Source organism: Elstera cyanobacteriorum (assembly GCF_002251735.1).
GTDB classification, from domain to species: domain Bacteria; phylum Pseudomonadota; class Alphaproteobacteria; order Elsterales; family Elsteraceae; genus Elstera; species Elstera cyanobacteriorum.
In genome coordinates this window covers 111,148-337,078 of record NZ_NOXS01000035.1, presented here as the reverse complement: position 1 = coordinate 337,078, position 225,931 = coordinate 111,148, and the positions used below count along the sequence as shown (strand labels likewise).

The following is a 225,931-nucleotide window of genomic DNA, read 5'->3' as shown; positions in this document are numbered from 1 at the left end:
GGCCGAATGGCGCTTCCAGGCCGAAGGGCAGGACATTCGCCTGCCGATCCAGCCCCACTACACGACCAATAGCGCCGATGCGGCGATCTGGCATTGCGCCCGCAATGGCGGCATCGTTCGGCTGCTGTCCTATCAGGTGATCGATGCCGTGCGGGCGGGCGATTTGGTCCCCCTGCTCACCGCCTTCGAACCGCCGCCGCTGCCGATCCATATTGTTCATCCCGGCGGGCGGCTGGTTCCGGCGAAAGTCCGCGCCTTCATCGATCAAGCCGTGGCGGAGACTGCGTGGGATTTTACCGCTTTCTAGTCTTGCACGGGGGGCGGGGCGGCCCGTCCGTATCGTCGCTTGTCGCCTGCCCACCCCGGGGCCTAGGGTCGCGGAAAGGGGAGAAATGTCATGGCGACAATTGTTGCACCGCAAAAGCACCGCGTCTCCGGTTCGGCCCTGGAGGCGGCGGTGGCCGAACTCAAACAGCTTCTGGGGGACGAGCGGGTAAGCACCGCCCAGGCCGTGCGCGACCATCATGGGCGCGACGAATCCTGGCACCCGACGATGCCGCCCGATGCGGTGATCTTCCCCGAGACGACTGAAGAAGTGGCGAATGCCGTCACCATCTGCGCCGCCTATGGCGTACCGGTCATTCCCTATGGCACCGGCACCTCGCTGGAAGGCCATGTGGCGGCGCTGGAAGGCGGCGTGACCATCGATTTGCAGCGGATGAATAAGATCGTCCGCGTTAGCCCGGAAGACCTGGATTGCACCGTACAGGCGGGGGTAACGCGCAAGCAGCTTAACGAATATCTGCGCGATACCGGCCTGTTTTTCCCGATCGATCCGGGGGCCGATGCCTCCTTAGGCGGTATGAGCGCCACCCGCGCCTCCGGCACTAACGCCGTGCGCTATGGCACGATGCGCGAAAATGTGCTGGGCCTTACCGTCGTGCTGGCCGATGGCCGGATTATCAAAACCGGCGGGCGGGCGCGCAAATCCTCGGCGGGCTATGACCTGACCCGGCTCTTCGTCGGCTCCGAAGGCACGCTGGGGATCATGACCGAGATTACCCTGCGGCTCTATGGTATCCCTGAAGCCATGTCGGCGGCGGTGTGCAGCTTTAAGACCCTGGAAGGGGCGGTCGATACGGTCATTCAGGTCATGCAGTCCAGCATTCCGATGGCGCGGATTGAGTTGCTCGACGATGCGCAGATGGACGCGATCAACCGCTATTCCAAGCTCGATTACCCCGTCGCGCCGACGCTGTTTTTCGAGTTCCACGGCACCGAGGCGGGGGTGAAGGAGCAGGCGGAAATCGTGCGCGCCTTCGCCGAAGAAAACGGCGGCGGCGGTTTTCAGTGGGCGACCACCCAGGAAGATCGCTCGCGCCTGTGGAATGCCCGCCATATGGCCTATTATGCCGCCCTCGGCCTGCGCCCCGGCGCCCGCGGTCTTACCTCGGATGTCTGCGTGCCGATCAGCGAGCTGGCGCGCTGCATCCACGAAACCAAGGCCGATCTGGCCCAGAGCAGCCTACAAGGAACCCTGGTCGGTCATGTCGGCGACGGCAATTTCCACATGCTTTATCTGATCGACCCCGACAGTCCCGCCGAGATTGCCGAAGCCGAAGCGCTGCACGAACGGCTGGTTCACCGCGCGATTGCCTGTGGCGGCACCTGCACGGGCGAACACGGCGTCGGCTACGGTAAAATCCCCTTTATGCAGGCCGAACATGGCCCAGCGATGTCGGTGATGCGTCAACTGAAGCGCGCCTTTGATCCCAGTAATATTCTGAACCCCGGCAAGATCGTAAAGATTTAAGCGGAAAGCGCGGTCGCCGGGCCACGATAGCTTGTGCCGTTGAACAGGAACCCCCTGCATCCTGCTGGGGGTTTCTTTATGTCCGTTTTGCTGTCCTTTTCGCTTGAAACTGTAATTTTTTTCTAATTTCGGAAGGGAGACATTCTGAAAAAAACAAGAAACAAAAACTCCCGCCGTTTAAGCCCCAATTTCGCCAGAATCAGCTTGACCCGCCTGGGATTCTGGGGATTTTAACCCATAGGAAGTGCCACAGGGACTGGTCGAAACCAAAAAAAACGATCAGGGCGCGGACTGAGGAACGGGTTGAACAGGACGGTCGGTCGGGTTTCCTCGTCCGCCGTGCTTGAGGCTTCATCGCTGTGGCTCCTTCGATCATCGAAGGCGGCCCGGCCGTGTGTGGGGGCTGGCTTGGAATATTTCCTACAACAATTGATCAATGGGCTCACACTTGGGTCCATTTACGGGCTGATTGCCATCGGGTACACGATGGTTTACGGCATCATCGGCATGATCAACTTCGCCCACGGCGAAGTGTATATGATCGGCTCTTTCGTGGCGGTGATCGCCTTTACCCTTCTGGCGGCGGCAGGAATTTCCGCCGTGCCGCTGGGGTTGGTGGCGGTGCTGCTGGCGGCGGTGTTCTTTACTGCCGTCTACGGCTGGGTGATCGAGCGCGTGGCCTATCGGCCCTTGCGCGGCGCCCCCAAGATCGCGCCGCTGATTTCTGCCATCGGGATGTCGATCTTCCTGCAGAACTACGTGCAGTTGGCCCAGGGGGCGCGCGTCAAGCCGATCCCGCCGGTGGTGCGCGGTAGTTTTGAGCTCTTGCACCTCGACGGGTTCACCGTCCGCCTGACCTACATCCAGATCTTCATCATTGTGATGACGATTCTGCTGATGGTCGGCTTTACCTATCTCATCACCCGCACGCCGTTTGGCCGTCAGCAGCGCGCCTGCGAACAGGACCGCACGATGGCGGCACTGCTGGGGGTGAATGTCGATCGCACCATCTCCCTCACCTTCGTGATCGGCGCGGCGCTGGCCGCCGTGGCAGGGGTGATGGTGACGATGTATTACGGCGTTGTCGATTTCTACATCGGCTTCCTTGCCGGGATGAAGGCCTTCACCGCAGCGGTGTTGGGCGGGATCGGATCGCTGCCGGGCGCCATGCTCGGGGGCCTGCTGATCGGCCTGATCGAAGCGCTGTTCTCGGCCTATTTCTCCATCGAATATAAGGATGTCGCATCCTTCTCGATCCTCATCCTGGTGCTGATGTTCATGCCGTCCGGCCTGCTGGGCCGGCCTGAAATCGAGAAGGTCTAATCCATGTCCACTCAGGTTTCGCCGGGGATGGCGCGCCGCGCTATCGATGTTCCGGCTCTGCTGAAGGATGCGGTGATGACCGCCTTCGTCAGCTTCTTTCTCGCCTTTCCGCTGATTGGCTTGCAGACCTACGACCAGAACGGCGCGCTGTCTGTGCGCGGGCGCTGGGACCTGTTGGCCTATGCCGTGATTGCGGGTTTTGTCGGGCGGTTGCTGTTCAAGCTCTTCCTGGAATTCAAACCGGTGAAGAAATCGGCCGAACCGACGCCCGAGAGCATTGCCCGGCAAAAGATGATCGGGATGGTCTTGCGCTATGTCCTGTTGGGCATCGCCATTTCGCTGCCGTTCCTGCCCTTCTCCGACCGTTCGTGGCTGGATCGTGGCATCAACGTGCTGATTTACGTGATGCTCGGTTGGGGGCTGAATATCGTCGTTGGTCTCGCGGGGCTGCTCGATCTCGGCTATGTCGCCTTTTACGCGGTCGGCGCCTATAGCTACGCGCTGCTGTCGATCAACTTTGGCCTGAACTTCTGGGAGTGCCTGCCGCTCGCCGGGCTGTTTGCCGCGATCTTCGGTGTTCTGCTCGGCGCGCCGACCCTGCGGTTGCGTGGCGATTACCTCGCCATCGTCACCCTCGGGTTCGGGGAAATCATCCGCGTCGTGCTGCTAAACTGGGGCTCGCTTTCTGGCGGGCCGAACGGCATCGCCTCGATCCCGCGCATGGATTTCTTCGGCATCGCGCCGTTTGGGAACCGCGAGGGGGCGTTCCATACCCTGTTTGGGCTGGAATATGAGCGCACCCACCAGATCATTTTCACCTATTTCGTCATTCTCGCTCTGGCGTTGCTGACGAATTGGCTGGTCAATCGCTTACGCAAGCTACCGATTGGCCGCGCCTGGGAAGCCCTACGCGAAGATGAAATCGCCTGTAAATCGCTGGGCATGAACCCGACCAACACCAAGCTAACGGCCTTTGCCATCGGTGCTATGCTGGGCGGGTTCGCGGGCAGCTTCTTTGCGGCGAAGCAGGGGTTCATCAACCCCGAGAGCTTCACCTTCATGGAAAGCGCGACCATTCTCGCCATCGTCGTGCTTGGCGGGATGGGCAGTCAGATCGGCGTCGTCTTTGCCGCGCTCTTCCTCGTGCTATTGCCGGAAGTGACGCGCGATTTCGAACAAAGCCGCATGCTGCTGTTCGGGGCCGCAATGATCCTGATCATGGTCTGGCGTCCGAAGGGGGTTGTCTCGCATCGCGAACCTACCCTGCGGCTTCATACGAACAAGGGGGCCTGAGATCATGGCTCAGTATGACGATAGCGCCGTCAAAAACCCGCTGCTGCGGGTGGATGGGCTGACCATGCGCTTCGGCGGTCTCGTCGCCATCGACAATCTGTCGCTGGTCGCGGGCCGGGGGCAGATCACGGCGATCATCGGCCCGAACGGCGCGGGCAAAACCACGCTGTTCAACTGTCTCACCGGCTTCTACAAGCCGACCGAGGGCAATTTGACCTTCCACCATCCTGACCGCGATTATCAGCTTCAAAAGCTGGATAATCATAAGGTCGCGCAAGTGGCGGGGGTGGTCCGCACCTTCCAGAATATCCGTCTCTTCCCGAAGATGACGCTGCTGGAAAACCTGATCGTCGCCCAGCACAATGCGCTGATGCGTGCTTCGGGCTATACGTTCCTTGGCCTGTTCAATCTTGGCGGCTATGCCAAGGCCGAAAAGGAAGCGGTGGAAAAGGCGAAATATTGGCTCGACCTCGTGGGTCTCACCCACCGCGCCGATGAAGAAGCCGGGAACCTACCCTATGGGGCGCAGCGCCGGGTAGAAATCGCCCGTGCCATGTGCGTTGGTCCGAAGCTGCTCTGCCTTGACGAGCCGGCGGCGGGTTTGAACCCCTCCGAATCGCTCGAACTCAACAAGCTGCTGTTCCGTATCCGTGATGAAGAGCAGATTGGGATTCTGCTAATCGAACACGATATGAGCGTGATCATGCAGGTGTCGGACCGCATCTATGTGCTGGATCACGGCAAGCGGATTGCTGCGGGCACGCCCGAAGAGATCCGTAATGACCCGGTCGTCATCAAAGCCTACCTGGGCGAAGAGGAAGACGACGAACTGCCGCCGGAGGTCGCTGCCGACCTCGCAACCCACGGGTGATGCCGATGCCGATGCTCGAACTCAAAGGGGTCCACACCTATTACGGTCATATCCAGGCGCTGAAAGGCGTAGATGTGACGGTGGAACAGGGCGAAATCGTCACCTTGATCGGGGCGAACGGCGCTGGGAAATCGACGCTGCTCATGACCATCTGCGGCAATCCGCGCGCGGCGCGCGGTACGGTTACCTTCGAAGGCAAGGATATCGGTCGTTTGCCGCTCAAAGATATCGCCCGGCTGGGTATTCAGCAGGTGCCGGAAGGGCGGCGTATCTTTTCGCGCATGACCGTTCTTGAAAACCTCCAGATGGGCTGCACCTTGGCCGATCCGGCGAACTATAAGAACGATCTCGACCGAATGTTTGCGATGTTCCCGATTCTCGAAAAGCGGCAGGCGCAGCGCGCCGGGACGCTCTCGGGCGGGGAGCAGCAGATGTTGGCGATTTGCCGCGCGTTGATGAGCCGCCCGCGCTTGTTGATGTTGGACGAACCGTCGCTGGGTCTTGCGCCGCTGATCGTGAAGCAGATCTTCAAGACCATTCAGGATCTGAACCGCGAGCATGGTACGACGATCCTGCTGGTCGAACAGAATGCTTTCCACGCGCTGAAGGTGGCGCACCGGGCCTATGTGCTGCAAAATGGCGAAATTCGCCTGAAGGGCAGCGGGCAGGAATTGCTGTCGAACCCGGAAGTGCGTGCGCTTTACCTCGAAGGCGGTCACCACGCTGCCTAACGGTCAATAATCGCTGTGAACAGAGAGCCGGGGCTGTACCAACTGCCCCGGTTTTTCTATTCGGCCTAGGATGATAGAGAGAATTTTAACGACATACAGGGTAATACTGCCGTTGTCGTATCACGGGTTTCCGTTATGCTGTACGACAAGCCGCAGAAAGGCGGCGATTTGACCTAGGGGTTCTCAGAAAGGGGACTTCGTGATGCAGCCGATTACCCTCAGTGCGCGTATGCGCACGAACCTTCTTGTGCTTCAGAAGACGCAGGACGCGCTTGCGGCGACCCATGTGCGGATTAGCACGGGGCGGAAGGTTGATCGGGTTGTTGATGATGTCTCGAGCTATTTTCAGATCAAGAGCCTGGATGACCGGGTAGCTGGTTTTGAAACCCGACGGGATGAGATTGATCAGTCGGTTTCTGCAATTTCTACGGCTCTGACGGCAACCTCGGCGATTGATGGTCTTTTGCGTCAACTTAAGGGAATTCTGGTCGCGGCTAAAACATCCACGGCGTCGGAACGGTCTGCCTTAAGTGTTCAATATAATTCAGTAAAATCTCAAATTGATTATATGACTGCTGACGCGAGCTATCAGGGGCTAACGCTTGTTGCGAATTCACAAGCTCGGTTAGCAACCGAGTTTTCTGATCGGTCGGCAAGCCGGTTAGATATTACTGGCCAGCGTTTGACGACCTATAATACATCGGCAGCGGGAACGCTCGGCACGGTTACCAATGCGTCGATTGCTTCCCTCGTAACGCTTACGGCCCCGACGGTTGGTCTTTATTATCTTGAGCGTGGGGGGAGCACAGGGGCGAATTTCTCAGCCGTTGCCGTCGTAAAATATGCGTTTGGAAATTCTGTTGGTGCAGCGGTTCCGACGGATCTTATTCAGAATGGGACCGTTGTTTCGGCTAATATCGTCAATCCCTATTATCTGAATGTAGCTTCCATTCGCGGGCTGTATACCGATACCTATACAAATACGTCAGGGCTAAATATTTTCTTTGCCTCGCAAATGTTTATTTATGTTGGGGCGGAGTTAACGGGCTCTGCGGCCATCCAGACCGTCTCGACCGGTGGCACTCTCTGGTCTGCGGCGATCTTCGCCCCAGATACGGGGCTTGGCGCGGAAACTTTTAACCGGGCGCTGGATTTTGTTGTTGCTGGCGTTGACGATGCCATTCTCCAAAACCGCAGTTTTGCAGGAAGTATGGTAACGAACGTCTCTATTCTGCAAACACGGTTGAGCTTTACCCAGGATTATATGCGCTCTCAGACCAATGGCGCGCGCGCGTTGGCTTTGGCCGATGTGCAGGAAGAAGGGGCAAACCTTGTCGCCCTGCAAACCAAACTGCAATTGGTCACCCGCGGCCTTGCATTTGGGGCAGAAACCGAACGGTCCATTCTTCGAATTTTTAGCTAAATCCCGAACCCGACCTGGGCTTTCACTTCCTCCATCACCGCATAGGTATGGGTTTCCCGGACCGAGGGTAGGCTGACCAGCGCATCGCCCAAGAAGCGGCGGTATTCGGCCATATCCTTAACGCGAGCCTTGACCAGATAATCGAAACCACCCGCGACCATATGGCATTCCAAGACCTCCGGCATATTCCGCACGGCAGCCGCGAAATTGCTGAAGGCGTCTGGGGTGGTTCGGTCGAGCAGTACTTGCACGAAGACTAACAGCCCCCGGTCGAATTTCTCAGGGTCCAGCAGCGCTGCAAAGCCCGTGATATAGCCTTCCCGCCGCAGCCGTTTGACCCGGTCAAAGCAGGCGGCGGGGGACAGGTGGATGGCACGGGCCAGATCGGCATTCGACAGACGGCCATCCTGTTGCAAAACCCGGCAAATTTTAAGATCGAGATCATCCAGCATCGGCGGTTTCGTCTCGTTTAACGAAGAATCATCGGTGTTGGATTTTATAATCCGCTAGATCATCGGAAACTACCCTTAAATTCCAGACGGAAACCCGATGAAAACTATGATATTCCGAATAATCATATGAACCTAACCCGCTGGGGCCGATACGGCTTCGGCCTGCTTTCGGAGTGTCGCATGTCGTCTTCGGCCCCCGCTCTTCCGGCCCCTGTGCAAGCCCTGCGTGCCGCCATTGCGCCCTATTATCGGGCGGATGAAAATAAGGTCATTGCGGAACGTATCGAGCAGGCGAAGCTCGATCCGATTTTGGCGGACCGGGTGCGCACCCGCGCAACGCAACTTATCGCCGGGATGCGGCTGAAATTGGAAGGCGGCGGCCGCGTCGAACAATTCTTGCAGGAGTATCAGCTCTCTACGCGTGAAGGGGTGACGCTAATGTGCTTGGCCGAAGCCCTGCTACGTATTCCCGACGCGGAAACCGCCGATAAGCTGATCCGCGATAAGCTGGGCGGCGCCGATTGGGATGCCCATCTCGGCAAGTCGGAATCGGTGCTGGTCAATGCCTCCACCTGGGCGCTGATGCTGACCGGGCGGGTGGTGAACCTCGATAAGCCGGAACCGCAGAAGGGCGGCTTCGTGTCGGATATGCTGGGCAAGCTGGTCGCCCGCTCCGGGGAGCCGGTGATCCGTGCCGCCATCCGCACGGCGATGAAGATCCTTGGCAAACAGTTTGTCATGGGCCGCACCATCGAGGAAGCGCTGGACCGCGCCGTCCCGGCGGAGAAGGAAGGCTACCGCCACTCCTACGATATGCTGGGCGAATCGGCCCGCACCCGCGCCGATGCCGACCGCTATTTCAAAGCCTATGAAACGGCCATCCGCGCCATCGGCACGGCGGTTAAGGGCCGCCCGATGATCGATGCGCCGAATATCTCCGTTAAACTCTCCGCCCTGCATCCCCGCTACGAGGTGGCCCAGGCCGATCAGGTGATGCGCGATTTGGTCCCGGCGCTGTTGAAGCTGTGCCAGACCGCCAAGGATGTCGGCATCGGCCTGATGGTTGACGCGGAAGAATCGGAACGGCTGGAAATTTCGCTCGATATTCTCGCCGCCGTCTCGGGCGACCCGAGCCTTAAGGGCTGGGACGGGCTGGGCCTCGCGGTCCAAGCCTATCAAAAGCGCGCGCTGCCGACCTTGCAGTTTCTGGACGCGATGGCGGCGGCCCACGGGCGCAAGCTACTGGTGCGCCTGGTCAAAGGCGCCTATTGGGACAGCGAAGTGAAGCGCGGCCAGGAACGCGGCCTGCCGGGCTATGCCGTCTTCACCCGCAAGGCGGGGACGGACGTCAGCTATCTCGCCTGCGCCAAATTCATGCTGGCCTCGAAGAACTTCTATCCGGCCTTCGCCACCCATAACGCCATGACCCTGGCGGCGATCCTGGAATTGGCGGGCAATCGCACCGATTACGAATTCCAGCGCCTGCACGGGATGGGCGAGGCGCTGTATCAGGGGGTGGTCGGCCCTAAGGCGCTCAATCGCCCGTGCCGCGTCTATGCGCCGGTCGGCAGCCACGAAGATTTGCTGGCCTATCTCGTCCGCCGCTTGCTGGAAAATGGGGCCAATACCTCCTTCGTCAATCAGGTTGCCAAGGCGGGCGCCCCGATCGAAAGCCTGACCCAAGACCCGGTGACCTATATGAGCGCCCAGGCCGATAAGTCCCATCCGCGCATTCCGCTGCCCGCCAATCTCTATGGGCCGGAGCGGCTGAATTCCAACGGCATCGACCTGTCAGACCCGCTGCAAACCGATCCGCTGATGGCCGATCTGGTGAAAGAATGGCAGAAGGCGACCTTCGCCCGGCCTTTGGTGGGCGGGAACGATGGGGTGGGCGCCGAGCAGCCGGTGCTCGACCCTGCCGACCATAATCGCTCCCCCGGCACGGTGGTCGAGGCGACGGTGCAGGATGCCCATGAGGCGATCAGCCTCGCCCTGGCGGCGCAGCACGATTGGTCAAACCTTGGGGCGGACGTGCGCGCCGAATGTCTGATGCGGGCGGCCGATGCGATGGAGGCCCAGCGCACGCGGCTGCTGGCGCTGTTGATCCGCGAGGCCGGGAAAACCCTGCCGGATGCGATTGCCGAAGTGCGCGAAGCCATCGATTTCTGCCGCTATTACGCCCTGCTGGCCCGCCGCGAGTTTCTGCCGGAACCGTTGCCCGGCCCGACGGGCGAGACCAATCAGTTGCAACTGCATGGGCGCGGCGTTTTCGTCTGTATCAGCCCGTGGAACTTCCCGTTGGCGATTTTCGTGGGGCAGGTTGCCGCCGCCTTGGTCGCGGGGAATAGCGTTATTGCCAAACCGGCGCCGCAAACGCCGCTGGTGGCGTATGAGGCGGTGAAGCTGCTGCACGCCGCGGGGGTTCCGGGCGATGTGCTGCACCTCATCCCCGGCGGGCCTGCGGTCGGCGAGGCTTTGGTAACCGATCCGCGCATCGGGGGCGTAGCCTTCACCGGTTCTACCGAAACCGCGCGGCGGATCAACCGCCATCTCGCGGCCAAAGACGCGGCCATCGTACCGCTGATCGCCGAAACCGGCGGGCAGAACGTGCTGATTGCCGATAGTTCCAGCCTGCCGGAACAGGTGGTGCAGGATGTGATTATCTCTGCCTTCCAATCGGCGGGGCAGCGCTGTTCGGCCTGCCGGGTGTTGTTCGTGCAGTCGGACGTGGCCGATAAGGTGATCAAGATGCTGTCGGGCGCGGCGGCGGATTTGATCTTGGGTGATCCGGGCAAGCTGTCGACCGACATCGGCCCGGTCATCGATGCGGCGGCCCGCGACCGGCTGACCGCCCATAGCCAGCTCATCGGTCAGATTGGCACCCGCCATTTCAAGGCGCCGCTGCCGCCGGGGGCGGAGAAGGGCACGTTCTACCCGCCCGAAATCATCGAGATCGATAGCCTCAGTCGTCTCGACCGCGAAGTTTTCGGCCCGATCCTGCATGTGGTGCGGTGGGAGGCGAGCGCACTGGATAAGGTGGTGGAGGCCGTTAATGCCACCGGCTACGGCCTAACCCTGGGCGTGCATTCGCGCATCGATGAAACGGTGCAGCGGGTGATTTCGAAAGCCCGCGTCGGCAATGTCTACGTCAACCGCTCGATGATCGGCGCGGTCGTCGGCGTGCAGCCCTTCGGGGGCGAGGGCCTGTCGGGCACCGGGCCGAAGGCGGGCGGGCCGCGCTACCTTACGCGCTTTGCGGCGGAACGGACGATCTCGGTCGATACGACTTCGGCGGGCGGGAATGCGTCGCTGATGTCGATGGAGGAATAGGGGGAGGGGCGGGTGAGCGGCCCTGTGCCCTCACCCGCCGTATCATTTATTCGGGCCTAGGATTTTCTCGGCTTCGTCGCTGCAAACAGTGCGAACCCCCCGCAGAGCGCGGCGATGTAATAGGCGAGACCATGCCGCGTCGCTTCCATCGCGACCCCCGCCAGCACGGGGCCCAGCAGCGCGCCGACGCCCCAGACCAGCCCCATCGCCGCATAAATGCCGACCAGTTCCGCCCCAGCAAAGCGGCTGCCGACAATCGTCAGCATTATCGTATAGATGCCGACGAAAACCCCGCCCCAGATGAACAGCAGCGTGTAGGTCGCCCATTCATTGCCCAGCACCAGCGGCCAGAGCAAAGCCCCCGCCGAGGCGGCGGCGGCAAGGATCAACACAAAGCCGGTGCGGTTCACCCGATCACCGATCCAGCCGATGGGCAGTTGCAGCAGAATGGCGCCGATCATCATCACGGCCATCAGCCGCGCCGCCTCCCCCTCCGCCCAGCCCAAGGCTATGGCGTAGAGTGAGAGGAACGACAGGCCAGTGGTTTCCACGGCGGCGTTCAGCGTTACCGCGGCGATGGCGACGGGGGCCATCGCCATAAACCGTAGGGGGGAGCCGGGGGCGGGCTTGTCGAACTGCGGAACTTCCAGCCCCGGCCAGGCGATCAGCGCGGCGGCAGCCAGAATGATGGCGGCCCCGGCCCAAAAGGCGATGCCGCCGTCCGGCCCCAAGACCGACAGGATGACCGGGCCAAGCGCGAAGCCGACCGACAGGGCGGCGGTATAGACGGCCATCGATTGGGCGCGGGTTTCTTCCGTCGAAAGGCTATTGGTCCAGGTTTCCGACAGAACGAACAGGATTTCCGACGCCATGCCTAGCAGGATACGCAGCGGGAACCATAGCCAGAGGAAGGGCAGGGCCGGAAAAGCCACCAGCAGCCCGGCGGCCAGCAGCAACGCGAAGATCACCAGCCGCCGAATGCCGGTTCTCACCACCAGCTTCGGCAAGAAGGTCGCCGTGATCAGCACGCCAACCGCGTGCATGGCGACATTGGCGCCGATCCACCCTTCGCTGAGGCCCATCTTGGCGAGATCGAGGGCAATCAGCGCGGCGGAGAGGCTATAGGATAGGCCGAACATTAGCGCGACAAGGCAGACCGCCGCGCGGGAGAGAATGTCGGGGCGAATCATGGCAGCTTGCCTTTCCGCTCGAAGGTTTTTGCGCTCAGGCGGGCGCGGTAGATGAACCAGCGCAGCCGTTGCAGCCAGGGCATCTTCTGCCCGCCGTTGATGACGCGGTTGAGGGCGCGGGCATAATCGTGGAACAGGCCGGGCGTCCAGGTCATGGCGATGGCGCGATTGCGCGCCAGTATCGCGCCCCAAAGGTCGGGGTCGAGCAGCAGGCCGAGCAGCCGCAGCCACGGGCGCCGTCCGGCCAGAACGCCTTCCAAGGCCGCATCCAGCCCGGCCGCCGCAACGACCGAACAATTGCGGTTGGTCAAATGATAGGTTGGATCTTGGCTATAGCCCAGCCAGAAAGCCAGCAGGCGGCGGTAGCTGTAGCGCGGGAACTGAAGCTGGACGTCGGCGGCGCACCACCAGTCCACGTCGCCTTCATAACTATCGTGGAATTCGCCCTTCTGGATCGTATTGGCCAGCGCTTGGAGCGAACTCAGCTTGTTCATATTTTCCGGGATCGCCAATTCCTCGCTGGGGTAATGGCTGATGTAGAGATCGGGCTTCACCTCCAACGCCGAATGGCCGGTGGAATAGCTGCCGTCTTTATCGACGGCAGCGAGATAGCGGTCCATCAGCAGGCGGCGTTCGGGATCGGCGGCGACGCCCATCGGTGTCCAGACATAGACGGTCAGCGGTGGGCGGGCCAAATCTTCCGGGTCATCGTCGCCCACGAGGATCGGGGCGTGGCTATACCAGCCGCGTTTGGCGAAGATCGGCAGATTCAGGATCGAAAATTCCGGCGGCAGGGTGCGGAACGATAGACCGAAGCTCATCAAGAACCAGCCAAACAGCCCCAGCATCAGTCCGGTCGCCAGCAATACGGCGCTCTCATAGGGCAGCGGCCAGCCGAGGGCGATCATCGGCGCTGCCAGAATTTCGATCACCCCGATCAGCAGCACGAAGCGCCAGCCGGGAAATAGAATGACGAGCGTGGAGGCAATGCGGAAAGCGCCATCAATCAGCAGCGCAATCCCCAAGGCGATGGCGAGCGCTACCGGCGTCCAGAAGGCCGAGAGCAGCACCAAGGCCCCCGTCAGCGCAAGGCCGCCCGATTTCAGAAAAGCGCGGAAAGGGCTGCGGTCGCGTGCGGTCGCCCCGCCAAGGGCGACGACCAGCCCATTGATCAGAAAAATTCCGCCCAGGATGACATGGGCGATCAGCAACGCATGGCTGGCCGGGCCAAAGGCAACGAACAACCCCAGCAGAATCAACGCCAGCCCTAGCGCCGCGACGATATACCATTTTCCCCGGAAGGCGTTGGCGCCGATCAGGATGAACGCAATCTGAAACATGAAATTCCCACGCAAGTGCAGCCGGTTAGGCGGCGCAACTATGGTCGAAGATGCGACCGATGAACAGGGATCATTCGCAGGCGCGGCTTTCTGCCCGCTAACTCTAACCAAAATTTAAGAAGCGCCTGCCGCCCAGCAATCGTATCTGATAGAAAAGGATCGACGAAGGAGTTGGGCCGCCCATGCGTATTCTGGTGATCGAGGATGATGTCGATACCGCCGCCTATATGGTGAAGGGCCTTAAGGAAAGCGGCTATATCGTCGATCATGCCGCCGAGGGTAAGGACGGGCTGTTCCACGCCATGAGCGGCACCTATGACGTGCTGGTGGTGGACCGCATGCTGCCGGGCCTTGATGGGCTGGCCATCATTCAGGCGCTGCGCGCCTCGGGCAATAAGACGCCGGTGCTAATCCTGTCGGCCTTATCTGCCGTCGATGACCGGGTGCGCGGTTTGCGCGCGGGCGGCGATGATTATCTGACCAAACCCTATGCGTTCTCCGAACTCTTGGCGCGCATCGAAGTTTTAATGCGGCGCGGCGGCGTGACGGAAAGCGTGACGACCAAGCTGCGCGTCGCCGACCTTGAGATGGATCTGCTCTCGCGCCTCGTCACCCGTAGCGGGCAGGAACTCGATCTTCAGCCGCGCGAATTCATGCTGCTGGAATATCTGATGCGTAATGCCGGGCATGTGGTCACGCGCACCATGTTGCTGGAGCATGTGTGGGACTATCACTTCGACCCGCAAACCAATGTGATCGACGTGCATATCTCGCGCCTGCGCCAGAAGATCGATAAGAATTTCCCAAAATCGCTGCTGCATACCATTCGCGGGGCGGGATACTGCCTGCGCGCGCCGGAGTAAGCGGCGGCGATGCGCAAGCTGCTGCGCCATTGGAAATTTCGGGTGGTTGCCGTCTATGCGACGCTGTTCGTCGTTTCGGTGCTAACGATCCTCGGGTTTGTCTACGGCGTCACCATCGGGCTGATCGACCGGCAGCTTAACGATACTATCGTTACCGAAATCTCCAGCCTGTCGGACGGTTACCGCGAGCATGGGGTGACCGGTCTGATTGACCAGATCAACGAACGCATCGCGGCGGATCGGGTCGGCACTGGCGTTTATCTGCTGGCGGACGGTAATTTCGCCCGCGTTGCCGGGAATTTGCCCGGTTGGCCGACCGATGCGGAGCGGGAAGGCCGCTGGGCCACTTTCCGTTTGCCCGCCCCGAACGGCGAGGATGACGGCCAACCCGGCGATGCCGTGCGGGCGCGCGCGATGTCGTTCCTGCTGGCCGAAGGTTATCACCTCCTGGTCGGCCGCACGCTGGTGGAGCGCGAGAGTTTTGAGAAGCTGATCTTCCAGGCGCTGCTGTGGGCGACGGCGGCGGCGGTGTTATTGGCGCTGGTCGGCGGGATTGTCATGGGGCGCGACATGCGCCGCCGCTTGGATGGCATCAACCGCACGACGCGCCAGATCATTCTGGGGGATTTGCAGCAGCGCGTTCCCGTTACCGGCAGTGGCGACGAGTTCGACGGGTTGGCAAAAAACCTCAATGCCATGCTGGCGCAGATCGATCAATTGATGCGGGCCGGGCGCGAGGTGACGGACAATATCGCCCACGATCTACGCTCCCCCCTGACCCGCCTGAAAACCCGGCTGGAAGTGACCCTGATGGGGGCGGAGCCGCCGCAGATGCAGGCAGCGCTGGAGAAGACCATCGCCGAGCTTGATAATGTGCTGCATACGTTCAACGCCATTCTGTCGATCTCCCGCGCCGAAGCAGGGGCTGGGCGGCAGGATATGACTGACCTTGATCTCGCCGATCTGGTCGCCGATATCGCCGATCTTTATCAGGCGGTGGCAGAGGATAAGGCGATTGCCTTGGCTGTCACCCAAAGCGCCCCGACCCGGATTCACGGCAACCGCCATCTGCTGTTTCAGGCGCTGGCGAATTTAGCTGATAATGCCATCAAATATACGCCGGGCGGCGGGCGTGTGACGCTGGAAGTTGGCCCGCACGGCGATGGTGCCCTTGTCTCGGTGGCCGATAGCGGCCCGGGCATTCCACCGGAAGAGCGGGAGCATGTGCTCGGGCGCTTCGTGCGGCTAGAGCAAAGCCGCACGACACCCGGCAATGGGCTGGGATTGAGTCTGGTTTCCGCCGTCGCGGGCCTCCATAATGGCTCCTTGATCCTGGGTGACAATCACCCAGGGTTGCGGGCGGATCTAATTTTAGGGCTGCCAGCGCAGGAAATTGCGTCTAAACCCGTTACAGGCGCGTAAGCCGTCAGAGTATCGATTGAAGGAGCAAGACAATGGCGCAGCCGGTTATTCCCACTCTGTCGGCTTCCGATCAGGCGCTGGCGGTTTCGACCCTGGTCGATGCTGATCTGGGGCGATGGAACGGTGCCAGTGCGTTGGGAACGGCGGCCGTCGTCCAATATAGTTTCGCGACGAGCATTCCGAGTTATGCTTCGCAATTTACTGATACGCGGACTGCAGCAACGACGTTTCAGACTTTTACTGATACAATGAAGCAGCAGACACGTGATGCCCTAGCGGCATGGTCTGCGGTCGCGAATATTACCTTTGTTGAAGTTTCTGACACTGCAAACGTCGGGATGCGTTTCTTTTCTTTGAGCGAGCCAGGGGCGGATTTCGCCGGCTTTGCTTGGGGGGCGGGTAGCGGTAGTCAAGTCGGGGCCTCTAACCGGGGCGATGTGTGGATCAATCGAGCCGAGACAGATTCGGGCTACAATCCGCTATTGTTGATGCATGAGATTGGTCACACTCTCGGCCTTAAGCATCCGCATGAGTCCCCGGTTTTGGCGGATGCCAAAGATAGTATTCAGACGACGGTCATGTCCTATGATCAAGAATATACCTACGACATTAAAGTTACGGCGACGCGGACAGCAACGGGTGTTGATTGGAAATCGGAATATGTGCGTCTCGAGACCTCGGGCCAAGCCCATCTCGGGATTTTCGACGTTGCCGCTGCCCAGGCGATCTATGGGGCTAAGGTCGATACCGTAGCCAATACGTACCGGTTTTCGACCGATCCTTTTGTGCAGATGATCTATGACGGCGGCGGTAGCGATATCATCGATCTGTCTAACCAGGCCTATGGTTCGATCTTGGATCTCACCCCTGGTAGCTTCAGCTCCATCGGTAAGCGGACCGTTAGCCAAGCCATCGACCGTGAGATCGGCGAGTTATCAACCAGCGTTCAAACCTTCTACGGCCAAGCGTCGCTTGTAAGCTGGTATACCGCCCGTCAGGAGTATCTCTACCTCGGCGAAAACAACCTGAGCATTGCCTATGGTACGCTCATCGAGTCGGTCACTGGGTCGGCCTATGATGATGTGATTACGGGCAATAGCGCAGATAATTTCATTCAAGGGGGGCTGGGGAACGATACGCTGAACGGCGGCACCGGAACGGATACGGCCTATTTCAGCGGGGCGTACAGTAATTATAAGTTTGCGGTTTCCAATGGTACGATCACCGTATCGGGGACCGATGGGCGCGATACGCTGACTGGGTTTGAAAAGCTGCAGTTCGGCGATGGACGGATTGTCGAGGCGAGTAGCGTGACGACGACGATCACATCCTCGCCGGTGTATCGCTTCTATAATACGGCGACCGGCACCCATCTCTATACAATGAGCACGGCGGAGCGCGACTCGATCCGCGAAAAGCTGCCGCAATATTCTTATGAAGGTATTGCGTTCGGTGCGTTTGAAGTCGCCGGGGGGCACCCCGCCTATGTCTATCGTTTCTACAACAATAATACCGGAACGCATTTCTATACGGCAGATGCGACGGAGCGGGACGCCGTGACGAAACTGGCCGGATTTTCCTATGAGGGGGTGGCCTATCTCGCCGGAACCTCCTCCCAAGGCGGCCTCGATCCGCTGTACCGCTTTTATAATAGCAATACGGGCAGTCATTTTTATACCGCGAGCGAAAGCGAGCGGGCGACCGTCACCAAGCTGGTTGGGTTCGTGTATGAGGGCATCGCCTATTACGTCGATGCCTAGGCCGGGCATTTTTACACAAGGGATGTGCGCCAAAAGGCAGTCGGCAGCAGGGTAGCCCTTGCTGGGCAGTCCCGATACGCGAGGGCGGGGAGACGGGCGGGATGGGCTTTCCCGCCCGTTGTGTTTTTCGAAACTGGAAAAAAGGGTGGCGACGGGCGGTTTTACCGGGAAAGGCCGCCCGTTTTTGTCGTGTGGCGGGGCGGGGTGTGGGTCTGCCGTTGCATCGGTAACTTAACGCGAGCGTCAGATTTTACCCCTCGCTCAACGCCTAAAACGCCGACTTCCGCCGCACGAATCACCTTGACACTTTACGTGTAGGAATAACACTCTGTGTCAGGAAGCGGGGTATAAGCGCAGGATAATTACAAAGCGCAGCCCTGAAATGGGGGGAAATGTGACGGAACCGTTACTCGAAGTAGCGGGCGTGTCGCTGCGGTTTGGGGGCATCCGTGCCTTGACCGATGTCAGCTTCACCGTCCGCAAAGGTGAGATTTTTTCGATCATCGGGCCGAACGGCGCGGGTAAAACCTCGATGCTCAACTGCATCTCGGGCCGCTACACGCCGTCGGAGGGCCGGGTACGCTTTAAGGGTCAGGATGTGACCGCCCTGAAGCCGAACAAGCGCGCCGATTTGGGCATTGGCCGCACGTTCCAGAACCTGGCGCTGTTTGGTCATATGAGCGTGCTCGACAATATCATGGTCGGGCGCCACCATTTGCTGCGCAATAATTTCTTCACCGGGTCGCTCTACTGGCTGACCGGCGCTCGGCGCGAGGAATTGCGCCACCGCCGCGAGGTGGAGACGATCATCGATTTCCTCGAAATCCAGCATGTGCGCCGCGCCACGGCGGGTACCCTCTCCTATGGGTTGCGCAAGCGGGTGGAACTGGCGCGCGCCATTGCGCTGAAGCCCGATCTGATTCTGCTGGATGAACCGATGGCCGGGATGAACCTTGAGGAGAAGGAGGATATGGCCCGCTTCATCCTCGACCTCAACGAGGAATGGGGCATGACCGTGGTGATGATCGAGCACGATATGGGCGTGGTCATGGATATTTCTCACCGCGTCATGGTGCTGGATTTCGGCAAGAAGATCGCCGACGGCCTGCCCGATGAGGTGCTGGCAAACGATCACGTGCGCCGCGCCTATTTGGGTGAAGTCGATGATTTGCCGGAGGCCGATGCGGCCTCGGCCCAGGTTGCGTAGGGGGCGGCGATGAGCAAAACCGAAACCGCGCTCGATACCTTTCCGAAGCTGCTGCTACACAATGGCCGCAGCTACCCCACTGAAACCGCGATGCGCGAAAAACAATTCGGCATCTGGGTCAGCTTCACTTGGGGGCAGGTGCTGGAGCGCACAGAAGCCTTCACCTTGGGCCTTGCCGATTTGGGCGTGACCAAGGGCAGCGTCGTGGGCCTGATCGGCGATAATCGCCCGGATTGGGTGATGGGTGAAGTGGCGGCCCATACGCTGGGGGCGATGAGCCTTGGCATCTATCGCGACGCGATGGAAGATGAGGTCGCCTATCTCGTCAATTACGCCGACATCGAAGTGATGATCTGCGAGGACGAGGAGCAGATCGATAAGTTGATCTCGCTCGGCGACCGTATCCCCTCCGTGAAGCATATTATTTATGCCGACCCGCGCGGTATGCGGAAATATGACGATCCGCGCCTCGTGCCACTGTCGGTCCTGCTGGAAAATGGCGAACGCGCCGACCGGGCCGAACCGTCGCGCTTCGAAAACCTCGTCGCGGCGACGGAGACCGAGGCGGTGGCCGTGCTCTGCACCACCTCCGGTACGACCTCGAACCCGAAGCTAGCGATGCTGACCTCCGGCTCGTTGGTCCGCCACGCCCATTCCTACCTGTCGGTCGATCCGAAAGGCCCGCAGGACGATTACGTCTCGGTCCTGCCGCTGCCTTGGATCATGGAGCAGGTCTATGCTGTTGCGAAATGGCTGGTCTGCCGCATGGTGGTCAATTTCGTCGAAGAGCCGGAAACTCAAATGGCCGATATGCGCGAAATCGGCCCGACCTTCGCGCTGCTCGCCCCCCGCGTCTGGGAACAGATCGCGGGCGATGTGCGCGCCAAGATTATGGACGCGAGCCCGTTGAAGCGCGCGATGTACGAGCTGGGCAATAAGCTGGGGCAAAAGGCCCTGGCGGCGGGTAAACGCTCGTTCTTAGCCGATTTCCTGCTCTATCGGGCGTTGCGCGACCGGCTCGGCTTCTCCCGCCTGCGGTCGGCGGCAACGGGGGGCGCGGCCCTGGGGCCGGATACCTTCCGCTTTTTCCAAGCGATGGGCGTGCCGCTACGTCAGCTCTACGGTCAGACCGAGACGATGGGGGCTTATACCATCCACCGGGCGGGCGAGGTGGATTTCGATACGGTGGGCGTTGCCTTCGACAAGACCATCGAAATCCGCATCGATAATCCTGACCAGAATGGCATCGGCGAAATCGTGACCCGCCACCCCAATATGTTCCTGGGTTATTACCGGAACGAGGCGGCGTCGAATGCCGATATTCGCGACGGGTGGATGCATACGGGCGACGCGGGCTATTTCGATAAGAAAGGCCATCTGACGGTCATCGACCGCATTAAGGACATCGCCACCACTAAGGGCGGCGACCGTTTCTCCCCGGCCTATATCGAAAATAAGTTGAAGTTCAGCCCCTATGTGGCCGAAGCCGTTATCCTCGGCGACCAGCGCGATTATCTGGCGGCAATGATCTGCATTCGCTACCCGGTTGTGTCGAAATGGGCGGAAAAGAACCGGATCGCCTTTACGACCTATTCCGACCTGTCGGCCAAGGACCAGACCTACGCGCTGCTGCACGATGAAGTGCGCAAAGTGAACGAGGGGCTGCCGGAGTTCCAGCGCATCCGCAAATTCCTGCTGCTGTATAAGGAGCTGGACGCGGACGATGGCGAACTCACCCGTACCCGCAAAGTGCGGCGCGGCGTGATCAACGAAAAATACGCCGACATTATCCAGGCCGTTTACGACGATGTGGAAATCGTGCCAATCGACACGACCATCGTTTTCCAAGACGGCACCAAGCAACGCATCAAAACGTCGGTGCGCGTTGTCGATCTCAGCGGGGGCGCGGGCGGTTCCGCCAAAAGCGGCCCCCGGTCGCGCGCGGCCTAAGGGGAGGATGGGACGATGGATCTTTCCCTGCTCGGGCAATTGCTGCTCAATGGGCTGATCGTCGGCACGCTCTATGGCGTCGTCGGCATGTGTTTCGTGCTGATCTATAAGGCCAGCCAAGTGGTGAACTTCGCCCAGGGCGAATTTCTGCTGATTGGCGCCTGGATTTGCTGGTTCTTCCTAACCAAATATCAGGTGCCGTTTTTTGTCGGCTTCCTGCTAACCCTCGCCTTCATGGCCGCCTTTGGCGTGCTGTTGCAGGTGGTGGTGCTACGGCCCTTGATTGGCGAGCCGATTATTTCGGTGATCATGGTAACGATTGGCCTGTCCATCGTCTTCCAAGCCTCGATGAAATGGGCCTTCGGCGTCTTTGCCCAGCCCTTTCCGCAGGTCTTCGATACCCAGTCCTTCTCGATCTTTGGGCTGCAGGTGAAAACCGCTTACGGCCTATCGCTGGCGGTATCGGTGCTGATCATGGCCGGGTTCGCCTATTTTTTCAAATATACCCGCTACGGGCTTGCGATGCGGGCGACCGCTTACAATCAGCAAGCGGCGCAGAGCTTGGGGATTTCGATCAAACAAGTGTTTGCGATGGCTTGGGCCATCTCGGCGATGGTCTCCACGGTCGCGGGCGTCGTCGTCGGTCTCGTGAACGGCGTCTCCTCAGCGCTTTCCGCCTTCGGGATCAAGGTTTTCCCGGCGGTGATCTTGGGCGGGCTCGACTCGGTGGTCGGCGCGGTCTTGGGCGGGCTGATCGTCGGCTTGCTGGAGAATTTCGCCCATTACATCGATAGCCAATATCTGCACTGGGGCAATATGTACGAAGTGGCGCCCTTCTACGTGCTGATCCTGATTTTGATGATCAAGCCCTATGGCTTGTTCGGTACCCGCGACATCGAACGCGTTTAGGCGGAGGGCGATAGATTATGGCAAACGTCAGCTTGCGCCCGTGTGGCGACTTCCGCACCAGCTACGCGGCGGATACGCATATTTTTGATACGCGGAACTCGTTTCTGTTCGCGGTTTTAGGGGTGGCGCTGCTCGCCGCGTCCCCCTTTGTCGTCAGCAATTACATGCTCGCGCTGTTCATTCAGATCGGCTATTACGCGATTGCCGCGCTGGGGCTGAATATCGTCGTTGGCTTTACCGGGCAGATTTCCATCGGGCATGCCGCCTTCTTTGGCTTCGGGGCTTTTGCCTCGGCCTGGATCAGCAATCACGGCATTCCGGTCTTTTTTGCCATCCCGCTGGCCGGGGTCATGACCACGGCGGTCGGTATGCTGTTTGGCCTACCGGCAGCGCGGCTAAAAGGTCTCTATCTTGCGATTGCCACCTTGGCGGCGCAGATCATCTTGCAGGATTTCTTCTCGCGCGCCGAATGGTTCACCGGCGGCGTGGCCGGGGCGGCGGCGGAGCCGTTTTCGCTGTTCGGCTATAAGTTTACGTCCGACAAAAGCTACTTCTATGTCGTGCTGGTCTATCTGGTGCTGTCTTTTGTGATGGTGGCGAACCTCATGCGCTCCCGCGATGGCCGGGCGCTGATTGCCGTGCGCGACCATTATCTGTCGGCGGAAATGATGGGGATCAACCTCACTAAATACCGCGTGTTGTCCTTCGGTCTTTCGGCGTTTTTCGCGGGGATCGGCGGGGCGCTCTCGGCCCATTACGCCCAGTTCGTCTCCATCGAAGGTTTCACCATTCTTCTGTCGATCCAGTTCCTCGGCATGATCATCATCGGCGGTCTGGGGTCGGTGATGGGCACGCTGATGGGCACCGCCTTTATGGTGCTGCTGCCGGAAGCGATGGATGCGCTTACCCGTCTTCTCTCGGGGACCGTCATCGATACGGCGCTGGGGCTGCGGGCGAATGTCTCCTACCTGCGCGAAATTGCCATCGGCACCACGATCATCCTCTTCCTGATCTTCGAACCGGATGGGCTGGCCCACCGGTGGAAGCAGGTGAAAGCCTACTGGAAGCTCTATCCTTTCTCCTACTAAGGCCCCGAAAAACCGGCCACCGGGAGAAAGTTCCTTACACCGCAAAAGTTCACTGGGAGGTAACGATGCGCGTTCACACTTTACTATCGGCGACGGGGTTGGTTCTGGCGCTCGCCGTGCCGGGGATCGCTTCGGCCCAAATTAAGATCGGCCATCTTGCCGATTACACCGGCGGCACCTCCGATATCGGGAAGCCGTTCGGGGAAGGCGTTGCCGATGCTTTCGCCCATATCAACGCCAACGGCGGCGTGAACGGCAAGAAGGTCGATATCGATACGGTCGATTACGGCTATCAGGTGCCGCGCGCCCTGGCGACCTACAAGAAGTGGGTGGGGGATAGCCCCAAGGTCTCGGCCATCATGGGCTGGGGCACGGCGGATACCGAAGCGCTGGTCAATTTCGTCACGCAGGACGAAATCCCCTACCTCTCCGGCTCCTACGCCGGGCAGTTGACCGACCCGCAAAAGAAGGGGCCGCGCACCGAAAAAGGCACGCCCTATAACTTCTTCTACGGTCCCAGCTATTCCGACTCGCTGCGCGCGATGGTGCAATGGGCAGCGGCGGACTGGAAGGCCAAGGGCAAGGCCGGGGCGCCGAAATATGTTCACATGGGCGCCAATCACCCCTACCCGAATGCGCCGAAAGCCGCCGGGGAAGAAGCCGCCAAGGCTGCTGGGTTCGACGTGCTGCCCGCCATTCAATTCCCGCTGGCGCCCGGCGACTTCACCGCGCAGTGCCTAACGCTGAAACAATCTGGCGCCAATTACGCTTATCTTGGCAATACGGCGGCCTCCAACGTCGCGGTTATGAAGGCCTGCCAGACCGCCGGGGTCGATGTGCAGTTCCTCGGCAATGTTTGGGGCGTCGATGAAAACGCGCTGAAGGCAGCGGGTGCGGCGGGCAATGGTGTTATCTACCCGATGCGCACCGATGTTCTGTGGGGCGCCGATGTGCCGGGTATGAAGCTGGTGCGGGACATTGCCAAGCGGACGGATGCGGCGGGCGGTTACCGCTCGTTGCATTATGTCGCGGGGATCTGCGCGTCCTACTACATGAAGGAAGCGCTGGATTGGGCCGATAAGAACGGCGGCGTGTCTGGTCCGAACGTCAAGAAAGCCTTCTACCAGAAGAAGGATTGGGTTCCGGCGGGCCTTGAAGGTGTCTGCCGTCCGGTGACCTGGGCCGAGGATGATCACCGCCCGACGCTGGATGTGGCGCTGTTCAAGACCACCGTTTCTGGCAATACCGACGGCAATCTGCCCGATCTCGTCGGCAAGGTGATCAAGCTCGATAAGGCCACCGATGTGAAGCTGGAGCGTAAGCTCGAACTGCTCGGCTGGTAAATTCACTCCCGCCCGGTCTTCCTCTCGGGGAAGGCCGGGCCCTTGGGGGAAAGGGGGGAGACGTGGCGCAAGCTGCCGTGAAGCCCGAAGCGGCGAAAACGCTGCTGTCGGTGAATAATATCGAAGTCGTCTATAACGATGTGATCCTCGTGCTGCGCGGGCTTAGCTTGACCGTGCCGGAGGGTGAGATCGTCGCCCTTTTGGGGGCCAATGGCGCGGGCAAATCGACGACGCTGAAGGCGATCTCCGGTCTTTTGAAGGCTGAAGACGGCGAAATTACGCGCGGCGACGTACAGTTCGCGGGCGAGACGGTGAGTGGGCTCGATCCCGGCCAGATCGTGCGGCGCGGGATTTTCCAGGTCATGGAAGGCCGCCGTATCGTCGCCGATATGACGTGCCGGGAAAACCTGATGCTGGGAGCCTTCACCCGCAAGGACCGGGAGATTTCGAGCGATATCGACCGGGTTTACCAGTACTTTCCGCGCTTGAAGGAACGCACCGGCCTAGCCGGGTACCTGTCGGGCGGGGAGCAGCAGATGTTGGCGATTGGCCGCGCGCTGATGGCCCGGCCCAAGTTGATCCTGATGGACGAACCGTCGATGGGCCTGTCGCCACTGCTGGTGAAGGAGGTTTTCTCCATCGTTCGCCAGATCAACCGCGAACTTGGCGTCACGATCCTGCTGGTCGAACAGAATGCCCGCATGGCGCTTTCCTGTGCCTCCTACGGCTATATCATGGAGCAGGGTAAAATCGTGCTCGATGGGACCGCCGAAGAACTCGCCAATAACGAGGATGTGAAGGAATTTTACCTCGGCGGCGGGGGCGGGGAGGATCGGAAGTCCTTCAAGAACCTGAAATCCTTTAAACGCCGCAAACGCTGGATCTGACCATCGTGACCCAATTCTTCGACGCCCTGGAAACCGATGCCCCGGACACCCGCGCCGCCCGTCTTTACGGCCAATTGCCGGGGCTTATTACGGCGGCGAAGGCCAAGGCGCCTGCTTTTGCGCGCGCCTTGGCGGGCGTCGAGGCCGGGGTGGTCACGGATGCGGCGGCGCTGGCCCGTCTGCCGCTGATCCGTAAATCCGATTTGATCGCCGCCCAGGCCGCCGACCTGCCCTTCGCTGGACTGGTCACGCGCCCGGCGGGGCAGTTGAAGCGGATTTTTGCCTCCCCCGGCCCGATTTATGACCCGGAAGGCGAGCGGCCCGATTGGTGGCGCTTCGCCCGCGCCCTGCACGCGGCGGGGTTCCGCGCGGGCGAGATCGTGCATAATTGCTTCGCCTATCACTTCACCCCGGCGGGGTCGATGATCGAAACCGGCGCGCATGCCCTGGGCTGTGCCGTCTTCCCCGGCGGGGTTGGCAATACCGAACTGCAAGTGCGGGCGATTGCCGATCTGAAACCGGCAGGCTATGGCGGCACGCCGTCGTTCTTGAAGATCATTCTGGAAAAGGCCGCCGAGCTTGGAACGCCGCTGCCCTCCCTAAAGAAGGCGCTGGTCTCTGGCGAAGCTCTGCCGCCCACTCTGCGCGGCTGGTTCGCCGAGCGCGGTGTTGCCGTGCTGCAATGTTACGCGACGGCGGACCTTGGGCTGATCGCCTACGAAAGCGCCCCCGACGGCGGCTTGATCCTCGATGAACAGGTGATCGTCGAAATCGTCCGCCCCGGCACCGGCGATCCGGTTCCGGCGGGCGAGGTGGGGGAGGTGGTCGTCACCAGCTTCAATGCCGACTATCCCCTGACCCGCTTTGCCACCGGCGATCTGTCGGCCTTCCTACCGGGGCAAAGCGCGTGCGGGCGCACAGGATTACGCCTGAAGGGCTGGCTGGGCCGGGCCGATCAGACGGCGAAGATCAAAGGAATGTTCGTCCATCCCGCGCAAGTGGCGGAGGTGCTGAAGCGCCACGGTCTCGCCAAGGGGCGGCTGACGGTCGAAAAAGACGGCGACATCGATATGGCCATCCTAACCGTGGAAACGGCCGACCCCAGCCTATCGGGCGCGGTGACGGAAACCTTTCAGGCCCTGTGCAAGCTGCGGGCAAGCGTCTTGACCATCGCGCCTGGGAGCCTGCCAAACGACGGGAAGGTCATCGACGATCAGCGCCCGGTTGGGTAAGGCCGGGTGCCGCTTGCAGGCTGCATCGCAGGGGGTTATATTTTCATATAACTGTTGAGGGTAGGCGGATGCTAACGACTAATCTGCGCAAAGTCGGCGGTTCAGTCATGCTTACCGTCCCACCAGCCCTTTTGGAGCAACTGAATCTCGCGGCTGGGTCGGCTGTCAGTCTTGCAGTCGAAGACGGGCGATTGATCGTCGATCCAGCGCCGCCCGTCCGGTACACGCTGGAAGACCTGCTGGCTGCGTCGGATTATTCCCCTCCTGTATCGCTAGAAGAACGCGCGTGGCTGGATGCGCCTGCGGTCGGGCGTGAAATCCTGTGAAACAGGGCGACATTTATCTCGTTCCGCTCGATCCGACCGCTGGACATGAACAAAGCGGTAGCCGTCCAGTCTTGATTGTATCCCGTACCGCTTTTAATCACGCGACGAAGCTGCCGGTGGTCATGCCGATCACGAGCGGTGGGCAATTTGCCCGGAAGATCGGGTTTGCTGTTGAACTCAAGGGAACAAAAACCACGGGGATCGTGCGGAGCGATCAACCGCGCGTCATTGATCTCGACGCGCGGCAGGCGCAATTTATCGAAGCGGTTCCGCCTTCGATCCTTCAGGATGTGCTCGCCAAACTCATGCCGATATTTATCTAAGCGGAACCCGCAATCCCCCGAATTACGGCCGGATCCAGCCCGATTGCACGGCGACCACAGCGGCCTGAACGCGGCTAACCACATCGAGCTTACGCATCACGTTTTCGACGTGGAAATTCACCGTCCGCTCCGAAATCCCTAGCATTTCGGCGATTTCGGAGGAGGATTTGCCGCGTGCCACCCAAGTCAAGGTTTCGATCTCGCGGTCGGTCAGATCGTGACTGCCCGAGGCTGGGGCGGCAGGCGCGGCGCGGCTTAGGCGGCGTTTGACGATTTCCAGCAGAATATCGAAATCAATTGGCTTCGTTACGTAATCATCGGCCCCGAGGCGCCGCCCGCGCAGCACATTGTCGCGGTCGGTCAGGGCGGTCAGGAAGATGAAGGGCGGCACGTTCGGAACCAGCGCGCCGTATTTTTCCAAGAGGTCAAAGCCCGACAGGCGCGGCAGCATAACATCGCAGAGAATGAGGTCCGGACGGAACGACAGCGCCTCGGTCAGCCCATCGGCGCCATCGGCGGCAGCGCGCACATCGTAGCCTGCATCTTCTAGTTCTTCGACCAGCAAGGCCCGGGTGTCGGGATCATCTTCAATGCACAAGAGACGCGCGCTCATAGGGAAGCTCCTTCCGGCAAACTAATCGGCGAAGATAGCGGTAAGCGTAATGTTACCCGCGTTCCTTCATTCAGACGACTGTCGATACTCATGGTTCCACCGTGGATGGCCATGATCTGATCGACGATATACAGCCCGACGCCACTGCCCACGGTGGCACGGGCGTTGGAGGCGCGGAAAAACCGCGTGCGAATTTGCTCCCGTTCAGCTTCCGGGATGCCGATGCCCTGGTCCTCGACCTCCACCAGCGCCCAATCGCCGTCCATACGGGCGGTTATCGATACAGTCGTGCTGGGATCGGAATACTTCAAGGCATTGCCAAGAAGATTGGTGACGGCTTGATCCAGCAAGGCGGGATCAAGCCTGAGCGGCTGCGGAAAGGGGGCGCAGGTCAGTAAAATCGCCCGCTGCGGGTTCTCCTCCCGCGCGCGCTGAACAATATCGGCCAGCACACTGGGCAGCGCATGGGGGCGCAGGTGAACTTCCGCCGGATCTTGGTCCCATTGGGCGGCACGGGTGACGCTTTCCACCACCTGGGTTAAGCGGCGGACGGCGGCGCGGATGCGCCCGGCGCGTTCGGCGATTTCCGCCGGGGCCACGTGATCGGCCTGGCGTTCCAGGCGGCGCGCGTGTCCGTCAATCCCGGTGAGCGGGGTGCGAATCTCGTGGCTGGCCATGGTGATAAAATTGCGTTGCTGGGTCAGTAGCCCATGCTCGCGGCGCAGGGTTTCCTCTAGCTCGGCGGCCTGTTCGCGGAAAACGGTAATGGCGCGGGCAATCGCGCCGATTTCATCCCGCCGCCCAGTGTGGGGGACAGGGGCGCTGAAATCGCGCTGCGGGATCCGGGTCAAAACACCGACCAATTGGATCAGCGGCGAGGAGATCGTGCGGTTGACCATCGCCATGGCCAGGATCGCCAGCCCAACCACGCCGACGATGATGACAATGAAACGCATGGAGGTATCGTCATAGACCGATTTAGCCTGGTCGCGGCTGGCCTCCGCCTCTTCAATATCCGCTGCCGTTAATTGGTCCAGCAGGTCGCTGGCCTTCCAATAAGCTTGTTGGTTCTCCGTGCGATAGAGTTGCCGCGCCGTCTGGCGGTCGAGTGTCGCTGCCTGGGTCATCAGCCGCGTCGCAATCTCGCGATAGGTATTCCACGCGGTCACGAACTGCTGAAAGGCCTGTGCTTCCTTGCTTGCATTGCTGGCGGGCTGCGAGACGCGGTATTCGGCGATATTGGCGGCGATTTCCCCGCCCAAGCGCGCCAGCGTGACAGCATGGGTGCTGCGCTCTTCCTCATCCGCTGCGGCCATGTAATCGCCTTCCGCCAAGCGGAAATCGCTTAAATGATCGTTCAGCGCCGCCAAAATGCGAAGCTTTGGCAGCCAAACCTCGCGAATCTCGGTTGCTGGATCGTTAACCGCCTGTAGGGCCCCCATGCCGATCACCCCCAGCACGGCCGGGACCGCGATGAAAGTAAGGAACAGCAGGGCGAATTTCGACCGTAGGGAGGTCAGCACACTCAACTCCGAAAACCAATCGATGGGATCGTTTATGGGCGATTGTGCGTGATCCTCCTACCGTTAAATCTGCCATGCCGGGACGGCTTGGGGGCCGTTTGGTGCTGCCACGGATGCAGGGCAGAAATCCGTGCGGCTTGATTTACAGAAGCATGACAGCCTGCTAGTGTCCGCGCGATTTCGACGGGGCCGGGGTTCGCTGCGCCCTGCGCTGGCGTTTTTTTGAAAACGGGTGGGGCCTGGGATGAAGATTCTAAGCGGCAACAGCAATCGCGCGTTGACCGAGGCGATTTGCGCCTACCTGAACCTGCCGCTGACCCGCGCGGCGGTAAAGCGCTTCTCCGACATGGAAGTTTTCGTGGAAATCCATGAAAACATCCGTGGGGAAGACGTGTTCTTCATCCAATCGACCTCCTACCCCGCCAACGACCACCTGATGGAACTGCTGGTGATGATGGACGCGCTGAAGCGCAGCTCCGCCCGCCGCATTACCGCCGTTGTGCCCTACTTCGGCTATGCCCGCCAAGACCGCAAGTCTGGTCCGCGCACGCCGATTTCCGCAAAGCTGGTCGCCAATTTGATGACGACGGCGGGGGCGGACCGGGTGCTGACGATCGACTTGCACGCGGGCCAAATCCAAGGGTTCTTCGATATCCCGACCGATAATCTCTACGCCGCGCCGGTGTTCGTGAAGGATATTCAGGACCAGTTCCAGGATACGAAAGACGTTATCATCGTCTCGCCGGATGTCGGCGGCGTGGTGCGCGCCCGCGCGATTGCCCAGCGCATCGATAGCGATCTTGCCATCATCGACAAGCGCCGCGAGCGGGCGGGCGTGTCGGAAGTGATGAACATTATCGGCGATGTGCGCGGTAAGCGCTGCATTCTGATCGACGATATCGTCGATAGCGCCGGCACCCTGTGCAATGCCGCCGAAGCGCTGATGAAGGCGGGGGCCACCTCCGTTTCCGCCTATGTGACGCACGGCGTGCTCTCGGGCCAGGCGGTCACCCGCGTCACCAATTCGCCGCTGCAGCAGTTGGTGACGACCGACACGATTGAAGCGACCGATGCCGTCAAGGCCGCCCATAATATCCGTCAGGTCACGATTGCGCCGTTGATGGCCGAAGCCATCCGCCGCGTGTCCGAAGAAAAATCCGTGTCGAGCCTCTTCTACTAAGAGCGCGCCACATCCGTTTCGGTTTCGATCCGACACCCCTGGAGGTCGCATCGAGGCCGGAAGACGGCGGGATGGTCCCGTCGTCCATTTTGTGAAGGAGTTGGGACATGTCCCAAGTTGTTACGCTTCGCGCTTCGCTGCGTGAGCGGGCCGGAAAGGGGGCCGCCCGTGCCGTTCGTCGTGCTGGTCAGGTGCCGGCCGTCGTTTACGGTGACAAGAAAGCCCCGGTGATGATCGCGATCGACCCGCGCGAGCTTCACACCGAACTGCACAAGGGCGGCTTCTTTGCCCGCCTGTTCGATATTGATACCGGTGCCGAAAAGCACCGCGTGCTGGCCCGCGATGTCCAGTTCCACCCGGTCACCGACCGCCCGGAACATGTGGATTTCCTGCGCGTTGGCGCGGATTCGACCATTTCGGTCAATATCCCCGTGCATTTCATCAATCAGGAAAAGTCGGTCGGCATTAAAAAGGGCGGCCTGCTGAATATCGTTCAGCACACGGTCGAACTGGAAGTGAATGCCAACGACATTCCCGATCATCTGACGGTCGATCTGCTGAACGTCGATATCAACAGCTCGGTCCACGTCTCGCAGCTTGCCATTCCGGCGAGCGCGAAGGTTGTGGGCGGTGAGCGCGATTTCACCATCGCGACCATCGTTCCGGCGTCGGGCGGCGACGCCTAAGCGGTTGCGGAGCTAAAGCGTGTCGGCCCCCTGGCTTCTTGTCGGTCTCGGCAATCCGGGGGGCCAATATGCCCGTAATCGGCATAATATTGGGTTTCTCGCGCTGGACGAGATTGCCCGGCGCCATAATTTTCCCCCCTTCCGCGCCAGTAAGTTTCAAGGCGAAATGACGGAAGGCGGTCTTGGGTTCGTGAAATGTCTGGCGGTTAAGCCCAGCACTTATATGAACCTGTCCGGCGATTGCGTCGGCGCTATTCTGCGTTTCTATAAAATCCCCCCGCAGCAGATGATCGTCTTTCATGACGAGTTGGAACTGCCCGCCGGGAAATTCCGCGTCAAAAAGGGCGGTGGGCATGCCGGGCATAACGGCCTGAAGTCGCTCGACGCTCATTGTACGCCCGACTATTGGCGGGTACGCCTCGGCATTGGTCATCCGGGGGAAAAGGCGCGCGTGACCTCGCACGTCCTCGGGGATTTCGCCAAGGCCGACGAGGTTTGGCTGGTCCCGCTACTGGAAGCGATGGCAGCGGCCGCACCGCTTTTTGTTGCGAAATCGGAACGGGAGTTTAGCGAAGCGGTTTCCCGCAAGATTACGCCGCCGCCCCCGCCGAAACCGCCCAAGGCGCCGCCCGCCCCGAAGCCCGCCGCCCAGAATTAAACGGCCCCAGCCTCGACAGCCGGTCGGTTTTTCGCTGAAATCCCTGCGCGCTTTCCGCCCCTTGTTTTTCGGAGCTTTGCCATGGTGCCGCCGCGCCTGCCGCCCGCCGTTTTGGGCAGCTTGATCTTATTGCTTGTGGCAAGCGTGATGGGGCTTATCCTCGCCGGGCGGCCCGATCCGGCGCTGCTTAATCATCCTGATATCGAAATAATATCGGCGCAGGCGGGCATTGCCCCAAGCTGGAAGACGGTTGTGCTGTTTTCGAGTGGCGAGACGGAGGCGCCTGCGGCGGCGGTTTCCGCCAAACTTCAGGCCATTCAAGAGTGGCCAACTTGGGCGCGCAGTGGGTTGCGCGTGTCGGAGCAGATCAATAATTTCGATACCGGAATGATCCGATTTCGAATCGAAGCGCTCTATGGTTTGATTCCAGTCGATTATACGGCGCCCATCCGCGAAACGGCCCCGGATCGGCTGCTGTGGGGCCGGGTGCAGCCGGGGGCGGCCACACTGTTTGCGTGGCGCCTAACCCCGGCAGAGGCTGGGCGGACGCGGGTTTCGCTGACGGTCTATCTCGATGGGCCAGCCTATGGGGGGCTGCGCGCGCTGCTGGAGCCGGAGGGGCAGGCGGAAGTCGACCGCATCGTCACCCATTTACTCACCGCCCTGCGCTGATCCCGTCAGAAAGCGAGACAAACGGCCGGAAACCGGGTAAACCCACGCCCATCACATCGTTTGCCTGCGGAGATGCTTGGTATGGGGTTCAATTGCGGTATCGTTGGTCTGCCGAATGTCGGTAAATCGACCCTGTTCAACGCGCTGACCGCCACGGTGGCTGCCCAGGCCGCGAATTATCCCTTCTGCACCATCGAGCCGAATACCGGCATCGTCGCCGTGCCCGACCCGCGTTTGGATAAGATCGCCGCGATTGCCAAATCGGCCAAGATCATCCCGACGCAGCTTGAGTTCGTTGATATTGCCGGGCTGGTGCGCGGCGCGTCGAAGGGCGAAGGTCTCGGCAATCAGTTTCTGGCCAATATCCGCGAGACTGACGCGATTGTGCATGTGCTGCGCTGTTTTGAGAATGGCGACATCACCCACGTCGAAGGGTCGGTCGATCCGCTGCGCGATGCCGATACGGTCGAAACCGAACTCATGCTCGCCGACATGGAAAGTCTGGAAAAGCGCGAGATCGCGCTGAACAAGCGCACCCGCAGCGGCGATAAAGAAGCCATCGCCCAGCTTGCGCTGATCGGCCCGCTGCTCGAAGGCTTGCGCGAGGGGATCCCCGCGCGCCGCATCATCCGCGATTGGGATGCCGACGCCAAACGCGGCGTGAAGCTGCTGCAACTGTTGACCTCGAAGCCCGTCGTTTACGTTTGCAACGTCAATGAAGACGAAGCGGCAACCGGCAACGCCCTGTCCGATAAGGTTGCCGAACGCGCTAAGGCCGAAGGCGCGGCACAGGTGGTAATTTCGGCCGCCATCGAAGCCGAAGTGGCGCAACTGCCGACCGAAGACGAAAAGCGCGAGTTTCTGGAAACCCTGGGCCTGGAAGAAACCGGCCTGGCCCGTGTTATCCGGGTCGGCTATGGGTTGCTGGGACTGCTGACCTTCTTCACCGTCGGCCCGAAGGAAGCCCGCGCCTGGACCGTCCGCGCGGGGGCAAAAGCGCCGGAAGCGGCGGGCGTTATTCATACCGATTTCGAAACGGGCTTTATCCGCGCTGAAACCATCGCCTATGACGATTTCATTGCCTGCAACGGCGAAGCCGGGGCGAAGGACGCCGGGAAGATGCGCCTCGAAGGCAAAGAATATCTGGTCCAGGACGGCGATATTTTCCACTTCCGCTTCAACGTTTAGAGCGTTTTTCGTTCGCTACGGCTCACGTCAAACGCTCTAAACTATTGTTTTTTCAGCAAATACGTCGTCGCGGGTGTTCCACCCGCTCGGGATTTGCTCTAAGACCCTTCTAAAAGCGCGCCGCCCGGCCCCGGGCGGCCGCTTAATATTTGTTGAAAATCCAATAAATCTAAAGTGCAAAGCGAAAAATAGTCACAAGACCTTATTACAGGTTGTCTTGTAACAAACTGTCTCTAAAGTTTGGCCGCACGCGGAACGGGCCGCGATGGATGGAGCTTTATCGGGACATGGTCATGGCACGAGTACTTACCTTTTATGCCTTTATCGGATTTATCTGTGCCGTGCCTGCACGGGCAGAAGTCAAACCCGAGGTAACGCGCCTGCCGCAGCCGCCGCATTCGGCGCTTTATGTCGGGAATAGTTTCTTTTATTATAATAATAGTCTGCATTCTCATGTTCGCGAGTTTGTTTTACGGGGCGAAAGTAAGAATAATTTCCGGTCCTTTTCTGCAACGATCAGCGGGGCCGGTCTTGATTGGCACGATGTCGCCAGCTATTTCCGCCCGAATGCGGTGGGAAGCTATAGTTTCGATGCTAAGAACCGGGTGATCTTCGCGCCGAAGGACCGCAAGCCCTATGATGTGACGATCATGATGGATTGCAGCCAATGCCCGGTGCATCCCGATCTGAAAACAGTTTTCGCCGAATCGGCTGAAAAGGACGCAGCCATCGTCCGCACGCATGGGGCGGAGCCGGTCTTTTTTATGTCCTGGGCCTATCAGGACGTTCCCGAAATGACCGGAGAGTTAGCCGACGCCTATACCGAGATGGGCAATAAGCTTAAGGCGCTGGTGATCCCGGCCGGGCTGGCTTTTGCAAAATCCCAAGCCCTGTCGCCGGAAATCAACCTGTACCAGAAGGATAAGCGCCATCCAACGCTGGCGGGCACCTATCTGGCGGCGGCGACGACCTATGCGGCGCTGTTCGGTAAATCACCGGTGGGCAATAGCTACACCGCCGATCTGGCTGATGAGGTTGCCGCCAAACTGCAGGAGGCCGCTTGGGCCACGGTGCAGGACTATTTTAAACCGTAAGGCGCGGCAGGGGCGCGCGGCCCCTGCTACCCTGAACTAGGCAACGAATTCCAAAACGGCCCCGCAGGCGTCTTGCGGCGCCACGCGGAGCACCGGGCCGGGCAAGCGGTCGAACGGCACCCCGTTCGCCGAGAGGGCCGCGGCGGTCTGGTCGAGATCGGCACTGCGCAGGGCCGTCGCCACGAGGGTTGGGCCGTCCGGGGCGTCGTCGAGGGAAGGATAGAGGGTGGCGGCCTCTTCCGGCGTTACGAAGAGCAATACGCTGCCATCCCCCAGATGCACGGCCCAGGCGTCATCGGTCGGCACGACGGCGGCGCGGCCATAGACCTGCTCATAGGCTTGCGCCACGGCGTCTGGATCGTCCACCGCAATGGTCGTGCTGGCGATACCGGTGACGGCGTTCGGATGCAGCTCCCACGCCGGTTTGCGCAACAGCTCTGGCGTTAAGTGCTGGCAGAAGAACCCGTTGATAGCGGGTAGCTCCCCCGGCGGTAAGCGCAGCAGCGAGAACGCGGGTTCGACGGTGCCGCCCTCCTCGGTTTCCAATAGGCGGGAGAGGGCGAACGGCCCCTCCGGGTGCAGGCCGCGCTCGGTCAGCTTTTCAGCGAGGGTGGCGGAGTCGTCAGTCGCCAGGGCAATCCCCAGCAGCCCTTCGCCTTTGTCGGTCAGGAACCGGTCGAGGTTATTGCTAAACTGATTGGGGTCGATGATCCCTAGTAGCTCGATATACCCCTGGGTCAGCATCACGCAGTAGTTCGCGGTGCCCCAGCCCTTGTGGCGACCGCGCGGTGTGACGACAAAGCCTAAACGGCGAAATTGGTCGCGGGCGGCTTCAAGATCCTGAACGCCGTAGATCAGATGATCGGTTCCGGCCATGCGGCTTCTCCTTCTTTTCATAAGCGTTGATCGTGATCGATCAACGCGGCCCTCATGCGGCGGGTGGGTTCTTCCAGAACCCTGGCCTCCCGCGCCAAGGGCGCGCGGCGCAGTCGCGCCGTTCTCAGTTTCGATGCGTCAGCCTCCTCGAAACTGCTCCTTATAGTATCCGGGCAAGTATGGGCCTTAGGGCCTCGATCATTGCCGGGTCGCGCTGGCTGGGGGCGGTCATGATCGCATGCTCCAGCGCGGTATCGCAGCCGTGCGCGCAGAGGGGGCGCGGGGCTGCCAGATGCGGCACGGTGGCTTGCAGCAAATGCCGCACCTTGGCGGCATTCTCCCCAGCCACCCGCACCACTTGATCGACTGTCACCGCGTCATGATCGGGGTGCCAGCCGTCGAAATCGGTCACCATGGCGATGCTGGCGTAGCAAATCTCGGCCTCGCGGGCCAATTTTGCTTCCGGCATATTGGTCATGCCGATCACCGAACACCCCCACGCGCGGTAGAGTTCGCTTTCAGCTTTAGTGGAGAATTGCGGCCCTTCCATGACCATATAGGTGCCGCCGCGCCGGATGGGTTGGCCGATGTCGCCTGCGGCGGCTTCGATGGCGTCGCCCAAGCGCGGGCAGACCGGGTGGGCGAGGGGGACGTGGCCGACGAGGCCAGGGCCGAAGAAGCTCTTTTCCCGCGCAAAGGTACGGTCGATGAATTGATCGACCAGCACGAAGCTCCCTGGCGGCAGGTCTTCCCGCAGCGAACCGACGGCGGAGACGGCGATAATATCGGTAACCCCCAGCGCCTTCATCGCCCAAAGGTTGGCGCGGTAATTGACCGTGCTGGGCGTTTGTCGATGACCGCGCCCGTGGCGGGGCAGAAACACCATGCGCACGCCGTGCAACTCGCCGACCAACACATCATCGGAGGGGGCGCCGAAGGGGGTATGGATAGCGACCCATTCGGCCCCATGTAGCCCGTCAAGACTATAGACGCCGCTGCCGCCAATGACGCCAATCACAGGCGGGCGGGTGTGCTGATCCGACATAAAACCATCCCTCAAAAAGCAACAAGCCGGGCGATCATGCCCGGCTTGCGCATTGCCTCACAAGAGTGAGAGCAACGATTAGTGCACGTCCGCCCACACGCGGCGCTTCGCGGCATAGAAGAAGCCGGTGGCGACAATGAGGAACAGGATGACCTGCACGCCCAGACGGTGACGGCGCTCCAGCTCCGGCTCGGCAGCCCAGTTCAGGAACACGGTCAAATCGCGGGCCATATTGCTGACCGAAGCCTGCGTCCCGTCCGCGAAGGTCACTTGACCATCGTTCAACGGCTGCGGCATGGCGATCTTATGACCAGGGAAATACTTATTATAGTATTGCCCATCCAGAAGCTGCACATCGGCGGGGGCCTTCTCATAGCCCGTCAACAGGGCATAGAGATAGTCCGGGCCGCCAACGCGGGCCTTCGCAATCAGCGACAGATCGGGCGGATAAGCGCCATTGTTTGAGGCGCGGGCCGCGTTTTCATTCGGGAACGGCGAGACAAACTTATCGGACGGGCGGGCAGCCCGTTCGAACATTTCACCGGCATCGTTCGGCCCGTCGGTCACCTTATAGTTCGCCGCAATCGCCTTAACTTCTTCTTCCGAGAAGCCAAGGTCTTGAAGATTGCGGTAGGACACAAGATGCAGCGCATGGCACGCCGCGCAAACTTCCTTATAGACTTGGAAGCCGCGTTGAGCTTGAGCCCGATCGTAGGTGCCGAAAATGCCGTAGAAGCTCCAGTCCTGCTTCGGCAGGGCAATCGCTTCGCCCGCCGCCTGTGCACCGGACATGAGGCCGAGGGTAACCCCGGCCGCCAGAATGATTTTCTTCAACATTACGGCTTCTCCATGCGGGCGGCAGCCGGCGCAGCCGAACCACCGAGAACGGCAGCGGCAATCGACGACGGCAAGGGCTTCGGCGTTTCCAGCTTGCCCAGCAGCGGCAGGATCACGAGGAAGTGCAGGAAGTAGTAAGCGGTGGCGATACGGCCAACCAGCACGTAGATGCCTTCCGCCGGCTTACCGCCCGCCCAACCCAACACGATGCAGTCGATGAACAGCAGCCAGAAGAACCAGAAGTAAACCGGACGGAACTTGGCCGACCGGATCTTCGAGGTATCGAGCCACGGCAGGACGGCCAGCACACCGATGGCAGCGAACATGGCCAGCACGCCACCCAGTTTATCCGGGATCGAGCGCAGGATGGCGTAGAACGGCAGGAAGTACCATTCCGGCACAATGTGCGGCGGCGTCTGCATCGGGTTTGCCGGAATATAGTTATCCGGTTCGCCGAAGAAGTTCGGAGCGAAGAAGACGAAGAAGGCGAAGAAGATGGCAAAAACGCCGATCCCGAACAGATCCTTCACCGTGTAGTACGGATGGAAGGGGATCTTGTCCTTATCGCTCTTGGCATCGATACCCAGCGGATTGTTCGAGCCGAACTGATGCAGGGCCGCGATATGCAGAACCACGACGCCGACGATGACGAACGGCAGCAGGAAATGCAGCGCAAAGAAGCGGTTCAGCGTCGGGTTATCGACCGAGAAACCACCCCACAGCAGCGTGACGATATAATCGCCAACAACCGGGAAGGCCGAGAAGAGATTGGTGATAACGGTAGCGCCCCAGAAGCTCATCTGGCCCCACGGAAGCACATAACCCATGAAGGCGGTGGCCATCATCAGCAGCAGAATGACGACGCCCAAGATCCACAGCAGCTCACGCGGGGCCTTATACGATCCGTAATAAAGGCCGCGGAAGATGTGAATATAAACGACGATGAAGAACATCGACGCGCCATTCATGTGAATGTACCGGATCAGCCAGCCGCCGTTCACGTCGCGCATGATGCGTTCGACGCTGTTGAAGGCCATGCTGACATGGGCCGTGTAGTTCATGGCCAGGAACAGACCCGAGAGGATCATGACCACCAGAACCACACCGGCCAGCGAGCCGAAGTTCCAGAAGTAATTCAGGTTGCGCGGCGTCGGATAGCCGCTGCCGACCGAATGGTCTAGCAGGGTGAAGATCGGCAGGCGGCTGTCGATCCACTTCACTAGCCCGTTTTGTTTGGCTGTATTGCTCATTATTGAACCCCTCCCGCTCCGTTAGCCGATGCGCAGCGACGTGTCGGACAGGAACGTATATTGCGGCACTTCCAGATTGCGCGGCGCCGGGCCTTTGCGGATGCGACCGGACGTATCATAGTGCGACCCGTGGCACGGGCAGAACCAGCCGCCGAAATCGCCTTTGGCTTCACCGACCTTCTGCCCGTTCGGCACGCAGCCGAGATGGGTGCAGACGCCGACCAGCACCAGCCATTCCGGCTTCTTCACGCGGTCCTTGTCGGCCTGCGGATCGGGAAGCTCGGCGGGGCTAACGCCTTCAGCCGTTTTGATTTCATCCGCCGTGCGATGGCGAATGAACACCGGCTTACCGCGCCACGTAACGGTCACGCTTTGGCCTTCTTTGATGGCGCCAATATCGACTTCCGTCGAAGCCAGCGCCAGCGTGTCGGCGGCGGGATTCATGCTGTTGATGAAGGGAAGAATGAAGGCGACCGCCCCAATCCCACCCATCGCCCCGGCGGTCAGGGTCAGAAAATCGCGTCGGGTTTCCCCGGTTCCCCCGGCTTGGCCGTGGGCTTGGTTGGCAGACTGAGCCATATGATCCGTCCTCGCGCGTCGCTTGTACCAGGCCTTGAAACGCAGGCCCTGTCGAAACTCAAGCCTATAATCGGAGCCGGCCCGCTCCAAACTCCTCTAGGGTAGCTTAGAAACAAGAAAACGCGACACGATGCCGCAGGCAACCGCCGTATGACGGTTTTCCGCAGAATCATGCGCATTTTCCGGCAGACCGGCCAAGCGTAGAGCCGGGTATAAAGGAATTCCCCCGATTTGCAAAGCGCGCGGATGTCACATCGTGCGCAGGCTGGCAGCTTTAACGGGCGAAGGTCGCAACCGTCTCGTGGGTGGGGGTATGGTCGATCAGTTCCAGCACATCGCCATGCCCCGTTGCCGCCGCGAAACCCGCGAGCGCGACCAGAAGGACGGCAAAGGCGAAAACTAGGCGTTCCATATCCCAAACGGTCCCATACGGGGGAGGACTGAGGAAATCTTGCACTCGGCGTGCCAGGAAATCCCGTTAATTCCCCTCCATCTTCCGGTAAGAACCGCCCCATCCGCCGGTGGCCGCTAAAATTTTACTATTTCACCGGTGAGGCGCTGCGGACGATTTCCCCAGCGGCGGAATTGCTCTAGGGTCGCCCGCCATGCGCCTTACCCTATTTCAACCCGATATTCCCCAGAACACCGGCACGTTGCTTCGCCTTGCCGCCTGCTTTGGCGTGCCGGTCGATGTGATCGAACCCTGCGGCTTTGTTTTCGGCGGCCCCCATATGCGGCGGGCGGGGATGGACTATCTCGATCAGGTGACCGTTACCCGGCACGCCTCTTGGACGGCCTATCAGGGCGCGAACCTCGGCGGGCGCTTGATTGTGCTGACGACGAAGGGGGAAACCCTGCTGCCGGATGCCCAGTTTTTACCCGACGACCGGCTACTGCTGGGGCGGGAAAGCGCTGGGGTGCCGCCAGAGGTGGCGTCCGCCGCCGCCGTGCGCGTGCGGATTCCCTTGCGTCCGGAAGCGCGGTCGTTAAATGTCGCCATCGCCGGGGCAATGGTCCTTGGCGAAGCCTTGCGCCAGACCGATGGGTACCGGCGCTGCGGATGTGAGTAGGAAGAGGTATGTCCGAGCTTGAGACGCGCAAAACCAGGGCCGCCGCCTGGTTCGAGCAGCTCCGTAACGATATTTGCGCGGCCTTTGAGCAGTTGGAAGATGATCTTTCGGGCGGTCCGCTCGCGGATAAGGCGCCGGGACGGTTCGAGCGCAAGACCTGGGCGCGTCCTGGCGGCGGCGGCGGCACCATGTCGCTGATGCGCGGGCGGGTGTTCGAGAAGGTCGGCGTCAATATCTCCACCGTCCACGGCACGTTTAGCGAGGAGTTTCGCCAGCAGATTCCCGGCGCGGCGGACACCGGGGAATTTTGGGCCAGCGGCATTTCGCTGGTGGCGCATATGCAGTCGCCCCTAGTGCCCGCCGTGCATATGAACACGCGAATGATCGTGACCAGCAAGGGCTGGTTCGGCGGCGGGGCGGATTTAACGCCGATTTTCCCCGACGATGCCGAAACGGCGGCGTTTCACGCCGGGCTGCGGGCGGCGTGCGATGCTCATGATCCGGCCTATTATCCGAAGTTCAAGGATTGGTGCGACGAGTATTTCTACCTGAAGCATCGGGAAGAAGCGCGCGGTATCGGCGGCATCTTTTATGATCAGTTGAACAGCGGTGATTGGGAGGCGGATTTCGCCTTCACCCGCGATGTCGGTCTGGCCTTCCTCTCCACCTATCCCGCCCTGGCCCGCCGCCGCCTGAACGATCCCTGGACCGATGCCCAGCGCCAGACGCAGCTCGTAAAGCGCGGGCGCTATGTGGAATTCAACCTTCTCTATGATCGCGGCACCAGCTTTGGGCTGAAAACCGGCGGGAATGCCGAAGCGATCCTGATGTCGCTGCCACCGGCCGTTGCTTGGCCATAACGGCTTAGCCCTTCAGCACATCCCGTGCGGTTGTAATGAAGGCGCGCAGTTTCGGCGCATCGCGGCTGCGGCGGGGATAGTAGAGAAACAGGCCGGGTTCGGTCACGGCGCTCTCTGGCAGCAGGTGGATTAACCGCCCGGCGGCGAGGTCGGCCCGGGCCAGGGGTTCGAACAGATAGGCGATACCCGCCCCGGCGCGGGCGAGGTCGAGCGCGGCCAGCGGATCATTGACAATGCTGGTACTGGGGACGGCGAGGCTGACATCCCGTCCCTCCGCGACCAAATCCCAACGATAGAGGCCACCCGCCCGTATTTGGCGAAAACCGATGCAGCGATGGGCCGCAAGATCGGCCAGCGTCCCGGGCTGGCCGTGCTGGGCGATATAGGCCGGGGCGGCGACAAGGATGGCGTCGAAGGGCGGGGTTAGGCGCAGGGCAATCATATCGGCGTCGATCATTTCCCCCAACCGCACCCCGGCATCGAAGCCCTCTGCAACAATATCGGTCAGCCCATTATTGACGAAGGCTTCCACCTGCACGTCGGGGAACCGCTCGGCCATCGCCGCCATCACCCGGGTTAGACCGAGCGGCAAGGCAAGGGAGGGGACATTGAGCCGCAGCAGCCCGCTGATCTGGCCCTGGCGGTGGCGCGCCGCCTCCCAGCACGCGGTGAGATCGGCGAGGGCGGGGCCGATACCGGCGAGCAGCCGTTCCCCCGTCTCGGTTAAGGCAACGCTGCGGGTGGTGCGCGCGAAGATCGGTTGGCCCAATCTGTCTTCTACCAACCGCACGGCATGGCTGACGGCAGAGGGGGAGAGGCCTAACTCCCCCGCTGCCGCCGCAAAGCCACCCCGGCGGGCGACGCTCAAAAGGATCGGCAGATGGGCAAGCAGATCACGGTCCATTCCTGAATTGTATCGAATAATCTATTCTGATTAAGCGATATTATCGCGATCTGGGGATTAGGGCAGGGTAACGGCAGATGATTTTGCCGGAGTAAGACCCATGACCGACGGACTAAATGCCTATTACACTCTTGGCCGCAGCGGGTTGCGCGTGAGCCGCCTCGCCCTTGGTACGATGACTTTTGGCACCGACTGGGGCTGGGGCGCGGATCGGGACACGGCGCAGGCGATCTTCAATGCCTATGTGGACGCCGGGGGTAATCTCTTTGACACGGCGGACCTTTACACCAATGGCGCGTCGGAAACCTGGCTGGGGCAGTTCATTGCCGACCGGGGGCTGCGCGACAAAGCGGTGATTGCGACCAAGTTCTCCTATAATGCCGAACCGGGAAACCCGAATGCCGGGGGCAATGGCCGCAAGAATATTCTGCGGGCGGTGGAAGGCTCGCTGAGGCGCCTCGGCACCGATTATATTGACCTGTTCCTGCTCCACACCTGGGACCGCATTACGCCCATCGAAGAAGTCATGCGCACCTTGGACGATCTGGTGCGCGCCGGGACAGTACGCCATATCGGCCTATCCAATGTCCCCGCCTGGGTGGCAGCGCGCGCGCAAACCCTGGCGGAACTGCGGGCGTGGGAGCCGCTGACCGCGCTTCAACTCGAATACAGTTTGGCGGAACGGTCAATCGAGGATGAGTTTATCCCGCTCGGTCTCGATCGGGGCATCGGCACGATGGTCTGGAGCCCCCTGGCCTCTGGCCTTCTCTCGGGCAAGTATCGGCCCGGCGTGACGGGGGAAGGGCGGCTTGAGGAGATGCGCGGCACTGATGACCCGGCCTTCGCCAAATTTACCGACCGTAACTGGCGCATCGTCGCGGAGTTGGACGCCGTGGCGCTGGCGCTCGGCAAACCGATGGCACAGGTGGCGCTCAATTGGGTGGCCAATCGCCCCGGCGTTGGCAGCGTGATCCTCGGCGCAACGAAACTTATGCAGCTTCAGGAGAGCCTGGGCGCGTTGGATTTCACCCTGCCGCCGGACCTCGCCGCCCGGCTGGCGGCGGTCAGCCGTCCCGAACCGCGCTTCCCCTACAGCTTCTTCCAGCCGGAAATTCAGGCCATGCTGACCGGCGGGGTGACGGTGGGCGACAAGCCTGCGGGCTATGCCGTTCCCACGGTTACCCACGGTGGCGGGGCGGGGGTGAGCGCGGCCTAAAGGTTAGGGCGTGTAACAGAGGCGCAGCACACCCCAGCGCCGCCCCTTTACAAGAATTGGGGCCGAGACATCCTTGAGTAACTCGACCTTGCTGCCCAAACGGCGTCGGTAGGTCTGCACCAAGAAGGGTTTGGTCGACTTCAATCCGGCTTGGGCCGTGCGGTCGGTCATCATGATGCGATCCCGGGAATGCTGACCATTCCACTCGGCATCGTCCGGGCGATGGGGGTGCGAGAAGCGTTTATTGTGAACGGGCAGATAGCCCTGCCGGTCGGTCGCAACACACAGAATGGTCTGCGGGGTCAGGGCGGCAAGGCCTTCCAACACATCAGCCAAAGCGGTCTGATAGAAGGGCAGGGCGCGGGTCGTAAACTTCTGGGGCGCTGTGCCGGGAACGGGCTGATAGGCTTCGTCCCACAAGGCGTCCAGCGTCACCCGCCCCGCGTCTAACCCGGCTTCGAACCGGCGGGAAACCTCTGCCGCGCCAGCAATCGCGGCCTGAATGTAGGGCGTGTCGACCGTTTCAACCCCAGCTTCCGCCGTCAGTTCGATGAGGTCTTCGGACAGGGTTAGGACATTGCGGGTGCCTTGGGCGACGTCGGCGATGCCCGTGCGCATGCGGTCGCCCGTGTCGGAGAGGCGGGTAATGCCGCCGACCAGCGCGTCGCAACTCGCTTGATTATCCCTGGAATGGGCGGCAATCGCACTCACCGTGCGCTGGGTGGCGGCAATCGTCGTGCAGGCATGATCAATATCGCGCACGGCCTCGCCAATCTGGCCGCTGCCCGCCCGGGCGGCGGATGCCTTGCCCGACGCTTCGCCGCTTTCGGCAATCAGGTCACGAATCTGACGGGTGAGGGCCGCAAGGGTTTGCTGGATTTCCGTTACCGCCTCTGCCGTTTGGCGCGACAGCGTTTTGACCTCGCCCGCGACGACGGCAAAGCCCCGCCCGGCTTCCCCGGCGCGGGCAGCTTCGATGGTGGCATTGAGGGCCAGAAGATTGGTCTGCCGGGCGATGCGTTCGATATCGGCGGAGACGCGCCCAACTTGATCGAGGGATTGTTCGAGACCGGGGAGGCGTTGCTCGATGCGGGTGATCCCGTCGGTCAGGCTCAGCACATCGTCCAGCGCGACTTTGATCGCCGCCTGCGCCTGGGTCATACGCTGATGACTGGTGCGGATATCGCTTTCCGCCTGTCCGGTTTCATCCAGAATCTGGCGGTTGCTGGCGGCGATATCCTGCACTTGGCCGCGCATTTCGGTCAACGCATCGGCCTGCCGATGGACCTGTTCCGCAATATCTTCCGCCCGGCCCGCCATATCGGCGGCTTCCACCCCTAACGTGCCCGCCCGCTTGGCCAGCGCTTCGACATAGCGCCCGAGACCGGCCGGGTCGGCGACCGGCAGTTGTCCTGCCGGGATTTTATTCTGCGTCATAACGGCCCACCCCTTTTGAGGGGTGAGATGTACCGTAAATTGGGCGCAATTTTAACTGTTTTCTATCTGTCACTTTGTCACGTCTTTGGGCTTTGGCAGCAGCGGGCTAGGGCTGTATAAGCAGAAGCTATGATGTTGCTGTTTCACCAATTTGTATCGCCCGGATCGCGCAAGATCCGGCTGATGCTGAAAGAAAAGAACCTGGAATTCGATCTACAGATCGAAAAAACCTGGGAACGGCGACCGGAGTTTCTGGCGCTGAACCCGGCGGGCGAGGTGCCCGTGCTGTTGTTCGAACCGGGCGGACACCCGATTTCCGATGCAACGGCGATTGCCGAATTCATCGAGGAAAGTTTTCCTGATCGGCCCTTGCTGGGGCAAACGGCGCTGGAGCGGGCAGAAATTCGTCGCTTGATCGGTTGGTTTGATGTGAAATTCAATCGGGAGGTGACGCAAAACCTGGTGGACGAGAAGATCACCAAGCGGCTGACCGGTATCGGCACTCCGAATAGCCAAGCGATCAAGGCGGGATACGCCAATATCCACTACCATCTGGACTATATCGCCTACCTGTCGGATCGCCGCAGCTATCTGGCCGGGGCCGATTTTAGTTTGGCGGACGTTACGGCAGCGGCACATCTCTCGTGCGTCGATTATCTGGGTGATGTTCCGTGGGATCAGCACCCCGGGGCAAAGGAATGGTACGCGCGCGTCAAATCCCGCCCCAGCTTCCGGCCCTTGTTGGCCGATCATATTCCCGGGATGCCGCCGCCCCGCCACTACGCCGATCTCGATTTCTAAAAGAATCCCCGGATGCTGCGGCACCGGGGATTTTTACGTCAGGGTCGCGCCGGCCAGTTTGATCGGGGCGATCACCGGGCGATAAGCCGGTTGCACCGGGGGCGGGTCGAAGCGGGACGTATCGACTTGCAACCCGATCGTGGAGAGGCCCGCCGTCACCGGGCGGGCGGGCGGCGTGGTGACTTCGCCGCGCAGGAGTTTGCTGCGTTGCTGGCGCTTGGCTTCCTGAAGTTTGGCGTCTCGCCGGGCTTGCAGGTCTTCACTTTCGGTTTTCGCAGCTTTCAGTACATCCTGAAGCCCGCCCGCCAGAAAAGCCCCAGCCTGCGCTTCAGCAGCCAAACTGGCCGACCCGCGCTGCAAGCGCTCGCTGGCGTCGCGGGCGACGGTCAGTTCGTTCTGAGGATCAGCAACAGATACTTGTTGCTTAGCCTGTTCCGCGACCGTTTTGATCCCGGCATGAAACTGCTGAACGATCCCGGCGCGGTCTGCTGCCCATTGTGCCGCCTGGCGTTGGCTGGACACATTGACCGCCGCAGCCGTCAGCGTGTCAGCCGACTGCTGCAAACGGGTACCGGTTAGGCCTGGCACCAGGATGGCATATCCTTGGGAAATTGTACCAGGGACTTGATACAAACCGTCCGGCCCATAGACAAAGGTGCGTTGAATGCCCGACTTCAGCGCCGTCGCAAAGACTTTATCACCAATAACTGTTTGGTTAACGAAGGGAATATCTTGCGTCCCTGCAATCGCCGTTGCTTTTGCTGTGGTCGGGTCAACCCGATAGAGGCGGCTGCCGGGCGCCCCCGCTTCCGCCGCGCGCATGTAGAGATAATTTCCAGCCGCGACGAAGTGGGAACTGAACGTCAGGGCATCGCCGTCGTCGCTGGTGATAAGCTGACGATTACCCGCCAAATCCGTTAGGTATGGGGCATAGAACCCATCGCTGGTCGTGGCGGCGAAAGCAAATTTATCGCCGATGGCCGCAGCCCGTGTTGGGCCACCGAATGATGTATCGGCCGGGCCGGGGGTCAGGTCAGTCAAGCGGGTGACGCTATTGCCATCACTGTAATAGAGTTCCATTCCGGCGGTTGGATCTTGCGCCGTGAACACAACCCCGCCCTTAACAGCACTGATAAACATCGTCGGCGTAATTGGCAGCCCGTCCGTCGAACCCGGATAAATATCCGCAACGCGCCGCGTGCCGGTTTTATCCGCTACATAAAGCTCGCGCCCGCCCGTACTCGTGAGAGCTGTAAAAAAGAGTTTATCGCCCGATGGGGTCAGATACTCTGGAAAGGATGAGGCGGCGCCTGGGCGAATATCAGCAACCAGAGAGGTGCCCGATAGAGTGCCATCGGTGCGACGCAGTTCAATGCCGTTACTGGGAGTCTGGCTAACAAAATAAAGATTATTGTCCAGGGATGTGAAATATTTTGGCGCGGAACCTGATGATATTTTTGATATTCTCTTTGTGGTTTCTGCTGTTCCATCACTCTTATAAAGATAATGGTCAGTCCCTTCGCTGAGGGTAAAATAGAGAGACCCTTTAAGCTCCACCATATTGCTGATGGTGCTGCTGGGGGCGCCAGGGGTGAGATCGCTGAGCAGAAAGGTTCCGGCTTTCGTGCCGTCTGACCGCCATAGCTCGGTCCCATTGGCGGCTGTGGAGGCTGTGTAATACAGTAAACCATTTGCCGCCGCCCAAGTTGGCGCGGTTCCGGCCGTGAATTGCCCGAGCGGCCCCGGTTCGATATCGCCGACGGCCAGTTCGGAGCCAACGCCCCCGGTCGAGCTCCACAGTTCGAACCCATCCGCCCCATTGCTGGCAGCATAAAAAATACGATCCACAAGACTGACGTCTCGGCCCGTGCCTAATCCGGTGGGGGCGAGATGGCCTAATTTATCGCCCTGGAAAGCGACCTGCTCCCCCTCAAACAGTTTGTTTCCGTAGAGCGGATCGATGGAGGCATGTATCCGTTCAGCTTCCGCAACGGCAGTTTGCCGTTCGTAGACCGTCGCCCCATCTCGGGCGCTATTCTTTAGAATTGCAGCCGCTTGCAAATAGCGGGTTTCGGCCTCGCTATAGGCATCAACGGCGGTCAGCGACCGCCCCTCATCCCGTGTTGCGCCATTGATCCGGCTTTGCTGCGCTGCAATCTCCGCCGTCAGGTCGGCCTTGGTCTGATGGATCGCGCGATTGACACTGCTGCTGGTCTCGACCTGGCCCGTGCCCAGGCGCGCAAAGGCGCGGTCCAACGTCTGTTGGGCACGTTGCATAGCCGTAACGGTCTGCGTCGAAACCATCGCCCCCTCCTTCTGAAGGGAAAACATCATTCAAATTTTATGATAATGTTTCTAAGCGAAAGTTTCAAGCCATCCCGTAGGGTTAGGCAGCTTGTTTGACTCTAGGTTGTAAGTTCAAACCACTCCGATATCGCGATATTACAGCGCTCGGGATCGTCGGGCAGGGTGAGAAAATCCAGGCTCTCAGGCCGGTCTGGCAGCAGGCCTTTGCCAAGATCATCGGCCTGATCGGCGAGGGCAAGCGTGCTCTTCTCCCCGCCGGTAAAAACGATCGCGTCGATCTCGGCGCGCAGGGCGGCCATCGCCCGCCCGCCTGCTGCACCGCAATCAAGGATCGTGTAGACCGTTAGGGTTGGAAATTCCTCGCGGATCAGGCGCCCGAGGGTTGCCATCCAGCCGACGCCCACCGCGTCGGCGGCGCTATCGGCGGAGAGCAGCGTTAGCCCGGTGCCGTGGCGTAACGCGGCGGCAGCGGCCTCCCGCGCTTGATCATGGGAGTAGACAGTTACGACGGGCGGCCACGCGAAGCCGCCGCTGCGGATGTCTGGGGCGCTCATGTCTGTTTCCTCCATAGAAAAACCCGCCCCGGCGGGTGCGCGGGGCGGGTTTCCGGTCTAACGATGTTATAGAGACGTTAGATCAGCTTTGCCATTGCCGCCGCCGTATCGAGCATGCGGTTGGAGAAGCCCCATTCATTATCGTACCACGACAGCACGCGGACGAAAGTACCGTCGATCACCTGGGTCTGGGTGAGGTCGAAGGTCGAGCTTGCCGGATTATGGTTGAAGTCCGACGAGACCAGTTCTTCCGACGTGGTGCCGAGCACGCCCTTCAGTTTGCCGGTCGAGGCGGCGAGCATGGCGGCGTTGATTTCTTCAACCGTCGTGGCTTTCTTGGCAACGAAGGTCAGATCGATCAGCGAGACGTTCGGCGTCGGTACGCGGATCGAGGTGCCGTCGAGCTTACCCTTCAGTTCCGGCAGCACGAGGCCGATAGCGCGGGCGGCACCGGTCGAGGTCGGGATCATCGACAGGGCGGCCGCGCGGGCGCGGCGCAGATCCTTGTGCAGCGTATCGACGGTGTTTTGGTCGCCGGTATAGGCGTGGATGGTCGTCATGAAACCGTGATCGAGACCAACGGTTTCATTCAGCACATAGGCCACCGGCGCCAAGCAGTTGGTGGTGCAGGAGGCGTTGGAGACGATCACGTGATCCTTGGTCAGCGCGGCGTGGTTGACGCCATAGACGACCGTCAGATCGACCCCATCGGCAGGGGCGGAGATCAGCACGCGCTTGGCGCCAGCTTCCAGATGCTTCGCGGCGGCGTCGCGCTTCGTGAAAATGCCCGTGCATTCGAAGGCGATATCGACGTTCAGGTCTTTCCACGGCAGCTTCGCGGGGTCGCGTTCAGCGGTGATCTTGATCTTGCCCTTACCGTAATCCATCCAGTCGTCGCCGGTGGTCACGTCGAACGGGAAGGTGCCGTGCACCGAATCGCGCTTCAGCAGATGGGCGTTCGACTTCACATCGCCGAGATCGTTGATGCCGACGACCACCAGATCGTCGCGGCCCGATTCGGCCAGCGCCCGCAGAACCAACCGACCGATACGGCCAAAGCCGTTAATCGCAACGCGAACAGCCATGAGTCATTCCTCCGTAGCGGCTGCCCGGTTGGGCAGCCATCCTGATTTTGTGTAGCGAAATTACACGCGCGCCTTGACCGCCGCAACAATCGCGTCGGCCGTGATGCCGAATTCAGCATAAAGCCGTTCCGCCGGGGCCGAGGCGCCGAAGCCCTGCATGCCGATAAACAGACCCGTTTCGCCGGTGAAGCGATCCCAACCGAACCCGCTGGCGGCTTCGATGGCGATGCGCGGGGCCGTCCCCAGAACTTCGGCGCGATAGGCGGCATCCTGCTGGGCGAACAGCTCCCAGGACGGCATCGAAACGACGGCGACCGGAATACCGGCTTCGGCCAGGGTGGCTTGCGCTTTGATGGCCAGCGACACTTCGGTGCCGGTCGCCAGAAGGGTGGCCTTGCGGTCGCCCTTGGCGGGGCTCAGCACGTAAGCCCCGCGCGCCGACAGGTTCTGCGCGTCGGCATCCTTGCGCAGCGACGGCACGGCCTGACGCGACAGGGCGAGGACCGAGGGGCCTTCCAAGCTGACGGCCAGCGCCCAGGCTTCCAGCGTTTCCACCGCATCGGCGGGGCGGAAGACCTTGAGGTTCGGAATGCAGCGCAGGGCGGCCATATGTTCGACCGGCTGATGGGTCGGCCCATCTTCGCCGAGGCCGATGGAATCATGGGTCATCACATAGATGACCTTCTGGTTCATCAGCGCCGACAGGCGGATCGAGGGACGGCAATAGTCGGTGAACACTAGGAAGGTGCCGCCGAAGGGGATGATACCGCCGTGCAGGGCAAGGCCGTTCATCGCTGCGGCCATCCCATGTTCGCGGATGCCGTAGTAAACGTAAGACCCGCCGTAGTTATCGGCGGAAACGGCGGTATCGGCCTTGATCTTGGTTAGGTTCGAGCCGGTCAGATCGGCAGAGCCGCCCAGGAAGGTCGGCACCACGGGGGCCAGCACTTCCAGTGCCTTTTGCGAGGCTTGGCGGGTGGCGATGCTCGGCGCTTCGGCAACCAACTGGGCCTTGGCGGTGGCGACTGCATCGGCGAAATTGGCCGGAAGCTCGCCGGAGAGCGCGGCTTCAAAGGCGGCGCGTTTGCCCGCGTCGGCCTGATCCAGACGGTTGGTCCAGGCGGCGAATTCGGCGGCGCCCCGGCTTCCGGCGGCCAGCCAATCGGCGCGGATATCATCGGGAATTTCGAACGGCGCATAGGGCCAATCCAGCGCGGCCCGGGCACCGGCGATTTCTTCGGCCCCCAGCGGCGACCCGTGAACGCCGGAGGTGCCGGCCTTCTTCGGTGCGCCATAGCCGATGGTGGTGCGGCAGGCGATCAGCACGGGCTTATCGCTGGTCTTGGCGGCGGTCAGGGCGGCGTCGATCGCGGCGGCGTCGTGCCCGTCGCAGCTCAGCACATTCCAGCCAGCGGCCTGGAAGCGCATCGCCTGATCTTCCGACGAGGACATGGAAATCGGCCCGTCGATGGAAATCTGGTTATCGTCCCACAGCACGATCAGACGGTTGAGCTTCAGGTGCCCGGCCAGCGAAATCGCTTCCTGGCTGATGCCTTCCATCAGGCAGCCGTCGCCCGCGATCACATAGGTGCGGTGATCAACCAGCGCGTCGCCATATTTGGCGTTCAGCACCCGTTCGGCCAGGGCGAAGCCGACCGAATTGGCGATGCCTTGGCCCAGCGGCCCGGTGGTGGTTTCGATGCCAGCGGCATGGCCAAACTCGGGATGGCCCGCTGTACGCGCGCCCCATTGGCGGAAATTCTTAATCTCGTCGAGCGTCAGATCGGCGTAACCGGTCAGGTGCAGCAGGCTGTAAATCAGCATCGAGCCGTGGCCCGCCGACAGGATAAAGCGGTCGCGGTCAGGCCACGCCGGGGTTGCCGGATCGAACTTCAGGTGCCGGGTGAACAGAACGGTTGCCACATCGGCCATGCCCATCGGCATGCCAGGATGGCCGGATTTGGCCTTTTCCACCGCGTCCATCGACAGCGCGCGCACGGCATTTGCCATCCGCTTCTGGCGCGAGACATCCAAGGGCGCTAAGCTATTGGTCATGATTATATTTCCGTTCGGCAGGCACGCGGGGCGGTCCGATTGAGGCAGAACCGTAAATCGGCGGGACCATAGCAACCCACGGGGGCGCGTCAATAACCTTGTCGCCTGCGGGAGTATAGGTTAGGGAATAGGGGCTATGACGATGACGGACAGTCGATACGCGCAAGCGGTTCACCGGGTTGAAAATGCCCTCGCCCGGCTTGAAGCGGCCATCCAAGCGCGCCCCCCGGTCGATCCCGAGGAGGTGACGCGGGTGGCAACGGCCCTGCGCGCCGCCGAAGAACAGAATGCCGCCCTGGTGCTGGCAAACCGTCAGGCTGCCGAACGGTTGGAACAGACCATCGGGCGCCTGCGCGGTCTCTTGGCACCCTGACGTGCGGATGGACGGAGAAGGGGGCAGAATGCCGGATCTCGATATTGTCGTGAATGGCCGGACCTACCGGGTCGCCTGCGGCCCGGGGGAGGAAGAGCGGCTGCGTGCCCTGGCGGGGCAGGTCGATAGCCGCATCACCGGCCTCGTCCGCAGCTTCGGTCAGGTGGGGGAAGCTCAGCTTCTGCTGGTCGCCGCCCTGCTGCTGGCCGATGAGCTGGATGAAAACCGCGCCAGCCAGCAGCGGCTTCAGGGCCTCGACGAGCGCGCTGCCGATGCGCTGCACGCCCTGGCGGATCGGATCGAACAGCTTGCAGGATCGCTAGAGACCGCCTAAGTAAGAAGGTGGTAGCTGCCTGGTTCGTCAGGCCATTATTTCCCTGGGGCCAATGTCCATCCTTCGGGAGCTGTCCCTGCCGGGATCGTGGTTCCGGTATATGGCGCCCACCTGCTTGCGCAGGCCACAGAGGATCGCTGTGCCAACGGCCAAGGCGGCTACCACGCCTCAAGGTCCATTCCGCCGCCCTTTAACGATGCCTCGCGATTCTCGCAGGTGCGGTATCCTGTCTGCGTTTGCCTAAAATTATTTCTTTCCGGCGCGCTTTTCGCTAATATCGGGTTAAGATTTAACCCGTGTTCGCCGGAGGTCGCGGTATGGCCTTTTCCCCCCTGCCAGCCCATGCGCGTGGTCTTGACCCGGCGTTGCTGACGCCGGGATCGGCCGCGTGGCACGCCGCTTCCATCGAAACCCGCAAGGCCTGGCACCGCCGCCGCGCGCGCGAACGGCGCAAACTGGCGGCGCGCGAACAGCCTGGCTCGGCGCAGATGCTCGCCCTGCATCTCGAACAGTTTCTGGCGGATCAGCCCGTGGGGTGTATCGCGGGCTATTGGCCGCAGGGGATGGAGCTTGACCCGCGCCCAGCGCTGGAGCGGCTCAGCCAGCGCGGCTGGACGCTGGCGCTGCCGGTGGTCGAGGAAATGAACAAGCCGCTGGCCTTCCGCCGCTGGCAGGCGGGCGATACGCTGGTGCATGCGATGTTCAGCACCGAGCCAAGCCCGGTTGCGCCGCTGTGTGATCCTACCGTCATTCTGGTGCCGCTGCTGGCCTTCGACCGCTTGGGGCAGCGGTTGGGGCAGGGCGGCGGTTTTTATGATCGCACGCTGGCCCTGCGCCCGGGGGCATTGGCCATCGGCGTCGCCTTTGCCGCGCAAGGCTGCCCTGCGGAGGAAGAGGAGACCCTTTCCCTTTTGCCCGTTGGCCCCTATGACAAACCTTTATCGGTGATTGTCACCGAACGGGGCTGCCGGCAGTTTCCACAGGAATCATAACAGACCCTGCGGGCGCACCGGCTGAGGAGGAAGGCCGATGCGGGTTTTATTCTTTGGCGATATCGTCGGGCGGGCCGGGCGCGATGCCCTCATGGCGCGGCTGCCGGGGCTGATGACCGAGCTTCAGCCCGATTTCATCGTCGTGAATGCCGAAAATGCAGCGGGCGGCTTTGGATTAACGCAGGAAATCGCTAGCGATCTGTTTAAGGCCGGGGTGGACTGTCTGACCCTTGGCAATCATTCCTGGGACCAGCGCACGCTGCTGACCCAGATCGATGCCGAACCGCGCATTCTACGCCCGATCAATTATCCGCCGGGGACGCCGGGGCGCGGCGCCCAGGTTTATACCAAGGGCGGTAAGAAGCTGCTGGTGGTCAATGTCATGGGCCGCCTGTTCATGGACCCGCTGGACGATCCCTTCCGCACGGTCGATGCCGAACTGGCGAAGCACCGGCTGGGCGGCAGCGTCGACGGTATTCTGATCGATGTGCATGCCGAAGCCAGTTCGGAAAAGATGGCCCTCGGTTATCATCTGGACGGGCGGGTATCCTTCGTCGTCGGCACCCATACCCATGTACCCAGTGCTGATGGGCGTATTCTGCCGAAAGGCACCGCCTATCAGACCGATGCGGGCATGTGCGGCGATTATAATAGCATCATCGGCATGAAGGCCGAACCGGCGGTGGCGCGCTTCGTCCGCAAACTGCCCGGCGAACGGTTAACCCCGGCGGAGGGCGACGGCACGATCTGCGGTGCGCTTGTCACCCTCGGCGCAAACGGGCTGGCCGAAAGCATCCGCCCGGTGCGGCGCGGGCCGGGGTTGCTGGAAGCGTGACGGGCCTTGCCTTTTGGGGACCGGGCCTGTATCAAAATTAGGTCAGCCTTGACCGTAAGCGTCTCACGTTAAGCAACGCATCCCTTATGCCCGGCACTCGCCGGAGGGATGCGTGTCGGGCTTAATATGTGAGAATTTCCATGATTTCGTCGTATCGCTTACCCGCCCGTGCGGCGGTCTTCGTCATGCCGTTGCTGCTGTCGATCCTGATGACCTTTGTCGTCTCCGGGATTGCGACACTGCGCACCCTTGGCCTGACCCCCGCTTTCCCTTCGGCTTGGATGGGGGCCTGGGGCCTCTCCTGGCTTGTGGCTTTTCCGGTGCTGCTGCTGGTTTTGCCGATTGTCCGGCGCTTGGTCGGCCTGATCTGCCGACCCGCTTAACTCTTGCCTGCGTGTGGGAAACCTATTCCCACACGCTGCGCCGCGTGCGCACGCGGGTTTTCGACGGATCCCACTGGTCGGGAATCGGCGAATAGGCCGGGCGTTTGAAAATCCGGCCATTGGGCTTATAGAACAGATAGCCCTGGCCGTGGGTGACGCCGAGCGACGTAAGAATAGCGGCCTGGGCCTCCGTCTCGATCATTTCGGCGGTGGTCTCGATGCCAAGCTCTTTACAAAGCTGAAGGATCGCGCGGACGAACATACGGTCGCGGTCGTTGCTTTGAATATTCTTCACGTACACGCCGTCGAGCTTCACCACATCGACCTTAAAGGCGCGCAGATAGTGCAGGGCGGCCGCGCCCGCGCCGAAATCATCGATGCAGACGCGATATTCCATCGCCCGCAGCTTATCCACGACGCGGCCAACCCGCTCCAAATCGTTGATGGAGGCCGATTCGGTGATTTCAATGAGCAGGCGGCGCCGCAGCTTGGGGTGACGGCGCAGGAGTTCGTCGAGATCATTGACAAACAGTTCCGACTCGAACGACCCGCCGGAAATATTGACCGCCACGTCATAGGCTTCCGGTTCGGCATCCAACTGCTTCAGCACTTGACGGCAGATCGATAAATCAAGCTCGGTCACCATGCCCAATTGTTCGGCAAAGGTAACCGTTTCGAAAGGGGAAGAACCGTCCGGCAGGCGGGACAGCGCTTCCTGATGGTGGATGCGGCGGGTTTTAAGGTCGACAATCGGGTGGAAGACCAGGCTAAACCCGTGCGAGGCTAGAATATCGCGGATCGAGGTCACGCGCGCCACGGTATCCTTCATCAAAGCCCCCAGGCTTTCATTCAGGTTCGTGACGGTAAAATCGCCCTTCTGGTTCTCGGTGAATTTGGTGACGGCATAGATCAGCGCCCGGCTGGCATCGACGACGTTGATATCCGTCATATCGATCTTCAGCTCGTTGGCGATGACGTGGATGCCCTCGCCCTCAGGATCAAGCTGTTTTGCCAGGGCTTCCACCTGGGCTTTGATGTCGCGCGAATCGACATTGGCATCGTGCAAAACGCCATACTTATCGTCCGACAGGCGTACCGCGCTATCGCCGCCCTGGCTTTGGCTGGACAGCAGCGCCCCCAGCGCCCGCTGAAAGGCGGCCTGTTCGGTCTGATCCAGCCGGGCCCCGAGGTCTGAAACACCGTGGAGATCGACCATCGTCAGGCGCAAGGGTTCCTGATCGGGGTGGTCTTTGGCATATTTTAGGCGGCGGGCGGCAATTTCGGTGAAAGCATCTTGGGTTAAAAGGCCGGTGGACCGGTCGCGGTTCTGGGCGGTGGCTTCCAGCGACTCCAGCGCGCGCGGCAAACCTTCCTCGTTCACTTCGGTTTTATTGGCGAAGGACAGGTAAAAACGGTCATCTCGCTCCGGCAGCGGAAACCCAGCGACGGTGCCCGCCGCCATCCGGCCGTCTTTGATCTTCAGAAACAGCCCTTGCGGGCGCATGCGCAGCCCATTCGCGAGGGCAATCTGAATTTCCTTCACCAAATGCCGACTGGTTTCCGCCAGCAGATTGATCAGCGGCATCTGCAGCAAATCATCGGTGGACATGCCGGTCAGTGAATAGCTGGCGCCGAAACAATAGGTGATGCGCATATCGGCATCGACTTCGAGCAACAGTTCGGCGCGGGAGAAGGAAAAGGCCAAAAGCCGGGCGCGATCTTCGCGCAGACGGGCGAGTTTTGCCGCCGAAACCCCGGCGGATGCCGAGCGCCCCGCCTCGGTGCTGGATGCGGTTGCAACGTGAGTGCCGGGACGGGACGGGGTGGCAGAAGTCACGTGGCCGCTTCCATGAGGCAAGATAAATCCAGCCAGAAGCCTATCCTGTTCGGGACAACTGCGCAAGACGTCAAAACAATTTAAGCATAAAGCTCATATTAAGGTTTTGTTAATAAGAAATTGCCTCTTAGGATTAACAAGATGTCAATATCGCCTTAAAAAAAGGCTAAGTTCGGCCCTGGGCTAACTCTTCGGCCTTCATTTCCAACTCCAGCCAGCGATCTTCCAAAACCGCAAGGTTGGCGCGCAACTCCTCCAGTTTCTCCGAAGTTTCCGCGAAACCTTTTGGGTCTTTTGAGTAAAAATCGCTGTCCGCCAATCGGGCTTCGAGTTTCGCGAGCAGAGTGTTTCCCGCTTCAAGCTGACCGGGCAATTGCTCGCGCTCGCGCTGTTCTTTGAAGGAAAGTTTGGTGGCGGCGGCTTTCGGGGCGGTACTTTCGGGCTTAGCGGCGGCCTTCGGCGCGGCTTTGGCGATGGGGGCATCGGGCCGCTGGGTCAGCCAATCCGAATAGCCGCCCGCGTAGGCGCGCACTTCGCCATCGGCGTCGAAAGCAATCGTGCCAGTGACGGTGCGATCAAGGAAATCGCGGTCGTGGCTGACCAGTAGGACAGTGCCGGGATAATCGGCCAGCACCTCTTCCAACAGGTCGAGGGTTTCAAGGTCGAGGTCGTTGGTCGGTTCGTCGAGCACCAGCAGATTGGCCGGGCGTAGGAAGAGTTTCGCCAACAGCAACCGGTTCTTCTCGCCGCCTGACAGGCTGCGCACGGGGCTATGGGCCTGTTCGGGGGCGAAGAGGAAATCCTGCAGATAGCCGACCACATGCTTTGGGCGGCCATTGACGATTACCTGATCGCCGCCGCCTTCGCAGAGGATTTTCCACGGCGTATCGTCGGGATCGAGCTGCTCGCGCTTCTGATCGAAGTAAACGGGTTCGATGCCAAAACCGATGCGCAGCTTACCGCTGGTCGGGCGCAACTGCCCCAGCAGCATGCGCAGCAGGGTCGTTTTCCCGGCGCCATTGGGGCCGATGACGCCGACGCGCGCGCCGCGCACAAGGCGGAAGTTAAAATCCGGCACCAGCACGCGCCGCAGTGTGCCGCCGTCCGGTGTCGGCTGGTCGATCTCGTAGCGCAGATGCTCGGCTTCGGCGACCATCGTGCCGCCCGTATCGGTGCTGGCGATTTCTGCCCTGACGCTGCCCGCGACTTTCAGCCGTTCGGACATTTTTTGGCGCAGATCGTAGAGTGCGCGCACCCGGCCCATATTGCGGCGGCGGCGGGCGGAAATGCCTTCGCGCAGCCAGCGCATTTCTTCCTTCAGCTTGGCCGCGTCTTTGCGCGCCTGCTGCTCCTCGGCGGCAATGACCTGTTCCGACCATTCTTCGAAGGCTTCGTAGCCTTTATCCAACCGCCGGACGGTGCCCCGGTCGAGCCAGAGGGTACGGCGGGCGACCGCTTTCAGAAAGGCGCGGTCGTGGCTGATGACCAGCAGGGCGCCACGAAACCCCGCAAGCTCCTCTTCCAGCCACGCAATCGTTGGCAGGTCGAGGTGATTGGTCGGCTCGTCGAGCAGCAGCACATCGGGGCGGGACACCAGCGCCCGCGCCAGATCGGCCCGGCGCGCTTCCCCGCCCGATAGGCCGGAAACGGGCTTTTCGGCGGCAAGGGTCAGGGCGGCCAGCACCGCTTCCACCGTCGCGGGGCCTTCGGGGCCAGCGTCGGGCGGTAGCCCCGCCAAGACGTAATCGCCGACCGTTTTAGCGCTGCCGAAATTCGGGTCTTGCCGCAGATAGGCAATGCGCGTGCCCGGCTGCAAAAAGCGCTCGCCGCCGTCGAGATCAACCTCGCCCGCCAAGGCTTTCAGCAGGGTTGATTTGCCCGACCCATTGCGCCCGACCAAACAGGCGCGCTCGCCCGGCGTGATCGCCAGATCGATATCGTTGAAAATCGGTTTCGCGCCGAAGGTGACGGTCGCGGTGCGCAGAGCCAGAAGCGGGGGAGGAGCCATGCGCCGGATTTAACCGTCGTCCGTCGGAAGGTCAATGGCCCACGCGCCTTATGGCGCGGAAGCCAAGGGTTTCGGAGAAACCCGCCCGGCGCTTGAGGGCAAAAATTAACCGACGGCGCGACTGCGCCGCGCGCCTTATGGCGCGGAAGCCAAGGGTTTCGGAGAAACCCGCCCGGCGCTTGAGGGCAAAAAACTACTCGTCCTTCACGCGGTTCAGCAGCAGGAACACGCGGATGGCGGAGGAGAGATTGCCGGAGCGGCCCTCGTCCACCTCGGCGATCAGGGCGTTGATGCTACAGCGGCGCGCGGTCGCAACGCGGCGCAGTTCCGACCAAAAAGCGTCTTCCAGCGAAACACTGGTGCGATGCCCGGCAACGACGACGGAGCGTTTGACCAAGCGGGTCGGGTCGAGGGCGTCGGCGCTGACACGTCCGGGGGCATAGGTCTGCCGGGAAGAGTCGGAAAAAGCTGTCATTGCGGCACCGGACCGGCTGGAGGAGGAGGGGGGGGCGGTGCCCCGGGGCTACCCGGCGCCCGGGGCGGACGCGGCAGGCCGCCAGGGCCAAACAGCAGGGTGCGGGTCAGCGGATCGCGGCGGCGGACGGCCTCCACCACCTCCGCACGCTGATCGGGCGGCAGGCTGTCGAGATAGCGGATTACGTCATCCAGCACGCGGGCCTGCGCTTGCAGGCGGCGTTCGCCCATCTCGCGCATCGCGCGTTCGGCGGCGGGCCGGTCTACGGGCGCTTCTTTGAGATCGTCCCAGATCAGCCCCGCCCGGCGCGACCCTTCCCTGCCGGTGGCAATGAGTTCGGCGAGCACGCGGGCGCGCATTTGTTTGAAAGCCTCGCCCTGTTCCGGCGTCAGCTTGGCGCGTTCGATGATATTCGGCTCGATCTCGGCCAAAAACCGATCGTGCCAGCGCTGACCGAGAAAGAAGGCAAGGTTGAACCCCAGGGAAATGACCAGCAGCACCCAAGGTAGGGCACGGCGCCAGGGCGGTAGGCGGCTAAAGATCGACATTATCCTCCCCTGCGGCGGTATAGAGGGCATAGGCATCGCTTTCGGCGCTGGCGACCTGCTCGCCGGTGGCAAAGCCAAGCCAGAGGGCGAGGCAGAACCCGCAGAGCGCGGCGCCCCAGCCGATGCGGTCGGCAAGCCCCAGCCGCATCCCAAGCGACGGTTTGGCGGTAGGTGCGGTCCCCCGGCGCGCGGCGATGACATCGGCCAAGGCTTGGGGATGGCGGGCCAGATAGGCTTCCACCCGGTCCCGCGCCGCGCCGCGCAGTTTTCCGTCGGCATAGGCGGCCAGATCCATCACGCCCGGTGCCTCGGCGACCGGGGCGCTGCGGCGGCGGTAATTTTGCCATAAAGCCCGGGCCTGATCGGCGTCGGACGGCGGCATCTCGGGAAAGGGCGTGCGGCGGGTCATTCTCATCTCCTATCCCGTTGTAGGGATGGGGCGGTGGTTTCATCCCCACCGGTCGTAGCGGCGGCGAAATGGGCGCGCAGTTTGGTCAGCGCCTTATGGTGCATGGAGCGGATGGTCTGCGCCTCCACCTGCAAAAACGCGGCGGCTTCGGCCACATCCATATCTTGATCATAGAGAAGGCTCAGGATCAGTTCCTGCCGAGGCGACAGGAGCCCGGGTGGGATTTGCACTTTTTCCGCAGGCAAATCGGGTTCGACGGCAAAGGCGCTTTCCGGCACATCGTCAATTGGCACACCGGGAAGCTGTTTGGCGCGCAGCCGGTCACGGGCGATCGAGCGGGAAACCAGCGTTAGCCAAGTGGCCGGTGCGGCACGGGCGGGGTCGTAGGTTTTCAGCAAGCGGCGGTCGTCGGCCAGCAGCTTAACGAAAACATCCTGCACCAGATCGCCCGGCTCGCCGCGTCCAGGGGTGCCGATGCCGGGGACCGTGCGGATGGCGGCGGCGACCACCCGGGTAAAGCGGGCGATGAAGCGTCCCCAGGCCTTTTCCTCCCCCGCCACCAGGGCGGCTTGGTCGAAATCGGCATCCACGTCGGTTTTGCGCAGGCTCACCCAGACTTCCTTTCTAAGAAGTTATAGGCGGATGAGCCGCGCGGTATCCCCGCACCGGGGGTGAATTTTCGTTAGGACTAATACAGGAAACGCACGCGGATGGTGCCGTCGATTTCCTGCAACTGCTGCAAGACGGCGGTTTCATCGACCGCGCCTTCGACATCGACGACGACGAAACCAACTTCCGGGTCGGTTTGCAGATATTGGGCGGAGATGTTGAGTTCGCTCTGCGAGAAGACCTCGTTTACCTTGCGCAGCACGCCCGGCACGTTCGAATGGATATGCAGGAAGCGCGTGCCGCCCGCCTTCACCGGCAGCGAGACTTCGACGAAGTTCACCGCGCCGACCGTCGAGCCATTGTCGGAATATTTGATCAGCTTTTCGGCGACTTCGAGGCCGATGTTTTCCTGGGCTTCCTGGGTCGATCCGCCGATATGCGGGGTTAGAATGACGTTTTCCAAACCGCGCAGCGGGCTGACAAATTCTTCGCCGTTCGACGCAGGCTCCTTCGGGAACACGTCGATGGCGGCGCCGAGCAGATGGCCGCTCTTCAGCCCTTGGGCGAGCGCATCAATATCGACGACGCTACCGCGCGAGGCGTTGATGAGGTAGGAGCCGGGCTTCATCGCCTTCACCTGCTCCGCACCGAACATATTCTTCGTCTGCGGGGTCGACGGAACGTGCAGGCTGACCACATCGGCGACGCCCAGCAGTTCTTCCAACGTCGCGCAGGGCTGGGCATTGCCAAGCGCCAGCTTCTTTTCGATATCGAAGAAGCGCACTTTCATGCCCATCGCCTCGGCCAGTACCGAAAGCTGGGTGCCGATATGGCCGTAGCCGACGAGGCCCAGGGTCTTGCCGCGCAATTCGAAGGAATTGGTGGCGGACTTATCCCAAGCGCCGTCATGGCAGGCGCGGGATTTTTCCGGGATGCGGCGCAGCAGCATGATGATTTCGCCGATCACCAGTTCCGCCACCGACCGGGTGTTGGAATAGGGGGCGTTGAAGACCGGAATCCCCGCCTTGCGCGCTGTATTCAGCGAGACCTGATTGGTGCCGATGCAGAAGCAGCCGATGGTCAGCAGCCGGTTGGCGGCGGCCAGCACCTTATCGGTGATCCGCGTGCGCGAGCGAATGCCGAGGATATGAACGCCCTGGATCTTTTCGATCAATTCCGCTTCGTCGAGGGCGACCTTAAGCTGTTCGATTTGCGTATAGCCATTGCGGCGGAACTCTTCGACCGCGCTCTGGTGAACGCCTTCGAGGAACAGGACGCGGATCTTGTCTTTGGCAAGGGAGTGCCGGGTCATTCTCAAAACCTTTTGTTGGCGGCCGCGCAGGCGCGATCTTCGATCAGGCAGACGTTATTGAACCGTTCGCGCCGGGTGCCAATTGCGTTTTTTGCTGCGCACCCCGGCGTTCCGGCAAGTTTCTATCGTTAGTCGCGGGTGATGTCGCTCGCCGTATAGCCCTGTAGGAACAGCAGGCCGGTTAGGTCGGAGTGGCTGAGCGCGAGTTTCGCCGCTGCCGAAACGATGGGTTTGGCGCGAAAAGCCACCCCAAACCCGGCGACCGACAGCATATCGAGATCATTCGCCCCATCGCCGACCGCCAGGGTTGCCGACAGCGGAAGGCCAAGATCGGCGGCGGCGCCCTCTAACGTGTGGCGCTTGGCGGCGCGGTCGAAGATCGGGTCGATCAGGCGGCCCGTTAACCGGGTGCCATCGGCGGCGACTTCCAGATGATTGCAATGGACCTCGTGGCAGCCAAGATCATCGGCGACGGGATGGGCGAAATAGCCGAAGCCGCCGGTCGCAATCACGCAGCGCGCGCCGTGGGCGGCCATGGTGGCGATCAGGCTTTTCGCGCCGGGCATCACGCGGATACGGGCGGCGCAGGTTTCCATAATGCTGAGCGGAAGATCGGTCAGCAGGGCCACCCGTTCGCGCACGCTTTGGGCGAAATCGACTTCGCCGCGCATGGATTTTTCGGTAATCGCGGCGATCTGCGGGCCGATGCCGATTTCGGCGGCCAGATCGTCCAGCATTTCATTCTCAATCAGGGTCGATTCCATATCGGCGACCAACAGGCGTTTGCGCCGCCCGTCGGTTTCCACCAGATTGGCGTCGATGGGGGCATTGCCTAAAGCGGCGCGCACGGCGGCAAGATCGACGGCTGCCGCGACGGGCAGTTCGGCGGCGACATCCGGGAACAGCCAGCGCGCGGCGTCGGCAGGCAGACCGGCGGCAGCCGCAGCGGCGGCAACCAGATCGGCGGTCAGGGCGGGCGTCGTCGGTGCAGTGCTGAGGACCAGAGCGAAGGACATGGAAGACTCGTGATGAAGGGCGTCAAAAAGCGGCTCATCCTGGCGGGACCGACGGCGAGCGGCAAGTCCGCTCTTGCAGTGGCGGTGGCGGAGGCGACGGGCGCCGTGATCGTCAATGCCGATTCGATGCAGCTTTATCAGGAACTGCGGCTGATCACCGCCCGCCCCAGCCGGGAGGAGGAGGCGCGCGCCCCCCACGCGCTTTATGGTCATCTTTCGACGGCGGCGGCGGCGACGGCGGAAAGCTGGCGGGCGCAGGTGGTGGAACTGCTTGACGGGCTGGACGAGACGCCCGCGCTGCTGGTCGGCGGCACCGGCCTTTATATGAAGGCGCTGATGGAAGGCTTTGCCGATATGCCGCAGGTGCCGCCCACGATTCGCGAGGAAGTGGCGGCCCTGCACGCGGCAGAGGGGGCGTTGGGCTTTCACGCCCGGCTTGCCGCCGTCGATCCTGCCAGCGCCGAACGGTTGCGCCCCTCGGACAGCCAGCGGGTCAAGCGCGCTTACGAAGTCTGGGCCGCGACCGGCACCCCCTTTAGCCGCTTCATCGACGCGCCGCGCTCCGGCCCGCCGGAGGGATATGAGTTTATTCCGGTGGTCCTGGCGCCCGACCGGGCGTGGCTTTATGACCGTATCAATCGCCGGTTCGAGGCGATGATGGCGCAGGGGGCTTTAGAGGAGGTTGCGCAATTCGCAACCCTGCTGCCCGATCTGCCGCGCGATGCGCCCTTGCGAAAAGCCTTAGGCGTGCCAGAGTTGTTGGCGCATCTACGCGGGGAAATCGCCCTGCCCGATGCCATGACCCTCGCGCAGGCCGCGAGTCGTCAGTACGCCAAACGGCAAACCACCTGGTTTAAGCACCAGCTTTCCCAAGCCCTTACCGTGAATCCGCAAGATTATGATCAAGCTATGCATCAAATCTTGTCGATCATGTCCAAAACCAGCTTGACCGGCTGACCCTGGCCCGCATAGCGTCTGTTTCCCTGAAATTTCAGGCTGTCCCCGCCACCCGGCGGGAGAGAGAGTTTTAACGAAGTGAGGAGTGTCATGAGCGACACGCGGGAGATGCTGACCGGGGCTGAAATCGTTTTGAAGGCACTGAAGGACCAGGGCGTAGAAGTAATCTTCGGCTACCCTGGTGGTGCGGTCCTTCCGATTTACGACGCTCTTTTCCAGCAGAACGCGATTCGCCACATCCTCGTTCGGCACGAACAGGCGGCGGTGCATGCGGCGGAGGGCTATGCCCGTTCGACCGGCAAAGTCGGCTGCGTGCTGGTCACCTCCGGCCCTGGCGCCACCAATGCCGTGACCGGCCTGACCGATGCCTTGATGGATTCGATCCCGCTGGTCTGCCTGACCGGTCAGGTGCCGACCCATTTGATCGGCAATGATGCCTTCCAGGAATGCGATACCACGGGCATCACGCGCCCCTGCACCAAGCATAATTACTTGGTGAAGGACGTGAACAACCTCGCCCGCACAGTGCACGAGGCGTTCTATGTCGCCCGCAGCGGCCGCCCCGGCCCGGTGGTGATTGATCTGCCGAAAGACGTGCAGTTCGCAACCGGCCCCTATACGCCGCCGGATAGCGTGGTGCATAAGACCTACCGTCCGCGCATTGATGCCGATCTTTCGGTGATCGATCAGGCCATCGACATGCTGGCGGCGGCGGAACGCCCAATCATCTATGGCGGCGGCGGCATCATCAATTCGGGCGACGAAGCGTCGGCCCTGCTGCGGGAATTTGCCAAGCTGACCAACTTCCCGGTGACGCTGACCTTGATGGGCCTCGGGGCCTTCCCGGCGTCGGACAAGCAGTTCCTGGGCATGCTGGGGATGCACGGCACCTACGAGTCGAACCTTGCCATGCATGGCGCCGATGTGATGTTCAACATTGGCGCGCGCTTTGATGACCGCGTGACCGGGCGCCTGAACGCCTTTGCGCCGAACTCCAAGAAAATCCACCTCGATATCGACCCCAGCTCGATCAACAAAACCGTGATGGTCGATCTGCCGATGATCGGCGACGTGAAGACCGTGCTGAAGGCGCTGATCGCCCGCTGGAAGGAGCGGGGGATCAAGGCCCGCGACATCACCCCCTGGTGGGGCCAGATCACTGAATGGCGCAAGCGCGACTCGCTGCGCTATGGGTCGAATGGCACGATCATTAAACCGCAGCACGCTATCCGCCGCCTGTGGGATCTGTCGAAGGGCCGCGAAACCTTCATCACCACCGAAGTCGGTCAGCATCAAATGTGGGCGGCCCAGCATTTCGGCTTCGAAAGCCCGCGCCATTGGATGACCTCCGGCGGTTTGGGCACGATGGGCTACGGCCTGCCGTCGGCGATGGGCGTGCAGATCGCCCACCCCGATGCGCTGGTGGTGGATATTTCCGGCGAAGCTTCCGCCATGATGAATATTCAGGAAATGAGCACCCTGGTGCAGTACCGCCTGCCGGTGAAAGTGTTCATTCTGAACAATCAATATATGGGCATGGTGCGCCAGTGGCAGGAATTGCTGCACGGCGGGCGCTATTCCGAAAGCTATTCCGAAGCCCTGCCGGACTTCGTGAAACTGGCGGAAGCCTTCGGCGCGCGCGGCCTGCGGGCGACCGATATGACCGAGCTTGACGATGTGATCCGCGAGATGATCGCCCATCCCGGCCCGGTGATCGCCGATATTGCCGTCGATCAGAAGGAAAACTGCTTCCCGATGATCCCCTCGGGCGCGGCGCATAACGAAATGCTGCTGGGGCCGGAAGATAAGGCCGACCCGGTAACGACGGAAGAAGGGATGGTTTTGGTTTAACCATTCCCCATTTCTGCCGCCGTTTTCCGTTTCGACCGATTTTTCGCAGGGTATCATGAAGCAACCGCAACCGATTAACCGTCACACCATCGCCGTGCTGGTGGATAACGAGCCGGGTATTCTGGCGCGCGTCGTCGGCCTGTTTTCGGGCCGGGGCTATAATATCGAAAGCCTGACCGTGGCGGAGGTGGAGCAAGCCGCCCACCTGTCGCGCATCACCGTCGTCACCAGCGGCACCGAACAGGTGATCGAGCAGATCAAGGCCCAGCTTGGCCGCTTGGTGCCGGTGCATAAGGTCCACGATCTGACGGCGGAAGGCCCGCATGTGGAGCGCGAACTGGCGCTGGTGAAAGTGGCGGGCACGGGCGATAAGCGCGTTGAATCGCTGCGCATCGCCGATGTCTTCCGCACGCGGGTGATCGATTCCACTACCGAAAGCTTCGTTTTCGAAATCACGGGCAGCCAGGAGAAGGTGAACGCCTTCATTGCCCTGATGACCCCGCTGGGGCTGGTCGAGGTCAGCCGCACTGGGATTGTCGCCATCTCGCGGGGAACCGCCGGGTTCTAGCCAACCGTCCTCAAGTAGCGCAACGCGCGATAGGACAAACAAAACCATCAACCAAGGAAGATTTCCATGCGCGTTTACTATGACCGCGACGCCGATGTGAACCTGATCAAAGGCAAGAAGATCGCCATCGTCGGCTACGGCAGCCAGGGCCACGCCCATGCTCTGAACCTCAAGGACAGCGGCGTGAAGGAAGTCATCATCGCCCTGCGTCCGGGGTCGGCGACGGCAGCGAAGGCCGAAGGCGCGGGTTTCCGCGTTCTGCCGCCGGATCAGGCCGCCAAGGAAGCCGATGTGGTTATGGTGCTGGCGCCCGATGAACATCACGGCGCGCTCTACAACGCTTTCCTGCGCGATAACATGAAGCAGGGCGCCGCCCTGGCCGTGGCGCATGGTTTCTCGGTCCATTTCGGCCTGATCGAACCGCGCCCGGACCTCGATGTGTTCATGATCGCCCCGAAGGGCCCCGGCCACACGGTGCGGTCGGAATACCTGAAGGGCGGCGGGGTGCCGACGCTTGTTGCCGTCTATCAGAACGCCTCGGGCAATGCGCTTGATCTCGCCCTGTCCTACGGTTCGGCCAACGGCGGCGGCCGCGCGGGCATTATCGAAACCACCTTCAAGGAAGAATGCGAAACCGACCTGTTCGGCGAGCAGGCCGTGCTCTGCGGCGGTCTGACCGCGCTGATCCAGGCCGGGTTCGAAACCCTGGTGGAAGCCGGGTACGCGCCGGAAATGGCCTACTTCGAGTGCTTGCACGAAGTGAAGCTGATCGTGGACCTGATCTACGAAGGCGGCATGGCCAACATGCGCTACTCGATCTCCAACACCGCTGAATACGGCGATTACACGCGCGGCCCGCGCGTTGTGACCGCCGAAACCAAGGCGGAAATGAAGCGCATTCTGGACGACATTCAGTCGGGCCGCTTTGCCCGCGACTGGATGCTGGAAAACGCCGCCGGCGCGCCCAGCTTCAAGGCCCAGCGCCGCAACAACGCCGCTCATCCGATCGAAGAAGTCGGCGAAAAGCTGCGCGCGATGATGCCGTGGCTGAAGGCCAACCGTCTGGTCGATAAGACGAAGAACTAAGCTTTCGGCCTTAGGGCTGCGATGCGAAACCCCCGGTGCGCGAGTGCCGGGGGTTTTTGTTTTTGGATGGGTATTGATTCGGTTTATCCAGGAAATATATCTAAAATTGCACATGTGCTCTCTTAAGAAAGGATGATGACTATGGAAACTGATATCAAGGGTTTTAGCGAGTATATAGAGTCTGCGATTCTAGACCTGTGTGGAAGCGGTGCGCCACACGAACGGCTAAAGAATGCAAGTTTACGATTTATGATGTTTCATGAGCAGCAGACTCCTCAGGAGTTGAGAGATGAATTCGTCTCAATTTGCAAAGAACTCACTGGTCTAGAAAATGGTTTGGATGATGATAGTTTAGGGGATGTATCAACAAAAATTCTCAAGTTATACGCAAGATCTTTAATTCTATATGGTAAAAATTTTGCAGTAAACTTTGAGTCTCCTGAATAGTATGGCGTCTTTTTTGTTTTTAGCCATTTCGGTTGCCTGCGACGCCGACTTTCTCCGCGTCACACTTGTCGATGGCCGCGAAATTGCGGTGCCGCTGGTCTGGTTCCCGCGCTTGCTCGATGCCACACCGGCGCAGCGGGGCAACTGGCGACTGATCGGGCGCGGTCAGGGCATTCACTGGCCCGATCTGGACGAAGACCTCTCCGTCGCGGGCTTGCTGCGCTAACCTGCCGTGCCTTATGCGCCCACCGGCACGCCCTCAAACCGCGCCACCTGAATCTCCCCCTCGCGTTTGCGTGCCTGGGCAATGTCGTAGCTATTCTGCATCCGCATGAGCGTATCCATCGAAACGCCAAAGGCTTTTTCTAGCCGCAACGCCATTTCAGACGAAAGCGCCGCGCGCTCGTTAACCAGGGCGGAGAGGGCGGGGCGAGTGACGCCGAGCACGCTGGCGGCGCGCGTTATCGACAGCCCGAGCGCGTCAATAATTTCGCTCTTCACGAAGCCGCCGGGATGGGCGGGGGTCTTCAGGCGGATACCGTCAATCGCACTCATGGTAGCCTCCTAGTGATAATCTTCGTAATTGAGGTCGATGATTTCGATCTCAGCCTGATCGATCCGAAACGTGAGCCGCCAATTCTTCGTAACGGAAAGGCTCCAGGTTCCCTTGCGGTCGCCGCTAAGCTGGTGCGCTTTCCAACTGGGGATCGCCCGCAACTCCTCCTCGCGCGCCATATCTTGGAGAAAGGAGAGGATAAGGCGGAGTTTGGCCGCGACGGCAGGCTGAAGGCCGCTTGCGTCATCCCGCTCGATGAAGGCGCGTAAGCCCCGATGGATCACATTCCTGATCTTCACGAGCCTCATTATCTCAGTTGAGCCGTTCGCCGTCAAGTGACGCTTTACGATTTTGAATAAATCTATACCGTTCGCGCGGACGTTTGCTTGCGTTGATTGTCGAGGCTACGCCCTTGGTCGGCGGTTGGTAGAACCGGGTTCCCCAAGGGGCGCGCCCCTTGGGCCGGGGGAGCGGGGGAAGTCCCCCGCGCGCGTTAGCGGAGTTAAGACCGCACCACCCCTTCCAACGGCTGATGATGCGGTGCCACGCGCAGGCTGGCCGGGTCGAAGGGCTGGCCCGCGAGGTCACCGGCGAAGCCGTGGTTCATGTCGCGGTGGTGGGCCTCGTCGGCGCGGATGGTGATCACCACGTCGCGCAGGGTGGCATCGTCGGGTAGGCCCCAGTATTTTTTGGCGATCTCCGGCGCGGGGACGTTCGGCGTATGGCCTGCGTCGATTTCGGCCAGATAGCGTGTGTAACTCACCACGGCTTCTTCCTCGAAGTACCCGACCAGCCGGTGGGCGGTGCGGGCGCTGAGGAGATAGAGGCCGAAGAAGCCCAAGTAGAAGACCCATTGCACCCCTAGCACCACCAAGCGCTCGAACCAGCTTGGTTTGGCGATGGCGATGAAGGTCATCAGGTGCATCCGCTCGTTTTCGGCTTCGTCCATCAGGGTGCGAATCCAGCCGCGGTCGTCCTGCATGCGGCGCAGGCATTTAAGGTGCTGGAGCGTCGCGCCCACCATGCCCGGCACGGCGGCCACGGTTTCCAGCACAATCGCGCGGTTGCCGTAGCGTTTGGCGAAGAAAGTATCGGCGCCCCAGCGCAGAACCTTGGTTACGGCCAGGGCAAAGCGGTCGCTCAAGCCGTGGGCGGGGTGGTGGAGGGTCAGATCGACGTCAGGCGTGGTCATGATGCGGTGCCTTTCGGGTAGGGTCGGCGTAGAACCTGAGGCCCATCTGCAAACTATCGCCGATGCGCCGGGCTTTCTCTTGCAAGCGGGCGGCGACGGCGGGCGGAAAGAGGGCGTCGGTTGTGTCCGACCAAAGGGCCAACCAGCGCCCAAACAGCTCGGGCGTGATCCGGTCGGCGTGAAGAAGATGCGCCTGCATAGGACGCCCATGATACCGGCCCGACAGTAACATGACCGACGACCAGAAGGCAGACAGTTTTCCCAGGTGGTGGGGCCAGTCGGCGATGGCGTCGTTGAAGATCGGGCCGAGGTCGGCATCGGCCCGCACGGCGGCGTAGAAGCGGGTCACCAGACGCTCAAGATCGGCTTCGGTCAGGTCGGGGTCGGCAAGCATGGGACGCTCCAAAAGCGGTATATGAAGTACCGTATTTTGAGTGGCCTGCATCTGCAACTGAATTGCAGCCGCTAGGGGTGAATGGCTGCCCCCTGAAAAACGCGCTAAAGCCCTAAATACGCCTCCCGCACGCGCGGGTCGCGCAGCAGCGTCTGCCCCGTGCCGCTGAGGGTGATGCGCCCCGTCTCCAGCACATAGGCTTGATCGGCGAGTGCCAGGGAGGCGGCGACATTCTGTTCGACCAGAATGATCGTCATGCCCTGGTCTTTCAGACGGCGGATGATGCGGAAGACTTCCCCGACCATCGCGGGCGATAGGCCGAGGGACGGTTCATCGAACATAATCAGGCGCGGCTGGCCCATCAGGCAGCGGGCGATGGCGAGCATTTGCTGTTCGCCGCCCGACAGGGTTCCGGCGGCTTGGTGCAGCCGTTCCTGCAAACGCGGAAAGAGGTCCAGCATGGCGGCATAGGTTTCGTCGGCCAGGGCGCGGGCGCGCGGGATAACGGCGCCCATCAGCAGGTTTTCCCGCACGGATAGCGTGGGGAAGACCTGCCGCCCCTCGGCCACCTGACCGATGCCAAGATCGCAGATACGATGGCTGGGGCGCCCGGTAATATCGCGCCCGTCGAAGCTCACCTGCCCGCTGCGCACCGGCAGCAGCCCGGCAATGGCGCGAATCAGCGTGGTCTTGCCCGCGCCATTGGTGCCGATCAGGGTGGTGACTTCGCCGCTTTGCACCGATAGGGAAACGCCGTCGAGCGCCAGCGCATCGCCATAGGCGACCGACAGGGTATCGACGATCAGGCTGCCCGCTTCTCTCACGGCGCCGCTCCTTCCGGGATGTCGTGGCCCAGGTAGGTTTCGATCACGCGCGGGTCGTTGGTCACCTGCGCCGGTGTGCCTTCGGCCAGCTTGCGGCCTTGATCCAACACGATCACCTGTTCGGCCAGCGCCATCACGGCGCGCATCACATGTTCGATCAGCAGAATGGTGATGCCGGTGCGGGCGTTCAGGTCGCGCAGGGTCGCCACCATCGCATCGGTCTCGGTCGGGCGCAGGCCCGCCATCACTTCATCGAGCAGCAGCAGTTGCGGCTGGGTCGCCAAGGCTTTCGCCACTTCCAACCGTTTGCGGTCGGGCAGGGTTAGGGAACCCGCGAGCTTATGGGCCTGCGGATCGAGACCAAGCAGCTCCAGGACGGCCAGCGCATTGGCCCGGGCGGCAGGGACGCGCTTTTCCCGGTGCAGCGCGCCGACCAGAACATTTTCCAGCACCGACAGCCCGGCGAAGGGTTTCACGATCTGGAAGGTCCGGCCAATTCCGGCGGCACACATTTGATCGGGGCGAAAGCCGGTCACGTCGCGCCCGCCCAGGGTTACGCTGCCGCTATCGGGCGGAAAAACCCCGGCGATCAGGTTGAAGCAGGTGGTTTTTCCGGCGCCATTGGGGCCGATCAGCGCCACGATCTTGCCCGCCGGGACGGTAAAGCTAACGTCGCTGACCGCCAGCAGACCGCGAAAGCGCTTCGTGAGACCGGTTACGGTGAGGGACAGGCTCATTGTGGCGCCTCCTCGTCCCCCGGCGGTACGACCAGACCGGCTTTGACCGCCAGCCACGGCCAAATCCCCGCCGGGCGCAGCAGAATGATCAGCACCAGGGCCAACCCATAAATCACCTGTTTGGTGCCGGGAAGGGCGACCCCAAGGGCTTCGAGCAACAGGTTGGTGGCCTCGCCGATGGGGGTGAGCAGCATCGCGCCCAAGATCGGGCCGAAGACCGTGCCGATGCCGCCGATAATCGGGCCGAGCAGGATTTCGATGGACCGGCCCATCGAGAAAATCTGATCCGGGAATAGGTTATTGTAATAGAAGGCATAAAAGACGCCGCCGATGGCGGTCATCCCGGCAGACAGGCCGACGGCCAGCAGCTTTACGCGCAGCAGCGGAATACCGAGGGCGGCGGCGGCATCGGGGTTCTCGCGCAGGGCCAGCCAGAAATAGCCGAGGCGCGTGCGCGTCACGATCCGGCAGAGGGCGAGCGCGCCGAGGGCCAGCACCAGCATCGTATAATAATAAAGCTCCGGCGCGCCGCGCAGCGCCCACAGGTTATTTCCGCCGCTGACCACCGGCAGGAACAGCCCGCCCGATCCGCCGACCGAGGTAATGTGATCGAAGGCAACGCGGGTGAATTCGGCGCAGGCAATCGTCAGCAAGGCGAAATGCACGCCGCGCACCCCGAAGCGGAAGCCGAGCCAGCCGATAATCATGCCGACGATGGCGCAAATTGGCACCGTCACCAGCATACCAATCCATGGCCCGAGGCCCAGGTGCAGATACAGCGCCGCCGCCCCATAGCCGCCGAGGCCGACATAGAGCGCGTGACCGAGCGACAATTGCCCGGCAAAGCCCATCATCACATTCCAGGCCTGGCCGACATAGGCGAACCAGAAGATCAGCGTAAAGATGGAAATCCAGTAGGAATTCGCGGCTTCCGGCAGCAGCAGCAGCGCGCCGAGGCCCGCCGTGAAGGCGATCTTACCGCGCGGGGTAACGCCCGCAAACAGGTCATTCAGGGCCATTACGCGCGCTTCCCCAACAGGCCCTGCGGGCGGATCAGCAGCACCAAAATTAGCAGGCCGTATGACACCATCTGCTTGCGCGACGGGTCGATCAGCACGCCCGCCAAGGCTTCCGAAACGCCGATCAGCACCCCGCCCAACAGGGCGCCGCCCATACTGCCGAGACCGCCGACGATGACTATGATGAAGCTCAGCAGCGTATATTCGGCGGCCAACTGCGGGCGCACGTCGATGACCAGGCTCATCAGACACCCGGCAATCCCGACGACGGCGGAACCGATGCCGAAGGTGGTGGCGTAAAGGCCTTTGACGTTCAGCCCGACGACCGCCGCCCCCAATTGATTATCGGCACAGGCGCGGATAGCGATGCCGGTGCGGCTAAAACGGAAGAAGGCGTACAGCGCTGCGGCAACGATCAGTGCGCCGGTGGCGGCATAAACGCGGGTCTTATCCAGCGAAATGTCGCCCAGGAAAAACGCATCGAAGCCATAGGGGACGTTGGTGCTGCGCGCATCCGGCCCGAAGACCATCAACAGCCCATTCACCAGGATCATTGCGATCCCCAATAGCAGAATGAACTGCTGGTGATCGGGCCGGTCGATGAAGCGGTTGAGCAAGCCCCGTTGCAGCCCATAGCCCGCTAGAAACAGCAGGCCCGCCACCGGCAGGGCGCTTAGCAGCGGGTCGATGCCCCAGGCGGTGGCCAGCAGTACGGCGGCGAACATGCCCAGCACCATCATCTCGCCGTGGGCGAAATTGACGAGGCGGACAACGCCGAAAATCACCGACAGGCCCATGGCCGCAAGGCCATAGACCAAGCCGGTCAAAATGCCGGAACTGATCGTTCCGGCATAGAGCGTCCAAGACACTCCGCTTACCCTCGGGCTTGCCAGCCGGGCACCGGGAAGACCGGGGCCTTTTCCGCCGATCCCTTCGGCAGCACCACGGTCGGGCGCTGGTCGAGGTTCTGCACGACGGCGCTGGAGAAATTGACGTTTTGCCCCTTGGCATCGAAGGTGATGGCCGGGCCGATCATCATATGGGTATCGAGCTTGGTGGCGCGCAGCGCGTCCAACAGCGCCGGGGCGGCGGTGCTGCCCGCGCGCTTATGGGCATCGGCGGCGACCAGCAGGGCATCGAGCGTGCAGCCGATGTTGAAGGCATGGCCTTCGAACTTATCGCGTGGGAACAGTTTGCCAAATTCCGCCTGCACCTGCTGGCTGAGCGATCCCTTCGGATCGTACCAGGGCAGAATAGTGGTGGCGTAATCGGAATATTTGCCGAGAACTTTGTAGAACTGCTCGTCATAGAGACCGGGCGAGCCGGGGCTCATGATCGCTTGCGGCTCGAAGCGCTGCTTCACCATTTCGCGCACGATTAAAATCGCATCGGCGGCGCGGGTGGTGACGATGACAAGCTCCGCCCCGCTGGCTTTCGCCTTGGCAACCTCGACCGATAGATCCTGGGCTTTCGGATCGTAGGAAATCGGCTCCAGCATGCTGAACGGCATGGCGGCATCGGGGAATAGCTTGTCCCAGGCGGCCTTATTGGCCATGCCGAAGGTATCGTTGGCGTGCAGGAACAGCGCCTTCGTCGGCGTTTTTCCGGCGGTGGCGAAAACATCCTTCATCAGCGGGAAGGCGTTTTTCACAAGGTCGATCGAGGTCGGGAAATTGCGGAACAGGGTTTTATACCCCTGTTCGGTCAATTGCGGCGCGGCGGCGATATTGACGACCAGCGGAATGCCGCGCTGTTCGCAGACTTGGGCGGCGGCGCCGGTTTGGCCGCTGTCAAACGCGCCGACGATCAAATGCGCGCCGTCGTTGATCAGCTTTTCGGCGCGGGCGCGGGCGGTATCGGTGTTCGATTCGGTATCGGCCGCGATGATCTCCACCGAATAGCCGAGGCCTTTCAGCACCGAGGCGCCGATGGCTTCCGCCCGGGCGCAGGATTGACCGGCCTGGGCCAGAATGCCGGAACGTGGCAGCAGCACGCCGATCTTCAGCGGCCCGCCGCTGCTTTGTGCCAAGGCGGGGGCACCGATCAGGCTGGTGGCGCCCAGTCCGGCGGCGCCGATCAGCACCTGACGGCGGCTAAGCCCCAGCTTTCCCTGTAGGTCGGACGACATGCTTTCCCCCCTCGGCTCATTATTGGTCAATAGGCCTGCCGATCCTGGCGGATCAGCCAGCGCTTGCCAAGGGATGTGTCGTCGCGGCGGTCGGGAAAAACCAGGATGCCTCAGTAAGCTGGTTAATCATATCTCAATATGATAATAGTTTTGCGGGTGTTGATCGCACTGCGCTCGCGCCGAGATAGCGTTTCCCCGACTTTCATAAGGAGGTTCTGATGTCCGAGGCGATCCTTCAGGCCGGTGCTGCGGTCGCGCAGCCCGATGTTTTTGTGACCTATCACGCCGTGAGCAACAGCCTATCGGTGTTTTTCGACTATACCGATGTCGGCGGGCAGGCGAATTACACCTTCACGGGCGCCTTTGCGTCCACGCCGGGCGATACGATCCAGGGCTTTAGCCAGACCGAGTTCGAGGCGCGGCTAACGGTCAGCGGCAGTGCGCTGGCGCAATATACCGCCGCCAATTCCGTGACGGCGACGATCAAGTTCGGGACCGATCCCGAGAGCAATAACAATGCCGTGATCACCTTCACGGGGGGCAGCACCAACCTTGGGTCGATCTCTGCAGCCTCCGCAGATGGTCAGGGCGCGACGGTGACGGGGGCGTTTGCGAAGTCCTAATCGGCTTAAAAGCGAGAGGCGGGGAGATCGTCCCCGCCTCATCCTTTACTCTGCCGCTGCCGCGACCGGCGTTTGCGGGGCGGGGTTTTGATACTCCGCCAGCAGCTTTTGCGTCAGCGCCTCCGCCTTCGCCACATGGGCCTCTTTGACGTGACCGAAGCCGCGAATCTGCTCCGGTACCGAGAGCAGCGCCACGGCGGTTGGCAGTTTCGCCGGGGTTACGCTGCGCAGCACCTCTTCCACCCGCTTCAGATATTCGTCGCGCAGGCGGCGTTCCATTTTGCGCTCTTCGGTTTTGCCAAAGACATCGAAGGCGGTGCCACGCAGGCCCTTCAACTTCGCCAGCGCCTTGAAAGCGGTTAGCATCCACGGACCATAGGCCTTTTTCTTCAGATGGCCGGTCGTGGCATCCTTTTCGGCAATCATCGGCGGGGCGAGGTTGAATTCCAGCGTGTAATCGCCCTCGAACTGCGCCGCGACCTGCTTGGCGAAGCTGCCGTCGGTATAAAGCCGCGCCACTTCATACTCATCTTTGATCGCCATCAGTTTGAAGGCATAGCGCGCAACGGCACGGGTCAGCGCGTCCGACGTCGGGGCGATATGCTGCTCGACCGCTTCGGTGCGGGCGACCAAGGATTTATAGCGGTCGGCATAGGCGGCATCCTGATACTGGGTCAGGAAATCCACCCGGCGGGCGACCATCTCGGCCAAGCTTTCCGACAGCTTCTGCGACCCGCCCGTCGCGGCGGGCTTCGCAGCGGCTTCGACGGCGGCGAGATCGACGGCAGCGCGGCGGCCCCACAGCAGGGCTTTCTTGTTGAAGCCAATCGAGACGCCATTGAGTTCAATCGCCCGTTCCAGTGCCGAAAGGCTGACCGGCAGCCAACCCTTTTGCGCGGCGAACCCGAGCAGGAAGGCATTGGTCGCGATGGAATCGCCCATCAGGGCGGTCGCGAGGCGCGTTGCGTCCAGCACTTGCAGATGGTCGCCCGTGCCGGCCGCTTCCGTCACCGCTTGCATTAAGGAACCGGTGGGGAAGCGCAGGTCCGGCTTGCGGGTAAAGTCGGACGGCATGCTTTCAAAACTGTTCAGCACCACGCGGGTTTGATCGCCGCGCACTTTCGCAAGACTATCGAAAGTGCCCGTGGTCAGCGCATCGGCGCCCAATACCAGATCGGCTTCCCCGGCAGGAATGCGGACGGCATGAATATCGCCCGGCTTTTCGGCAACCCGGATATGCGAGTAGACGGCACCACCCTTCTGCGCGAGCCCGGTCATATCGAGCACCGCAACGCCCTTACCGTCGAGGTGCGCCGCCATCCCCAGCAGTGCCCCGATGGTGACGACGCCGGTACCGCCGACGCCGGTGACCAGCACCGAATAGACCGGCGACAGCGGGGCGACGGTGGGTTCCGGCAGTTCTGCCCAGGCTTCTTCCTTCGCGGCCTTCGGCTTGCGCAACTGGCCGCCCTTCACGGTGACGAAGCTGGGGCAGAAGCCTTTGACGCAGGAGAAATCCTTATTGCAGGTCGATTGGTCGATGGTGCGCTTGCGGCCAAACTCGGTTTCCAGCGGCAGGATCGATACGCAGTTCGACTGTTCGCCGCAGTCGCCGCAGCCTTCGCAGACGAGATCGTTGATGATCGTGCGCTTGGGCGGATCGACCATCAGGCCGCGCTTGCGGCGGCGGCGCTTTTCGGTGGCGCAGGTCTGATCGTAGACGATGGCGGTCACGCCCTCGATTTCGCGGATATCGCGCTGAACCTGATCGAGATCGTCGCGGTGGTGCACGGTCACACCCGGGGCGAACCCGGCGTCGGACGGGTATTTCTCCGGCTCGTCGGTAACGACGCGCACCTGCCGCACGCCTTCTGCCGAAAGCTGCCGGGTCAGTTGCGGCACCGACAGCGGTACATCATGGGGCTGGCCGCCGGTCATGGCGACCGCATCGTTGAACAGGATCTTATAGGTAATATTCACCTTCGCCGCGATGGCGGCGCGGATCGCCAGCAGGCCGGAGTGCTGATAGGTGCCGTCGCCAAGATTGGCGAAAATATGCTTGGTCTTGGTAAAGGGCGATTGGCCAACCCAGGGCACGCCTTCGCCGCCCATTTGGGTGAAGGTTTCGGTCTTCCGATCCATCCAAGTGACCATGTAATGGCAGCCGATGCCGCCAACGGCGCGGCTGCCGTCCGGCACTTTGGTCGAGCTATTGTGCGGGCAGCCGGAACAGAAGGTCGGGACGCGGGCAATTTCGGTCTTCAGCCCCGCAAGCTGCTTTTCCTTAGCTTCGAGGAAGGCCAAGCGCTGGTCGATCCGCTCGCTTTTGTAAAACCGTGCGATGCGTTTGGCGATAACGCGGGCGATGCGCGCCGGGGTCAGTTCGTCGGGGGAGGGGAGAATCCAATTCTTCTCCTCATCAAACTTGCCAATGACGCGCGGGCGCACGTCTTCCCGCCAGTTATAAAGCTGCTCTTTAAGCTGGTTTTCGATGACGGCGCGCTTTTCTTCGACGACCAGAATTTCTTCCAGCCCCTCGGCGAAATGGCGGGCGCCTTCGCGTTCCAGCGGCCAGGACATGGCGACCTTATAGACGCGCAACCCAATCTCGGCGGCCAAATCCTCGTCGATGCCGAGATCGTCGAGCGCCTGGCGGACATCGAGGTAGGATTTACCGGTGGTGACGATCCCGAAGCGGGGCTTCGGGCTGTCGATCATGATCTGATCGAGCTTATTGGCGCGCGCGAAGGCTAGGGCGGCGTAGAGCTTATATTTGTGCAGCCGCATTTCCTGGGCCAGCGGCTTATCCGGCCAGCGGATATGCACGCCGTCGGGCGGAAATTCGAAGTCGGTCGGCATCACCGGCAGGGCGCGCAGCGGATCGACATAGACGGATGCGGAACTATCGACCGATTCGGCGATGGTCTTCATGCCGATCCAAAGGCCGGAATAGCGGCTCATCGCCCAGCCAATCATGCCGTAATCGAGGATTTCCTGCACCCCCGCCGGGTTCAGCACCGGGATGGAGGCATCCATAAAGGCATATTCGGACTGATGGGGCAGGGTGGAGGACTTGCAGGTGTGATCGTCGCCCGCCAGCACCAGCACGCCGCCGTGCTTCGACGTGCCGGCGTTATTGGCGTGTTTGAACACGTCGCCCGACCGGTCAACGCCCGGCCCTTTGCCGTACCACATGGCGAAAACGCCATCGACCGTGGCATCGGGGTACAGGTTGACCTGCTGCGACCCCCAAACGGCGGTGGCGGCCAGATCTTCGTTCAGGCCCGGCTCGAAGGTAATATTGCCGTTTTTCAGAAACTTGCGGGCATCCCACAGCGCCTTATCGACCCCGCCCAGCGGCGAGCCGCGATAGCCGGAGATAAAGCCGCCGGTATTAAGCCCCGCCGCCCGGTCGCGCGCGCGCTGCATCAGCGGCAGCCGAACCAGCGCCTGCGTGCCGGTCAAAAAGATGCGGCCGCTTTCGACGGTATACTTGTCTTCTAGGCTGACGGTCGCGAGCGTCTGCGCCCCGCGTGCTGCCGGAATACCCATCGCTTCCCCCTTCGGTTCCATGACCCTGCGTGCGGCTAGGTTTTTTTGTTTCTTTCGACTGTAGGCACGCCTCGGCAGCCCGGCAATCGGCGTTTTCGGGGTTCAAAAAAAAGCAATGAAGCGTCTTTCAGCGCGGTTTCACGATGCGCTTCTGTCCCGTCAGGGCAGGGGTTTTGTCCTAAAAAAACCTGACGTTGACGTAAACTAGACTTGTGGATTTCCGCAGATGGGGCGAAAGGTCGCGGGGCGCGGTTGCATGCCGCCCGATCCCGCCCCTAAGCTGGCCGCCAACAGACCGGAAAGAACCCGGCATGCGCGGCTTTTGGGAGAGAAACAATGAAGCTCTTGACCTGTTCCGTCTGGGGGGCGGCACTGCTGGCGATTTCTGCCCAGGCCGCTGAAACCAAGCCGCAACCGGCGGCCTGCCCAAAGGAGGTGCCGGAGACGGCGCAGTGTTTTTCCGGCCAAGATAGCGCTGGGGCCTTCTATATGCTGGCCGTGCCGAAGGATTGGTCGGGCGTTTTGGTCCTGCACGCCCACGGTGGGCCGGAACTTGGGCCGCCGTCGCTGGACCGCACGGCGGAAGACCTGACGCGCTGGGCAATCATGGTGAAAGCGGGGCATGCCTGGGCGGGATCGAGCTTTCGGCAAGGCGGCGTTGAAGTGCGGGCGGCGGCGGAAGATACCGAACGGCTGCGCGGGATCGCCCTCGACCTGCTCGGCAAACCGCGCCGGACCATCCTACACGGCCAATCCTGGGGGGCGAGTGTCGCCGCGCGTGGCGGGGAGATGTTTACGGAGAAAACCCTCGGCACTCGGCCTTACGATGGGGTGCTGCTGACCAGCGGCGTGCTCGGCGGCGGCTCCCGCTCCTACGACTTCCGGCTCGATCTGCGCGCGGTCTATCAATATTACTGCGGCAACCACCCGCGCCCCGACGAGGCGGCCTATCCCTTGAACATCGGGCTGCCGGTCGATGTAAAGATGATGGGGGCGGAGGTCGGTAAGCGCGTGTCCGACTGTTTGGCGCTCGACAAGCCCGTGGCCGAGCGCTCGCCGGAGCAACAGAAGAAAGCGGCGCAGATCGAAAAGATCCTCAAAATCCCAGCATCCTCAATCCAGTCGCATCTCAATTGGGCGACCTTCCATTTTCGCGACATCGTGAGCAAACGTACCGGCGGGGCCAGCCCTTTCGGTAATGACGGCGTGCGCTACACCGGGTCCGATGATGATGCGGCGCTGAATGCCGGGGTGGTACGGGTCAAAGCCGATCCGATCGCCCTGCGCCAGTTCGCCGAGGATACCGACCCGCAAGGTGCGATCCCCGTGCCGGTGCTGACGGTCAAATGGATCAGCGATCCGACCGCCTTCGCCGAGCTTGATGCGCAGTTCAAAGAGACGATGACCCGCGCCGGAACAGCGGATCATCTGGTACAAACCTTCACCGCCAAAGGCACCCATAGCTATATCAGCGATCCAACCTACCCGGCCCTGATGGGCGCGCTGCTGGACTGGGTGGACAAGGGCGAAAAGCCGACCCCCACCGGCGTCGCCGCCCGTTGCAAGGCCGCCGAGGCGATGTTCGGGCCGGGGTGCAGTTTCGAGCCGGAGTATACCCCGGCACCGCTGAGCAGCCGGGTTGCGCCGCGCGGGGCGCCGTGACCCGCGAAGGCTTACTTGCGGACCCCCCAGGGGAACCCGTAAGCTTCTTTCAACAGATCGGAAGCAATCCGACAGGCTTGGTCAAAAGGGTTAGGGAGAAAACGTGATGCGGTTCAAACAGAAGCTGCTGGGGGCTGGGTTCGCGCTGGCGATTGCCGTGTCGGGGTCCGCCCAAGCGCAAACGTTCGTGAATGTGCTGACGGGCGGCACGTCGGGCGTTTATTACCCCTTGGGGGTGGCGCTCTCGCAGATTTACGGCAAAAGCTTGCCGGGGTCGAAAACCTCGGTCCAGGCCACAAAAGCCTCGGTCGAGAACCTCAATCTGCTGGAAGCGGGTAAGGGCGAGATTGGCTTCACCCTAGGCGATGCGCTGTCGCAGGCCTGGACGGGCGTTGCCGACGCGGGCTATCCCAAGCCCCTGCAAAAGCTGCGCGGCGTTGCGAGCATCTATCCCAATTATATCCAGATCGTCGCCAACGCGTCTTCCGGCATCAAGACGCTGGCGGACCTTAAGGGTAAGCGCATTTCGGTTGGCGCGCCGAAATCGGGGACCGAGCTTAACGCCCGCGCCATTCTAAACGCTGCCGGGCTGCAATATTCCGATTTTGCCAAGGTCGAATATCTCGCGTTTGGCGAATCGGTCGATCTGATGAAGAACCGCCAGCTTGATGCCACCTTACAGTCGGCAGGCCTCGGCGTTGCCTCGATCAAGGATCTCGCCACCTCGGTCGATATTACCGTCGTTGCCGTTCCGCCCGAGGTGATCGCTAAGATCGGCGATGCCGCCTATCAGCCCGGTACGATTCCCGCTGGCACGTATAAAGGCCAGGACGCGCCGACGCCGACCGCCGCCATCAACAACTTCCTCGTCACCCATGCGGGCGTGCCGGACGATGTTGTGTACGGCATGACGAAAAGCCTATTCGACAATCTTGACGGGATGGTATCCGCCCATGCCGCCGCCAAGGACATTAAGCTCGATAAGGCCGTCGCCGGGATGCCTGTGCCGCTGCACCCGGGCGCCGAGAAGTTTTACCGCGAAAAAGGGCTGGTGAAGTAACCGCCGCCGAAGATCGGGGAGGGGGATGACCCCTCCCCGTTTTGCATCTCCTCGCTCTTAAGTCCGGTGCCGCCCATGACGACCCCATCCACCCCCGGGGCTTTCGACCATCAACCGCTGACCGAAGCGCCGATGGCTGATCCCGAAAATCCTGCCGCCCATCTGAAGCTCGACGGTTTACCGGGCAAGATCGTTTGGGCCGCCGCCATTCTCTTCGCGCTTTGGCAAATTTATACGGCGGCTTTCAGCCCGGTTTCTTCGATTGTGGTGCGGGCGCTGCATGTCGGTGGACTGCTGTTTTTGACCTTTGCGTTGTTCCGCTTTCAGCCATCGAAAACCGGGCATGCGGCGCCGCCGCTGTGGGATTGGGCGCTTGGGGGCTTGGCGCTCGCCATCGGCTTCTATCAATGGGTGTTCGAGGGCGATCTGATCCAACGGGCCGGAGACCCCAATCAGGTTGATTTGGTTGTCGGCGTGCTGGCGTTGATTTTGCTGGTGGAAGGGGCACGCCGGATCATGGGGTGGGCCTTACCCATTCTGTGCGTCGTTTTTATTCCTTACGCCATTTGGGGGCGTTCTCTGCCCGAACCTTTCCTGCATCGTGGCTTCGATTGGGTGCAGGTCATTGATACGCTGTCGTTCGGTACCGAAGGGATTTACGGTACGCCGACGGCGGTTTCCGCCACCTTCATCTTTCTCTTCATCTTGTTTGGCGCCTTTTTGGAAAAGGCTGGGATGATCGGGCTGTTCAATGATGTGGCCCTCGGCACGGTCGGCCATACCAAGGGCGGACCGGCCAAGGTGGCGGTCATCTCCTCCGGCCTGATGGGAACGATCAACGGCTCGGGCGTCGCCAATGTGCTGACCACGGGGCAGTTCACCATTCCGCTGATGATCCGCTTCGGCTATCGCCCGGCTTTTGCCGGGGCGGTGGAGGCGACGGCCAGCATGGGCGGGCAGATCATGCCGCCGGTGATGGGCGCGGTGGCCTTCATCATGGCCGAGCGGTTGGAACTGCCCTATGCCGAAATCGCCCTGGCGGCGATTATTCCGGCGCTGCTCTATTATTTCTCCGCTTTCTGGATGGTGCATCTGGAGGCTGGGAAATATGGGCTGAAGGGCCTGCCCGCCGATCAACGGCCCGCCGTTTGGGCGTCGTTGAAACGCAATTGGCATCTGGCCCTGCCGTTGGCGGCACTGGTCTATATGCTGTTCTCCGGCTTCACGCCTCTATTCGCCGGGGTGGTCGGCCTTAGTTTGACGATCCTCTTGATCCTGGGCGGGGCGAGCTTCGGTATGGTTGCGTCTGGCCCGATGCGGGCGATTGCCTGGATTTCCTTGGGCGCCGCCTTAGGGGCGCTGGCGGCATCCGGTGCGCTGTCCATCGCGGCGACGCTAATGCTCGGCGTCGCGCTGATGGTCGTGGTCTGCGCCGCGATGAAGGGCTGGGACACCCTGCGGCTGCTGCTCGATGGGTTGGCCGATGGCGCGAAATCAGCGCTGGGCGTCGGCGTCGCCTGCGCGCTCGTCGGTATTCTCATCGGCATCATGACCCTGACCGGTCTCGCAACCACGGTTGCCGGGATGATCTTGGATCTCGCCGGGAATAATCTGGCGATTGCCTTGGTGCTGACGATGATCGTCTGTTTGGTGCTGGGCACCGGGCTGCCGACCATTCCGAACTACATCATCACCTCCTCCATCGCCGCGCCGGTGCTGGAGAAGATGGGCGTGCCGCCGCTGATCGCGCATATGTTCTGCTTCTACTTCGGCATCATGGCGGATTTGACGCCCCCGGTCGCGCTCGCGGCCCTGGCGGCGCAATCCATCGCCAAGGCCGGGCATATGGAAATCGGCTGGATCGCCACCCGCATTGGCGCGGCGGGCTATGTCGTGCCGTTTATGGCGGTTTACGCGCCGGAACTGATGCTGCAAGGCAGCAACGTCACCCCGCTCGCGGTTGGCTATATCGTCGTGAAAGCCTTGGTCGCCATCGTGCTGTGGGGCGCCGCCTCGACCGGTTGGCTGCTCGGGCGGCTGTCGGTCTGGGAACGCACGGCGGCCACCATAATCGCCCTGCTGCTGGTGGCGGCTCTGCCGATCACCGACGAAGCCGGGTTTGCTGCAACGGTCGCCTTCTTAGCGTGGCACCGTTGGCGGGTGAAGCGCCAACCCGCGCTGACCGTTCCCAACGCGGCGTGAGCGCCTTCTGCCTGCTAACCCTGGCGGGAGCCTTGCTATGGCGTAGCGAGGCCCCCGAAATCACTCTGCGTTGGACCCATTCGGTGCAGAAAACCACCTGGGAAGAAGTGTGGCGACGGGAAGGGGATCATCTCCTCCTCGCCGAAGCGCGCATCGAAGGCAGCGGCGCCGGAATGGAGCCGCCACCGGAGGCGCGCAAGCAAGGCCGCTTCTGGGTCTGGTCGCCACTGCTGCGGGTGCCGGAGGTGCAGTTGGCTCAGTCCGGAGCGGCGGGGGAGTGGGCGCTGTGTGATGTTGCAGACTGTTTTCGTCCGCAGACGGCCGCGCGGCTTGCGCTTTGCGGGGGGCGGCTTACCGAAGATTAACCCCGCTGAGAGACTGAGGTTAGGGTCTGCTCGTTAAGGTTGCTCCTCTGCGCAGGGGGGCACGGATGGGACGATTCTCAAGGTATATTTTTAGCGTTGGTTTGGCAGTGCTGGTCGCAGGATGTGTGGAAAGACCCATCACGTTTACCTATCTGCCCGGTGGTCAAGCGGTTTTCCCTCCACCTCCGAATGAGATGCAAGGCCCAACCTTCTTAGCGGGGCCTGCTCCCCTAGTATGGGTGCCTGATCGCGGGCCTAGCTTGCCCCACGCGCGAACCAAAATTGATGAGGAGGAGGAGCTTAGCCGCCGACAGGCAGAGGCGGCGAAATGGGAGGCGCAGCGTCAGGAAACGGACAAAAAGAATAGTAAATGCGATTGCCGTATCAAACCCTTCAAAGCCCTGAAGCGCGCTTTCGGACTTTAACCCGTCGCCCCCGGCAGTTGCGTTGCCACCGGGCCAATCCAGCCGAGCAGGCGGGTGATCACGGCCTTGATGGCGTGGAAATCGGCGCTGCGCTCGAGGCGCATCTCATTCATATAGAGCGCGCGGTTGATCTCGATTTGCAGCGCGTGCCGCCCCTGGCGCGGGCGACCGTGGTTGCGGGTGATGAAGCCCCCAGCGAAGGGATCGTTCAGCACCACGCGGAAGCCTTCGCGGGTGAAGAAGGCCGCCACCTCGGCGGTCAGCGCCCGCTCGCAGCTCGTGCCGTGGCAGTCGCCGAGAATAATGTCCGCGCGGATGCGGCCCGCGTCCTTTTCCGCCGAACTGCCGACCGACGGCATCGAATGGCAATCCAGCAGCAAACAGCGGCGGAAGCGCGCCAAGGTTTCATCGACCAGCCCATCGAGCGCGGCGTGATAGGGCCGATACAGCCGCCGCACCCGGTCTTCCGCCTCGGCAAAGGTCAGCGGGGCGCGGTAGATTTCCGCCCCGGTCGCTACCATCCGGGCAATCGTGCCATAGCCCGCCGCCACGCGCGCACTGGCGGCATTGACGAAATCCGGCAGCGGTTCGCGGAACATCTGCGGGTCTAGCTCGTAGGGCTCGCGGTTCACGTCGATATAAACGCGCGGGAACAGGGCTTTCAGCAGCGGCGATCCAAAGTCCGGCGCGGCGGACACGAGGTCATCGACAAAACTATCCTCCGACCGCCGCAGGGTGAGGGGGTCGAGCGCCGAGCCGGTGACGAAATCATTCGGGTAATTCGTGCCACTATGGGGCGATGAGACAACCATTGCGGCGGTTTGCAGCAACGGGCGCCGGACTGCCAAAACCGCTTCCTCCGACGCCAAAGGGGTCGGGGAGGGGGGGGGAAAGGGGCGCTCACGGCTCATGGAAAAAAAATGGGACAAATCGGGCGGCTTGTCATCCGACTCTGTTCAGGATTCGGCAGGGAGACGCATTTTTTTACCGCGCCGGGGCGGCGGGGGCGATCATGCGGGATTTCCCCGCATTCATACCAAGATATTTTTCTATTTAAAAGAGAGTTATAGAGTTTTCTTCGTGTTAAGCGGGATCAAGAGGGCAGCATACGGCAAAACCGCTGATCCGATGCGCCCAGGATGCGCGATTCTGCCGATAGAATTGGGAGGTTCGGCAGGGTTTTTGCCGCTTGGCGCCAATCCCTGGGCGGGGAGAGTCGATATTCTTAAGCCGTGACCAATTTGGCGACCGTGCGGGTCCGGCTGGGTGGTCGCGCTGTTTCCCGTTCGCCAGCAGGCGAGCTTAGCCCCGTGAGGAACGACAATGGCTTTCCCGACTTCCGTCAACGATCAGATCACCGATTCCGTTACGCAAGCCAATACCAAGGTTCTGGGCGACGCCCCGGCGATTGCGATGGGCAACCTTTATCAGGCGACGGCGCAGGCCTTGGCGAATGCCGCCCATAACGCGACCAATGCCCAGCAGCAAAGCTATGTGACCGCCCAGGCTGCGACCACGATGGGTGTCGCCACGCTCTATTCGCTGGATACGGCCGCCACCGGCGTTGCCACCAAGGATATTCTCAGCACCGGTGTGAAAGGCCTCGGCGGCTAATCCTTCGCCAACCCCCGGTGTCCCGCTTCTTCAGAAGGATATAAAACATGGCCTTCCCAACAGCCGTTAACAGCCAAATCACCGATTCGGTAACGCAAGCCAATACCAAGGTTCTGGGCGATGCCCCGGCCATTGCAATGGGCAATCTCTATCAGGCGACGGCGCAGGCGCTGGCGAATGCGGCCCATAACGCGACCAACGCCCAGCAGCAGAGCTATGTCACGACCCAGGCCGCGACCACGATGGGCGTTGCCACGCTCTATTCGCTGGATACAGCGGCAGCCGGCGTTGCCACCAAGGATATTCTGTCGGCCTAACCGGCGGAACCGATTGGTTTTCTGATATAAGGAACGGTTTCCCATGGCCTTCCCAACTGCTGTTAACAATCAGATCACTGATTCTGTAACCCAGGCCAATACGCAGGTTGTCGCCATCTCGCCGGCGGTCGCTATGGGGAATCTCTACCAGGCGACCGCACAAGCGCTGGCGAATGCCGCCCATAACGCGACGATGGCCCAGCAGCAGATGTTCGTAACCGCTCAGGCGGCGACAACGGCGGGGGTGGCGTTGCTCTACTCCCTCGATACCGCATCGACCGGGGCGGCGACCACCAAGATCCTCGGCAAATAAACGAGGATACGTAAGGGGTTGCAGACCTCTCAAACCCATCCATAAGGAGCCTTAAGCATGGCCTTCCCGACTTCGATCAACAGCCAGATCACCGACTCGATCACCCAGGTCAACACCAAGGTTCTGGGCGATGCCCCGGCGGTTGCGATGGGCAATCTGTTCGTTGCAACCAGCCAGGCGCTGTCGAACGCGGCCCATAATGCCACCAACAACGCGCAGCAAAGCTATGTGACCATGCAGGCCTCGACGACCCAGGCGGTCTCGACCCTGCTGGTCCTCGATACGGCGACCACGGGCGTTGCGACCAGCGAAGTGCTGGGCCTCGTCTAATTTGGTCTGGGGGATCGGCTCGCCCGGTCCCCTTTCGCCCCCGCGCGTCTGAGAGGCTAAGGCGATGGCGGGTGCCGCGTCTTCCAGCGGGTCGGTCGAGCTTGAGGTGGGGACCGCGCCATCGGTTGCGATGGGCATGACCTATCTCGCGATGGCCGACAGTATCGGGCTGGCGATGAATAACGCCGTCGCAGCCCAGCAGCGCGGGCAGACGATTGGCACGGCGGCGCTCGCCCAGGTGCTGGCGATGATCATCTCGGCGGGGGCAGCGGGCATGACAAAGCCGCCTTAAACGTTTTCAGCCGGGCGAACCTTGGGGCGTCGCGGCCTGTTTGCAGGGGAATTTCAGGATGGTCGATCTGGTCGGAACGGTGAATAACCGGGTGGTCGATACGGTCACCGGCGCAGCGACGCTGCTGACGGGCCAAAGCCCGTCCCAGGCGTTTGCGATGCTCGATGCGGTGATGGTCGAGACGCTGGGGATGGCGATGTATAATGCCGTCAACCGCCAGCAGAACGCCGGGATGACCAGCTCTGCTGCCGTAACGGCGGCCTGCGCCCGCATGCTGGGGGTACCGTTGCCCCTGCCGCCCGCGCCCCCGCCGCCGCCCGCCCCGCCGCCGCCCACCGTCGCGCCGTTACCGGGGCCGGGGACGCCGCCAACGCCAGAGCAAGTGACGGCGGCGGCCTTAAAAGAAGGCGAGGCGGCAATCGCCGTGCTGAAGGCTCAGGTTGCGACCGGCGGGACCGTTGCCGCGACCGCGACGACCGATCTTCAGCAACTCGCCACCGATGCTGCCGCCGCGACCGTGCCCAGCAATACCGGGCAGGATACGCCGCCCGGCACTCAGAATTAGCCGTCCCCCTTCCCCTTTTGCCGCCTTAGGGAGGCCCCATGTCCGACCCGACCTCCGTCAACGCCCAGATCGTTGATGTCATCAATCAGGTTCAAACCGCGACGATGAGCCCACAGGTGGTGCTAACCAGCGGCGCGGGGAAAGCCTATCAATCGGTCGCGCAGACGGCGGCGATCACCGTTCAGGATGCGGCCGATGCCCTGCGCAATATCTCCACCATCGCCACCACGGCAGTTGGGGTTGCAATGGCGCAATATCTCGCTACCGGGGAAGATAAATACGCTAAGGCTATGACCCTCGCACAGTCTATGATGACCAATGCCACAACCGACTTCGGCAATATCGGGTCGGCGGCGGCAACGGTGTTGAAAGAATTTCCATCGGGCTAAGGCCGATGGCAGCGAGGATTGAGCCATGAGTGTAGTGCTAGCGGGCCGAGTGATGCAGACCCCGGCGGCGATGTCCGACCTTGGACGGTTGGCGCTTGCGTTCATCGACGGCGGTCAGGAATGGCTGTCGTGGGCGATAGCCTCGCCCATGCATCAGTATAATTTCCCGGACGAAAGCACCTTGCTTGCCCAGGTTCAGCAAGGGTTGCACACCTCGCGCTTTGCGTATTTGCCGACGCTGGGGCTGATGGTTGGCCCGGTCAAGCTGCTGACCCTAGGGGCGGCCGACCTCCGCATCCTGGGACGGGCCGAAACAGGCGATACGACCCCGCCGATCACCGCGCAGGTGAGCCGTGTCCTGACCGATCATCAGCTTCTAACCGGCGCCGATCTGGCGCAGGGGACGGCGTTTCTAACCCAAGCTGGGGTTGCCCAATCGACGCTGTTTCAGTTCATGACCTTCGAAGATCAGGCGGCGCTTTACCAATTGGCCGTCCAGCCGCTTGGTAGCCAGACGATTCCAGCGACGGAAGCGGCGACGTTTGCCGTTCAACAGGCGCGGACGGCGCAGGAATTTGTCGATTATTTCCGCTTTTATATGAGCTATTGCGGGCGGCTGCCGAGTGGGACAACGGCGGACCAGCGGTCACAGCAGGCCGGGGCGGCGCTCGCAACCTTGTTGCCCCTGTTGTTCGGAACCCTCGATTCGCCGCAGGTGGACGGGTTGGTGCCACCGGGCGAAGTTTCGCGCGCCGTTGCGACATGGATCCAGTCCGGGAAAATGATCGGCTTTGCCCGTCTATCAGAGGGCGCGCAGTTGATCGCGCAAAACACGATCTTTCAGGCCGAGACGGGCGACGCTGCGCGGGTTTTGGTCCAGCGCTACCTTTCGGGGGCGCAATCGGTGCTGGCTGGCAATCGGGTGGAGCGCGGATTTCTGGGGCAGGATGGCGCCTCGTGCCTCTATCCCGTGCGGTCGGGCGATCAGCAAGTCACCTTGGCGCTCGGGCCGACGGGTGTCATCACGCTGCGGTTCTATGGTCTGCGGCCCCAGGTCACCCCGGCAACCACCCTGGAGGGGATCGCGACGCCCAGCCAGCCCCCTGAACCGCCGGCGGCATAACCACCTGCCCCCGGGACAGGGACATACGCGGATTAATGGGGATCATCATGCGGAAACCTTCCTCTTCGGCTGTCAAGCCTGCCAGCGGTCCGGCGAACGGTAGTCCGGCGGTAGACCCGCCCCCTGCCGAGACAAGCGACGCCCCGCCGACCCATGTGCCGCCCGAGTCGATCTTGGTGCCGAGCTATTCGGAAGTCGATCCCACGGGCGGGGCCTTGCCCGATCTGGCGGCGGCGCCGGTGGTTGGGGCGCTGGAGGCTGCCGACACGGCGGCCATTGGCTCGATCACCTCCGCCGAGGCGGCGATCCAGGCGACGGAAGCCCTGATCCAGAAGCAACTGACCGCCGCGCTCGCCAGTGGCACCGCCGCAGTCGAGAGCATGACGGTCAGCGCGCAACAGGCCATGCAAGCTGCCGCACAAGCCACGGCGCAGGCCGTGGCGGCGGCGACGGTTCCATCGCTCGACCAAGCAATCCAGGCCGCCGATCAGGGCATCGCCCAGATCGTAGCGCAGGCGCAGGCGACGTCGCAGGCCGCCTTGGCGGCGGCGGTGGCCAGCGCGGACCAGGGGATACAGCGCGCGGTTCAGGCAACGGTCCAACCCTTGTCCGGGCCGAAAGGCGGGTAAGTCGAGCTACCCTGTCGCCAAGATTGGAAGCAGGGCGTCGGCACCTTAGGCACAGTTTAAATCGACGGTAGCAACGCTGGTCGTCAGGCTCAGCGAACGGGCCGCCTTTTGGCGGGGATCGGGGGAGGCGAGCGGTGGTCAAACGACGTCATCACGCAGTCATCGGGGTGCCCAATGCCGCCGTCTTCACCGACCCTGGGGAAGATTGCCTAACGCTGGTGGCGCAAAAGGTTTCGGCTAGTACCCATCAGACCGTGGTTCCGGCGATCCCCCACGATATGGCGCTGTCGTGGAAATCGGTGGCCGTTCACCCAATGCAGTCGCTGGAAACCGAATATCAGGGGATCGTGCGCGATGCCGGGCGCGACAGCGGATCGCCCGATGCGGCGCTACAGGCCGAATCGGCGGCGCTGAGCCAGTTTTTCAGCTTCGATGCCGCCATGCCCCGCCTGCTTGGCGTCGGCCCGGGGGAGGGGTATGAGGGCCTTCCCGTACCGCTGGCCGACGATCAGCTGCGCCGGGCACGGCAGTTGGAAAAATCGGCCCGTCGGGGGATCGATGCCGCCCTGGCGACGGCGCGGCCCGACCCTGCCGGGGAGGTCGAGGCGGCCTTGCTGGAAAGCTGGGGCCTCGCATCCCTGCTGCTTGAGCGGTTTTTCGCCATCCCCGGTTCGTCCCGCTGGCGGATTCCGACGCTCAGTCAAGCGCGGCAAAATTTAGATCAGTTGAACCTTAAGATCGAGACGGCGACCAATTGGCAGCAGCTTCAACGCTATTGCGCCCAACTGCGGGCGGCGCTGGACGCGCTGGAAGACGCGGTGAGCGGTTATGCCAGCGTTCAGGCGATCTATTTTATCGATAGTTTTTACCTGTATCGGCTGCTGGTGCCGTTCCAAATCGAAACCCAGCAAAAACTTGATAACAATGAAGTGAAGATCGAGGTCAGCGGCGCCTTGACCAAGATTATCACCGCCCAGCCCTGGCTGTCGGTCTGGCTGCGCGATAAGCTGCTCGATCTCCGCAACCGCCTGACCTTGGAAGACCCCAGCGGCAATGTGCTGTTTTTTCTGAAAGGTGGTCGCGCCATCAAATATTTGGAAGGCGATTGGCAGCAGGGGGTGAATGATTGGGATACCCAGATCGTGATCAATCCCGATCTGCCGCCTGCCGTCTGGTATCCACTATTCCGGCGGATTCAGAACTGCGTGCTCTTGGCGCTGCAACAGTATCGCCTGGAATTTTATACGCTGCTCTACCACAACGCGCCGACCTTTCAGGCCGATCTTTTGCGCCCACCGCCGCCGCCTGCAACCGATCCAGTGGACGATGCGCCCCCTGATCCCCAGCACGGTGCCGCGAACCAGGTGCCGGACCCCGACCCCGATCCCGTGACGGAGGCGATGGGGGCGCCCTATCGCGCCGCCTGCAAGTCCGAACTCATCGACGTTGGCTTGCCGCGCTACGATACGGTCGAGGCGCGGGAGCAATGGGTGCAGTTAAGAAACGGTATCATTCAAGGGCCGGACGGCATGCCGTTCCCCGGCTATCTCTATTATATCAACGAATATATCGTCATGCTGCGCCAAGCGTTTGCGGGCGAGTCGCCCTCGGCCCATAAGGCGCCGAAGCGGTTCGAGCGGCTTTACAAGCTGCTGTCGCCGACGACGCCGGACCTGACCCAGCAGCTCGATACCGTCGTTGCCCATGAACGCGCCCTTATTCCGCCGCAGCTTCTGCCGCTCTCGGTCGCAGCGGCGGAAGCGCAGCAAGACCCGGCGCTGCGGCGCCTGCTGTTGATCCAGCTTCAACAGTTTTCGGCGGCTTACGCGCTGCCCGCCGATCCTGGCTTTGCGGCGGCGTTCGATAGTTTTTTCACGACCAATCTTGCCAATGCCGACGCTTTGGTTGCGGTGCCGAATGGCTTGCAGAACAGCATCGCCGCCTATTCGGACTGGCAACCGGCCTATAATGGCCTTGTGACGATGATCGGCTTTGCCCAATGGGTTTCCAATCAAATCGAAGCGCATTTGACCGACCGCGCCGCCTTCCTCACGCAGCAACAACAGGTGATGAGCGGCCTTGTGCAGGCGGTGGCGGGGATATTCTCCTTCCGCGAGGAATGGGAGGTGGAGTTCGCCGTCGTCCAGGCCTTTGCCGCGCAGCTTCAGGCCGATTATACGCGCTACCCCCATCCCGAAGACTTAGAACCAACGGCGGTCCTCTCGACCCGCTTGTTTGCGAGCGCGCCCAATGCCAGCCGGGAGACTTTGATTGAGCTAGTACAACCGGTTGTGCAAGCCTATGTGGCGCAGCACGCCGGGGTGATGGTCCTGAACGCCGAGCCGCAGGCGGGGGTGTTGCGGGTGTTTTGGGCAACGCCAGTGCCGCTGGGGCAATTGACCTATGCGCCGCTGGTCTTCGACCTCACCGTGGCCGAACCGCCGGATGGCTGGCCGCAACTCTCGTATATCTGGGGGTTGCCGGTTCTGGCTTTGCGCGATCTGGTCAAATCCTACCAGCGCCATACCGCGCGGATCGAAGAATATGGGCGCCGCCGGTCGCTGCGCGCGACCACCCGGGCGATGATGGAAATCTACACCCGCGCGAATAATCCTGAACCGGCCAATCCGGTCTTGCTGGCCCTTACCGACGGGCAGGCGCCTTACCTCAAACTCAGCAGCATCCAGCGCAATGGCGGCCCGCCCGGCGATTTCCCGCCGAGTTACTTCCCCGCGCAAGCCTTCGGGCTGACCCTGACACAGACCCCGGGCACCCTGGCCCATGACCTCGCCCTGCCGCCGCCGGCGGCGGGGGTGGACCGAACCTTGGGGCTGCTGGTGTTGAACCAAGGCGCTGGGGGCTGGGGGACGTTTGCGACTTGGACCGCACAGAACCTGCGGGACGCGCTGGTGGCCCCGATGCTGGCGGCGGGGATCCGGGCCCAAGCCATTGTGCTGGATTTCTCGCTTTCCGCCTCGCTGCTGCCAGCCCTGGCGCCGCTCTGTGCGCCGGATGGCATTATCCTTTCAACGCTCTATACGACCGAATTGCGCGTGATGACGCGGCAGGCCTGGACCGCGATGCAGGCGGCGTTAACGGCCCACAATCAGCCGCAAATTACGGACGGGCTGAAAGATCGCCTCGGTGTATTGGCGGCGATCAATACCGGCCTCTCGAACCTGCAATCCGTGCGCACGGCCCAATGGGGGGCGATTGAGGCGCACATCCGCCAGTATCCCAATGATCGCGACCCCCTGTCGATCATCCGGGTGCTGGTGCCGATGGGGCAAGACATTCGCTTCGAGGCAGCAAACCTGCCCCAGCTCTATACCGCGCTGGCGGCCTATAAACAGCGCCCGCTGCCGTGGGAGGCTGTGGGCTATCACGAGCGGACAATTCTGGATTTGCTGCCCGCCCAGGCGGGGCTGATGACGGCAGCCGCTTACGGCGACCTTTTGGCAGCCTTAACGCGCCGGGTTCAATCCATTCTCTCCGACCCGGCCTATGGGATCGGCCTACCGCCCGCAACCGTTGCGGCGATGCCGCTCTTCGACGGGCCGGATGAAACGCTCTGGTCGCTGCTGCGGGCGCACCAGCCGCAGCTTTTGGCCCTCGCCCAAGGCTTGCCGCGTTGCCCGACGCCGTTTGCCCTCTATCAGGCCACGGGCAACAGGCTGATTTTGGATGGTTCGCTGCTCGATACTCCCTTGGCCCCGGGGGTGGTAACCCAATTGACGGCGGTCGATCCGCAGGCGCCGCAGCAAGTGCCGCGCATGCTCGGTACGTTGCAGCAGAGCGGCGCAATCGGCCTCTTCCTGCCCGCCCAAACCGCCGCTTTGCTGTAGGAACGTTCCCATGGCCGATACCCGCCCCGTCACACCGCAGGATTTCTGGCCCCTGTTCGAAACTTGGGCGAAAACGCGGATCACCCCTGGCATTCTAGCGCTTCCCCACGGATGGGCGGAGTGGGCCGTCAGCGATTTCCTTGCCCATAGCCAGGCCCCAACCAATGGCCCGGCCCCCGATATCAGCCGAAACCTGCATTTATTCCCCGGCCGGGACCGGGCGGCGCTGCTTCTCAATCGCAGCCATCCCGACACCCAAGCCTATGCGCTGGTGCTGCACGCGCAGCCGCTCAGTCAGGTGGGGCGGGATTTCACGCTGGGGGTGGAGCAGGAGTTTCATCAGCTCAGTCACGGTCGTCTCGATCCCGCAGCAGGGGCGGCGATCCCAGTCGTCCTGGCGCTCTGCCACTCGGCGGATTGCCCCCCGATTTGCGGCGGGCGGGTTTTCAGCGGCATTTCGCGGTTCCGATTGGCCCAGAGACGGTGACGGCCCTAAGCCGCCGCGGGCGCCTTGCCGCCGGGGAAGGCTTGACCCGCTGGCCAGAGGCCATCGCCGCCCCGGCAGAGGCTTTTCTGGCACCCCCTCCTCTGCAAGCCCCGCCGCCGTCCGTTCCGCCGCCTGAACCGCAAGCCCCGCCGCCCGTGGCCCCGGCCTCGCCTTTCTCGCAGCTCTTTCGCCCGTCTGGCGACGACGCCTCGGCGGCGTTTTAGGGGGCACCGATGAGTATTCCTTTCTCCGCCTTTTCTGTGCAGGGCAATGTTAATCGTCTGCCGGCACCCTTCGCTCCGGCAGGGGGGGCGAATGGGATGAGCCTGCAGGCGGGGGTTGCAGGGGCGACTAGAACTAGTTCTGCCGGGGTAATCGGCTATGGAATGGGCTGGGGGGCTATCGCGACGATTACGCCGCGGCCTAATCCGGGCTTGCTTGGAAACTTCATGGTGCCGAACGGGCCGGTTCTGGCGGTAGCGGGGCTGAATAAAGAGCTGCTCAGTCTGGCCAACCGCTGGTGGATGAATGATCGGGAAATGGAACGCCGGACAGCGATCAACAGCTTCCTGCAGACCTTTATCCATCGTTTGGACCATTTTCTGATCGGTATCTATCAAGAACGCATTTTGGCGAATGTTCCGCCAAACGATATGGTGAGCTTGGCTGTTCCCGGGCAGCAGTTTATCGGCCATGGAAGCCTGGACTATTTTATTACTGCCCCGGTGGTGGTCGGGGCCGCGCCGCCGCAGCCCCCTGCGGCCGTTGTGTTGGCCGCCGGAGCGGCAGGGGTTGGGCGGGCGGCTTTGGCGGCTCTGACGCCGATGAATGGGGCCGGTGGCCTAATCAACCCGCCTGCGCCAGATTGGACCCAAGGGCTAGCGTTCGAAGCCAAGCTCAATCTGATCGAGCAACGGCCCACGGCGCGGTGGCAACTTTGTGCGATTATGGCAACTCTTGCCCAGATGCTGCCACCCCCGGGCCCGGGCCCGATGGTTCCGCGCTATGTGCGGGGGATTCTAACGGATGGCCGTTTTTGGCAATTCTATCAATATTCAACGGCGTTCCAGACCTTCCATTGCACACCAATGATTGATGCAACGGTCACCGTTGGCGGTCTCGTGGGCATGCCCGCGGGCGTAGCAATGGTAGGGGGCGGCGCCATCAATTACGACGAGTTGGTTCTGCGGATGCTGCGGAAATTTGTCCTGCTGTGGAACCAAACCAATGTTGATGGTTGGATCTAACTAGGGTGAGGGCGGAAACACATCATGCAGATTACGCTCTTTGATGGCAAATTTCAGCGCGACTATTTTTTTGTCCCCACCAAGATTTCCGCCGATATTTATCGCGCGATGATCGAGGGCGAACGCGATTGGGGCGATCCGAGCCTGATGACCACTTTCACAGCATGGGTGAACGAATACGCGCAAAAGAATGTGCCGGGCTACACCCAGACGGTGGTGATCAACTATCCTGCCGACGAGTACGTGCCGAGCAGTTTCGAGGCTTTCGACACGCTGAATATTTCTGTCATGGGGTGGTGGCAGCCGGGCTGGGACACGGCAGTCTTTGCATCCCGCACCAATTTTTCAGATATGAAACATATGTTTAACCTCGTCAGCGACGTCGACGGGTATATCGATGCCGACGATCCTTTCGATCTCGAGGACGATGTTCTACCCGATTTCGACGACCTGTCGGGCCGCGATCAAATGCTCAACATCATGCGCGGTTTGGTTCACAAGCTAAAAGCAAGCTGTACCATCGGGTCCAACTGGGTCATCGTCTATTCGGGCGACCGTTTACTGCACGTTATCTATGCCTGCGAGGAGCGTTTGGGAAGGGATCCGTATTTAGTCGAAGAGCTATTCTCAGCGCAAAAATACGGCCCACTCTATGCCCAAGCCGTGACGGAATTCGTTCAAGACGTGCGCCGCCTCTCGCTAGCGATTTTGGGGGCGAGCAAGCAGGGGCAGGCCTTGGTTGATGCTTTCTATGGCGGGGAGGAGGCGCAAATTTTCCCCGACATGCCGAAAGTGAATCCAAACACGATTTTCGGGCCGCCGCCCGACAGTAAGGATGCCGTTCAACTGACGATGATCTGGCAGGAGTTCCTTAATTTGCCGACGCCCGTGCAGGATGATGGGGGGTTCTAGGGCGGTTTCCGCTCGCTTAGGCCCCATCACCCTAAAATGCGTCGTCGCGGCTGATCCTACCCGCGTCAAGGCAGGCAGACGATGCTAATGCCGGTCCGCTGCCCCCGCATCGCGCCGGAACTCCCGCGGGCTTTGGCCCCAGTGGCGGCGAAAACTTTTCTCGAAATGGCTAAGGTCGGCGAAACCGACGCTCATGGCGATATCGGTGATTGGTTGGCGCTGATCGGCCAGCAATAGTTCGCTGGCTTTGCGTAGCCGCAACCGGCCCAGCAGGGTTTTGAACGAGGTCTGCAACTCCGTGCGGAAAAGATAGCTGAGGTGCGACGGGCTAACGTGGGCCTGCCCTGCGAGTTCATCCAACGTAATGGGCCGGGCGAAATGATCGGCGAGATAGAAGAGGGCGCGTTTCAGCCCGGCATGATGCCCGTTTAAGGCCGCGCCGTCTTTGTCGATGGCGCAGCGCACCCAATGATCAAGGTCGGTCGGCGGGGCGGCGGCGTCCGCTGGCGCCGGGTCGGCGGGCAGCAACCAGGGGGCGTGATGCTGGACATCGCGGCGCTGGATCGGCCCGCCATCGCCCATTACGGCCAGCCGGGCCATGACCCGTTCCAATTCGAAACCATTTTCCGGCCAAGCATAGGCGCGGCACAGGGCCAGCAGATCGGGCGTGATGCGGGTGTCGGCGCCATAGCCATGCTGGGCAAGGGCGGCACCGATCAGGGCGGGTAGATCTTCGGGGCGCTCCCGTAACGGCGGCAGCGTTGTCGCGAGAAAATCCAACTCTGACAGCAACGAGCGCGAAAAGCGCCCATCGCGCGCCACGTCTTTGAGGTTGACCGAGGTCGCCGCGATCAGCCGAACGGGCGGGCGGTCGTACCCCGACCCCTGTCCCAGCCGCGACGGCATATGGTGCAGCAGTTGGCTTTGAAACCCCGGCGATAGGGCTTCCACCTCGCGGATAAACAACGTTCCCCCGGCGGCGCGGTCTAGCCAAGCGGCGGGGTCGCCGGTCGGATCAGCGGCCAGGATTTGCACGAAGGGACCGCTACGCTGCGGCCCCAGCCCGTGGATCATCGCGGCGACGGCGGTGGTTTCCGTGCCAAACTCGCCGGTCAGCAGCACGGGCAGGCGGCTCGGCGCGGCTTTTTCGAGAAAACGATCCAGCGCGCGGGCGGCCCTACCCAAGCCGATCAACCCATAAGGTCGGCCGAGGGTGCGAGCAGCCCAGCTTTGGGCCTCGTCGCGCTTGGCGAGAAAGGCCAACTGCTGGGCTATCTCTGGTGCTTGCGCGAGAATCAAGGCTTCGTCCCCGTCACCCACCGTCCAATGCACATGAAGATCGCCGAGACGGTCGCCATTATAGGGCAGCGGTAGCGTGCGGCTACGGGTGGGGTGGCGGGGACGAGGACTGGTATGGGCGGGCTCCGACACCCATTGCGCGGCCCGCACGGCGGCATCGACCAGGAGGGCGCTATCGAGCCCGGCCGACTCCGGGTTGGGGGGGAGGAGGGTGCCATTCAGCCAATCGCAGGTAACTTGATCGCCCGACCGGGTCATTGTCAGCGTCCCGATACCGCTTAGGCTGACCGCGCATTCCAGCAGCCGCCGTTCCCGTACAAACTGGCGCAGCAGCCCGGTCAGGGCGCTCGGGAGAGTGGGGTAATAGGCGTTGGCACGGTCATAGAGGGCCGAAAGGTCGCTGGGATGAGGGGGGGACATTCCGCTTCCTCTCCGACTCCAAGGCCAGGTTTGCCCGTAAAAGCTGTTTTTGTCCGGTGGGATGCTCTGAAAACACGCTATATCATATTTAAATACGCTTCAATCGGGTTCGCGGCGGATTATCACCCGGTAGGACCGCCGGGAGCGCCATGAATTTTTGGCTTGCACGGGGGGCTGAAATCGCTATTCTGCGCCTCCCGAACGGCCCTTGTGGCCGTCCCGAATAGGGGGCGCGTAGCTCAGCGGGAGAGCACATCCTTCACACGGATGGGGTCACAGGTTCAATCCCTGTCGCGCCCACCATTCAAAAGCCTTCGAGCCTGCCTCGGAAGGCTTTTTTGCTTTTTGGGGGTGGAATGAACCAGCCGCCGCGCGCCCGCGCCGCCGGTCTTGCCTGCGGGGCGGGAAAACCGGGGCCGCTTAATGCGATCACCGATGTGCCGGGCGTCACGGTCGGCCATTGCACCCGGGCCGAGGGGGCCATACAGACGGGCGTGACGGCGATCCGGCCCCACAGCGGCAATCTTTACCGCGATAAACCATTGGCGGCGGCGCAGGTACTGAATGGCTTCGGTAAGAGTATCGGGCTGGTGCAGGTGGCGGAACTCGGCACTCTCGAAACCCCGATCCTGCTGACCAATACTCTTTCGGTCGGAACGGCGGCAACGGCCTTGGTGCGCGATGCTATCCGTCAGACCCCGGATATTGGGCGGGAAACCGCGACGGTCAATCCGCTCGTTTTCGAGTGCAATGACGGCTATCTCAACGATATTCAGGCGCTTGCCGTGACCGAGGCCGATTGCCATGCGGCGCTTTTCGCGTGCTCCGAAGAATTTGCGCTCGGCGCCATAGGGGCTGGGCGGGGCATGAGCTGCTTTGGTTTTAAGGGCGGTATCGGCACGGCCTCCCGCCGCATTCGGCTGGATGGGAGGGGCTATACGCTGGGGGCGCTGGCCCTGTGCAACTTCGGGCGGGCGGGGGATCTCACCTTGCCCGACGGTCGCCGCATTGCCCCGCCGAAACCGGCAGAGACGGTGGAAAAAGGTTCCGTGATCTTGATCCTGGCGACCGATGTGCCACTCGATCCGCTGCAATTGCGCCGGGTGGCGACCCGGGCCGGGGTGGGGTTGGCGCGCCTTGGGGCGTTCTGGGGCCACGGCAGCGGCGATATTGCCCTGGCCTTCACGACGGCGAACTGCGTGAACCATGACGAGGCGCGCGCCTTGGTGCCGTTCCAGCGCCTCAACGACGGCAAGATCGACCGGCTGTTCGAAGCAACCGCCGACAGCGTTCAGGAAGCCGTGCTTGATGCGCTCATCACCGCCGACGCGGTCACGGGCTTTGCCGGACACCACCGCCCGGCCCTGCGGGAGGTGCTGTAGTCAGTCGCTGCCTGCGCCAAGGGGCTTTGTCCGATGTCTGTCCCTATGATATTCTGGGGAACATCATGCGCTTGGTTCTGGATACGAATGTTCTGATCGCGGCCCGCCGCAGCCGGTTAGGGGCGTCGAATGCCCTGTTGCGATTACTCGATGCAGGTGCCTTCACGGCCTTAGTCAGCGTCCCCCTGTTTTTAGAGTATGAGGCTGTTCTGACGCGCCCCTCGCAGCTTGCGGCGCTGAATGTTTCCGAGGCGGCGGTTTTGGGATTTCTTGACTATCTCGCGGGCGTTGTTGAGCCAGTTCAGCTACACTATCTGTGGCGCCCCCAATTAGGGGATATTACCGACGAGATGGTGCTGGAAACGGCGATCAATGGCCAAGCAGCGGCGATTGTTACATTTAATGCCCGCCATTTTACGGCTGCCGAGCGGTTTGGGATCGCGGTGCTCTGGCCGGAAGCGATCCTGAGGAGGATTGGATGACGAAAGCGAATTACTCTCTCAGGCTCCAACCGTCGCTGAAAGCAGCGGCAGAGCGGCTGGCGCAGGCGGACGGCACCAGCCTTAATCACTTCATCAATATTGCCGTCGCCGAGAAGTTGGCTGCCCTAGAAACCGAGCAGTTCTTCAAAAAGCGCGCGCAGCAGGGGGAGCGGGGGGCGTTTTTGGCTTTCTTAGAGGGGGCAGGCTCGGCCCAGCCGGAAGAGGGGGATCGGCTGCCGCCGCACGACTAAGCCGCTACGGTTTGTCTCCTTTGGCGCCCAACGCAATCCCCAAATGCTCTCGCGCCGCCTCCCGCAGGTCGGGAGGAACCGGTTTCGGGGTGGTGTCGATCCCCTTGCCCAGCACGTCGGCGATGATTTTTAGGCTATGGACGCGGGCGAACTGCTTATCGTTGGCGGGCACCACATGCCAGGGGGCGTCTTTGGTCGAGGTGCGGTCGAGCATATCCTCGATGGCCTCCTCATAGGCATCGCGCTGGCGCCAGTTGCGGATATCCTCGTAGGTTAGCTTCCAGCGCTTCAGCGGGTCTTGGATCCGGCGGATGAAGCGCTCGCGCTGCACATCGGCGGAAACATGCAAGAAGATTTTGATGATGCGCGCGCCATCGGCCCGGTGCAGGGCTTCGAACTGGTTGATCTCATCATAGGCGCGGCGCCATTCGCTGGGTTTGGCGAAGCCTTCGATCCGCTCCACCAGCACGCGCCCGTACCAGGAACGGTCGAACACCGCCATTTCCCCGTGGGCGGGCAGGCGGGTCCAGAAGCGGTGCAGGTAATGATGCGCCTGTTCGGACGGGGTGGGCGCGGCAATCGGCCAGACCTTGAAGCCGCGCGGATCGAGCACGCTGGAGAGGCAGCGGATGGTGCCGCCCTTACCCGCCGCGTCCCAGCCTTCGAAAACGATGATCGCCCGTTCCCGCGTGCCAAGATAGGCCTGCTGGATCAGCATCAGCTTATCCTGAAGCTGGGTCAGCTTCTTCTGATAGGTGGCGCTATCAAGCCGTTCTGACAGATCGATGTTCTTTAAGCGGAGACGGGGCATCGGCGCCTTCGGGTTCGATTGATTTTAGGAAAGCGTAGGCGGTTTTTCGCCCTAGCGCGACGGGAATCGCGCCGCTGTTTGGCCGCTCCCGGTCACCATATCTTCATATGAAAGCGCGCCTCTTTCGTGCATGATCACGATAGTGAAAAACCATTGGTTTAAAATTTTCTGACAGGGGGCCGGGAATGGCGAGCGAATTGACAGTCGAAATCGTGAACGACAGCGGCCAAACCGATGCCGACGTCTATGTGCTATTGACGGGCGAGTCGGTTTCGATCACTGGGAGCGAACCCGCTGTGGTTAATCTGCCCCAGGGCGCCAACACCTCTGTCACCGCCTCGGTTCTGACGGGGTTGAGCACCAATGCAAGTTTGGTGTCGCCGCTCACCGGGCAGAAGCGGCTTATTTACAGTTTTGATCTGCAAACCATCGTATCGGGGCGTCTGCTGGTTTCCTTCGGGTCGGCGATCACCTATGCGAATAATACGGCGCCGACGGCAACGTCCGAAACCTGCCGCTGGGACAAGATGGAGTTCGGTTATCCCGGCTCCGGCGCCGATCTGACCTCGCTCGATTTTTTCGGTATCCCGATGCAGTTCGAGTATCTCGACGCCGCTGGGGACGTGCTTGACAGTGCGACCTTCTATACCTCGACCGCAACGCTGCTGGGCAGTTTGTTGGGCCTGTCCGGCAGTATGGGCAATGCCTTTATGCCGACGGTCAGCGGTACGTCGGTCGATCTCAGTACGTTTCAGCGGGTCTTGGGGCCGGGGACAATCGCGTCGAGTGCTACCGGCGGATCGCCCGCGCCCTACCCGAGTTTTTCGGGCTATATCGCGACCTTGGTGAAGGGGCAGCAAAGCTTTACCGTCAGCGGCACCGCCGGGGTCGGCGCCCCCGCCCCGACCGACAATGCCGTGACCTATAGCTATACCGGCAGCTTCAGCAGCGACGGTGCAGGCGGCTATATTCTGACCCTGACCGGCACCACCAGTGGGATGCCCTATGGTCTTTATACCGACACCAGCGGCACGACCTCGGCCCAGCAATTACCAAGCAATCTAACCGTGACGCTGGCCCTGCCCGCCGCATCCTTGGACATCAACATCTATGCCGCACCCGCGACCAGCTTTACGGTGGCGCTGTCGAGTTCGTCGCAGCAGCCTACGAGCCTGCCTGCGGACTGGCAGGAGTATGTGGCGAACAGCGTTTACGCGACGATTGCCGGGGATATTCTTGCGGGCCTCAACTTTGGCTATCCCGGCGGCACGCTGGGGAACGATGGCGCGATTTGGTACACCAATCCGCCGCCGACGCCTTACCCGTTTGCCGAGGTCCGCGCGACGAATGATGGTTACTACAATCCCTATGCGGCGGTTCTCTATAATTATTCCGACGCTTATGGCTTTCCCTTTAGCGACCGTGGCGGGCGCCCTAGCCCCTATCTGCCGCAGCCCAGTACGGCGACGACGCTGCGCATCACGATCCTGCCCGATGTTCGGCTCGATCAAGTTTCCGGCGTGACGGCGACAAGCCCGAGTGATGGCCAACTCACCCTCACGTGGTCGGCCCTCACAGCCCCCACAGGTTTTGCCGTCACGCAGTACCAGATCGTCGCCAGCTATTTCACTCCCCAACCCGGCGACACGCCGACAACGACGCCCTATCAGACCGTGGTGACGCTGCCGTCGACAACGACGAGCTATACGTTCGCGGCGCTTACCCCCGGGCTTCAGTATACTTTCGCCATTACGGCGCTTGGAACCGGCCCGACGGGTGGGGTGGTTACGTCTTATCCGGCCACGATCAGTGCGAATGCTGGGGGCACTTGGGCGGCGCCGACCGGCAGCTTGCCGTTCAACATCACGGTCAATTGGTCGGCGAATACCAGCGGTCAAATGCCAAGCGGCTATTCCATGACCATCGGTGGCCAAGCCTATACCCCCGGGCCAACGAGCGCGCCAGTCACGATCAATGGCGAAACCGGCTTTAACCTCGTCCCGATCAGCATAACGGACAGCAGCAACACGGTGATCTACGCCGATGTCTATGTGGTGAACCTGCAAGCGACGGCCGGAAGTACGGACGGGGCCTATACGGTGGTGGGAACCCCGTTCCTCGGCACCAATAGCAACCCGCTGACTGTGGCGTGGAGTGGGCAGAAACCACCCCAGCTCGTGCTCGGCACCCCCTTCGCGCCCATCGCCGGGAAGCTGCCGGGGCCGGTGGTGCTTCCGTCGTAACGCCAGCGCCGGGCGGGCGGGGGTTACTCCGCCCGCTCGAACCGATAGCCGACCCCATAGACCGATTGGACGAACTCGATCCCCGGCGCGACGGCGGCCAGTTTGCGCCGCAGGTTCTTGACGTGGCTATCGATGCTACGGTCGAAGACATCCTTATAGCCTTCGCTCAGGTGATCCAGCAGCTGCCCGCGCGAATAGACCTTGCCAGGGTGGGCGGCCATGACGGCCAGCAGCTTAAATTCGGTCGGCGTCAGGTCGATGCGCGTGCCGTTATAGAGGGCGATCATGCGGTCAGCATGGACGATCAGCCCAGTTTCCGCCGGTTCTGATGTGCCTGCCGGGGCATTGCGGCGCAGCACGGCCTTGATGCGCGCCACCACTTCGCGCGGGGAAAACGGTTTGCAGATGTAATCATCGGCGCCAATTTCGAGACCCAGCAGCCGGTCGATCTCATCGACGCGGGCGGTGACCATAATGATCGGCACCGCACTGGTGGCCCGGATACTGCGGCATAGGCTAAGCCCATCGACTTCGGGCAGCATTACATCCAGCAAGATCAGATCGGGCTGAACGGTGGCGAGCCAGGGCATGACGGCGGCGCCGGAGCTAAGCCAAGAGGCTTCGTACCCTTCCCGCTCCAGATAGGCGCCGATGATCTCGGCGATACCGGGTTCGTCATCGACGATCAGGATGTGGCGGTGGCTCATGCGTCGGCATCCAAAGGCGGGGGTTCGAGGGAGGGCAGCGTGAGGATCATCGCCAGCCCGCCGAGGTCGGACGGTGCCGCGTCCAACGTGCCGCCGTGGGCTTCGGCAATCGACCGGCAGATCGCCAGCCCTAGGCCCGACCCGCCGCGCGCCCGGCTGCGCGATCCTTCCGCCCGATAAAACCGGTCGAACAGCCGGGCGATATCGTCGGGCGGCACGCCCGGCGGGGTATCTTCGATGATCAAGGTCCAGCGGTCGGCGGAAAGTTCTTGCCGCAGCCGCAGCAGCCCGCCTTTATCGGTATAGCGGCAGCTATTTTCCAACAGATTGGTGACGAGCTGATGCAGCCGGTCGGCATCGGCGGAAACGCGAACGGTGGCGGCAGGCGGGCAGCGGTCATCGAGCGTCAGCCCCTGCGCCGTCAGCTTCGGCCTGAAACCGACCAAGGCTTCGCGCACCACTTCCAGCGGATCGAGGGGGGCGCAGTGCAGCGCCATACCGGTGCTGTCGGCGCGGGCGAGGTCGTGCAGGTCGGTAATCAGTTTTTCCAGCCGCAGCACTTCGGCGTGTAGATTGGCCAGCGTGCGCGGGTTGGCCTCGTGGACCCCGTCCTGGATCGCCTCGATCTGGGCGCGCAGCACCGCCAGCGGCGTGCGCAACTCGTGGGAGGTATCGGCCATCCACCGGCGGCGGCTGGCTTCGGCCTGATCCAGCGCTTCGGCCAAGGCGTTGACCGCGCGCATCATATCGCCGATCTCGTCGCGGCGGTTGGTCGGCAGGCGCTCATCATAGACTCCGGCGGCAAGGCGGCGGGATACCTGCGCCACGGCTTCGATGGGGCGGGCGAGGTGGCGGGCCAGCAGATAGGCGGGCAGCATGGCGAACAGCATGCCGAGGGCGGCAACCCAGGCGGCGTCCCGTGTCCGGTCGGCCAGGAAGGCGCGCTCCACATCCGATGGGAAATCCACCGACTTCAGCAAGAGCTCGCCAATCGGTTTGCCCTGGAAATGCAGGCCCCGGCGGGCGGCGCGCTCCATCCCGTCCGGGGTTCCGGCAATCAGTAGGCCTTGGGCGTCGAGCAAGGCGAGGTGGGGCGTCTGCCGCTCTTCGGGCGGTGGCGGGGGTGGTGGGGGCGGCCCCCCCGGGGAACCGTCACGGGGGAAGCCTTCGCGCGGCGGGCGGGCGGGGCGGGGCGGCGGCGGGGGGATGACGCGGCGCTCGTTCCCCTCGCGGATGATCGCCTCCCAGCGGTCGTCATCCTCGCGGATCGCCGACCAGTCGCCGGTTTTGGCGTAGAGCGCTTCCAGCCGGGCGGGGAGCCATTCCATCCGGTCCAGCGAGGCTTTGCTGAGGTATCCGGCAAAGCCCCGCCCGGTGCTGGTCTGCATCGCCACCGTCACCAAGATGATCAGCAGGGCACTGATCCCAAGCCAGGAGAGGAAGATTTTATGCGCAATAGACAGTCGCAATGTCTCTTCCTCTGCTAGTTGACCCCTCTTACCGATTAAGCACGGTCGGCGGCTTTGAGCAATTCCCGCATCGTGAAGACCCCCTTATCCGTATAGGCGGGGCGCCAGCTTTGGCCGGCGCGCAGCAGGCTGGTTTCATCGGCCAGCATAAGGGCGACCATCGTTTCGGCGACGAGACGCCCGCCGACCGGGCCGAGGTAGGAAGGGGTGGCATCGCGGCGGCTGTCATCGGCGGTCATGCCTTCGACCTTGCTGCACCATAGCGCCTGGGCTTCGGCCAGCACGTAGAACCACAGCGGCGCGCGGCCCTTAAAGCCATCGCCATAGGCGGTGATCGCGTGATTCTCGCCCATGTCCTCGCAAGTTGCCTTCCCAACGCGCAGGTCTTTATCGGCAATCGGGTCAAGCCCCATCGCCCGGGCAACATCCTGACCGCTGGGAAGCCCCTGTTGGGCGCCGCGCAGCAGATTGCGCAGGGCGAGATTGGCGATTTTACCGCTTTGGGTCTGGGGATTGCCGTCCTTATCGCGGGCGAAGTTACCGTCCGGGCGGCCTTGGGAAAACTCTGGCAGAAAGGCCAGCGGATTGACCAAGGCCGTATCGAACTTATAGGCCGCCTGCACGCGCTTGGGACCGTCCTTGATGTGCGTGTAATCGAGCTTGCGGTTGGTTTCGAAGAACAGCGACCAGTCGATGGCCCATTCCTGCGGATATTCGCGGAAGCCGTTCAACCCGGCATATTGGCTGGCGGCGAAAATCAGTCGCCGTCCGGCTAGGGCTGGATTTTCCTTCTTCTCCTGCGCCGTGCCCTGCATGCGGGTGTTGAGGCGATAGACCGGGCGGATCATCGAATGGCCGAAGCGATAGGCGGCGCCCGCAAATTCTAGCGGCATTTCGCCAGGGCGAAGGTTTTTGCTGAAGGTTTGCGTGGCGCGGCCGCTGCCGGGCAGGCTAAGGGTGCCGAAATCGGGCAGCACGGCGGCCATCATCTCCGGCCCAACGATGCGCGGTAGGAAATCCGTCAGCACGATCCACTGGTAATGCCAGGCGACTTCGCGAGCGAGGTCGTTGAACGCCATATGGGGCCGGTCGTGGGCGACCTGATTGTGGAAGGCGGCGAAGGCGGCGTGCAACTGGCTAACGATGACATTTTCATCGTTGCGCTTGTCGCCGATCATGGCGCGGCCATTCAGGCGCGGATGATCGGTGCATTTCGATGGGGCGCCCGCCTCCGTAAGCTTGCGCCCGGCGATCAGGGTGCGGCCATCGGCGTTATAAAGATAGGGCTGATCGCCCGGGCCGCGCCCGTAAAGACTATCGAGGTCGAACCACGCCGTGCGCAGGTTGGGGTCGGTCGCGCTATTGGCGTTCGGGCCGAAACCATCATTGGGGTTGAAGGTAATATCGTGATCGATGAACTGCCCAAGGTAGGTATAGCCCGCCGGGACGCCGAAGTTTTCCTCGGTATCCTGCTCGTGCTCCGGCGTCGCCGTGATCAACAGATGCCCGTCCTTATTACGGCGCGGGCTGCCATCGGCGGCTTCCATCACTTCCGGTTCGGCAGTCATGCCGCTCAGGCCTTTGCCGTCGCCCGCCGCGAGACGCAGCAGGTCTTCGGTGCTGAAATCGGCGGCGGCAAGCTGCGGGAACAGGCGCTGAAAGCCGGTGGGGGCGGCGGTGCCCATCACGCTGGCTTGGGCAAAGCGCGGCAGGGCTTGGCTGGCCGCCAAGGCGGTGCCGGTGAACAGGGCGGATTTCAGAAAGCGGCGGCGGTCCATTGTCGTCTCCATCGCGGGAACTGCGGATGGACAGACGGTAATCTTCGTAAATGGAGCCAGTTTGCAGAGAGTTTGGAGAAACCGTGGAGAGGTTTTTACCGCTCGTAAACTTCTGGCAGCTCAAGCCCTTCCGGCACCTCAACTCCAGGGGGGATCCGCAGGCGCACGCCAGGGGGGGGCGTAAAATCCAGCGGGATCGGTGTATTGCGCGGCAGGCGCCAGTTTTCCGGCAGTTTGACCGAGGCCAAGAAGGGGGCTACCGCGATCATGCGCCGGGCGGCTTCAGTGCTATCTTGCCGGGCGACGGCTTCTTGAAAAATGGGATCTTCGGCAAAAACGCTTAAGTGCAGTCCGCGCCCGACTTCCCGATCTTCATAAATACCGTGCAGCAGGAAATGCCCAATAGCGGAGAAGGCCCCCGCTTCGACGGCGGCTTTCACATCGGCATTTAGCGCCAGATATTCGGCATCGTTGAAAAACGGCTGCGGGCCAAGCGTATGATACTGATGATAGACGTTGGCAACACTGCCATCGGTCAGAATATTGCCTTGGCTCATCAGCAGCGCGCGGTTGCAGACTTTGCGGATTAGGTCTTCGGAGTGGGAGGCCAATACGAGAATGCTGGAGCGTCCGACGAAGTTCTCCAGCCGCTCGGTGGCCTTTTCGATGAAATGCGAATCGCCGACGCCGACCCATTCATCCATCAGAATAATATCGGGCACCATGCTGGTGATGATTGAAAAGGCGAGCCGTAGCACCATGCCCGACGAATAGGTCCGCACCGGCAGATTGATGAATTCGCCAAGATCGGCAAAATCGATGATCTCTTCCAGCCGCCCGTCGATCTCCTGACGGCTGACGCCGTGGAACAGCGCCTTCAGATAGATATTCTGCAAGCCCGAGAGTTCGTAATCGAGACCCAGCGAGACATCGAGCAGCGAGGCGACCCGGCCTTCCGAGCGAATGCGCCCGGCCGTTGGCGGATAGGTGCCCGCCAGCACGCGCAGCAGCGTCGTTTTACCCGCGCCATTGACGCCGACGAGGCCCAAGCGGTCGCCGTCGCGCAGTTCAAGGTCGATATGGTTCAACGCCCGCGCCACTACATGGCCGCTTTCCTGCTTCAAGCGCCCGCTGCCGCCGCCGAAGCGCAGCAGGCTTTTGCGCAGCGACCGGGTTTCCGACGTGAAAACCGGAATATCGACCGAGACGTTTTCGAGAAGAACGCGCGCCATGAGCTACAGCCAATAGGGCATGCGGCGTTTCGTATAGCCGATGCACAGAAAAGCGATGATCCATCCGACGATGGCCATGCTGCCCACCACCATCCAATTTACGGGATCAATGGGTTTGCCCAGCAGCGGCGCGCGCAGGATTTCGACGAGATGAAAGAAGGGGTTGGCGTCGACGATCATGCGTCGGTTCTTCACTAACTCGGCCGCCCAAATGACCGGGGTTACCAGAAAGGCGATCTGGGTCAGATTGGCAACGATGGGGATCACGTCGCGGAAGCGCAGGCAGAGGATACCGAGCACGATCACCACCCACACTGCATTCAACACAATCAGCGCAAAGGCCGGCAACGCCAGCAGCGTCTCCCAGCCCAGCGGAATTTGAAACAGCGCGGCAACGGCCAGATAAACCAGGAAATTATGCCCAAACAGAATGGCTTCGGTCGAAACGCTGCGCAGGGCGTAAAAACTGACGGGCAGGGGGATCTGTTTCATGATCCCCTCCATCTCGATAAACGTGCGCCCGGCAGCATTCAAAACGCCCGCGATGAAGTTCCAAATCAGAAACCCGCAGGCGATGAACGGTACATACTCCTGGATCGCCATACCAAAGAGCTGGGAATAGATCGTGCCGAGGGCCGCGATCATCACCGCCATGCTGATCGTGACCCAGAACGGGCCGATCACCGAGCGCTTATAGCGGTTGCGAATATCAATCCAACTAAGGCGCGACCAGAGCGGCGTGCGGCTTGCGGCCTCGCGCAGATCGGCAACGGCGACGCCGAGTTTCGGGTCGTCGGCGGAATATTCGAAAAAGGCGTTCGTCTGCGACATTCAGGCGTTTAGTCCCGCTCGGGGGCAATGGGCAAGCGTGCGGGGCCGAGGCTTAGCAAAACCGCCCCGGCGGCGCAAGCCGTGCGCATCCCGGTTAAAACGTCAGAATGGCCCGCACCCGCCGGTCGAACTCCGCCGGATCGCATTCTGCCGTCAGGCGCGCTAACGCATTGGTCCGTAGTTTGGTCCACAGGGTTTCGTCCTGATAGAGCGCCGCGACCTGCCGGGCGAAATCTTCGGGCGTGTCGGCGGTCAGCAGATCTTCGCCCGGCGTCCAGCCCAATTGCTCGGCCAGCAGCGCGGTGGCGACGACGGGGATGCCGTGCGCGGCGGCCTCGTGGATCTTATGCGGGATGCCGCCCGCAAAGCGGGTCGGAGCAATGAACACGCGGCAGCGGTCATAGGTCGCGGTTAGGTCTTCCACCGGGCCGACCAGCCGCACGCCGCTGCCCGCCAGACTATCCAGCGACGGGGCACCATTGCGGCCCACGGCTTGCAGTTCTACCGCATCGGGCAGCAGCGGACGCAGCAGCGGCATAATCTCCCGCCCGAACCACAGCAGCGAATCGACATTCGGCGATTCATCATGCTGCAACAGGCCGACGAACAGCAAATGGTGGCGGTCGGCGAAGGGGCGCGGCGTTGGCGCCGGGGTCAACCCATGACCGAGCACATGGACGTCGCGATAACCGCGCTGGGTATAATGCCGCGCTTCGCCGGGCGATACGGTGACGACCCGTTGGGCAATACCCGCCAGCGCCAATTCGGCCTCGATCTCCCGGTCGGCGCGCTTTAAGGCGTCGGGCAGGCCTAACACCCGCGCACGGTGCTTCTCGCGGATCGCAAAGACCGCCTCGGCATCATAGACCAAGCGGGCTTTGCCCAGCAGATCGGGCTCATCCTTTAACAACGCGCGCAGCAGCATCATGTTGTGCGGGCGGCTGACGATGACCGTATCGAAGAAGCCTTTTCGGCTTTTCAGGAAGTCCGCTAGACCGCCCCGCCCGCCGCCAAGGATCACTTCGGCGGTGGCGGGCAGCCACTGCTGGATCGCCTCCCACGTTTCATCGGGCCGGTCGATGGGATAGAAGGTTGCCAAGCGCCCGCTGTCACAGATGGCGTGCAACAGATGGCAGGCGCGCGGGAAGCCCGCCCCCAGCGGCGGCAGCGGCACGCGGTCGTCGAGCACCAGCACCCGTTCGGTACGCGGCTCGGTCGGTCGAGTGCGGGCGGGCAGAATATTGGTTTCGGCCGGATCGAACTGCCGCGTCAGGAACTCCTGATGCTTCTCGAGGAATAACAGCCGGTTCTTTTGCTGAAGCGCCAGGGCTTGGCCCGACTTTTCCGAGCTGCCGAACTCGAAATGGTCGATGACCGCGCGCGGGTCGTAGACGACGCGCAACCCGCGCTGCCACAGCCGCAGGCAGAAATCGGTTTCTTCATAATACGCCGGGGCAAAGCGTTCGTCGAACCCGCCCATCTCGGCAAAAAGATCGCGGCGGAACAGCAGGAACGCGCCAGAGCAATAATCCACATCACGCTGGAACATTACCTCCCCGGCCTCCGGCGGCAGGTTACGGCCATAGCCTAGGCACGACCCGTCGCGCCAGATCAGGCTTCCCGCTTCCTGCAAGCGCCCGTTCAGCAGCACGATCCGCCCGCCGACCGCGCCAATATCGGGGGCCGACGTTAGGGTTTCTAACGCCGCCCGCAAAGCGCCAGGGCGCATCACCGCGTCATTGTTCAGCAGCAGAATATGGTCGCCGGTCGCAAGCGGAGCAGCCCGATTGACGCCCAGGAGGAAATTCAGGTTTTCCGTATTCCGTTGGATCACCGCCCCGTCGATCCGGTCGAGAAGGTCGCCGGTTTTATCGCTGGAGGCATTGTCGGCGATGATGATTTCAACGGGAATAGCGGTTTCGGCCACCAATGCCTTGAGGCAGGCGTAAGAAAGTTCGGCCTGATTCCACAAAACAATGATGATCGAGACCAGCGGCTTTTCCGCCCGCGGCAGCACTAGCCGCTGCCCCGAGGCTAGAAACGCTTCGAACTCGGCCTGCTTTTCGGCCCGGAAGGCCTGTTTGACCTGCGCTAAATCCTGCGCCGGTTCGGTTGCCGGGCGGCGGCGGGCGAGTTTCGCGCGCAAGACCAGCACCTTATCGCCAAAGGGCAGCCGCAGGATGATCGAGCGCAGGCGGCGCTTGAGGGCGGGGACAATCCGCCGTTCCTTTAAGGCCCGGATCGGCGCCGTCACGCGCCAGGAGGTGGAGGCGCGCATCGCCTCGAGCAAGCTGCGATTATAGGCGGCTTCCCGGTCGAGATGATCAAGGCGGATGGTCTGGCCGCGAACCTGTTCGCGCAGCCCCGTAAAGTGCCGGGCAACGGTTGCAACGGCACTATCGGTATCGCTCAGGCTGGCTTCGACGATCAGCCGCCCCCCCGCAGCCTGCTGACCGAGCACGGCGGCGGGGATCGGCAGGGTAAACCAGGCGTGCGGATCGGCTTTCAGCAGCAGGACGCCTGTGTCATTGACCATCGGCGGCAGCAATAACCCCCCGGGGGCGCTATCGGCCAAGGCTTCTGGTACGCTTGGGTCGGTTAGGTCGAGTGACCAAGCGACACCACCCGACGCACCGATCAGGCGCACGCCGGTGATGATGATAGCCCGATCAGCCGCTTTAACGTTGAGCCGTAACTTTGCCATTGGCGGCGCCAGCGGACCGCCCAAGCTTTCGATGGAGGGGAGGGGCAGATCGGCAATCACCGCGCCAGGAGTGCGTGGTAAGGTCAGCCATTGGCTGTCCTCCTCCCGGAAATCAGCGCCGCGCACCGCCGGATAGGCGCCAACCATAACGGTCCGATCAAGCGGCGCCGATGGGCGCGGGGCGTGCCAAGCGTGGGGGGAGGCGGCATCGGGCCGGGCCATCATGTCCTTCACCAAAGCGCGCGCCTGGGCAAGATCATCGGGCATAGCTAGACCGTTTGCGCCTTGCGGCCAAGCGTTCAACATGTGGCTCGGCTGATCGACAATCCGGGGTAGTTTCAGCCCCTCGGCAATCGCGAAGGGCAACGAGGGAACGCCGATAAACAGGGCGGCCCGGTCGAGGGCTTCTGCCAGAACCAACGCGTCCGGTGCGGTCAGCATATCGCCGGGGATATCGCCATAGACCCAGGCTTCGCTGGGCAGGCCAACCTTCGTGATCGGCCCCAACCCCTCGAGCAGCTTCGCGAAGAAAGCGCTATCGTGGCTGCGGTAGCGCGGGGTGAGAGAGAGGATAAGGCCGGATTTCGGGCCGGTGTAGCGGGCCGGTAGCTCAAACCACGGCGCTTCCCCGCGCGCCGACGCGCCCACGGCATCAGAATGGCAGGCAACCAGATGCTTGCGGTCGAGCGGCTGGAGCCGGAACCGGTCGAAATTATAGTCGACGCCGAGGAGCGCCGGATCGACATGCTCGAGCGGTAGGCCCGTCACGGCGGGTTTTTCCGCCTCCGCCCCGAAACCGACCGCAAGGCCGACCGGCACGTGGACAAGATCGACGCAGCTAATCCCCGGCTGCGCCAGCAGCAGCGGCACGAGAAACCGCGCCCCGCCGACACTGAGTGCCCGCCCGCCTAAGGGGGGATCGTTGACGATATTCAGGACCAAGCGACAAATGCCCAACTCGCGCACGGCGGGTAGGGCGTGGATAATATCGCCCATATTGCCGCTATGCACGGCGGCGCGGCCGCCCGTATCGGTACCGAACCGTTCGATCAGCGTCAGCAAGCTCATCGGTTACGCCTCCGCCCGGAAGGCCGCGTGCAGGCGGTCAAAAGTCTGGCGCTTCCAGTTCAACAGATCGGGCATTGTGGCGTTTCGGTCGTATCCGGCAAAGCAGCGCGCCAAGGTCTGCGGGGTGGCGCTGAGCGTGAAGGGCAGGGTGGCGATCTCGTCCGAACGGTCGGTTGGCCCCAGCAGCAGGGCGGGTTTCAGCATCCCATTGGCGAGCGCGGCGAGGTCCACGCGGTCGGTTAGGATGACATCGGCCTGCGCAAAGGCCTCGGCCCAAAGGTGCCACGCATCGCCAGCCTCGGTGGCGGTCGTGCAGGGGATACCGCCCAGGGCTTCTTTCAACCCCTCGGGCAGATCCGGGCCGGTCCATAGGGCGCGCCGGGTTAGCCGCGACGGTTGTTCATCGACTGGGGCGAAGGTCCAAACCGGCGGGAAGCGATTGTCCACCGCGCCGCCGAAACTCAGCGGGGCATCCGGCAGTGCGGTAACCGTGACGGGCTGGCCGAGAGTCTGGCTGGCGAGGGAGGCCAGCAGCGCTTCCGCTTGGGAAGCTGGGCTGCCGACGCGCACACGGATCGTCACTGTCACGCTCGTTCCTGCTGGCGGTTAAAATCGGAGGCCTTGGTAGCATGATCGGCGCGGCACTTCTATCGAAAGCCGCGCGCCGCCGCCTGGGCGCGGAACTGCCGGGGCGGCAGCGCATACCAGCGCGTGAAGGCGCGGCTGAAGGCGCTGATTTCCGAATAGCCCAGCAGGCAGGCGATATCGGCCAGCGGGACGTGCGTGCGTTCGACGTACAGCCGCGCCAATTGGTGTCGCACGCCCTCCACAAGATCAGAAAAGCTTACCCCCTCGTCGGCCAGGCAGCGTTGCAGCGTCCAGCGGCGCAGGCCGAGGGCGTCGGCCACCTCCTCAATATAGGGCGGGCCATCGACAAGGCGGCTACGGATTTCGGCCTGCACACGGCGGATCAGCGGCACATCCCCGGCGCTGCCGCGCGCCGCTTGGATCAACTGCCCGCGAAGGCGGTCCATCGCGCGCAGGTCGGCCCCGGGCATAGCGATCCCCTCGCTCGGGCGTTTGAAGATCAGCGCATTGGTGCGCTGGCCCCAATGGATGGGGGCACGGAAGGCGCGTTCATGCTCCTGCGCCTGTTCGGGTTGTGGGTGTTCGAAATGCACTTCCTCTGGCGCCCAAGCGGGGCCGAAGACGTAGCGCAGCACATTGACGAACATGCCCATCGTCAGTTCAGCATCCTGCCGCCGCGCGAGAATCGCCCCATCGAGAATACGATATTCGAGCGCTACCATGCCCCCGGCGTGGCGGCAGGCGGTATGGGTAACTTGCTGATGATAGGGAAAGAGATCGGCCAGGGCTTCGAGCGCGCTGACCAGGGTGGGCGCTGCCAGGGTAACGCCGCCGATCAGCCCCAAATCCTGCGGCTGAAACTGCTGGCCGAACCACAGGCCAAAATTGCCATTGCCGGTCTGGGTCGCCGCCTCCTCCATCATCTGCACATAGGCGGCCAAATCGAGCGGCAGGGTGGGGTCCGTGAGCCAAGAAATATCGATGGCGGCGCGGTTCAGCACCGTTTCGGCATTGCCGCCCTGGCGTTCGATAAAGCCAATAACCCCGGAAGCCGCCGCAGCCAGCACGTTGCAGGCCGCCGCAGGGGCGGGCGATGGCGGGGGTATTGGGGCGGCGCGGACCATTTCCCTCCATCCTAGGTTTTAAGGGACGGCGCTGTATCCTCGCCTGAGTTTTTGTTGCGTTGCAACAGGCTTGTCATCCATCGAAGGGGACAGGCGCCAATTTCAGCGCCTGTCCCGGTAGACTTGCCAGTCTCGATGTATCGACGTTACTTGGTGCCGAGCAGCAGATCACCCTCCGCCCCGGCGCGCAGATGCCCGGTTGCGGCGTAATAGACAAAGCCGATGGCATAGAGCACCAGGAAAGCGATGAAGAGGGCGGTATTGTAATAGATCATCGCGATCAGGCAGATGATCCCGGTCGCCAGCGCAATCGCCGGGAAGATCGGGTAGAAGGGCGCCTTGAAGGGGCGGTCCAGCGCAGGTTCGGTCTGGCGCAGGCGGAACAGGCTGGCCATGCTCATAATATACATGACGATAGCGCCGAAGACCGACATGGTCACAATCGCGCCAGTCAGCGTGGTTTCGCCGAAAGTGATGAGATTATCGGAGAAAATCGCCGCGATCCCGATCACACCCCCGGCCAGAATCGCCCAATGGGGCGTTTGGCGGGCGGCATTCACATTCGACAGAACCCCCGGCAGGAAACCCGCGCGCGATAGGGCGAAAATCTGGCGCGAATAGCCCATGATAATGCCGTGGAAGGAGGCGATCAGCCCGAAGAGACCGATCCACACCAGCATATGCAGCCAGCCGGAATTGTCGCCGACGATGGCTTTCATCGCCTGCGGCAGCGGATCGTTGATATTCGACAGGGCCTTCCAATCGCCGACGCCGCCCGCAAAGATCATCGTGCCGAAGGCCAGCACCACAAGGGTTAGAATCCCGGCGATATAGGCGCGCGGCACAATCCGCTTCGGGTCTTTCACCTCTTCGGCTGCCATCGCCGCGCCTTCGATCGCCAGGAAGAACCAGATCGCGAAGGGGATGGCGGCAAAAATCCCGCCGAGCGACGCTACGGTGAAGGTCGATTCGCCCGCCCAGCCGCCTGCGGTAAAGTTCGCCCAGCTAAAGCCCGGCGCGACCACGCCCATGAAGACCAGCAGTTCGAAAATGGCCAGCAGGGTCACGCAAAGCTCGAAGGTCGCGGCAATGCTGACCCCGGCGATGTTCAGCGCCATGAAGACGATATAGGCGCCGACCGCGATCATCTTGGGGTCAAGCGCCGGAAACTGCACGTTCAGATACGCGCCGATGGCAAGGGCGATGGCGGGCGGGGCGAAAACGAATTCGATCAGCGTGGCGAACCCCGCCACAAAGCCGCCGGTTGGTCCGAAGGCGCGGTAGCTATAGGCGAACGGCCCGCCCGCGTGCGGAATAGCGGTGGTGAGTTCGGTAAAGCTGAAGATGAAGGTGACATACATGGCGGCGACGAACAGCGTCGTTACCAAGAACCCGAGCGTTCCGGCGGAGGCCCACCCGAAGCTCCAACCAAAATACTCACCCGAAATGACAAGGCCAACGGCAATCCCCCACAGGTGGATACCGCTTAGGCTTTTACTTAACCCTGTTTTGCTTGAGGACATGAAACTCTCCTGTTCAACGAGATTTTGGGTTGTTTTCCACCCAGTTTTTTTTGTTTTTCTCGTCCTATCGGCGGGCGCCTACTTGAGGACGGTTTATTCGTCCTATCGGCTGACGCCTACTTGAGGACGTTGTTGTTCACCTCTGCCGCCGATAGTCCCGTAACCGGGGCGTTTTCCTTCAAATCGACGCCGGAGAGGCGCAGGCGCACCGCCTCCCGCGCCAGCCAGGCCGCCTTATCGGCGGCCAGGGCATAGCTCAGCCCATCCGCGTGGATATTGGACAGGCAGTTGCGTTCCGAATCCCGCCGCCCGCGCTTGGGGCGATAGGTCATGTAAATGCCAAGACTGTCGGGAACCGAGAGGCCCGGCCGCTCCCCGACCAACAGCAGGCACAGCTCGGCCCCCAGCGCCTCCCCCACGTCATCGCCGAAGGCAACGCGCGCCTGTTCGCCCAGCACGATGGGGGCGATGCGCCAGCCGGGGAGGCGTTCGATACAGGCTTTCACCATCGGCGCGGCATGGGTCTGCACGGCACCCGCCGACAGACCATCGGCAATCACAAAGACCAAATCCCAGGGCTGCGGCGGCACGTCCGCCAGTTTGGCTGCGCTGTCCGGGTGCAGTTTGCGCCCAAGGTCCGGGCGGCGCAGATAGGTGGAGCGGTCCCCCGCCCAGGATTTCAGACGGATCGTCGGCAGCGGCGCGAGATCGGCGGCGAGTTTGTCGAAATCCACCTGCCCATGCACGGCGTCGCGGGCGCGGGCGTGGGCAAGCTGAAACTTCAGCAGTTCCCCCGTCGGTAGCCCATCGCCCGCCCGCCCCAGACCGATGCGGGCGCGGGTGCTGCGGCGCAGGGTTTCCCAGGGATCGGGGCTCATGCCACGTCTCCCGCCGTCAGCAACCGCGTCAGCGTTGGGGCGGCGGGGGGCGGCAGGCGGCCACGCGCGTCCAGCATCTCCATCCGCCGCAACCAGGCTTCGAACTCCGGCGCGGGTTGGCGGTTCAGCAGGTGCCGCAGCGACACGATGTCGTGGTACGACAGGCTTTGATAATTCAGCATAATATCGTCGGCGCCCGGCACGCCGATCACGAAATTGACGCCCGCTTGGCCCAGCAGCAGCATCAGACTATCCATATCGTCCTGATCGGCTTCGGCGTGGTTGGTATAGCAAACGTCCACGCCCATCGGCAGGCCGAGCAGCTTGCCGCAGAAGTGATCTTCCAGCCCGGCCCGGATGATCTGCTTCGAATCATAAAGATATTCCGGCCCGATGAAGCCGACGACGGTATTGACCAACAGCGGCTTAACCGCACGGCAGACGGCATAGGCGCGGACTTCCAGCGTCTGCTGATCGACGCCGTGGTGCGCCCCCGCCGACAGCGCGCTGCCTTGGCCGGTTTCGAGATACATGACGTTATCGCCGACCGTGCCACGCTTCATCGACAGTGCTGCCTCCCGCGCTTCGTGCAGCAGGGCCAGGGTGACGCCGAAGCCCTGGTTCGCCGCTTCCGTCCCCGCGACCGACTGGAACACGAGATCGAGCGGCGCCCCCTGTTCGATGGCGGCGATGCTGGTCGTCACATGGGTCAGCACGCAGGATTGCGTCGGGATGTCATAACGCTGGCGGATCGCGTCCAGCATCTCCATCAGCTTGACGCAGGCAGGGAGATTGTCGGTTGCGGGGTTGATGCCAATGACGGCATCGCCGATACCGAACAGCAGCCCATCGAGGGTGGAGGCGGCAATCCCGGCAGGGTCGTCCGTCGGGTGATTGGGTTGCAAGCGGCTGCCGAGCCGCCCCGGCAGGCCGAGCGTGGTGCGGAACGCCGTTACCACCTGGCATTTTGCCGCCACGGCGATCAAATCCTGATTGCGCATCAGTTTCGAGACGGCAGCGGCCATTTCCGGCGTGATGCCAGGGGCGACGGCGGCCAGCGTTTCGGTATCGGCGGCATAGGACAGCAGCCATTCGCGGAACTGCCCGACCGTTAGCCCAGCAATCGGCGCGAAAGCGGCGGCGTCGTGGCTGTCGAGGATCAGGCGCGTGACCTCGTCCGTTTCATAGGGCACCAGCACATCATCGAGGAAGGCCGCTAGCGGCACCTCCGCCAGCGCCATTTTCGCGGCGACCCGGCGTTCGTCGGTCGCGGCGGCGATGCCTGCCAGCTCATCCCCCGACCGGCGCGGCGAGGCGCAGGCCAGCAGCGTTTTTAGGTCGTTGAACAGGTGGCGCTCGCCGCCTATCACATGGCTGTAAACCGGCATTGGCCCTCGGCTGCAAAAAACGAATGGGCAAGCCTACACCCGTTCGTCGTGCAGTTATTTGACATCTGAACACAGTTCCGCCCCAATTCAGGCCCGGTCCGAACTTTGGGAGCCTGCCATGTCCTTGCCCTTCGCGTTGACGCTCGGCGATCCTGCCGGGGTGGGGCCGGAGTTGATCTGCAAACTGGCGGCTGATCCTGCGCGTCCGAAAGTGCCGTTGCTGGCGATTGGCGATCTTGGCATTTTGCGCCGGGCGGCGGCGATTGTTGCGTCGGGGCTAACGTTGGTGGCGGTGGATACGCCGGAAGCGGCGCTGTCCGTCCCGCTGGGGGCACTAGCCGTCTTGCCGCTCTCCGTGCCGCTGCCCGATGATTTGCCGTTCGGCAAGGTCGATGCCCGCGCCGGGGCGGCGGCCTATGAATCTCTCTGCATCGCCATCGACCTTGCGATGGAAAAACGTATTGCCGCCATCGTCACGCCGCCGTTGCACAAAGAGGCGCTGAAGGCGGCGGGCGTCCATTTCCCCGGCCATACGGAAATTCTCGCCGCCCGCTCCAACACGCCCGAAGTGGCGATGATGCTGGCGAACGAGGAGTTGCGGGTGCTGCTTGTCTCCATCCACGTGTCTTTGCGCGACGCTATCGCTGCCGTGACGCCGGAAGCCGAGTTGCGCGCCCTGCGCTTCGCCCATCAAGCCGGGAAAGCCTATGGCATTGCCCGCCCGCGCGTGGCGGTCGCGGGCCTCAATCCCCATGCCGGGGAAGGCGGTTTGTTCGGGCATGAAGACGCCGAGATCATCGCCCCCGCTATTGCCGCAGCGCAGGCGGAGGGTATCGACGCCAGCGGCCCCTGGCCGGGCGACACGATCTTCATGCGCGCCCGACGTGGGGAGTTCGATATTGTCGTGGCGCAATATCACGATCAGGGGCTGATCCCGGTCAAATATCTTGGCATCGACCACGGCGTGAATATCACCGTGGGCCTGCCCTTCGTCCGTACCTCCGTCGATCACGGCACGGCGTTTGACATTGCGGGAACGGGGACGGCCGACGCCAGCAGCCTATGGGCCGCACTGGAACAGGCGGTGGCGATGGTGGGGGAAACGTAATGCTTTTTTACTCTGCCCATGCCGACGCGGTGATTGCGGCTCGAAAGATCGAGAAAATCTGGGTGGAGAAGACACTTGCCGCGCCTGACTGGATCGAGCCAGACCCTGCCGACCTAACCGTTAGTCGGGCGTTCAAGCAGATCGAAGATTTTGGTAACCGTGTGCTAAGGGTTGCTTATCGGCCTATTGGGGCTGATATATTAGTGATTACCGTTTTCTTTGACCGGGGGGCGAGACGATGAAAACATCCTACGATCCTGTCGTTGACGCACTCTACGTCAATTTTTCCGCCCACACGCCGGTCGACTCCGAGGAGGTGGCCCCTGGCATTGTCTTCGATTTTGATGCCGAGAATCGTCTTGTCGGGATCGAGGTGCTGAATGCGAAGGCGCGGGTGGCGACGGATACGCTGGTAACCGCCGCCGAATAAGGTTGAGACTCTAGGCCGCCAACGCCTTTTGAATATAAATCTCCCGCAGCTTGGTCGCGACCGGCCCCGGTTTGCCTGGGCCGATGGGGGTGCCGTTTAGGCTTGCGACGGGCGCAACGAAGGTTGAAGCGCTGGTGAAAAATGCTTCCTGCGCCGCCTGGGCTTCGGTAACCGTGAACGCGCGTTCTTCCAGCACTAAGCCGGTTTCGGCGATCAGCGCGGTAATGGCGAGACGGGTCACGCCGGGCAGCACCGTGCGGGTAAAGGGGCGCGTGACCAGTTTGCCGTCGTGGGTGACAATAAAGGCGGAGGAAGAGGCGCCTTCGGTGACGAACCCATCCTCGTCCACCATCCAGGCTTCCTGCGCCCCGGCGCGGGCGGCAGCTTGCTTGGCGAGCACCTGGGGCAGCAGGGCGACGGATTTAATATCGCGCCGCGCCCAGCGCAGATCGGGCACGGTGACGACCTTCGCCCCGGTTTCGGCGAGTTTCGAGGCGACGATGCTTTTGGGCTGGGTGAACATCACGACGGTCGGTGCCAAATCATCGGCATAGGTAAACTCCCGCTCCGCAACCCCGCGCGTTACTTCGATATAAACCGTGCCTTCGGTCAGCCCATTGCGGGCGATCAATTCGTTCTGAAACCCAATCCATTCTTCGGTGGAATAGGGGTTCGGAATGTCGATTTCTTTCAGTGACCGGTCGAGCCGCGCTAGGTGCGGGGCGTTATCGATAGTGCGGCCGTTCAGCACGGCGCTAACCTCATAGATCCCGTCGGCAAACAGAAAGCCCCGGTCCATGATCGAGATTTTGGCGTCGGCGGCGTCAACAAAGGCGCCGTTGAGCATGACGATACGCGGCATCTGTCCTGTTCCTTATGCTGCGGCCCGGTCGCCTTCGGTGACCGTGGCCAGAAAATCCTGAATGGCGTGGGCGAGCTGGTCTTCGGATTGGGCGAGGGCGCCCGCGATCCGTTCCAAGTCGGCGGTGGCGCCGGAGGTGCGCTCGATCAGCGTGCCGATCTGCCCCATGTCGGCGCGGATACCGCCCATCCGGTCCTCGGCGGACCCGGCGGCGGCGGCGATTTGGCCGGTGGCGGCTTCCTGTTGGCGCACCGCGTCCGCAATCTGGCGGCTGACGTCGCCAAGGTCGGCCAGAACCGTTTCCATCTCGCGGGCGGCGCTGACCACATGGCGGGTTGCGCTCTGGATGCCTTGCACCTGCTCGGCAATGCCATCGGTCGCGGCGGCGGATTGGGTGGCAAGGGTTTTGACTTCGGAGGCGACGACGGCGAACCCGCGCCCGGCTTCCCCAGCACGGGCCGCCTCGATGGTGGCATTGAGAGCCAACAGATTGGTTTGTTCGGCAATCTGCCGAATAAGGGTGACAGCGCTGCCGATCTGGTCGGCGGCGGTTTCAAGATCGGCGGTGCGCTGGCGCGAGGCGGTGCCGATGGCGTGGGACCGGGCGACAACCTCAATCGAATGATCCGCCCGCGCCGCGATGGTCGCGATGGTCTGCGATAGGCTGCGCGCCGCCCCGGCGACTTCGGCGACGTGGGCGCCTGCATCGCTCGCCGCGCCCTCCACCCGCCGGGCTTGGCTTTGCGAATTGCCGACCTGCGCCCCAAGCTCGCGGGAGGTATCGCGCACCTGCTGGCCCGATTGGCGGGTTTCGGCCAGGGCATGGTCGATTTCGGTGCGGAACCGGGCGATGGCTGTTTCCATCAGCTTTTGGCGCTCGGCTTCCCGGCGCTGAATTTCTTCCGCTTCCCGCAGGCGGATACGGTCGGCCATGCCAAGGCGCAAATCTTCGAGCGCGCGGGCCAGGGTGCCCAACTCGTCGATCCGCGATTGGAACGGCACGCGGTGGTCGATTTCCTCCCGCGCAATCGCTTGGGTTGATTGGATCAGCAGCGGCACCGGGCGGAACTGGCGACGGAAGACCAAGAAGCCGATTAATGTGCTGGCGGCGAGCGTGCCGATCAGGATCAGCGCGGCATTGCGCGTCAGCACCCGTTCGGCCTGGCGCAAAACCGCCTCCCGCCCAGCCGAGACCAGCACGGCACCGATGGTCCCTTTGGGCGTGACGATGGGCGTTGCGCCGATGAAATGCGCTTCGCCCGCGAGGGGAAGGAAGGTGAAATCCGCCTGCCCCGCCTTCAGCGCTTGGGCAAGGGGGGTTGCGGCGGCAAGGTTGAACCCGTCCCGCGCGCGGCGGGCGCTGGTGACCAGCGGCATAAAACTACCATCGGGCTGGGCCGCGAAAATCCAGGTTTCGCCGAAGGCGCGCTGCGCGACCCCATCCACAACATCTTCCGGCGTCAGACCGGTGATGAGCAGCGAGGCATCGTCGGCAATCGGCTTATCGGTGGTGATGCGGGCGGGCACGCCCTGGGTCGTGGTTTCGACCCCAATGTAGGTATAAACGTCCCGCAAAGCCCCGACGGCCACCCTGAGGCGCGTTTCTGCCGCCGTCTGCCGCTGGTCCGCCGTCACCTGATCCAGCATCACCCAGCCGCCGAGCGAGCCGGTGAGGCTGGCGAGCGCCGACAGGATGAGCAGGGTAGACATCGACCGGGCGAGCAACGACTGCCGGAACAACGCACCAAGGCGGCGGGTCTGGGCCATGCGGGGGTGTCCTTTCCGGCTTAATGGGACAGGATTTTCGACAGGAACATCTGGGCGCGCTCGCTTTGCGCGCCGGTGAAGAAGGCGGTTTTCTCCGCATCCTCCACAATCTCGCCCCGGTCCATGAAAACGACGCGGTGGGCGACTTTGCGGGCAAAGCCCATTTCGTGGGTCACCACCATCATCGTCATGCCGTCGCGGGCGAGTTCCACCATGACATCCAGCACCTCATTGATCATTTCGGGATCGAGGGCCGAGGTCGGTTCATCGAACAGCATGGCAATCGGGTCCATCGCCAAAGCGCGGGCAATGGCGACGCGCTGTTGCTGACCGCCGGAGAGTTGACCCGGGAACTTATGGGCGTGCTGGGACAGACCAACGCGGGCCAGCAGCGCTTCGCCCTTCGTCATCGCCTCATCGCGCGACCGGCCCAGCACCTTTTGCTGCGCAAGGCAGAGGTTTTCGGTGATCTTCAGGTGCGGGAACAGTTCGAAATGCTGGAAGACCATACCAACGCGGGCGCGCAGTTTCGGCAGATTGGTGCCCGGCGCTTTCAGGCTGGTGCCATCGACAATGATCTCGCCGCTATCGAATGGCTCCAGCGCGTTCACGCATTTGATCAAGGTCGATTTGCCGGAGCCGGAGGGGCCGCAGACCACCACCACCTCGCCTTTCGCGACAGACAGGGTGCAGTCCTTCAGCACTTGGAAATTCGGGCCGTAGAATTTGCTGACGTTCTTCAGCGTGATCATATCGGTCATGACAGGTCTCCGGCGGATCAGCGGATGATCGCGATGCGGCGCTGCAAGCGCTTCACCAGGGTCGAGGCCGTGAAGGAAATGAGGAAGTAACCGGCGGCGGCGAAGAGATACATTTCCACCAGCCGCCCATCGCGCTGCGCCACCTTGGAGGCCGCCCCGAGGAAATCGGGGATCGAGAGCACATAGACCAGCGACGTATCCTGAAACAGCACAATGGTCTGGGTCAGTAGCACCGGCGCCATATTGCGGAAGGCTTGCGGCAGGATCACCGATCCCATGACTTGCCGGTAGGTCAGGCCCAGAGCATAGCCCGCCATCATCTGCCCGCGTGCAATCGATTGAATGCCGGCGCGCATGATTTCCGAAAAATACGCTGCCTCGAACAGAGTGAAGGTGATGAGACTGGAGGCGAAGGCCCCCACGGCAATTGGCCGGTCGGTTCCCAAAGCCCATTGCCCGATATAGGGCACTAGGAAATAGAACCAGAAGATCACCAGAACCAGCGGTAGGGAGCGCATGGTGTTGACATAGCCCGCCGCGACATAGGGCAGCACTGGCAGCGAGCTTAAGCGCATCAGGGCGATCAGCGTGCCGAGCACAATCCCGCCAAGGGTGGCGAGCGCGGTCAGCGTTAGGGTGAAGACCAGCCCTTCCTTCAGAAGATAGGGCAGGGTGCGCCAAATAACGTCGAAATCAAAAGAACCGAGCATGGCGCTATTTCCCCTGTCCGTAGCCGGGAATGCGGACCCAGCGCTCCAACGCGCGCATCGCCATCGTCACCAGCAGATTGAGGATGAGGTAAATGACCGTCGCCGCCGTAAACGCTTCGAAGACCTGGAAGGAGAATTCCTGAATGGCGCGCGCGCGCGCCGTCAGTTCGATAAGGCCGATGGTCAGCGCGACGGAGGTATTCTTGATCGTGTTGAGCAGTTCCGATGTCAGCGGCGGCAGAATGATGCGAAAGGCCATCGGCAGCAGCACATAGCGGTAGGTTTGCGCCGTGGTGAACCCCATCGCGAGACCGGCGAGCCGCTGGCCGCGCGGCAGGGCGAGAACCCCGGCGCGCACCTGTTCGGCAACGCGGGCCGACATGAAAAAACCGATGCCGACAACGGCGGTATAGAAGGAAGCATTGGGAAGCTGCTTCAGCCATAGCCCAACGCTCTCCGGCACCACTTCCGGCAGCACGAAGAACCACAGAAAAAGCTGCACCAGCAGCGGAATATTGCGAAACAGCTCGACATAGGCATTGCCGACAGCGACCAGCCCGCGCGACGGCAGCGTGCGGATGACGCCGATCATGGCGCCAAACACCAGCGCCCAAATCCAAGCGCAGGCGGCGGTGGCAATCGTCCATTTCAGGCCAACCAGCAGCATATCGAAATAGGTGCCGGTGCCTTCCGGCGAGGCTTCCCAAAAGATGCCCCAGTTCCAGGTGTAATTCATGGACCCCAGTCCTACGGCGGCGGCGCGGGGCGGTGCGGAGAAGGGGGCGAACCCCCTTCTCCCAGCCCAAAGCGCCCTGTGTGGGGGGAAAGGCGCTTACGAGCCGTAGGCGTCGGGATCGGCGGCGTCGGTCGGGGCACTAAAGGCTTTCCGCAGCCCCGGGGCCATCGGCACATTGAGGTTCAAGCCTTTGGGCGGGATCGGTTGCAGGAACCATTTTTCATAGGTCTTCACGCCTTCCGGGCTTTTGTAGAAAGCAGCGGTGGCGCCATCGACCAGCTTCTTGAAGTCCGGGTCATCCTTGCGCAGCATGATCCCATAGGGTTCCGGCTTCGAAAACGCCTCGGTGCTCAGTTGATAGTCGGCGGGGGCCTTGGAATTGGCGACCAGACTGGCCAGCAGCACATCATCCATCACGAAAGCAACGGCGCGGTCGGTTTCGACCATCAGGAAGGCTTCGGCATGATCCTTCGCCGCCAGCACATTGATGCCCAGGCTGCGGGCCGTGTTCACATCGTTGAGCTGCTTGATGTTGGTCGTGCCGGAGGTGGAGACGACTGTTTTGCCCTTCAGATCGTCGATCTTCAGCAGGCTGTTCTTCTTCTTCGATACGAAGGCGCTGGCGGTCAAATAATGCGTATTGGTGAAGGCCACCTGCTTTTGCCGGTCGAGGTTATTGGTGGTCGATCCGCACTCAAGGTCCACGGTGCCATTGGCGATCAGCGGGATGCGCGTGGCGGAGGTGACGGGCGTATATTTTACCTCAAGGTTCGGCAGATTGAGCTGCGTCTTCACGGCGGCGACAACGGCGGCGCAAATATCCATCGCGTAGCCGACCGGCTTCTGCTGATCGTCGAGGTAGGAAAAGGGGATGGAGGAATCGCGGTGGCCGACGGCAATCGCGCCGGTTTCCTTGATCTTTTTAAGGGTGCCGGTCAACTCTTGCGCCGAAGCCGTGAAGCTAAGCGCGGTCGCGGCAAGGGCTGCGAGGGTGATCGTCAAACGCATCATTCTCTCTCCTTATCAGTGAACTTCCCTGGGGGTTTCTGCCGCCGTTGGCCGGTCGGCTTTTTCCGGTTTTCGTTTGATGGCGGGTTTCCGCACCGGATGAAGGGGGGCCGGTTCCGTCTGTTTCAACGCCGCCCACAGGCGGTGGACGACAGACCGGCGGTTGGATCGGTCGCAATAGGCGACGATGCTGATGTCGGTGCTCCAGCCGTCGCCGCCCAGCGGCACCAGCGCCTCGGCAGCGGCGGGGGTAATCCCGGAGTCGGGCAACCAGGCGACGCCATGCCCGGCAATCGCCATCTCGCGCAGCACATCGGCCATATCGCTATCGACAACGCGGGTGAAATGCAGCGGCGTCGGCGCCTTATCGATGGTCGCTTCCACCAGCCGGGCGAAATAGATACCGGGCGAATAGCGCAGCATCGGCACCGGGCGGCGCGGTGTGCCGGGGAACTGGACCTGACCGCTTTCGACCAGATGCCTAGCCGCCCAGGGTCGTAGCCGGTCGGTCTCGATCTGCACTTTGTCGAACCGGTCCATATCGAGGAACATCGGCTCCTGCGCGCCATAGAAGCAGATGGCGATATCCACTTCGCCGGAAACCAGGGCGGTGCCGAGGTCGTGAACATTGCCCAGCATCAGGCTGCACGTCAGCTTGTTCCCGGTGGTCCACTGGTCCCACCAGGACGGCAGGCGCGTGGTGGCGAGCGCGTAGGGAATGGCGATGCGGACGTGATCGGCTTTCGCCGCGCCGCCGCCCGACACTTCCGCCCGCGCATCGGCAAGGTTGCGGACAATATCCGTCGCATAGGCGCGGAACTGTTCGCCTGCCGGGGTCAGCCGGGTCGGGTAGAAGCTGCGGTCGATCAACTCCTTCCCCACCCAGGCTTCCAGCGCTTGCAAGCGGCGGCTGAAGGCGGCTTGGGAGGAATTGCGCTGTTCGGCGGCCTTGGTAAAATTACCCGTATCGGCCACCGCCAGAAAATCATAGAGCCAGCGCAAATCCATCGGAATGCCTCCCCTAACCCCAGAGCGCCGCAGGCGCGGGGGTGATGGTGCTGCCGGTAAAGCTAAGGCCTGGATCGCGGTCTTTTGCCAGCAGCAGCGGCCCGTCGAGATCGACGAAGCTGGCCTTGCCCGCCAGCAGCAGAGCAGGGGCCATCGCCAGCGACGTGCCGACCATGCAGCCGATCATCAGCTTTAGCCCGCGCGCCTCGGCGGCTTCGGCCATCGCAATTGCTTCGGTCAACCCGCCGGTTTTGTCGAGTTTGATGTTGATTGCCTGATAACGCGCTGCCAGGGCATCCAGCGTGCTGCGGTCGTGGACGCTTTCATCGGCGCAGAGCAAGATTCCGGCATCAAGGCCCGCTAAAGCCTCGTCTTTTCCGGCGGGCAGCGGCTGTTCGATAAGCGCGACGCCCGCCGCGCGGCAGGCGGCGAGGCAGGGGTCTAATAGATCGTCGGTCCAAGCTTCGTTCGCATCGACGATCAGGGTACTGTCCGGCGCGCCCTGGCGGACGGCGGCGATGCGTTCCGGGTCGCCCGCACCGCCTAGCTTCACTTTCAGTAAGGGCCGATGGGCGGCCTTCTGCGCCGCCTCCCGCATCGTCTCCGGCGTGCCGAGGCTAAGGGTATAGGCCGTCACGGCGTCGCTTGGGGCAGGCAGGCCCGCGCGTTTCCACACCGGCACGCCGGATTGCTTGGCTTCCAAATCCCACAGCGCACAATCCAGCGCATTGCGCGCCGCGCCGGGTTTCAAGCGCGTCAGAAGCCCCAACCGGGCGTCGGCGGGAGAGGTTTGACCGGTCAGCCATTCCCCTTGCGCTTCGATCAGTTCGATCACGCCCTCAACGCTCTCGCCGTAGCGCGGGTAGGGCACGCATTCACCCCAGCCCTGCGTCCCATCCTGCCGAACGAAAACAGTGACAACGCGCGCTTCCGTGCGGCTACCGCGCGAGATGGTGAAACTGCCCGCAATCGGCCAGCTTTCGAACCGGACGTCCAGCGCAATGCCCATGCTTAGGCCCCCACTGTGGCGGGCAGCGGGAACTCCAGCAGCAGCCGGTCGACAATCGACGCAACGCCGAAGCGGATCGGATCGGTCGCGGGCAGCCCGTGCGCGGTGGACAGATCGGCCAACAGCGTGCGGGCGGCAGCTTCGTCCAGCGCTTGGGTATTTACCGAAATACCGACGGCGCGGATCGCGGGGTTGGTCAGGCGGCCGCAGCGCAGGGTGAGGTCGATCACCTCGGCGATGCTGGGCAGCGGCGTTTTCACCCCGCGCATCGTGGTCCGGGTCGGTTCGTGGCAGATCACCACAGCATCCGGCTGGGCGCCGTGCAGCAGCCCGAGCGATACGCCCGCGAAGGACGGATGATAGAGCGAGCCTTGCCCTTCGATCAGATCCCAATGGGTCGGGGCTGCGTCGGGCGAAATCCATTCCACCGCGCCAGAGATGAAATCGGCAACCACCGCATCGATGGCGACGCCGCGCCCGGAGATGAACACCCCCGTCTGCCCGGTGGCGCGGAAATCGGCATCCAGCCCGCGCGCCCGCATGTCTTTTTCGAGCGCAAGGGCGGTGTATTTTTTGCCAACCGAACAATCGGTGCCAACGGTCAGCAGGCGCAGGCCGGGGCGCTTATGGCCCTTACCGGTGGCGAAACTCTGATCGGTATGGCGCACGTCGAACAGGCTGCGGCCCGTGCGGGCGGCGGTTTCGGCGATGGCGGGTTTCGATCCCAGGCGCGTGTGCAGCCCGCTCGCCACATCCATCCCAGCGTTCAGGGCGGCCACGATGACATCGGTCCAATGATCGGGCAGCACGCCGCCCGCATTGGCGACGCCGACGATCAGCGTCTTCACGCCCTGGGCCGCCGCGTCGGCGATGCTCATGTCGGGCAGGCGCAGGTCGGCCTTGCAGCCGGGAAGCCGGATCTGGCCGACGCACCATTCCGGGCGCCAATCGACGATCCCCTGCGCGGTCTTGGCCGCCAGTTGATCCGGCACATCACCGAGGAACATGAGATAGGGAGGGGTAATCTGCATGATTTTTCGCCTGTTTTTCTTTTCCCCGCAAAGGGTGCCCACCCCTTGCCGCCCGCCCATGATGGGCGGAAACCCTGGAGCCGCGCGAATGCAAGTTTGACATTGAAAGCTGATGCGGCAGCGCACAAACGCGGTAAAACCCCGCAGCACCGATGCAAAAAATGCATCATGCGCCGATGGGTTGCCGGGCGCCGATGGGGCTGCTACCCCTAACCCTGTGATTTCTTTGCCGTGGAGCGATCCCGATGGCCCTGCTTCCCCCCCGCGCGCTGGACGGGGTGCGCGTGCTCGACCTATCCCGCATTCTGGCGGGACCGACCGCGACCCAGATGCTGGGCGATCTCGGCGCCGATGTGATCAAGGTCGAACGGCCCGGCAGCGGCGACGATACGCGCGGCTGGGGACCGCCCTTCGTCAAGACGGAAGCCGGGGAGGATAGCGATCTCTCGGCCTATTTCCTCTGCGCTAACCGCAACAAGCGCTCTATTGCCATCGACCTTGCCACCCCGGCGGGGGCCGATCTGATCAAACGGTTGGCGGCGAAGGCCGATATTATCATCGAAAACTATAAGCCCGGCGATCTCGACCGGCGCGGGCTGGGGTACGAGGCGCTACGGCACGTCAAACCCGATCTGATCTGGTGTTCGATTTCCGGCTTCGGCCAGACCGGGCCGTATGCCGACCGCATGGGCTATGACTTCCTGGTGCAGGCGATGGGCGGCATCATGAGCGTCACCGGCCAGCCGGACGCCAAGGGCGGGGAGCCGACGAAGGTTGGCGTCGCCATCGCCGATGTCGTTTGCGGCCTTTATGCCTCGATCGGCTTGCTCGCCGCCCTGCGTCACCGCGAGCGGACGGGGGAGGGGCAGGCCATCGACCTGTCGCTCTACGACACGCAGCTTTCCTGGCTGATCAATGTGGCGACCAATCATCTTGTTTCGGGCAAGGAGCCGCAGCGCCTGGGGAACCGCCACCCGAATATTGCGCCCTATCAGACCGTCCGGGTTGCCGATGGGTTCATTGTGGTCGCGGTGGGGAACGACGATCAGTTCCGCCGCTTCGCCGCCGAACTCGGGCTGCCGGAACTGGCCGACGATCCGCGCTTCCAGCGCAACCGCGACCGTATCCAGGCCATCGACGCGCTGGAAGCTTTGCTGTTGCCCGCTTTGGCGCAGGATACGGTCGCGGGCTGGTCGGCGCGTCTCACCGCTTGCGGCGTGCCCGCCGGGCCGGTGGCGAGCGTCGGTCAGGCCTTGTCGGACCCGCACACGCTGGCGCGCGAGATGGTTGTCAGCGTACCGGGACCGGCGGGGGTGGGGCCGCTGAAGCTGCTCGGCAATCCGCTGAAACTCAGCGCGACGCCGATTACCTACGATCAGCCGCCGCCCCGCCTCGACGCCCATCGCGGGGCGATCTTGCAAGATTGGCTCGATCTGCCCGAGGCGGAGCAAGCGGCCATCGCGGCGGCGGGCGCCTTCGGTCCCGGCGCATGACGGGCTATGCCCTCGAAGCCCTCGGCCTGACGCACGCCTATGGCGCGACGCCGGTCATCCGCGATTTAACTTTGCAGGTAGCGGCGGGGGCGCGGCAGGCGATCATTGGGCCGAACGGCGCGGGGAAGACGACCCTGCTGCACCTGCTGACCGGCTTTCAACGCCCGCAGGCCGGGGTGCTGAAACTGCTGGGCCAGGATGTGACGGCGCTTGCCCCCGAAGCGCGGGTGAAGCACGGGTTGGTACGGTCGTTTCAGATCAACCAACTCTTTCCAACCCTCTCACCGCGGAACGCCCTGCGCCTCGCCCTTGCGGAGCGGGACGGCGCCGGGTGCGGGCTTTGGAAACCGCTGGCGGGGGAGGCGGCGCGCGATGCGGAGGCGGAGGCGCTGCTGACGGAAACCGGCCTTCACACGGTCGCCGACCGGGAGACGCGCCACCTGCCCTATGGTCAGCAACGGCTGTTGGAAATCGCCCTGGCGCTGGCGTTGAAACCGCAAGTTCTGCTGCTCGACGAGCCTGCCGCTGGGGTGCCGCGCGATGAAAGCGCCGCCTTGATCGACCGGCTGCTCGCCCTGCCGCCGAGCGTGACGGTGCTGCTGATCGATCACGATATGGACCTTGTGTTCCGCTTCGCCGACCGGATTTCCGTTCTGGTCGCAGGCACGATTTTAACCGAAGGCCCCCCGGCCCAAATCGCCAAGGACGCGCAGGTGCGCGCCGTCTATCTGGGAGAGGAAACCCATGTCTAAGCCGCGCGTTCATTGTCTGGGGGAAGCCATGCTGGAACTCAGCGCCCCGTGCCTGGGGGCTGCGACGCTCAGCTTCGGCGGCGATACGCTGAATACGGCGCTCTATCTCGCCCGCCTCGGCCTGCCCACCGGCTATGCCAGCGCGATGGGCGATGATCCTTATAGCGCCGAAGTGCTGGCGGCCTGGGAAAGCGAGGGGGTCGGCACGGCGGCGGTGGCGCGATTGCCGGGGGCACTGCCCGGCCTTTATGCCATCCGCACCGATGCGCGCGGCGAGCGCAGCTTTGCCTATTGGCGCGATAATTCCGCCGCCCGGCAGATCTGGCGGCACCCGCAGCGGGCCGATTGGTTGGCGCGCGTGCTGGACTGCGATTGGCTGCATCTCTCTGGGATCACCCTGGCGATTGCCGGGGAAGACGGTCGGGCGGCCTTGCTCGCGGCGCTTCCGGCGGCCAAGGCGCGCGGCCTGCGCCTATCGTTCGACAGCAATTACCGCCCGCGCCTCTGGCCGGACGTGCCGACGACCCGCACCGCCTATGAGGCGATTTTGCGCTTCGCCGACCTGAGCTTGCCGGGTTTTGAGGACGAAGAGCCCTTGTTCGGGGCGGAGGATGCGGCGGCGCTGATTGCCCGCCATCGCGCCTATGGCGTTGCCGAGGTGGTGCTGAAGGCGGGTGGGCCGCGCGCTTGGGTGGCGGCCGACGGCGCGGCGCCCGTTCTGGTCGAAGGGGCCGCCGTAACGCCGGTCGATACCACGGCGGCGGGCGATAGTTTTGCGGCGGGCTATCTCGCCGCCCGACTGACCGGCGCTATGGCGCCAGAGGCCGCCTTGGCCGGGCATCGGCTGGCCAGCGTCGTTATTCAGCACCCAGGGGCGATTATTCCGCAATCGGCGATGCCTTAGGGCGGTCTTGGAGGCAGAGGCGTCCACTCAAGGTGAGGGCTTCTGCCTGGGATCGCTCCGCCCCAGGACCGCCGATTGCGGGCCTTCTAATTACATCGGCACGTCGCGGTTTTTGCTGCGGATCAGCCGCAGGGCGTGGGGCCCTACGACGGCGAGCACGGCAAGGCCAAGGAACGTGGCCGAGATTGGGTGCGTAAAGAAGATCGACCCATCCCCCTGCGACGTGATCATGGCACGGCGAAATTCCTGTTCCGCCATTGGTCCCAGGATCATGCCGATGATAACCGGCGAGGTTGGGAAGTCGAAGAGCCGCATCAAGAACCCAATCAGCCCAATAACCAATAGCAGCACAAGATCGATAAACGATTGGCTAATGCCATACGTGCCGATAATGGCAAAGATCATGATTCCCGCGAACAGATAGGGTTTCGGGATATGCAACACCCGCACCCATAGGCCGACCAGCGGCAGGTTCAGGAGCAGCAGCATGACGTTAGCGATATAGAGGCTAGCGATCAGCCCCCAGACAAGGTCGGGCTGGCTGCTTAGAAGCTGCGGGCCGGGGTTAATGCCGTAACCTTGAAAGGCCGATAGCATGATCGCGGCCGTCGCACCCGTCGGCAGACCCAAGGTGAGCATCGGCACCAGAACCCCGGCGGCGGCGGCATTATTGGCGGCTTCCGGGCCTGCGACGCCCTCGATAGCGCCATGACCAAACTCTTCAGGTTTTTTAGAAAGGCGCTTTTCAAGGAAGTAGGACAGGAGGGTCGGCAGTTCTGCCCCGCCTGCGGGGAGCGCGCCCATGGGAAAACCCAAAAAAGTCCCCCGAAGCCACGGCTTCCACGACCGCGCCCAATCTTCCCGGCTCATCCAGATCGATCCTTTGATGGCCAGAATCTCATCCTTATTGGCACCGTGGCGGGCGGCAAGATAGAGCGTCTCCCCCACCGCAAAGAGGCCAACCGTCACGAGGATGACGTTCACCCCGTCCAAAAGTTCCGGGATGCCGAAGGTGAAGCGCGGCTGGCCCGATTGTAGATCGATACCGATCATGCCGAGGGCAAGGCCAAAGAACAGGCTGGTAAACCCCCGCGTGATGGAGGTGCCAAGGACGGCGGTCACCGTCACAAAGGCCAGCACCATTAGCGAGAAATATTCCGCCGGACCCAGCATCAGCGCGGCCTTCGTCACCAGCGGGGCAAGGAAGGTGAGGCCAAGCACGCCAATGGTCCCAGCAATGAAGGAGCCGATCGCCGCAGTCGCCAAGGCTTGGGCGCCGCGCCCCTTCCGGGCCATCTTGTGGCCTTCGAGCGCGGTAACGATCGTGGCACTTTCCCCTGGCGTATTAATGAGGATGGAGGTTGTTGACCCCCCAAACATCGCGCCGAAATAAATGCCCGCAAACAGGATAAAGGCGCTGGTCGCGTCCACCTGGAAAGTGATCGGTAGGAGAATAGCGATGGTTAGCGCCGGGCCGATGCCGGGCAGCACGCCGACCGCCGTGCCGAGGGTGACGCCGAGGGCACACCAGACTAGGTGCATCGGTGTCAGCGCGACGGAAAACCCGTGCGCAAGACTGGCGAGCGCGTCCATCAGATCAAACTTTCAATAATGCCTTCGCCCATGCGCAGGCCGAGCAGGCGGGCGAAGCCAAAATAGGCTAGCAGCACCAGAATGAAGCCGATAATCGCCGATTTCACCCACGACGGAGCCCCAAAACTGCGGGCGGCGCCGACGAAGACCACAGTTGCGGTTAGGATGAAGCCGATCCAGCTAATCAGGATAGTGCCGAGGGTGAAGGCGCCTGTGATCCAGCCAAAAGCGGCAAGGTTCAACGGCGGTTCGTTCGGGTCGGTCGCTTCGCACCCCCAACCGGGGCCGCGCGCGTCGATCAATAGCTTAAGCCCGAGAATGACAAGGCCGACGCCAATGCAATAGGGGAAGACTTTCGGGCCGACTTTGGCATAGAGCGGCGATGTTGGGATTGCGGCGGTGGCCCATAGGACCACCGCCCCCATCGCAAGCACCCCCAACGCTACTAGCGCCGGACCGACCGCCACCCCGAAGCGGGAGGGGTTGCGCATATTCGCTCCTTTACGCGAGGCCGATTTTCTTCAGGGTATCCGTCACGCGCTCGGTCTCGGTTTTGATGAAGGCTTCGAAAGCATCACCGGCCAGGAAAATATCCGTCCAATCGCGTTTTTTAAGCTCGTCCTGCCACGCCTGCGACTTATTCATCGCGGTGACGAGATCGATCATCGCCTTTTTCTGGTCGGCGGAGACGCCCGGGGGCGCAAAAACGCCGCGCCAGTTGAAGAATTCGACATCGACGCCAGACTCCTTAAACGTCGGAACATCAAGGCCCGGAATGCGCTTATCGGACGAAATGCCAAGGGCGCGCAAATTGCCCGCCTTGATCTGCTCGACGAATTCCCCAAGGCCCGAGATACCACAGGTCACCTGATTGCCAAGCAAGGCCGCCTGAGCTGGACCGCCCCCAGCATAGGCAACATAGGAAATCTTGGTCGGATCGGCACCAACCGCCTGCGCCACCAGCGCCGCGATAATATGGTCCGTACCGCCTGCCGAACCGCCTGCCCAAGTCACCTTCGCCACATCAGCTTTAAGGGCTGCGGCGAGGTCTTTCAGGGTCTTGAGCGGCGATTCTTTCGGTACGACGATGACTTCCGCTTCGCCGGTAAGCCGCGCAATCGGGGTGACGTTCGTCAGGTTGAAGGGGGTCTTATTGGCGATGATCGCGCCCATCATGACGAGGCCGGAAACCATCAGACCGTCGCCCTGGCCTTTCCACTGGTTGATAAACTGCGGCAAGCCGACCGTGCCGCCCGCGCCACCGACATTGGTAACTTGAGTAGAGCCGACTAGATTGGCGGTGCGCAGCACCTGCTCCATCGTCCGGGCGGTTTGATCCCAGCCGCCACCGGGGGCCGCGGGAACGAAGAAGCGCACTTGCTTCATCTGCTGGGCGAAAGCGGGTGTGCCGATCAGCGGCAACAGCGCGGCGGCGCCGCTCATCATCAGCATTTGGCGTCGGTTCAGCATAGGTTTCCTCCTGTTATCGTTGTCAGTCAGTTTAGGAAGCTTCTAGCGCAAAGCCAGTATTTTTATTCCGATTCGACGGCAGAGACCCCGTCGTACTGCCAGCGCCAGCCTTTTGGCAGCGGCCCTTTGTTGCGCCCGCCTTGTTGCGATTGTTCGTAGGCATGCGCCAACACGCCCACCGAGCGGGATAGAATGAATAATCCACGGCATAGGGGGGGTGGAAAACCCAATTCGCCGAAGATCACTGCGGTCGCCCCATCGATGTTCATGGGAATCCGGCGACCCTTGGCTTCCGTGAGGGCTGTTTCGACCGCCCGTGCGGCGCAGGCCAGCCGCCCTTCGACGGTTCCCGCGACCACGGCGGCATCGACGAGTGCCAATAGCCGGGGGGCACGCGGATCAATGGGGTGAAAGCGATGACCGAAGCCGCCGATTGTGCCACCCGCAGCAAGGGCTTGGGTCACAGCGGTGCGGGCTGCAACGTCAATCGAGGGCGCGGCGTCCGCGAGAATGTCGAGGTAAAAAGCCAAGGCCTGTTCGCCCGCGCCGCCGTGAATATCGCCCAACACATTCACAGCGCTGGCCATGGCGCTATTGATGCCCACGCCGCAGGTCATTGCCATGCGGGCGATGGCAATGGAGGGGGCTTGCGGGCCGTGATCGACCCCGGCGACCAGCGCGGCACCCAAAAGATCGGCTTGCGCGGGCGTCGGCAGGGTGCCACGCAGCATCAGCCAGATCATGTCGACGAAACCGATGGTGCCGATCAAATCTTGAATTGCATGGCCCCGGAAACGGATCGATCCTGGCGCCATATCGATAATTTCTGTACGCCACCAGGCTTCGGCTTTGGCTTGATCGGGCGTCATGCTGGTTTCCTTGCGGCGAGTTCGGCAAGCAATGCGGCGCGGTCGGCATCGAGGCGCGGCGGGGGACCGGCGGGGGCAGGCGCCTTGCCATCGACCCGGAAACCGCCGCGCAAGTTATAGATACTGCGATCAAGCCCAGTGGTATCAGGCGGAAATTCCGTCACCATTTCCCGGCTGCGTGTTTGGGGATGGGTCAGGGTTTCCGGCACGCTCAAGACCTGCCCGGCGGGGACCCCGACGGCAATCAACGCGGTCTCCCAGTCGGCGGCGGCGCGGGTTGCGAGGGCATCCTCCAGCTCCGCAGTCAGTGCGGCGCGATGGGCGAGACGGTCGGCCCGTTTGGCGAAACGCGGATCGGTCAACCAATTGGGCCGGCCGACCAGCACCGCCAGCGCCACAAACTGTTCCGCCTTATTGGCGGCGATATTCAGCAACCCGTCGCCGGTACGGAAGGTGCCCGATGGGCTGGCGGTCACATTATCGTTGCCCATCGGCTGCGGTGCCCTGCCGGCTATCAGGTGGTTGGAGACGGCCCAACCCATCGCCGATAGGGTTGATTCCAGCAGTGAAACATCCAGGTAGCAGCCGCGCCCATCCTGTTGCCGCCGCACCAGCGCTGCCGCGACGGCAAACGCCGCCGACAGGCCGCCCAGCGTATCGCAGATCGGCACACCGACGCGCAGCGGCGCGGTTTCGGCTGTGCCGGTGACGCTCATCAAGCCGGAATAACCTTGGATGATTTGATCATAGGCCGGGGCATCTTTCATCGGCCCCGTCGCGCCAAAGCCAGAGATGGCGCAATAGATCAGTCCTGGATGCTCTGTCGCCAGGGCCGCATGCCCCAGACCGAGCCGATCCATAACGCCGGGGCGGAAGTTTTCCACCAGCACGTCCGCCGTCGCCAGCAGCGCGCGGAAGATCGCCTTATCCTCTGGATCTTTGAGATTGAGCGCGATGGAGCGTTTTCCGCCATTCTGGGCCAGGAAGGACGCCCCCATAAGGTCGTCGTTCAAGACGGCATCAGCCCCCAGTTGACGGGCAAGATCACCGCCACCGGGCACCTCCACCTTGATCACATCGGCCCCCAGCAACGCCAATTGATAAGCGCAATAAGGGCCTGCCAATACGTTGGTCAGATCGAGGACGCGCACCCCGGCGAGAAGATCGGTCACAGGGTTTCTCCTATCGTATCAAAGGGCGCAACCGGGCCGCAGAGCGCCCGTGTCAACTCTCGCGCGGCGGCGCGAACGAAGGGGGCGGCGTGATCCAGGGCCGCAGTATCGAAACGGGGGCGCGGCCCCGCCACGGTAATGGCTCCGATCAATCCATCGGCTCCGAAGACCGGCGCCGCGACCCCGGCGATCATGGGGTCACGGTCGCCCGCTAAGGTCAGCACCAGATGCCGCCGGGCCGTGGCGGAAATTGGATCGTCCGGTAGCGGCGGGGTGAAAGCGGTCAGCACACGCCCGGCCGCGCCGCGCCCGAGGGGCAGAATATCCCCCTCCAACACATGTTCGCGGATCGCTTGCGGGCTATCCACCCGATGAAGGCAGAGGCGCCCCTGGGGTGTGGGGATATAGAAGGATGCACTTTCCCCGGTCTTATCGACCAAGGTGCGTAAGACCGGAACGATCTGCCCGCCAAGCCCTGCCTGCCGACGATAGAGCGCGCCAAGACGACCAATTTCTGGCCCCAGGCTCCAACCTTTCTCCTGCGTCTGCATTAGCCCGCGCGCCGCGAGGGCGCGCGCGAGGCGCAGTACGGTGGCTTTCGGCAAATCGACGCGGCGCGCCAGCTCCGCCAGCGATAGCGGCGCGGTCACACCGTCGAAAGCCAGTAGCATATCGGTAGCGCGGTCGATCACCGACCGCGACTCGGTCGGCGGGGTGTCCCGACTGGGCACAGAATCCTCCCAAATTGTTTCATTGAATGAAACGATATTTTATTTGATGAAATGAGGCCATAAAAAGCTTCGCCGGTCAAGCCGGGGGCGGTGTCCCAGCAGAGATCAGGGGAGGAGCCGCCCTGCTTCAAGCCTCAGCACGCGGTTTGCCAGCCGGTCGATCTCGCTTTGGGCGTGGCTGACGTAGAGGATGGGAACCCCGGCGCTATCGCGTACCCGCTCCAGATACGGCAGGATTTCGTCTTTGCGGGCCGTATCGAGGGCGGACAGCGGCTCATCCATCAGCAGCAGGCGCGGGTTCGACAGCAGCGCCCGCCCCAGCGCCACCCGTTGCGCCTCGCCGCCCGACAGATTCGCCGGGGGGCGGTCAAGCAGGGGGGCGATACCGAGCAGATCGACGATATCCGGCAAGGCGACGCCCGGGCCGAAGCGCCGGTTGAACCATTGGCCATACACGAGGTTCTGCCGAACGGTCAGGTGCGGAAACAGCCGCGCTTCCTGAAACACCACCCCGCAGCGGCGCTGATGCGGCGGTAGCCATAGGCCGCGCGCGGCATCGGCGAAAACCGTCTCGCCGAAGGCAACGCGCCCGATCTGCGGGCGGATCAGCCCAGCGACGATCTTCAAAACTGTTGTTTTGCCCGCCCCTGACGGGCCGCCGAGGGCGGTTAAGCCGGGGCCAATCTCGGCCGCAAAACTGAGATCGAAGCTGCCCTGACGGTGGCGGATATCGAGGCTGAGCATCGCTAGCCTTGCCGCCGCCGGGCGCGCTGGGTTAGGGCTTCGGACGCGATCAACGCCCCCATCGACAGCAGCACGGATAGGATCACCAGCCGCAACGCCGGGGCATCGCCGCCGGGGACTTGCAGGAAACTATAAATGGCGGAGGCGAGAGTTTGCGTTTGGCCGGGGATATTGGACACAAAGGTGATGGTCGCGCCAAACTCCCCCATCGCCTTGGCAAAGCACAGCACCATGCCTGCCAAGAACCCTGGTAGGCAGAGCGGCAGGGTGACGGTGAAAAACACGGAGATCGGCCCGGCGCCCAAGGTCGCGGCAGCATCTTCCAGCCGCCGATCCACCGCTTCGATGGAGAGGCGCATCGCCCGCACCATCAGCGGAAAGCCCATGACGGCGCAGGCCAGGGCGGCGCCGGTCCATTTGAAGGCGATCGTTACGCCCAAGACCTGATCCAGCGGTTCGCCGATCACCCCGCGCCGCCCGAACAGCAGCAGCAGCAGATAGCCCGTAACAACGGGGGGCAGGATCAACGGCAGATGGATCAGCCCATCCAGCAGCGCCTTGCCCCAGAAGTTGCCGCGCGCCAAGGCCAGGGCCGCCAGCACACCGAAGGGCAGGCTAACGAGGGTCGCCACCGCCGCAATGCGCAGGCTGAGGGTGACGGCGACCCATTCCTCCGGCGAGAGCGTGAGGAAATCACTCATTGAGCGGGTTACGAACCTTGGCCGCTAGCCAGGATGGAAAACCCCTGTTTGGTATAGGCTGGTTGCGCGTCCTTCGACTTCAGATAGGCGAAGAAAGCTTCGGCGGAGGCTTGGCTCTGGGTGGTCAGCGCGACCGGGTAAAGAATGCGCGGATGGCTATTTTCCGGGAAAGTACCAACGATTTCTACCTTGGGTTCGGCGGCGGCATCGGTCTGATAGACGATCCCCAGCGGGGTTTCGCCGCGCGCCACCAGGGTTAGCGCCGCACGAACGCTCTCGGCCCCGGCGACGCTATTCTCGACGCTGGCCCAAAGGCCGAGGCTGGTGAGCGCGGCTTTGCCATATTTGCCCGCCGGTACGCTGTTGATTTCGCCCATCGCCAGCCGGTTGCCTCTCAACAGACCCTTGAGGTCCAGTGCTGGATCGATGGTGACGGGCGCCTGACGGCCCTTTTCCGCGACCAGCACCAAACGGTTGCCGAGCAAAGTCACCCGGCTATCGGCTTTGATCAGGGTGCGCTGTTGGGCGTAATCCATCCACTCAAGGTCGGCAGAGAAGAAAATATCGGCGGGCGCGCCGTTCTCGATCTGCTTGGCGAGGGCGGAGGAGGCGGCGTAGGACGCGGTGGCCTTCGCGCCGCCTTTGGCGTTCCACGCGCTCATGATCTCATCCAGCGCATTTTTCAGGCTGGCCGCCGCGAAAACGGTCACCGGGCGCGCGTCTTGGGCCAAGGCGGCTGCTGGAACTGTGACAAAAAGCGACAGGGCCAGCAGGCTGCGTTTCATCACCATCGCGCATTCCTCGCAATCAGAAGGGGATGGCGGCAAGGCTACACCCCGCGCGGCGCGAAAAGCAATCCGGCACCCCGGACGATCCTGGCAGAGGGGGCTTGAGCTTTTTCGAAAACTGGCGCCACTCTTGCAGAGACGATGTGGAAACACTTCGTACAATTTGCACGAAATATAGATAAGGAGCGTCGCAATGCCGGTCGCCGCCCAATCTCACGGCCTTTGGGGCCAATCCGCCCCGCCGCCCCCCGCGACCCTGCCGCTGTCCGGCGCCGGGCGGGCCGATGTTGCCGTGGTCGGTGCCGGGTTCACCGGCCTGTCGGCGGCGCTGCATTTGGCGGAAGCGGGCAGCAAAGTCGTGGTGTTGGACGCCGAGGAGATTGGGTTCGGCGGCTCCGGGCGCAACGTCGGCCTTGTGAACGCCGGGCTGTGGGTGATGCCGAGCGAGATTCCGAAGGTGCTGGGCGCCGAGTATGGCGAACGGCTGCTGGCGCTGCTCGGCGATGCACCCCAAGAAGTCTATGACCTTGTCTCCAAACATGGCATGGACTGCGAGGCGATGCACGTCGGCACGCTGCATTGCGCGGTCGGCGAAGCGGGGCTGCGCGAGCTTGAACGCCGCTGCGCCGAATGGCAGGCGCGCGGGGCGCCGGTTGAATTGCTCGACGCAGCCGGCGCGGCGCGGGCACTGGGGACCAACGCCTATACCGGTGCTTTGTTGGATAAGCGCGCGGGGACGATCCAGCCGCTGGCCTATGCGCGCGGGCTGGGGCGGGCGGCGCTGGCGGCGGGGGCGGTCATCCATTCAGCCTCCCCCGTGCAGGGCTGTGAGCGCGATGGATCAGTTTGGCGGTTGATGACGCCGACTGGCACTGTCACGGCGGATTGGGTGATCGTCGCCACCAATGCGTTTTCCTCCGGCCCCTTCCAGATGATCCGGCAGGCGCTCGTGCGACTGCCTTACTTCCAATGCGCGACCGACCCGCTACCGGAAACGCTGCTGCGCGACATCATCCCCGGACGGCAAGGCGCCTGGGATACCAAGGAAGTGCTATCGTCCTTCCGGCTCGATGCGGCGGGACGCTTCATCTTCGGTAGCGTCGGCGCCCTGCGCGCGGGGGGGCAACAGATTCACCCGGATTGGGCGCGGCGGGCGATGGAAAAACTCTATCCCGCCCTGCGCGGTCAGCGGTTTTCCCACGAATGGTACGGCTGGATCGGCATGACCGACGACGCAACGCCGCGCTTCTTCGAGCTTGGCCCGCAGATGGTCGCTTTTACCGGCTACAACGGGCGCGGCATCGCCCCCGGCACGGTCTTCGGGCGCGTGCTGGCCCAGCATGTCACTCGGCGCAGCAATGATCTGCTGCCGCTACCGGTCTCACAGCTTGCAAGCCCCGACTGGCGCCCGTTCAAGGAGTTCGGTTACGAAGCGGGGGCGTCGGCGGTGCATCTGGTGGAGGCGCGGGTTTAGGCGAGATCGGTCTGGGTGAAATCTTGCCCTTTGTAGAGCAGCCGAAGGCCCCCGGTCTTAACGCAAGCATAAGCAAAACAATCGCCGAAGTTTAGGTCGGCGGGGTGCCCGACCGTTTTGCCGTAGGCCGTTGCGGCGTCCAGAGCGGCGGCGCCAATCATTGGTGAAATCGGAATTTCTACGGCGCCGATATCGTTGATGAAGCAGGTGACCGCTTCGCGCGCCTGAGCGAGTATCGTCGCGGTTGGCCGCGCAACGCTTTTGGCGCGGGCGAGGGAAATGCTGGCTTCGAATCTAACCAACGGCGAAACATAGAAGGAGCCGCCGTGGGCTTCCAGTGCGTCTATTAGGCTTTCCGCATCGGGTTCGGGCTTCAGGATCGCAACAATGGCCGAGGCATCAATGAACATTACCCCCGATTCCACAATGCATCGGTATAGGATTTCATATCAAAGTCGGGGTCGCCTGGGCCGATAGCCTCGGCTAATGCCTGGGAACGCGCCAGTCGATTGCGCAGGGGTAGCGCTTGCCGCGTGCGTTCGATTTCATGGCGCAGTGCCTGCCGAACGGCCTCGGTTTTGCTGGGCGCATTGGTCAGCCGTTGTAACTCTACGGCCAGGGCCAACACATCGTCATCGCGCACGTAAAGGGGCATAGGGCTTTCCGAAGCGGGATATTCTTGTTGCTCAAAAAGAATATCCCAATCCCCGGAAAGCCCGAAGCGGTTTTACGCCCCGCGCGCCGCCACCAAGCTCTTGGCGACAGCCGCCACATTGTTTTCGGTCAGCCCGGCGACGCACATGCGGCCCGATTCGACCAGATAAACGCCATCCGTATCGCGCATCTGCACGACCTGCGCCTTGCTGAGGCCGGTATAGCTGAACATGCCGCGCTGCTGGGTGATGAAGCCCACGTCGATTTCATTCGACAGTTTCTTCACTTCGGCCGCCAGCGCCTCGCGCATCGCCTTCATGCGCACACGCATTTCGGCGACTTCCGCTTCCCATAGGGCGCGCAGGGCGGGGTCGCCGAGAACGGTGGCGACGATCTGGGCGCCGGTGGTCGGCGGGTTGGAGTAGGAGCGGCGCACGGCAAGCTTCAACTGGCCCAGCACCCGGTCGGCTTCGTCCGCCGTGGCGCAGACGACCGACAGACCGCCGACGCGCTCGCCGTAGAGCGAGAAGTTCTTCGAGAAGCTATTGGCGACGAGGAAGGAGGAGGCGCGTTCCGCATAGCGACGCACGAAACTGGCGTCTTCGTCGATGCCATCGGCAAAGCCCTGATAGGCCATATCGAAGACGGGAATATGTTGCTTGGCGATCAGAAGGTCGCTCAAGGCATCCTGCTGGGCCGGGCTAAGGTCAACCCCAGTCGGATTATGGCAGACCGGCTGGACGATGACGATGCTGCCCGCCGGGGCTTCTTCCAGCGTCTTCATCATATCATCGAAGCGCAGGGTGCGGGTGGCGCCGTCCCAATAGGGATAGGTCTTGGTTTCAAACCCGGCGCGCTGGAACAGGCCGTGGTGATTATCCCACGTCGGGTCCGACACATAGACCGGGCGGCCTGGCGTATGCTTTGCCAGGAAATCGGCGGCGATGCTGAGCGCCCCGGTGCCGCCTAGCGACTGCATGGTCGCCACGCGCTTTTCCGCGAGCAGCTTCGACCCTTTGCCAAACACCAGTTCCTGTACAAGGCGGCGATAATCGGCCAGCCCTTCCATCGGAATATACGAGCGAACGCCGAACCCCAGCTTTTCGGCGGCGGCCTTCACGGAGGGCAGCACCGGCACTTTGCCATTGCCATCCATATAGATGCCGATGGTCAGATTGACCTTCTCGGTCCGGGGATCGCCTTGGAAGGCAATATTGAGCGACAGAATCGGATCGCCCGCAAAGGCTTCGACGTTACCGAAAAGAGAAGAGGCCGCCTCGGTCATAGCTCGCTTCCTGAAGTGAAGTGTTTACGGCAAAAATTACGGCGGCCCGACCATAAGGCCCCGCCTGATAGGCGGCAAGGTGCGCCAGTGCGGTTTTCGGCGCGAATCCATGCTATCAGCGGGACGCTGCCGTGCAGGATCGCGCGGGGTTTGCCTTATGCGTCAGGCTTGGTATTGTAGTTTAACTACATTCAAAACGGTAATCGGGGGAGGGGACGATGGGCGAAGGTCGCTGGTCAGCGTTGGAGGCCCTGGGGGCGGAACGCAAAAATGCGTCGTTACGGCAGATTTTCGCCGATGATCCGCAGCGGTTCGAGCGGTTTTCTGCCCGGACAGACGATTTGTTGCTCGATTACTCCAAAACCGCCGTGACCGCGGACGTGCTGGCGGGGCTGCTCGGCCTCGCCGAAGCGCGGGGCGTGCCGGGACAGCGCGATGCCATGTTCGCCGGGGCGGCGATCAACCGCAGCGAAAACCGCGCGGTGCTGCATACGGCGTTGCGGGCGGGGCCGGAGGCGGTGATTACCGTCAAGGGCATCGATGTGATGCCGCTGGTCCGTGCCACCCAGGCTCGGCTCGAAACTTTCGCCGAAGGGGTGCGCAGTGGCAGCATTGCGGCGGCAGACGGCGGGCGTTTCACCGATATTGTGAACATCGGGATCGGCGGGTCGGACCTTGGCCCGGTTATGGTGACGCTGGCCCTTGCGCCCTATCACGATGGACCGCGCGCCCATTTCGTCTCGAACGTCGATGGCGCCCATCTGACCGATGTGTTGAAGACCCTCGACCCTAAGCGAACCCTGTTCATCGTCGCGTCGAAGACCTTCACCACTATCGAAACCATGACCAACGCCCAATCGGCCCGGCGCTGGCTGGTGGCGGCCTTGGGGGAAGCGGCGGTCGGGGCGCATTTCGCGGCGGTTTCCACGGCGCTCGACAAGGTCGCAGCCTTCGGGATTGCGGCAGAGCGGACGTTCGGTTTCTGGGATTGGGTCGGCGGGCGCTATTCGGTCTGGTCGGCGGTCGGCCTGCCGGTGATGATCGCTATCGGCGCCAAGCGGTTTCAGGAATTTCTGGCGGGCGCGCGGGCGATGGATACGCATTTCCGCACCGCGCCGCTTGAAAAGAATCTTCCGGTGCTGTTCGGCCTGATTGGCGTTTGGCACCGCAATTTCTGCGGCTTCCCAGCGCGGGCGCTGCTGCCCTACGATCAGCGCTTGGCGCGCTTGCCCGCCTATGTCCAGCAACTCGATATGGAATCGAACGGCAAGCATGTCGCCGCCGATGGCGGCCCGCTGCCCGCCGATCTGAAAACCGGCCCATTGGTGTGGGGGGAGCCGGGGACCAACGGCCAGCACGCCTTCTATCAACTGCTGCACCAGGGGCGGGACGTGATCCCGGCGGAATTCCTGATTGCCGCCGAAGGGCACGAGCCGGAGCTTGCGGAACATCACGCTTTGCTGGTCGCCAATTGCCTTGCGCAAAGCGAGGCGCTGGCCAAGGGCCGGACCGTGGCCGAGGCGACGGCCCAGTTACAAAAGGCCGGGCTGCCGCCGGAGGAGGTGGCGCGGCTTGCGCCCTATAAGAGCTTCCCCGGCAATCGCCCGTCCGTGACGATTGCTTACCGCAAGCTCGATCCCTTCACCCTCGGGCGGCTGATTGCGCTCTACGAACACCGCGTCTTCGTCGAGGCGGCGATCTGGGGCATCAATGCTTTCGACCAATGGGGCGTCGAACTGGGGAAGGAACTGGCGACCGCCCTGCTGCCCGCCGTGAAGGCCGAACCGGACGCCGTGGCCGATCCGCTGACGCGCGGGCTGCTGGGGGCACTGAGGAAGCTCTAGAACGCCACTTTCTCTAAAGCCTCGGCAACGAAACTGTTGAGGCTCTTTCCCGCCCGGGCCGCCGCCGCTGCGAGATGACTGTGAACCTCCGGGCGGAGCCTGAGTAGCAGTCGACCGGAATAGGGTTTTTCCGGTTCTTCACCGCGTTCCTGGCACCATTCTAGGTAATCGGCGATCGTATCGGCAAAAGCCGCCTTTAACTCGGCAACAGTTCGCCCTTCGAACGTCAGGACGTCGCGGGTATTGATAACCCGCCCGTGCAGATACTCACTGTCTGCATCAAGCTCGACAGTAGCAATATATCCGTTATGTTCGAGTGAGTTCATGGTTCTATTCCAGCCTCGATCAGGAAATCTTTGACATCTCGCACGGTTGGTTTGCCTGTTTGATCTCCGGGATGGGGGCGGTGAAAAACGGCTTTTTGGCCATTCAGAACCACCCGCACACGTGACCCTCGGCCCTCGCTGATATCGGCCCCTACTGCGCGCAGCAGGGAAACAATGTCGCTCCAACGGATATCTGACCGAGTTGGCGTTTCGAAGATTGCACTGAGCGTCTGATCTTGCTTGCCCATAAGCACTCGGCACTCTTTTCGATATCATGTTTTAATATCATTATGGATTTGTCACTGACGGGCAATGGCTTTTCCGCCTTTTTCCCGAATCCATCGTTTTTCCACGATTCCCTTTGGCGCCGGAATGTTCTAGGGTCGCGCCAATCTCACTGTATTACCATTCGGTTTAAATCAGAGTAGCGGACCTATGGCTGGCCATTCCCAATTTAAGAACATCATGCACCGCAAGGGCGCGCAGGACGCCAAGCGCGGGAAGATTTTCACCAAGCTGATCCGGGAACTCACCGTTTCGGCCAAGACCGGCGCGGCGGACCCGTCGATGAACCCGCGCCTGCGCGCGGCGATCTCGGCAGCGAAAATCGCCAATATGCCGAAAGATACCATCGACCGGGCGATCAAGCGCGGCCAGGGCGGCGGCGACGATACCAATTTCGATGAAGTGCGCTACGAAGGCTATGGTCCGGGTGGCATCGCCGTCATCGTCGAAGCGATGACCGACAACCGTAACCGTACCGCGTCCGAAGTGCGCTCGGCCTTCACCAAGGCGGGCGGGGCGCTGGGGGAAACCGGGTCGGTCAGCTTCATGTTCGACCGCGTGGGCGAAATCCGCTACCCGGCCTCGGTCGGTTCGGCCGATGCCGTGTTCGAAGCGGCGCTGAACGCCGGGGCCGATAATGTCGAAAGCACCGACGAAGCCCATGCCATCACCTGCGCGCCGGACGATTTGGCGGCGGTGCGCGAAGGGCTGGAAGCCGCCTTCGGCGCGCCGGAATCGGCCAAGCTGATCTGGTCGCCGCAGACGCTGACCCCGGTGACGGATGAAGTCGCTGAAAAGCTGTTCAAGCTGATCGACACGTTGGACGATAACGACGACGTGCAAACGGTCTATGCCAATTACGATGTGACCGAGGATCAGCTCGCCAAGCTGGCGGGCTAATCCGATGCGGGTTCTGGGCCTCGATCCCGGATTGCAGCGCACCGGCTGGGGCGTGATCGAGGCCGAGGGCACTCGCCTGCGCGGCATCGCCTGCGGGACCATCACCTCGGACGCGAAAGCCCCCCTGTCGGAGCGGCTGGCGCAACTCTATGACGGGCTGGAAAAGGTGCTGGCCACCTACCAGCCCGAGTGCGCGGCGGTGGAAGAGACCTTTGTGAATACTAATGCCGCCTCCACCCTCAAGCTCGGTCAGGCGCGGGCGGTCTCGCTGCTAGTTCCGGCGCGGGCGGGGCTGAGCGTCGCCGAATATGCGGCGAAATCGGTGAAGAAATCGGTGGTCGGCGCGGGCGCGGCGGATAAGGAGCAGGTGATGTTCGTCATCGGCAAACTGCTGCCCGGTCTGGCCCTGCCCGGCGCGGATGCGGCGGATGCTCTGGCCGTCGCCATTTGCCACGCCCATCATGCGCAAACGGCGCGTCGTGTCGAAGGCGCGCAAACAAAAAGCAAGGTGGGCGGTATCGATCTTGCTCTGCTGGTGAGAAGCCGATGATCGCCTGGCTCAATGGCATCGTGCGCGATATTGGCGCGGGTTATGCCGTCATTGACGTGCAGGGCGTCGGCTATCTGGTTTCCGCCTCGGGCCGCACGCTCGGCGCCTTGCAGATGAACCAGCCGACCATGCTGCACATCGAAACCGTGGTGCGGGAGGATGCTTTCCTGCTGTATGGCTTCCGCGATACGTCGGAGCGCGACTGGTTCCGGCTGCTGCAAACCGTGCAGGGTGTCGGCGGGCGGGTGGCGTTGGCGCTGCTGACGGTTCTGCCCCCCGATCATCTGGTGCAGGCGATTGCCTCCGGCGATAAGGCCGCCCTGGCGCGCGCTGATGGCGTGGGGCCGAAGCTGGCGGCGCGACTGCTGACGGAACTCAAGGACAAGGTGGCAGGCCTCGCCTTGGGCGCGATGGCGCGGACCCAGGCCCCAACCTCGGCAACCCCCGTCGAAGTCGGCGGGGCGGTGGAGGCCGAAGCAGTTTCGGCGCTGGTCAATCTCGGCTATGGCCGCTCCGAAGCCTTTGCCTCGGTCGTCAAACTCGCAAAAGCGGCACGGGCAGAAGGATGGGAACCGACCTTGGCCGATCTGATCCGCGCCGGTCTCAAGGATCTTAGCCCGGCATGAGCGAGATGCAGGAGCCGCGCCGCCCGCTGCTGGACCCTTCGGTTGCCGAAGGCGGGGAGGCGGCGTTACGCCCGGCGCGCTTGCAGGATTTCGTTGGCCAGCGGGCGGTGTGCGAGAATTTGCAGGTCTTCGTCGAAGCGGCGCGCGGGCGCGGGGAGGCGCTCGATCACGTGCTGCTGTTCGGCCCCCCAGGTCTTGGCAAGACGACCCTGGCGCAGATTGTGGCGAAGGAACTCAACGTCGGCTTTCGCGCCACCTCCGGCCCGGTTATCGCCAAGGCGGGGGATTTGGCGGCGCTGCTGACCAATCTGCAAGCCAATGACGTGTTGTTTATCGACGAAATCCACCGGCTGTCCCCAGCCGTGGAAGAAATCCTGTATCCGGCGATGGAGGATTTCCAGCTCGATCTGATCATCGGCGAAGGCCCGGCGGCGCGCTCCATCCGCATCGACCTGCCGCGCTTCACCCTCGTGGGGGCAACGACGCGCTCCGGCCTGCTGACGACGCCGTTGCGCGAGCGCTTCGGTATTCCCTTGCGGCTGCAATTTTATTCGCCGGAGGAATTGACCGCCATCGTTGCGCGCGGCGGGCGGCTGCTCGGTATGCCGCTGACCGAAGAAGGGGCGTTTGAGATCGCCAAACGCTCGCGCGGCACCCCGCGCATCGCCGGGCGGCTCTTGCGCCGGGTGCGGGATTTCGCCGCAGTCGCGGGCGTCGATTCGATCACCCGGCAGGCGGCGGATGCGGCCCTATCGCGGCTGGACGTCGATCCGATGGGCCTCGATGCGATGGACCGGCGCTATCTGGCCTGCATCGCCGATACATATGAAGGCGGGCCGGTCGGGGCGGAAACCCTGGCGGCGGCCCTGTCCGAATCGCGCGATACCATTGAAGAAGTGATCGAGCCGTATTTGATGCAGCTCGGCCTTATTCAGCGCACCCCGCGCGGGCGCATGCTGGCGCCGAACGGCTGGAAGCTGCTGGGCCGCACCCCGCCGCGCGACTTGCAAAAACAATTGGATATGCTGGGAGACGACCCCGAATGACCGCCCCCGTTTTCGCCCCGCTGCCGCCGACGATGGGGGAGGTCCGCGACGGCTGGCACCGGCTGCCACTGCGCGTGATCTATGCCGATACCGACGCGGGCGGCGTCGTCTATCACGCCAATTATCTCAATTTCGCCGAACGCGCCCGTACCGAGATGCTGCGCGCTGTGGGAATTGTGCCACAAAAACTGTATGACGAGGATGGTACGCTGTTCGTTGTGCGCTCGGCGGAAATCGACTATCGCGCCCCGGCCCGATTGGATGATGCGCTGGAGGTGCGCAGCCGCGTTACCCGCTTCGGCGGCGCCAGTTTGGAAATTGAACAGCAAGTGTGGCGCTGGGAGCACACAGATAGCCGTCATTTGGTCACAATTTTGGTGCGTTTAGTCTGCGTGGACCCGCAGTTCAGCCCGCAACGGGTGCCGGACAGGGTACGGGATGCCTGCGCACCCTATGACGCGACCCGACCTGAGGGGAAGTGAGGAAAAACGATGCAAGGCGATGGGATTGCCGCGCTGGAACCGGCGCATGACTTGTCGATGATCGGCCTGTTTCTACAGGCCGATTGGGTTGTTAAGCTGGTCATGCTCTCGCTGATCTTCGCCAGCATCTGGAGCTGGGCGATCATCGTGGACAAGCTCGTTCGTCTGCGCCGCCTGACGGTGCAGGCCGATCAGTTCGAAGAAGCCTTTTGGTCGGGCGGTAGCCTGGATGAACTCTTCGACCGTATCGGCAACCGGCCCATCGACCCGATGTCCGCCGTGTTTGCCGCCGCGATGCGCGAGTGGCGCCGCTCGGCCCAGCGCGGGCTGGGGCTTGCCACCGGCAGCTTACAGCAGCGTATCGAACGGGTGATGAGCGTGACCATTGGGCGCGAGATGGAGCGGCTGGAGAAATTCACCCCCTTCCTCGCCTCGGTCGGTTCGGTCGGGCCGTTCGTCGGGCTGTTTGGGACGGTGTGGGGGATTATGAACTCCTTCTCCGCCATCGCGTCCTCCAAGAATACCAATCTGGCCGTTGTCGCGCCGGGGATTGCCGAAGCGCTGTTCGCGACCGCCATCGGTCTGGTCGCCGCTATTCCCGCCGTGCTGGCCTATAATAAGATTTCCGGCGATTTGGCGCGCTATGCCAACCGGCTGGATAATTTCTCTGCCGAGTTTGGCGCCATCCTGTCGCGTCAGATGGATGCGCGCGAGGCGGGCGAGTAATGGGCGCTTCGCTCAATACCGGCGGCGGGCGCAAGCGCGGCGGGCGCCGCTCCCATGTGCCGATGGCGGATATCAACGTCACGCCGCTGGTCGATGTGATGTTGGTGCTGCTCATCGTTTTCATGGTGGCCGCGCCGCTGCTGACCGTGGGCGTGCCGGTCGATCTGCCGAAAACCAATGCCGCCAGCCTGAATGAACGGGTGGAACCGCTAACGATCAGCGTGACCGCGCAGGGGCAAATCTTCATTCAGGAAATGGAAGTGCAGGAAGCGGAGCTGGCGCCGCGCCTGCAAGCGATTACGGCAAATAAGCCCGATACCCCCATCTATGTACGCGGCGATAAGGGCATTCCCTATGGCCGGGTGATGGAAGTGATGGGGCTGGTGGCCTCGGCGGGCTTTTCGAAAGTGTCCTTGATTGCCGAAGTGCCGACGGGCGGCAAGCCCGCGCCGAAGCGCGGCGGCTAAAGGGGGATAGCGAGCCGATCATGCTGCGGCAGTCGTATATTCTAGCGGCGGTTTTGCACGGGCTGATCCTGATCCTCGTGGTCTTCGGCCTGCCCCAAGTGGCGCCGCCGCCGCTGGAGGTGAAGCCGATCATCGAGGTGGAGGTGCTGACCATCTCCACCACCCCGAATGCCGCGCCGAATAACCCGACGCCCGCGCCGGTGAAAGAGCCGCAGCCAAACCCTGCGCCCGATCCGGCGCCGGAGCCTGCGCCGCAACCGCCAAAGCCGGAACCCGTCGTTCCGCCCCCCCCGCCGCCGCCGCCTCCTCCCGCGCCCAAGCCGCCGGAGCCGGTGCCGCTGCCGCCGAAACCGCCCGAACCTAAGCCCGAGCCGGTGAAACCCCCACCGCCGCCGAAGCCGCCTGAGCCAAAGCCGGAACCCAAACCGGAGCCTAAGCCCGAGCCGAAACCAGAACCCAAGCCGGAACCCAAGCCCGAGCCGAAAAAGCCGGAGCCGAAACCCGAGCCTAAGCCCGAACCCAAACCGGAGCCAAAGCCGGAACCGAAGAAGGAAGAGGCCAAAAAGCCGGAACCGCCGAAGAAGGACACCTTCGCCGAGGACATGGCAAAGCTTTTGGGGGCTCCGAAGGAGAACCCGAAAACGGCGCCGAAGACGGATACCAAGCCGCCCGAGAAAAAGTCGGATGCCTGGGATGATCTCGCAAAGCAGTTCGCCCAGACCACGCCGCAAAAGCCCACGGCCCCGGCGGCCCCCCAGCGCCCGACGCAAACCGCCTCGGCGGGCAACCCGGCGCCACGCTCGGTTGGTCCTTCCGACCCCAACCGTCCGCTATCGCGGTCGGAGGAGGATGGCATTCGGCAGGCGATCAAACCGTGCTGGAACTTCGACTCCGGGATGGCGAATGCGAAGAATATGGCGGTTGAAATCAGGGTCTTTTTAAATCCGGACAGTTCGATCCGAGGGGCCGAACTCAAGGATCCGTCATTCGCGCGGCTCTCGCCGCAGCACGAGCGCGCTGCACTCACAGCGCTGCGGGCGGTGCGTAACCCTGCCTGTAGCAAGCTGCCTATTCCTCCGTCGTCTTACGACAGCATGATCGTCGTTTTTGACCCCAAGGATTACACTTAATGATGGACGGGTGGCGCGCGGGTGGCTGGCCGTTGGTCGTTCTGGCACTTGGGCTGTCCGCCTGCTCTAGCCCCACACCCCCTGTTGCAAGGGCACCTGAAGCATCGGCAACCCCACCTTCTCAGTACAAGACGGGACGATTTGACGGAATTGCACAGGCGCTTAAGCCCTGTTGGAACGTTGATCCGAGGGCGGCGACCGATCCCATCGAGGTGAGAGTCTTCGTTGCCGCTGATGGCCGGGTTAAGGGCGCTGAGTTGGTAGACCCATCTCAAGCGACCAAATCTCCCGAAATGCGCGCGGCTGCCACGGCGGCTTTGCGGGCATTCATGAACCCGGCTTGCAACAAACTTCCCGTTGATGGGCTGAAGTCTCCGTCATTCGTCGTCCAGTTTGACCCGGCGGTGGGCAAGTGACGCGCGGATATGCGTTAAGCTTCACCCTCGTCTTACTCGCTGCCTGTACTCTTGTGGCGGGATGTACTCGCGAGCCAAAGAGGCCCATGCGATATGAACCTCGCGTCGGCGTATTGTGGGGGTCAGAAGACCGAGAATCCGCTTGGCGGGCAATCCGTCAGTGCATCGCTAAGGTTATTCCCGAGGATCGAGAGGCCGAACTTCGTGTTGTCTTCCGCATTCGAGTCCGAGAGAACGGGGAAATTAGTGAGGCGGAGCCTAAGGATGTTGCTTGGATGAAGCCGGGATCAATGCACAGGCAATTTTTGGACAAAGCACTCGGCGCTATTCGAGACCCGGCTTGCCGGGCACCCGCCCGGCAAGATTATCAGCCAGATGGCTATCAGTTTGTCTTCGATCTCATGGCCGGACCCAACGGGTGGGGTTTTTAGCCATAATCCGACCAGAAAGCCGTGATCAATTTACCGCATCTCCCAGGTGGTGCGGTCTATCCCCGGCAGAAGTGCTGTGTTACCAATCGCCCTCGATGAAATCGTTTGTGCGGTTTTGCCGTGGCGGCGGTCTTCGGTAGGAACGTGCGGACAGACAGGATGACTAAGCCGATACTTCGTTTTTCCAAAGGATATGGGCCTATGAGACAGAAAGCCTCTGCTTCCCAGCGGCGCCCGGCGCTGCGTCAGATTTTGCTGCGGTCTTCGGTAATGGCGCTGGCGGCGGCCTTGTTCGTGGTAGCGCCCGCCTCTCTCAATAGTGCGCTGGCCCAGGCGGCGAAGAATGAGCCGCGCATTGTGCTGACCGATGCCAACCCGCAGCCGATGCCGATTGCGATCATGAACCTCGCGGGCGATGCGCGCTTGGGGGCTGATATCTCCCGCATCGTGTCGGATGATCTCGAACGCTCTGGCCTGTTCAAGCCGCTCGATCCCAAGGCTTTCGTGCAGACGCCCGATCAGGTGGGCACCGCGCCGCGCTTCGCCGATTGGCGGTTGATCAATGCCCAGGCCCTGGTTTCGGGCGCGGTGACCGTTCAAGGCGGTCAGGTCCGGGCCGAGTTCCGCCTGTGGGACGTGTTTGGCGAAGCGCAGATGGAAGGCATGGTGCTATCGGCAGGCAGCGATACCTTAAGCGTGCGCCGCCTTTCCCATAAAATCTCTGATGCCATCTATAAGCGCATTACGGCCGAAGATGGCTATTTCGATACTCGCATTGTTTTTGTCGCAGAAAGTGGGCCTGCAGATAATCGCCGCAAGCAGCTCGCGATTATGGACCAGGATGGGTTCAACTATCGCACGCTGACCGACCCACAGCGGGTGCGCGCGATTACGCCGCGTTTCTCGCCAACGGCTAACGAACTGACCTATATGGCCTATGTCAACGATGTGCCGCGCGTCTATCTCTACAATATCGATTCGGGTCAGCAGGAAATTCTGGGGAATTTCCAGGGCATGACCTTCGCGCCGCGCTTTACGCCCGATGGGCAGAAGGTGCTGATGAGCTTTGCCGAAAACGGCAACTCCGACGTGTACTCGATGGACCTGCGGACCCGGCGCGCCACCCGCCTGACCGACCATCCGGGCATCGATACTTCGCCTTCTGCCTCGCCCGATGGCACCAAGATCGTCTTCAACTCCGACCGGGGTGGGGTGACCGCGCTCTACACGATGAACGCCGACGGATCGGGTGTGCAGAAAATATCACCGGGCCGTGGCCGTTATAGCACACCTGTATGGTCTCCCAGGGGCGACTATATCGCCTTCACCAAACAGGAGAGCGGAAACTTCCAAATTGGGGTGATGCGTCCTGATGGAACGGGCGAGCGGATTCTGGCACAATCCTATTTGGATGAAGGGCCTACCTGGGCTCCCAATGGGCGTGTGTTGATGTTCTTCCGCCAGTCACCGACCGATGCGCAGGGGCGGGGCGGATCGTCGCGTTTGGTGTCCGTCGATATCACGGGCCGCAATTTGCGCGAACTTACGACGCCGACCGATGCATCTGACCCGGCGTGGAGCCCCTTGATTCCCTAGGGTTAGCTGCCTATATTCCGCCTCGTTTCTCCTTGTTGTGCAGGGCACCATTTTCGTGCGTCCCGGTCAAAGGGGAGAAGATGAGGGAATTTTCCCTCGCGTCACTCAACTACAGCCTTCAGAGCTGAGGGGTCACAAAATGCGTTTCGCTCTCCTCCCCGTCGCTGCCGCCGCCCTCCTGCTGGCCGCTTGCGAAGATACCAAGCCGACCAGCGGCTCGGCTGTTACGCCGACCACTAACACCACCACGCCTCCGGCTGCTACCGGCATCCGTCCGGGTTCGGCCGAAGACTTCCGCGTCAACGTTGGTGATCGCGTCTTCTTCGCGTACGACAAGTTCGACCTGTCGGCCGATGCGCGTCGCACCCTGGAACGTCAGGCCGCTTGGCTGAAGCAGTATGCTTCGGTCCGTCTGACCGTCGAAGGTCATGCCGACGAACGCGGCACCCGCGAATACAACCTGGCGCTCGGCGAACGCCGCGCCAACGCCGCGAAGGACTACCTGGTCGCCCTCGGCGTCCCGGCTGCCCGTCTGACCACCGTGTCCTACGGTAAGGAACGCCCGGCGGTCCTCGGCTCGAACGAAGCCGCTTGGAGCCAGAACCGTCGTTCGGTTTCGGTCCCGGCCGTTCAGTAATCCAACGCCCCTTGGGGCTGGATGGCAACGCCGCACTGGCAACAGTGCGGCGTTTTGCTGTTTGGGGGGATGAGATGCGGTCTGCACTGCTTGTGGTTCTGTGCCTGTTGGCGAGTGCCTGCACACCGGAGGCAGGAGATGAGTTAATCCATCGAGAACCGCCGGTGCAGCCCCAGCGTGGGCAGGCGACGGAGGAATATAATCATGGTCCAGGGGATCGCGTGTTCTTTGCGACGGACCAGTCCGACCTGTCGGAGGAGGCTCGACGCACCTTGGAGCGCCAAGCCCGTTTTCTCGCGTTCTACCCGTCGATCAAGGTGCAGATCGAAGGTCATGCCGATGAGCGGGGAACCCGAGAATACAATCTTGCGCTTGGGCAGCGGCGGGCAGAGGCCGTACAGACCTACCTGATTGCCCTCGGTGTTGGGGCGGGACGATTAAGCCTTGTTTCCTATGGGAAGGAGCGGCCTGCCGCTTTAGGGAGCGGGGATGCGATATGGCGGCAAAATCGCCGGGCCGTCTCGCTGTTCATCCTAGACGCCTCGGTGCCCAAGAACATCTTGCCAGGGTATCCGCGATGATCAGGCTTGGGAGCCTTGCCCTGCTCGTCCTCTGCATCGGCGGTTGTACCGTATCACCTGAGCAGCAGGTTTCGCGGAAGCCACCCTCATCGGCATACGGTGGGGTTCGGCCTATGCCATGCTATAGTTATTTCCCTAGTTCAGTATACTTTGCTGTTGATAGCAGCACTCTGACGCGCAGCGCCCAAAATGCCCTGCGCGAGCAGGCTGGCGTTATCGCGTGTCGAGGGGATCGGCCAGACATTGTTATCGAAGGCCATGCCGATGAGCGCGGCACGCGGGAGTATAATCTTGCTCTTGGGCTACGGCGGGCGGCGGCGGTGCGGGACTATCTTATCGCGCTTGGCGTGGCCCCTGACCACGTGAGAATCGTCTCCTACGGAAAAGAGCGACCCGCTGTATCACACTCTGACGAAGAGGCGTGGAGCCAAAACCGCCGCGCTGTATCGCTTTTGGTGAAGAACGCCCCGTAACATTTTGAAGACGCATGGGGGTGATTCGGTTTTTGCAGTGGTGCAGAAGGGCCACATGCGACTAAAAATCCCCACATGGATTGGGCTTGTCCCAATCTCGCCATTGTGTTGAATGAAAGCTTATCCCGTCGCCCGCGCAAGGCTGGGCGATCAGCTGGCTGAAACCCTTTTCTTCTTTCCGTGATGGATGATCCCTCATGATCTCGAAATTTGCTCTGCCGCTTGCAGCGGTTCTGTTTATCGCGGCGTGCTCTGACCAGAACGGTAGCGGTGGCCCGGCCACCGGCGATGCGGGTGCCGGCGGCACCGGCGGGGCTGGTGGTGCGGGTGGGGTTTCCTCCAGCACCCTCGGCGGTGTCTCGGGCAACCGCGACCAGCAGTTGGCGCAAGCGCAGTCGGAATGGCAGCGCACCTTCGGCGCCTCGGGCACCGACCGCATTTACTTCGGCCTCGACCAATACACCGTTTCGGCCGACGCGCAGAACACCCTGCGTCAGCAGGCGGCGTTCTTGCAGAAGTACCCGCTGGTGAACTTCGTCATCGAAGGCCATGCCGACGAACGCGGCACCCGCGAGTACAACTTGGCGCTCGGCGACCGTCGTGGTCAGTCGGTGCGCGAGTTCCTGGCGTCGCTCGGTATTCAGGGCAGCCGTTTGCAGGTCGTGTCCTACGGTAAGGAACGTCCGGCGGCGACCGGTCGCGGCGAAGCCGTGTGGGCGAAGAACCGCCGCGCCGTCTCGGTGCCGCGCTAATCGCAGTACGGGGCGGCGTCCTGCCGCCCCGTCTTCGTTTTGCCCAAAAGCCGGGGTAAACTCGGCGCAAGGCTAGACGCAAAAGGGCTGTTCCTATGGTTGGATTTTCGCGCCGCATTCCCTCCCTCGCCCCGCTCGCGCTGATGGGCGCGCTGGCGCTGGCCGTTCCGGCCTCGGCCCAGCAACCGGCGGGCGATGTGCCGATCACTGCGCAATTGACCGTGCGGATTTCGGAACTGGAGGCGCAGATCCGCCAATTGACCGGCCAGATCGAAGATCTTTCGGCTACCGTCACGCAACTGAAGCAGCGCCAGGATCGGCAGGCCAGCGATACGGATTTCCGCCTGTCAGAGCTTGAAAAGGCGAAGGAGGCCGGAGGCGCGGCCCCGACCGCCGAGGCGCCGAAGCCCGCTGCCGCCACGCCTGCCCCGGCCCCTGCGGTCGCCCCCGGTGCCCCGCCGCGCGATCTTGGCACGGTGCCCGCCACGACGGCCAATGCCCCCGTATCGTTGCAACCCGGTCAAGCGCAACCGGTGGCAAAACCGGCCCCCGGCGCGGTTGCTGCGGCGCCTGCCGCCCCGGCCCCGGCGGCTCCTAAAGCTGGGAATGCCAAAGAAGCCTATGAGCAGGCTTTTGCCCTCATTCAGAAGCAAGATTACCCGGCGGCGGAAACGGCGTTTAAGAATTTCCTCGGCACCTATGGCACCGATGATCTGGCCGGGAACGCGCAATATTGGCTCGGTGAAACCTTTTATGTGCGCGGCAATTATCAGGAAGCGGCGGCACAATTCTTCCAGGGGTACCAGAAGTACCCGAAGAATAATAAAGCCCCGGATAATCTGCTGAAACTCGGCCTGTCCCTGGCTCATATCAATAAAACCAAGGAAGCCTGCGCCTCCTTCAGCCGGTTCAACACCGAATATCCGCAAGCCTCGGCCTTTTTGAAGCGCCGAGTGCAGGAAGAGCGGGCGCGGAACAACTGCGGCGCCTAATGGCGATCTCTTCTTTAGCCGCCGTCTTCGCGGGGGCGATGGACCGGCTGGGGCCGTTCGAACGGGCGCCCCGGATTGCGGTTGCTGTATCGGGCGGGGCGGATAGCCTCGCCCTTCTGCTTTTGGCGGCGGATTGGGCGCGGGCGCGCGGCGGGTCGGTGCTGGCGTTGACCGTCGATCACCGCTTGCGGCCCGAAGCGGCAGCGGAGGCCCGGCAGGTAGCGGCTTGGGCGGCGGCACGCGGGATCGCCCATCAGGTGTTGACCCTACCAACCCCGCCGGATGGGACGGGTGGGGTGCAAGCCGCCGCGCGCGCTGCGCGCTATCAAGCCTTGGCGGCGGCGTGTGCGGAGGCGGAGATTCTGCACCTGCTGCTCGGCCATCACCGCGACGATCAGGCGGAAACGCTGCTGCTGCGCCTGCACCGGGGTTCTGGCCCCAGCGGGTTAAGCGGTATGGCGCCGGGGCACTATCAAGCTGGGGTCCGGCTGCTGCGGCCTTTGTTGGCGGTGCCGAAAGCCACGCTTTTGGCGGAATGCCGCGCGGCGGGGTTGGTGCCGCTTGACGATCCCAGCAATGCCAAAACCGATTTTACCCGCGTTCGGCTGCGGCAGGCGATGGCGGCGGCGGCGGATTTATTCCCCCCGGTGCGGCTGGCGGAAACGGCGGACCGAATGGCCGTCGTTCGCGCGGCGGCGGACCGGGCGGCGGATCGCTGGCTTACCCGTGCCGTTACGGTCCTGCCGCCCGGCCTGATCCATTTTCCGATAGCGGCATTGACCGGCGCCGACCCGGAAACCCTGCGGGCGGCGCTCGGGCGGCTGGCCGCCTTTGCGGGCGGATCGGATTATCCGCCGCGCGGCGAGGCTCTGGCGGGGTTGGCCACGCGGTTGCGGGAGGGGGAGGTGTTGACGCTCGGCGGCCTCCTCTGGCTCCCCCGGCGCGGCACGGTCTGGGTGGGGCGGGAGGCGGCGGTACAGGCCCCGGCGCTGGATTTGCCGTCAGGCCAGGTTTCGTCCCGGTGGGACGGGCGGTTTCGCGCGATTGCCCCTTCGGAAGGCTGGCAGATCGCCGCCCTGGGCGCCGAACGAGGGGCAAGGTTGCGCCGCACGCCGGGCTTCCGCCGCCCCGAAACACGATTGGCAGCCGATCTAGCCCGCGCCCCTGCGGCAATTCTCGCCGGAATCACCGTGTTTCAACGTCTTGACGGGCCTGCTCTGGTGCCCCACTTGTCAGAAATGCCAGGAGATGCCCCCCGGCTGCTGGCCGCCCCGCGCCGCCCCTTGACCGCCGAAGGCGAGCGGGGGAGTTGACGCGGCGCCGGAACGGGGGCATGTCACTGATAAGGAAAGCGATCCGGTTCGGGTCACAATAGCCGGACTGGTGCGGAAAGGGTGGACCCTCGTGAATAATATCGGGAAAAATCTAGCGCTCTGGGCGATCATCGCCGTGTTGCTGGTGGCGCTGTTCAATCTGTTCCAGAGTCCGTCCACACGGTCCGGCCAATCGCAGATTGCCTTCTCCGATTTTCTGGCGGAAGTTCAGCAGGGGCGCGTTACGGAAGTAACGATCCAAGGCCCGACGATTTCGGGACGGCTGACCGATAACCGCAGCTTCACCACCTATGCCCCGCAAGACCCCGGTCTTGTTGATCGGCTGGTTAAGCAGAACGTCCGCATCATTGCCGCCCCGGTCGATGACGGCCCCACCGGCATCCTCAGCATTCTGATTTCCTGGTTCCCGATGCTGCTGTTCATCGGCGTGTGGATTTTCTTCATGCGTCAGATGCAGTCGGGCGGCGGCAAGGCGATGGGCTTTGGCAAGTCGCGCGCGCGCCTGCTGACCGAAAAGGTTGGCCGCGTGACGTTCGATGACGTTGCGGGGATCGATGAAGCTAAGCAAGAGCTGAACGAAATCGTTGAATTCCTGCGCGATCCGCAGAAGTTCCAGCGCTTGGGCGGTAAAATTCCGAAGGGCGTGCTGCTGGTCGGCCCGCCGGGTACGGGTAAGACGCTGCTGGCGCGCGCGATTGCGGGTGAAGCGAATGTGCCGTTCTTCACCATCTCTGGGTCGGACTTTGTTGAAATGTTCGTCGGCGTCGGCGCCAGCCGCGTGCGCGATATGTTCGAACAAGGCAAGAAGAACGCCCCCTGCATTATCTTTATCGACGAAATCGACGCCGTGGGCCGCCATCGTGGCGCGGGCCTGGGCGGCGGGAACGATGAACGCGAACAGACGCTCAATCAGCTTCTCGTCGAAATGGACGGGTTCGAGGCGAACGAAGGCGTGATCCTGATCGCCGCGACCAACCGGCCCGATGTGCTCGATCCCGCACTGCTGCGCCCGGGCCGCTTTGACCGTCAGGTCGTCGTGCCGAACCCGGACATCAATGGCCGCGAGCAGATCCTGAAAGTCCATATGCGCAAGGTGCCGCTGGCGGCGGACGTTGACCCGCGTGTCATTGCGCGTGGCACGCCCGGCTTCTCCGGGGCCGATCTCGCTAACCTTGTCAACGAAGCCGCCCTGCTGGCCGCCCGCCGCAACCGCCGCGTCGTCAGCATGAAGGAATTCGAGGAAGCGAAGGATAAGGTCATGATGGGGGCGGAGCGCCGCTCGATGGTCATGACCGACAAGGAAAAGGAACTGACCGCCTATCACGAAGCCGGGCATGCGCTGGTGATGGTGGAAATCCCTGGTCACGATCCTGTGCACAAGGTTACGATCATCCCGCGCGGTCGCGCCTTGGGCGTGACGATGTTCCTGCCGGAGCGCGATAAATACAGCCAGTCGAAGCTGGAGCTTGAAGCCCTGATCACCTCGCTGTTCGGCGGGCGCATGGCGGAAGAGCTGATCTTTGGGCCGGAGAATGTGACGACGGGCGCGTCGAACGATATTCACCGCGCCACTTCCCTCGCGCGCCGCATGGTGACCGAATGGGGGATGAGCGAAAAGCTTGGGCGTCTGCGCTATAGCGAGAATGAGGAAGAGGTTTTCCTCGGTCATTCCGTGACCCAGCGCAAGAATATCTCCGACGCGACGGCCAAGATCATTGATGAAGAAATCCGCCGGATCATCGACGAGTCGGAAGAGAAGGCGAAGAATATTCTGGTGACCCACATGGATGCGCTGCATCGGGTGGCCAAGGCTTTGCTGGAATATGAAACCATCTCTGGTGATGAAGTGCGCGCCCTGATGCGGGGTGACGATATCAGCCGGGATAGCGATGATACGCCGGCCAATCCGGTCAACCCGTCTGGCCCCACGGGGAACGCTGTGCCGGGTCGCCGTCCGTCGGGCGTTCCGAGCAGTGGCGACCTCAATCCGCAGCCGGGCGGCAGTGCCTAGTTTTGTCGGATAGCCTCTATCATCCGCTCCTCTGTGACCCCACCCCCACGCGGCCCCGGCTGCGCGGGGGGTGGCGGTCGATGGCAGAAATTCTGCCGTACCCTGATGCTAATCACCCGCCGTCTGCCTCATCCTTGGCGCGGCGGGTGAATGGTTTTGCGCAGCGGATTTCCTTTTTGCCGGGCGGTTTGGGCGAACGGCAAACGGCGATCATGGGGATCATTAACGTTACGCCCGATAGTTTTTTCGATGGCGGCGCCCATGATAGTGCGGAGGCGGCGATTGCCCACGGGCTGCGCTTGGCCGAAGCGGGGGCCGAGATTTTGGATATTGGCGGTGAATCAACCCGCCCTGGCGCGGCGCCCCTCGACCCGCAGGAAGAAATCCGCCGTACCATCCCTGTGGTGCGCGAGCTGGCTAATCGCGGCCTGCTGATCTCCATCGATACGCGCCACGCGGCGGTCATGGCGGCGGCGCTGGACGCTGGGGCAGCGATCCTCAATGATATTACCGCGCTGACGGGCGATCCGGCGGCGGTTCAGGTGGCGGCGCGCAGCAGTGCGCCGGTTATTCTGATGCACATGCGCGGCAGCGATCCACGCACCATGCAGGATAATCCCGTTTATGCCGATGTGGTGGCGGAGGTGTACCGCTACCTTGGGCAGCGGATTACGGCACTGGAGGCGGCAGGCATTCCGCGCACACGCCTTTGCGTCGATCCGGGTATCGGCTTCGGCAAAACCGCCGATCATAATGTCCAGCTTCTGCGCCATTTGCCATTGCTGCACGGTCTTGGCTGCGCCGTGCTGCTGGGGGCATCGCGCAAGCGGTTTATTTCGGCCCTGTCGGCCAACGAAGGTCCGCAAGATCGCTTAGCAGGGTCGCTGACCGCCGCCATTTCCGCCTTCAGCGCCGGGGTGCAGATTGTGCGGGTGCATGATGTGGCGGAGACGGCGCAGGCCCGCGCTGTCTGGTTTGCGATCCACGCCTAAGCGCGACCCGCTTTTTCTGCCCTGCAAAACCGTCTCTTGCCTGTCCGTCGGGCCTGGGATTTGCTATAGAGAATAGGTAATTTTGATACTCGGGGTTTTATGACGCGCAGTCTTTTTGGAACCGATGGGATTCGCGGGCGGGCGAACAGCCACCCGATGACGGCGACGATGGCGTTGCAGGTCGCCCAAGCGGCAGGCGCGTATTTCCAATCCGGGCAGGCGCGGCGGCACGTGGCGGTGATCGGCAAGGACACGCGGCTGTCGGGCTATATGATTGAAGCGGCGTTGACGGCGGGCCTATTGGCGCGCGGTATGGATGTCTTGCTGGTTGGTCCGCTGCCAACTCCGGCGATTGCTATGCTTACCCGGTCGATGCGGGCCGATGTCGGCATTATGGTCTCGGCGTCCCATAATCCCTATGAAGACAATGGCATCAAACTGTTCGGCCCGGACGGTTTTAAACTGTCTGACGATGCCGAAGCGGAAATTACTCGCCTGATCCTAGAGCCGGAGACGCTGCCGCCGCTGGTCGATTCGAGCAAGGTCGGGCGGGCCAAGCGGCTTGAGGACGCGGGCGGCCGCTATATCGAGTTCGCTAAATCCAGCTTTCCGCGCGGCCTGCAGCTTGATGGGCTGAAGATTGCCATCGACTGCGCCAATGGCGCCGCCTACCGCGTGGCGCCGACCGTGCTGCGCGAGTTGGGGGCGGAGGTTATTCCGCTCGCGGTTTCTCCCGATGGCACCAATATCAACCGCGACTGCGGGGCAACGGCGGTCGCCAATCTCGCGACGCAGACCGTGGCCCACGGCGCCCATATTGGCATTGCCCTCGATGGTGACGCTGACCGGCTGATCGTGGTTGATGAAGCCGGGCAGGTGATCGACGGCGATCAGATCATGGCCCTTATTGCGACCGCGTGGGCGCGCGCCGGGCTGCTGCGCGGCGGCGGTATCGCCGCGACCGTTATGTCCAATATGGGGCTGGAGAAGCATGTGCAGTCCCTCGGCCTTGGGCTACACCGTACCAAGGTTGGTGACCGTTATGTGCTGGAAGCGATGCGGGCCGAAGGGTTCAATGTCGGCGGCGAACAGTCGGGCCACCTCATCCTGACCGATTACGCCACCACCGGCGATGGGCTGATCGCCGCCCTGCAAGTGCTGGCGTGCTTGGTCGAGGCGGGGCGGAAAACCAGTGAATTGGCGCGGGTCTTCAAGCCCTATCCCCAAATCTTAAAGAATATTCGCTACGCTCCTGGGGAAGATCCGTTGGCGCTCGATCCCGTCCAGGCGGCGATTGCCGCCGCTGAAGCCCGCCTGGGGGGGGCTGGGCGCCTGCTGATTCGCAAGTCGGGCACGGAACCGCTGATCCGGGTGATGGCGGAGGGCGAAGACCCCGCCCTCGTCGTCGATGTGGTGGATAGTGTCATTACAGTTGTAGCCTCGGCTTTGGCGAAAGCCTAAGCTGGTTGGGCGGCAGATTGGGTTCGAGGGACGCAAGGAGCAGCGGCATGCAGATCAAGGGACGGGTTTTGGTGGTGGCCGGCTCCGATAGCAGTGGCTGTACGGGGATTCAGGCCGATCTAAAAACCATCCTGGCGCTGGGCGGCTATGCCATGACGGCGGTAACGGCGGTGACGGCGCGCGATACGCACGGTGTTGTCGATATCCACCCGATCCCGCCCGCCTTTGTGCAGCGGCAAATGCGCCTTGCGTTGCAGGATATTGGGGCGGATGTCATCCACCTCGGCATGCTGCATAATGCCGATCTGATCAATGCGATTTCCGACGTGATCGAGGAACTGGCGCCGGATACGCCCATTGTGCTCGATCCCGTGGCGGTGACCAAGACCGGGCGGTCGCTGCTGGATAAGGAAGGCATGCGCCATCTTAAAATCCGCCTGCTGCCGCGCACCACGATCATCACCCCGAACCTGCGCGAAGGCGAACTTTTGGCGGGGATGGATATTCATACCGACGAGGAACGTCACCACGCCGCGCAGATGATGCTGACCCTGGGGGCGCGCGCCGTGCTGCTGAAGGGCGGCCATGACGATCTTGACCCGGTGGTTGATCTGCTGGCGACCGACGAGGGCGCCGTGACGCAATATGCCGCCCCGCGCATCGAATCGCGCCATATGGCGGGGATTGGCTCTACCCTTTCGGCGGGGATCGCCTGCGGTCTGGCGCAGGGCCTGTCGCTGCATAAGTCGGTTGAGCGCGCCCGCGCCTATCTTCAGGCAGCGATTAAGGAGGCGCCGGGCTATGGTCACGGCACCGGACCGATCAACCACGGCATCACGGTTTCGACCCTGCCGGGTTTTTGACGAACCCCCCTTGACGCCGCGCCCCTTTGAGGGATAGAGCTAAAAACCATCGTGGTGATTTGAGCCGACCGGCTTGCGGCCACGTTAAATAACCCGCTAAAAGGTCGTGCGCTCGGGCTGTCCCCCGCGAACACCTGCCGGTCGAATTTTAATCGAGCCGAATAAGGCAGGAGTGGTGCGATGAGCGATTATTCGAATTCCCCGGATCATCTCGATACGTTGCTGGTGCGTGGGGCGCTAACGCGCTCTAATTACGGCGAAACGTCTGAGGCTATCTATATGACCTCCGGTTTCGTCTATGAAAGCGCCGCGCAAGCTGAAGCGCGCTTTACCGGCGATGATCCGGGTTTCGTCTATTCCCGCTACCGCAACCCGACGCTTGAACTCTTCGAACAGCGCCTGCGCCTGCTGGAAGGGGCCGAAGCCTGCCACGGCACCGCCAGCGGCATGGCGGCGGTCTTCGCCGCCCTGGCGGCCAGCGTGAAGGCGGGCGACCATATCGTTGCCGGGCGCGCGCTCTTTGGCTCCTGCCATGTGATCCTGACCCAGCTTCTGCCGAAATGGGGCGTGACCGCGACCCTCGTGGATGGGGCGGACCTGACGGCCTGGGAAGCAGCGATCCAGCCGAATACCAAGGTTTTCTTTATGGAAACCCCGGCCAATCCCACCCTGTCGCTGATCGACATTAAGGCCGTGGCCGATCTTGCCCATAGCGTCGGCGCCAAGCTGGTGATCGATAACGTCTTTGCGACGCCGCTGCTGCAAAAGCCGCTGGAGCTTGGGGCGGATATCGTTACCTATTCGGCGACCAAACATATCGACGGTCAGGGCCGTTGCCTCGGCGGCGCGGTGCTGGGGGCGGCGGCCTTCTGTACCGACGATCTGCAACCCTTCCTGCGCCATACCGGCCCGGCCCTCAGCCCCTTTAACGCTTGGTTGCTGCTGAAGGGCCTCGAAACCCTCTCCCTGCGCGTTGACCGCTCCTGCGACACCTCGGAAGTCTTGGCCGATCAGCTTTACGGTCATAAGGCCGTCGCCCAGGTGCTCTACCCGCATCACAAGAGCCACCCGCAGTATGAATTGGCGAAGCGCCAAATGACGCGCGGCGGCACGCTGCTGGCGATTGAACTGAAGGGCGGGCGTAAGGCGGCCTGGGCGTTTATGGATGCGTTGCAGGTCATTGATATTTCGAACAACCTCGGCGACGCTAAATCCCTCATTACCCACCCGATGACGACGACCCACCGCGCTATGCCGGAAGAAGACCGGGCGGCAATGGGGATCACGGAAGGTCTGGTGCGCCTCTCGGTCGGGCTGGAAAGCGTGAAAGACCTGCAAGCCGATATCGCGCGCGGCCTCGCCGCCGCTGCGGCCCACGCTTAAGGAGCGACGTGATGAGCGATTACGCGGGCGATGTATCGCCGCAAGAAACCTGGGCGGCCCTGAAGGGCGATCCTGCTGCAATTCTGATCGACGTGCGCACCCCCGCCGAATGGGCCTATGTCGGCCTGCCCGACGTGGCGCCACTGGGGAAATTGGTGCTGACGGTCGCCTGGCAGACCTGGCCAGACGGCAGTCAAAACCCGGCCTTTATCGCGGAGGCGGAGGCCCAAGGGCTGAAGCCCGGCCAAAGCGTCTATCTGCTCTGCCGCTCTGGCGTGCGCAGCCTTGCCGCCGCCAAAGCCCTCACGGCGGCGGGCTTCGGCCCCTGCTATAATATCGCTGGGGGTTTTGAAGGCCCGCTGGACCCCGAACGCCATCGCGGCAGCCTTGCGGGGTGGAAGGCGGAAGGGCTGCCCTGGCGACAGAGCTAGGGGGAGGGGGCTACACCCCCAACCACCGCTCCGTCAGCCCCTGATCGGCAAGCAACGTCTCAGTTGCCCCCGTTGCCTGAACCGCGCCGCCGCCCAGCAGTAGGGCGGTGGAGGCACAGGCGCGGGCGACGGGGAGCATTTGTTCGGACAGTAGCAGCGTCAGCCCTGCAGCATTCATCAGTTTGATTGCCTCGACCATATCTTGCACGATCAGCGGCGCGAGACCCTCCGCCGGTTCATCGAGCAGCAGCAGCCGGGGTTGCCCCAGCAGGCTGCGGGCAATCGCCAGCATCTGCGCTTCGCCGCCGCTAATGGCGCCGCCGCGCTGGCCGAGCAACCGACCAAGCGCCGGAAAAAGGCCGAGGACGCGCGGAATATCCCAGGGCGGCAGGGGGGAGGCTGGGTCGGGCGGGCGCAGGCCGGTCGCGAGATTTTCGGCAACGGTCAGATCGGCAAAAATCCGCCGCTCCTCCGGCACGTAGCCAATCCCGGCGCGGGCGCGGCGGAAGGGCGGCCACCGGGTGATCTCTTCTCCCCGCCACAGAATGCGTCCGGCCTGGACGGGGATCAGGCCGATGATCGCCTTCATCAGTGTCGATTTTCCCGCACCGTTGCGGCCCAGCAGCGCCAGGGCGGCGCCGTCAGGCAGGCTTAGGGAGACATCGGTCAAGACCGGCTGGCCGCCGTAACCGAGGGTGAGGCGGTCAAGCGTCAGCATTTAGACCCCCGAGATAGGCCGCCTGCACCTCTGGATTGGCGCGGATGGCGGCGGGCAGCCCCTCGGCGATCAGGCGGCCCTGGTGCAGCACGGCGATCCGATCCGCATGGGCGAAAACCGCGTCCATATCATGTTCGGTGAACAGCACAGCCACCCCGTCAGCCGCGAGGTTTGAGACGAGGCGGTAGAGCGCGGCCCGCTCGCCGCTGGCCATCCCCGCCGTCGGCTCGTCGAGCAGCAAAAGGCGCGGCGCGGTGGCGAGCGCAAGGGCGAGGTCGAGCCGTTTACGGTCGCCGTGATCAAGGGTCCGGGCCGGGGTTTCCGCCCGCTCTGTCAGCTCCAGCCGCGTCAAGACCGCCGCCGGATCGGCCCCGCGCCGGGCGGCCTGGGCGGCGGTGGTTACGGCTTCGGCAACCCGCATCGACTCGAACAATGCTGGGACTTGAAAGGCCCGCCCAACGCCGAGCCGGGCCAGCCGGGCGGGTGTGAGCTTAGCCATCGGTGCCTCGAAATAGCGCAGTGTGCCGCCCGCGACGGGAACCTGTCCGCACAGGCGGGCGAAGAGGGTGGATTTCCCAGCGCCATTCGGGCCGATCACCGCCAACCGCTCCCCCGGGGCAAGGCGCAGGCACAGCGGGGCGAGGATTTCCCGTGCGCCCCAACTGGCGGAAATCCGCTCGGCTTCCAGCGCCCATTTCATCGCGCTTCCCTCCGTGCCCAGACCAGCCGGGCGCCGATCAGCGCTAGGAGGGCCGCGCCCAGGATCGCCCGCCAATAGGGCGTCGCGCGGATCAATTCGCTGTGCAGGGTATGGAACAGCGCCGCGCCGCCGAACGCGCCGAGCAGCGAGAACTGCCCGCCCAGCACGAGCATCACCAGCCCATCAACCGATTGCCCCAGGGCGGCGAGTTGCGGAAACGCGGTGCCGCGCGTGAGCACCGTCAATCCGCCCGCCAGCCCGGCGAGTGCGCCCGCCAGCAGAAACGCGCGCAGCTTCAGCCCGGTCAGCGATAGGCCAGCGGCGGCGGCCCGTCCGGGATGATCGCGCATCGCCCGCAAGAAGGCACCGCCGGGCGCAAAACTCTGCCGCCGGACCCATAGCGCCACGGCCAGGGTTAGCGCCAAGGCCAGCAGATAAAAATGTCCCCGGTCGGCGAAAAATCCCCTCGGGCTAAGGCCGAGGATGCCATCGTCGCCGCCGGTCAGCCCCTTCGCTTGGATTGCTAGCGACCATATCCCCTGGGCGACCGCGAGGCTGACCATCGCCAGCGAAACCCCCGACAGCCGCGTCGCCAGCGCCCCAACCATCAGCCCGCCGAGGCCGCCAATACCTGCCCCGGCCAGCAGCGCCGCCAGCAGGGCCGCTTCCTCCGGCAGTCCCATCCGCAGCGGCGGCAGGCTGAGCGCCACGCCATAGGCGCCGAGACCGAAGAAGGCCGCTTGCCCGAAGGTCAGCAGCCCGCCCATGCCGATCAGCCAGTGCAGCGAGAGAGCGAATAGGCCGAGGCTCAGGCTTTCGGTCAGCAGCAGCAGGCCATAAGCGCGCCAATCGCCGGGCAATAGGACCAGCCAGAAGGGGGCTGCCGTGAGGAGGGTGACGAGCGCGACCAACCCGGTTTTCAAGGCTTGGGGCCAGGGCCGCAGCGGCGGCGCCCGGTCGGCGAGCGGCGGCGGTCCCGGCGGCGGCGGCGGTTTACCGCCAAGGCCCTGGGGCCGCAGCCAGAGGGTGAGCGCCATGATGAGGAACGGCAGCACCAAGCTCGACTTCGGCCAAATCACCAGCGCCGCCGATTGCACGAGCCCGATCAGCAGCGCCGCGCGAAAGGCGCCCCCGATGCTGCCCAGCCCGCCGACCACAACAACGACGAAAGCATCGACCACCAGGGTTAAATCCATCGTCAGCGTCGCCGTGTCGCGCGGCAGCAGCAGGGCACCGCCGAGGGCGGCTAACCCGGCGCCGAGGGCAAAGACACCGGTGCGCAATAAATCTTCGCGGACGCCCAGCGCCCCCAGCATTGGCGCATCCAGCGTAGCGGCGCGGATCAAGATGCCAAAGCGACTGCGCGTCATCAGTCCGTGCAGCCCCAGGGCGACCAGGGCGGCCATGCCGATCAGGAAAAGATTATAGAGCGGATAGCGCCGCCCGAGCAGCGTGACCGAGCCGGAAAGGCCGGGCCAGCGCGGGCCGATCAAATCTTCCGGCCCCCAAACCGCCAGCGCCACGTCTTGCAGGATCAGCACCAGTCCAAAGGTTGCCAGCAGTTGCAGCAAATCCGGTGCGGCATAGAGCGGGCGGATGATGACCCGCTCAACCCCCGCCCCCAAGAGGGCGACCAGCGCCACCGCCCCCAGGATCGCTACCGGATAGGGGACCACCTGCACCAGCGCGTAGGTTGTGAACGCCCCTAGCATGGCAAGGCTACCATGGGCGAAATTGACGACGCGGCAGACGCCGAAAATCAGCGTCAGCCCCGCCGCAATCAGAAACAAAACTCCGCCGCTGACCAGCCCATTCAGCAGGATAAACAGCAGAGTTTGCAGGGTTTCGATCATCGCTGTCCGTTACTCGTTGGGGGCATTGCCCCCACCCGGTTAGTTCTGCACCTCCGCCGGGCGGCGGCGGCGGCCTTCCTCTTCGCTAGGCAGGACGCTGGCGCCGTCGATATAGCGCCAATCGGTCATAATCCCGCGCCCATCCTTTAGGGCCGTCTTGCCGACGAAGGCCCCCATCGTCGATTGATGATCGCCCGCGCGGAATTTGGCCGGGCCGAAGGGGCTATTGAAGTCCAACCCCCGGTAGGCGGCAATCAGCTTTTCCGTCTCGGTCGATCCAGCTTTTTTGAGCGCCGCCGCGATGGTTTGGATTGTCGTATAGCCGACGACCGAGCCTAAGCGCGGGCTTTCGTTGAATTTCGCCTCATAGGCCGTGCGGAAAGCTCGATGTGCTTCCGTATCGATCTGCGACCAGGGGTAACCGGTGACGATCCAGCCTTCAGGCGTTTCATCTTTCAGGGGATCGAGATATTCCGGCTCGCCGGTCAGGGCGCTGACTACGGCGCGGCCCTTGAACAGATCGCGGCTATTGCCTTCTTTCACAAAGCGCGCGAGGTCTGGCCCGAAGGTGGCGTTGAAGATCGCCTGGGGCTTGGCGGCTTCCACCCCCTCCACCGTTGCCCCGGCATCGAGCTTGCCCTGTGCCGGCCATTGTTCGCCCACCCATTGCACGTCGGGGCGCTTCGTGCTCAAGGCTTGTTTGAAAGCCGCAACGAAAGCCGTGCCATATTCATAATTCGGGGCGACGGTCGCCCAGCGGGTGGCGGGCAGTTTCGCCGCTTCTGCCGCCAGCATTTCGGCCTGCATAGCGGTGGAGGCGCGCAGGCGGAAAACATAGCGGGAGCCTTTATCCCACACCAAGGCGTCGGACAGCGGCTCGGACGCAACGAACAGAATCTTCTGCCGCGTCGCGTAATCGGCGACAGCCAACCCGGTCCCGGAGGAGAAAGTGCCCGCCAGCAGATCGACCTTTTCCGCCGTCACCAGTTCTTCGGCGTGGCGGGCGGCATCGGCGGGCTTAAAGCCATCGTCGCGGAAAACCACGGTCAGCGGCCGCCCAAGCACGCCGCCCGCCCGGTTGATTTCCTCCAGCGCAAGCTCGATGCCCTTTTTATAGGGCTGGGTGAAGGCGGCGAGGGCGGTATAGCTGTTGATCTCGCCGATCTTGATCGGGTCGGCCGCATGGGCCGAGAGCGAACCGAGGGCAAAGGCCAGCGGCAGCAGCAGACGGGCAGGGCGCATTCGGGCGTTTCCTTAGGGTTATGGGCCGAAGTCGCCCGCACAGTGCGGCGCAATATCGCAGGGAACAAGCCCGCCCGCCGCGCTCAGCCCCCGCAGAAAGCGCAGGGGCATACGAATGCAGCGTTCGTCAACGAACAGTTGGGCTAGACCTCGACCGCCCCACCGGGCAGGGCAACGCGCAGGCGGGCGGGGGTCTCCGGGGCAATCTCCGCCTCGCCGCAAAAGCCGAGCAGTAGGGCTTCGTCGGCCAGCAGATAATCGAGCACACCGCCCAGGAAGGCGGGATCGCCGGCGCGGGTTTTCACCTCGTCGGGCCAAAGCCCTGTGGTCGCCATCAGCCCCGATAGTCGTTCCGGTTCCGCAGCAATCCAGGCGAGCGCTTGTAAGGCCAGCGTTTCAGCGGCCTCGGCGGAGCGGGAAGGGGCGGTGGTACGGTCTGATTTCGGAAACTGCATAGGCGGTAGAATAGCGCCCCGGCCCCGGAAAGGCGAGGGATGGGATTGCAGGTTGCGCGCCGCTCTGGGATGGTCATGGCCAGATGCTTCTCCGCTGCAAGGATATGACCGTGGCCGACTCTTCCGCCCTGCCGCCCGCTTCGACGCAAACCGTGACTCGGCTGGCCGATTACCGCCCGCCGCTCTACCGGCTGCCGAGCGTCAGCCTGACCTTTTGGCTCGACCGGCAGAAAACCACCGTTGAAGCGCGCATCCGGCTGGAGCGGGACGAGGCCGTGTATCGGCCTGGGGAAAGCCTGCTCCTGCACGGCGGCAAGCTCGCCCTGGAAAGCCTGACCCTCGAGGGCGAACCGCTGATGGAAGGGCGGGATTACCGGCTGGTACCGGATGGGCTGGAACTGCTCAATCCCCCCGTTGCCGGGGAGTTGGTGAGCCGGGTGAGCATCGACCCGAGCGCGAATCTGGAGCTGGAGGGGCTCTATGCCTCCGGCGATATGCTGTGCACCCAATGCGAGGCGGAAGGGTTCCGCAAGATCACCTATTGGCTCGACCGGCCCGATCTTCTGTCGGTCTATACGGTCAAGCTGATTGCCTCGGCGGCGGATTACCCAGTTCTGCTGGCCAATGGCAATTGTATCGAACACGGAACGATGCCCGGTGGTCAGCATTTTGCCGTCTGGCACGATCCGTTTCCAAAGCCAGCCTATCTTTTCGCCGTGGTTGCCGGGCAGTTGGTGAAAACCGCCGATAGGTTCACCACCCGCAGCGGGCGGACGGTCGATCTCGAAATCTGGACCCGCGCCGCCGATGCCGCCAAGACCGGGCATGCCATGATGTCGCTGAAACATTCGATGGCGTGGGACGAACAAGTCTTCGGTCTCGAATATGATCTCGATATTTATATGATCGTCGCGGTTGGCGATTTTAATATGGGGGCGATGGAAAATAAGGGCCTGAACGTCTTCAATACCAAATATGTTCTGGCCGATCCACAGACCGCGACCGACCTGGATTATCAGGGGATTGAGGCAGTTATCGCCCATGAATATTTTCATAATTGGACCGGCAACCGCGTGACCTGCCGCGATTGGTTCCAGCTTTCCTTGAAGGAAGGGTTGACGGTTTTCCGCGATCAGCAGTTTTCGGCAGACATGAATTCAGCGGCGGTGCAGCGCATCGGCAATGTGCGCGGTCTGCGGGCGGTTCAGTTCCCCGAAGATGCAGGGCCGACAGCGCACCCGGTACGCCCCGACTCCTACGTTGAGATCAATAATTTCTATACCGCAACGGTCTATAATAAGGGCGCGGAAGTGGTGCGAATGTACCATACGCTGCTCGGTGCCGATGGGTTCCGGCGCGGGATGGACCTGTATTTCCAGCGCCACGACGGTCAAGCGGTCACCTGCGATGATTTCCGCGCGGCGATGGCCGATGCCAATGGCGTCGATCTTAGCCAATTCGGGCGCTGGTATTCGCAAGCGGGAACGCCGGTGGTGCGGGTCACCGATCAATATGATACCGAAACAAAAACCTATACTCTGACGATGACCCAATCCTGCCCGCCGACGCCGGGGCAACCGGTGAAGGAACCTTTCCTGATTCCGATCGCGATGGGGTTGCTATCGGCCGATGGCCAAACCCTGCCGACCCAGCTTACGGGCGAAGCGACCGCGCAGGCGGGCACCCGCGTTCTGCGCCTTAGCGATGTGCGGCAGAGTTTTACCTTCGTAAATGTCGCGGAAGCGCCGATCCCGTCGCTGCTGCGCGGTTTCTCCGCACCCGTGAAGCTGGAACGTGCCTGGACTGACGCCGAACTCGCTACCCTCGCGGCCCATGACAGTGATGCTTTCGCCCGCTGGGAAGCCGGTCAGACCGTGTTGACGCGCGTGCTGCTCGCCGATGCTGACCCGGCCTCTATCGGCCCCGCGCGGACCGATCTGCCGGAGACGGTGGCCAATCTAGTCGCGGCGACGCTCGCGCCCTTTACTGGCGAAACGGTCGGGGCCGGGGCCGATCCGGCTTTCGCCGCGCTCTGTCTAGCTCTACCCGGCGAAGCCTATCTGGCGGAACTGGTTCCGGTCGTTTATCCGGATCGGCTGCACGCCGCCCGCAATGCCCTGCGCACCGCCATCGGTCGCCGCTATGCCGATGATCTGCTGAAAATCATCGCGCGGTTTACCGACACGGGTCCGTTCCAACCGACGGCAGAGGCGGCCGGGCGGCGGGCGTTGCGCAATACCGCGCTCGATTTGCTGGTGGCGGGCGGCAATAGCGCGGCTATCGCGCTGGCGGCAGACCAGGCGAAAGCCGCCGGGAATATGACCGACCGGCTGGCGGCGCTGACCGCCCTGGTCGATACCGATCACCCGGAGCGGTCGGCGATCCTCGAAGCCTTCCAGGCTGATTTCGCCGAGGATGCGTTGGTGCTGGATAAATGGTTCACGGTGCAGGCCCTCTCGCGCCGCGCCGATACGCTGGCGCAGGTAACGGCGCTGCTCGGCCACCCCGCTTATGACGCAAAGAATCCAAATAAGGTGCGCGCTTTGGTCGGCAGCTTTACCACAGGCAATCGGGCGCAGTTCCACGCGCTCGATGGGTCGGGCTACGGGTTCCTTGCCGATCAAGTGATTGCCACCGATGGGTTTAATGGCAAGCTGGCGGCGCGGTTGGTGGCGCCGCTGGCCCCTTGGAAGAAGATGGACCCGGCCCGGCAAGGGTTGATGCGCGCCGAACTCGACCGCATCCGCAAAACCCCTGGCCTGTCGAAGGACGTGACCGAGATCGTTGAAAAGGCGCTGGCAGCGTGATCTTGCGGCTTCCCGAGGCGGCGAAACAGGCGGCGCTGGCTGGCTTTGCCGTTATCGCCCTCCTGTTCCCCCAAGCCTTGCCGGTGCTGCTGGGGCTGGTGGTGCTCAGTCAGATCGTCGCGGCGGTGGCAGAAGGGGGGCGGCGGGGGCTGCTGACCCTCGGCGCCTGGGGGCGGTTGCGACCCGCGCTGCTGTTGTTTCTGGTGCCGATCCTCGCGCTGGCACTGGTTCCTTGGGCGGAATGGCCGGGCTTGTCGGCGGGGCGCGCGGGGCGGTTGGTCGGCGAGCTTTTGCTGGCGCTGGCACTGGCTGGAATAGCGCTGGCGGTGCCGTCCGATGAGGCAGTGCGGCGGGCGCGGGCCGTGACAGTGGGCCTCGGTGTTGGGGCTGGGTTGGCGGTGGCCGACCTCGCCAGCCAAGGGCTGCTGACCGGGTTTCTGCGCGGCCAGCCGGTGGATGTGATCACCTATGGCCGCAGTGCCGTTCTGGCTGCCTTGACGGCAGTTCCCATTTTGCTAGCTGCGCCTTTCCCACTGCTGCGGCGGGTGTTTCTGGCCGTTCCGGGGATTGTTCTCGCCGCGATTTCGGCCAATCTTGCGGCAAAGCTATTGGTGCCGGTGGCGGTGGTGGCGGCCCTGGTTGGCCTGTGGCGCTGGGGGCCGGTTGTGATCGCGCTTGCCGTGTCGAGCGCGATTGCCCTGCCCGCACTCCTGCCCGTCGCCCTTACCCCGGCGCAGGAATGCGTCCTATGGGCCGGAAAACCGTCGGCGGCCCATCGGTTGCTGATCTGGACCTATGCCGATGGCCTGATCGACCAGCGCCCCTGGTCCGGGTGGGGCCTGGATGCCGCGCGGCGCTTGGGGGCCGCTGCCCCTGACGCGCCGGTGCCGGAGTGTGCCCGTTCCGCCCTGGGCCGCGACAGTGTGCCGCTGCTGCCGCTTCATCCGCATAATGGCGCTTTGCAGCTCTGGTTAGAACTCGGCGCTTTGGGCGCATTGGTGCTGCCGCTGCTACTGTTGACGAGTTCTCGAACTCTGATGTTGCTTCCCACGGTTGCGCGGGCAACGGGAAGCGCGGCGTTAGCGGGTGGAATGGTGCCGCTGCTGGTCAGTTTTGGGCTGTGGCAGGGCTGGTGGTTGGCGGGTCTATCGGTTTTTTGGGGAATGATGCTTTTGTATTTTTCCCGCCGGTCCTAAGAGAGCGTTAATCTTGATTCGATAGTCATCACGGTTAGGACACGATCTAACAAGGCGGGAAGGGCAAACGACAGAATGGTGCCTCGGTCCAGGCTATATCCACTGATTGTCTTGCATGGGGCTGCCTGCCTGATTTTGCTTGCGGTGGTCTGGGGGGCGATTCTGGCCGGGCTTTACATTCACCGCGCCTATCACCTGCGGACCAGCCAAGCCCTAGCGGTCACCTTGGCCGATGCCACGGCCCAGCATATGACGGCGGCGCTGACCGATATCGATAAGACCAGCCAAGCCTTACGCCGGGCTTATCTCCGCGATCCCGCCAATTTTGATCGTTTTTTGCGGGATACCGATGCACCGCAAGTCATTTTCCCCACGTTTCAAGTATCCGTGATCAATGCCGCGGGCTTTTTGGCCTATAGCAGCGGTCAACCGGTGACAGCGCCGGTCGATTTGCGTGACCGGCTGCATTATCGGTACCACTTGACCTCCGCAACGGATGATCTGTATGTCAGCCGGGTCGTCATTGGTCGGGTTTCCAATACCCAATCGCTGCAATTTACCCGCAAGATCATCGATGATGCCGGGACATTTAAAGGCGTTATCGTCTTATCGGTCGCCCATGACTATTTCGTTCAGTTTCTGCGGTCGGTCGCCATCCCGCCGGATGGGCTGGTTGCGCTGATCGGGTCGGACGGTTGGTTGCGCGCCCGGGTGAATAGTCTCGATACCGGCGTAAACTCCGTCCCCCCGTCGTTGTTCGAAACCCCCTTACAGGACGCGCCGTTTTTGGATGCAAAACGCCCGTCGGCGGGGCTCTACGATATGCCCGCGTCGCTCGAGGGCGTACAGCGCATCGGCGCCTATCAGCGGCTCGCCGTCTATCCGCTGACTGTGCTGGTCATGCTATCGCGGGAGGAGGTCAATGCCGTGTCCCGCGATATTCTCGGCCCCTTCCTCGGCGGCGGTTTGCTGCTAAGCGGTATTTTGATTCTCGGCACGCTGCTGGGATTACGGCTGATCTTGAAGCGCGAGGCGGCGATTACTGCGATGGCCCAGCGCGAGGCGCAACTCCGGGATCTCGCCAATAACGACGTGCTGACCGGCATTGCCAATCGCCGCTATTTTATCGACCGGGCCAGCGTCGAGATCGCCCGCTCCCTGCGTCATCGGCGACCTTTGGCGCTCGCGATGCTTGATCTCGATCACTTCAAGCGGATCAACGATCACTATGGTCACGCGGGCGGCGATGCCGTGCTGCAAGAGGTGGTGCGCCGCATTCGGGCGCGGTTACGCCGGGAAGATTTGATCGGTCGGCTCGGCGGGGAAGAATTTGCCATTCTGCTTCCCGAAACCGAGATTGAAGGCGCGCTGACCGCGCTCGATCTCATCCGGTTGCTGATCGCCGAATCGCCCTTCTTGCTGCCGGATGGGCAACAGGTGCAGGTCACGGTGAGCATCGGCGTTGCCGACTTGAAGACCGAGGCAGGGTATGCGCCCGAAGACCTTGATCAATTGATGAAGCGGGCGGATGAGGCGCTGTATGCCGCCAAGCGCGGCGGGCGTAACCGGGTTATCCTAGACGTTGGCCCGTCGCCCTTCACCCCGCACCCGACAAAGCCCAACCCGCTGGGTTAATCCGTCGTGACAGCCCGCCGTTCGTGGATCAGGTGGACAATGCCGCCCGGCGCTAGAATCCAATAACCAGGGAAACCATCCGGCAGCGGTTCGATGGTATCGCAGCGGTCGATGCCTTGCGCCTCCAGCCAATCGGCGGCGGCTTCGGCGTCATCGGTGCGGATTTCCAGCCAGGTTTCTGCTTGGCTGAGCGTCGGCACTCGGTCGACCCATAGGCGCATCTCGCCAAAGCGGAAGGTGACGCTGGTATCGTCGGCGGAAAGCTGCTCTAGGCCCAGAATATCGCGGTAGAAGGCGATGGCGTGGTGATACTCGTGCGGCGGCATTTTCAGCGCGATATTCCGCCCTGCCGCGAAGGCCGGACGGGCGCAGGTTTCCAACGTCGGATCGGTCATCGGCTCTTCTCCCGGAAGCAGGGCGCATTTTTGCCCGTTTCCAGCAGGATGCCATAAAATGCTGGTCTTGTGGCGTTACTTCTGCCCGTCGGCCATGACGCGGTTGCGGCCCGCCTGCTTGGCCTTATAAAGCGCCTGATCCGCCGCTTTCATGACGGCTTCCCAATCCTCGTACCGGGGGGATTTCTCGGCCGCGCCGATGGAAATCGTAATCGTTACCTGGGTTGCCGGGGCCTTGGTCGGGTCACTGTTTTGCGGGGCTTCTGGCTTATTATCAGGACGGTCCTTGCTGCGCACCGTAAAGGGCGTTGCCGCCATCGCGGCGCAGACGGCATCGAGATGCGGTAGGGCTTCGCGCAGGCTGCGGTTGGGGAAGACGATGGTAAACTCCTCCCCCCCATAGCGGAAATATTGTCCGCCGCCGGTGACGTTGGAAATCACCCGCCCAACCCGGCATAGCACCTGATCGCCGACGTCATGGCCGTAGGTATCGTTGAATTTTTTGAAGTGATCGACATCGAGCATGGCGATCACATAGCGCTCGCCCACCGTATTCAGCAGGCTTTTCAGGGCGCGGCGGCCCGGTAAGCCCGTGAGTTCATCGTGGAAGGCAACGCGGTAGGAATTCTGGATGAGCGCGACCAGCAGCGCCCCGCCCGCCGTGCTGAAATAGATGGCGCGCAGCACGCGGTTATCCCCCAGCGCAACGCCGACCATCCCCAACAAAAGCGCCGTCAGCAGCCCGCTTTCCAAGGGCGTCGGACGCCGACGATAGAGCCAGATCAGGCTTCCTGCCGCCCCGAGGGCGAAGACGAGAGCGGCGTCCGGCAACCGCAGATGCAGGATCATCCCGTCAAACAGAACCGAGCGCAGCCAGCTGGGGGTGGGTTGGCCGTTGGCGGCATGGGCAAGGATGATAAGGGCGGGGTAAACCACGAAGGCCACCCGCTCCAGCCCTGGGCGGTTGAACAGCCCGCGTTCGGGCAGGGTGGCAAGGCAGGCGATCATAATCGGCCAGTACCAGGCGGCCCCCAGACGCAGCGTATCGGCGGTATAGGGTGACCGGCCCCATTGTTCCAGCAGCGCATGCACCCCCGCCAGCGCGACGAAGACCATCACCATATTACCGGAGCGGAAACGCCACGCGATGGAGCCGCCCGCGAGGCAGACCAGCCACGGCAGGGCGGCAAACAGGTTGCCCCATTCCGGGTCTGCCGCTTGCTGGAACAGCAGAGCCGCCAAGACGGCGGCTCCGGGCAGTGCCAGAAAATCAAGCAATCGGCGGAGGGTAGGCGGCACCGGAATACCTTCGTCCGAACGGGTCAGTGGCAGAAGTGTAGCGCCAGATTAAGGCAAATGCGCGATTTTTCTGGCGAGCGGTGCCGCGACGGTTATTCGTCGTCGAGCGGCGGGCCGTCGGCCATGCCCAGCGCGCGCTTATAGAGATCCAACAGGGTTTCCTGCTCCTGCCGGTCCACTTCTTCGAGTTTCCGCAGGCGCAGGATCTGGCGCATGGTCTTCACGTCGAACCCATTGCCTTTGGCTTCGGCGAAAACATCCTTAATATCGGCGGCGATCCCGGCCTTCTCTTCCTCCAGCCGCTCGATCCGTTCGATATAGGAACGGAGCTGATCGGCGGCGACGCCTCCAACATCGGTCATGCGCGACCCCCTCTAACCTGAATGGGAAGCGACCTTACTGGCAGCGCGCCTGGTTTAGCAAGCCGCGTGTTCATTCTTCGTCCCCATCATAGCCCAAGATGGCCTTGTAAAGTTCGGGGCGGCGGTCGCGGAAAACGCCCCAGCCTAGGCGGCGGCGGCGGATCGCCTCAAGGTCCAGGGTCGCTGTGATAATTGTCTCCACGTCGCGCCCCGCATCGGCCAGGATTTCCCCGGTTTCATCAGCGATGAAGGACGTGCCGTAGAAGGTGATTTCGGCGGATTGGCCGACTTCCCGGCCCATGCGGTTGGCGGCGATCACCGGCATCAGGTTCGCCCCGGCATGGCCCTGCATCACTCGGCGCCAATGACCCGCGCTATCGTGCGGCGGCGCGGGCGGCGGTTCGGAGCCGATGGCGGTCGGATAGAGCAGCAGTTCGGCACCCTTCAGGGCCATGACGCGGGCGGCTTCGGGGAACCATTGATCCCAGCAAATGCCGACGCCAACGGCACCGACATCGGTTTCCCAAACTTGAAACCCGGTGTCGCCAGGAGTGAAATAGAATTTCTCCTGATAACCCGGCCCATCGGGAATATGGGACTTGCGATAAAGCCCCTGCGGGCTGCCGTCGCCATCGATCATTAGCAGCGAATTGAAATAGGCCTTACCCGCTTCCTCGAAGAAGCTGATCGGCAGCACGACGCCGAGTTCTTGCGCCAGTTCCATGAAGTGAATGAGCGTCGGATTATCCAGCACCGGGCGCGCCCAATCGAAATAGGCCGGGTCTTGGTCCTTGCACCAATAGGGGCCTTCGAAAAGTTCCGGCAGCAGGACCAGCCGCGCGCCCTTATCGGCGGCCTCGCGGACGAAATGGGTGGCCTTTTCGATATTTTCTTCGCGGGTGCCGCCGCAACTCATCTGCACGGCGGCGACGGTCAGAAGCTCTTCACTCATCGGGCCAACTCCCCGCTCGGTTGTTGCTGGGTGATGCAATGGATGCCGCCGCCGCCCGCCGTGATGGGGAGCGCCGGAAGCTGGAGGATCTTGCGGTCGGGGAAGGCCTCTTGCAGAACGCCCCGCGCCGTATCGTCGGCCTTATCGTCGAAGCCGGACATGACAATCCCGCCATTGGCGATAAAGAAATTCGTGTAGGACAGCGTCAGGCGCAGGCCGTTCAGCATCCGCTTTTCTGGCTGCGGCAGGCGCAGCGCCTCGATCCTGCGGCCTTTGGCGTCGCGCATTTCCGCCAACCGCGCAAAATTCTCGCGGAAAACCGTGAAGTTCGGATCGTCCGGGTCGGGGCACTCGGTCATCAGCACCAAGCCCGGCGCGCCGAAACAGGCGATTTCGTCGATATGGCCGTTGGTATCGTCCCCCTCATAGCCGCACCCAAGCCAGAGCACCGTATCGACCCCCAGCCACGCCTTCAGATTGGCTTCGATTTCGTCGCGGCTCAGGTTCGGGTTGCGGTTCGGGTGCAGCAGGCATTCTTCGGTCGTCAGTACCGTGCCTTCGCCGTCCACATGAATAGCGCCGCCTTCCAGCACGAAGGGGGCATCGAAGCGCCGGGCGCCCAGGCGGTCTAGCACCCGCTCCGCCACCTTGGCGTCGTCGGCATAGTCGGGGAAATTCTCGCCCCAGCAGTTAAACCGCCACGCCGCCCCAGCAATCTTGCCCTCGCCGTTCTGAAGGAAGGTCGGGCAGAAGTCGCGCGCCCAACTATCGTTCAACGGCATCTCCCACAGGTCGATCTGGCGGGACAGCAGCTTTTCGGCAATCGGTTTATCCTGCGGACGGACCAGCATAGTCACATGCTCGAACTCGTTCACCCCGTGGGCGACGGCGGCATAGGCGGCGCGGGCGGCCTCGAGCCCGCTGCCCCACAGCTCCGCCCGGCAGGGGAAGGCCATGAAGCAGCGTTCGTGCGGCGCCCATTCGGCGGGCATGCGGAACCCGGCTTGGGCCGGGGGCGTCACATCGGTCATTCTCGGTCCTTGAAGCTACGTCAGGGCAGCGGCTTGGTTCCGTAGAGGGTGGTCACATCGCCGCCCATCGGGATCCAGGAAATATGCCGGTTGGCGGTTAGGAACGGGACCAGCCGCGCATCCTTGAAGCGAGTATAATAGGGCTCCATCCAGGCGACCATATAGGGCTGGAACTTCGGCGGCCAGGATTGCGCAATCCCCCGCGCCTTCTGCACAAAGGGGCCGGGGTCTTGGTAGCCGCGAATGACGAGATCGGCCAAGCGGCGCAAGGCCGCCCCCTCCGCCGCATAAAGATCGACGCCATTGGCCTTCAGCGCTTCCGCCGCCAGCACCAGCGCGCTGAGGGCCGTCATATGGGTATGGCGCAGCCGCCGTTCGCGCGGCTCCAGCCCTCGGATGAAGCCCTGCGCGTCGATCCGCGCCAGATACTGCTTCAGCCCGGCCTTTGCCCAATCGGTCAGCGCCCGGTCTTGTCCCGCCAATCCTGCCAGAAGGGTCGCCGTAAGTGCCCACGCGCGGGCATCTTCCCCCAGGCTATTAGCATCGGGTTCCTGCCAACGGTCGCGGATACTGCCGCCTAAGGTCTGAAACCAGGTCTGCACGGCTTGCACTTTGGTCGCCGCCAGTCGCTTTTCGGAGAGGACCATCAGCGCCGCGTGGGCGAGGCCGGCAATCATATTTTCCTGCTGCCGATCGCCCGCCAAGGTCACTGGGTCGCCGGTCAATCCTTCATCTTTCGCCCAGGCGATCATCCAATCCAGCGCGCAATCGGCGATACTGGGGTCGGCGGGGGAGAATTTGAGGTAGGACAGGGCAATCGCCTGGACGCCGCGTACATAATCTTCCACCGGCTTCACCGCGGCGCGGTGGCGGGTCTGCGCGTCGGGATCGACGATGCTTTGGCTGGCGTCGGTAAAGAAATCGACGCCGGTTACCGTGCGGATCGGTTCGGGAACGGCTGCGCAGGCGTAAAGCCCCGCCGGTTTTGCAACCAAAAGCCGCCGCGCGGCCATGTCGAGCGGCCCAACGAAGGGGGCGGGGTCGGCTCCCCGGACGGGGAGGGCGAGCGTCCCGGCGAGGAGGCCCGCCGAAAGCGCCCGCAACCAGGCACCGCTAGGACGGGTCATCCGGCGGCAGCCTCCCGCGCGGCGCGTTCCTTCTCGCGGTTCTGCCGCAGCATCAGCAGGCCGGAGATCAGAATACCCGTGGTGACGATACCGACGATGATGGTGGCAAGCGCATTGATTTCGGGGCTGACCCCCAGGCGGACTTTCGAGAAGATAATCATCGGCAGCGTCGAGGAACCGGGGCCAGAAACGAAGCTGGTGATGACGAGATCATCAAGACTGATGGTGAAGGCCAGCAGCCAGCCGGAGACGAGGGCCGGGGCGATCAGCGGCAGGGTGATCAGATAAAAGACCTGCCAGGGCTTCGCTCCCAGGTCCATCGCCGCCTCTTCCACCGATTGATCCATATCCTTGAGACGCGCCTGGACGATGACGGCGACGAAGGAGAGGGTGAAGGTGATATGGGCGATGGTGATCGTATCCACCCCGCGCCCATTCGGCCAGCCGATGAATTGCTCGAGGCCGACGAAGAGCAGCAGCGAGGCAAGGCCGGTAATCACTTCCGGCATGACCAGCGGCGCCGAGACCAGCCCAGCAAAAAGCGTGCGGCCCCAGAAGGTCGGCATGCGCGCGAGGCAATAGCCCGCCAACGTGCCGAGGATGACGGCGCCCGTCGCGCTCATCGCGGCGATCTTTAGCGAGGTTAGGGCGGCGTCGATCATCCGGTCATTGTTGAACAGCTCGCCATACCATTTGGTCGAAAAGCCTGACCAGACGGTGACGAGGCGGTTCTCGTTAAACGAATAGAAGATCACTGACAGAATCGGCCCATAGAGGAAGGCGTAGCCAAGGCCGAGGAAGACGAAAAGACCTAGCGGGCGGCGATTCATGGCTCAATGCCCCCCGTGCGCGTGCGGGCTGCCGCCCTGGCTGCGTTGCAACAGCATGATTGGCGCCACCAGCAGCAACAGCATGGCGACGGCAACCGCCGAGGCCAGCGGCCAATCGCGGTTATTAAAGAATTCCGCCCATAGAACATTGCCGATCATCAGGGTTTCCGGCCCGCCCAACAGTTCCGGCACGACGAACTCGCCGACCACTGGAATGAACACCAGCATCGACCCGGCGATGATCCCCGGCACCGATAGCGGCAGGGTAATCAGCCAGAAGGCGCGCAAGGGGCGGCAGCCCAGGTCCGCAGCGGCTTCCAGCAGCGTCAGGTCCATCTTTTCCAGCGTCGAATAGAGCGGCAGGATCATGAAAGGCAGGTAGGTGTAAACGATGCCGATATAGACGGCGGTGGGAGTGTTCATGATCGGAATGGGTTCCGAGATCACGCCCAACCATAGCAGCAGGTTGTTCAACAAACCGTTATTGTTGAGAATGCCCATCCAGGCATAGATACGGATCAGAAAGCTGGTCCAGAACGGCAGGATGACCATCATCAGCAGGATCGGGCGCACGCTTTTATCCGCCCGCGCCATGGCATAGGCCATGGGATAACCGATCAGTAGACAGAAGATCGTGCTGACGGCGGCCGTTTTCAGCGAATTCAGGTAAGCGATAACATACAGATCGTCGCCGAACAGGAACATATAGTTCCCAAGGTTCAGCACCACTTGCAGCGCCTTATGGTCCACCCAATCGATCAAGGGGGTGAAGGGCGGCGATAGGCTGGTGTCGGCGGTCGATAGGCTGATCGTCAGCACGATCAGAAAGGGCACGAGGAAGAACAGCCCCAGCCACACATACGGAATGGCGATGACGGTGGAGCGGCCCATCAGCCGCTGCAGGAAGCCCGGCGCCGTCATTACTGCGCCAGTACCACGCCGCCATCGGCAGCCCAGCCGATGTAGACGCGGTCTTCCCAAGTAAACTCGCCTTCGGCCCAGCGGTCGAGGTTCGGCTGCGTCACGCGCACCTGCTTACCGCTGGCGGTTTCGATGAAATAAGTAGAGATATCGCCCAAATAAACGATCTGCTTGATCACGCCCTGGGTCTGGTTCGGCAGGTCGGGCAGGGGCTTCCGGCTCATGCGGATCTTTTCAGGGCGCACGGCGACGGAAAACTCCATCCCAATGGTGCCGGTGACGCCGTGACCGACGTGGATGCGCTGGCCGAAATCGATACTGTCCAACTCCGCCCGGTCGGGTTCGTCCACCGCCAGGGTCGCTTCGAACAGGTTCACCGAACCGATGAAGTTGGCGACGAAGCGGTTCTTGGGAAACTCATAGATTTCCGCCGGGGTGCCGAGTTGCTGGATGCGGCCCCGGTCCATCACCGAAATACGGTCGGCCAGGGTCATCGCTTCTTCTTGATCGTGGGTAACGATCACAAAGGTGATGCCGACCTTGCTTTGGATATTCAGCAACTCAAGTTGGGTTTGCTCGCGCAGCTTCTTATCGAGTGCGCCCAAGGGTTCGTCGAGCAGCAGCACTTTCGGGCGCTTGATCAGACTGCGGGCGAGGGCGACGCGCTGGCGCTGACCGCCGGAAAGCTGGTGCGGCTTGCGCTTGGCGAAGGGCGTCATCTGCACGAGTTCCAGCGCCTCGGCGACGCGGGCGGCGATTTCGCCCTTGGCAACCCCATCCATCCGCAGCCCGAAACCGACATTGGCCTCGACATTCATATGCGGGAACAGGGCGTAGGATTGGAACATCATATTCGCCGGGCGCGCGTAGGGCGGCACATTGGCCATATCCTGACCGTCGATCAGAATGCGCCCCTCCGTCGGGGTTTCGAACCCGGCCAGCATGCGCAGCAGTGTGGTCTTTCCGCAGCCCGATCCACCGAGCAGGGCGAAGAGTTCGCCCGGGTAAATATCGACCGACACCCCATCGACGGCGACGAAATCGCCGAAGGTCTTGCGGACTTCCTGGATCTGAATCATCGGCTTGGCCGATGGGTCGCGCCAGGGCTGCACCCTTTGGCCCGAAAGCCCGCCGAGCGAGCGGGTGGGGGACGATGCCGGGGCGGCGGGGGGAACAGCAGGCATACCGGACAGAACCTCCCAGCGGGACAGCCAGAAAACTTAGGGCGTCAAGGCGAAGGGCGCGTCGGCTTCCGCAGAACCCGGCGCGCCCCTGTTAGGCGTTTACGTCAGCCGCGACTAGCGGCCAGTCTTCACCCGGGTCCAGGCGCGGGTGCGGGCGCGTTCGAAATCCTTATCCGCCGGGGTGATGGTGAACAGGCGGGCGCGGACTTCGGCGGGCGGATAGATGCCCGGATTGGTGCGCACGGCTTCGGACACGAGAGCGGTCGAGGCCTTATTGCCGTTGGCGTAACCGGTCAGATCGGAACTGGCAGCGACGACCTGCGGCTTCATCAGATGATCGAGGATGGCGTGGGCCAGATCCGGGTTCGGGGCGTCTTTGGGGATCGCCAGCGTATCGACCCAAAGCTGTGCGCCTTCGGTGGGGATCGAGTAATTGACCGTCACGCCGCGCTTGGCTTCCGCCGCGCGGGTGGAGGCCTGGATGATATCGCCCGAATAGCCGAAGGCGACGCAGATATCGCCGTTAGCGAGACCGTTGATATATTCCGACGAATGGAACTTGCGGATGAAGGGACGAACCTTCAGCAGCGCATCGGTGGCCTTATCGAGATCGGCGGTCGATTTGCTGTCCGGCGGCAAGCCAAGATAGTTCAGAACGCTCGGGAACACATCGGTCGGCGCGTCGAGGATCATGACGCCGCAGGCCTTGAATTTCGACACGACCTCGGGGTCGAGGATCATTTTCATCGAGTAGACCGGCGCATCGGCGGCGATGGTCTTCACCTTGCCGACGTTATAGCCGATGCCGTTGGTGCCCCACATCCAGGGGATTGCGTGGGCATTGTTCGGATCGGCCTTTTCGATGGCCTTCATGATATCGGGGTCAAGGTTGCCGAAGTTCTTCAGCTTGCTTTTGTCGAGCGGCTGATAGAGACCGGCGGCGACCTGACGGGCCAGGAACGGCTGCGCGGTCGGGCCGACCACGTCATAGCCGGACTTGCCAGCGGTCAGCTTGGCTTCCAGCACTTCCTGACTGTCGTAAACGTCGTAATTGACCTTAACGCCGGTTTCCTTCGTGAAGGCTTCCAGCACTTTGGGGTCGATATAATCCGACCAATTGTAGACGTTAACGACCTTCTTTTGCGCGAAGGCGGCGGGGGCAACTGCAACCCCGAGAAGGCCGACGCCGAGGGCGAGGCCGATAGCCGTGGTTCCTGCCCAAGTTTTAACCGTGCGCATCCCTGTCATCTCCTTGAAATAACCGGCTCTTCGGCCTTTTGCATGTGCGAGGCTCACCTTACGGCAAGCCCCCCCGATGTCAACGCGGGGTTACACGTTCAGCAGCAAAAATTCCCGCTCCCACGAGGAGATGACGCGTTGATAGGCGTCATACTCATGCTGCTTCACGGCCATTAGTGCCGCGACGAAGCGTTCGCCCAGCACCTGCCGCAGCGGGCGGGAACGGTTGAGCTTCTGCATCGCATCGAAAAGATGGCGGGGAAGGGTATGGGCCATATCATAGGCACTGCCTTCCACCGGGTCGCTCGGCTCCAACTCCTCGATCATGCCGAGGTAGCCAGCGGCCAATGAGGCGGCAATGGCGAGATAGGGGTTGGTATCCGCCCCGGCGACCCGGTTTTCCACCCGCCGCGCTTCCGGGCTGGACACGGGCACGCGCAGGCCGGTGGTGCGATTGTCGTGGCCCCACTGCACATTGATCGGCGCGTCGGAAAAGCGCTGCAATCGGCGGTAGGAGTTGACGTTTGGCGCCATCAGTGGCAGCAGCGCGGGCAGATACTTCTGTAAGCCCGCGATATGCGACAGGAACAGCGGCGAATTCTCGCCGGTCGGCAGCGCAAACAGGTTTTGGCCGGTCACCGTATCGAGCAAGCTTTGGTGAATATGCATCGAGCTGCCCGGCTCGTTATGCATCGGCTTGGCCATGAAGGTGGCATAGACGTTATGGCGCATCGCGGTTTGTCGCACGGTGCGCTTGAACAAAAACACCTGATCGGCCAGCGACAGGGCGGGGCCGTGGTTGAAATTAATCTCCATCTGCGCCGCGCCCGCTTCATGGGTCAGCGTGTCGATGTCGATCTCCTGCTTCTCGCAGTAATCGTAAATATCTTCGAACAGCGGGTCGAACTCGTTGACCGCATCGATCCCGAAGGCCTGCCGGGCGGTTTCCGGGCGGCCTGAGCGGCCAATCGGCGGCTCCAGCGGGTAGTCGGGGTCGGTGTTCGGCTTGACCAGATAGAATTCCAACTCCGGCGCCACCACGGGCTGCCAGCCCTTCGCGTCATAGAGCCGCAGCACCCGGCGCAGCACTTCGCGCGGGGAGATATCGACAACGCGGCCATCAGCATACACGCAGTCGGTAATCACCTGGGCGGTCGGTTCCGTATACCAGGGCACCAACCGGATCGTATCCGGGTCCGGGCGCATGAACACATCCGAATTGGCCGGATTGGTCACGGTTTCATCGGGCGGGTAATCGCCGCTGATCGTTTGCACGAAGATGGCTTCGGGGATACGCAAACCCCGGTCGCCGAAACTGGTCAGGAACTTGGTTGCAGGAAGAATCTTACCGCGCGGAATGCCGGACATATCCGGGACCAGGCATTCGACTTCGGTAATATTATGTTGGCTGATCCACTCAGCAAAGCGGTCCATAAGGCCCCCGTGTGTCATCGGTGGCATGATCTTATGCCGGAATCGCGCCCGACGGAAGCAGGGGCCGGAAGTTATGCCAGGGGATGCCGCAGATCGTTGCATCCCGGCGGCACTTTCGGTCATGCTGGCGACCATGAAGCGTATCGCGCCCGCCCCCGCCACCAGTTATTACGAAACCACCATCGCGCCGCCGCGCCCAACGCGCGCCCGATTGCGCGGCGAGATGGAGGTGGATGTCGCCATCTGCGGCGGCGGCATCTCCGGCGTCTCCACCGCGCTGCATTTGGCGGAACGCGGGCTGCGCGTGGCGCTGCTAGAGGCCGGGCAGGTGGGGGCTGGGGCGTCCGGGCGCTCGGGCGGGCAGATCCTCAACGGGTTTTCCGCTGCGCAGACGGCGCTGGAAGAGCGCTATGGGCTGTATAAAGCCCAGCAGCTTTACGCCCTATCGCTCGAGGCTGTGCAGATGGTGCGCGAGCGCGTGACCCGTCACGAAATCCAGTGCGACTTTATGGAAGGCGCGGTGACCCTGGCGGTCAAGCCGCGCCATCTGGCCGATTTTCGCAGCGAAGCCCGGCGCATGGCCGATCAATACGGCCAGCAAGGGCTGGAGGTCTGGGATCTCGACCAGACCCGCGCGGCGGTCCGCTCGAATGCCTACATCGGCGGTCTGTACGATCCGCACGGCTGCCACTTGCACCCGCTCAACTATACCCTCGGCCTTGCCCGGGCGGCGGAAGCGGCGGGAGCGATGATCTATGAGGAAAGCCGGGTGAAGGCCTGGGCGTCCGGTAGCCGCCCGATGTTGGCAACGGCGGAAGGGCGGATTTACGCCAAGCATATCGTCTTTTGCGGCAATGCCTACCTTGGCAAGCTGGTCCGCGACCTTTGGCCGCTGATTATGCCGGTGGCAAGCTGCATCATCGCGACCGAACCCTTGGGGGACCGGTTGCAGGCCTGCCTTGCCCGCCCGCTCTCGGCCTGTGATGCTAATATTGTTTTAGATTATTTCCGCCCTACCGGCGACGGGCGGCTTCTCTTCGGTGGGTTGGCGAATTATTCGGGGCGGGAGCCGCGCAATATCATTAAAACGCTGCGGCCCCGCCTGCAAAAAATCTTCCCGCAGATCGCCGACGCCAAGATCGATTTCGGCTGGGGCGGGCTGATCGCCATTACCCCCCGGCGTGAACCGCAGATGGGGCAGATCGAGCAGAATGTCTGGTTTGCTCACGGCTATTCGGGGCATGGTTTGGCCCTCGCGACCCTCGCCGGGGCTTTGCTGGCCGAGGGAATTTGCGACCGATCCGACCGTCTAGACCTGCTCGAATCGCTGCCCCGGCCCGAGTTTCCGGGCGGGCGTTTTCGCACGGCGGCGCTGGTCATGGGCATGCTGGCGATGCGGGCGCGCGATCTTCTGTGAAACAGATTTGCGACACCCCGTTAAAACAATGAGAAAATTGCGTCGCACGGATGACAATTGAGGAAAAAGCGGTCATAATCATAAGATAACAAACGAAGCGACACAGAGATTGCAATGCGATGAGTACCCTGGCGGATCGAACCGTAACGGCCGAGACGGCGCTGAAGCGCCTGATCGAGATCGGCACGGCGCTGGCGGCGGAGCGCAATCCTGACCGGCTTCTCGAGCAGATTATCGTCGGTGCGAAAGAACTGTCGAACGCCGACGGCGGCACGCTGTATCTGACGACCGAAAACGATAGCCTGCGCTTCGTCATTCTGCGCAATGACACGCTGGGCTTCGCGAAGGGCGGCACGACCGGGGAACCGGTGCAGCTTCCTGAGTTGCCGCTGCATCGCCCGGACGGTAGCCCGAACCATAATAACGTCGCGACCTATGCGGCCTTGACCCGCAAGATCGTCAATATCAACGACGCTTATCATGCGCAGGACTTCGATTTTTCCGGCACCAAACGGTTCGATGAGACCACGGGTTACCGGTCTCAGAGTTTTCTGACCGTCCCGCTGTGTAACCACCTCGGCGATGTCGTCGGTGTGCTGCAACTGATCAACCGCATCAATCCAGTGACCGACAAGGTTGATGTGTTTGGCGCCGATTTGGTGCCGCTGATCGAGGCCCTGGGCAGTCAGGCGGCGATGGCGCTGACGAACCAGCAGCTTATCCTCGAACAGCGCAACCTGTTCGATGCGTTCATCAATCTGATGGCGGGTGCCATCGACGCCAAATCGCCCTATACCGGCGGTCACTGCCAACGGGTTCCGGCATTGACCGAAATGCTGGCGGCAGCGGCGTGCCAGGAGACGCAGGGGCCGTTCGCGAGCTTCGATCTGAACGAAGACCAGTGGTACGAACTGCGGGTTGCGGGCGGTCTGCACGATGTGGGCAAGGTGACGACACCGGTCCACATTATGGATAAGGCGACTAAGCTCGAAAAAATCTGCGACCGGATTGAAGAAATCCGCGTTCGGCACGAGATTCTGCGCCGTGATGCCGAGATTGCCTATTGGAAGGGCCGCGCCGAAGGCGGGGACGAGGCGGTTTTGACGGCGGCCCGCACCGCCCGCTTGGCGGAGATCGACGAACAGTTCGCCTTCCTACGGCAAGTGAATTTCGGCACCGAGTTTACCCCAGATGCCGCCGTAGACCGGATCAAGGCGATCGCCCAACAAACTTGGTTGTTGGAAGGGGAGCATCGGCCGTTGCTGTTGGAAGACGAGGTGATGAACTTGTCGATCCGGCGCGGCACGCTGAATGCCGAGGATCGTAAGATCATCAACGATCATATCGTCCTGACCATTCAGATGCTGGAAGCGCTGCCTTTCCCGAAGCTCCTCAAGAATGTCCCCGAAATCGCGGGCGGGCATCACGAGAAGATGGACGGCACCGGTTACCCGCGCGGCTTGAAGCGCGACGAAATGTCCTTGCCCGCGCGCATGATGGGCATCGCCGATATTTTCGAGGCCCTAACGGCAGCCGACCGGCCCTACAAAAAGCCGAAACCCTTGTCCGAAAGCATTGCCATCATGGCGAAGATGAAGCAGGACCAGCATATCGATCCCGAACTGTTCGACCTGTTCCTGCGCAGCGGCGTCTATCAGGACTATGCCGAAAAGTTTTTGCAGCCGGACCAGATCGACGCCGTTGACATCAACCAATATCTGGCGCCCAATTTCAATCCGAAGGGTGCCTGATAATCTTCCGCTGTCGGGAATCGGTTGCGGCCCCCTTGCAAAGCTGCCATGCTCATTTCACATAATGAGCAGGCGCGGTAGAGAGGCCCAAAAGGGGCCTGACCGTGGAATGAAGGGAGATTGGCCATGGATACAGTTCTTCTCACTTTGGCGGTGAGCCTAGCCGTTCTCCTCGCAGCGACCGTTGCTGTCACCCTTGAACCGGCCCGTCAGGCCGTTCCGGTGCGGGTGCGCCGCTCGCGCCGCTGATTATCAGCTTTCCGACTGAATTCTGATCGTGGCGGGCCTTGGCCAGCGGCTGTTCTGTGCTGTGCTGTTGGCTGGGCTTGCCGCCTGTTCTGCGCCGCAGTCCCCGCCCCTTGGGTCGCAAGCGGCGCTGACCGACCCGGAAAAATCGCCGCCCGCGCCCGTTGCAACCCCATCAGCCCCGGCAAAACCGGCAGCGCCGGGGATTGAGGAGCCGCGTGGCCCCTTCGAAACGGGGCGGGTCACGTGGTATAAACGCTCCCGCCATACCCATACCACCGCTTCCGGCGAAGCGTTGGACGATGCTTTATTCACCGCCGCGCACCGCACACTGCCGCTTGGTAGTTTTGTGCGCGTGGTCGATACCGCTACCGGCAATGCCGTCGTTGTCCGCATCAATGATCGCGGACCGTTTACCCGCGATTTCATCATCGATCTAACGAAATCCTCGGCGGATGCTTTGGGCGTCTTCCGCAATAATAAGATGATTGTGCAGTTGGAACCGCTGCCCGCGCCGCCGGGGGCGGATCATCCGTCCGTGCCGGTTTCGACCCTGCCGACCGGCAAAGCCGCGCTCGCCGCCCTCACGCCGCCGAAGCCGATGAAACCCACGCCGAAATCCAGCGCAGGGACGCCGGTAGCCGCGGCAAAACCCCCGCTGAAGCCGTCACCACAGAAGGCGGCCGCCGCGCCTACGAAACCTGTGGCAAAGAAGCCGGAAACGAAGAAACCCGCCCCAAAGGCGGCGGATCAGAAAAAAACGGCCTAATCGTTCCGCTTCCGGGAACGTCGCTTTAAAGCGGTTTCGCTCCCGTCGAGCGCTCAGCGCTCCGTCAACTTAAATTCGATCCGGCGGTTGCGGCGGCGGGCGGTGTCATCGTCGCGCGGGTCGAGCGGCTGAAACTCGCCGAAGCCGGTGGCGGCCAAGCGGTCGGCAGGCACGCCCTGGTCGATCATAAAGCGCACGACGGAAATGGCGCGGGCGGTCGATAGTTCCCAGTTCGACGGAAATTGCGCGGTGCGGATCGGCACCCGGTCGGTATGGCCATCGACGCGCAAGACCCAGTTGAGATCGGCGGGGATGCGCGGTGCGACCTGCTTAATCGTCGCGGCCAAGCTGGCGAGTTGCCCGCGCCCGGCCTCGCCCAACTCCGCCGAGCCGACATCGAAGAGAACTTCCGATTGGAAGACGAAGCGGTCGCCGACGATGCGCACGTCCTGCCGCTCGCCCAAAACCTCGCGCAGCTTACCGAAAAATTCCGACCGGTAGCGGGCCAGTTCTTCGACTTTGGAGGCGAGGGCGGCATTCAGGCGCTTACCGAGATCGACGATCTGGACGTCTTGCTCTTTGCTTTTGGCCTCCGAGGCCTCCAAAGCGGCGGCAATGCGCGCCAATTGATCGCGCAGGGCGGCAATCTGGGCATTCAGCAGATCGACCTGCTTCTTGGCGTCTGCCGAAATCGCCTTTTCGCGGATCAACTCGCCGGTCTGGGTTTCGCTGCGCGCCAGCAGTTCGGCAAGCTGGATATCGCGCTGGGCGATATCGCGCTGGGCCAATTGCGTGCGCTCTTCGGAAGTGGCGAGGCGGGCTTCCAGCTCCTTCGAGCGGTCACGCAGGGCACCCAACTGCTTCTCGCGCTCGTCCACCTGACCCGCAAGCGAGCCGACCTTCGCCTCCAACTCCGCCCGCACCCGCTGCAAGGCGTCGATATCGGCCTTAAGCTGCGCCAGTTCTTTGAGTTGCACTTCGATGGCGGCCTTATCGGCTTGCATCACCTTATTGGCCGCTTCGAGGTCGGCGGCGGTCTTCTGGTTAAGGCCCTGGAGTTCGGCCAGCCGCGCATTGGCTTCCGTCAGTCGCCCGGTCAGCGAATCGCGCTCGGCCATCACGGTGGCAAGGCGGGAGATGGCGTCGTCCCGCGCGCTGCTGGTCGCTTGAAGGTCGGCGGTCAGGCGCCCCAGACTCAGTTGCAGTTCGGCAGAATTGGCCTTTTCCAGCGCCAGCATATCGGAAAGCTGGGCGATCTGATCGGTCAGCTTGGCCAAAGCCTCATCGCGGCCCGAGAGGGCCTGATTGAGATAATATTGCGCCAGAACGAAGACCAAAACCAAGAAAATGATAATGATTAGTAACGTCGAAAGGGCATCGACGAAACCGGGCCAATAGTCGATTGGGCTGTTTCTCTGCCGCCGGGAAGAGCCGGGCATGGATTAACGCTCCTGCTCTTCGGCGAGGGCGGCAATCGTGCGGGCCAAAAGGCGGATTTCGGCGCGGACTTCTTGAATAAGCTCCCCCCGCCCGTGGCGCTGGTCTTCGAGAAGTTGGGTTAGGTGAAGATCGAGGTTGCGCAGATGACTGCGGGAAACTTCATCGATCCCACTCGGCTTTTCAGCCGGGCGGGCGGCGAGATGTTCCACCAACGCGGTCAGCGCGGCATTGGTCGATTGCCGCCCTTCTTCGGTCCGGGCCAAGGTGCGTTGTAAGGCATCGAGACTATCCGCCGTCTGCTCCAGCAGGGCCTGAATATAAGCGGGAACGGAGGCGTCTCCCTCCGCTGTGGGGCCGCTGCCGCCAATACGGGTTAGGCTGGCCAGCCATTCTTCCAACTCGTTATAGAAGCGGCTTTGGGCGGCCCCGGCTTGCAGGTCAAGAAAGCCCAGCACCAGCGATCCGGCAAGGCCGAACAGCGAGGAGGAAAAGGCGGTGCCCATCGCCGACAGCGGCGTCGCCAAGCCTTGCTTCAGATCTTCGAACGCCGCGACCGCATCACCGCCGCCGAACGAGAGCTTGCCGACAACATCGCCGACTGAGCCGACGGTCTGGATCAACCCCCAGAAAGTGCCGAGCAGCCCGAGCAGGACCAGCAAACCAATGAGGTAGCGGGAAATATCGCGGCCCTCATCCAATCGCGCGCCAATGCTATCGAGCAAGGAGCGGGTGGCAGTGGCCGAGAGACTGAGGCGCGTGCGCCGTTCGCCCAGCATGGCGGCCATCGGCGCCAGCAGCTTCACCGGCAGCGAAACGGCGGCGCTTTGGTTGCGCTGGTAATTCTCCAGCCAGGCAATTTCCGGCGACAGCATCAAGACTTGCCGGACAATAAAGATAATCCCCAGCAACAGGGTCCCGAGAATGACCCCGTTGAGACCGGGATTATGCAGAAAAGCCGCCTTCAATACCCCGGATAGCGCTACCGCGATTGCCGCGACCAAAACAAGAAACAGCCCGATGCGGACGAGATAGCGGCGGGTTCCGGTCAATTGATGCAGCATCGCGGGGCCAGTCTTTGTAAATCGCGGCAGAGAAAGGGTTACGGCGTCATCAGGTCGAGATCAACGCGGTCGGCGGGGCCGTCGCCAGTCTGGGATCCTAGGGCACGGACATCGACCCGCGCGGTGCTCACCCCGCTTTCGGCTAGGAAGCTGCGAACGGCCAAGGCGCGGTTCAGCGACAGGCGGCGCGACTGGCTGGCGGTTTCCGGCGTTCCGGCGGCATAGGCCGTGATCAGCACCCGCCGGTCGGGCTGGCTTTGCAACTGCTTTACCACCCCATCGAGCGCCGGGCGCGCCGTGGTCGGCACATCGGCGCTATCGGGCAGGAACAGCAGGCGCACGCCCTTGGCAGTCGCAACCGGTGCCGGAACAGCAACGGCGGGGGTTGCCACTGGCGGCGGTACCGGGGGAGGCGGCGGCGCGGCGGCGGCCACTTTCGGGGCAGGCGGCGGTTCGGCTGGAACCGGCGGCGGGCCAGGATCGGGCTTCGGCGTCTGCGGTTTTGCTGCCGTCTGTGGGAGGGGGGTCGGGTCCGGCGTCAGCGGCATCGGTGGGGCCGAGGCCGGAATGGCGGGGGCATCGGGCGCCGCTGTCGGCGGAACCGTGGCCGTGACCGGTGCCACAGCGGGGGGCGGGGCCGGAGGGGCTACGGGGGACGCAGGCGGGGCAGGCGGCACCGCAATCGCCACCGGCGCGGGCTTGGCTTTCGGCGGCGGCACCTGATTGATCTTGCTGCGCGGCGGAGCGGGCGGGGCCGGAAGATAGCCGACACCGACCCCCGGGCGCGGACCCGCGCCGCCGAGGCTCGATAAGACGTCTTCGTCGATCACGACCGCGCCGCTGTTGCGGCCCGCGCCATAGAGTTGGGCGGCGGCGGGAAAAGCGACGCCGAGCAGCAAAACGCCGGACAGTAAGGGTACCCCTATCCTCGTCTGCGGTTTGCGCATGCCGTGCCTCTCCCTTCCCAGCAACCCCAGTGTGACCAACCGGTCAATCCGGCGCGAAGCCTACGCGCCGGGCGGCTGAAAATCCAGTCTGCGCTTAGGCTTTGGTCGGATCTTCAGCGGCAGCCTCGGGTTTCGGGGCGGCTTTGACAGCCGGCGGGGTCGCTTTCCGCAACAATTGGCCGAGCTTATGGTGAAGCTGATCATTGGCGGCAACGACGCTGCTGGTCGCCATCATCCGGGTGCCGCCGGTAATGTCGGAGACATAGCCCCCGGCTTCCTTCACCATCAGCATCCCAGCGGCCATATCCCAGGGCTTCAGCCCTTCTTCCCAATAGCCGTCGAGGCGCCCCGCCGCCACATAGGCGAGGTTCAGCGCCGCGCCACCGAAGCAGCGAATCCCACCGGTCTGTGGCATGACGGCGGAAACCTGCTTCAAGATTTTCTCGTGGCCCGACGACCCGGCCACCGGCAACCAGCAGCCAACCACGGCGGTCGGCAGGTCGCGGCGGGCGGAGACGCGCAGGCGGAAATCATTGAGGAAGGCCCCACCGCCCTTTTCGGCATGGAACAGCTCGTGCTTCACTGGGTCGAGGATGACGCCCGCGATAATCTCCCCCTCGCGCTCTAGCGCAAGGGAGATGGAGAAATGCGGAATGCCGTGCAGGAAGTTCACGGTACCGTCGAGCGGATCGATGATCCAACGGTTCACGCCGTCGCCCTTCACCTCGCCGCCTTCTTCCAGCAGGAAACCATAGCCCGGGCGGGCCTTTTCCAGCTCGGCGCGCAGGGTTTCTTCCGCCTTCAGGTCGGCCTGGGAAACGAAATCGGCCACGCCCTTCCGGCTGACCTGTAGTTTTTCGACTTCCCCGAAATCACGCACCAGACGAATGGCAGCCTTTTCCGCCGCCTTGGTCATAACCGTAATGATGGCCGACCGCGCCATGATCCCACCCTTTCAAAGAACGACGCGGACCGGGCGTCCCGATCCGCGCTGATAAAGTTGAATGGCGGCGCAAGGCGCGCCGCGCTTATCTTAGCCCTTGAAGCGTTCGACGTAAGAGCAATCTTCCGTCGCAACCACAACTTTGATCCCGGCTTCCACATGGGGCGGGATCATGATGCGCATGCCGTTTTCCAGCTTGCCGGGCTTGTAGGAGGACGAGGCCGTCTGGCCCTTCACCACCGGATCGGCTTCCACCAGTTCCAGCACCACATGCTGCGGCAGGGAAACGCTGATCGGCGTGCCTTCGTACAGCGAAATCTGAACCTTCATGCCATCCTGCAGAAAGCCGGCCTTATCGCCCAGCAGTTCCAGCGGAACCGGCAATTGGTCGTAGGTTTCCGGGTTCATGAAGGTCAGCGCCGTATCGTCGCCGAACAGGAAGGTGAAATCTTCTTCGTCGATGCGCACGCGCTCCACGCTCTCGCCCGAGCGGAACTTATCGTCGCGCTTAATGCCGGTACGCAGGTTGCGCATTTCCACCTGAACGAAGGCCGCACCCTTACCGGGCGAGACGTGATTGGCCTTCAGAATCGCCCAGAGGCCGGTTTCGGTCTCGATCACATTGCCCTGGCGCAGTTCGTTGGCGTTGATTTTCATCGGAAAAACCCGTTGTAAAGCTGTCTTGAAAGTAAGGCGGCGCGGACCCTAACAGCTTACGGCCAGCAGGGCAATCACAGGAAAGCGCCGGAAACGCGCCCCCCCTATGCCCGGGCGCGGGGCGCGGCGAAGATCGTCAGCCGTTCCGGCGCTAATGTAAAGGTCACGGGCAGGGTGGCGATGGTATCGCCATCGGCCTGCACCGGTTCGCCCGCAGGGCCATTGACCGACACGTGCGTGATGCGCTCGCGCTTCACACTGGGTAAATGTGGCAGCAGCCCAAACGGCAGGGCGGCGGCGTAAAGCGCGGTGGCGAGGCGACCCCCCTTTGTAAAGCGCGCCGCAATCAGTGCCGGATCATCGAGGTTGGCTTCGGGCGCAACGGTAAAGCGCCCGGCGTAAAAATGCCCATTGGCGAGAATGAGAGAGCTAGCATCCCGCCCGTCGCCCAGCGTGTAGCGCGCGGGTTTCAACGCCAGCCATTCTTTCAGCGTCTGCCACACATAAGCGCCCTTGCCGAAGCGGCGTTTAAGCGCCGGATCGATCCCGGCGACCACATGGGCATCAAACCCAACGCCCGCCATCATCGAAAAATAGCGGCGCGCCCCATCCGGGGTTTCGCAGAGGCCGAGGGCGATTTTGCGCGTCTGGCCCGAGAGCAACGCTGCCGCTGCCGTTTCCGGCGTGTCGATACCAAGCTCACCCGCCAGCACATTGGCGGTGCCGAGCGGTAGAAGGCCGAAGGGCGGCACGGGGGCGCCGTGGCGTTGCGCCGCCATCACGCCGTTGATCGCTTCATTGATCGTCCCGTCGCCGCCCGCCGCGATAATCGCCCCGACCTCCCCGGCCTCGGCCAGGGCGCGGGCCAGGGCCTCGGCATCGCCGCGCGCTTGGGTTTCGACGATATCCCACTGGGTTCCGGCGGCGGTCAGCCGATCCAGCGACCGTTTCAGCCGCGCGCCGCGCGCCTGGCCCGCTGTCGGATTGACGATAATCCGCAAGGGGCGATTGCGGGTCGCAGAGAGAGGGGAGGCTTCCAAAACGCTGCCATCCATCGGCCGGTCCATCCTATGCGGTTGGGGCGGGGTCGGTCGTCGCGCTCCAAAAGCCGGGCGAGGCGCGACAAATCCGTGACCGTAAGACGACGGTTTAATGAAATTATACAACCGTCAAAAACATGTCATCAGCGGCTGGCAGAAAGGTGAGAATCAGAAGCACGATGTGCAGGCGGCGGTATGGACGCAGAAGTTGGCATTACCCAGTACCGGGCCATTTGGATCTCGGACATTCACCTTGGCACACGCGGCTGCAAGGCCGATGCGCTGTTGGATTTTTTGAAGTTCACCGACTCCGATTACCTCTATCTCGTCGGTGATATTGTCGATGGTTGGCGGCTAAAACGCTCGTGGTTTTGGGCGCAGAGCCATAATGACGTGGTGCAGAAGATGCTGCGCAAGGCGCGCAAGGGCACCAAGGTCATCTATATTCCGGGCAATCATGACGAGGCGCTGCGCGATTATTGCGACATGCAGTTCGGCGGCGTCACGGTGCTGGACGAGGCGGTGCATGTGACCGCGACCGGAAAGCGGCTGCTGGTTATTCACGGCGATCAGTTCGACGGAGTGATCCGCTACGCCAAGTGGCTCGCCTACTTAGGCGACTGGGCTTATAACGTCGTGCTCAGCGTCAATCATTGGTTCAATGTCGCCCGGCACAAACTGGGCTTCTCCTATTGGTCGCTGTCGCAGTACCTGAAGCAGCGCGTAAAAAACGCCGTTGAATATATCTCCCGCTTCGAAGACGCGCTGGCCGAAGAGGCCAAACGCCGGAACTTCGACGGCATCGTCTGCGGTCACATTCACCACGCCGAAATGCGCGACATTCAGGGCGTGCTTTACTGCAATGATGGTGATTGGGTCGAAAGTTGCACCGCCTTGGTCGAACATTTCGACGGGCGGCTCGAAATTCTTCATTGGGCCGAAATGCGTCAATTGTTCGGCTGGCACCCCGGCCGCCAGCCCGTCGCTTCCACCGCTAACTTAATGGCCCGATAATTCATGCGCATTGCGATTGTGACCGACGCCTGGTTTCCCCAGGTCAACGGGGTTGTGCGGACGCTCGATACGGTCCGCCGCGAGCTTGAAAGCGAAGGCCATGTGGTGGAGGTGATCGGCCCTGACCGCTTCCGCACCATTCCTTGCCCGACCTACCCGGAAATCCGCCTCGCGCTGTTTCCGACGAAGCGACTGGCGGCGTTGCTGGATGCGTTTCAGCCCGACGCCCTGCACTTGCCGACCGAAGGCCCCTTGGGCATGGCGGGTAAAAAGCTGGCAAAGAAGCGCCGTTGGCCCTTCACCACATCGTTCCATACGAAGTTCCCCGAGTATCTGCACGCGCGCACCGGCATTCCGGCGGCCTGGAGCTATGCGTTCCTGCGCCGCTTCCATAATGCTGCCGATCGGGTGATGGTCGCGACGCCGAGCCTTGAGGCGGAACTTAGCCAGCGCGGCTTTCGCAATATCGTGCGCTTTTCGCGCGGGGCCGATCTCGAGCTGTTTCGCCCGCGCGAACCGCTGCCGCTCGATCTGCCGAAGCCAGTTTTCGCCTATGTTGGGCGGGTTGCGGTGGAAAAGAATATCGGCGCCTTTCTGGCACTCGATCTACCGGGCTCGAAGCTGATCGTTGGCGATGGGCCGCAGCGGGAAGAACTGCAAAAACAGTTTCCCGCCGCCCATTTCATCGGCGCCAAACATGGGGAAGAGTTGGCGCGCGCTTATTCCGCCGCCGATGTTTTCGTGTTTCCCAGCCGGACCGATACGTTCGGCCTCGTCGTGCTGGAAGCCTTGGCCTGCGGTGTGCCGGTGGCGGCCTATCCGGTAACGGGGCCGCGCGATATTCTGAGCGAGGCCGATCAGCCCGTGGGCGCCCTGAGCGAAGACCTGCGGGACGCTGCTCTCGCGGCCCTTAAAGTCGATCGTGCGGCCTGCCGGGAGCATGCGCTGCGCTACTCCTGGCCCGCCGCCGCCCGCCAGTTCCTTGATGCGTTGGCGCTGATCCGGGAGGAAGCGCGGGCATAGCAGACGCGCAGATTAGAATGATTGCAAACTAACGCAGCCCTGCTATAGTTACGCAATCATGACGCAGATTGTTGCCCCCTCGAACGCCGCGCAGCCCCTCGATACCGATGTGTCGGAGGAAGCGATGGCCGCCAACCCCGCCGAAGCCGCGCTGATCGAACGGCTGCGCACGGTTGGCCTGCGCCCGACGCGGCAGCGGTTGGCCCTCGGCGGGTTGCTGTTCCACGGTGAGGATCGGCACGTGACGGCGGAGCAATTGCACGGCGAGGCGCTAACGGCGGGCATCCGCGTGTCTGTCGCTACCGTCTATAATACGCTGCACCAGTTTACCGAAGCGGGGCTGCTGCGCGAAGTGGTGGTCGAAGCCGGGCGCTGCTATTTCGATACCAATACCAGCGAACATTTTCACTTCTTCTTCGAAGATGATGCGCGCCTGATGGATATCCACGGCCCCAGCGCCAATGTGCTGGCCGATGCCATTCCCGGCCTACCCGATGCGCCAGACGGCACGCGGGTGGAACGGGTGGATGTGATTATCCGGCTGAAGCGGGCTTAATCCTCAGGCTTCCTGATTTCGCGGGCGCAAAAAGCGGGGCGACGCGCTATATAAGCGGGGTCTCTTGCTTAACCCTGGGGAAGCCTATGTCCAGCTTACGCGGCACTAAGACCGAAGCCAATCTGAAGGCGGCTTTCGCAACCGAAAGCCAGGCCAACCGCCGCTATCTCTATTTCGCCCAGCAGGCCGATATCGAAGGCTATAACGATGTCGCCGCCGTCTTCCGCTCGACGGCGGAAGGGGAAACCGGCCATGCGCACGGGCATCTTGAGTTTCTCGAGGCCGTGGGCGACCCGATCACCGGCCTGCCCATCGGCTCGACGGAGAATAACCTGCGCTCGGCCATCGCTAGCGAAACCTATGAGCATAGCGAAATGTACCCATCGATGGCCAAAATGGCGCGCGACGAGGGGTTTGAGGAAATCGCCCAATGGTTCGAAACCCTGGCGAAGGCCGAGAAATCCCACGCCGGGCGCTTCCAGAAAGCCCTAGAGACGATGGGCTGATAAACCTGGGGGCTAATAAACCACGGGGGCCGATTGGCCCCCGTTGCTGATTTATGCGGGTGGAAATCCGCCGCGGCTGAGCGCCAGCCGCACATCGGCTTCCGGCAGTTGACTGAGGATGGCGACCTTCTGGGTCGGCAAATCAATCTCCACCTTTGCCTCGGGGTCGAGCTTGGTGACGATGCGCGTGACGGCCTTAGCGCAGCCGCCGCAGGTCATATCTTTCAATACTAGGTCCATCGAACACTCTCCTTCTTGGGTTTGGTGTAGGGTGCACCTTCCCCCAATGGCAAGGTCAATCGAAAACCCCCGCCCGCCGCGCGGGTCGGATCCGCGCAGAAATCCGCTTGACCTTCCAATGATGGGAGGCTGGATGCTCTGCGCAGTCGGTTTCTGAACGAGGGAGGCGGGCGCTATGACGGCCCCCATGACATTAGCGATTTCGGGCATGACCTGCGCGTCCTGCGTTGGGCGGGTCGAGCGGGCCTTGCAAGCGGTTCCGGGCGTAGCCCAGGCGGCGGTCAACCTTGCCACCGAACGGGCGGAGGTGCGGGCGGCGCCTGGGGTGACGCTGGCGGCCTTGGTCGAGGCGGTCGATAGTGCGGGGTTCGAAGCGGCGCCGCTCCTTGACCGCGCCCCGCCGGAAGACCTGAGCGCCAAGCGCCGTGCCGAAGCGGCGGACCTGCGGCGCGATGCCGTCCGCGCGGCGATCCTATCGGTGCCGGTCATTGTGCTGGGGATGGGCGCCCATGTGATCCCGGCCTTTCATCATTGGCTGATGGCGACGCTCGGGCTGGGCTGGAACGCCGCGCTGCAAGGGGCGCTGACGCTGTTGGTGATGTTGGGGCCGGGGCGGCGGATTTATCGCATTGGTTTTACCACCCTGCGCCATGCCGCGCCGGATATGAATGCGCTCGTTGCTGTCGGCACATTGGCCGCCTTTGGCTTTTCCGCCCTCGTTGCCCTGGCGCCGGGGCTGATCCCCGAAGCGGCGGCGCATCTCTATTTCGAAGCGGCGGCGACGATCATCACCTTGGTGCTGGTCGGGCGGTCGCTGGAAGCGCGCGCCAAGGGCCGGGCCAGCGACGCCATCGCCAAACTGGTCGGCCTGACCCCGAAAACCGCGCGGGTGCGCACCGCTTCTGGCGTCGAAGAACGGCCCGTCGCCAGCCTCGCGCTTGGGGCGCAGATTGAGGTGCGGCCCGGCGAGCGGGTGCCGGTCGATGGCATTGTTCGCGAGGGCACCAGCCTGATCGACGAATCGATGCTGACCGGCGAACCGTTGCCGGTGGCCAAACACCTCGGCGACCGCATCACCGGCGGCACCGTCAATCAATCCGGCGCCCTGGTGATTGAAGCGGTGGCGGTCGGGGCGGATACGGTGCTGGCCCAGATCGTTCGGTCGGTCGAAGCGGCGCAGGGCGGCAAACTGCCGATCCAGGCTTTGGCCGATCAGGTGGCGCGTTGGTTCGTTCCGGCGATCCTGACGATTGCGCTGCTGACCTTCGCGGGCACGCTCGCGCTGGGCGGCGGGTTAACCGCGGCGCTGGTAAACGCGGTGGCGGTGCTGATTGTCGCCTGCCCTTGCGCCCTGGGCCTCGCGACCCCCGCAGCGATCATGGTCGGCATCGGGCGCGGCGCGCAACTCGGGCTGCTGGTCCGGCGCGGCGAAGCCTTGCAGCAAATGACCGACACCAAACTGGTCGCCTTCGATAAAACCGGCACCCTGACCCAGGGTAAGCCCGTGCTGACCGATTTGATCCTGCAACCGGGCTTCCGGCGCGATCAGATTTTGGCGGCGGCAGCGGCGGTCGAAGCCCAGTCGGAACATCCGCTGGCCCGGGCGATTGTGGTTGCGGCGGACGGGCTAACCCTGCCCCCGGTCGCCGGTGTCACGGCCCATCCTGGGCGCGGGGTCGTCGGCCTCGTGGCGGGCGCGACGGTTTTGCTCGGGACCGAGGCGTTTCTGGTCGCAGAAGGCATTGATCCGTCGCCGCTGAGCGGGGAGGCGGCCAACTTGAGCGCGGCGGGCAAGGGCGTGCTGTTCATCGCCCACGGCGGGCAATTGGCCGGGCTGGTCGCGGTCGCCGATCCGATCAAGCCGGGCGCAGCGGCGGCTTTGGCCGCGTTGAAGGCCGACGGCTTGGCGCTCGCCATGATCACCGGCGACCGGGAGGCGACGGCGCGGGCGATTGCGGCAGAGCTTGGCATCGACACGGTGATTGCCGGGGTCTTGCCGACCGGCAAAACGGCGGCCTTGCAACGCCTGCGCGCCGATCATGGGCCGGTGATCTTTGTTGGCGATGGCATCAACGACGCGCCCGCATTGGCCGAGGCGGATGTCGGCCTTGCCTTGGGGACGGGGACGGATATTGCCATCGACTCCGCCGATCTGGTGCTGATGGGCGGCGCGCTGGCCGGGGTACCGGTAGCGCTGCGGCTGGCGCGGGCAACCCTGCGGACGATCCGGCAGAACTTGTTTTGGGCCTTCGCCTATAATGTCGCGCTGATCCCCTTGGCGGCCCTCGGCTATCTGTCGCCGATGCTGGCGGCGGGGGCGATGGCGGGATCGAGCCTGTTCGTATTAGGCAATGCTCTGCGGTTACGGAGGTTTTCGGCATGATCATCGGGCAAGCTGCGGCGGCGACGGGCGTGTCCGCCAAAATGATCCGCTATTACGAAAGCATTGGTCTCCTCCCGGCGGCCCAGCGGACGGAGGCGGGGTACCGCGTCTATTCCACCGCCGATCTGCACACGCTGCGCTTCATCCGCCGCGCCCGTGACCTTGGCTTTAGTATGGAGGCAATTGCCGAACTGCTGGCGCTGTGGCGCGACCGTTCCCGCCATAGTGCCGATGTGAAGCGGTTGGCGGAGGCGCAGATATCAGCCCTGACCGATAAGATCGCGGCGATGCAGGCGATGGTCGGCACCCTGTCCCACCTCGCCCAGTGCTGCCATGGCGACGCGCGGCCCGATTGCCCGATCTTGGAGGAACTGGCTACATCCCCAGCGACGCCTTCCCAAATGCCAGAACCAGCGGCAGCACGGCAGCGGCCAGCACCGTCTGGGCGGAAATGATCACCGCCATCAGCGGCGCATCGCCGCCCATCTGACGAGCGAGGATATAGGAGGCGGAGGCGGTGGGCAGCGTTTGATACAGCAGCACGATCCCCGCCGAGGGGCCGGTCAGCCCGAGCGCCAGTCCAAGACCTACGGCGGTAAGCGGCAGCAGGGCGAATTTCGCCGCCATGGACAGCAGCGTCGGCGCCAATAGGGTTTTCGGGGACGCAAAGGTCAGCGCCGCCCCGACGCACAGCAAGCCGATGGGCAGCGATGCTTGCCCGAGGGCCTTCAGCACCGGCTCGATCCCCGGCGGCAGCCCGAGGCCGGAGAGGTTGAGAAAAAGCCCGATCAGGCTGGCGACCAGCAGCGGGTTTCTTGCCAATTGCAGCAGCACGCCGCGAAAATTGGGGCGGGCGTGGCCGTAGCGGGCGAACATCAGCACGCAGAGGATATTCGCGGTTGGGACGATAGCGGCGGAGGCCAGCGCCCCCAACGCCAGCCCCTCCGGCCCATAGAGCGCGGCGGCGGCGGGCAGGCCGACGTAATTGTTGAACCGCACCCCGCCCTGAAAAACAGAGGAAAAAGCGGCATCGCTGACCGGCATCCAGCGCCGCAGCGCCACCAGCAGCAGGGCAACCAGGATCGTGGAGAGCGTGAGGGTGAGCATCAACCGCCCGACCGGGGCATTGCCCCAATTGGCGGTTGCCAGCGTATGGACGATCAGCCCCGGCAGAAGCAGATAATAACCCAGCCGCTCGGTTTCCCGCCAAAACACATCCGCCGTAAACACCCGGCCGCGCAGCAGCTTCCCCAAAGCGATCAGCAGCATGACGGGCAGCAGTGCCAACACGATCGGTCCAACCATTCCAACCCCTTTCGGTGAAACCGGGGTCAGACTAGCGGTGGTCCGCTTGTCTGACCTCTACGGAATTACACAGCCGGGGGTGCGTAAATTACATATGGGCGCTCACAGGATCAGCAGCGCGCGGAAATCATTCACATTGGTGCGCGTTGGGCCGGTGATCAGCAGATCGCCCAAGGCTTGGAAGAAGCTGTAGCTATCGTTGCGCGCCAGGAAATCGGCTGCTGATAGGGTGGCGGCGCGGGCGCGGGCCAATGTCTCCGGCGTTACGAAGGCCCCGGCGTTATCCTCCGTCCCGTCGATCCCATCGGTATCGGCGGCTAGGGCATAGACCCCATCAAGGCCTTTCAGGGCGTGGGCGAGACCCAGGGCGAATTCGGCATTGCGCCCGCCGCGCCCGCCCTTGGCTCGCACCGTGACGGTGGTTTCGCCGCCCGACAGGATGACGCACGGCGGCGTTAGCGGCAGACCGTGCTGACGGATCGACCGGGCAATTCCGGCGTGGACCTTCGCCACCTCCCGCGCTTCGCCTTCAATCGCATCGCCCAAGACCAACGCCGGCAGGCCGAGCGCCGTGGCGGCGGCTTCGGCGGCGCGCAGGCTGTGCAGCGGGCTGGCGATGACATGCACCCGCTTGTTTGCGAAAGCAGGACTATCGGGCGCGGGCGTATCGGCGGCGGGGGCGGCGAGCCAGTCGGTCAGCGCCGGGCCGGGGTCGATGCCGTAGGCGGTCAGGATCGCTTGCGCTTCCGCCCGGTTCGACACATCGGGCACCGTTGGGCCAGAGGCAATCACCCCCGGCTCGTCTCCCGGCACGTCAGAAATCACTAAGCTGACCATCGGTGTGCGTGGGGCGGCGGCGGCCAGCCGTCCGCCGAGAATGCGCGAGACATGCTTGCGCACCCGGTTCATCTGGGCGATATCAGCGCCCGACGCCAGCAAAGCGCGGTAGAGCGCCTGAATTTCGGGTAGGCTCACCCCATCCGGCGGTAAGGCGAGCAGGGCAGACCCGCCGCCGGAGACCAGTGCCAAGATGAGATCATCCGGCCCGGCAGTGGCGGCAAGGTCGAGCAACCGTTGCGCCGCAACCTGCCCAGCAGCATCCGGCACTGGGTGAGCGGCCTCGACTACCTCGATAAACCGCGTCGGCGCGCTATGGCCGTAGCGGGTAACGACCAGCCCGGTCAGCGGACCGGGCCAAATCCCTTCCAGTGCGGCGGCCATTTCGGCAGCGGCTTTCCCGGCCCCGACGACAATCGTGCGGCCTTTCGGCGGTGGCGGCAGAAAGCGCGCGAGGGCTTCTGCCGGTTGGGCAGCGGTGACGGCGGCATCGAACAGGCGGCGGAGCAGATCGCGCGGGGGTAGGGACGTCATGCGGTTTCCTCGGGCCGGGCCGGGGGATGGTCGATCAGCCCCTGACCTTTGCGGATTTCGATCCGCCTTGTAAATTTGTCGGACATGCTACGGCGGTGAGAAATAAGAAGCAAGGTCCGGCCCTGCCAAATCTCGCGCAAGCCCGCCGTCACGGCATGTTCGGAGGGTTCATCGAGCGAGTTCAGTGCTTCATCCAGCAGTAGGATCGGCGCGTCGGTCAGCAGCGCGCGGGCGAGGGAGAGGCGCTGGCCTTCCCCCTGGCTGAACGGCTCGCCGCGCGCGCCCATCTTGGTCGCCAGCCCCTGCGGGGCGGCGGCAATGCGCCCGGCAAGGCCGCAAGCGGTCAGCAGTTTTTCCCAATCGGCGGCGGAAAGATCGCGCCCCAGGGCGATATTCTCCGCCACCGTGCCAGGGAAGAAAACGCCGTTCGACCGGTGCAGCAGAAACAGCCGCTTGCGGTCGGCCAGCGAGAGCGTGTCGAACGGTCGCCCGTCCAGCAGCAGGCGCCCTTCGGTCGGCGTCAGTACCCCCAGCATCAGACCGAACAGGGTGGATTTGCCCGCGCCGCTTTCGCCGAAGATTGCCACTTGCTCCCCGGTGTGGATGGTCAGATTGACGTTACGCATCAGCCATTTGCCTTCCGCGTCCTGAAGCCCGAGGTTTTCGAGCGTTAGGGTTTGGAAGTGCAAAGGCGCAGGTGGATATGCGTTTTTCGGCGTGTCGCCGCCGAGGGTTAGCGACAGCCGCTCGTAGGCGTTGCGTCCGTCGATCAGCAACGGCGCGGCCTCACCGATCTTGGCGAGGCAGGGGAAGACCAGGGCAGCGTAATAGAGAAAGATCAAAACGGTGGCGAGGGCCTGCGACTCGCTTTCGGCATCCAAAAACAGCAGCACGAGGCAGGCGGCGGACGCAAGGGCAACGAAGAAATCGATAGCGGCAAAATAGAGCGATTGGCGCCGCCACAAGATCAGCCCGCGCCGGTTCATCGCGCGGATCAACTGGATCGTGCGCCGGAAAAACCAGCCGCGCGCGACGCCAAAGCGCAAATCCAGGCTGCGTTGCTGCAAGCCGGTTAGCCAGGTCAGGAAGTTTTCCTGATTCTTCATCTGCTCCAGAAAAGCGATCTTGCGCCAGCGGGCGTAGAGCGCGATCAGCCCGGAAAGCAGGGCGATTTCCAGCAGCAGCACTAGCCCCAGCGGGGGGTGCAGCCAGGTCAGCACGCCAATCATCAGCACCAGTTGCAGCAAGGCCAGCGTTGCGCCGATGATGACATCCTTGATTAGGCGCTGCACGGTTTCGACATCGCCGGTTGCGGCTGCGACCACGCGCCCAACGCCAATGTCCCCCACGGCCTGGGCGGGTCCGCGCAGCAGATGCCGGGCGATGCGGTTGCGCAGGGCGCGGATCAGCCGTTCCGACAGGCGGGTGGAGGCGTTTTCCTCCGTCACCCGCACGGCGAAGACGGTAAATTCCAACATCGCGATGAACAGCAGAAACAGCGCGAGCGCGCTCAAGCCGGGCAAAAGTGCGTGCGCCGTGCCGATCCACGCCGGCGTCGGGCTTGGCGGCAGCAGGATTTGCAGCGGCAGCGGGCGCAGGACGACCAGCAGCGTCTGACCGGCAGCGAGGGCGAGGCAGGCCAGCAGACGGCGCCGATAGGCGCGGTCGGTCTGGTGCAAAAGGCGGTCAATCGCAGCAAGGCTCATGGTGGTTCCGTCAGAAATCCTGAAAGGCCCGCCTTTATGCGGTTGCCGGGAGGGAGGCGGCAAGCCACTCTGTCGGCCATGGATGCGACGCACGCCCCGCTGTGGACCGATGATCTTGCCTGCCGACGCGGCGGGCGGCGGGTCTTTACGGGTTTGGGGTTCCGGCTCGAGGCCGGGGAAGGCCTGACGATTCTCGGCCCCAATGGCGCAGGCAAATCCAGCTTGCTGCGAATGTTGGCCGGGTTGGTCCGCCCGGCGGCGGGGGCGATCCATTGGGGCGAGGCCGATATTGCCGATGATCCCATCGCCCACCGAACGCGCACCGCCTACCTCGGTCATCTCGACGTCATCAAGCCGCGCGCCACCGTGCGCGATCACCTCGATCTTGCGGCGGTCCTGCACAGTGCCGACCGGGCCCAGGTGCCGGACGTCGCGGCGCGCGTCGGCCTTGGCGCGCTGCTCGAACGTCCCGGTCGGCTTTTATCGGCGGGGCAGCGGCGGCGGGTGGCGCTGGGGCGCTTGCTCCTGTCCGGGGCGGCCCTCTGGCTGCTGGATGAGCCGACCAATGCGCTGGATACCGCAGGGCAAGCGCTGCTCGCCGATCTGCTGCGCGATCATCTTGCGGGCGGCGGGCGCTTTGCCGTTGCAACCCATCAGCCGATTGCCGTCGAAACCCGCACGCTGACTTTGCAGGGCAGCTAGCGTCACGAAACTGTCATTCACCCTTTTCCCGCTAGGGGCATTCGTGTAGGCAACGGGGAGCCAGGGCTTTTAACGCCCAAGCCAGACCTTTCCCTGAATAAGAGTTGCCCCCATGACGTTCTGGCGCCACGCGAGCCTTAAGGCGAAAATCATCTTCAGCACCGCCCTGATGATCGCGGCCTGCGCCGGGGCGATTGCGGTAACGCTGATCCTGCTGGCCCGCCCGGCCGCAGAGGCAACGGCGATTAAAATGGTGCAGGGGATTGCCACGGCGCAGGAGGCGCGCATTCGCGAAGAATTGGGCGCCGCCCTGCGCGATGCTGCCTCCACCGCGCGCGCGATCCAGACGGAACTCAGCCAAGACAGCCCGCGCCGGACGGCGGTCAACCGGACCTTGCAGCAGATCATGCAGGCCAATCCCGCTTATGCGGGCGCGTGGGTGGATATGGCCGATAATGGGTTCGAGGGGCGCGATGCCGAGTTTAAGGCCAAGCAGAGCGGCGAAACCCTGGGGCTGCCGTCTACGGGCCGCATGAGCCTGCTGTGGCTGCCGGGCGAGAAGGGCGTGCCGAAGGCCGATGAGTCGGAAGGTCTCAGCTTCGCCGAAGTTCAGCAAAAGGAATATTATATTGCCGCCAGCAAGGCCCGCCGCCCGGCGGTGACCGAGCCTTACCTTGATGATTTCACCAAGGAATTGATGACCAGCGCCGTCGTGCCGGTGGTGGTCAAGGGCGATTTGAAGGGCGTTGCGGGCATCGATCTGTCGCTCGCCAATATCTCCAGCTTTCTCAATGCCCAGCGGCCCTATGGCGATGGGTATATCGCCCTGATCTCGGAAAAAGGCACCTATATCGCCCATCCGCAGGAAGGATTGCGCTCCCAGCCCAGCAGCGATTTGCCTGAAGCCGCGCGGACAGCGCTGGCGGCGGGTAAGAGTTTTGAAGGCCGGGCCATACTGGCCGACAAGGAATTTTTCCTGCGGCTGCAACCGATTGGCTTTGGCGAAACCCAAGGCACCTGGGGCTTGGCGGTCGCCGTGCCGATGAAGAATATTCTGGCCGAAGCCAATTGGCTGACCCTGCTGTGCGTGCTGGTCGGCGTTCTCTGTTCCATCATCGGCGGGATCATCGCGTGGCGCGTCGGTAAGGGTATCGCCCGTCCGGTGGTGGCGATGACCGGGGCGATGGAACAGCTTGCCGCCGGAACGCTGGATATTTCCCTGCCCGCCACGGGTCAGCGCGACGAATTGGGCGCGATGGCGCGGGCGGTCGAAGTCTTCCGCCGTTCGATGATCGAGGCGCGCGACCTGACCGAAGCGCAGCAGGCCGAATGGCGCAATAAGGAAGCGCGCGCCGCCCGGTTGGATGCGCTGCAATCCGCCTTCCAGCGCAAGGCGGGTGATCTCGTGACCATCCTCACTGGTTCGGCCCAGCAGTTGAAGGATACGGCGCGGGAACTGACCGGCATCGCCGATCTGACCAATAAGCAGGCCGTGGCGGTTTCGGCCAATGCCGAACAATCGACCGGCAATGTGCAGATGGTGGCGGTGGCGACGGAAGAACTGTCGGCCTCGGTCAATGAAATCCGCCGCCAAGTCGAACATTCCGCCGAAATCGCCGCGAAGGCCGTGGGCGATACCCGCGCGACAGATAGCACCGTCGAAGCCCTGTCGCAAAGCGCCGGGCGTATTGGCGAGGTGATCGGCCTGATCTCGGAAATCGCTTCGCAAACCAATCTTCTGGCGCTGAATGCCACCATCGAAGCGGCACGCGCCGGGGAAGCGGGCAAGGGCTTTGCGGTCGTCGCGTCGGAGGTAAAGAACCTCGCCGGGCAAACCTCCCGCGCGTCGGAAGAAATCGTTGCCCAGATCGGCAGCATCCAGGCCGCGACGGGCGACGTGGTGCGCGCGATCCGGGGGATTGGCGAAACCATTACCGAACTGCATCAAATCGCCCGCGATATTGCGATTGCTGTGGAAGGCCAGGAAGCCGCCACGCGGGAAATTGCCGGGAATGTTCAGCAGGCCGCCGCCGGCACGCGCGACGTTGCCGTCAGTACCACCCGCATTCAACAGGCATCGGGCGAAACCGGCGCGGCGGCGGAACAGGTGTTGGGGGCATCGGAAGCGGTGGCCAAGCAAACCGGTGATCTTGCCGGGGAAATTCGCGGCTTCATTACGGCGGTGCAGGCGGCCTAAATCTGGGGCCACGATACCCTTGGCCTTTCCACCGTGTCCGGTGTAGGGTCAGGCCCGATTGACGTTTTTCGGACGATAGGTTCCATGCGCCGCCTGTTTCTGCCTGCACTCTTGTTGCTGCCGCTCGCCGTCGCCGGGTGCGCCTCGTCGAGCGACGAGGATCCCAACGTCTATGTCGAAGCGCCGGTGGAGCAGCTTTACAATCAGGCGATGGATGCCATGCTGGCCGAACGCTACGAGCAGGCGGGCAAGCAGTTCGATGAAGTCGAACGCCAGCATCCCTATTCTGTCTGGGCGACCAAAGCGCAGTTGATGTCGGGCTATACCCATTATCTGCGCGACCAGTTCGATGATGCCATCATTGCGATGGATCGGTTCATCCAACTGCACCCGAGCCACCGCGATACGCCCTATGCCTATTACATTAAGGCGATCAGCTACTACGCCCAGATCGCCGATGTATCCCGCGACCAAAGCCTGACGGAACAGGCGATGAGCGCGCTGAACGAAGTGGTGCGGCGCTATCCCGATAGTTCCTACGCCCGCGATGCGCGCGTGAAGATCGACCTGACCCGCGACCATATGGCGGGCAAGGAAATGGAAATCGGGCGCTTCTATCTGCGCACCGAACAATATACGGCAGCGGTTAATCGCTTCCGCCGCGTGGTCGATCAATATCAGACCACCACCCATGTACCGGAAGCCTTGCTGCGCCTGACGGAAATCTATCTGGCGCTAGGGCTGAAGGATGAAGCCCAGGCGGCGGCAGCCGTGCTGGGGCATAATTACCCTGGCTCGCGCTGGTATGCCGAATCTTATGCGCTGATGACCGGCGGCAAGCGCCCGATGACCCAGGGGGAACCGGGGCGCGGTTGGTTCGGGCGCCAAATCGAATCCATCACGGATATTTTCTGACGCCATGCTGACCCGCCTCGGCATCCGCGATGTGGTGCTGATCGACCGGCTCGATCTCGAGGTTGCGCCGGGCCTGTCGGTCCTGACCGGGGAAACCGGGGCGGGGAAGTCGATCCTGCTGGATGCCTTGGGTCTCGCGCTGGGCGCGCGGGCCGATAGCAGCCTCATTCGCCACGGTGCCGGTCCCGCGATTGTTACCGCCGAATTCGACCTGCCGGACGGTCACCCCGGTTGGGCCTTGCTGCGCGAGCAGGGGATTGAGGCGGAAGACGGGCAGTTGATCCTGCGCCGTACCCTGGGGATGGATGGGCGCGGACGCGCCTCCGTCAACGATCAATCGGTCAGTGTCGGGTTTCTGCGCTCGCTTGGGGCGTCGCTGGTCGAAATCCAGGGGCAGTTCGATCAGCACGCGCTGATGGACCCGGCCAACCACCGCGCGATTCTAGATCAGTTCGGCGGGCTGCTCGATAGTCTCGGCGGCGTCCGCGCGGCCTATCGGCTGTGGCAGGCGGCGCGGGATGCGCGGCAGGCGGCGGAAGCGGCGCTCGACCGCGCCCGCAGCCAGGAAGAATACCTGCGCCATGTGGTCGCCGAACTAAAGCAACTCGCCCCAGAGCCGGGGGAGGAAAGCGAGCTGGCCGACCGGCGCGCCCGCCTGCAAAACCGCGCTAAACTTCTCTCAACCCTGCAATCAGCCTTGAGCGATCTCGCGGGCGAAAGCGGGGCGGAAGCGCGGCTGCTCGCGGCGTCCCGCACGCTGTCCCGCGCGCCGGGGGCCGATCCCGCTATCGATACCGTGCTGGCGGCGCTGGAGCGGGCGAGCACCGAACTGGCCGAGGCGACGGATGGTCTCGAAGCCCTGCTGCGCGCCGATGGTTGGTCGGAAGGCGAGTTGGAGCGGATCGAAGACCGGCTGTTCGCCCTGCGCGCCGCCGCCCGCAAGCATCAGGTGACGGCGGAAGCCTTGCCCGGTTTGGCGGAGAAGCTGGCGAGCGATCTGGCCGCGCTCGATGCCGGGGAAGACCGGCTGAAGCATCTCATCGCCGAAGAACGCCAGACCCGCGCCGCCTATTTGGAAGCCGCCACGGCCCTTAGCGCCTTCCGCCAGGAAGCCGCAGGGCGGTTGGCGGCGGCCGTAACGGCGGAACTCGTGCCGTTGAAGCTCGATAAAGCGCGGATCGAGGTGCAGGTCGAACCCCAGGCCGAAGGCTTCTGGGGGCCGGAGGGGCGCGATAAGGTCGCCTTCCTGATCGCGACCAATCCGGGGGCTGCGCCGGGACCGCTGGCGAAAGTGGCGTCGGGCGGCGAACTCTCGCGCTTTTTGTTGGCCCTCAAAGTCGTTCTCGCCGGAACCTCACCCGTGCCAACCCTGGTCTTCGACGAGGTGGATAGCGGCATTGGCGGCGCCGTTGCGGCGGCGGTTGGCGACCGGCTGAAGCGCTTGGGCGATCATCTGCAAGTGCTGGTGATTACCCATAGCCCGCAAGTCGCCGCGCTCGGCGGTCAGCATTGGCGCGTGCAGAAGCGCGCGGGCGGGGCCGAAGGGCGGGTCACGACGACGATTGACACCCTCAGCCGCGACGAGCGGCGGGAGGAAATTGCCCGGATGCTCTCCGGCGCCGATATTACCGATGAAGCCCGCGCGGCGGCGGCTCGGCTGCTGGGCTAGCGCGCTTCCCGCAGATACGAGGACCGCCACCATGACCGACACCCGCCGCCTTGCCGTCGAGGCCCTGACCGAAGCCGATGCGGCAGCGGAACTGGCGCGCCTCGCGTCGGAAATCGCCCGGCATGACCGGCTTTATCACGGTCAGGACGCGCCGGAGGTCGATGACGCGACCTATGACGCGCTGCGCCAGCGCAATCAGGCCATCGAGGCGCGCTTTCCGGCGCTGATGCGGCCCGATTCACCCAGTCTGAAGGTGGGGGCGGCGGCGAGCAGCGGTTTTGCTAAAGTACGGCACGCCCGGCCCATGCTGTCGCTGGATAATGCGTTTACCGACGGCGATGTTGGCGATTTTTTCGATGGGGTTCGGCGGTTTCTCGACCGCGATTTTGCCGCCGATCCGGCGCTGACCCTGGCCGTGGTGGCGGAACCGAAGATCGACGGTCTCTCCCTCTCCCTCCGTTACGAAAACCGCCAGTTGGTACAGGCGGCAACGCGCGGCGACGGGACGGAGGGCGAGGATGTGACCGCCAATGTGCGCACGATCGCCGAGGTGCCGCAGCGGCTGTCCGACGCGGCGCCCACGAGCAGTATGGAAATTCGTGGCGAAGTCTACATGCGCCGGGCGGATTTTCAGCGGCTCAACGAAACCCAGGCGGCGGCGGGGGAGAAGATTTTCGCCAATCCGCGCAATGCGGCGGCGGGGTCTTTGCGGCAGCTCGACCCGCGCATTACCGCCAGCCGTCCGCTGGCCTTTTTCGCCTATGCCTCCGGCGAAAGCGACGCGCCCTTGGCCGATAGCCATTGGCATTTTTTAGAAAACCTCAAAGCTTGGGGGTTCCAAGTCAACCCGCTCTCGAAACGCTGCGAGGGGCTGGATGCGGTGCTGGCGTTCTACCGCGATATCGGCAATCACCGCGCCGACCTGCCCTATGACATCGACGGCGTGGTCTACAAGGTGGACCGCTACGATTGGCAGGTGCGGCTTGGCTTCGTCGCCCGCGCGCCGCGCTGGGCCATCGCCCATAAATTCCCGGCGGAGCAGGCGCGCACGCGCCTCAACGCCATTTCCATCCAAGTAGGGCGGACGGGGGTGCTGACGCCGGTGGCGGAGCTTGAGCCGATTACGGTCGGCGGCGTCACCGTCTCCCGCGCGACCCTGCATAACGAGGATGAAATCGCCCGGAAGGATGTGCGCATCGGCGATCTCGTGATCATCCAGCGCGCGGGCGATGTGATCCCGCAGGTGCTAGGGCCGGTCGACAGCGAACGCCCCGAAGGTGCCGCGCCCTTCGCGTTTCCGCACGTCTGCCCGGCTTGCGGGTCGGTCGCCGTGCGGCGGGAGGGGGAGGTGGCGCGGCGCTGCACCGGCGGGTTGATCTGCCCGGCGCAGGCGGTGGAACGCTTACGCCACTTCGTCTCCCGCGATGGGTTCGATATCGAAGGTTTGGGCGAAAAGCATATTCAGGCGTTCTACGACGACGGCTTGGTGCGCACCCCGGCTGATCTGTTCCGCCTCGAAGCAAAACATACCGACCTGCGGGAGCGGGAGGGCTGGGGCGCGCAATCCCTGCGCAACCTCTATACGGCGCTGACGGCGCGGCGGCAGATTGCCTTTGAACGGTTCCTCTTCGCCCTCGGCATCCCGCAGATTGGGCAGGCGACGGCGAAACTGCTGGCCCATCATTACGGCGATTTCGCCAGCCTGCGCGCGGCCTTGCTGGCGGCGCGGGAGCCAGAAACCGCCGCGCTGCAAGAACTGCTGGCGATCAACGGTATCGGCGCCAGCATGGCCGCCGACCTGATCGCCTTCTTCGCCGAACCCCATAACGAGGCGGTGCTGGACGATCTTCTGTCGCTGATCACCATTCTGCCTGCCGAGCGGGTGGAGGTGGCCGAGAGCAGCGCAATTGCCGGGAAGACCGTGGTGTTCACCGGCGAACTCACCCGCATCACCCGGCGCGAGGCGAAGGCCCAGGCCGAACGGCTGGGGGCGAAAGTGGCGGGGTCTGTCTCCGCCAAGACTGATTACGTCATCGTCGGGGCCGACGCGGGGTCAAAAGCGAAAAAAGCTGCCGAACTCGGTATCCAGATGTTGACCGAAGACGAATGGTTAACGCTTATTGGGTAGCATTATGCGAAGTTTATAAGCGCGAGGGGCGGAATGGCGGTACAGGGCGGTCAGGTCTCGCTGACAGATCTCGATCCGGGGGTCTACCTCGTCACGCCCAGCGGCGCCTTCGACCTTGTGTTCCCCTATGACGAGGGGGATTTCCACCTTTCGGATATTTTCGACTATTTCGAACTGGGCGAAGTGCTGGAAGAGGACGGCGCGCCGGGCATCGAACTCGACGCGCGCGAGGTTAAACAGTTAAAGCGCATGGCGCGCGAGTATGCCGACGACCATCCGCCCGAATTCATCGCCATGTGCCGGGCGATGGTGCAGGCCGTGGCCGACACCGCACCGGACGAGGATGTTGTGTGTTTTTATGAGAATTTCGGGTAGGCCGCTCCTAAACACCAAGCGGCTTTGACGCCTCCCCCCGGATCGCCTACAACCCCGGCAGGCCGTTTTCTAGGGATATGCGATGAACCTGCCCTTTTCCGACGCCGATCATCGCCGTTTGGCGGAACTGCGCCGTCGCCGCCCGGCCGCGGAAGACCAAGCGAAAGCGCCGCGCCTGGGGGATCGCATTGCCGATGCCGTGGCGCTGACGGTCGGCTCCTGGCGGTTCATCATCATTCAATCGGCCCTGCTGTGCGCCTGGATTCTGCTGAATGTGACGGGCGTGATCGACTGGGATCCGTACCCCTTCATTCTGCTAAACCTGATGCTGTCGTTCCAGGCGGCCTATACCGCGCCGATCATCATGATGAGCCAGAACCGTCAGGCCGAAATCGACCGGCGCGAGGCCGAGCATGATTACGCCGTGAACGTGAAGGCCGAGCTTGAGATTGAACTCCTGCACGCCAAAATCGACGCCCTCCGCGAACAGGAAATCGCCCGGCTGACGGCGATTATCGAAAAACTCTCGGATCAATTGGCGGCGGAGCGGCAGGGTTCGTAGAGACTATCAGGGCGTTGCCCGGTTGGACTTCAAAGCATAGGGATGGATGAGCACATCGGCAGGAATCTGCCACTCCCGGTGCAGCTTCCACGCCTGTTCCAGCGTCAGGTGACGGCGGCGGTTTAGGACCTCGGAGGCACGGGATTTCGACCCCAGAACCTCGGCGAGGTCCTTCTGGGTAAGGCCCTTGGCTTCCATGCGCTCGCGTAGCGCATCTGGCGCATCGACGGCTTCGATGGGCCAATGTTTCTGTTCATAGGCTTCGATGACCAAGGCTAGAAGGTCGAACCGGTCGGCGGCCTCGCTGCCAATCTCGGGTTCATTCTCGAAATAGCCTTCGATTTCCGCCAGCGCGGCTTCGTAATCGGCTTCGGTCTTCAGGGGGCGAATCGGTTCCATTACACGCTCTCCGCTTTGGTTGCGTCATAATATTTTTGCATTCAGCGACGCGATATTATTTATTTATTATATATTCATCTATAAATTTCTCAGGATTTTCAATGGAAAGTTTACATTTTTCACCGTATCGTAAAAGTATAGATGATATGTTTATGTAATTGTTATTCATAATGTCGTTTATATTATTGATTGATAATTCTAAGCGCGATGATATTGCGTCTGAACTCATATTGATCTTCTTTCCAATGAGAATTGCTCTTTTAATAAAAATTTCAGATAATCCTTCTAAATTTTCTCGTAATTGTCTATCCTTTTCTGATGAAAAACACAGGGAGGATATGTGATAGTATGCAGCGCAGTTTGCATATTCACTTTGTAAATTTTTCATTATTATCAAATTTTTATCTTCTTCTCCAAAAGAAGGATTTGAGAGTGAAATAAATATAAAAATTAATTTCTTGTTGAGCATTCTGACCTCTAATAATAAAGTGATAGCGTATTTTTGCAAATTACTCTGTAAAATGCAAAGGTTTGCAATTCTCAGTAACTTACCCTCGCAGCCACCCCGAGAACTCCCCGGCCAGCGCGATGATCCGCCGTCCGGTTTCCGCCACCCGGTCCGCCGTCATCCGGGCAGCGAGGCCGGAGACGGAGAGGGCACAGACGGCTTCTCCCTGCGGGCCGAGCACTGCAGCGGCGACGCAGCGCAGGCCGGGGACATATTCTTCATCGTCTACCGCATAGCCGCGCGCGCGGATGTCGGCGATTTCCGCCAGCACGGCCGCACGGTCCCCCAGGCTGCGGGGGGTTTTGCGTTCGAAGCGATGGGCGGCGAGAAACCCGTCGATGGCGGCATCGTCCCAAGTCGCCAGCATCGCCTTTCCCATGCCGGAGTTGAGCATCGGCACGCGCCCGCCGGGCGGGGAGATGGCGCGGGTAATCTCCCGGCTTTCCACTTGGCTGAGGGTCAGCACCTCGCCGTCCTCGAGAATGCCGAGGTTGGCCGTTTCCCGCGTGGCATCGCGCAAGCGCCGCAGGTAGGGCAGGGCGGGGGCGACGAAGTGGCGCTGGCGCACGAAGGCCGCGCCGACGGCAAAGGCGCTGCGCCCAACGTGCCAGCGTTTGCTGCTGGGATCGGCATGGACAAAGCCGCGCTGCTCTAGCGTGGTCAGTAGGCGATGGACGGTTGAAACTGTCAGACCAACCTCCGTCGCAAGGTCGGACAGGCGCATCCCTTCGTCCTGGGCCGCCAGCTTTTCCAGCAGGCTCAAGGCCCGTTCCACCGATTGTACGCCGCCGGTTTTGTCGGTCATGGTTTTCTCCCCCCGGTTCCGGTGTAGGCGGGATGGCGATAATTTTCCATTCTGGCAAAAGTGATTTCCGTATCGTGGAAAAACTTTGCGTCCCCTCTGGTCCCGCAGCGCAAAACGGCCCAAGCTCCGGGAAAATCTTTTCGGGGGAGTGGGGCGATGACCGAGTATGTGACGCGCGCAGGGTTACAGGTGGCGAAATGCTTGGCGGATTTGGTGGAAAGCCAAATTCTGCCCGGCCTGCCCGTGACGGCTGACGCCCTGTGGTCGGGCTATGCAAAACTGTTGGCTGATCTAGCGCCGGAGAATAAGCGCCTGTTGCAGGTGCGCGATGACCTTCAGGCGAAGATTGATGCTTGGCTGCTCGCCCGTCGCGGTCAGGCCTGGGATAGCGCCGCCTATCAGGCTTTTCTGAGGGAGATCGGCTACCTCGTCCCGCAGGGGCCGGACTTCACGGTCGGCACCCAGAATGTCGATGCGGAAATCGCCACCCTCGCCGGGCCGCAGTTGGTGGTGCCGGTGATGAATGCGCGCTTCGCCCTCAATGCCGCCAATGCCCGCTGGGGGTCGCTCTATGATGCGCTCTACGGCACCGATGCCCTGCCCGGTAAACCGGAAGGCAAGGGCTACGACCCGAAACGCGGTGCGGCAGCGGTGGCCTGGGCGGCCGACTTCCTCGATAGTGCCGTGCCGCTGGCCGGGGCATCCCATAAGGAAGTGACGGCGTATCGCCGCGACGGGGCGGCGCTGGTCGCGGTCGTCGGGGGGCAGACGGTTGGCTTTAAAGACCCTGCGGCCTTCGTCGGGTACACGGAAGACGGCCAAAAAGCCTCCTACGTCTTGCGCCACAACGGATTGCATATCGAACTGCTGATCGATCCGTCGCATCCGGTCGGCGCTGCCAGCCCGGCGGGCCTGCGCGATGTGGTGCTGGAAAGCGCCCTGACCGCCATTCAAGACTGCGAAGATTCGGTGGCCGCCGTGGATGCCGAGGATAAAACCGCCGTCTATGTCAATTGGCTGGGCCTGATGACGGGCGATCTGACGGAAACCTTCGAGAAGGGCGGCACGACGCTCACCCGCCGCCTGAACCCGGATAAGGTTTTCACGGCCCCCAATGGCGGCACGCTGACTCTGCCGGGCCGCGCCCTGCTGCTGGTGCGCAACGTCGGCCATCTGATGACCACCGACGCCGTGCTGCTGGACGGGGCCGAAACCCCGGAAGGGATGCTGGATGCGCTGATGACCGTCACCGCCGCAATGCACGATCTCAAGCGCACGGACGGCCCGCGCAACTCGCGCGCCGGGTCAGTCTATGTGGTGAAGCCGAAGATGCACGGGCCGGAAGAGGTTGCGTTTGCCGATACCCTCTATGCCCGCGTCGAAGCTATTCTCGGCCTGCCGCGCAACACCGTGAAGCTGGGGGTGATGGACGAGGAACGCCGCACCTCGGCGAACCTGCGCGAATGTATCCGCGCGGTGAAGGACCGGCTGGTCTTCATCAATACCGGCTTCCTGGATCGCACGGGCGACGAAATCCATACCTCCATGCAGGCGGGGGCGTTCGTCCCGAAGGCGGAGATGAAGGACGCTGCGTGGCTCTCGACCTATGAAAACGGCAATGTCGATAGCGGGCTTGCCACCGGCATGCAGGGCAAGGGCCAGATCGGCAAGGGCATGTGGGCCAAGCCCGACGCGATGGCGGAAATGCTGACCGTGAAGATCGGCCATCCGAAAGCCGGGGCGAATACCGCCTGGGTGCCGTCGCCGACCGCTGCCACCCTGCACGCGACGCACTATCATCAGCTCGACGTTTTCGCCCGCCAGAACGAGTTGAAGACCCGCACCGCCGCCAGCTCCGATCTGCTGCTCACCCCGCCGCTGCTGACGGGCCGCAACCTGTCGGCGGAGGAAGTTCAGCGTGAGGTTGATAATAACTGCCAAGGGATCCTTGGGTATGTGGTGCGCTGGATCGATCAGGGCATTGGCTGCTCGAAGGTTCCGGATATCAACGATGTCGGGCTGATGGAAGACCGGGCGACCTTGCGCATTTCCTCCCAATACCTCGCCAATTGGCTGCTGCACGGGCTGATTTCGGAGGCGCAGGTGGAGGAAAGCCTGCGCCGCATGGCGGTGAAGGTCGATGCGCAAAACGCGGGCGATCCGCTCTATACGCCGATGGCTCCGGCGTTCGACGGGGTGGCGTTCGCCGCCGCCCGCGATTTGATCTTTACCGGGGTGCAGCAGCCCTCCGGCTATACCGAACCCGTGCTGCACGCCCGCCGCCGGGAAGCCAAAGCGAAGAAGGCCGCCTGACCATGATGACTGTCTCCCGCCTCGACCTTGCCGATGCGCATTTGATGCTAACGGCGGCGCGCGCCCGCGCCACCGCGATTGGCGTGCCGATGTGCATCGCCATCACCGACGATTGCGGTCAATTGATCGCCTTCGACCGGATGGACGGCGGCAAGGTCACCTCCATCACCATTGCCATCGACAAGAGCTTTACCGCCTCGGCGGCCAAGAAGGCGACGCACGAATATGGCTCCGCCTCTCAGCCGGGCGCCCCGGCCTATGGTATTGCCTCCGCCATCGGCGGGCGGTTGATGGTGGTCGGCGGGGGTCTCCCGGTGATCGTCGATGGCGCGGTCGTCGGCGGGATCGGCGTTAGCTCCGGCACCCCAGCGCAGGATCAGGACGTTGCCCAAGCCGGGATCGATGCGTTCCTAGCGGCGCAGAAGTAACCGCTATTCGGGGGCGATAACGTGGAAGAAGCTGCCGGAAACCCTATTCCGGCGGCTTCCCATCGCCTGCGGCGGGCTGCCGTAAGCATCCTCCCCCGTCGCGAAGGGCGGATCGCCGCCGAGATCGCGCACGGTCGCGTAATGAAACTCGTGACCGCGCAGACGTGTTCCCGCTGCCCCCAGCGGACCATCGGCGCTTAGGGTGACCCGGCGATACCCCAAGGTCATGCGGCGGGTGGCAAAGGAACTCTGAAGCCCCAGCAGCCCGGCCATCGGGTGGGTAACCCCCGCCGCGTCGATCAAACTCTCTCCTAAGACCATATAGCCGCCGCACTCCCCGTGGACGGGCCCTCGGTCCGCAGCCCGCCGCAGCCCGGTCAGGAACGCGGCATTCTGGGCCAAGCGCCCAGCGTGGAGTTCGGGATAGCCCCCCGGCAGCCAAACGCAATCGGCATGCGCGGGGGGCGGTTCGTCGGCAAGCGGGGAGAAGGGCAAAACCTCCGCCCCCGCCGCGCGCCATTGCATCAGCAGATGTGGATAGAGAAAGCTGAAGGCGGCATCCCACGCCAGGGCGATGCGCTGGCCCGGCGGCCGTACGGCGCGGGCGGGGGCAGCCGCCGCGCGCGTTGGCGCGGCAAGCGACCTGAGGGCGGCGAGATCGATATGGGTTTCGGCTAGATCGGCCAGGGCATCGAGCTTCGCGGCTAGATCGGCGGTTTCCCCGGCTTGAACGAGGCCCAAGTGCCGTTCCGGTAACGCGATGCTGGCGGTCCGGGGCACGGCGCCGAGGATCGGCAGACCAAGGGGCGCCATCGCCGCGCGGATCAAGCGTTCGTGCCGGGGGCTGCCGAGACGGTTGAGGATCACCCCCGCCACCTGTAGGCGCGGATCGAACCGCTGAAAGCCAAGCGCGACGGCAGCGGCAGTTTGCGATTGGCCGCTGACGTCCAGCACCAGCACCACCGGCCAGCCGAGGGACGCGGCAATATCGGCGGATGATCCCATGCGCCCGATTGGGCCGGGCACGCCGTCGAAGAGGCCCATCAAAGCCTCCCCCACCGCAAGATCGGCCCCGGTCAGTGCTTGCGTGGCCAGGGCAGCGCGCTGAGTATCGTCCATCGCCCAAGAATCGAGGTTGACCCCCGCCCGTCCGCAGGCGGCGGTATGGAAGGCGGGATCGATATAGTCCGGCCCGCATTTCACCGGCGCGACGGCAACCCCCTGCCGGGTGAGCGCCCGCATAATCCCGAGGCTGATGGTGGTCTTTCCGGCGCCGGAGCGTGGGGCGGCGATCAGCAGGCCGGGCGGGATCATAGGGTGATTTGCCAGGGCGCCAGGGTGTCGCGCAGGGCGACGATGGACCCGATGGCGATCAGCGCTGGGGATTTTAGCCCGGCGGCCTTTGTCTCTGCCGCGATGCGGTTTAACGGCGCGACCAGCACCTGCTGCGTCGGTAGGGTGGCATTAGTGACAATGGCGGCAGGCGTTCCCGGGGGGCGGCCCGCCGCCAGTAGTTTTTCGGCAATCGCGGGCAGGGTCGATAACCCCATATACAGCACAATGGGCACGTCGCTCGCCCCCAGCACGCGCCAGTCCAAGCCGCCGGGGTTATCATCCGCCAGATGGCCGGTCGCCAGCACCAGCGCCGGGTTAGTGTCGCGCGTCGTCGCTGGGATGCCCGCATAGGCAAGGCCCGCGAGACCGGCGGTAACGCCAGGGATCACCCGAAAGCGCACCCCGGCGGCGGCGAGGGTGGCGGCTTCCTCTCCCCCACGCCCGAAGACGAAAGGGTCGCCGCCCTTCAGGCGCACAATGCGCTTGCCCGCGTGGGCGAGGTCGATCAACCGGGCAGAAATATCGGCCTGCTGGGGGGAAGGTTTGCCGCCGCGTTTGCCCGCATATTCGCGCGGGATGCCGGGCGGGATAAGGTCGAGAATCGCGGGAGAAACCAGCGCGTCATAGATCACAATCTCCGCCGCTTTCAGGGCGTTCAGCGCATGCAGTGTCAACAGGCCAGGGTCGCCCGGCCCGGCCCCCACCAGCCAAACGGTGCCGGGGGCGAAGTCGGGCGTTTCAATCACAGCATTTGCCTCTTTGAAGGAAGGGGGCGGCGGCGCTATGCCTGTCCGCATGGAAGATGATCTGCCCGATCCCGCGACCCTGCGCCCCGGCTGGACGACCGGCGCCTGCGCCACGGCGGCGGCGCGCGCGGCAGTAGAAGGGCTGCTGACGGGCGCGTTCCCCGATCCGGTTAGCATCACCCTGCCGGGCGGACAAACCCCCGCCTTCGCCTTGGCCTGCGCCGAGCGGACGGGGGGCGGGGCGCGCGTTGGGATTATTAAGGACGCGGGCGACGATCCCGATGTCACCCACGGCGCCTTGATCCTGGCCACCGTGACCCGGCGCCCCCTCGGAAGCGGGATCAGCTTTATCGCCGGGCCGGGGGTTGGTACGGTCACTCGCCCCGGTCTGCCGCTGCCGCCGGGCGAACCCGCCATCAACCCCGTACCGCGCAAAATGATGGTCGCCGAACTGACGGCCTTCGCCACCCGCTGCGGGGTTGCGGCTGATTTTGCCATCGAGATTGCCATTCCCGATGGGGAGAAACTGGCACAGCGCACGATGAACGGGCGCCTCGGGATCCTCGGCGGCCTGTCGATCCTGGGAACGACCGGCATCGTCGTGCCCTATTCCTGCGCCGCCTGGATCCACGCCATCCATCGCGGCGTCGATGTGGCGCGCGCTGCCGGGCTCACCCATGTGATCGGCGCGACGGGCGATACCTCCGAAAAAGCCGCGCAGGCTTTCTATGGCGTGCCGGAGATTGCTTTGATCGATATGGGCGATTTCGTCGGCGGGCTGCTGAAATATCTGCGCGGCCATCCGGTGCCCGATGTGACGATTGCGGGCGGTTTCGCCAAGATGACCAAGCTCGGGCAAGGGCTGCTCGACCTGCATTCGAAACGCGGGAGCGTCGATCTCGATTGGCTGGCCGGGTTGGTACCGGAGGCGCTGCGCCCCGGCATACGGGCGGCGAATAGCGCGCTCGATGCATTGGAACAGGCCGATGCGGCGGGCGTTGATCTGGCGGCGGCGGTAGCCGAGGCGGCGTGGCGTGCGGCGGCGCCCGTACTGACAGCGGGGCGGCTGGAGATCATGATCGTTGACCGGCAAGGCATTCTTCGCGCTGCGACCGGTTTGCGGGCGCTGCCTCATTCTGACGCCCGCTGAGGCCGAAAGCGCCGGTCGTAGTCGGCGCTATAGAGTGCGCTGGGGCGGAAATCGCGCGCACCCAAGCCGGGGCCGACGAGGATCAAGGCCGTGCGCTCCATCGGCGTTGCGGCGGCTTGGGCGTCCAGCGTTTCCAGGGTGCCGCGCAGAATGATTTCATCGGGCCAGGAGGCACGGAAGACGATGGCCGCCGGGCAGTTGGGGCCGTAATAGGGCGTTAGCTCCGCCACCACCTGCGACAACACATGGATCGACAGATGGATGGCCAGCGTCGCCCCCGTTTGGGCGAAATTGCTGAGGGTTTCGCCCGGCGGCATGGCGGAGGCGCGGCCCGAGGTACGGGTGAGCACAAGGGATTGCGCCACTTCCGGCACCGTCAACTCCCGCCCCAAAGCTGCTGCTGCGGCGGCGAAGGACGGCACCCCGGGGGTGATGCTATAGGGGATGCCGCGCGCGTCGAGTTCGCGCAATTGCTCCCCCATCGCGCTCCAGACCGACAGGTCGCCCGAATGCAGCCGGGCGACATCCTGCCCTTGGGCGGTCGCCTCGGCGCAAGCGTCGATGATCGCGGCGAGATCGAGCGGCGCGGTATTGATGACCCTTGCCCCCGGCGGGCAATAGGCCAGCAGGGCTGCCGGCACCAGCGACCCGGCATAGAGGCAAACGGGGCAGCGGGCGATCAGGTCGCGCCCGCGCAGGGTAATCAGATCCGGCGCCCCCGGCCCGGCCCCAATGAAATGAACGGTCATGGACGATCCTCCGCAACGGCGCCGGTTACGCCATCGAGACTAAAGCGCGGCAGAATGAGGGTTCCCAGTGGCCCGACCGCGGCCAGCGCCGCCGCTTCGGCGATCCCTGGCAGGCCGGTCACGGCTTCGACCCGCGCCGAAAGGGTCACCAGCCGCGCCCGCTCTGCCGCCAAAACATCGGGCGGGAACCCGTGCAGCGGCAGGCCCAAGCGGCGCGCGGCTTGCACGATCCCCGGTTCGCTGAGTTTGGCCACGCTGGTGCAAATCATCAGCGGGCCGCGCCCTGGTGATAGCCCGGCAATCGCTTGGGCAATGACTGCCAGCACCGCCTCTGCCGGGCGCCCGGCGCGGCAACCGATCCCGATCGCTCTCATGCTAAACACCAATGCAGCAGCGGGCGGGCGGGGGTGAAGCCGCGATAAGGGCCGAGCGGCGCGCTCTCCGCCAGCGCGATCTGCATCAACTGCCCGCCATGCTGACGGTGCAGATCAATCAGTGCCGCTTGGCTTTCCAGGGTGACGGCATTGGCGACCAGCCGCGCGCCGGGCAGGCGGTGGGCGAGGGCGGCGGCAATCACCTCCGGCCCGCCCCCACCGACGAAGATGGCATCGGCGGGCGGCAGGCCGATCAGGGCATCCGGCGCGCGGCCTGTAATGATCTCGATTTCCGGTGTGCCGAAGCGCGCGACATTGTCCCGAATGAAGGCCGCCCGGTCGGCGCGCGGTTCAATGGCGATCACCCGGCCCGTGGGCGCCGCCAGCAACCATTCGATCCCGATAGACCCGCTGCCCGCGCCGATATCCCACAGCACATC

General features: G+C 62.8%; 223 protein-coding genes, 1 tRNA gene, 1 other RNA gene, 1 pseudogene and 1 riboswitch (2 of these 227 running past the window's edge). Of the genes and pseudogenes, 120 read left to right on the top strand and 106 right to left on the bottom strand.

The window, feature by feature from the left end:
* From CHR90_RS18080 to CHR90_RS18050, 7 genes are all read left to right on the top strand, one after another.
* A protein-coding gene (locus CHR90_RS18080; RefSeq protein ID WP_094410515.1) for a LysR family transcriptional regulator crosses the window boundary here: on the top strand, positions 1–307 show its 3' portion. The gene continues 593 nt to the left of window position 1, outside the view; only the last 307 of its 900 coding nucleotides appear in the window; the start codon falls outside the window, past its left edge; its stop codon occupies positions 305–307.
* Between the two features lie 90 nt (positions 308–397).
* Positions 398–1,813, top strand: a complete 1,416-nt coding sequence (locus CHR90_RS18075; RefSeq protein WP_094410514.1) for an FAD-binding oxidoreductase — start codon at positions 398–400, stop codon at positions 1,811–1,813.
* Between the two features lie 408 nt (positions 1,814–2,221).
* The gene (gene livH / locus CHR90_RS18070) at positions 2,222–3,136 is read left to right on the top strand and encodes a high-affinity branched-chain amino acid ABC transporter permease LivH (RefSeq protein ID WP_094410710.1); all 915 of its coding nucleotides are present in this window, start codon (positions 2,222–2,224) and stop codon (positions 3,134–3,136) included.
* 3 nt (positions 3,137–3,139) lie between these two features.
* The gene (livM, locus tag CHR90_RS18065; RefSeq protein ID WP_094410513.1) at positions 3,140–4,429 is read left to right on the top strand and encodes a high-affinity branched-chain amino acid ABC transporter permease LivM; all 1,290 of its coding nucleotides are present in this window, start codon (positions 3,140–3,142) and stop codon (positions 4,427–4,429) included.
* A gap of 4 nt (positions 4,430–4,433) precedes the next feature.
* Complete coding sequence (locus tag CHR90_RS18060) at positions 4,434–5,300, top strand: ABC transporter ATP-binding protein (RefSeq protein ID WP_094410512.1); 867 nt, start codon at positions 4,434–4,436, stop codon at positions 5,298–5,300.
* An 11-nt stretch (positions 5,301–5,311) separates the two neighbouring features.
* Positions 5,312–6,031 carry an ABC transporter ATP-binding protein gene (locus CHR90_RS18055; protein WP_094410709.1) on the top strand — a complete coding sequence of 240 codons (720 nt, stop codon included), beginning with the start codon at positions 5,312–5,314 and terminating at the stop codon, positions 6,029–6,031.
* 202 nt (positions 6,032–6,233) lie between these two features.
* A complete protein-coding gene (locus CHR90_RS18050) occupies positions 6,234–7,454 on the top strand; it encodes a flagellin (RefSeq protein ID WP_094410511.1) in 1,221 nt (406 codons plus the stop codon).
* Here the strand turns inward: CHR90_RS18050 and CHR90_RS18045 are convergent.
* Positions 7,451–7,906, bottom strand: coding sequence for an Lrp/AsnC ligand binding domain-containing protein (locus CHR90_RS18045; protein WP_094410510.1), 456 nt, complete (start codon positions 7,904–7,906; stop codon positions 7,451–7,453). The two genes, CHR90_RS18050 and CHR90_RS18045, sit on opposite strands and share 4 nt — an antisense overlap.
* Before the next feature lie 180 nt (positions 7,907–8,086).
* Between CHR90_RS18045 and putA the strand changes: the two genes are divergently transcribed.
* Entirely contained in the window at positions 8,087–11,236 is a 3,150-nt protein-coding gene (putA, locus tag CHR90_RS18040; protein WP_094410509.1) for a bifunctional proline dehydrogenase/L-glutamate gamma-semialdehyde dehydrogenase PutA, read from the top strand.
* Between the two features lie 56 nt (positions 11,237–11,292).
* On the opposite strand, the gene CHR90_RS18035 is transcribed toward putA, so the two are convergent.
* Positions 11,293–12,426: an MFS transporter gene (locus CHR90_RS18035; RefSeq protein WP_094410508.1), complete on the bottom strand. Its 1,134-nt coding sequence runs from the start codon at positions 12,424–12,426 to the stop codon at positions 11,293–11,295.
* Positions 12,423–13,766, bottom strand: a complete 1,344-nt coding sequence (locus tag CHR90_RS18030) for an HdeD family acid-resistance protein (protein WP_094410507.1) — start codon at positions 13,764–13,766, stop codon at positions 12,423–12,425. The genes CHR90_RS18035 and CHR90_RS18030 overlap by 4 nt, the downstream gene beginning before the upstream one ends.
* A gap of 182 nt (positions 13,767–13,948) precedes the next feature.
* On the opposite strand from CHR90_RS18030, the gene CHR90_RS18025 reads away from it, so the two are divergent.
* From CHR90_RS18025 to CHR90_RS17970, 13 genes and pseudogenes are all read left to right on the top strand, one after another.
* Complete coding sequence (locus tag CHR90_RS18025) at positions 13,949–14,629, top strand: response regulator transcription factor (RefSeq protein WP_094410506.1); 681 nt, start codon at positions 13,949–13,951, stop codon at positions 14,627–14,629.
* Between the two features lie 9 nt (positions 14,630–14,638).
* Positions 14,639–16,051 carry a sensor histidine kinase gene (locus CHR90_RS18020; RefSeq protein ID WP_094410505.1) on the top strand — a complete coding sequence of 471 codons (1,413 nt, stop codon included), beginning with the start codon at positions 14,639–14,641 and terminating at the stop codon, positions 16,049–16,051.
* Positions 16,052–16,083: 32 nt separating this feature from the next.
* A pseudogene (locus tag CHR90_RS19970) lies at positions 16,084–16,575 on the top strand (matrixin family metalloprotease); the annotation flags it as partial.
* A gap of 18 nt (positions 16,576–16,593) precedes the next feature.
* Positions 16,594–17,811 (top strand): M10 family metallopeptidase C-terminal domain-containing protein, encoded by a 1,218-nt coding sequence (locus CHR90_RS18015; RefSeq protein ID WP_233428426.1) that lies wholly within the window; start codon positions 16,594–16,596, stop codon positions 17,809–17,811.
* Positions 17,812–18,205: 394 nt separating this feature from the next.
* Positions 18,206–19,018, top strand: a complete 813-nt coding sequence (locus tag CHR90_RS18010) for an ABC transporter ATP-binding protein (RefSeq protein ID WP_373283868.1) — start codon at positions 18,206–18,208, stop codon at positions 19,016–19,018.
* Between the two features lie 9 nt (positions 19,019–19,027).
* Positions 19,028–20,968, top strand: coding sequence for a long-chain fatty acid--CoA ligase (locus CHR90_RS18005; RefSeq protein ID WP_094410502.1), 1,941 nt, complete (start codon positions 19,028–19,030; stop codon positions 20,966–20,968).
* Positions 20,969–20,983: 15 nt separating this feature from the next.
* Positions 20,984–21,877: a branched-chain amino acid ABC transporter permease gene (locus CHR90_RS18000; RefSeq protein WP_094410501.1), complete on the top strand. Its 894-nt coding sequence runs from the start codon at positions 20,984–20,986 to the stop codon at positions 21,875–21,877.
* A 17-nt stretch (positions 21,878–21,894) separates the two neighbouring features.
* Positions 21,895–22,965 (top strand): branched-chain amino acid ABC transporter permease, encoded by a 1,071-nt coding sequence (locus tag CHR90_RS17995; protein WP_094410500.1) that lies wholly within the window; start codon positions 21,895–21,897, stop codon positions 22,963–22,965.
* A gap of 65 nt (positions 22,966–23,030) precedes the next feature.
* On the top strand, positions 23,031–24,308 hold the full coding sequence (locus CHR90_RS17990; RefSeq protein WP_094410499.1) for an ABC transporter substrate-binding protein: 1,278 nt from the start codon (positions 23,031–23,033) through the stop codon (positions 24,306–24,308).
* A 62-nt stretch (positions 24,309–24,370) separates the two neighbouring features.
* Positions 24,371–25,195 (top strand): ABC transporter ATP-binding protein, encoded by an 825-nt coding sequence (locus CHR90_RS17985; RefSeq protein WP_170941461.1) that lies wholly within the window; start codon positions 24,371–24,373, stop codon positions 25,193–25,195.
* A gap of 5 nt (positions 25,196–25,200) precedes the next feature.
* A complete protein-coding gene (locus CHR90_RS17980) occupies positions 25,201–26,427 on the top strand; it encodes a phenylacetate--CoA ligase family protein (protein WP_094410497.1) in 1,227 nt (408 codons plus the stop codon).
* 68 nt (positions 26,428–26,495) lie between these two features.
* Positions 26,496–26,753: an AbrB/MazE/SpoVT family DNA-binding domain-containing protein gene (locus CHR90_RS17975; protein WP_094410496.1), complete on the top strand. Its 258-nt coding sequence runs from the start codon at positions 26,496–26,498 to the stop codon at positions 26,751–26,753.
* Entirely contained in the window at positions 26,750–27,076 is a 327-nt protein-coding gene (locus CHR90_RS17970) for a type II toxin-antitoxin system PemK/MazF family toxin (protein WP_094410495.1), read from the top strand. The genes CHR90_RS17975 and CHR90_RS17970 overlap by 4 nt, the downstream gene beginning before the upstream one ends.
* A gap of 22 nt (positions 27,077–27,098) precedes the next feature.
* Here CHR90_RS17970 and CHR90_RS19850 read toward each other — a convergent pair whose 3' ends face one another.
* Both CHR90_RS19850 and CHR90_RS17960 read right to left on the bottom strand, forming a co-directional pair.
* Positions 27,099–27,689 carry a response regulator transcription factor gene (locus tag CHR90_RS19850; protein WP_094410494.1) on the bottom strand — a complete coding sequence of 197 codons (591 nt, stop codon included), beginning with the start codon at positions 27,687–27,689 and terminating at the stop codon, positions 27,099–27,101.
* Entirely contained in the window at positions 27,686–29,212 is a 1,527-nt protein-coding gene (locus tag CHR90_RS17960) for a sensor histidine kinase (protein WP_141210991.1), read from the bottom strand. The genes CHR90_RS19850 and CHR90_RS17960 overlap by 4 nt, the downstream gene beginning before the upstream one ends.
* Positions 29,213–29,456: 244 nt before the next feature.
* On the opposite strand from CHR90_RS17960, the gene CHR90_RS17955 reads away from it, so the two are divergent.
* The 6 genes from CHR90_RS17955 (at position 29,457) to CHR90_RS17930 (ending at position 34,690) form a co-directional block, all read left to right on the top strand.
* Complete coding sequence (locus tag CHR90_RS17955; RefSeq protein ID WP_094410492.1) at positions 29,457–30,392, top strand: ribose-phosphate pyrophosphokinase; 936 nt, start codon at positions 29,457–29,459, stop codon at positions 30,390–30,392.
* 107 nt (positions 30,393–30,499) lie between these two features.
* On the top strand, positions 30,500–31,078 hold the full coding sequence (locus tag CHR90_RS17950) for a 50S ribosomal protein L25/general stress protein Ctc (protein WP_094410491.1): 579 nt from the start codon (positions 30,500–30,502) through the stop codon (positions 31,076–31,078).
* A 19-nt stretch (positions 31,079–31,097) separates the two neighbouring features.
* Entirely contained in the window at positions 31,098–31,736 is a 639-nt protein-coding gene (pth, locus tag CHR90_RS17945; protein ID WP_094410490.1) for an aminoacyl-tRNA hydrolase, read from the top strand.
* Positions 31,737–31,817: 81 nt separating this feature from the next.
* Positions 31,818–32,408 (top strand): SRPBCC family protein, encoded by a 591-nt coding sequence (locus tag CHR90_RS17940; RefSeq protein WP_094410489.1) that lies wholly within the window; start codon positions 31,818–31,820, stop codon positions 32,406–32,408.
* An 81-nt stretch (positions 32,409–32,489) separates the two neighbouring features.
* Positions 32,490–33,596 carry a redox-regulated ATPase YchF gene (gene ychF / locus CHR90_RS17935; RefSeq protein ID WP_094410488.1) on the top strand — a complete coding sequence of 369 codons (1,107 nt, stop codon included), beginning with the start codon at positions 32,490–32,492 and terminating at the stop codon, positions 33,594–33,596.
* Positions 33,597–33,889: 293 nt separating this feature from the next.
* Positions 33,890–34,690, top strand: coding sequence for a DUF4886 domain-containing protein (locus tag CHR90_RS17930; RefSeq protein WP_094410708.1), 801 nt, complete (start codon positions 33,890–33,892; stop codon positions 34,688–34,690).
* Between the two features lie 36 nt (positions 34,691–34,726).
* On the opposite strand, the gene CHR90_RS17925 is transcribed toward CHR90_RS17930, so the two are convergent.
* The 6 genes from CHR90_RS17925 to CHR90_RS19480 all read right to left on the bottom strand — a co-directional run bounded on the left by CHR90_RS17925 (position 34,727) and on the right by CHR90_RS19480 (position 39,689).
* The gene (locus CHR90_RS17925; protein WP_170941460.1) at positions 34,727–35,566 is read right to left on the bottom strand and encodes a VOC family protein; all 840 of its coding nucleotides are present in this window, start codon (positions 35,564–35,566) and stop codon (positions 34,727–34,729) included.
* Positions 35,567–35,726: 160 nt separating this feature from the next.
* The gene (locus tag CHR90_RS17920) at positions 35,727–36,611 is read right to left on the bottom strand and encodes an S-methyl-5'-thioadenosine phosphorylase (protein ID WP_094410486.1); all 885 of its coding nucleotides are present in this window, start codon (positions 36,609–36,611) and stop codon (positions 35,727–35,729) included.
* A 78-nt stretch (positions 36,612–36,689) separates the two neighbouring features.
* On the bottom strand, positions 36,690–37,448 hold the full coding sequence (locus CHR90_RS17915) for a cytochrome c1 (RefSeq protein ID WP_094410485.1): 759 nt from the start codon (positions 37,446–37,448) through the stop codon (positions 36,690–36,692).
* Positions 37,448–38,698, bottom strand: a complete 1,251-nt coding sequence (locus CHR90_RS17910; RefSeq protein ID WP_094410484.1) for a cytochrome b — start codon at positions 38,696–38,698, stop codon at positions 37,448–37,450. Before CHR90_RS17910 ends, CHR90_RS17915 begins: the two co-directional genes overlap by 1 nt.
* A 21-nt stretch (positions 38,699–38,719) precedes the next feature.
* Entirely contained in the window at positions 38,720–39,277 is a 558-nt protein-coding gene (gene petA / locus CHR90_RS17905; protein WP_094410483.1) for a ubiquinol-cytochrome c reductase iron-sulfur subunit, read from the bottom strand.
* 274 nt (positions 39,278–39,551) lie between these two features.
* On the bottom strand, positions 39,552–39,689 hold the full coding sequence (locus tag CHR90_RS19480; protein ID WP_170941459.1) for a hypothetical protein: 138 nt from the start codon (positions 39,687–39,689) through the stop codon (positions 39,552–39,554).
* A 193-nt stretch (positions 39,690–39,882) separates the two neighbouring features.
* Here CHR90_RS19480 and CHR90_RS17900 point away from each other — a divergent pair, with 193 nt between their 5' ends.
* Together CHR90_RS17900 and hemF are read left to right on the top strand one after the other, a co-directional pair.
* On the top strand, positions 39,883–40,347 hold the full coding sequence (locus tag CHR90_RS17900) for a tRNA (cytidine(34)-2'-O)-methyltransferase (protein WP_094410482.1): 465 nt from the start codon (positions 39,883–39,885) through the stop codon (positions 40,345–40,347).
* Between the two features lie 8 nt (positions 40,348–40,355).
* Positions 40,356–41,207: an oxygen-dependent coproporphyrinogen oxidase gene (gene hemF / locus CHR90_RS17895; protein WP_094410481.1), complete on the top strand. Its 852-nt coding sequence runs from the start codon at positions 40,356–40,358 to the stop codon at positions 41,205–41,207.
* 4 nt (positions 41,208–41,211) lie between these two features.
* Here hemF and CHR90_RS17890 read toward each other — a convergent pair whose 3' ends face one another.
* Positions 41,212–42,111: a LysR family transcriptional regulator gene (locus CHR90_RS17890; RefSeq protein WP_094410480.1), complete on the bottom strand. Its 900-nt coding sequence runs from the start codon at positions 42,109–42,111 to the stop codon at positions 41,212–41,214.
* A 100-nt stretch (positions 42,112–42,211) separates the two neighbouring features.
* Here CHR90_RS17890 and CHR90_RS17885 point away from each other — a divergent pair, with 100 nt between their 5' ends.
* Entirely contained in the window at positions 42,212–43,327 is a 1,116-nt protein-coding gene (locus tag CHR90_RS17885; RefSeq protein ID WP_094410479.1) for an aldo/keto reductase, read from the top strand.
* 3 nt (positions 43,328–43,330) lie between these two features.
* Here the strand turns inward: CHR90_RS17885 and CHR90_RS17880 are convergent, their stop codons facing one another.
* Positions 43,331–44,764, bottom strand: coding sequence for a methyl-accepting chemotaxis protein (locus CHR90_RS17880; protein WP_094410478.1), 1,434 nt, complete (start codon positions 44,762–44,764; stop codon positions 43,331–43,333).
* A 129-nt stretch (positions 44,765–44,893) separates the two neighbouring features.
* On the opposite strand from CHR90_RS17880, the gene CHR90_RS17875 reads away from it, so the two are divergent.
* Complete coding sequence (locus tag CHR90_RS17875; RefSeq protein WP_094410477.1) at positions 44,894–45,565, top strand: glutathione S-transferase family protein; 672 nt, start codon at positions 44,894–44,896, stop codon at positions 45,563–45,565.
* A gap of 33 nt (positions 45,566–45,598) precedes the next feature.
* On the opposite strand, the gene CHR90_RS17870 is transcribed toward CHR90_RS17875, so the two are convergent.
* From CHR90_RS17870 to tkt, 4 genes are all read right to left on the bottom strand, one after another.
* Complete coding sequence (locus CHR90_RS17870) at positions 45,599–47,869, bottom strand: hypothetical protein (protein ID WP_170941458.1); 2,271 nt, start codon at positions 47,867–47,869, stop codon at positions 45,599–45,601.
* A 101-nt stretch (positions 47,870–47,970) separates the two neighbouring features.
* The gene (locus CHR90_RS17865; protein ID WP_094410475.1) at positions 47,971–48,426 is read right to left on the bottom strand and encodes a hypothetical protein; all 456 of its coding nucleotides are present in this window, start codon (positions 48,424–48,426) and stop codon (positions 47,971–47,973) included.
* Between the two features lie 77 nt (positions 48,427–48,503).
* On the bottom strand, positions 48,504–49,511 hold the full coding sequence (gene gap / locus CHR90_RS17860; protein WP_094410474.1) for a type I glyceraldehyde-3-phosphate dehydrogenase: 1,008 nt from the start codon (positions 49,509–49,511) through the stop codon (positions 48,504–48,506).
* Positions 49,512–49,571: 60 nt separating this feature from the next.
* A complete protein-coding gene (gene tkt / locus CHR90_RS17855) occupies positions 49,572–51,566 on the bottom strand; it encodes a transketolase (RefSeq protein WP_094410473.1) in 1,995 nt (664 codons plus the stop codon).
* Positions 51,567–51,708: 142 nt separating this feature from the next.
* On the opposite strand from tkt, the gene CHR90_RS19335 reads away from it, so the two are divergent.
* The 6 genes from CHR90_RS19335 (at position 51,709) to CHR90_RS17830 (ending at position 54,483) form a co-directional block, all read left to right on the top strand.
* Positions 51,709–51,939 (top strand): hypothetical protein, encoded by a 231-nt coding sequence (locus CHR90_RS19335; protein WP_141210990.1) that lies wholly within the window; start codon positions 51,709–51,711, stop codon positions 51,937–51,939.
* Between the two features lie 28 nt (positions 51,940–51,967).
* On the top strand, positions 51,968–52,273 hold the full coding sequence (locus tag CHR90_RS17850; protein WP_170941457.1) for a cell division protein ZapA: 306 nt from the start codon (positions 51,968–51,970) through the stop codon (positions 52,271–52,273).
* Between the two features lie 9 nt (positions 52,274–52,282).
* Positions 52,283–52,438, top strand: a non-coding RNA gene (gene ssrS / locus CHR90_RS17845) — 6S RNA.
* 152 nt (positions 52,439–52,590) lie between these two features.
* On the top strand, positions 52,591–53,265 hold the full coding sequence (locus CHR90_RS17840; protein WP_094410471.1) for a 5-formyltetrahydrofolate cyclo-ligase: 675 nt from the start codon (positions 52,591–52,593) through the stop codon (positions 53,263–53,265).
* A gap of 37 nt (positions 53,266–53,302) precedes the next feature.
* Positions 53,303–54,100, top strand: a complete 798-nt coding sequence (locus tag CHR90_RS17835) for a TIGR00282 family metallophosphoesterase (RefSeq protein ID WP_094410470.1) — start codon at positions 53,303–53,305, stop codon at positions 54,098–54,100.
* Between the two features lie 140 nt (positions 54,101–54,240).
* Positions 54,241–54,483 carry a DUF2798 domain-containing protein gene (locus CHR90_RS17830; RefSeq protein WP_094410469.1) on the top strand — a complete coding sequence of 81 codons (243 nt, stop codon included), beginning with the start codon at positions 54,241–54,243 and terminating at the stop codon, positions 54,481–54,483.
* A gap of 22 nt (positions 54,484–54,505) precedes the next feature.
* On the opposite strand, the gene CHR90_RS17825 is transcribed toward CHR90_RS17830, so the two are convergent.
* From CHR90_RS17825 to serB, 8 genes are all read right to left on the bottom strand, one after another.
* A complete protein-coding gene (locus tag CHR90_RS17825; protein ID WP_094410468.1) occupies positions 54,506–56,320 on the bottom strand; it encodes an EAL domain-containing protein in 1,815 nt (604 codons plus the stop codon).
* Between the two features lie 166 nt (positions 56,321–56,486).
* Positions 56,487–58,328, bottom strand: a complete 1,842-nt coding sequence (locus CHR90_RS17820) for an ATP-binding cassette domain-containing protein (RefSeq protein WP_094410467.1) — start codon at positions 58,326–58,328, stop codon at positions 56,487–56,489.
* A gap of 193 nt (positions 58,329–58,521) precedes the next feature.
* On the bottom strand, positions 58,522–58,803 hold the full coding sequence (locus CHR90_RS17815; protein WP_094410466.1) for a ribbon-helix-helix domain-containing protein: 282 nt from the start codon (positions 58,801–58,803) through the stop codon (positions 58,522–58,524).
* Positions 58,800–59,351: a periplasmic heavy metal sensor gene (locus CHR90_RS19475; RefSeq protein ID WP_170941456.1), complete on the bottom strand. Its 552-nt coding sequence runs from the start codon at positions 59,349–59,351 to the stop codon at positions 58,800–58,802. Before CHR90_RS19475 ends, CHR90_RS17815 begins: the two co-directional genes overlap by 4 nt.
* On the bottom strand, positions 59,338–59,760 hold the full coding sequence (locus CHR90_RS19470; RefSeq protein ID WP_094410464.1) for a hypothetical protein: 423 nt from the start codon (positions 59,758–59,760) through the stop codon (positions 59,338–59,340). Before CHR90_RS19470 ends, CHR90_RS19475 begins: the two co-directional genes overlap by 14 nt.
* Before the next feature lie 2 nt (positions 59,761–59,762).
* Positions 59,763–60,371, bottom strand: coding sequence for a sigma-70 family RNA polymerase sigma factor (locus CHR90_RS17800; RefSeq protein ID WP_094410463.1), 609 nt, complete (start codon positions 60,369–60,371; stop codon positions 59,763–59,765).
* Positions 60,372–60,448: 77 nt separating this feature from the next.
* On the bottom strand, positions 60,449–61,681 hold the full coding sequence (gene serA / locus CHR90_RS17795; protein WP_094410462.1) for a phosphoglycerate dehydrogenase: 1,233 nt from the start codon (positions 61,679–61,681) through the stop codon (positions 60,449–60,451).
* Between the two features lie 128 nt (positions 61,682–61,809).
* Positions 61,810–62,697 carry a phosphoserine phosphatase SerB gene (gene serB, locus CHR90_RS17790; RefSeq protein WP_094410461.1) on the bottom strand — a complete coding sequence of 296 codons (888 nt, stop codon included), beginning with the start codon at positions 62,695–62,697 and terminating at the stop codon, positions 61,810–61,812.
* A gap of 12 nt (positions 62,698–62,709) precedes the next feature.
* Here serB and miaA point away from each other — a divergent pair, with 12 nt between their 5' ends.
* The 6 genes from miaA to CHR90_RS17765 all read left to right on the top strand — a co-directional run bounded on the left by miaA (position 62,710) and on the right by CHR90_RS17765 (position 67,832).
* Positions 62,710–63,654 (top strand): tRNA (adenosine(37)-N6)-dimethylallyltransferase MiaA, encoded by a 945-nt coding sequence (gene miaA, locus CHR90_RS17785; protein WP_094410460.1) that lies wholly within the window; start codon positions 62,710–62,712, stop codon positions 63,652–63,654.
* A 90-nt stretch (positions 63,655–63,744) separates the two neighbouring features.
* On the top strand, positions 63,745–65,505 hold the full coding sequence (locus tag CHR90_RS17780) for an acetolactate synthase 3 large subunit (protein ID WP_229671524.1): 1,761 nt from the start codon (positions 63,745–63,747) through the stop codon (positions 65,503–65,505).
* A 55-nt stretch (positions 65,506–65,560) separates the two neighbouring features.
* Entirely contained in the window at positions 65,561–66,073 is a 513-nt protein-coding gene (ilvN, locus tag CHR90_RS17775; RefSeq protein ID WP_094410459.1) for an acetolactate synthase small subunit, read from the top strand.
* 66 nt (positions 66,074–66,139) lie between these two features.
* Positions 66,140–67,159 (top strand): ketol-acid reductoisomerase, encoded by a 1,020-nt coding sequence (gene ilvC / locus CHR90_RS17770; protein WP_094410458.1) that lies wholly within the window; start codon positions 66,140–66,142, stop codon positions 67,157–67,159.
* 141 nt (positions 67,160–67,300) lie between these two features.
* Positions 67,301–67,606 (top strand): hypothetical protein, encoded by a 306-nt coding sequence (locus CHR90_RS19325; RefSeq protein ID WP_141210989.1) that lies wholly within the window; start codon positions 67,301–67,303, stop codon positions 67,604–67,606.
* 1 nt (position 67,607) lies between these two features.
* Positions 67,608–67,832 carry a DUF2442 domain-containing protein gene (locus CHR90_RS17765; RefSeq protein WP_094410457.1) on the top strand — a complete coding sequence of 75 codons (225 nt, stop codon included), beginning with the start codon at positions 67,608–67,610 and terminating at the stop codon, positions 67,830–67,832.
* A gap of 11 nt (positions 67,833–67,843) precedes the next feature.
* On the opposite strand, the gene CHR90_RS17760 is transcribed toward CHR90_RS17765, so the two are convergent.
* From CHR90_RS17760 to CHR90_RS17720, 9 genes are all read right to left on the bottom strand, one after another.
* Positions 67,844–68,161, bottom strand: a complete 318-nt coding sequence (locus CHR90_RS17760; protein ID WP_094410456.1) for a HigA family addiction module antitoxin — start codon at positions 68,159–68,161, stop codon at positions 67,844–67,846.
* Positions 68,162–68,170: 9 nt separating this feature from the next.
* Complete coding sequence (locus CHR90_RS17755) at positions 68,171–68,470, bottom strand: type II toxin-antitoxin system RelE/ParE family toxin (protein WP_229671523.1); 300 nt, start codon at positions 68,468–68,470, stop codon at positions 68,171–68,173.
* Positions 68,471–68,664: 194 nt separating this feature from the next.
* Complete coding sequence (locus CHR90_RS17750; RefSeq protein WP_094410455.1) at positions 68,665–69,354, bottom strand: alternative oxidase; 690 nt, start codon at positions 69,352–69,354, stop codon at positions 68,665–68,667.
* On the bottom strand, positions 69,341–69,748 hold the full coding sequence (locus CHR90_RS17745) for a group III truncated hemoglobin (protein ID WP_094410454.1): 408 nt from the start codon (positions 69,746–69,748) through the stop codon (positions 69,341–69,343). Before CHR90_RS17745 ends, CHR90_RS17750 begins: the two co-directional genes overlap by 14 nt.
* Positions 69,749–69,852: 104 nt before the next feature.
* Entirely contained in the window at positions 69,853–70,572 is a 720-nt protein-coding gene (locus CHR90_RS17740) for an ABC transporter ATP-binding protein (RefSeq protein WP_229671522.1), read from the bottom strand.
* Positions 70,569–71,309 (bottom strand): ABC transporter ATP-binding protein, encoded by a 741-nt coding sequence (locus tag CHR90_RS17735; protein ID WP_094410453.1) that lies wholly within the window; start codon positions 71,307–71,309, stop codon positions 70,569–70,571. Before CHR90_RS17735 ends, CHR90_RS17740 begins: the two co-directional genes overlap by 4 nt.
* Positions 71,306–72,328, bottom strand: a complete 1,023-nt coding sequence (locus CHR90_RS17730; protein ID WP_094410452.1) for a branched-chain amino acid ABC transporter permease — start codon at positions 72,326–72,328, stop codon at positions 71,306–71,308. Before CHR90_RS17730 ends, CHR90_RS17735 begins: the two co-directional genes overlap by 4 nt.
* Positions 72,328–73,197, bottom strand: coding sequence for a branched-chain amino acid ABC transporter permease (locus tag CHR90_RS17725; protein ID WP_229671521.1), 870 nt, complete (start codon positions 73,195–73,197; stop codon positions 72,328–72,330). Before CHR90_RS17725 ends, CHR90_RS17730 begins: the two co-directional genes overlap by 1 nt.
* Positions 73,198–73,202: 5 nt before the next feature.
* The gene (locus CHR90_RS17720) at positions 73,203–74,456 is read right to left on the bottom strand and encodes an ABC transporter substrate-binding protein (RefSeq protein WP_094410451.1); all 1,254 of its coding nucleotides are present in this window, start codon (positions 74,454–74,456) and stop codon (positions 73,203–73,205) included.
* A 218-nt stretch (positions 74,457–74,674) separates the two neighbouring features.
* Here CHR90_RS17720 and CHR90_RS17715 point away from each other — a divergent pair, with 218 nt between their 5' ends.
* Positions 74,675–75,079, top strand: coding sequence for a hypothetical protein (locus CHR90_RS17715; RefSeq protein ID WP_094410450.1), 405 nt, complete (start codon positions 74,675–74,677; stop codon positions 75,077–75,079).
* 45 nt (positions 75,080–75,124) lie between these two features.
* On the opposite strand, the gene CHR90_RS17710 is transcribed toward CHR90_RS17715, so the two are convergent.
* Entirely contained in the window at positions 75,125–78,631 is a 3,507-nt protein-coding gene (locus CHR90_RS17710) for an indolepyruvate ferredoxin oxidoreductase family protein (RefSeq protein WP_094410703.1), read from the bottom strand.
* Positions 78,632–78,967: 336 nt separating this feature from the next.
* Between CHR90_RS17710 and CHR90_RS17705 the strand changes: the two genes are divergently transcribed.
* The 4 genes from CHR90_RS17705 (at position 78,968) to CHR90_RS17690 (ending at position 83,920) form a co-directional block, all read left to right on the top strand.
* Entirely contained in the window at positions 78,968–80,293 is a 1,326-nt protein-coding gene (locus CHR90_RS17705; RefSeq protein ID WP_094410449.1) for a hypothetical protein, read from the top strand.
* Positions 80,294–80,399: 106 nt separating this feature from the next.
* Positions 80,400–81,353, top strand: coding sequence for a TAXI family TRAP transporter solute-binding subunit (locus CHR90_RS17700; RefSeq protein WP_094410448.1), 954 nt, complete (start codon positions 80,400–80,402; stop codon positions 81,351–81,353).
* Between the two features lie 75 nt (positions 81,354–81,428).
* Positions 81,429–83,555, top strand: coding sequence for a TRAP transporter permease (locus tag CHR90_RS17695; RefSeq protein WP_094410447.1), 2,127 nt, complete (start codon positions 81,429–81,431; stop codon positions 83,553–83,555).
* Positions 83,552–83,920: a DUF1850 domain-containing protein gene (locus CHR90_RS17690; protein WP_094410446.1), complete on the top strand. Its 369-nt coding sequence runs from the start codon at positions 83,552–83,554 to the stop codon at positions 83,918–83,920. The genes CHR90_RS17695 and CHR90_RS17690 overlap by 4 nt, the downstream gene beginning before the upstream one ends.
* A 421-nt stretch (positions 83,921–84,341) precedes the next feature.
* Here CHR90_RS17690 and CHR90_RS17680 read toward each other — a convergent pair whose 3' ends face one another.
* Positions 84,342–85,193 carry an N-formylglutamate amidohydrolase gene (locus CHR90_RS17680; protein WP_229671520.1) on the bottom strand — a complete coding sequence of 284 codons (852 nt, stop codon included), beginning with the start codon at positions 85,191–85,193 and terminating at the stop codon, positions 84,342–84,344.
* Between the two features lie 61 nt (positions 85,194–85,254).
* On the opposite strand from CHR90_RS17680, the gene CHR90_RS19320 reads away from it, so the two are divergent.
* From CHR90_RS19320 to CHR90_RS17610, 15 genes are all read left to right on the top strand, one after another.
* Positions 85,255–85,581 (top strand): hypothetical protein, encoded by a 327-nt coding sequence (locus CHR90_RS19320; protein WP_141210988.1) that lies wholly within the window; start codon positions 85,255–85,257, stop codon positions 85,579–85,581.
* 87 nt (positions 85,582–85,668) lie between these two features.
* Entirely contained in the window at positions 85,669–85,959 is a 291-nt protein-coding gene (locus CHR90_RS17675; protein ID WP_094410443.1) for a RebB family R body protein, read from the top strand.
* 47 nt (positions 85,960–86,006) lie between these two features.
* A complete protein-coding gene (locus tag CHR90_RS17670; protein ID WP_094410442.1) occupies positions 86,007–86,276 on the top strand; it encodes a RebB family R body protein in 270 nt (89 codons plus the stop codon).
* Positions 86,277–86,319: 43 nt separating this feature from the next.
* On the top strand, positions 86,320–86,589 hold the full coding sequence (locus CHR90_RS17665) for a RebB family R body protein (protein ID WP_094410441.1): 270 nt from the start codon (positions 86,320–86,322) through the stop codon (positions 86,587–86,589).
* Positions 86,590–86,646: 57 nt separating this feature from the next.
* Positions 86,647–86,919: a RebB family R body protein gene (locus tag CHR90_RS17660; RefSeq protein ID WP_094410440.1), complete on the top strand. Its 273-nt coding sequence runs from the start codon at positions 86,647–86,649 to the stop codon at positions 86,917–86,919.
* A gap of 64 nt (positions 86,920–86,983) precedes the next feature.
* Positions 86,984–87,211, top strand: coding sequence for a RebB family R body protein (locus CHR90_RS17655; protein ID WP_094410439.1), 228 nt, complete (start codon positions 86,984–86,986; stop codon positions 87,209–87,211).
* A 58-nt stretch (positions 87,212–87,269) separates the two neighbouring features.
* Positions 87,270–87,776, top strand: coding sequence for a RebB family R body protein (locus tag CHR90_RS17650; RefSeq protein ID WP_094410438.1), 507 nt, complete (start codon positions 87,270–87,272; stop codon positions 87,774–87,776).
* Positions 87,777–87,814: 38 nt separating this feature from the next.
* Positions 87,815–88,165 carry a hypothetical protein gene (locus CHR90_RS17645; RefSeq protein WP_094410437.1) on the top strand — a complete coding sequence of 117 codons (351 nt, stop codon included), beginning with the start codon at positions 87,815–87,817 and terminating at the stop codon, positions 88,163–88,165.
* Positions 88,166–88,190: 25 nt separating this feature from the next.
* The gene (locus CHR90_RS17640) at positions 88,191–89,288 is read left to right on the top strand and encodes a hypothetical protein (protein WP_188775374.1); all 1,098 of its coding nucleotides are present in this window, start codon (positions 88,191–88,193) and stop codon (positions 89,286–89,288) included.
* Positions 89,289–89,335: 47 nt separating this feature from the next.
* Entirely contained in the window at positions 89,336–89,917 is a 582-nt protein-coding gene (locus CHR90_RS17635; protein WP_141210987.1) for a hypothetical protein, read from the top strand.
* A gap of 134 nt (positions 89,918–90,051) precedes the next feature.
* On the top strand, positions 90,052–93,762 hold the full coding sequence (locus CHR90_RS17630) for a hypothetical protein (protein ID WP_094410435.1): 3,711 nt from the start codon (positions 90,052–90,054) through the stop codon (positions 93,760–93,762).
* Between the two features lie 10 nt (positions 93,763–93,772).
* Positions 93,773–94,249 (top strand): hypothetical protein, encoded by a 477-nt coding sequence (locus CHR90_RS17625; RefSeq protein WP_094410434.1) that lies wholly within the window; start codon positions 93,773–93,775, stop codon positions 94,247–94,249.
* Entirely contained in the window at positions 94,246–94,473 is a 228-nt protein-coding gene (locus CHR90_RS17620; protein WP_094410433.1) for a hypothetical protein, read from the top strand. The genes CHR90_RS17625 and CHR90_RS17620 overlap by 4 nt, the downstream gene beginning before the upstream one ends.
* 9 nt (positions 94,474–94,482) lie before the next feature.
* Positions 94,483–95,496, top strand: coding sequence for a hypothetical protein (locus tag CHR90_RS17615; protein WP_141210986.1), 1,014 nt, complete (start codon positions 94,483–94,485; stop codon positions 95,494–95,496).
* Positions 95,497–95,520: 24 nt separating this feature from the next.
* Positions 95,521–96,408, top strand: a complete 888-nt coding sequence (locus tag CHR90_RS17610) for an amino acid kinase family protein (protein ID WP_094410431.1) — start codon at positions 95,521–95,523, stop codon at positions 96,406–96,408.
* 84 nt (positions 96,409–96,492) lie between these two features.
* On the opposite strand, the gene CHR90_RS17605 is transcribed toward CHR90_RS17610, so the two are convergent.
* Entirely contained in the window at positions 96,493–98,127 is a 1,635-nt protein-coding gene (locus CHR90_RS17605; RefSeq protein WP_094410430.1) for a helix-turn-helix domain-containing protein, read from the bottom strand.
* Positions 98,128–98,355: 228 nt separating this feature from the next.
* On the opposite strand from CHR90_RS17605, the gene CHR90_RS17600 reads away from it, so the two are divergent.
* The 4 genes from CHR90_RS17600 to CHR90_RS17585 all read left to right on the top strand — a co-directional run bounded on the left by CHR90_RS17600 (position 98,356) and on the right by CHR90_RS17585 (position 100,242).
* Positions 98,356–98,430: transfer RNA gene (locus CHR90_RS17600), tRNA-Val, on the top strand.
* Positions 98,431–98,483: 53 nt separating this feature from the next.
* Positions 98,484–99,509: a DmpA family aminopeptidase gene (locus CHR90_RS17595; protein WP_094410429.1), complete on the top strand. Its 1,026-nt coding sequence runs from the start codon at positions 98,484–98,486 to the stop codon at positions 99,507–99,509.
* Positions 99,510–99,574: 65 nt separating this feature from the next.
* Positions 99,575–99,991: a putative toxin-antitoxin system toxin component, PIN family gene (locus CHR90_RS17590; RefSeq protein ID WP_094410428.1), complete on the top strand. Its 417-nt coding sequence runs from the start codon at positions 99,575–99,577 to the stop codon at positions 99,989–99,991.
* Complete coding sequence (locus tag CHR90_RS17585) at positions 99,988–100,242, top strand: toxin-antitoxin system HicB family antitoxin (RefSeq protein WP_094410427.1); 255 nt, start codon at positions 99,988–99,990, stop codon at positions 100,240–100,242. The genes CHR90_RS17590 and CHR90_RS17585 overlap by 4 nt, the downstream gene beginning before the upstream one ends.
* 4 nt (positions 100,243–100,246) lie before the next feature.
* On the opposite strand, the gene CHR90_RS17580 is transcribed toward CHR90_RS17585, so the two are convergent.
* Complete coding sequence (locus tag CHR90_RS17580) at positions 100,247–101,053, bottom strand: polyphosphate kinase 2 family protein (RefSeq protein WP_094410426.1); 807 nt, start codon at positions 101,051–101,053, stop codon at positions 100,247–100,249.
* A gap of 185 nt (positions 101,054–101,238) precedes the next feature.
* On the opposite strand from CHR90_RS17580, the gene CHR90_RS17575 reads away from it, so the two are divergent.
* Positions 101,239–103,296: a fibronectin type III domain-containing protein gene (locus CHR90_RS17575; protein ID WP_094410425.1), complete on the top strand. Its 2,058-nt coding sequence runs from the start codon at positions 101,239–101,241 to the stop codon at positions 103,294–103,296.
* A 23-nt stretch (positions 103,297–103,319) separates the two neighbouring features.
* Here CHR90_RS17575 and CHR90_RS17570 read toward each other — a convergent pair whose 3' ends face one another.
* The 11 genes from CHR90_RS17570 to CHR90_RS17520 form a co-directional block, all read right to left on the bottom strand.
* Positions 103,320–104,003 carry a response regulator gene (locus CHR90_RS17570; protein WP_094410424.1) on the bottom strand — a complete coding sequence of 228 codons (684 nt, stop codon included), beginning with the start codon at positions 104,001–104,003 and terminating at the stop codon, positions 103,320–103,322.
* The gene (locus CHR90_RS17565) at positions 104,000–105,472 is read right to left on the bottom strand and encodes an ATP-binding protein (protein WP_094410423.1); all 1,473 of its coding nucleotides are present in this window, start codon (positions 105,470–105,472) and stop codon (positions 104,000–104,002) included. Before CHR90_RS17565 ends, CHR90_RS17570 begins: the two co-directional genes overlap by 4 nt.
* A gap of 35 nt (positions 105,473–105,507) precedes the next feature.
* Entirely contained in the window at positions 105,508–107,250 is a 1,743-nt protein-coding gene (locus tag CHR90_RS17560; protein WP_170941455.1) for a peroxidase family protein, read from the bottom strand.
* Positions 107,251–107,345: 95 nt separating this feature from the next.
* Positions 107,346–108,482 carry an ABC transporter ATP-binding protein gene (locus tag CHR90_RS17555; protein WP_094410421.1) on the bottom strand — a complete coding sequence of 379 codons (1,137 nt, stop codon included), beginning with the start codon at positions 108,480–108,482 and terminating at the stop codon, positions 107,346–107,348.
* Positions 108,483–108,485: 3 nt separating this feature from the next.
* Positions 108,486–109,313: an ABC transporter permease gene (locus CHR90_RS17550; RefSeq protein ID WP_094410420.1), complete on the bottom strand. Its 828-nt coding sequence runs from the start codon at positions 109,311–109,313 to the stop codon at positions 108,486–108,488.
* Positions 109,314–109,407: 94 nt separating this feature from the next.
* A complete protein-coding gene (locus CHR90_RS17545) occupies positions 109,408–113,085 on the bottom strand; it encodes a glycosyltransferase (protein ID WP_094410419.1) in 3,678 nt (1,225 codons plus the stop codon).
* 3 nt (positions 113,086–113,088) lie between these two features.
* On the bottom strand, positions 113,089–113,673 hold the full coding sequence (locus CHR90_RS17540; protein WP_141210983.1) for a hypothetical protein: 585 nt from the start codon (positions 113,671–113,673) through the stop codon (positions 113,089–113,091).
* A gap of 59 nt (positions 113,674–113,732) precedes the next feature.
* The gene (gene qhpR / locus CHR90_RS17535; protein ID WP_094410417.1) at positions 113,733–114,797 is read right to left on the bottom strand and encodes an AraC-like transcriptional regulator QhpR; all 1,065 of its coding nucleotides are present in this window, start codon (positions 114,795–114,797) and stop codon (positions 113,733–113,735) included.
* A gap of 146 nt (positions 114,798–114,943) precedes the next feature.
* The gene (gene eat, locus CHR90_RS17530; protein WP_094410416.1) at positions 114,944–116,320 is read right to left on the bottom strand and encodes an ethanolamine permease; all 1,377 of its coding nucleotides are present in this window, start codon (positions 116,318–116,320) and stop codon (positions 114,944–114,946) included.
* Between the two features lie 116 nt (positions 116,321–116,436).
* Positions 116,437–117,198 carry an ethanolamine ammonia-lyase subunit EutC gene (eutC, locus tag CHR90_RS17525; protein WP_094410415.1) on the bottom strand — a complete coding sequence of 254 codons (762 nt, stop codon included), beginning with the start codon at positions 117,196–117,198 and terminating at the stop codon, positions 116,437–116,439.
* Positions 117,195–118,586, bottom strand: coding sequence for an ethanolamine ammonia-lyase subunit EutB (locus CHR90_RS17520; RefSeq protein WP_094410414.1), 1,392 nt, complete (start codon positions 118,584–118,586; stop codon positions 117,195–117,197). Before CHR90_RS17520 ends, eutC begins: the two co-directional genes overlap by 4 nt.
* A gap of 118 nt (positions 118,587–118,704) precedes the next feature.
* Between CHR90_RS17520 and pdxA the strand changes: the two genes are divergently transcribed.
* The 3 genes from pdxA to CHR90_RS17505 are packed head-to-tail and all read left to right on the top strand — an operon-like array spanning position 118,705 to position 120,124.
* Entirely contained in the window at positions 118,705–119,694 is a 990-nt protein-coding gene (pdxA, locus tag CHR90_RS17515) for a 4-hydroxythreonine-4-phosphate dehydrogenase PdxA (RefSeq protein WP_094410413.1), read from the top strand.
* Complete coding sequence (locus tag CHR90_RS19965; RefSeq protein WP_373283859.1) at positions 119,649–119,936, top strand: DUF4258 domain-containing protein; 288 nt, start codon at positions 119,649–119,651, stop codon at positions 119,934–119,936. Before pdxA ends, CHR90_RS19965 begins: the two co-directional genes overlap by 46 nt.
* Positions 119,933–120,124: a DUF2283 domain-containing protein gene (locus tag CHR90_RS17505; protein ID WP_094410411.1), complete on the top strand. Its 192-nt coding sequence runs from the start codon at positions 119,933–119,935 to the stop codon at positions 120,122–120,124. The genes CHR90_RS19965 and CHR90_RS17505 overlap by 4 nt, the downstream gene beginning before the upstream one ends.
* Positions 120,125–120,134: 10 nt before the next feature.
* Here CHR90_RS17505 and CHR90_RS17500 read toward each other — a convergent pair whose 3' ends face one another.
* The 9 genes from CHR90_RS17500 to dgcN form a co-directional block, all read right to left on the bottom strand.
* Positions 120,135–120,986, bottom strand: a complete 852-nt coding sequence (locus tag CHR90_RS17500) for a D-amino-acid transaminase (protein WP_094410410.1) — start codon at positions 120,984–120,986, stop codon at positions 120,135–120,137.
* 12 nt (positions 120,987–120,998) lie between these two features.
* Positions 120,999–122,753, bottom strand: coding sequence for a methyl-accepting chemotaxis protein (locus CHR90_RS17495; protein ID WP_094410409.1), 1,755 nt, complete (start codon positions 122,751–122,753; stop codon positions 120,999–121,001).
* A 20-nt stretch (positions 122,754–122,773) separates the two neighbouring features.
* Positions 122,774–123,505, bottom strand: a complete 732-nt coding sequence (locus tag CHR90_RS17490; protein WP_094410702.1) for an amino acid ABC transporter ATP-binding protein — start codon at positions 123,503–123,505, stop codon at positions 122,774–122,776.
* 26 nt (positions 123,506–123,531) lie between these two features.
* Positions 123,532–124,224 carry an amino acid ABC transporter permease gene (locus tag CHR90_RS17485; RefSeq protein WP_094410408.1) on the bottom strand — a complete coding sequence of 231 codons (693 nt, stop codon included), beginning with the start codon at positions 124,222–124,224 and terminating at the stop codon, positions 123,532–123,534.
* 4 nt (positions 124,225–124,228) lie between these two features.
* A complete protein-coding gene (locus tag CHR90_RS17480) occupies positions 124,229–124,960 on the bottom strand; it encodes an amino acid ABC transporter permease (RefSeq protein ID WP_094410407.1) in 732 nt (243 codons plus the stop codon).
* A gap of 96 nt (positions 124,961–125,056) precedes the next feature.
* Complete coding sequence (locus tag CHR90_RS17475) at positions 125,057–125,971, bottom strand: amino acid ABC transporter substrate-binding protein (RefSeq protein ID WP_212668722.1); 915 nt, start codon at positions 125,969–125,971, stop codon at positions 125,057–125,059.
* Between the two features lie 12 nt (positions 125,972–125,983).
* Positions 125,984–126,976 carry a LysR family transcriptional regulator gene (locus CHR90_RS17470; RefSeq protein WP_094410406.1) on the bottom strand — a complete coding sequence of 331 codons (993 nt, stop codon included), beginning with the start codon at positions 126,974–126,976 and terminating at the stop codon, positions 125,984–125,986.
* A 13-nt stretch (positions 126,977–126,989) separates the two neighbouring features.
* Entirely contained in the window at positions 126,990–127,985 is a 996-nt protein-coding gene (gene dgcA, locus CHR90_RS17465; RefSeq protein WP_094410405.1) for an N-acetyl-D-Glu racemase DgcA, read from the bottom strand.
* 2 nt (positions 127,986–127,987) lie between these two features.
* On the bottom strand, positions 127,988–129,016 hold the full coding sequence (dgcN, locus tag CHR90_RS17460; RefSeq protein ID WP_094410700.1) for an N-acetyltransferase DgcN: 1,029 nt from the start codon (positions 129,014–129,016) through the stop codon (positions 127,988–127,990).
* A 245-nt stretch (positions 129,017–129,261) separates the two neighbouring features.
* Between dgcN and CHR90_RS17455 the strand changes: the two genes are divergently transcribed.
* Genes CHR90_RS17455 through CHR90_RS17445 form a run of 3 tightly spaced genes read left to right on the top strand, consistent with a single transcriptional unit; the run spans position 129,262 to position 132,165 of the window.
* Positions 129,262–130,509: a CaiB/BaiF CoA transferase family protein gene (locus CHR90_RS17455; protein ID WP_094410404.1), complete on the top strand. Its 1,248-nt coding sequence runs from the start codon at positions 129,262–129,264 to the stop codon at positions 130,507–130,509.
* Entirely contained in the window at positions 130,506–131,261 is a 756-nt protein-coding gene (locus tag CHR90_RS17450; protein WP_094410403.1) for an ABC transporter ATP-binding protein, read from the top strand. Before CHR90_RS17455 ends, CHR90_RS17450 begins: the two co-directional genes overlap by 4 nt.
* A complete protein-coding gene (locus CHR90_RS17445; protein ID WP_094410402.1) occupies positions 131,254–132,165 on the top strand; it encodes a sugar kinase in 912 nt (303 codons plus the stop codon). The genes CHR90_RS17450 and CHR90_RS17445 overlap by 8 nt, the downstream gene beginning before the upstream one ends.
* A 90-nt stretch (positions 132,166–132,255) precedes the next feature.
* Here CHR90_RS17445 and CHR90_RS17440 read toward each other — a convergent pair whose 3' ends face one another.
* The 9 genes from CHR90_RS17440 to modA all read right to left on the bottom strand — a co-directional run bounded on the left by CHR90_RS17440 (position 132,256) and on the right by modA (position 140,236).
* Positions 132,256–133,758: a tripartite tricarboxylate transporter permease gene (locus CHR90_RS17440; RefSeq protein WP_094410401.1), complete on the bottom strand. Its 1,503-nt coding sequence runs from the start codon at positions 133,756–133,758 to the stop codon at positions 132,256–132,258.
* Entirely contained in the window at positions 133,758–134,249 is a 492-nt protein-coding gene (locus tag CHR90_RS17435; protein WP_094410400.1) for a tripartite tricarboxylate transporter TctB family protein, read from the bottom strand. Before CHR90_RS17435 ends, CHR90_RS17440 begins: the two co-directional genes overlap by 1 nt.
* A 10-nt stretch (positions 134,250–134,259) precedes the next feature.
* Positions 134,260–135,228, bottom strand: a complete 969-nt coding sequence (locus tag CHR90_RS17430) for a Bug family tripartite tricarboxylate transporter substrate binding protein (RefSeq protein WP_094410399.1) — start codon at positions 135,226–135,228, stop codon at positions 134,260–134,262.
* A gap of 62 nt (positions 135,229–135,290) precedes the next feature.
* Entirely contained in the window at positions 135,291–136,097 is an 807-nt protein-coding gene (locus CHR90_RS17425; protein ID WP_094410398.1) for a citryl-CoA lyase, read from the bottom strand.
* The gene (locus CHR90_RS17420; RefSeq protein ID WP_094410397.1) at positions 136,094–137,269 is read right to left on the bottom strand and encodes a CaiB/BaiF CoA transferase family protein; all 1,176 of its coding nucleotides are present in this window, start codon (positions 137,267–137,269) and stop codon (positions 136,094–136,096) included. The genes CHR90_RS17425 and CHR90_RS17420 overlap by 4 nt, the downstream gene beginning before the upstream one ends.
* Positions 137,266–138,000 carry an IclR family transcriptional regulator gene (locus CHR90_RS17415; protein WP_094410396.1) on the bottom strand — a complete coding sequence of 245 codons (735 nt, stop codon included), beginning with the start codon at positions 137,998–138,000 and terminating at the stop codon, positions 137,266–137,268. Before CHR90_RS17415 ends, CHR90_RS17420 begins: the two co-directional genes overlap by 4 nt.
* A gap of 105 nt (positions 138,001–138,105) precedes the next feature.
* Complete coding sequence (gene modC / locus CHR90_RS17410; protein WP_094410395.1) at positions 138,106–138,744, bottom strand: molybdenum ABC transporter ATP-binding protein; 639 nt, start codon at positions 138,742–138,744, stop codon at positions 138,106–138,108.
* Between the two features lie 2 nt (positions 138,745–138,746).
* A complete protein-coding gene (gene modB / locus CHR90_RS17405; RefSeq protein WP_094410394.1) occupies positions 138,747–139,445 on the bottom strand; it encodes a molybdate ABC transporter permease subunit in 699 nt (232 codons plus the stop codon).
* A gap of 8 nt (positions 139,446–139,453) precedes the next feature.
* Complete coding sequence (gene modA, locus CHR90_RS17400) at positions 139,454–140,236, bottom strand: molybdate ABC transporter substrate-binding protein (protein WP_094410393.1); 783 nt, start codon at positions 140,234–140,236, stop codon at positions 139,454–139,456.
* A gap of 190 nt (positions 140,237–140,426) precedes the next feature.
* Between modA and CHR90_RS17395 the strand changes: the two genes are divergently transcribed.
* Positions 140,427–141,707 (top strand): NAD(P)/FAD-dependent oxidoreductase, encoded by a 1,281-nt coding sequence (locus CHR90_RS17395; protein WP_094410392.1) that lies wholly within the window; start codon positions 140,427–140,429, stop codon positions 141,705–141,707.
* On the opposite strand, the gene CHR90_RS17390 is transcribed toward CHR90_RS17395, so the two are convergent.
* The 3 genes from CHR90_RS17390 to CHR90_RS17380 all read right to left on the bottom strand — a co-directional run bounded on the left by CHR90_RS17390 (position 141,704) and on the right by CHR90_RS17380 (position 143,646).
* A complete protein-coding gene (locus CHR90_RS17390; RefSeq protein ID WP_094410391.1) occupies positions 141,704–142,117 on the bottom strand; it encodes a type II toxin-antitoxin system VapC family toxin in 414 nt (137 codons plus the stop codon). The genes CHR90_RS17395 and CHR90_RS17390 overlap by 4 nt on opposite strands.
* Positions 142,117–142,362, bottom strand: coding sequence for a type II toxin-antitoxin system VapB family antitoxin (locus CHR90_RS17385; RefSeq protein WP_094410390.1), 246 nt, complete (start codon positions 142,360–142,362; stop codon positions 142,117–142,119). The genes CHR90_RS17390 and CHR90_RS17385 overlap by 1 nt, the downstream gene beginning before the upstream one ends.
* A 72-nt stretch (positions 142,363–142,434) precedes the next feature.
* Positions 142,435–143,646 carry an amino acid aminotransferase gene (locus tag CHR90_RS17380; protein WP_094410389.1) on the bottom strand — a complete coding sequence of 404 codons (1,212 nt, stop codon included), beginning with the start codon at positions 143,644–143,646 and terminating at the stop codon, positions 142,435–142,437.
* 218 nt (positions 143,647–143,864) lie between these two features.
* Between CHR90_RS17380 and pgi the strand changes: the two genes are divergently transcribed.
* Positions 143,865–145,490 (top strand): glucose-6-phosphate isomerase, encoded by a 1,626-nt coding sequence (gene pgi / locus CHR90_RS17375; RefSeq protein WP_094410388.1) that lies wholly within the window; start codon positions 143,865–143,867, stop codon positions 145,488–145,490.
* Here pgi and CHR90_RS17370 read toward each other — a convergent pair.
* Together CHR90_RS17370 and CHR90_RS17365 are read right to left on the bottom strand one after the other, a co-directional pair.
* Complete coding sequence (locus CHR90_RS17370) at positions 145,487–145,816, bottom strand: type II toxin-antitoxin system HicB family antitoxin (protein WP_094410387.1); 330 nt, start codon at positions 145,814–145,816, stop codon at positions 145,487–145,489. The genes pgi and CHR90_RS17370 overlap by 4 nt on opposite strands.
* Positions 145,813–146,064: a type II toxin-antitoxin system HicA family toxin gene (locus CHR90_RS17365; protein ID WP_094410386.1), complete on the bottom strand. Its 252-nt coding sequence runs from the start codon at positions 146,062–146,064 to the stop codon at positions 145,813–145,815. Before CHR90_RS17365 ends, CHR90_RS17370 begins: the two co-directional genes overlap by 4 nt.
* A gap of 187 nt (positions 146,065–146,251) precedes the next feature.
* Between CHR90_RS17365 and CHR90_RS17360 the strand changes: the two genes are divergently transcribed.
* From CHR90_RS17360 to CHR90_RS17255, 21 genes are all read left to right on the top strand, one after another.
* Positions 146,252–147,001 carry a YebC/PmpR family DNA-binding transcriptional regulator gene (locus CHR90_RS17360; RefSeq protein ID WP_094410385.1) on the top strand — a complete coding sequence of 250 codons (750 nt, stop codon included), beginning with the start codon at positions 146,252–146,254 and terminating at the stop codon, positions 146,999–147,001.
* A 4-nt stretch (positions 147,002–147,005) separates the two neighbouring features.
* Entirely contained in the window at positions 147,006–147,551 is a 546-nt protein-coding gene (ruvC, locus tag CHR90_RS17355; protein ID WP_094410384.1) for a crossover junction endodeoxyribonuclease RuvC, read from the top strand.
* Positions 147,548–148,177, top strand: a complete 630-nt coding sequence (gene ruvA, locus CHR90_RS17350; RefSeq protein WP_094410383.1) for a Holliday junction branch migration protein RuvA — start codon at positions 147,548–147,550, stop codon at positions 148,175–148,177. The genes ruvC and ruvA overlap by 4 nt, the downstream gene beginning before the upstream one ends.
* Positions 148,174–149,223, top strand: coding sequence for a Holliday junction branch migration DNA helicase RuvB (ruvB, locus tag CHR90_RS17345; protein WP_094410382.1), 1,050 nt, complete (start codon positions 148,174–148,176; stop codon positions 149,221–149,223). Before ruvA ends, ruvB begins: the two co-directional genes overlap by 4 nt.
* Positions 149,220–149,705, top strand: coding sequence for a tol-pal system-associated acyl-CoA thioesterase (ybgC, locus tag CHR90_RS17340; protein ID WP_212668721.1), 486 nt, complete (start codon positions 149,220–149,222; stop codon positions 149,703–149,705). The genes ruvB and ybgC overlap by 4 nt, the downstream gene beginning before the upstream one ends.
* A gap of 9 nt (positions 149,706–149,714) precedes the next feature.
* A complete protein-coding gene (gene tolQ, locus CHR90_RS17335) occupies positions 149,715–150,431 on the top strand; it encodes a protein TolQ (protein ID WP_229671519.1) in 717 nt (238 codons plus the stop codon).
* Positions 150,431–150,898, top strand: coding sequence for a protein TolR (tolR, locus tag CHR90_RS17330; protein WP_094410381.1), 468 nt, complete (start codon positions 150,431–150,433; stop codon positions 150,896–150,898). Before tolQ ends, tolR begins: the two co-directional genes overlap by 1 nt.
* Before the next feature lie 20 nt (positions 150,899–150,918).
* On the top strand, positions 150,919–152,028 hold the full coding sequence (locus CHR90_RS19565) for an energy transducer TonB (protein ID WP_212668720.1): 1,110 nt from the start codon (positions 150,919–150,921) through the stop codon (positions 152,026–152,028).
* A gap of 1,048 nt (positions 152,029–153,076) precedes the next feature.
* Positions 153,077–154,471 (top strand): Tol-Pal system beta propeller repeat protein TolB, encoded by a 1,395-nt coding sequence (tolB, locus tag CHR90_RS17315; RefSeq protein ID WP_229671518.1) that lies wholly within the window; start codon positions 153,077–153,079, stop codon positions 154,469–154,471.
* A 139-nt stretch (positions 154,472–154,610) separates the two neighbouring features.
* The gene (pal, locus tag CHR90_RS17310) at positions 154,611–155,108 is read left to right on the top strand and encodes a peptidoglycan-associated lipoprotein Pal (RefSeq protein WP_094410379.1); all 498 of its coding nucleotides are present in this window, start codon (positions 154,611–154,613) and stop codon (positions 155,106–155,108) included.
* Between the two features lie 74 nt (positions 155,109–155,182).
* A complete protein-coding gene (gene pal / locus CHR90_RS17305; RefSeq protein WP_094410378.1) occupies positions 155,183–155,689 on the top strand; it encodes a peptidoglycan-associated lipoprotein Pal in 507 nt (168 codons plus the stop codon).
* Complete coding sequence (locus tag CHR90_RS19880) at positions 155,605–156,162, top strand: OmpA family protein (protein ID WP_308421761.1); 558 nt, start codon at positions 155,605–155,607, stop codon at positions 156,160–156,162. Before pal (CHR90_RS17305) ends, CHR90_RS19880 begins: the two co-directional genes overlap by 85 nt.
* Before the next feature lie 197 nt (positions 156,163–156,359).
* Complete coding sequence (gene pal / locus CHR90_RS17295; RefSeq protein WP_094410376.1) at positions 156,360–156,914, top strand: peptidoglycan-associated lipoprotein Pal; 555 nt, start codon at positions 156,360–156,362, stop codon at positions 156,912–156,914.
* Between the two features lie 95 nt (positions 156,915–157,009).
* Positions 157,010–157,906 (top strand): tol-pal system protein YbgF, encoded by an 897-nt coding sequence (gene ybgF, locus CHR90_RS17290; protein WP_094410375.1) that lies wholly within the window; start codon positions 157,010–157,012, stop codon positions 157,904–157,906.
* Entirely contained in the window at positions 157,906–159,219 is a 1,314-nt protein-coding gene (gene tilS, locus CHR90_RS17285) for a tRNA lysidine(34) synthetase TilS (RefSeq protein ID WP_094410374.1), read from the top strand. Before ybgF ends, tilS begins: the two co-directional genes overlap by 1 nt.
* Before the next feature lie 91 nt (positions 159,220–159,310).
* Positions 159,311–161,251, top strand: a complete 1,941-nt coding sequence (gene ftsH / locus CHR90_RS17280) for an ATP-dependent zinc metalloprotease FtsH (protein WP_094410696.1) — start codon at positions 159,311–159,313, stop codon at positions 161,249–161,251.
* Between the two features lie 80 nt (positions 161,252–161,331).
* Positions 161,332–162,243 (top strand): dihydropteroate synthase, encoded by a 912-nt coding sequence (gene folP, locus CHR90_RS17275; RefSeq protein ID WP_094410373.1) that lies wholly within the window; start codon positions 161,332–161,334, stop codon positions 162,241–162,243.
* A 99-nt stretch (positions 162,244–162,342) separates the two neighbouring features.
* On the top strand, positions 162,343–163,704 hold the full coding sequence (glmM, locus tag CHR90_RS17270) for a phosphoglucosamine mutase (protein WP_094410372.1): 1,362 nt from the start codon (positions 162,343–162,345) through the stop codon (positions 163,702–163,704).
* Positions 163,705–163,751: 47 nt separating this feature from the next.
* Positions 163,752–164,567, top strand: a complete 816-nt coding sequence (gene thiD / locus CHR90_RS17265; RefSeq protein ID WP_094410371.1) for a bifunctional hydroxymethylpyrimidine kinase/phosphomethylpyrimidine kinase — start codon at positions 163,752–163,754, stop codon at positions 164,565–164,567.
* A gap of 41 nt (positions 164,568–164,608) precedes the next feature.
* Positions 164,609–164,687, top strand: a riboswitch (SAM riboswitch).
* Between the two features lie 60 nt (positions 164,688–164,747).
* Complete coding sequence (gene metZ / locus CHR90_RS17260; protein ID WP_094410370.1) at positions 164,748–165,950, top strand: O-succinylhomoserine sulfhydrylase; 1,203 nt, start codon at positions 164,748–164,750, stop codon at positions 165,948–165,950.
* An 11-nt stretch (positions 165,951–165,961) separates the two neighbouring features.
* Positions 165,962–166,381 carry a rhodanese-like domain-containing protein gene (locus tag CHR90_RS17255; protein ID WP_094410369.1) on the top strand — a complete coding sequence of 140 codons (420 nt, stop codon included), beginning with the start codon at positions 165,962–165,964 and terminating at the stop codon, positions 166,379–166,381.
* A gap of 10 nt (positions 166,382–166,391) precedes the next feature.
* Here CHR90_RS17255 and CHR90_RS17250 read toward each other — a convergent pair whose 3' ends face one another.
* The 5 genes from CHR90_RS17250 to CHR90_RS17230 all read right to left on the bottom strand — a co-directional run bounded on the left by CHR90_RS17250 (position 166,392) and on the right by CHR90_RS17230 (position 171,349).
* Positions 166,392–167,099 (bottom strand): ABC transporter ATP-binding protein, encoded by a 708-nt coding sequence (locus CHR90_RS17250; protein WP_094410368.1) that lies wholly within the window; start codon positions 167,097–167,099, stop codon positions 166,392–166,394.
* Complete coding sequence (locus CHR90_RS17245) at positions 167,086–167,799, bottom strand: ABC transporter ATP-binding protein (protein WP_094410367.1); 714 nt, start codon at positions 167,797–167,799, stop codon at positions 167,086–167,088. The genes CHR90_RS17250 and CHR90_RS17245 overlap by 14 nt, the downstream gene beginning before the upstream one ends.
* Positions 167,796–169,652: an ABC transporter permease gene (locus tag CHR90_RS17240; protein ID WP_094410366.1), complete on the bottom strand. Its 1,857-nt coding sequence runs from the start codon at positions 169,650–169,652 to the stop codon at positions 167,796–167,798. The genes CHR90_RS17245 and CHR90_RS17240 overlap by 4 nt, the downstream gene beginning before the upstream one ends.
* A gap of 39 nt (positions 169,653–169,691) precedes the next feature.
* The gene (locus CHR90_RS17235; protein WP_094410365.1) at positions 169,692–170,894 is read right to left on the bottom strand and encodes an ABC transporter substrate-binding protein; all 1,203 of its coding nucleotides are present in this window, start codon (positions 170,892–170,894) and stop codon (positions 169,692–169,694) included.
* A gap of 143 nt (positions 170,895–171,037) precedes the next feature.
* Entirely contained in the window at positions 171,038–171,349 is a 312-nt protein-coding gene (locus CHR90_RS17230) for a DUF3572 domain-containing protein (protein ID WP_094410364.1), read from the bottom strand.
* Positions 171,350–171,459: 110 nt separating this feature from the next.
* Between CHR90_RS17230 and pepN the strand changes: the two genes are divergently transcribed.
* From pepN to CHR90_RS17215, 3 genes are all read left to right on the top strand, one after another.
* The gene (gene pepN, locus CHR90_RS17225) at positions 171,460–174,156 is read left to right on the top strand and encodes an aminopeptidase N (protein ID WP_420866598.1); all 2,697 of its coding nucleotides are present in this window, start codon (positions 171,460–171,462) and stop codon (positions 174,154–174,156) included.
* Complete coding sequence (locus CHR90_RS17220; RefSeq protein ID WP_094410363.1) at positions 174,153–175,352, top strand: O-antigen ligase family protein; 1,200 nt, start codon at positions 174,153–174,155, stop codon at positions 175,350–175,352. Before pepN ends, CHR90_RS17220 begins: the two co-directional genes overlap by 4 nt.
* Before the next feature lie 75 nt (positions 175,353–175,427).
* Positions 175,428–176,987 (top strand): sensor domain-containing diguanylate cyclase, encoded by a 1,560-nt coding sequence (locus CHR90_RS17215; protein WP_094410362.1) that lies wholly within the window; start codon positions 175,428–175,430, stop codon positions 176,985–176,987.
* Here CHR90_RS17215 and CHR90_RS17210 read toward each other — a convergent pair.
* The 11 genes from CHR90_RS17210 to CHR90_RS17160 all read right to left on the bottom strand — a co-directional run bounded on the left by CHR90_RS17210 (position 176,984) and on the right by CHR90_RS17160 (position 187,761).
* On the bottom strand, positions 176,984–177,382 hold the full coding sequence (locus CHR90_RS17210; RefSeq protein WP_094410361.1) for a VOC family protein: 399 nt from the start codon (positions 177,380–177,382) through the stop codon (positions 176,984–176,986). The genes CHR90_RS17215 and CHR90_RS17210 overlap by 4 nt on opposite strands.
* 75 nt (positions 177,383–177,457) lie before the next feature.
* On the bottom strand, positions 177,458–178,681 hold the full coding sequence (locus tag CHR90_RS17205; protein ID WP_141210982.1) for a GGDEF domain-containing protein: 1,224 nt from the start codon (positions 178,679–178,681) through the stop codon (positions 177,458–177,460).
* Between the two features lie 92 nt (positions 178,682–178,773).
* On the bottom strand, positions 178,774–179,043 hold the full coding sequence (locus CHR90_RS17200; protein WP_094410359.1) for a DUF2312 domain-containing protein: 270 nt from the start codon (positions 179,041–179,043) through the stop codon (positions 178,774–178,776).
* Between the two features lie 70 nt (positions 179,044–179,113).
* Positions 179,114–179,995, bottom strand: a complete 882-nt coding sequence (gene aguB, locus CHR90_RS17195) for an N-carbamoylputrescine amidase (protein WP_094410358.1) — start codon at positions 179,993–179,995, stop codon at positions 179,114–179,116.
* Positions 179,992–181,026 (bottom strand): agmatine deiminase family protein, encoded by a 1,035-nt coding sequence (locus CHR90_RS17190; RefSeq protein ID WP_094410357.1) that lies wholly within the window; start codon positions 181,024–181,026, stop codon positions 179,992–179,994. The genes aguB and CHR90_RS17190 overlap by 4 nt, the downstream gene beginning before the upstream one ends.
* 20 nt (positions 181,027–181,046) lie before the next feature.
* Complete coding sequence (locus CHR90_RS17185) at positions 181,047–182,153, bottom strand: alginate lyase family protein (protein ID WP_094410356.1); 1,107 nt, start codon at positions 182,151–182,153, stop codon at positions 181,047–181,049.
* Positions 182,150–182,983, bottom strand: coding sequence for an ABC transporter permease subunit (locus tag CHR90_RS17180; protein WP_094410355.1), 834 nt, complete (start codon positions 182,981–182,983; stop codon positions 182,150–182,152). Before CHR90_RS17180 ends, CHR90_RS17185 begins: the two co-directional genes overlap by 4 nt.
* A 3-nt stretch (positions 182,984–182,986) precedes the next feature.
* Complete coding sequence (locus CHR90_RS17175; protein WP_094410354.1) at positions 182,987–183,904, bottom strand: ABC transporter permease subunit; 918 nt, start codon at positions 183,902–183,904, stop codon at positions 182,987–182,989.
* A complete protein-coding gene (locus tag CHR90_RS17170) occupies positions 183,904–185,088 on the bottom strand; it encodes an ABC transporter ATP-binding protein (RefSeq protein ID WP_094410353.1) in 1,185 nt (394 codons plus the stop codon). Before CHR90_RS17170 ends, CHR90_RS17175 begins: the two co-directional genes overlap by 1 nt.
* A 114-nt stretch (positions 185,089–185,202) precedes the next feature.
* Positions 185,203–186,327: a polyamine ABC transporter substrate-binding protein gene (locus tag CHR90_RS17165; RefSeq protein WP_229671516.1), complete on the bottom strand. Its 1,125-nt coding sequence runs from the start codon at positions 186,325–186,327 to the stop codon at positions 185,203–185,205.
* 90 nt (positions 186,328–186,417) lie between these two features.
* Positions 186,418–187,761 (bottom strand): glutamine synthetase family protein, encoded by a 1,344-nt coding sequence (locus CHR90_RS17160; protein WP_094410351.1) that lies wholly within the window; start codon positions 187,759–187,761, stop codon positions 186,418–186,420.
* Positions 187,762–187,834: 73 nt separating this feature from the next.
* Between CHR90_RS17160 and CHR90_RS17155 the strand changes: the two genes are divergently transcribed.
* From CHR90_RS17155 to CHR90_RS19805, 4 genes are all read left to right on the top strand, one after another.
* Complete coding sequence (locus CHR90_RS17155) at positions 187,835–189,178, top strand: NAD(P)/FAD-dependent oxidoreductase (protein ID WP_170941454.1); 1,344 nt, start codon at positions 187,835–187,837, stop codon at positions 189,176–189,178.
* A gap of 119 nt (positions 189,179–189,297) precedes the next feature.
* Complete coding sequence (locus CHR90_RS17150; protein WP_094410350.1) at positions 189,298–190,929, top strand: HD family phosphohydrolase; 1,632 nt, start codon at positions 189,298–189,300, stop codon at positions 190,927–190,929.
* 126 nt (positions 190,930–191,055) lie between these two features.
* Entirely contained in the window at positions 191,056–191,178 is a 123-nt protein-coding gene (locus tag CHR90_RS19810) for a hypothetical protein (protein WP_267890197.1), read from the top strand.
* Positions 191,179–191,206: 28 nt separating this feature from the next.
* Positions 191,207–191,944 carry a septal ring lytic transglycosylase RlpA family protein gene (locus CHR90_RS19805; protein ID WP_170941453.1) on the top strand — a complete coding sequence of 246 codons (738 nt, stop codon included), beginning with the start codon at positions 191,207–191,209 and terminating at the stop codon, positions 191,942–191,944.
* Between the two features lie 53 nt (positions 191,945–191,997).
* On the opposite strand, the gene CHR90_RS17140 is transcribed toward CHR90_RS19805, so the two are convergent.
* From CHR90_RS17140 to CHR90_RS17115, 6 genes are all read right to left on the bottom strand, one after another.
* On the bottom strand, positions 191,998–193,383 hold the full coding sequence (locus tag CHR90_RS17140) for a peptidoglycan -binding protein (protein ID WP_094410348.1): 1,386 nt from the start codon (positions 193,381–193,383) through the stop codon (positions 191,998–192,000).
* A gap of 3 nt (positions 193,384–193,386) precedes the next feature.
* The gene (locus tag CHR90_RS17135) at positions 193,387–194,445 is read right to left on the bottom strand and encodes a flagellar motor protein MotA (RefSeq protein ID WP_094410347.1); all 1,059 of its coding nucleotides are present in this window, start codon (positions 194,443–194,445) and stop codon (positions 193,387–193,389) included.
* Between the two features lie 38 nt (positions 194,446–194,483).
* Entirely contained in the window at positions 194,484–195,392 is a 909-nt protein-coding gene (locus tag CHR90_RS17130; protein ID WP_141210981.1) for an OmpA family protein, read from the bottom strand.
* 94 nt (positions 195,393–195,486) lie between these two features.
* On the bottom strand, positions 195,487–196,338 hold the full coding sequence (locus CHR90_RS17125; RefSeq protein WP_094410345.1) for an inositol monophosphatase family protein: 852 nt from the start codon (positions 196,336–196,338) through the stop codon (positions 195,487–195,489).
* 87 nt (positions 196,339–196,425) lie between these two features.
* On the bottom strand, positions 196,426–196,992 hold the full coding sequence (gene efp / locus CHR90_RS17120) for an elongation factor P (RefSeq protein WP_094410344.1): 567 nt from the start codon (positions 196,990–196,992) through the stop codon (positions 196,426–196,428).
* 104 nt (positions 196,993–197,096) lie between these two features.
* Positions 197,097–198,047: a diacylglycerol/lipid kinase family protein gene (locus tag CHR90_RS17115; protein WP_094410693.1), complete on the bottom strand. Its 951-nt coding sequence runs from the start codon at positions 198,045–198,047 to the stop codon at positions 197,097–197,099.
* A gap of 180 nt (positions 198,048–198,227) precedes the next feature.
* Between CHR90_RS17115 and CHR90_RS17110 the strand changes: the two genes are divergently transcribed.
* From CHR90_RS17110 to CHR90_RS17095, 4 genes are all read left to right on the top strand, one after another.
* Positions 198,228–199,046 carry a UDP-2,3-diacylglucosamine diphosphatase gene (locus CHR90_RS17110; RefSeq protein ID WP_094410343.1) on the top strand — a complete coding sequence of 273 codons (819 nt, stop codon included), beginning with the start codon at positions 198,228–198,230 and terminating at the stop codon, positions 199,044–199,046.
* Between the two features lie 3 nt (positions 199,047–199,049).
* Positions 199,050–200,069: a glycosyltransferase family 4 protein gene (locus tag CHR90_RS17105; RefSeq protein WP_094410342.1), complete on the top strand. Its 1,020-nt coding sequence runs from the start codon at positions 199,050–199,052 to the stop codon at positions 200,067–200,069.
* A gap of 124 nt (positions 200,070–200,193) precedes the next feature.
* Entirely contained in the window at positions 200,194–200,625 is a 432-nt protein-coding gene (gene irrA, locus CHR90_RS17100) for an iron response transcriptional regulator IrrA (RefSeq protein WP_094410692.1), read from the top strand.
* Positions 200,626–200,711: 86 nt separating this feature from the next.
* Positions 200,712–201,131 carry a rubrerythrin family protein gene (locus CHR90_RS17095; protein ID WP_094410341.1) on the top strand — a complete coding sequence of 140 codons (420 nt, stop codon included), beginning with the start codon at positions 200,712–200,714 and terminating at the stop codon, positions 201,129–201,131.
* A 51-nt stretch (positions 201,132–201,182) separates the two neighbouring features.
* On the opposite strand, the gene CHR90_RS17090 is transcribed toward CHR90_RS17095, so the two are convergent.
* Positions 201,183–201,371, bottom strand: a complete 189-nt coding sequence (locus CHR90_RS17090; RefSeq protein WP_094410340.1) for a heavy-metal-associated domain-containing protein — start codon at positions 201,369–201,371, stop codon at positions 201,183–201,185.
* Between the two features lie 175 nt (positions 201,372–201,546).
* Between CHR90_RS17090 and CHR90_RS17085 the strand changes: the two genes are divergently transcribed.
* Together CHR90_RS17085 and cueR are read left to right on the top strand one after the other, a co-directional pair.
* Positions 201,547–203,754, top strand: a complete 2,208-nt coding sequence (locus CHR90_RS17085; RefSeq protein WP_094410339.1) for a heavy metal translocating P-type ATPase — start codon at positions 201,547–201,549, stop codon at positions 203,752–203,754.
* Positions 203,751–204,209: a Cu(I)-responsive transcriptional regulator gene (cueR, locus tag CHR90_RS17080; RefSeq protein ID WP_094410338.1), complete on the top strand. Its 459-nt coding sequence runs from the start codon at positions 203,751–203,753 to the stop codon at positions 204,207–204,209. The genes CHR90_RS17085 and cueR overlap by 4 nt, the downstream gene beginning before the upstream one ends.
* Here the strand turns inward: cueR and CHR90_RS17075 are convergent.
* The 3 genes from CHR90_RS17075 to CHR90_RS17065 all read right to left on the bottom strand — a co-directional run bounded on the left by CHR90_RS17075 (position 204,130) and on the right by CHR90_RS17065 (position 208,136).
* Positions 204,130–205,059, bottom strand: a complete 930-nt coding sequence (locus tag CHR90_RS17075; protein ID WP_094410337.1) for an AEC family transporter — start codon at positions 205,057–205,059, stop codon at positions 204,130–204,132. The genes cueR and CHR90_RS17075 overlap by 80 nt on opposite strands.
* A gap of 102 nt (positions 205,060–205,161) precedes the next feature.
* Complete coding sequence (locus CHR90_RS17070; protein ID WP_094410336.1) at positions 205,162–206,430, bottom strand: glycerate kinase type-2 family protein; 1,269 nt, start codon at positions 206,428–206,430, stop codon at positions 205,162–205,164.
* Positions 206,427–208,136, bottom strand: coding sequence for an ATP-binding cassette domain-containing protein (locus tag CHR90_RS17065; RefSeq protein WP_094410335.1), 1,710 nt, complete (start codon positions 208,134–208,136; stop codon positions 206,427–206,429). Before CHR90_RS17065 ends, CHR90_RS17070 begins: the two co-directional genes overlap by 4 nt.
* Positions 208,137–208,214: 78 nt before the next feature.
* Here CHR90_RS17065 and ccmA point away from each other — a divergent pair, with 78 nt between their 5' ends.
* The 7 genes from ccmA to CHR90_RS17030 all read left to right on the top strand — a co-directional run bounded on the left by ccmA (position 208,215) and on the right by CHR90_RS17030 (position 216,684).
* Positions 208,215–208,838 carry a heme ABC exporter ATP-binding protein CcmA gene (ccmA, locus tag CHR90_RS17060; RefSeq protein WP_094410334.1) on the top strand — a complete coding sequence of 208 codons (624 nt, stop codon included), beginning with the start codon at positions 208,215–208,217 and terminating at the stop codon, positions 208,836–208,838.
* A gap of 112 nt (positions 208,839–208,950) precedes the next feature.
* On the top strand, positions 208,951–211,035 hold the full coding sequence (locus CHR90_RS17055; protein ID WP_094410333.1) for a methyl-accepting chemotaxis protein: 2,085 nt from the start codon (positions 208,951–208,953) through the stop codon (positions 211,033–211,035).
* 84 nt (positions 211,036–211,119) lie between these two features.
* A complete protein-coding gene (locus CHR90_RS17050) occupies positions 211,120–211,950 on the top strand; it encodes an outer membrane protein assembly factor BamD (protein WP_094410332.1) in 831 nt (276 codons plus the stop codon).
* 4 nt (positions 211,951–211,954) lie between these two features.
* Positions 211,955–213,619 (top strand): DNA repair protein RecN, encoded by a 1,665-nt coding sequence (gene recN / locus CHR90_RS17045; protein WP_094410331.1) that lies wholly within the window; start codon positions 211,955–211,957, stop codon positions 213,617–213,619.
* Between the two features lie 31 nt (positions 213,620–213,650).
* The gene (gene ligA / locus CHR90_RS17040) at positions 213,651–215,747 is read left to right on the top strand and encodes an NAD-dependent DNA ligase LigA (RefSeq protein ID WP_094410691.1); all 2,097 of its coding nucleotides are present in this window, start codon (positions 213,651–213,653) and stop codon (positions 215,745–215,747) included.
* Positions 215,748–215,780: 33 nt separating this feature from the next.
* Complete coding sequence (locus CHR90_RS17035) at positions 215,781–216,122, top strand: hypothetical protein (protein ID WP_094410330.1); 342 nt, start codon at positions 215,781–215,783, stop codon at positions 216,120–216,122.
* Between the two features lie 82 nt (positions 216,123–216,204).
* Positions 216,205–216,684 (top strand): DUF1003 domain-containing protein, encoded by a 480-nt coding sequence (locus tag CHR90_RS17030; RefSeq protein WP_094410329.1) that lies wholly within the window; start codon positions 216,205–216,207, stop codon positions 216,682–216,684.
* 6 nt (positions 216,685–216,690) lie between these two features.
* Here the strand turns inward: CHR90_RS17030 and CHR90_RS17025 are convergent, their stop codons facing one another.
* The 3 genes from CHR90_RS17025 to CHR90_RS17020 all read right to left on the bottom strand — a co-directional run bounded on the left by CHR90_RS17025 (position 216,691) and on the right by CHR90_RS17020 (position 218,396).
* Positions 216,691–217,083, bottom strand: a complete 393-nt coding sequence (locus CHR90_RS17025) for a helix-turn-helix domain-containing protein (RefSeq protein ID WP_094410328.1) — start codon at positions 217,081–217,083, stop codon at positions 216,691–216,693.
* A 55-nt stretch (positions 217,084–217,138) separates the two neighbouring features.
* On the bottom strand, positions 217,139–217,552 hold the full coding sequence (locus CHR90_RS19310; protein WP_141210980.1) for a hypothetical protein: 414 nt from the start codon (positions 217,550–217,552) through the stop codon (positions 217,139–217,141).
* Positions 217,553–217,631: 79 nt separating this feature from the next.
* Entirely contained in the window at positions 217,632–218,396 is a 765-nt protein-coding gene (locus tag CHR90_RS17020; RefSeq protein WP_094410327.1) for an IclR family transcriptional regulator, read from the bottom strand.
* A 156-nt stretch (positions 218,397–218,552) separates the two neighbouring features.
* Between CHR90_RS17020 and CHR90_RS17015 the strand changes: the two genes are divergently transcribed.
* A complete protein-coding gene (locus CHR90_RS17015) occupies positions 218,553–220,709 on the top strand; it encodes a malate synthase G (protein ID WP_094410326.1) in 2,157 nt (718 codons plus the stop codon).
* Positions 220,710–220,711: 2 nt separating this feature from the next.
* Positions 220,712–221,137: a GlcG/HbpS family heme-binding protein gene (locus CHR90_RS17010; RefSeq protein ID WP_094410325.1), complete on the top strand. Its 426-nt coding sequence runs from the start codon at positions 220,712–220,714 to the stop codon at positions 221,135–221,137.
* Between the two features lie 3 nt (positions 221,138–221,140).
* Here CHR90_RS17010 and CHR90_RS17005 read toward each other — a convergent pair whose 3' ends face one another.
* Both CHR90_RS17005 and cobA read right to left on the bottom strand, forming a co-directional pair.
* On the bottom strand, positions 221,141–222,451 hold the full coding sequence (locus tag CHR90_RS17005) for a cobyrinic acid a,c-diamide synthase CobB (RefSeq protein WP_094410324.1): 1,311 nt from the start codon (positions 222,449–222,451) through the stop codon (positions 221,141–221,143).
* Positions 222,448–223,218: a uroporphyrinogen-III C-methyltransferase gene (gene cobA / locus CHR90_RS17000; protein WP_229671515.1), complete on the bottom strand. Its 771-nt coding sequence runs from the start codon at positions 223,216–223,218 to the stop codon at positions 222,448–222,450. The genes CHR90_RS17005 and cobA overlap by 4 nt, the downstream gene beginning before the upstream one ends.
* Positions 223,219–223,255: 37 nt before the next feature.
* Here cobA and CHR90_RS16995 point away from each other — a divergent pair, with 37 nt between their 5' ends.
* Positions 223,256–224,368 carry a cobalt-precorrin-5B (C(1))-methyltransferase gene (locus tag CHR90_RS16995; RefSeq protein WP_229671514.1) on the top strand — a complete coding sequence of 371 codons (1,113 nt, stop codon included), beginning with the start codon at positions 223,256–223,258 and terminating at the stop codon, positions 224,366–224,368.
* Here the strand turns inward: CHR90_RS16995 and cobM are convergent.
* The 3 genes in view from cobM to cbiE are tightly spaced (each overlapping or abutting the next) and all read right to left on the bottom strand, a layout consistent with a single transcriptional unit that may run on beyond the window.
* A complete protein-coding gene (gene cobM, locus CHR90_RS16990) occupies positions 224,350–225,117 on the bottom strand; it encodes a precorrin-4 C(11)-methyltransferase (protein ID WP_094410321.1) in 768 nt (255 codons plus the stop codon). The genes CHR90_RS16995 and cobM overlap by 19 nt on opposite strands.
* Positions 225,114–225,491 carry a cobalamin biosynthesis protein gene (locus tag CHR90_RS16985; RefSeq protein ID WP_094410320.1) on the bottom strand — a complete coding sequence of 126 codons (378 nt, stop codon included), beginning with the start codon at positions 225,489–225,491 and terminating at the stop codon, positions 225,114–225,116. Before CHR90_RS16985 ends, cobM begins: the two co-directional genes overlap by 4 nt.
* A protein-coding gene (gene cbiE / locus CHR90_RS16980; RefSeq protein ID WP_094410319.1) for a precorrin-6y C5,15-methyltransferase (decarboxylating) subunit CbiE crosses the window boundary here: on the bottom strand, positions 225,488–225,931 show its 3' end. It continues 756 nt past the right edge of the window; only the last 444 of its 1,200 coding nucleotides appear in the window; its start codon lies off the right edge, out of view; the stop codon is at positions 225,488–225,490. The genes CHR90_RS16985 and cbiE overlap by 4 nt, the downstream gene beginning before the upstream one ends.

Coding starts and splice junctions, on each gene's coding strand:
- CHR90_RS18075 (WP_094410514.1), top strand. CDS start 398: ATGGCGACAATTGTTGCACCGCAAAAGCACCGCGTCTCCGGTTCGGCC.
- livM (WP_094410513.1), top strand. CDS start 3,140: ATGTCCACTCAGGTTTCGCCGGGGATGGCGCGCCGCGCTATCGATGTT.
- CHR90_RS18060 (WP_094410512.1), top strand. CDS start 4,434: ATGGCTCAGTATGACGATAGCGCCGTCAAAAACCCGCTGCTGCGGGTG.
- CHR90_RS18055 (WP_094410709.1), top strand. CDS start 5,312: ATGCTCGAACTCAAAGGGGTCCACACCTATTACGGTCATATCCAGGCG.
- CHR90_RS18050 (WP_094410511.1), top strand. CDS start 6,234: ATGCAGCCGATTACCCTCAGTGCGCGTATGCGCACGAACCTTCTTGTG.
- CHR90_RS18045 (WP_094410510.1), bottom strand. CDS start 7,906: ATGCTGGATGATCTCGATCTTAAAATTTGCCGGGTTTTGCAACAGGAT.
- putA (WP_094410509.1), top strand. CDS start 8,087: ATGTCGTCTTCGGCCCCCGCTCTTCCGGCCCCTGTGCAAGCCCTGCGT.
- CHR90_RS18035 (WP_094410508.1), bottom strand. CDS start 12,426: ATGATTCGCCCCGACATTCTCTCCCGCGCGGCGGTCTGCCTTGTCGCG.
- CHR90_RS18030 (WP_094410507.1), bottom strand. CDS start 13,766: ATGTTTCAGATTGCGTTCATCCTGATCGGCGCCAACGCCTTCCGGGGA.
- CHR90_RS18025 (WP_094410506.1), top strand. CDS start 13,949: ATGCGTATTCTGGTGATCGAGGATGATGTCGATACCGCCGCCTATATG.
- CHR90_RS18020 (WP_094410505.1), top strand. CDS start 14,639: ATGCGCAAGCTGCTGCGCCATTGGAAATTTCGGGTGGTTGCCGTCTAT.
- CHR90_RS18005 (WP_094410502.1), top strand. CDS start 19,028: ATGAGCAAAACCGAAACCGCGCTCGATACCTTTCCGAAGCTGCTGCTA.
- CHR90_RS18000 (WP_094410501.1), top strand. CDS start 20,984: ATGGATCTTTCCCTGCTCGGGCAATTGCTGCTCAATGGGCTGATCGTC.
- CHR90_RS17995 (WP_094410500.1), top strand. CDS start 21,895: ATGGCAAACGTCAGCTTGCGCCCGTGTGGCGACTTCCGCACCAGCTAC.
- CHR90_RS17990 (WP_094410499.1), top strand. CDS start 23,031: ATGCGCGTTCACACTTTACTATCGGCGACGGGGTTGGTTCTGGCGCTC.
- CHR90_RS17975 (WP_094410496.1), top strand. CDS start 26,496: ATGCTAACGACTAATCTGCGCAAAGTCGGCGGTTCAGTCATGCTTACC.
- CHR90_RS19850 (WP_094410494.1), bottom strand. CDS start 27,689: ATGAGCGCGCGTCTCTTGTGCATTGAAGATGATCCCGACACCCGGGCC.
- CHR90_RS17955 (WP_094410492.1), top strand. CDS start 29,457: ATGAAGATTCTAAGCGGCAACAGCAATCGCGCGTTGACCGAGGCGATT.
- CHR90_RS17950 (WP_094410491.1), top strand. CDS start 30,500: ATGTCCCAAGTTGTTACGCTTCGCGCTTCGCTGCGTGAGCGGGCCGGA.
- CHR90_RS17940 (WP_094410489.1), top strand. CDS start 31,818: ATGGTGCCGCCGCGCCTGCCGCCCGCCGTTTTGGGCAGCTTGATCTTA.
- ychF (WP_094410488.1), top strand. CDS start 32,490: ATGGGGTTCAATTGCGGTATCGTTGGTCTGCCGAATGTCGGTAAATCG.
- CHR90_RS17930 (WP_094410708.1), top strand. CDS start 33,890: ATGGCACGAGTACTTACCTTTTATGCCTTTATCGGATTTATCTGTGCC.
- CHR90_RS17925 (WP_170941460.1), bottom strand. CDS start 35,566: ATGGCCGGAACCGATCATCTGATCTACGGCGTTCAGGATCTTGAAGCC.
- CHR90_RS17920 (WP_094410486.1), bottom strand. CDS start 36,611: ATGTCGGATCAGCACACCCGCCCGCCTGTGATTGGCGTCATTGGCGGC.
- CHR90_RS17915 (WP_094410485.1), bottom strand. CDS start 37,448: ATGTTGAAGAAAATCATTCTGGCGGCCGGGGTTACCCTCGGCCTCATG.
- CHR90_RS17910 (WP_094410484.1), bottom strand. CDS start 38,698: ATGAGCAATACAGCCAAACAAAACGGGCTAGTGAAGTGGATCGACAGC.
- petA (WP_094410483.1), bottom strand. CDS start 39,277: ATGGCTCAGTCTGCCAACCAAGCCCACGGCCAAGCCGGGGGAACCGGG.
- CHR90_RS19480 (WP_170941459.1), bottom strand. CDS start 39,689: ATGGAACGCCTAGTTTTCGCCTTTGCCGTCCTTCTGGTCGCGCTCGCG.
- CHR90_RS17900 (WP_094410482.1), top strand. CDS start 39,883: ATGCGCCTTACCCTATTTCAACCCGATATTCCCCAGAACACCGGCACG.
- hemF (WP_094410481.1), top strand. CDS start 40,356: ATGTCCGAGCTTGAGACGCGCAAAACCAGGGCCGCCGCCTGGTTCGAG.
- CHR90_RS17890 (WP_094410480.1), bottom strand. CDS start 42,111: ATGGACCGTGATCTGCTTGCCCATCTGCCGATCCTTTTGAGCGTCGCC.
- CHR90_RS17885 (WP_094410479.1), top strand. CDS start 42,212: ATGACCGACGGACTAAATGCCTATTACACTCTTGGCCGCAGCGGGTTG.
- CHR90_RS17880 (WP_094410478.1), bottom strand. CDS start 44,764: ATGACGCAGAATAAAATCCCGGCAGGACAACTGCCGGTCGCCGACCCG.
- CHR90_RS17875 (WP_094410477.1), top strand. CDS start 44,894: ATGATGTTGCTGTTTCACCAATTTGTATCGCCCGGATCGCGCAAGATC.
- CHR90_RS17870 (WP_170941458.1), bottom strand. CDS start 47,869: ATGGTTTCGACGCAGACCGTTACGGCTATGCAACGTGCCCAACAGACG.
- CHR90_RS17865 (WP_094410475.1), bottom strand. CDS start 48,426: ATGAGCGCCCCAGACATCCGCAGCGGCGGCTTCGCGTGGCCGCCCGTC.
- gap (WP_094410474.1), bottom strand. CDS start 49,511: ATGGCTGTTCGCGTTGCGATTAACGGCTTTGGCCGTATCGGTCGGTTG.
- tkt (WP_094410473.1), bottom strand. CDS start 51,566: ATGACCAATAGCTTAGCGCCCTTGGATGTCTCGCGCCAGAAGCGGATG.
- CHR90_RS19335 (WP_141210990.1), top strand. CDS start 51,709: ATGACGGACAGTCGATACGCGCAAGCGGTTCACCGGGTTGAAAATGCC.
- CHR90_RS17850 (WP_170941457.1), top strand. CDS start 51,968: ATGCCGGATCTCGATATTGTCGTGAATGGCCGGACCTACCGGGTCGCC.
- CHR90_RS17840 (WP_094410471.1), top strand. CDS start 52,591: ATGGCCTTTTCCCCCCTGCCAGCCCATGCGCGTGGTCTTGACCCGGCG.
- CHR90_RS17835 (WP_094410470.1), top strand. CDS start 53,303: ATGCGGGTTTTATTCTTTGGCGATATCGTCGGGCGGGCCGGGCGCGAT.
- CHR90_RS17830 (WP_094410469.1), top strand. CDS start 54,241: ATGATTTCGTCGTATCGCTTACCCGCCCGTGCGGCGGTCTTCGTCATG.
- CHR90_RS17820 (WP_094410467.1), bottom strand. CDS start 58,328: ATGGCTCCTCCCCCGCTTCTGGCTCTGCGCACCGCGACCGTCACCTTC.
- CHR90_RS17815 (WP_094410466.1), bottom strand. CDS start 58,803: ATGACAGCTTTTTCCGACTCTTCCCGGCAGACCTATGCCCCCGGACGT.
- CHR90_RS19475 (WP_170941456.1), bottom strand. CDS start 59,351: ATGTCGATCTTTAGCCGCCTACCGCCCTGGCGCCGTGCCCTACCTTGG.
- CHR90_RS19470 (WP_094410464.1), bottom strand. CDS start 59,760: ATGACCCGCCGCACGCCCTTTCCCGAGATGCCGCCGTCCGACGCCGAT.
- serA (WP_094410462.1), bottom strand. CDS start 61,681: ATGACCCGGCACTCCCTTGCCAAAGACAAGATCCGCGTCCTGTTCCTC.
- serB (WP_094410461.1), bottom strand. CDS start 62,697: ATGTCCTTCGCTCTGGTCCTCAGCACTGCACCGACGACGCCCGCCCTG.
- miaA (WP_094410460.1), top strand. CDS start 62,710: ATGAAGGGCGTCAAAAAGCGGCTCATCCTGGCGGGACCGACGGCGAGC.
- CHR90_RS17780 (WP_229671524.1), top strand. CDS start 63,745: ATGAGCGACACGCGGGAGATGCTGACCGGGGCTGAAATCGTTTTGAAG.
- ilvN (WP_094410459.1), top strand. CDS start 65,561: ATGAAGCAACCGCAACCGATTAACCGTCACACCATCGCCGTGCTGGTG.
- ilvC (WP_094410458.1), top strand. CDS start 66,140: ATGCGCGTTTACTATGACCGCGACGCCGATGTGAACCTGATCAAAGGC.
- CHR90_RS19325 (WP_141210989.1), top strand. CDS start 67,301: ATGGAAACTGATATCAAGGGTTTTAGCGAGTATATAGAGTCTGCGATT.
- CHR90_RS17765 (WP_094410457.1), top strand. CDS start 67,608: ATGGCGTCTTTTTTGTTTTTAGCCATTTCGGTTGCCTGCGACGCCGAC.
- CHR90_RS17760 (WP_094410456.1), bottom strand. CDS start 68,161: ATGAGTGCGATTGACGGTATCCGCCTGAAGACCCCCGCCCATCCCGGC.
- CHR90_RS17755 (WP_229671523.1), bottom strand. CDS start 68,470: ATGAGGCTCGTGAAGATCAGGAATGTGATCCATCGGGGCTTACGCGCC.
- CHR90_RS17750 (WP_094410455.1), bottom strand. CDS start 69,354: ATGACCACGCCTGACGTCGATCTGACCCTCCACCACCCCGCCCACGGC.
- CHR90_RS17745 (WP_094410454.1), bottom strand. CDS start 69,748: ATGCTTGCCGACCCCGACCTGACCGAAGCCGATCTTGAGCGTCTGGTG.
- CHR90_RS17735 (WP_094410453.1), bottom strand. CDS start 71,309: ATGAGCCTGTCCCTCACCGTAACCGGTCTCACGAAGCGCTTTCGCGGT.
- CHR90_RS17730 (WP_094410452.1), bottom strand. CDS start 72,328: ATGGCCCTGAATGACCTGTTTGCGGGCGTTACCCCGCGCGGTAAGATC.
- CHR90_RS17720 (WP_094410451.1), bottom strand. CDS start 74,456: ATGTCGTCCGACCTACAGGGAAAGCTGGGGCTTAGCCGCCGTCAGGTG.
- CHR90_RS17715 (WP_094410450.1), top strand. CDS start 74,675: ATGTCCGAGGCGATCCTTCAGGCCGGTGCTGCGGTCGCGCAGCCCGAT.
- CHR90_RS17710 (WP_094410703.1), bottom strand. CDS start 78,631: ATGGGTATTCCGGCAGCACGCGGGGCGCAGACGCTCGCGACCGTCAGC.
- CHR90_RS17705 (WP_094410449.1), top strand. CDS start 78,968: ATGAAGCTCTTGACCTGTTCCGTCTGGGGGGCGGCACTGCTGGCGATT.
- CHR90_RS17700 (WP_094410448.1), top strand. CDS start 80,400: ATGCGGTTCAAACAGAAGCTGCTGGGGGCTGGGTTCGCGCTGGCGATT.
- CHR90_RS17695 (WP_094410447.1), top strand. CDS start 81,429: ATGACGACCCCATCCACCCCCGGGGCTTTCGACCATCAACCGCTGACC.
- CHR90_RS19320 (WP_141210988.1), top strand. CDS start 85,255: ATGGAAAAAAAATGGGACAAATCGGGCGGCTTGTCATCCGACTCTGTT.
- CHR90_RS17675 (WP_094410443.1), top strand. CDS start 85,669: ATGGCTTTCCCGACTTCCGTCAACGATCAGATCACCGATTCCGTTACG.
- CHR90_RS17670 (WP_094410442.1), top strand. CDS start 86,007: ATGGCCTTCCCAACAGCCGTTAACAGCCAAATCACCGATTCGGTAACG.
- CHR90_RS17665 (WP_094410441.1), top strand. CDS start 86,320: ATGGCCTTCCCAACTGCTGTTAACAATCAGATCACTGATTCTGTAACC.
- CHR90_RS17660 (WP_094410440.1), top strand. CDS start 86,647: ATGGCCTTCCCGACTTCGATCAACAGCCAGATCACCGACTCGATCACC.
- CHR90_RS17655 (WP_094410439.1), top strand. CDS start 86,984: ATGGCGGGTGCCGCGTCTTCCAGCGGGTCGGTCGAGCTTGAGGTGGGG.
- CHR90_RS17650 (WP_094410438.1), top strand. CDS start 87,270: ATGGTCGATCTGGTCGGAACGGTGAATAACCGGGTGGTCGATACGGTC.
- CHR90_RS17645 (WP_094410437.1), top strand. CDS start 87,815: ATGTCCGACCCGACCTCCGTCAACGCCCAGATCGTTGATGTCATCAAT.
- CHR90_RS17640 (WP_188775374.1), top strand. CDS start 88,191: ATGAGTGTAGTGCTAGCGGGCCGAGTGATGCAGACCCCGGCGGCGATG.
- CHR90_RS17635 (WP_141210987.1), top strand. CDS start 89,336: ATGCGGAAACCTTCCTCTTCGGCTGTCAAGCCTGCCAGCGGTCCGGCG.
- CHR90_RS17625 (WP_094410434.1), top strand. CDS start 93,773: ATGGCCGATACCCGCCCCGTCACACCGCAGGATTTCTGGCCCCTGTTC.
- CHR90_RS17615 (WP_141210986.1), top strand. CDS start 94,483: ATGAGTATTCCTTTCTCCGCCTTTTCTGTGCAGGGCAATGTTAATCGT.
- CHR90_RS17610 (WP_094410431.1), top strand. CDS start 95,521: ATGCAGATTACGCTCTTTGATGGCAAATTTCAGCGCGACTATTTTTTT.
- CHR90_RS17605 (WP_094410430.1), bottom strand. CDS start 98,127: ATGTCCCCCCCTCATCCCAGCGACCTTTCGGCCCTCTATGACCGTGCC.
- CHR90_RS17595 (WP_094410429.1), top strand. CDS start 98,484: ATGAACCAGCCGCCGCGCGCCCGCGCCGCCGGTCTTGCCTGCGGGGCG.
- CHR90_RS17590 (WP_094410428.1), top strand. CDS start 99,575: ATGCGCTTGGTTCTGGATACGAATGTTCTGATCGCGGCCCGCCGCAGC.
- CHR90_RS17585 (WP_094410427.1), top strand. CDS start 99,988: ATGACGAAAGCGAATTACTCTCTCAGGCTCCAACCGTCGCTGAAAGCA.
- CHR90_RS17580 (WP_094410426.1), bottom strand. CDS start 101,053: ATGCCCCGTCTCCGCTTAAAGAACATCGATCTGTCAGAACGGCTTGAT.
- CHR90_RS17575 (WP_094410425.1), top strand. CDS start 101,239: ATGGCGAGCGAATTGACAGTCGAAATCGTGAACGACAGCGGCCAAACC.
- CHR90_RS17570 (WP_094410424.1), bottom strand. CDS start 104,003: ATGAGCCACCGCCACATCCTGATCGTCGATGACGAACCCGGTATCGCC.
- CHR90_RS17560 (WP_170941455.1), bottom strand. CDS start 107,250: ATGGACCGCCGCCGCTTTCTGAAATCCGCCCTGTTCACCGGCACCGCC.
- CHR90_RS17555 (WP_094410421.1), bottom strand. CDS start 108,482: ATGGCGCGCGTTCTTCTCGAAAACGTCTCGGTCGATATTCCGGTTTTC.
- CHR90_RS17550 (WP_094410420.1), bottom strand. CDS start 109,313: ATGTCGCAGACGAACGCCTTTTTCGAATATTCCGCCGACGACCCGAAA.
- CHR90_RS17545 (WP_094410419.1), bottom strand. CDS start 113,085: ATGAGCTTGCTGACGCTGATCGAACGGTTCGGTACCGATACGGGCGGC.
- qhpR (WP_094410417.1), bottom strand. CDS start 114,797: ATGGTCCGCGCCGCCCCAATACCCCCGCCATCGCCCGCCCCTGCGGCG.
- eat (WP_094410416.1), bottom strand. CDS start 116,320: ATGTCCTCAAGCAAAACAGGGTTAAGTAAAAGCCTAAGCGGTATCCAC.
- eutC (WP_094410415.1), bottom strand. CDS start 117,198: ATGAGCCCCGATCCCTGGGAAACCCTGCGCCGCAGCACCCGCGCCCGC.
- CHR90_RS17520 (WP_094410414.1), bottom strand. CDS start 118,586: ATGCCGGTTTACAGCCATGTGATAGGCGGCGAGCGCCACCTGTTCAAC.
- pdxA (WP_094410413.1), top strand. CDS start 118,705: ATGTCCTTGCCCTTCGCGTTGACGCTCGGCGATCCTGCCGGGGTGGGG.
- CHR90_RS19965 (WP_373283859.1), top strand. CDS start 119,649: ATGGGCCGCACTGGAACAGGCGGTGGCGATGGTGGGGGAAACGTAATG.
- CHR90_RS17505 (WP_094410411.1), top strand. CDS start 119,933: ATGAAAACATCCTACGATCCTGTCGTTGACGCACTCTACGTCAATTTT.
- CHR90_RS17500 (WP_094410410.1), bottom strand. CDS start 120,986: ATGCCGCGTATCGTCATGCTCAACGGCGCCTTTGTTGACGCCGCCGAC.
- CHR90_RS17495 (WP_094410409.1), bottom strand. CDS start 122,753: ATGGCCCAGACCCGCCGCCTTGGTGCGTTGTTCCGGCAGTCGTTGCTC.
- CHR90_RS17490 (WP_094410702.1), bottom strand. CDS start 123,505: ATGATCACGCTGAAGAACGTCAGCAAATTCTACGGCCCGAATTTCCAA.
- CHR90_RS17485 (WP_094410408.1), bottom strand. CDS start 124,224: ATGCTCGGTTCTTTTGATTTCGACGTTATTTGGCGCACCCTGCCCTAT.
- CHR90_RS17480 (WP_094410407.1), bottom strand. CDS start 124,960: ATGAATTACACCTGGAACTGGGGCATCTTTTGGGAAGCCTCGCCGGAA.
- CHR90_RS17475 (WP_212668722.1), bottom strand. CDS start 125,971: ATGATGCGTTTGACGATCACCCTCGCAGCCCTTGCCGCGACCGCGCTT.
- CHR90_RS17470 (WP_094410406.1), bottom strand. CDS start 126,976: ATGGATTTGCGCTGGCTCTATGATTTTCTGGCGGTGGCCGATACGGGT.
- dgcA (WP_094410405.1), bottom strand. CDS start 127,985: ATGGGCATTGCGCTGGACGTCCGGTTCGAAAGCTGGCCGATTGCGGGC.
- dgcN (WP_094410700.1), bottom strand. CDS start 129,016: ATGCAGATTACCCCTCCCTATCTCATGTTCCTCGGTGATGTGCCGGAT.
- CHR90_RS17455 (WP_094410404.1), top strand. CDS start 129,262: ATGGCCCTGCTTCCCCCCCGCGCGCTGGACGGGGTGCGCGTGCTCGAC.
- CHR90_RS17450 (WP_094410403.1), top strand. CDS start 130,506: ATGACGGGCTATGCCCTCGAAGCCCTCGGCCTGACGCACGCCTATGGC.
- CHR90_RS17445 (WP_094410402.1), top strand. CDS start 131,254: ATGTCTAAGCCGCGCGTTCATTGTCTGGGGGAAGCCATGCTGGAACTC.
- CHR90_RS17440 (WP_094410401.1), bottom strand. CDS start 133,758: ATGGACGCGCTCGCCAGTCTTGCGCACGGGTTTTCCGTCGCGCTGACA.
- CHR90_RS17435 (WP_094410400.1), bottom strand. CDS start 134,249: ATGCGCAACCCCTCCCGCTTCGGGGTGGCGGTCGGTCCGGCGCTAGTA.
- CHR90_RS17430 (WP_094410399.1), bottom strand. CDS start 135,228: ATGCTGAACCGACGCCAAATGCTGATGATGAGCGGCGCCGCCGCGCTG.
- CHR90_RS17425 (WP_094410398.1), bottom strand. CDS start 136,097: ATGACGCCCGATCAAGCCAAAGCCGAAGCCTGGTGGCGTACAGAAATT.
- modC (WP_094410395.1), bottom strand. CDS start 138,744: ATGCTCAGCCTCGATATCCGCCACCGTCAGGGCAGCTTCGATCTCAGT.
- modB (WP_094410394.1), bottom strand. CDS start 139,445: ATGAGTGATTTCCTCACGCTCTCGCCGGAGGAATGGGTCGCCGTCACC.
- modA (WP_094410393.1), bottom strand. CDS start 140,236: ATGGTGATGAAACGCAGCCTGCTGGCCCTGTCGCTTTTTGTCACAGTT.
- CHR90_RS17395 (WP_094410392.1), top strand. CDS start 140,427: ATGCCGGTCGCCGCCCAATCTCACGGCCTTTGGGGCCAATCCGCCCCG.
- CHR90_RS17390 (WP_094410391.1), bottom strand. CDS start 142,117: ATGTTCATTGATGCCTCGGCCATTGTTGCGATCCTGAAGCCCGAACCC.
- CHR90_RS17385 (WP_094410390.1), bottom strand. CDS start 142,362: ATGCCCCTTTACGTGCGCGATGACGATGTGTTGGCCCTGGCCGTAGAG.
- CHR90_RS17380 (WP_094410389.1), bottom strand. CDS start 143,646: ATGACCGAGGCGGCCTCTTCTCTTTTCGGTAACGTCGAAGCCTTTGCG.
- pgi (WP_094410388.1), top strand. CDS start 143,865: ATGGGCGAAGGTCGCTGGTCAGCGTTGGAGGCCCTGGGGGCGGAACGC.
- CHR90_RS17370 (WP_094410387.1), bottom strand. CDS start 145,816: ATGAACTCACTCGAACATAACGGATATATTGCTACTGTCGAGCTTGAT.
- CHR90_RS17365 (WP_094410386.1), bottom strand. CDS start 146,064: ATGGGCAAGCAAGATCAGACGCTCAGTGCAATCTTCGAAACGCCAACT.
- CHR90_RS17360 (WP_094410385.1), top strand. CDS start 146,252: ATGGCTGGCCATTCCCAATTTAAGAACATCATGCACCGCAAGGGCGCG.
- ruvC (WP_094410384.1), top strand. CDS start 147,006: ATGCGGGTTCTGGGCCTCGATCCCGGATTGCAGCGCACCGGCTGGGGC.
- ruvA (WP_094410383.1), top strand. CDS start 147,548: ATGATCGCCTGGCTCAATGGCATCGTGCGCGATATTGGCGCGGGTTAT.
- ruvB (WP_094410382.1), top strand. CDS start 148,174: ATGAGCGAGATGCAGGAGCCGCGCCGCCCGCTGCTGGACCCTTCGGTT.
- ybgC (WP_212668721.1), top strand. CDS start 149,220: ATGACCGCCCCCGTTTTCGCCCCGCTGCCGCCGACGATGGGGGAGGTC.
- tolQ (WP_229671519.1), top strand. CDS start 149,715: ATGCAAGGCGATGGGATTGCCGCGCTGGAACCGGCGCATGACTTGTCG.
- tolR (WP_094410381.1), top strand. CDS start 150,431: ATGGGCGCTTCGCTCAATACCGGCGGCGGGCGCAAGCGCGGCGGGCGC.
- CHR90_RS19565 (WP_212668720.1), top strand. CDS start 150,919: ATGCTGCGGCAGTCGTATATTCTAGCGGCGGTTTTGCACGGGCTGATC.
- tolB (WP_229671518.1), top strand. CDS start 153,077: ATGAGACAGAAAGCCTCTGCTTCCCAGCGGCGCCCGGCGCTGCGTCAG.
- pal (WP_094410379.1), top strand. CDS start 154,611: ATGCGTTTCGCTCTCCTCCCCGTCGCTGCCGCCGCCCTCCTGCTGGCC.
- pal (WP_094410378.1), top strand. CDS start 155,183: ATGCGGTCTGCACTGCTTGTGGTTCTGTGCCTGTTGGCGAGTGCCTGC.
- CHR90_RS19880 (WP_308421761.1), top strand. CDS start 155,605: ATGGCGGCAAAATCGCCGGGCCGTCTCGCTGTTCATCCTAGACGCCTC.
- pal (WP_094410376.1), top strand. CDS start 156,360: ATGATCTCGAAATTTGCTCTGCCGCTTGCAGCGGTTCTGTTTATCGCG.
- ybgF (WP_094410375.1), top strand. CDS start 157,010: ATGGTTGGATTTTCGCGCCGCATTCCCTCCCTCGCCCCGCTCGCGCTG.
- tilS (WP_094410374.1), top strand. CDS start 157,906: ATGGCGATCTCTTCTTTAGCCGCCGTCTTCGCGGGGGCGATGGACCGG.
- folP (WP_094410373.1), top strand. CDS start 161,332: ATGGCAGAAATTCTGCCGTACCCTGATGCTAATCACCCGCCGTCTGCC.
- glmM (WP_094410372.1), top strand. CDS start 162,343: ATGACGCGCAGTCTTTTTGGAACCGATGGGATTCGCGGGCGGGCGAAC.
- thiD (WP_094410371.1), top strand. CDS start 163,752: ATGCAGATCAAGGGACGGGTTTTGGTGGTGGCCGGCTCCGATAGCAGT.
- metZ (WP_094410370.1), top strand. CDS start 164,748: ATGAGCGATTATTCGAATTCCCCGGATCATCTCGATACGTTGCTGGTG.
- CHR90_RS17255 (WP_094410369.1), top strand. CDS start 165,962: ATGAGCGATTACGCGGGCGATGTATCGCCGCAAGAAACCTGGGCGGCC.
- CHR90_RS17250 (WP_094410368.1), bottom strand. CDS start 167,099: ATGCTGACGCTTGACCGCCTCACCCTCGGTTACGGCGGCCAGCCGGTC.
- CHR90_RS17245 (WP_094410367.1), bottom strand. CDS start 167,799: ATGAAATGGGCGCTGGAAGCCGAGCGGATTTCCGCCAGTTGGGGCGCA.
- CHR90_RS17240 (WP_094410366.1), bottom strand. CDS start 169,652: ATGATCGAAACCCTGCAAACTCTGCTGTTTATCCTGCTGAATGGGCTG.
- CHR90_RS17235 (WP_094410365.1), bottom strand. CDS start 170,894: ATGCGCCCTGCCCGTCTGCTGCTGCCGCTGGCCTTTGCCCTCGGTTCG.
- CHR90_RS17230 (WP_094410364.1), bottom strand. CDS start 171,349: ATGCAGTTTCCGAAATCAGACCGTACCACCGCCCCTTCCCGCTCCGCC.
- CHR90_RS17215 (WP_094410362.1), top strand. CDS start 175,428: ATGGTGCCTCGGTCCAGGCTATATCCACTGATTGTCTTGCATGGGGCT.
- CHR90_RS17210 (WP_094410361.1), bottom strand. CDS start 177,382: ATGACCGATCCGACGTTGGAAACCTGCGCCCGTCCGGCCTTCGCGGCA.
- CHR90_RS17200 (WP_094410359.1), bottom strand. CDS start 179,043: ATGACCGATGTTGGAGGCGTCGCCGCCGATCAGCTCCGTTCCTATATC.
- aguB (WP_094410358.1), bottom strand. CDS start 179,995: ATGAGTGAAGAGCTTCTGACCGTCGCCGCCGTGCAGATGAGTTGCGGC.
- CHR90_RS17190 (WP_094410357.1), bottom strand. CDS start 181,026: ATGACCGATGTGACGCCCCCGGCCCAAGCCGGGTTCCGCATGCCCGCC.
- CHR90_RS17185 (WP_094410356.1), bottom strand. CDS start 182,153: ATGACCCGTCCTAGCGGTGCCTGGTTGCGGGCGCTTTCGGCGGGCCTC.
- CHR90_RS17180 (WP_094410355.1), bottom strand. CDS start 182,983: ATGAATCGCCGCCCGCTAGGTCTTTTCGTCTTCCTCGGCCTTGGCTAC.
- CHR90_RS17175 (WP_094410354.1), bottom strand. CDS start 183,904: ATGACGGCGCCGGGCTTCCTGCAGCGGCTGATGGGCCGCTCCACCGTC.
- CHR90_RS17170 (WP_094410353.1), bottom strand. CDS start 185,088: ATGCCTGCTGTTCCCCCCGCCGCCCCGGCATCGTCCCCCACCCGCTCG.
- CHR90_RS17165 (WP_229671516.1), bottom strand. CDS start 186,327: ATGCGCACGGTTAAAACTTGGGCAGGAACCACGGCTATCGGCCTCGCC.
- CHR90_RS17160 (WP_094410351.1), bottom strand. CDS start 187,761: ATGGACCGCTTTGCTGAGTGGATCAGCCAACATAATATTACCGAAGTC.
- CHR90_RS17155 (WP_170941454.1), top strand. CDS start 187,835: ATGCCAGGGGATGCCGCAGATCGTTGCATCCCGGCGGCACTTTCGGTC.
- CHR90_RS17150 (WP_094410350.1), top strand. CDS start 189,298: ATGAGTACCCTGGCGGATCGAACCGTAACGGCCGAGACGGCGCTGAAG.
- CHR90_RS19810 (WP_267890197.1), top strand. CDS start 191,056: ATGGATACAGTTCTTCTCACTTTGGCGGTGAGCCTAGCCGTTCTCCTC.
- CHR90_RS17140 (WP_094410348.1), bottom strand. CDS start 193,383: ATGCCCGGCTCTTCCCGGCGGCAGAGAAACAGCCCAATCGACTATTGG.
- CHR90_RS17135 (WP_094410347.1), bottom strand. CDS start 194,445: ATGCTGCATCAATTGACCGGAACCCGCCGCTATCTCGTCCGCATCGGG.
- CHR90_RS17130 (WP_141210981.1), bottom strand. CDS start 195,392: ATGCGCAAACCGCAGACGAGGATAGGGGTACCCTTACTGTCCGGCGTT.
- efp (WP_094410344.1), bottom strand. CDS start 196,992: ATGAAAATCAACGCCAACGAACTGCGCCAGGGCAATGTGATCGAGACC.
- CHR90_RS17115 (WP_094410693.1), bottom strand. CDS start 198,047: ATGGATGGCAGCGTTTTGGAAGCCTCCCCTCTCTCTGCGACCCGCAAT.
- CHR90_RS17110 (WP_094410343.1), top strand. CDS start 198,228: ATGGACGCAGAAGTTGGCATTACCCAGTACCGGGCCATTTGGATCTCG.
- CHR90_RS17105 (WP_094410342.1), top strand. CDS start 199,050: ATGCGCATTGCGATTGTGACCGACGCCTGGTTTCCCCAGGTCAACGGG.
- irrA (WP_094410692.1), top strand. CDS start 200,194: ATGGCCGCCAACCCCGCCGAAGCCGCGCTGATCGAACGGCTGCGCACG.
- CHR90_RS17095 (WP_094410341.1), top strand. CDS start 200,712: ATGTCCAGCTTACGCGGCACTAAGACCGAAGCCAATCTGAAGGCGGCT.
- CHR90_RS17090 (WP_094410340.1), bottom strand. CDS start 201,371: ATGGACCTAGTATTGAAAGATATGACCTGCGGCGGCTGCGCTAAGGCC.
- CHR90_RS17085 (WP_094410339.1), top strand. CDS start 201,547: ATGACGGCCCCCATGACATTAGCGATTTCGGGCATGACCTGCGCGTCC.
- cueR (WP_094410338.1), top strand. CDS start 203,751: ATGATCATCGGGCAAGCTGCGGCGGCGACGGGCGTGTCCGCCAAAATG.
- CHR90_RS17075 (WP_094410337.1), bottom strand. CDS start 205,059: ATGGTTGGACCGATCGTGTTGGCACTGCTGCCCGTCATGCTGCTGATC.
- CHR90_RS17070 (WP_094410336.1), bottom strand. CDS start 206,430: ATGACGTCCCTACCCCCGCGCGATCTGCTCCGCCGCCTGTTCGATGCC.
- CHR90_RS17065 (WP_094410335.1), bottom strand. CDS start 208,136: ATGAGCCTTGCTGCGATTGACCGCCTTTTGCACCAGACCGACCGCGCC.
- ccmA (WP_094410334.1), top strand. CDS start 208,215: ATGGATGCGACGCACGCCCCGCTGTGGACCGATGATCTTGCCTGCCGA.
- CHR90_RS17055 (WP_094410333.1), top strand. CDS start 208,951: ATGACGTTCTGGCGCCACGCGAGCCTTAAGGCGAAAATCATCTTCAGC.
- CHR90_RS17050 (WP_094410332.1), top strand. CDS start 211,120: ATGCGCCGCCTGTTTCTGCCTGCACTCTTGTTGCTGCCGCTCGCCGTC.
- recN (WP_094410331.1), top strand. CDS start 211,955: ATGCTGACCCGCCTCGGCATCCGCGATGTGGTGCTGATCGACCGGCTC.
- ligA (WP_094410691.1), top strand. CDS start 213,651: ATGACCGACACCCGCCGCCTTGCCGTCGAGGCCCTGACCGAAGCCGAT.
- CHR90_RS17035 (WP_094410330.1), top strand. CDS start 215,781: ATGGCGGTACAGGGCGGTCAGGTCTCGCTGACAGATCTCGATCCGGGG.
- CHR90_RS17030 (WP_094410329.1), top strand. CDS start 216,205: ATGAACCTGCCCTTTTCCGACGCCGATCATCGCCGTTTGGCGGAACTG.
- CHR90_RS17025 (WP_094410328.1), bottom strand. CDS start 217,083: ATGGAACCGATTCGCCCCCTGAAGACCGAAGCCGATTACGAAGCCGCG.
- CHR90_RS19310 (WP_141210980.1), bottom strand. CDS start 217,552: ATGCTCAACAAGAAATTAATTTTTATATTTATTTCACTCTCAAATCCT.
- CHR90_RS17020 (WP_094410327.1), bottom strand. CDS start 218,396: ATGACCGACAAAACCGGCGGCGTACAATCGGTGGAACGGGCCTTGAGC.
- CHR90_RS17015 (WP_094410326.1), top strand. CDS start 218,553: ATGACCGAGTATGTGACGCGCGCAGGGTTACAGGTGGCGAAATGCTTG.
- CHR90_RS17010 (WP_094410325.1), top strand. CDS start 220,712: ATGATGACTGTCTCCCGCCTCGACCTTGCCGATGCGCATTTGATGCTA.
- CHR90_RS17005 (WP_094410324.1), bottom strand. CDS start 222,451: ATGATCCCGCCCGGCCTGCTGATCGCCGCCCCACGCTCCGGCGCCGGA.
- CHR90_RS16995 (WP_229671514.1), top strand. CDS start 223,256: ATGCCTGTCCGCATGGAAGATGATCTGCCCGATCCCGCGACCCTGCGC.
- cobM (WP_094410321.1), bottom strand. CDS start 225,117: ATGACCGTTCATTTCATTGGGGCCGGGCCGGGGGCGCCGGATCTGATT.
- CHR90_RS16985 (WP_094410320.1), bottom strand. CDS start 225,491: ATGAGAGCGATCGGGATCGGTTGCCGCGCCGGGCGCCCGGCAGAGGCG.